Source organism: Halomonas profundus (assembly GCF_020865425.1).
Taxonomy (GTDB): domain Bacteria; phylum Pseudomonadota; class Gammaproteobacteria; order Pseudomonadales; family Halomonadaceae; genus Vreelandella; species Vreelandella titanicae.
In genome coordinates this window covers 3,840,855-4,071,540 of the sequence record NZ_CP086344.1, presented here as the reverse complement: position 1 = coordinate 4,071,540, position 230,686 = coordinate 3,840,855, and the positions used below count along the sequence as shown (strand labels likewise).

At 55.4% G+C, this 230,686-nt stretch carries 203 protein-coding genes, 5 tRNA genes, 3 rRNA genes and 1 other RNA gene (2 of these 212 only partly in view); 98 read left to right on the top strand and 114 right to left on the bottom strand.

Features of this window, described 5'->3' with window-relative positions; translation table 11 throughout:
• Window positions 1-290, top strand: the final stretch of a protein-coding gene (gene trxB / locus LMS44_RS18650; RefSeq protein ID WP_022522012.1) for a thioredoxin-disulfide reductase. It extends 661 nt beyond the left edge of the window; only the last 290 of its 951 coding nucleotides appear in the window; its start codon lies beyond the left edge, outside the window; the stop codon is at window positions 288-290.
• 43 nt (window positions 291-333) lie between these two features.
• Here the strand turns inward: trxB and LMS44_RS18645 are convergent, their stop codons facing one another.
• Window positions 334-870 carry a GspH/FimT family pseudopilin gene (locus LMS44_RS18645; protein WP_022522013.1) on the bottom strand — a complete coding sequence of 179 codons (537 nt, stop codon included), beginning with the start codon at window positions 868-870 and terminating at the stop codon, window positions 334-336.
• Window positions 871-1,004: 134 nt separating this feature from the next.
• On the opposite strand from LMS44_RS18645, the gene thiO reads away from it, so the two are divergent.
• Window positions 1,005-2,120: an NAD(P)/FAD-dependent oxidoreductase gene (gene thiO, locus LMS44_RS18640; RefSeq protein WP_498946040.1), complete on the top strand. Its 1,116-nt coding sequence runs from the start codon at window positions 1,005-1,007 to the stop codon at window positions 2,118-2,120.
• Here the strand turns inward: thiO and LMS44_RS18635 are convergent.
• Window positions 2,117-2,389 carry a PP0621 family protein gene (locus tag LMS44_RS18635; RefSeq protein WP_022522015.1) on the bottom strand — a complete coding sequence of 91 codons (273 nt, stop codon included), beginning with the start codon at window positions 2,387-2,389 and terminating at the stop codon, window positions 2,117-2,119. The two genes, thiO and LMS44_RS18635, sit on opposite strands and share 4 nt — an antisense overlap.
• Before the next feature lie 143 nt (window positions 2,390-2,532).
• Here LMS44_RS18635 and LMS44_RS18630 point away from each other — a divergent pair, with 143 nt between their 5' ends.
• The gene (locus tag LMS44_RS18630) at window positions 2,533-4,167 is read left to right on the top strand and encodes an NAD+ synthase (RefSeq protein ID WP_022522016.1); all 1,635 of its coding nucleotides are present in this window, start codon (window positions 2,533-2,535) and stop codon (window positions 4,165-4,167) included.
• Window positions 4,168-4,194: 27 nt separating this feature from the next.
• Here the strand turns inward: LMS44_RS18630 and LMS44_RS18625 are convergent, their stop codons facing one another.
• The 3 genes from LMS44_RS18625 to LMS44_RS18615 form a co-directional block, all read right to left on the bottom strand.
• Entirely contained in the window at window positions 4,195-6,351 is a 2,157-nt protein-coding gene (locus LMS44_RS18625; protein ID WP_022522017.1) for a putative bifunctional diguanylate cyclase/phosphodiesterase, read from the bottom strand.
• An 89-nt stretch (window positions 6,352-6,440) separates the two neighbouring features.
• Window positions 6,441-8,150 carry a methyl-accepting chemotaxis protein gene (locus LMS44_RS18620; RefSeq protein ID WP_022522018.1) on the bottom strand — a complete coding sequence of 570 codons (1,710 nt, stop codon included), beginning with the start codon at window positions 8,148-8,150 and terminating at the stop codon, window positions 6,441-6,443.
• A gap of 237 nt (window positions 8,151-8,387) precedes the next feature.
• A complete protein-coding gene (locus tag LMS44_RS18615; protein ID WP_022522020.1) occupies window positions 8,388-9,203 on the bottom strand; it encodes an outer membrane protein assembly factor BamD in 816 nt (271 codons plus the stop codon).
• 200 nt (window positions 9,204-9,403) lie between these two features.
• Between LMS44_RS18615 and rluD the strand changes: the two genes are divergently transcribed.
• The 3 genes from rluD to clpB all read left to right on the top strand — a co-directional run bounded on the left by rluD (window position 9,404) and on the right by clpB (window position 13,879).
• The gene (gene rluD / locus LMS44_RS18610) at window positions 9,404-10,363 is read left to right on the top strand and encodes a 23S rRNA pseudouridine(1911/1915/1917) synthase RluD (protein WP_009287556.1); all 960 of its coding nucleotides are present in this window, start codon (window positions 9,404-9,406) and stop codon (window positions 10,361-10,363) included.
• Window positions 10,360-11,115 carry a peptidoglycan editing factor PgeF gene (pgeF, locus tag LMS44_RS18605; protein WP_009287557.1) on the top strand — a complete coding sequence of 252 codons (756 nt, stop codon included), beginning with the start codon at window positions 10,360-10,362 and terminating at the stop codon, window positions 11,113-11,115. Before rluD ends, pgeF begins: the two co-directional genes overlap by 4 nt.
• A gap of 166 nt (window positions 11,116-11,281) precedes the next feature.
• Complete coding sequence (clpB, locus tag LMS44_RS18600) at window positions 11,282-13,879, top strand: ATP-dependent chaperone ClpB (protein ID WP_138799447.1); 2,598 nt, start codon at window positions 11,282-11,284, stop codon at window positions 13,877-13,879.
• Window positions 13,880-13,969: 90 nt separating this feature from the next.
• Here the strand turns inward: clpB and LMS44_RS18595 are convergent, their stop codons facing one another.
• Entirely contained in the window at window positions 13,970-15,349 is a 1,380-nt protein-coding gene (locus LMS44_RS18595; RefSeq protein ID WP_414123734.1) for a sugar porter family MFS transporter, read from the bottom strand.
• A 719-nt stretch (window positions 15,350-16,068) separates the two neighbouring features.
• On the opposite strand from LMS44_RS18595, the gene LMS44_RS18590 reads away from it, so the two are divergent.
• From LMS44_RS18590 to rrf, 6 genes are all read left to right on the top strand, one after another.
• Complete coding sequence (locus LMS44_RS18590; RefSeq protein WP_053856978.1) at window positions 16,069-17,793, top strand: acetolactate synthase 3 large subunit; 1,725 nt, start codon at window positions 16,069-16,071, stop codon at window positions 17,791-17,793.
• Window positions 17,793-18,284: an acetolactate synthase small subunit gene (gene ilvN / locus LMS44_RS18585; protein WP_009287561.1), complete on the top strand. Its 492-nt coding sequence runs from the start codon at window positions 17,793-17,795 to the stop codon at window positions 18,282-18,284. Before LMS44_RS18590 ends, ilvN begins: the two co-directional genes overlap by 1 nt.
• 216 nt (window positions 18,285-18,500) lie before the next feature.
• On the top strand, window positions 18,501-19,406 hold the full coding sequence (gene pssA / locus LMS44_RS18580) for a CDP-diacylglycerol--serine O-phosphatidyltransferase (protein WP_414123735.1): 906 nt from the start codon (window positions 18,501-18,503) through the stop codon (window positions 19,404-19,406).
• Window positions 19,407-19,903: 497 nt separating this feature from the next.
• Window positions 19,904-21,436: ribosomal RNA gene (locus LMS44_RS18575) — 16S ribosomal RNA — on the top strand.
• A gap of 309 nt (window positions 21,437-21,745) precedes the next feature.
• Window positions 21,746-24,635, top strand: a 23S ribosomal RNA gene (locus LMS44_RS18570).
• A 153-nt stretch (window positions 24,636-24,788) separates the two neighbouring features.
• Window positions 24,789-24,904, top strand: a 5S ribosomal RNA gene (rrf, locus tag LMS44_RS18565).
• Together the 16S, 23S and 5S rRNA genes form the textbook arrangement of a ribosomal RNA operon.
• A gap of 272 nt (window positions 24,905-25,176) precedes the next feature.
• Here the strand turns inward: rrf and hisC are convergent.
• Window positions 25,177-26,235, bottom strand: a complete 1,059-nt coding sequence (hisC, locus tag LMS44_RS18560; RefSeq protein ID WP_414123632.1) for a histidinol-phosphate transaminase — start codon at window positions 26,233-26,235, stop codon at window positions 25,177-25,179.
• 166 nt (window positions 26,236-26,401) lie between these two features.
• Between hisC and LMS44_RS18555 the strand changes: the two genes are divergently transcribed.
• From LMS44_RS18555 to mnmH, 4 genes are all read left to right on the top strand, one after another.
• A complete protein-coding gene (locus tag LMS44_RS18555) occupies window positions 26,402-26,848 on the top strand; it encodes a copper resistance protein NlpE N-terminal domain-containing protein (protein ID WP_022522027.1) in 447 nt (148 codons plus the stop codon).
• A gap of 154 nt (window positions 26,849-27,002) precedes the next feature.
• Entirely contained in the window at window positions 27,003-28,373 is a 1,371-nt protein-coding gene (gene radA / locus LMS44_RS18550) for a DNA repair protein RadA (protein WP_053857190.1), read from the top strand.
• 56 nt (window positions 28,374-28,429) lie between these two features.
• Window positions 28,430-29,467: a selenide, water dikinase SelD gene (gene selD, locus LMS44_RS18545; RefSeq protein ID WP_039860823.1), complete on the top strand. Its 1,038-nt coding sequence runs from the start codon at window positions 28,430-28,432 to the stop codon at window positions 29,465-29,467.
• The gene (gene mnmH, locus LMS44_RS18540; protein WP_414123634.1) at window positions 29,464-30,564 is read left to right on the top strand and encodes a tRNA 2-selenouridine(34) synthase MnmH; all 1,101 of its coding nucleotides are present in this window, start codon (window positions 29,464-29,466) and stop codon (window positions 30,562-30,564) included. The genes selD and mnmH overlap by 4 nt, the downstream gene beginning before the upstream one ends.
• Window positions 30,565-30,584: 20 nt before the next feature.
• On the opposite strand, the gene LMS44_RS18535 is transcribed toward mnmH, so the two are convergent.
• Entirely contained in the window at window positions 30,585-31,274 is a 690-nt protein-coding gene (locus LMS44_RS18535; protein ID WP_009288593.1) for a type 1 glutamine amidotransferase, read from the bottom strand.
• 122 nt (window positions 31,275-31,396) lie between these two features.
• Here LMS44_RS18535 and LMS44_RS18530 point away from each other — a divergent pair, with 122 nt between their 5' ends.
• Window positions 31,397-31,999, top strand: a complete 603-nt coding sequence (locus LMS44_RS18530; RefSeq protein ID WP_022522032.1) for a YjaG family protein — start codon at window positions 31,397-31,399, stop codon at window positions 31,997-31,999.
• A gap of 3 nt (window positions 32,000-32,002) precedes the next feature.
• Here the strand turns inward: LMS44_RS18530 and LMS44_RS18525 are convergent, their stop codons facing one another.
• The 5 genes from LMS44_RS18525 to hisB form a co-directional block, all read right to left on the bottom strand.
• A complete protein-coding gene (locus tag LMS44_RS18525; protein WP_414123635.1) occupies window positions 32,003-32,509 on the bottom strand; it encodes a hypothetical protein in 507 nt (168 codons plus the stop codon).
• A 28-nt stretch (window positions 32,510-32,537) separates the two neighbouring features.
• Window positions 32,538-33,311: an imidazole glycerol phosphate synthase subunit HisF gene (hisF, locus tag LMS44_RS18520; RefSeq protein WP_022522034.1), complete on the bottom strand. Its 774-nt coding sequence runs from the start codon at window positions 33,309-33,311 to the stop codon at window positions 32,538-32,540.
• Window positions 33,308-34,054, bottom strand: coding sequence for a 1-(5-phosphoribosyl)-5-[(5-phosphoribosylamino)methylideneamino]imidazole-4-carboxamide isomerase (hisA, locus tag LMS44_RS18515; RefSeq protein ID WP_022522035.1), 747 nt, complete (start codon window positions 34,052-34,054; stop codon window positions 33,308-33,310). The genes hisF and hisA overlap by 4 nt, the downstream gene beginning before the upstream one ends.
• Window positions 34,055-34,065: 11 nt before the next feature.
• A complete protein-coding gene (gene hisH, locus LMS44_RS18510) occupies window positions 34,066-34,707 on the bottom strand; it encodes an imidazole glycerol phosphate synthase subunit HisH (RefSeq protein ID WP_414123636.1) in 642 nt (213 codons plus the stop codon).
• 76 nt (window positions 34,708-34,783) lie between these two features.
• A complete protein-coding gene (gene hisB, locus LMS44_RS18505) occupies window positions 34,784-35,377 on the bottom strand; it encodes an imidazoleglycerol-phosphate dehydratase HisB (protein ID WP_027958866.1) in 594 nt (197 codons plus the stop codon).
• 197 nt (window positions 35,378-35,574) lie between these two features.
• On the opposite strand from hisB, the gene LMS44_RS18500 reads away from it, so the two are divergent.
• The 7 genes from LMS44_RS18500 to LMS44_RS18470 all read left to right on the top strand — a co-directional run bounded on the left by LMS44_RS18500 (window position 35,575) and on the right by LMS44_RS18470 (window position 40,486).
• A complete protein-coding gene (locus LMS44_RS18500; RefSeq protein WP_009288590.1) occupies window positions 35,575-36,057 on the top strand; it encodes a GNAT family N-acetyltransferase in 483 nt (160 codons plus the stop codon).
• Window positions 36,057-38,396 carry an AsmA family protein gene (locus LMS44_RS18495; protein ID WP_414123637.1) on the top strand — a complete coding sequence of 780 codons (2,340 nt, stop codon included), beginning with the start codon at window positions 36,057-36,059 and terminating at the stop codon, window positions 38,394-38,396. The genes LMS44_RS18500 and LMS44_RS18495 overlap by 1 nt, the downstream gene beginning before the upstream one ends.
• Before the next feature lie 139 nt (window positions 38,397-38,535).
• Complete coding sequence (mutY, locus tag LMS44_RS18490; RefSeq protein WP_414123638.1) at window positions 38,536-39,630, top strand: A/G-specific adenine glycosylase; 1,095 nt, start codon at window positions 38,536-38,538, stop codon at window positions 39,628-39,630.
• A 59-nt stretch (window positions 39,631-39,689) separates the two neighbouring features.
• Window positions 39,690-39,965, top strand: coding sequence for an oxidative damage protection protein (locus LMS44_RS18485; protein WP_414123639.1), 276 nt, complete (start codon window positions 39,690-39,692; stop codon window positions 39,963-39,965).
• Window positions 39,966-40,181: 216 nt separating this feature from the next.
• Window positions 40,182-40,257, top strand: a tRNA-Phe gene (locus LMS44_RS18480).
• A gap of 6 nt (window positions 40,258-40,263) precedes the next feature.
• A tRNA-Gln gene (locus tag LMS44_RS18475) sits at window positions 40,264-40,338 on the top strand.
• 72 nt (window positions 40,339-40,410) lie between these two features.
• Window positions 40,411-40,486: transfer RNA gene (locus LMS44_RS18470), tRNA-Thr, on the top strand.
• A 284-nt stretch (window positions 40,487-40,770) separates the two neighbouring features.
• On the opposite strand, the gene LMS44_RS18465 is transcribed toward LMS44_RS18470, so the two are convergent.
• From LMS44_RS18465 to LMS44_RS18225, 49 genes are all read right to left on the bottom strand, one after another.
• Window positions 40,771-41,619, bottom strand: coding sequence for an FRG domain-containing protein (locus tag LMS44_RS18465; RefSeq protein WP_498946030.1), 849 nt, complete (start codon window positions 41,617-41,619; stop codon window positions 40,771-40,773).
• 30 nt (window positions 41,620-41,649) lie between these two features.
• The gene (locus tag LMS44_RS18460) at window positions 41,650-42,441 is read right to left on the bottom strand and encodes a DNA adenine methylase (RefSeq protein ID WP_498946028.1); all 792 of its coding nucleotides are present in this window, start codon (window positions 42,439-42,441) and stop codon (window positions 41,650-41,652) included.
• On the bottom strand, window positions 42,392-42,589 hold the full coding sequence (locus tag LMS44_RS18455) for a Com family DNA-binding transcriptional regulator (RefSeq protein ID WP_443603943.1): 198 nt from the start codon (window positions 42,587-42,589) through the stop codon (window positions 42,392-42,394). The genes LMS44_RS18460 and LMS44_RS18455 overlap by 50 nt, the downstream gene beginning before the upstream one ends.
• Before the next feature lie 141 nt (window positions 42,590-42,730).
• Window positions 42,731-43,120 (bottom strand): DUF4376 domain-containing protein, encoded by a 390-nt coding sequence (locus LMS44_RS18450; protein ID WP_498946025.1) that lies wholly within the window; start codon window positions 43,118-43,120, stop codon window positions 42,731-42,733.
• Entirely contained in the window at window positions 43,117-43,536 is a 420-nt protein-coding gene (locus tag LMS44_RS18445; RefSeq protein ID WP_498946023.1) for a hypothetical protein, read from the bottom strand. The genes LMS44_RS18450 and LMS44_RS18445 overlap by 4 nt, the downstream gene beginning before the upstream one ends.
• Before the next feature lie 11 nt (window positions 43,537-43,547).
• The gene (locus tag LMS44_RS18440) at window positions 43,548-45,569 is read right to left on the bottom strand and encodes a hypothetical protein (RefSeq protein WP_498946021.1); all 2,022 of its coding nucleotides are present in this window, start codon (window positions 45,567-45,569) and stop codon (window positions 43,548-43,550) included.
• Entirely contained in the window at window positions 45,570-46,391 is an 822-nt protein-coding gene (locus LMS44_RS18435) for a hypothetical protein (protein WP_498946020.1), read from the bottom strand. It lies immediately after the preceding gene.
• Window positions 46,388-47,740 (bottom strand): hypothetical protein, encoded by a 1,353-nt coding sequence (locus LMS44_RS18430; protein ID WP_498946018.1) that lies wholly within the window; start codon window positions 47,738-47,740, stop codon window positions 46,388-46,390. Before LMS44_RS18430 ends, LMS44_RS18435 begins: the two co-directional genes overlap by 4 nt.
• A complete protein-coding gene (locus LMS44_RS18425) occupies window positions 47,737-53,004 on the bottom strand; it encodes an EF-hand domain-containing protein (RefSeq protein WP_498946016.1) in 5,268 nt (1,755 codons plus the stop codon). Before LMS44_RS18425 ends, LMS44_RS18430 begins: the two co-directional genes overlap by 4 nt.
• 17 nt (window positions 53,005-53,021) lie before the next feature.
• The gene (locus LMS44_RS18420; RefSeq protein ID WP_498947305.1) at window positions 53,022-53,291 is read right to left on the bottom strand and encodes a DUF1799 domain-containing protein; all 270 of its coding nucleotides are present in this window, start codon (window positions 53,289-53,291) and stop codon (window positions 53,022-53,024) included.
• Window positions 53,292-53,386: 95 nt separating this feature from the next.
• Window positions 53,387-53,710, bottom strand: a complete 324-nt coding sequence (locus LMS44_RS18415) for a hypothetical protein (protein ID WP_498946015.1) — start codon at window positions 53,708-53,710, stop codon at window positions 53,387-53,389.
• A 59-nt stretch (window positions 53,711-53,769) separates the two neighbouring features.
• Window positions 53,770-54,720 (bottom strand): phage tail tube protein, encoded by a 951-nt coding sequence (locus tag LMS44_RS18410; protein WP_498947304.1) that lies wholly within the window; start codon window positions 54,718-54,720, stop codon window positions 53,770-53,772.
• Window positions 54,721-54,722: 2 nt separating this feature from the next.
• Window positions 54,723-55,166 carry a phage tail terminator protein gene (locus LMS44_RS18405; protein ID WP_498946013.1) on the bottom strand — a complete coding sequence of 148 codons (444 nt, stop codon included), beginning with the start codon at window positions 55,164-55,166 and terminating at the stop codon, window positions 54,723-54,725.
• A complete protein-coding gene (locus tag LMS44_RS18400; protein WP_498946011.1) occupies window positions 55,166-55,462 on the bottom strand; it encodes a hypothetical protein in 297 nt (98 codons plus the stop codon). The genes LMS44_RS18405 and LMS44_RS18400 overlap by 1 nt, the downstream gene beginning before the upstream one ends.
• A gap of 10 nt (window positions 55,463-55,472) precedes the next feature.
• A complete protein-coding gene (locus LMS44_RS18395) occupies window positions 55,473-55,883 on the bottom strand; it encodes a gp436 family protein (RefSeq protein WP_498946010.1) in 411 nt (136 codons plus the stop codon).
• 26 nt (window positions 55,884-55,909) lie between these two features.
• Window positions 55,910-56,815 (bottom strand): Mu-like prophage major head subunit gpT family protein, encoded by a 906-nt coding sequence (locus LMS44_RS18390; RefSeq protein WP_498946008.1) that lies wholly within the window; start codon window positions 56,813-56,815, stop codon window positions 55,910-55,912.
• 41 nt (window positions 56,816-56,856) lie between these two features.
• Window positions 56,857-57,285 (bottom strand): hypothetical protein, encoded by a 429-nt coding sequence (locus LMS44_RS18385; RefSeq protein ID WP_176316309.1) that lies wholly within the window; start codon window positions 57,283-57,285, stop codon window positions 56,857-56,859.
• 37 nt (window positions 57,286-57,322) lie between these two features.
• A complete protein-coding gene (locus LMS44_RS18380; RefSeq protein ID WP_498946005.1) occupies window positions 57,323-58,402 on the bottom strand; it encodes a phage protease in 1,080 nt (359 codons plus the stop codon).
• 65 nt (window positions 58,403-58,467) lie between these two features.
• The gene (locus tag LMS44_RS18375) at window positions 58,468-59,796 is read right to left on the bottom strand and encodes an ApeA N-terminal domain 1-containing protein (protein WP_498946003.1); all 1,329 of its coding nucleotides are present in this window, start codon (window positions 59,794-59,796) and stop codon (window positions 58,468-58,470) included.
• 178 nt (window positions 59,797-59,974) lie between these two features.
• Window positions 59,975-60,415, bottom strand: coding sequence for a phage virion morphogenesis protein (locus tag LMS44_RS18370; RefSeq protein ID WP_498946001.1), 441 nt, complete (start codon window positions 60,413-60,415; stop codon window positions 59,975-59,977).
• Window positions 60,416-60,532: 117 nt separating this feature from the next.
• Window positions 60,533-61,699, bottom strand: a complete 1,167-nt coding sequence (locus LMS44_RS18365) for a phage head morphogenesis protein (protein ID WP_498945999.1) — start codon at window positions 61,697-61,699, stop codon at window positions 60,533-60,535.
• On the bottom strand, window positions 61,689-63,296 hold the full coding sequence (locus LMS44_RS18360; RefSeq protein ID WP_498945998.1) for a DUF935 domain-containing protein: 1,608 nt from the start codon (window positions 63,294-63,296) through the stop codon (window positions 61,689-61,691). The genes LMS44_RS18365 and LMS44_RS18360 overlap by 11 nt, the downstream gene beginning before the upstream one ends.
• Window positions 63,290-64,981 (bottom strand): hypothetical protein, encoded by a 1,692-nt coding sequence (locus LMS44_RS18355; RefSeq protein WP_498945996.1) that lies wholly within the window; start codon window positions 64,979-64,981, stop codon window positions 63,290-63,292. The genes LMS44_RS18360 and LMS44_RS18355 overlap by 7 nt, the downstream gene beginning before the upstream one ends.
• A gap of 3 nt (window positions 64,982-64,984) precedes the next feature.
• Window positions 64,985-65,533 (bottom strand): DUF3486 family protein, encoded by a 549-nt coding sequence (locus LMS44_RS18350; RefSeq protein ID WP_498945994.1) that lies wholly within the window; start codon window positions 65,531-65,533, stop codon window positions 64,985-64,987.
• Between the two features lie 2 nt (window positions 65,534-65,535).
• Entirely contained in the window at window positions 65,536-65,841 is a 306-nt protein-coding gene (locus LMS44_RS18345) for a VpaChn25_0724 family phage protein (RefSeq protein WP_089691717.1), read from the bottom strand.
• Window positions 65,841-66,185, bottom strand: coding sequence for a DUF2730 family protein (locus LMS44_RS18340; RefSeq protein WP_089691714.1), 345 nt, complete (start codon window positions 66,183-66,185; stop codon window positions 65,841-65,843). The genes LMS44_RS18345 and LMS44_RS18340 overlap by 1 nt, the downstream gene beginning before the upstream one ends.
• A 9-nt stretch (window positions 66,186-66,194) precedes the next feature.
• Window positions 66,195-66,503, bottom strand: coding sequence for a hypothetical protein (locus tag LMS44_RS18335; protein WP_498945992.1), 309 nt, complete (start codon window positions 66,501-66,503; stop codon window positions 66,195-66,197).
• Window positions 66,500-66,853, bottom strand: coding sequence for a hypothetical protein (locus LMS44_RS18330; RefSeq protein ID WP_498945990.1), 354 nt, complete (start codon window positions 66,851-66,853; stop codon window positions 66,500-66,502). Before LMS44_RS18330 ends, LMS44_RS18335 begins: the two co-directional genes overlap by 4 nt.
• Window positions 66,838-67,503, bottom strand: a complete 666-nt coding sequence (locus tag LMS44_RS18325) for a transglycosylase SLT domain-containing protein (protein ID WP_498945988.1) — start codon at window positions 67,501-67,503, stop codon at window positions 66,838-66,840. Before LMS44_RS18325 ends, LMS44_RS18330 begins: the two co-directional genes overlap by 16 nt.
• Window positions 67,500-67,658 carry a hypothetical protein gene (locus tag LMS44_RS18320; RefSeq protein ID WP_498945986.1) on the bottom strand — a complete coding sequence of 53 codons (159 nt, stop codon included), beginning with the start codon at window positions 67,656-67,658 and terminating at the stop codon, window positions 67,500-67,502. Before LMS44_RS18320 ends, LMS44_RS18325 begins: the two co-directional genes overlap by 4 nt.
• Window position 67,659: 1 nt before the next feature.
• Complete coding sequence (locus tag LMS44_RS18315; protein ID WP_498945984.1) at window positions 67,660-68,064, bottom strand: putative holin; 405 nt, start codon at window positions 68,062-68,064, stop codon at window positions 67,660-67,662.
• A gap of 162 nt (window positions 68,065-68,226) precedes the next feature.
• The gene (locus tag LMS44_RS18310) at window positions 68,227-68,544 is read right to left on the bottom strand and encodes a hypothetical protein (RefSeq protein ID WP_498945982.1); all 318 of its coding nucleotides are present in this window, start codon (window positions 68,542-68,544) and stop codon (window positions 68,227-68,229) included.
• A gap of 37 nt (window positions 68,545-68,581) precedes the next feature.
• Window positions 68,582-69,169: a type VI secretion system-associated protein TagO gene (locus LMS44_RS18305; protein WP_498945980.1), complete on the bottom strand. Its 588-nt coding sequence runs from the start codon at window positions 69,167-69,169 to the stop codon at window positions 68,582-68,584.
• A gap of 36 nt (window positions 69,170-69,205) precedes the next feature.
• Complete coding sequence (locus LMS44_RS18300; protein WP_498945978.1) at window positions 69,206-69,619, bottom strand: Mor transcription activator family protein; 414 nt, start codon at window positions 69,617-69,619, stop codon at window positions 69,206-69,208.
• On the bottom strand, window positions 69,606-70,028 hold the full coding sequence (locus LMS44_RS18295; RefSeq protein ID WP_498945976.1) for a gp16 family protein: 423 nt from the start codon (window positions 70,026-70,028) through the stop codon (window positions 69,606-69,608). The genes LMS44_RS18300 and LMS44_RS18295 overlap by 14 nt, the downstream gene beginning before the upstream one ends.
• Window positions 70,025-70,429, bottom strand: a complete 405-nt coding sequence (locus LMS44_RS18290; protein ID WP_498945974.1) for a hypothetical protein — start codon at window positions 70,427-70,429, stop codon at window positions 70,025-70,027. The genes LMS44_RS18295 and LMS44_RS18290 overlap by 4 nt, the downstream gene beginning before the upstream one ends.
• 9 nt (window positions 70,430-70,438) lie before the next feature.
• Window positions 70,439-70,504, bottom strand: an RNA gene (locus LMS44_RS18285) — hammerhead ribozyme type II.
• Window positions 70,502-70,840: a hypothetical protein gene (locus LMS44_RS18280; RefSeq protein WP_498945972.1), complete on the bottom strand. Its 339-nt coding sequence runs from the start codon at window positions 70,838-70,840 to the stop codon at window positions 70,502-70,504. The genes LMS44_RS18285 and LMS44_RS18280 overlap by 3 nt, the downstream gene beginning before the upstream one ends.
• Window positions 70,837-71,079 carry a hypothetical protein gene (locus LMS44_RS18275; protein WP_498945970.1) on the bottom strand — a complete coding sequence of 81 codons (243 nt, stop codon included), beginning with the start codon at window positions 71,077-71,079 and terminating at the stop codon, window positions 70,837-70,839. Before LMS44_RS18275 ends, LMS44_RS18280 begins: the two co-directional genes overlap by 4 nt.
• Window positions 71,076-71,234 carry a hypothetical protein gene (locus tag LMS44_RS18270; RefSeq protein ID WP_498945968.1) on the bottom strand — a complete coding sequence of 53 codons (159 nt, stop codon included), beginning with the start codon at window positions 71,232-71,234 and terminating at the stop codon, window positions 71,076-71,078. The genes LMS44_RS18275 and LMS44_RS18270 overlap by 4 nt, the downstream gene beginning before the upstream one ends.
• Before the next feature lie 3 nt (window positions 71,235-71,237).
• Complete coding sequence (locus LMS44_RS18265; protein WP_498945966.1) at window positions 71,238-71,876, bottom strand: DUF3164 family protein; 639 nt, start codon at window positions 71,874-71,876, stop codon at window positions 71,238-71,240.
• Window positions 71,877-71,878: 2 nt separating this feature from the next.
• Window positions 71,879-72,313 carry a hypothetical protein gene (locus tag LMS44_RS18260; protein ID WP_498945964.1) on the bottom strand — a complete coding sequence of 145 codons (435 nt, stop codon included), beginning with the start codon at window positions 72,311-72,313 and terminating at the stop codon, window positions 71,879-71,881.
• Window positions 72,310-72,951 (bottom strand): HI_1489 N-terminal domain-containing protein, encoded by a 642-nt coding sequence (locus LMS44_RS18255; RefSeq protein ID WP_498945962.1) that lies wholly within the window; start codon window positions 72,949-72,951, stop codon window positions 72,310-72,312. The genes LMS44_RS18260 and LMS44_RS18255 overlap by 4 nt, the downstream gene beginning before the upstream one ends.
• A complete protein-coding gene (locus LMS44_RS18250; RefSeq protein WP_498945960.1) occupies window positions 72,948-73,331 on the bottom strand; it encodes a hypothetical protein in 384 nt (127 codons plus the stop codon). The genes LMS44_RS18255 and LMS44_RS18250 overlap by 4 nt, the downstream gene beginning before the upstream one ends.
• Entirely contained in the window at window positions 73,328-73,972 is a 645-nt protein-coding gene (locus tag LMS44_RS18245; RefSeq protein WP_089691671.1) for a hypothetical protein, read from the bottom strand. The genes LMS44_RS18250 and LMS44_RS18245 overlap by 4 nt, the downstream gene beginning before the upstream one ends.
• Window positions 73,973-73,974: 2 nt before the next feature.
• On the bottom strand, window positions 73,975-74,694 hold the full coding sequence (locus tag LMS44_RS18240) for a TniB family NTP-binding protein (RefSeq protein ID WP_498945958.1): 720 nt from the start codon (window positions 74,692-74,694) through the stop codon (window positions 73,975-73,977).
• 41 nt (window positions 74,695-74,735) lie between these two features.
• Window positions 74,736-76,784 carry a transposase gene (locus tag LMS44_RS18235; RefSeq protein ID WP_498945956.1) on the bottom strand — a complete coding sequence of 683 codons (2,049 nt, stop codon included), beginning with the start codon at window positions 76,782-76,784 and terminating at the stop codon, window positions 74,736-74,738.
• Window positions 76,781-77,218, bottom strand: a complete 438-nt coding sequence (locus LMS44_RS18230; protein WP_498945954.1) for a hypothetical protein — start codon at window positions 77,216-77,218, stop codon at window positions 76,781-76,783. Before LMS44_RS18230 ends, LMS44_RS18235 begins: the two co-directional genes overlap by 4 nt.
• 2 nt (window positions 77,219-77,220) lie before the next feature.
• Window positions 77,221-77,559 carry a helix-turn-helix domain-containing protein gene (locus LMS44_RS18225; protein ID WP_278369861.1) on the bottom strand — a complete coding sequence of 113 codons (339 nt, stop codon included), beginning with the start codon at window positions 77,557-77,559 and terminating at the stop codon, window positions 77,221-77,223.
• A 210-nt stretch (window positions 77,560-77,769) separates the two neighbouring features.
• Between LMS44_RS18225 and LMS44_RS18220 the strand changes: the two genes are divergently transcribed.
• Window positions 77,770-78,444 carry a LexA family transcriptional regulator gene (locus LMS44_RS18220; RefSeq protein WP_278369862.1) on the top strand — a complete coding sequence of 225 codons (675 nt, stop codon included), beginning with the start codon at window positions 77,770-77,772 and terminating at the stop codon, window positions 78,442-78,444.
• Between the two features lie 390 nt (window positions 78,445-78,834).
• Here the strand turns inward: LMS44_RS18220 and LMS44_RS18215 are convergent, their stop codons facing one another.
• Both LMS44_RS18215 and LMS44_RS18210 read right to left on the bottom strand, forming a co-directional pair.
• A complete protein-coding gene (locus LMS44_RS18215; RefSeq protein WP_425336966.1) occupies window positions 78,835-79,026 on the bottom strand; it encodes a helix-turn-helix transcriptional regulator in 192 nt (63 codons plus the stop codon).
• A gap of 349 nt (window positions 79,027-79,375) precedes the next feature.
• Window positions 79,376-83,428 carry a tetratricopeptide repeat-containing protein gene (locus LMS44_RS18210; protein WP_498945951.1) on the bottom strand — a complete coding sequence of 1,351 codons (4,053 nt, stop codon included), beginning with the start codon at window positions 83,426-83,428 and terminating at the stop codon, window positions 79,376-79,378.
• 335 nt (window positions 83,429-83,763) lie between these two features.
• Here LMS44_RS18210 and LMS44_RS18205 point away from each other — a divergent pair, with 335 nt between their 5' ends.
• Window positions 83,764-83,988 carry a hypothetical protein gene (locus LMS44_RS18205; protein WP_172118870.1) on the top strand — a complete coding sequence of 75 codons (225 nt, stop codon included), beginning with the start codon at window positions 83,764-83,766 and terminating at the stop codon, window positions 83,986-83,988.
• A 525-nt stretch (window positions 83,989-84,513) separates the two neighbouring features.
• Here the strand turns inward: LMS44_RS18205 and LMS44_RS18200 are convergent.
• On the bottom strand, window positions 84,514-85,518 hold the full coding sequence (locus tag LMS44_RS18200; RefSeq protein ID WP_342411182.1) for an integrase domain-containing protein: 1,005 nt from the start codon (window positions 85,516-85,518) through the stop codon (window positions 84,514-84,516).
• 1,450 nt (window positions 85,519-86,968) lie between these two features.
• Between LMS44_RS18200 and hsdR the strand changes: the two genes are divergently transcribed.
• The 15 genes from hsdR (at window position 86,969) to LMS44_RS18125 (ending at window position 111,347) form a co-directional block, all read left to right on the top strand.
• Window positions 86,969-90,496: a type I restriction-modification system endonuclease gene (gene hsdR, locus LMS44_RS18195; RefSeq protein ID WP_498945948.1), complete on the top strand. Its 3,528-nt coding sequence runs from the start codon at window positions 86,969-86,971 to the stop codon at window positions 90,494-90,496.
• 223 nt (window positions 90,497-90,719) lie between these two features.
• Window positions 90,720-91,790 carry a Fic family protein gene (locus LMS44_RS18190; RefSeq protein WP_498945946.1) on the top strand — a complete coding sequence of 357 codons (1,071 nt, stop codon included), beginning with the start codon at window positions 90,720-90,722 and terminating at the stop codon, window positions 91,788-91,790.
• 18 nt (window positions 91,791-91,808) lie between these two features.
• Entirely contained in the window at window positions 91,809-93,428 is a 1,620-nt protein-coding gene (locus LMS44_RS18185) for a class I SAM-dependent DNA methyltransferase (protein ID WP_498945944.1), read from the top strand.
• Window positions 93,428-94,939 carry a restriction endonuclease subunit S gene (locus tag LMS44_RS18180; protein ID WP_498945942.1) on the top strand — a complete coding sequence of 504 codons (1,512 nt, stop codon included), beginning with the start codon at window positions 93,428-93,430 and terminating at the stop codon, window positions 94,937-94,939. Before LMS44_RS18185 ends, LMS44_RS18180 begins: the two co-directional genes overlap by 1 nt.
• 57 nt (window positions 94,940-94,996) lie before the next feature.
• Window positions 94,997-96,274, top strand: a complete 1,278-nt coding sequence (locus LMS44_RS18175; protein ID WP_498945940.1) for a PDDEXK-like family protein — start codon at window positions 94,997-94,999, stop codon at window positions 96,272-96,274.
• Between the two features lie 638 nt (window positions 96,275-96,912).
• Window positions 96,913-97,428 (top strand): 3'-5' exonuclease family protein, encoded by a 516-nt coding sequence (locus LMS44_RS18170; RefSeq protein WP_498945938.1) that lies wholly within the window; start codon window positions 96,913-96,915, stop codon window positions 97,426-97,428.
• Window positions 97,429-98,106: 678 nt separating this feature from the next.
• Window positions 98,107-100,452, top strand: coding sequence for a DUF4011 domain-containing protein (locus LMS44_RS18165; RefSeq protein WP_498945937.1), 2,346 nt, complete (start codon window positions 98,107-98,109; stop codon window positions 100,450-100,452).
• Between the two features lie 27 nt (window positions 100,453-100,479).
• A protein-coding gene (locus LMS44_RS18160; RefSeq protein WP_174788252.1) for an IS3 family transposase occupies window positions 100,480-101,642 on the top strand; the annotation gives its coding sequence in 2 pieces (ribosomal slippage) (window positions 100,480-100,753 and window positions 100,753-101,642; 1,164 coding nt in all).
• The gene (locus LMS44_RS18155) at window positions 101,614-105,159 is read left to right on the top strand and encodes a PDDEXK-like endonuclease domain-containing protein (RefSeq protein WP_498945935.1); all 3,546 of its coding nucleotides are present in this window, start codon (window positions 101,614-101,616) and stop codon (window positions 105,157-105,159) included. Before LMS44_RS18160 ends, LMS44_RS18155 begins: the two co-directional genes overlap by 29 nt.
• Before the next feature lie 207 nt (window positions 105,160-105,366).
• Window positions 105,367-106,224, top strand: a complete 858-nt coding sequence (locus LMS44_RS18150) for a tyrosine-type recombinase/integrase (protein WP_422154442.1) — start codon at window positions 105,367-105,369, stop codon at window positions 106,222-106,224.
• Window positions 106,217-107,368, top strand: coding sequence for an IS91 family transposase (locus LMS44_RS18145; protein WP_052475583.1), 1,152 nt, complete (start codon window positions 106,217-106,219; stop codon window positions 107,366-107,368). The genes LMS44_RS18150 and LMS44_RS18145 overlap by 8 nt, the downstream gene beginning before the upstream one ends.
• Window positions 107,369-107,810: 442 nt before the next feature.
• Window positions 107,811-108,311, top strand: a complete 501-nt coding sequence (locus tag LMS44_RS18140; protein WP_498945933.1) for a hypothetical protein — start codon at window positions 107,811-107,813, stop codon at window positions 108,309-108,311.
• A 97-nt stretch (window positions 108,312-108,408) separates the two neighbouring features.
• Window positions 108,409-109,401: an IS30 family transposase gene (locus LMS44_RS18135; RefSeq protein ID WP_193054299.1), complete on the top strand. Its 993-nt coding sequence runs from the start codon at window positions 108,409-108,411 to the stop codon at window positions 109,399-109,401.
• Between the two features lie 163 nt (window positions 109,402-109,564).
• The gene (gene thpD / locus LMS44_RS18130; protein WP_476488491.1) at window positions 109,565-110,563 is read left to right on the top strand and encodes an ectoine hydroxylase; all 999 of its coding nucleotides are present in this window, start codon (window positions 109,565-109,567) and stop codon (window positions 110,561-110,563) included.
• 118 nt (window positions 110,564-110,681) lie between these two features.
• Window positions 110,682-111,347, top strand: coding sequence for a fumarylacetoacetate hydrolase family protein (locus LMS44_RS18125; protein ID WP_022522053.1), 666 nt, complete (start codon window positions 110,682-110,684; stop codon window positions 111,345-111,347).
• 137 nt (window positions 111,348-111,484) lie between these two features.
• Here LMS44_RS18125 and speA read toward each other — a convergent pair whose 3' ends face one another.
• A complete protein-coding gene (speA, locus tag LMS44_RS18120; RefSeq protein ID WP_022522054.1) occupies window positions 111,485-113,413 on the bottom strand; it encodes a biosynthetic arginine decarboxylase in 1,929 nt (642 codons plus the stop codon).
• The gene (locus tag LMS44_RS18115) at window positions 113,410-114,369 is read right to left on the bottom strand and encodes a homoserine kinase (RefSeq protein ID WP_039860825.1); all 960 of its coding nucleotides are present in this window, start codon (window positions 114,367-114,369) and stop codon (window positions 113,410-113,412) included. The genes speA and LMS44_RS18115 overlap by 4 nt, the downstream gene beginning before the upstream one ends.
• A 180-nt stretch (window positions 114,370-114,549) precedes the next feature.
• On the opposite strand from LMS44_RS18115, the gene polA reads away from it, so the two are divergent.
• From polA to cydC, 6 genes are all read left to right on the top strand, one after another.
• Window positions 114,550-117,339: a DNA polymerase I gene (polA, locus tag LMS44_RS18110; protein WP_022522056.1), complete on the top strand. Its 2,790-nt coding sequence runs from the start codon at window positions 114,550-114,552 to the stop codon at window positions 117,337-117,339.
• A 236-nt stretch (window positions 117,340-117,575) separates the two neighbouring features.
• Window positions 117,576-119,147 (top strand): cytochrome ubiquinol oxidase subunit I, encoded by a 1,572-nt coding sequence (locus LMS44_RS18105; RefSeq protein WP_022522057.1) that lies wholly within the window; start codon window positions 117,576-117,578, stop codon window positions 119,145-119,147.
• The gene (gene cydB / locus LMS44_RS18100; RefSeq protein WP_022522058.1) at window positions 119,144-120,286 is read left to right on the top strand and encodes a cytochrome d ubiquinol oxidase subunit II; all 1,143 of its coding nucleotides are present in this window, start codon (window positions 119,144-119,146) and stop codon (window positions 120,284-120,286) included. Before LMS44_RS18105 ends, cydB begins: the two co-directional genes overlap by 4 nt.
• Before the next feature lie 12 nt (window positions 120,287-120,298).
• Window positions 120,299-120,418, top strand: coding sequence for a cytochrome bd-I oxidase subunit CydX (cydX, locus tag LMS44_RS18095; protein WP_053856982.1), 120 nt, complete (start codon window positions 120,299-120,301; stop codon window positions 120,416-120,418).
• Window positions 120,402-122,117: a thiol reductant ABC exporter subunit CydD gene (gene cydD / locus LMS44_RS18090; RefSeq protein WP_236557352.1), complete on the top strand. Its 1,716-nt coding sequence runs from the start codon at window positions 120,402-120,404 to the stop codon at window positions 122,115-122,117. Before cydX ends, cydD begins: the two co-directional genes overlap by 17 nt.
• Entirely contained in the window at window positions 122,105-123,850 is a 1,746-nt protein-coding gene (cydC, locus tag LMS44_RS18085; RefSeq protein ID WP_159177313.1) for a thiol reductant ABC exporter subunit CydC, read from the top strand. The genes cydD and cydC overlap by 13 nt, the downstream gene beginning before the upstream one ends.
• A 90-nt stretch (window positions 123,851-123,940) precedes the next feature.
• Here cydC and LMS44_RS18080 read toward each other — a convergent pair whose 3' ends face one another.
• On the bottom strand, window positions 123,941-124,966 hold the full coding sequence (locus LMS44_RS18080) for a Fe(3+) ABC transporter substrate-binding protein (protein ID WP_159177312.1): 1,026 nt from the start codon (window positions 124,964-124,966) through the stop codon (window positions 123,941-123,943).
• Between the two features lie 243 nt (window positions 124,967-125,209).
• Here LMS44_RS18080 and LMS44_RS18075 point away from each other — a divergent pair, with 243 nt between their 5' ends.
• A complete protein-coding gene (locus tag LMS44_RS18075; RefSeq protein ID WP_039860811.1) occupies window positions 125,210-126,328 on the top strand; it encodes an ABC transporter ATP-binding protein in 1,119 nt (372 codons plus the stop codon).
• 24 nt (window positions 126,329-126,352) lie between these two features.
• Here LMS44_RS18075 and LMS44_RS18070 read toward each other — a convergent pair whose 3' ends face one another.
• From LMS44_RS18070 to dctP, 4 genes are all read right to left on the bottom strand, one after another.
• Entirely contained in the window at window positions 126,353-128,038 is a 1,686-nt protein-coding gene (locus tag LMS44_RS18070) for an ABC transporter permease (RefSeq protein WP_476488489.1), read from the bottom strand.
• A gap of 210 nt (window positions 128,039-128,248) precedes the next feature.
• Window positions 128,249-129,586 (bottom strand): TRAP transporter large permease, encoded by a 1,338-nt coding sequence (locus tag LMS44_RS18065; RefSeq protein WP_476488488.1) that lies wholly within the window; start codon window positions 129,584-129,586, stop codon window positions 128,249-128,251.
• Window positions 129,583-130,086 (bottom strand): TRAP transporter small permease subunit, encoded by a 504-nt coding sequence (locus tag LMS44_RS18060; RefSeq protein ID WP_138799844.1) that lies wholly within the window; start codon window positions 130,084-130,086, stop codon window positions 129,583-129,585. Before LMS44_RS18060 ends, LMS44_RS18065 begins: the two co-directional genes overlap by 4 nt.
• A 65-nt stretch (window positions 130,087-130,151) precedes the next feature.
• Window positions 130,152-131,255 carry a TRAP transporter substrate-binding protein DctP gene (gene dctP, locus LMS44_RS18055; protein WP_009288576.1) on the bottom strand — a complete coding sequence of 368 codons (1,104 nt, stop codon included), beginning with the start codon at window positions 131,253-131,255 and terminating at the stop codon, window positions 130,152-130,154.
• A gap of 436 nt (window positions 131,256-131,691) precedes the next feature.
• Between dctP and LMS44_RS18050 the strand changes: the two genes are divergently transcribed.
• Entirely contained in the window at window positions 131,692-133,779 is a 2,088-nt protein-coding gene (locus LMS44_RS18050) for a tRNA(Met) cytidine acetyltransferase TmcA (RefSeq protein WP_498947303.1), read from the top strand.
• A 27-nt stretch (window positions 133,780-133,806) separates the two neighbouring features.
• A complete protein-coding gene (locus tag LMS44_RS18045; protein WP_498945926.1) occupies window positions 133,807-135,273 on the top strand; it encodes an aminoacyl-histidine dipeptidase in 1,467 nt (488 codons plus the stop codon).
• A 67-nt stretch (window positions 135,274-135,340) separates the two neighbouring features.
• On the opposite strand, the gene LMS44_RS18040 is transcribed toward LMS44_RS18045, so the two are convergent.
• From LMS44_RS18040 to LMS44_RS18030, 3 genes are all read right to left on the bottom strand, one after another.
• Window positions 135,341-136,698, bottom strand: a protein-coding gene (locus LMS44_RS18040; RefSeq protein ID WP_223827930.1) for an IS3 family transposase whose coding sequence is annotated in 2 segments (ribosomal slippage) — window positions 135,341-136,216 and window positions 136,219-136,698 — 1,356 coding nt in all. Because the reading frame shifts where the segments join, the coding sequence is not laid out codon by codon here.
• Window positions 136,699-136,782: 84 nt separating this feature from the next.
• On the bottom strand, window positions 136,783-137,259 hold the full coding sequence (locus tag LMS44_RS18035) for a Dps family protein (protein WP_476488486.1): 477 nt from the start codon (window positions 137,257-137,259) through the stop codon (window positions 136,783-136,785).
• A 233-nt stretch (window positions 137,260-137,492) separates the two neighbouring features.
• Window positions 137,493-138,626 (bottom strand): glycerate kinase, encoded by a 1,134-nt coding sequence (locus LMS44_RS18030; RefSeq protein WP_476488485.1) that lies wholly within the window; start codon window positions 138,624-138,626, stop codon window positions 137,493-137,495.
• 140 nt (window positions 138,627-138,766) lie between these two features.
• Between LMS44_RS18030 and LMS44_RS18025 the strand changes: the two genes are divergently transcribed.
• The 4 genes from LMS44_RS18025 to LMS44_RS18010 all read left to right on the top strand — a co-directional run bounded on the left by LMS44_RS18025 (window position 138,767) and on the right by LMS44_RS18010 (window position 141,468).
• Window positions 138,767-139,327 carry a hypothetical protein gene (locus LMS44_RS18025; RefSeq protein ID WP_022522069.1) on the top strand — a complete coding sequence of 187 codons (561 nt, stop codon included), beginning with the start codon at window positions 138,767-138,769 and terminating at the stop codon, window positions 139,325-139,327.
• On the top strand, window positions 139,324-139,683 hold the full coding sequence (locus tag LMS44_RS18020) for a hypothetical protein (RefSeq protein WP_278370580.1): 360 nt from the start codon (window positions 139,324-139,326) through the stop codon (window positions 139,681-139,683). The genes LMS44_RS18025 and LMS44_RS18020 overlap by 4 nt, the downstream gene beginning before the upstream one ends.
• The gene (locus LMS44_RS18015) at window positions 139,680-140,339 is read left to right on the top strand and encodes a DUF1007 family protein (protein WP_022522071.1); all 660 of its coding nucleotides are present in this window, start codon (window positions 139,680-139,682) and stop codon (window positions 140,337-140,339) included. The genes LMS44_RS18020 and LMS44_RS18015 overlap by 4 nt, the downstream gene beginning before the upstream one ends.
• A 79-nt stretch (window positions 140,340-140,418) precedes the next feature.
• Window positions 140,419-141,468, top strand: coding sequence for a nickel/cobalt transporter (locus LMS44_RS18010; protein ID WP_278370581.1), 1,050 nt, complete (start codon window positions 140,419-140,421; stop codon window positions 141,466-141,468).
• A gap of 7 nt (window positions 141,469-141,475) precedes the next feature.
• Here LMS44_RS18010 and LMS44_RS18005 read toward each other — a convergent pair whose 3' ends face one another.
• Window positions 141,476-141,895: an HIT domain-containing protein gene (locus tag LMS44_RS18005; protein WP_027958625.1), complete on the bottom strand. Its 420-nt coding sequence runs from the start codon at window positions 141,893-141,895 to the stop codon at window positions 141,476-141,478.
• Between the two features lie 174 nt (window positions 141,896-142,069).
• Between LMS44_RS18005 and LMS44_RS18000 the strand changes: the two genes are divergently transcribed.
• Both LMS44_RS18000 and LMS44_RS17995 read left to right on the top strand, forming a co-directional pair.
• Entirely contained in the window at window positions 142,070-142,201 is a 132-nt protein-coding gene (locus LMS44_RS18000) for an entericidin A/B family lipoprotein (protein ID WP_053856985.1), read from the top strand.
• A 99-nt stretch (window positions 142,202-142,300) separates the two neighbouring features.
• Window positions 142,301-142,672 (top strand): I78 family peptidase inhibitor, encoded by a 372-nt coding sequence (locus LMS44_RS17995; RefSeq protein ID WP_278370582.1) that lies wholly within the window; start codon window positions 142,301-142,303, stop codon window positions 142,670-142,672.
• A 7-nt stretch (window positions 142,673-142,679) separates the two neighbouring features.
• Here the strand turns inward: LMS44_RS17995 and LMS44_RS17990 are convergent, their stop codons facing one another.
• The gene (locus LMS44_RS17990) at window positions 142,680-143,285 is read right to left on the bottom strand and encodes a LysE family translocator (protein WP_022522075.1); all 606 of its coding nucleotides are present in this window, start codon (window positions 143,283-143,285) and stop codon (window positions 142,680-142,682) included.
• 97 nt (window positions 143,286-143,382) lie between these two features.
• Between LMS44_RS17990 and LMS44_RS17985 the strand changes: the two genes are divergently transcribed.
• Complete coding sequence (locus LMS44_RS17985) at window positions 143,383-144,777, top strand: aminotransferase-like domain-containing protein (protein ID WP_278370583.1); 1,395 nt, start codon at window positions 143,383-143,385, stop codon at window positions 144,775-144,777.
• 1 nt (window position 144,778) lies between these two features.
• On the opposite strand, the gene LMS44_RS17980 is transcribed toward LMS44_RS17985, so the two are convergent.
• The 7 genes from LMS44_RS17980 to LMS44_RS17950 form a co-directional block, all read right to left on the bottom strand.
• Window positions 144,779-145,783, bottom strand: coding sequence for a hypothetical protein (locus LMS44_RS17980; RefSeq protein ID WP_009287461.1), 1,005 nt, complete (start codon window positions 145,781-145,783; stop codon window positions 144,779-144,781).
• 23 nt (window positions 145,784-145,806) lie between these two features.
• Window positions 145,807-146,334, bottom strand: coding sequence for an acyl-CoA thioesterase (locus tag LMS44_RS17975; RefSeq protein WP_009287460.1), 528 nt, complete (start codon window positions 146,332-146,334; stop codon window positions 145,807-145,809).
• Window positions 146,335-146,425: 91 nt separating this feature from the next.
• Window positions 146,426-147,736: a short-chain fatty acid transporter gene (locus LMS44_RS17970; RefSeq protein ID WP_022522076.1), complete on the bottom strand. Its 1,311-nt coding sequence runs from the start codon at window positions 147,734-147,736 to the stop codon at window positions 146,426-146,428.
• Between the two features lie 158 nt (window positions 147,737-147,894).
• A complete protein-coding gene (locus LMS44_RS17965) occupies window positions 147,895-149,193 on the bottom strand; it encodes an MATE family efflux transporter (protein ID WP_022522077.1) in 1,299 nt (432 codons plus the stop codon).
• Window positions 149,194-149,198: 5 nt separating this feature from the next.
• The gene (locus tag LMS44_RS17960; protein ID WP_008957577.1) at window positions 149,199-149,447 is read right to left on the bottom strand and encodes a YfhL family 4Fe-4S dicluster ferredoxin; all 249 of its coding nucleotides are present in this window, start codon (window positions 149,445-149,447) and stop codon (window positions 149,199-149,201) included.
• Between the two features lie 222 nt (window positions 149,448-149,669).
• Window positions 149,670-150,164 (bottom strand): pantetheine-phosphate adenylyltransferase, encoded by a 495-nt coding sequence (coaD, locus tag LMS44_RS17955; protein WP_022522078.1) that lies wholly within the window; start codon window positions 150,162-150,164, stop codon window positions 149,670-149,672.
• Entirely contained in the window at window positions 150,161-152,044 is a 1,884-nt protein-coding gene (locus tag LMS44_RS17950) for a beta-ketoacyl synthase (protein WP_053857192.1), read from the bottom strand. The genes coaD and LMS44_RS17950 overlap by 4 nt, the downstream gene beginning before the upstream one ends.
• Window positions 152,045-152,265: 221 nt before the next feature.
• Here LMS44_RS17950 and trmB point away from each other — a divergent pair, with 221 nt between their 5' ends.
• The 6 genes from trmB to LMS44_RS17920 are packed head-to-tail and all read left to right on the top strand — an operon-like array spanning window position 152,266 to window position 159,120.
• Window positions 152,266-152,931: a tRNA (guanine(46)-N(7))-methyltransferase TrmB gene (gene trmB, locus LMS44_RS17945; RefSeq protein ID WP_022522080.1), complete on the top strand. Its 666-nt coding sequence runs from the start codon at window positions 152,266-152,268 to the stop codon at window positions 152,929-152,931.
• Entirely contained in the window at window positions 152,928-153,257 is a 330-nt protein-coding gene (locus tag LMS44_RS17940) for a DMT family transporter (RefSeq protein WP_022522081.1), read from the top strand. Before trmB ends, LMS44_RS17940 begins: the two co-directional genes overlap by 4 nt.
• Window positions 153,258-153,266: 9 nt before the next feature.
• Window positions 153,267-154,742: a D-alanyl-D-alanine carboxypeptidase/D-alanyl-D-alanine endopeptidase gene (gene dacB / locus LMS44_RS17935; RefSeq protein WP_022522082.1), complete on the top strand. Its 1,476-nt coding sequence runs from the start codon at window positions 153,267-153,269 to the stop codon at window positions 154,740-154,742.
• A 34-nt stretch (window positions 154,743-154,776) separates the two neighbouring features.
• Complete coding sequence (locus LMS44_RS17930; RefSeq protein WP_022522083.1) at window positions 154,777-155,148, top strand: diacylglycerol kinase; 372 nt, start codon at window positions 154,777-154,779, stop codon at window positions 155,146-155,148.
• A gap of 49 nt (window positions 155,149-155,197) precedes the next feature.
• Window positions 155,198-158,170 carry a bifunctional [glutamate--ammonia ligase]-adenylyl-L-tyrosine phosphorylase/[glutamate--ammonia-ligase] adenylyltransferase gene (glnE, locus tag LMS44_RS17925; protein WP_009287455.1) on the top strand — a complete coding sequence of 991 codons (2,973 nt, stop codon included), beginning with the start codon at window positions 155,198-155,200 and terminating at the stop codon, window positions 158,168-158,170.
• Between the two features lie 56 nt (window positions 158,171-158,226).
• A complete protein-coding gene (locus LMS44_RS17920; RefSeq protein ID WP_022522084.1) occupies window positions 158,227-159,120 on the top strand; it encodes an AEC family transporter in 894 nt (297 codons plus the stop codon).
• A gap of 62 nt (window positions 159,121-159,182) precedes the next feature.
• On the opposite strand, the gene LMS44_RS17915 is transcribed toward LMS44_RS17920, so the two are convergent.
• Window positions 159,183-159,566: a hypothetical protein gene (locus LMS44_RS17915; RefSeq protein ID WP_022522085.1), complete on the bottom strand. Its 384-nt coding sequence runs from the start codon at window positions 159,564-159,566 to the stop codon at window positions 159,183-159,185.
• Window positions 159,567-159,752: 186 nt separating this feature from the next.
• Here LMS44_RS17915 and LMS44_RS17910 point away from each other — a divergent pair, with 186 nt between their 5' ends.
• Window positions 159,753-161,378, top strand: coding sequence for a BCCT family transporter (locus LMS44_RS17910; protein ID WP_009287453.1), 1,626 nt, complete (start codon window positions 159,753-159,755; stop codon window positions 161,376-161,378).
• 278 nt (window positions 161,379-161,656) lie between these two features.
• Here the strand turns inward: LMS44_RS17910 and LMS44_RS17905 are convergent, their stop codons facing one another.
• Genes LMS44_RS17905 through LMS44_RS17895 form a run of 3 tightly spaced genes read right to left on the bottom strand, consistent with a single transcriptional unit; the run spans window position 161,657 to window position 164,391 of the window.
• Window positions 161,657-162,949 (bottom strand): GGDEF domain-containing protein, encoded by a 1,293-nt coding sequence (locus LMS44_RS17905; protein ID WP_022522087.1) that lies wholly within the window; start codon window positions 162,947-162,949, stop codon window positions 161,657-161,659.
• Entirely contained in the window at window positions 162,946-163,659 is a 714-nt protein-coding gene (locus tag LMS44_RS17900; RefSeq protein WP_022522088.1) for a substrate-binding periplasmic protein, read from the bottom strand. The genes LMS44_RS17905 and LMS44_RS17900 overlap by 4 nt, the downstream gene beginning before the upstream one ends.
• A gap of 6 nt (window positions 163,660-163,665) precedes the next feature.
• Complete coding sequence (locus tag LMS44_RS17895; RefSeq protein ID WP_498945915.1) at window positions 163,666-164,391, bottom strand: substrate-binding periplasmic protein; 726 nt, start codon at window positions 164,389-164,391, stop codon at window positions 163,666-163,668.
• Between the two features lie 200 nt (window positions 164,392-164,591).
• Between LMS44_RS17895 and LMS44_RS17890 the strand changes: the two genes are divergently transcribed.
• From LMS44_RS17890 to LMS44_RS17880, 3 genes are all read left to right on the top strand, one after another.
• On the top strand, window positions 164,592-165,983 hold the full coding sequence (locus LMS44_RS17890; protein ID WP_278370586.1) for an MFS transporter: 1,392 nt from the start codon (window positions 164,592-164,594) through the stop codon (window positions 165,981-165,983).
• Between the two features lie 8 nt (window positions 165,984-165,991).
• Complete coding sequence (locus LMS44_RS17885) at window positions 165,992-166,519, top strand: retropepsin-like aspartic protease family protein (RefSeq protein ID WP_159177302.1); 528 nt, start codon at window positions 165,992-165,994, stop codon at window positions 166,517-166,519.
• Between the two features lie 72 nt (window positions 166,520-166,591).
• The gene (locus tag LMS44_RS17880) at window positions 166,592-166,771 is read left to right on the top strand and encodes a PLDc N-terminal domain-containing protein (protein ID WP_022522092.1); all 180 of its coding nucleotides are present in this window, start codon (window positions 166,592-166,594) and stop codon (window positions 166,769-166,771) included.
• Window positions 166,772-166,933: 162 nt separating this feature from the next.
• On the opposite strand, the gene LMS44_RS17875 is transcribed toward LMS44_RS17880, so the two are convergent.
• Complete coding sequence (locus LMS44_RS17875; protein ID WP_162836279.1) at window positions 166,934-167,074, bottom strand: hypothetical protein; 141 nt, start codon at window positions 167,072-167,074, stop codon at window positions 166,934-166,936.
• Between the two features lie 230 nt (window positions 167,075-167,304).
• Here LMS44_RS17875 and LMS44_RS17870 point away from each other — a divergent pair, with 230 nt between their 5' ends.
• Both LMS44_RS17870 and LMS44_RS17865 read left to right on the top strand, forming a co-directional pair.
• Complete coding sequence (locus tag LMS44_RS17870; RefSeq protein WP_007113866.1) at window positions 167,305-168,063, top strand: winged helix-turn-helix domain-containing protein; 759 nt, start codon at window positions 167,305-167,307, stop codon at window positions 168,061-168,063.
• Between the two features lie 20 nt (window positions 168,064-168,083).
• Complete coding sequence (locus tag LMS44_RS17865) at window positions 168,084-169,679, top strand: ATP-binding protein (protein ID WP_022522093.1); 1,596 nt, start codon at window positions 168,084-168,086, stop codon at window positions 169,677-169,679.
• On the opposite strand, the gene LMS44_RS17860 is transcribed toward LMS44_RS17865, so the two are convergent.
• Window positions 169,642-170,580, bottom strand: a complete 939-nt coding sequence (locus LMS44_RS17860; protein WP_278370587.1) for a LysR family transcriptional regulator — start codon at window positions 170,578-170,580, stop codon at window positions 169,642-169,644. The two genes, LMS44_RS17865 and LMS44_RS17860, sit on opposite strands and share 38 nt — an antisense overlap.
• A 115-nt stretch (window positions 170,581-170,695) precedes the next feature.
• Between LMS44_RS17860 and metE the strand changes: the two genes are divergently transcribed.
• Complete coding sequence (gene metE / locus LMS44_RS17855; RefSeq protein WP_498945911.1) at window positions 170,696-172,993, top strand: 5-methyltetrahydropteroyltriglutamate--homocysteine S-methyltransferase; 2,298 nt, start codon at window positions 170,696-170,698, stop codon at window positions 172,991-172,993.
• A 79-nt stretch (window positions 172,994-173,072) separates the two neighbouring features.
• On the opposite strand, the gene ppk1 is transcribed toward metE, so the two are convergent.
• Window positions 173,073-175,262, bottom strand: a complete 2,190-nt coding sequence (gene ppk1, locus LMS44_RS17850) for a polyphosphate kinase (protein WP_498945909.1) — start codon at window positions 175,260-175,262, stop codon at window positions 173,073-173,075.
• 107 nt (window positions 175,263-175,369) lie between these two features.
• A complete protein-coding gene (gene hemB / locus LMS44_RS17845) occupies window positions 175,370-176,380 on the bottom strand; it encodes a porphobilinogen synthase (protein ID WP_498945907.1) in 1,011 nt (336 codons plus the stop codon).
• Window positions 176,381-176,580: 200 nt separating this feature from the next.
• Between hemB and elbB the strand changes: the two genes are divergently transcribed.
• Window positions 176,581-177,240 (top strand): isoprenoid biosynthesis glyoxalase ElbB, encoded by a 660-nt coding sequence (gene elbB, locus LMS44_RS17840; RefSeq protein WP_498945905.1) that lies wholly within the window; start codon window positions 176,581-176,583, stop codon window positions 177,238-177,240.
• 81 nt (window positions 177,241-177,321) lie between these two features.
• On the opposite strand, the gene tatC is transcribed toward elbB, so the two are convergent.
• The 13 genes from tatC to LMS44_RS17775 form a co-directional block, all read right to left on the bottom strand.
• The gene (gene tatC / locus LMS44_RS17835) at window positions 177,322-178,113 is read right to left on the bottom strand and encodes a TatC family protein (protein WP_498945903.1); all 792 of its coding nucleotides are present in this window, start codon (window positions 178,111-178,113) and stop codon (window positions 177,322-177,324) included.
• A complete protein-coding gene (tatB, locus tag LMS44_RS17830) occupies window positions 178,110-178,604 on the bottom strand; it encodes a Sec-independent protein translocase protein TatB (protein WP_138799859.1) in 495 nt (164 codons plus the stop codon). Before tatB ends, tatC begins: the two co-directional genes overlap by 4 nt.
• 3 nt (window positions 178,605-178,607) lie before the next feature.
• On the bottom strand, window positions 178,608-178,886 hold the full coding sequence (gene tatA, locus LMS44_RS17825; RefSeq protein ID WP_022522099.1) for a Sec-independent protein translocase subunit TatA: 279 nt from the start codon (window positions 178,884-178,886) through the stop codon (window positions 178,608-178,610).
• Between the two features lie 139 nt (window positions 178,887-179,025).
• Complete coding sequence (locus LMS44_RS17820) at window positions 179,026-179,400, bottom strand: phosphoribosyl-ATP diphosphatase (RefSeq protein ID WP_027958642.1); 375 nt, start codon at window positions 179,398-179,400, stop codon at window positions 179,026-179,028.
• Between the two features lie 31 nt (window positions 179,401-179,431).
• Window positions 179,432-181,054 carry a ubiquinone biosynthesis regulatory protein kinase UbiB gene (ubiB, locus tag LMS44_RS17815; protein WP_027958643.1) on the bottom strand — a complete coding sequence of 541 codons (1,623 nt, stop codon included), beginning with the start codon at window positions 181,052-181,054 and terminating at the stop codon, window positions 179,432-179,434.
• Entirely contained in the window at window positions 181,051-181,707 is a 657-nt protein-coding gene (locus LMS44_RS17810; protein WP_027958644.1) for a ubiquinone biosynthesis accessory factor UbiJ, read from the bottom strand. Before LMS44_RS17810 ends, ubiB begins: the two co-directional genes overlap by 4 nt.
• Window positions 181,708-181,801: 94 nt before the next feature.
• A complete protein-coding gene (gene ubiE, locus LMS44_RS17805) occupies window positions 181,802-182,557 on the bottom strand; it encodes a bifunctional demethylmenaquinone methyltransferase/2-methoxy-6-polyprenyl-1,4-benzoquinol methylase UbiE (protein WP_009287442.1) in 756 nt (251 codons plus the stop codon).
• Between the two features lie 149 nt (window positions 182,558-182,706).
• Window positions 182,707-183,090 (bottom strand): gamma-butyrobetaine hydroxylase family protein, encoded by a 384-nt coding sequence (locus tag LMS44_RS17800; protein WP_027958645.1) that lies wholly within the window; start codon window positions 183,088-183,090, stop codon window positions 182,707-182,709.
• A gap of 112 nt (window positions 183,091-183,202) precedes the next feature.
• The gene (gene hslU, locus LMS44_RS17795; RefSeq protein WP_009287441.1) at window positions 183,203-184,525 is read right to left on the bottom strand and encodes an ATP-dependent protease ATPase subunit HslU; all 1,323 of its coding nucleotides are present in this window, start codon (window positions 184,523-184,525) and stop codon (window positions 183,203-183,205) included.
• A gap of 51 nt (window positions 184,526-184,576) precedes the next feature.
• Complete coding sequence (hslV, locus tag LMS44_RS17790) at window positions 184,577-185,110, bottom strand: ATP-dependent protease subunit HslV (protein WP_039859441.1); 534 nt, start codon at window positions 185,108-185,110, stop codon at window positions 184,577-184,579.
• A gap of 138 nt (window positions 185,111-185,248) precedes the next feature.
• Window positions 185,249-185,983 carry an SPOR domain-containing protein gene (locus tag LMS44_RS17785; RefSeq protein ID WP_022522105.1) on the bottom strand — a complete coding sequence of 245 codons (735 nt, stop codon included), beginning with the start codon at window positions 185,981-185,983 and terminating at the stop codon, window positions 185,249-185,251.
• Between the two features lie 3 nt (window positions 185,984-185,986).
• The gene (gene argS, locus LMS44_RS17780) at window positions 185,987-187,672 is read right to left on the bottom strand and encodes an arginine--tRNA ligase (protein WP_498945899.1); all 1,686 of its coding nucleotides are present in this window, start codon (window positions 187,670-187,672) and stop codon (window positions 185,987-185,989) included.
• 134 nt (window positions 187,673-187,806) lie between these two features.
• The gene (locus tag LMS44_RS17775; RefSeq protein ID WP_498945897.1) at window positions 187,807-190,005 is read right to left on the bottom strand and encodes a primosomal protein N'; all 2,199 of its coding nucleotides are present in this window, start codon (window positions 190,003-190,005) and stop codon (window positions 187,807-187,809) included.
• A gap of 254 nt (window positions 190,006-190,259) precedes the next feature.
• On the opposite strand from LMS44_RS17775, the gene rpmE reads away from it, so the two are divergent.
• Both rpmE and LMS44_RS17765 read left to right on the top strand, forming a co-directional pair.
• On the top strand, window positions 190,260-190,475 hold the full coding sequence (rpmE, locus tag LMS44_RS17770; RefSeq protein ID WP_081742600.1) for a 50S ribosomal protein L31: 216 nt from the start codon (window positions 190,260-190,262) through the stop codon (window positions 190,473-190,475).
• A 356-nt stretch (window positions 190,476-190,831) separates the two neighbouring features.
• Window positions 190,832-192,103, top strand: coding sequence for a malic enzyme-like NAD(P)-binding protein (locus tag LMS44_RS17765; RefSeq protein ID WP_022522107.1), 1,272 nt, complete (start codon window positions 190,832-190,834; stop codon window positions 192,101-192,103).
• A gap of 71 nt (window positions 192,104-192,174) precedes the next feature.
• Here LMS44_RS17765 and LMS44_RS17760 read toward each other — a convergent pair whose 3' ends face one another.
• A complete protein-coding gene (locus LMS44_RS17760; RefSeq protein WP_022522108.1) occupies window positions 192,175-192,993 on the bottom strand; it encodes an acyl-CoA thioesterase in 819 nt (272 codons plus the stop codon).
• A 113-nt stretch (window positions 192,994-193,106) separates the two neighbouring features.
• Here LMS44_RS17760 and tadA point away from each other — a divergent pair, with 113 nt between their 5' ends.
• A complete protein-coding gene (gene tadA, locus LMS44_RS17755; protein ID WP_022522109.1) occupies window positions 193,107-193,577 on the top strand; it encodes a tRNA adenosine(34) deaminase TadA in 471 nt (156 codons plus the stop codon).
• Window positions 193,578-193,587: 10 nt separating this feature from the next.
• On the opposite strand, the gene mltF is transcribed toward tadA, so the two are convergent.
• Window positions 193,588-195,051 carry a membrane-bound lytic murein transglycosylase MltF gene (gene mltF, locus LMS44_RS17750; RefSeq protein ID WP_498945894.1) on the bottom strand — a complete coding sequence of 488 codons (1,464 nt, stop codon included), beginning with the start codon at window positions 195,049-195,051 and terminating at the stop codon, window positions 193,588-193,590.
• 208 nt (window positions 195,052-195,259) lie between these two features.
• Here mltF and purL point away from each other — a divergent pair, with 208 nt between their 5' ends.
• On the top strand, window positions 195,260-199,210 hold the full coding sequence (gene purL, locus LMS44_RS17745; protein ID WP_009287435.1) for a phosphoribosylformylglycinamidine synthase: 3,951 nt from the start codon (window positions 195,260-195,262) through the stop codon (window positions 199,208-199,210).
• A gap of 98 nt (window positions 199,211-199,308) precedes the next feature.
• On the opposite strand, the gene LMS44_RS17740 is transcribed toward purL, so the two are convergent.
• The gene (locus tag LMS44_RS17740) at window positions 199,309-199,548 is read right to left on the bottom strand and encodes a hypothetical protein (protein ID WP_022522110.1); all 240 of its coding nucleotides are present in this window, start codon (window positions 199,546-199,548) and stop codon (window positions 199,309-199,311) included.
• Between the two features lie 115 nt (window positions 199,549-199,663).
• On the opposite strand from LMS44_RS17740, the gene radD reads away from it, so the two are divergent.
• From radD to nadA, 7 genes are all read left to right on the top strand, one after another.
• On the top strand, window positions 199,664-201,454 hold the full coding sequence (gene radD, locus LMS44_RS17735) for a DNA repair helicase RadD (RefSeq protein ID WP_027958655.1): 1,791 nt from the start codon (window positions 199,664-199,666) through the stop codon (window positions 201,452-201,454).
• A 100-nt stretch (window positions 201,455-201,554) separates the two neighbouring features.
• The gene (locus LMS44_RS17730) at window positions 201,555-202,505 is read left to right on the top strand and encodes a segregation and condensation protein A (RefSeq protein ID WP_009287433.1); all 951 of its coding nucleotides are present in this window, start codon (window positions 201,555-201,557) and stop codon (window positions 202,503-202,505) included.
• Window positions 202,502-203,353, top strand: coding sequence for an SMC-Scp complex subunit ScpB (gene scpB / locus LMS44_RS17725; protein WP_009287432.1), 852 nt, complete (start codon window positions 202,502-202,504; stop codon window positions 203,351-203,353). The genes LMS44_RS17730 and scpB overlap by 4 nt, the downstream gene beginning before the upstream one ends.
• On the top strand, window positions 203,340-204,215 hold the full coding sequence (gene rluB / locus LMS44_RS17720; protein WP_009287431.1) for a 23S rRNA pseudouridine(2605) synthase RluB: 876 nt from the start codon (window positions 203,340-203,342) through the stop codon (window positions 204,213-204,215). Before scpB ends, rluB begins: the two co-directional genes overlap by 14 nt.
• Window positions 204,216-204,397: 182 nt before the next feature.
• Window positions 204,398-204,473: transfer RNA gene (locus tag LMS44_RS17715), tRNA-Lys, on the top strand.
• Window positions 204,474-204,588: 115 nt separating this feature from the next.
• Window positions 204,589-204,664 (top strand) — tRNA-Lys (locus LMS44_RS17710).
• A gap of 267 nt (window positions 204,665-204,931) precedes the next feature.
• Window positions 204,932-205,960 carry a quinolinate synthase NadA gene (gene nadA / locus LMS44_RS17705; RefSeq protein ID WP_027958657.1) on the top strand — a complete coding sequence of 343 codons (1,029 nt, stop codon included), beginning with the start codon at window positions 204,932-204,934 and terminating at the stop codon, window positions 205,958-205,960.
• A gap of 297 nt (window positions 205,961-206,257) precedes the next feature.
• On the opposite strand, the gene LMS44_RS17700 is transcribed toward nadA, so the two are convergent.
• Entirely contained in the window at window positions 206,258-207,721 is a 1,464-nt protein-coding gene (locus LMS44_RS17700) for a M48 family metalloprotease (RefSeq protein WP_022522113.1), read from the bottom strand.
• Between the two features lie 176 nt (window positions 207,722-207,897).
• Between LMS44_RS17700 and LMS44_RS17695 the strand changes: the two genes are divergently transcribed.
• Window positions 207,898-208,161, top strand: a complete 264-nt coding sequence (locus LMS44_RS17695) for a sulfurtransferase TusA family protein (RefSeq protein WP_022522114.1) — start codon at window positions 207,898-207,900, stop codon at window positions 208,159-208,161.
• On the top strand, window positions 208,158-209,267 hold the full coding sequence (locus LMS44_RS17690; RefSeq protein ID WP_498945889.1) for an AI-2E family transporter: 1,110 nt from the start codon (window positions 208,158-208,160) through the stop codon (window positions 209,265-209,267). The genes LMS44_RS17695 and LMS44_RS17690 overlap by 4 nt, the downstream gene beginning before the upstream one ends.
• 87 nt (window positions 209,268-209,354) lie before the next feature.
• Here LMS44_RS17690 and LMS44_RS17685 read toward each other — a convergent pair whose 3' ends face one another.
• Window positions 209,355-209,831 (bottom strand): peroxiredoxin, encoded by a 477-nt coding sequence (locus LMS44_RS17685; protein WP_022522116.1) that lies wholly within the window; start codon window positions 209,829-209,831, stop codon window positions 209,355-209,357.
• Window positions 209,832-210,101: 270 nt separating this feature from the next.
• On the opposite strand from LMS44_RS17685, the gene dapA reads away from it, so the two are divergent.
• From dapA to purC, 3 genes are all read left to right on the top strand, one after another.
• Window positions 210,102-210,986, top strand: a complete 885-nt coding sequence (dapA, locus tag LMS44_RS17680; protein WP_022522117.1) for a 4-hydroxy-tetrahydrodipicolinate synthase — start codon at window positions 210,102-210,104, stop codon at window positions 210,984-210,986.
• A gap of 77 nt (window positions 210,987-211,063) precedes the next feature.
• Window positions 211,064-212,047, top strand: coding sequence for an NlpB/DapX family lipoprotein (locus tag LMS44_RS17675; protein WP_027958659.1), 984 nt, complete (start codon window positions 211,064-211,066; stop codon window positions 212,045-212,047).
• A gap of 32 nt (window positions 212,048-212,079) precedes the next feature.
• Entirely contained in the window at window positions 212,080-212,796 is a 717-nt protein-coding gene (gene purC, locus LMS44_RS17670) for a phosphoribosylaminoimidazolesuccinocarboxamide synthase (protein ID WP_022522119.1), read from the top strand.
• 15 nt (window positions 212,797-212,811) lie between these two features.
• On the opposite strand, the gene tsaA is transcribed toward purC, so the two are convergent.
• The gene (gene tsaA, locus LMS44_RS17665) at window positions 212,812-213,549 is read right to left on the bottom strand and encodes a tRNA (N6-threonylcarbamoyladenosine(37)-N6)-methyltransferase TrmO (protein ID WP_027958660.1); all 738 of its coding nucleotides are present in this window, start codon (window positions 213,547-213,549) and stop codon (window positions 212,812-212,814) included.
• 140 nt (window positions 213,550-213,689) lie between these two features.
• Between tsaA and LMS44_RS17660 the strand changes: the two genes are divergently transcribed.
• Window positions 213,690-214,214, top strand: coding sequence for a GNAT family N-acetyltransferase (locus LMS44_RS17660; protein WP_022522121.1), 525 nt, complete (start codon window positions 213,690-213,692; stop codon window positions 214,212-214,214).
• Window positions 214,215-214,217: 3 nt separating this feature from the next.
• Here LMS44_RS17660 and nadC read toward each other — a convergent pair whose 3' ends face one another.
• Entirely contained in the window at window positions 214,218-215,072 is an 855-nt protein-coding gene (nadC, locus tag LMS44_RS17655; RefSeq protein WP_041159389.1) for a carboxylating nicotinate-nucleotide diphosphorylase, read from the bottom strand.
• A 112-nt stretch (window positions 215,073-215,184) separates the two neighbouring features.
• Here nadC and ampD point away from each other — a divergent pair, with 112 nt between their 5' ends.
• The 7 genes from ampD to LMS44_RS17620 all read left to right on the top strand — a co-directional run bounded on the left by ampD (window position 215,185) and on the right by LMS44_RS17620 (window position 224,593).
• Window positions 215,185-215,766 carry a 1,6-anhydro-N-acetylmuramyl-L-alanine amidase AmpD gene (ampD, locus tag LMS44_RS17650; RefSeq protein WP_022522123.1) on the top strand — a complete coding sequence of 194 codons (582 nt, stop codon included), beginning with the start codon at window positions 215,185-215,187 and terminating at the stop codon, window positions 215,764-215,766.
• 405 nt (window positions 215,767-216,171) lie between these two features.
• Window positions 216,172-218,844 (top strand): pyruvate dehydrogenase (acetyl-transferring), homodimeric type, encoded by a 2,673-nt coding sequence (gene aceE / locus LMS44_RS17645; protein ID WP_009287423.1) that lies wholly within the window; start codon window positions 216,172-216,174, stop codon window positions 218,842-218,844.
• Between the two features lie 58 nt (window positions 218,845-218,902).
• Window positions 218,903-220,948 (top strand): pyruvate dehydrogenase complex dihydrolipoyllysine-residue acetyltransferase, encoded by a 2,046-nt coding sequence (gene aceF / locus LMS44_RS17640; RefSeq protein WP_498945885.1) that lies wholly within the window; start codon window positions 218,903-218,905, stop codon window positions 220,946-220,948.
• A 272-nt stretch (window positions 220,949-221,220) separates the two neighbouring features.
• The gene (adk, locus tag LMS44_RS17635) at window positions 221,221-221,874 is read left to right on the top strand and encodes a nucleoside monophosphate kinase (protein WP_498945883.1); all 654 of its coding nucleotides are present in this window, start codon (window positions 221,221-221,223) and stop codon (window positions 221,872-221,874) included.
• 142 nt (window positions 221,875-222,016) lie between these two features.
• Window positions 222,017-222,715 carry a tRNA threonylcarbamoyladenosine biosynthesis protein TsaB gene (tsaB, locus tag LMS44_RS17630; protein WP_498945881.1) on the top strand — a complete coding sequence of 233 codons (699 nt, stop codon included), beginning with the start codon at window positions 222,017-222,019 and terminating at the stop codon, window positions 222,713-222,715.
• Window positions 222,712-223,431 (top strand): class I SAM-dependent methyltransferase, encoded by a 720-nt coding sequence (locus LMS44_RS17625; RefSeq protein WP_022522128.1) that lies wholly within the window; start codon window positions 222,712-222,714, stop codon window positions 223,429-223,431. Before tsaB ends, LMS44_RS17625 begins: the two co-directional genes overlap by 4 nt.
• Before the next feature lie 40 nt (window positions 223,432-223,471).
• Window positions 223,472-224,593: a phospholipase D-like domain-containing protein gene (locus tag LMS44_RS17620; RefSeq protein WP_159177291.1), complete on the top strand. Its 1,122-nt coding sequence runs from the start codon at window positions 223,472-223,474 to the stop codon at window positions 224,591-224,593.
• Between the two features lie 49 nt (window positions 224,594-224,642).
• On the opposite strand, the gene LMS44_RS17615 is transcribed toward LMS44_RS17620, so the two are convergent.
• Window positions 224,643-225,302, bottom strand: a complete 660-nt coding sequence (locus LMS44_RS17615; protein ID WP_022522130.1) for a YecA/YgfB family protein — start codon at window positions 225,300-225,302, stop codon at window positions 224,643-224,645.
• Between the two features lie 63 nt (window positions 225,303-225,365).
• On the opposite strand from LMS44_RS17615, the gene LMS44_RS17610 reads away from it, so the two are divergent.
• The 3 genes from LMS44_RS17610 (at window position 225,366) to LMS44_RS17600 (ending at window position 228,996) form a co-directional block, all read left to right on the top strand.
• Window positions 225,366-225,914: a SprT family zinc-dependent metalloprotease gene (locus LMS44_RS17610; protein ID WP_027958146.1), complete on the top strand. Its 549-nt coding sequence runs from the start codon at window positions 225,366-225,368 to the stop codon at window positions 225,912-225,914.
• 193 nt (window positions 225,915-226,107) lie between these two features.
• Window positions 226,108-228,057 carry an acetate--CoA ligase gene (acs, locus tag LMS44_RS17605; protein WP_159177290.1) on the top strand — a complete coding sequence of 650 codons (1,950 nt, stop codon included), beginning with the start codon at window positions 226,108-226,110 and terminating at the stop codon, window positions 228,055-228,057.
• 276 nt (window positions 228,058-228,333) lie between these two features.
• Window positions 228,334-228,996, top strand: coding sequence for a response regulator (locus tag LMS44_RS17600; RefSeq protein WP_007113812.1), 663 nt, complete (start codon window positions 228,334-228,336; stop codon window positions 228,994-228,996).
• Between the two features lie 38 nt (window positions 228,997-229,034).
• Here the strand turns inward: LMS44_RS17600 and LMS44_RS17595 are convergent, their stop codons facing one another.
• A protein-coding gene (locus LMS44_RS17595) for a hybrid sensor histidine kinase/response regulator (RefSeq protein ID WP_027958145.1) crosses the window boundary here: on the bottom strand, window positions 229,035-230,686 show its 3' portion. 2,290 nt of this gene lie beyond the right edge of the window; the window shows 1,652 of its 3,942 coding nt (coding positions 2,291-3,942); its start codon lies beyond the right edge, outside the window; it ends in the stop codon at window positions 229,035-229,037.

Below are 230,686 nucleotides of genomic sequence, written 5' to 3'. Positions count from 1 at the left end.
GGGTGAAATCCACTAAAGATGGTTCAAGCAAAGAGATCCATGCGCCTGGGCTGTTTATTGCCATTGGCCATAGCCCCAACACGGGGATCTTTGAAGGCCAGCTGGACATGAACGGCGGCTATATCAAAGTGCATTCAGGCCTTGAAGGGAATGCAACCGCGACTAGCGTACCGGGCGTATTTGCCTGCGGCGACGTGATGGATCACATTTATCGTCAAGCAATCACTTCAGCTGGCAGCGGCTGCATGGCAGCGCTGGATGCCGAGCGCTATTTAGACGGTATTGCTTAAAACCATTGTCACAACGCCGTGAATGAGTTGAAGCGCCTAATGATTAACAGTCGATAGGCGCTTCATCAATCCTTAGCCGCCCTAATTGGCTAAGTACCAGCTTTTTACCCTTAGAGCCCACGGCGCCGCTGGTTGAGCAAATAGCAAAACTGCCGTTATAACCGCTGGTATAGCCCAGCGGGCTGTAACGGATACGCGACCAGCCCCGGTTGTAGGTCACTTGTGTGCCTTGTTGCGCGGGCACAATGCGCAAAATGTCTTCTTCAGTGATGCTATCGGTTTTATTGCCCCACACAATCATAAGCTCTCCACCCCAGTCATTAGCGCAAGCCTCACGGTTCTGCGAGGCTGGGCAAAGCGTCAGCTGGCGGCGTTGGCTAATCGCTGTATTACGCGCGAACGAAAACGCACTCTGGAATCGATTGACCTCGCTAGTCTGTGCGGTACGCTCCCCCAATGCTTGAAAATTGGGTAGCCCCCAGGCGGCGATGATTCCAACCAACAGCAGGGTGATCAATAGCTCGAGCAGTGTAAACCCGCTTTCAGGTGTGGTGTGCGTCTTGACGTAAAAACTGCTCATCGCCTCTCCTCACTTGACCTTGTTATCGCCCGCGCTATGCTCACTCTCCTTTACCAGTAGCGAACATATCGTCGTTAATAGGTCATCCTAGGCGGCGCTACGCTTTTTTTATGTAAGCCAAAACGGACAATTTTGTGAGCGATTTCTTAATTATTGGCGGCGGCGTGATCGGTATGATGACAGCGCTGCAGTTAGCCGATGCCGGTCACCAGGTCACACTGGTTGATCGTGGTGAGTGCGGTAAAGAGGCATCCTGGGCGGGCGGTGGTATCGTTTCGCCGCTCTATCCCTGGCGATACGATACTGTGGTATCGCAACTTTCCCGCTGGTCTGAGGGGGTTTACCCCTCTTTGGCTCTGCGCTTATTGGAAGAAACCGGTATTGACCCCGAATATCGCCAAAAAGGGCTGCTCTACCTAAATGTGGACGATGACGATAAAGCGCTGCAATGGGCGCGCCAGCTGGGTAAACCACTAGAGCGGGTAGGGGCAGACTTTGTTCACGCAAAAGAGCCTGGTGTGGCAATGGCTAACGACAGCGCACTGTGGATGCCGACACTAGGTAGCGTGCGCAATCCACGGTTAGCCAAGGCTTTGAAGGCGCGGTTAGCGGCGATGCCCCAGGTAACGCTGAAAGAGCAGTGCGAGGTCAGTGGTTTTATTCAACAGGGTGGCAAAGTAGAGGGCATCGTTGAAGGCGTGGTGACGTCTCAGGGGCTGATAACGGCTGAACGCATTATTGTTTGCGGCGGCGCTTGGGCTGCGCAGCTCTTGTCGCAGTTGAATGTGCAGTTGCCGGTAAGACCCGTTAAAGGTCAGATGATCGCTTACCAAGCACCCAAAGGGTTGGTGCAGCGCGTGGTGTTAAAAGATGGACGCTATATTATTCCGCGTGCAGATGGCTTGCTATTGGTCGGTTCTACGCTGGAAGAGGTGGGTTTTGACAAGCGCACCGATGAGGCGGCATTGGCGTCGCTAAAACAGAGTGCTGAAGCTATTCTGCCCGCTTTGGCAACGTGCCCGGTAGCGCACCAGTGGGCCGGCCTGCGGCCTGGATCCCCAACGGGCATTCCCTTTATCGGCGCGCTGCCTGAATGGAGTAACGTCTTCGTCAATGCCGGGCACTATCGCAACGGTTTGGTGCTGGCGCCTGCCTCGACCCATTTACTGGTGGATCAACTGCTGGGGCGCGAGCCACTAATTGACCCCGCGCCTTACCAACTTACGCCAGAGCGGCTAATACAGGCTTAAGGTGTGCCGTCTTTATCCTGCTGCTCCTGCAGGTAGCGGTCGCGATGGGCGCTGGAGCAGAACCATTGCTCCTGGTCACGCAGTGCTTCGTCTTCAGGAACGTGGACCTCACACCAGCGGCAGCGCACCATTTTGCCACCCTCGTGGCGGTTGACTTTTTTATGCTGCGCTTCATGCTCAAGCTTACGTTGCCGGTATATGCCGTATAGCTTTAAACCGGCATAGAATATAACGGCGAAGATAATCAGCCGAATGATCAAGAGGTTCATCCTTTTGTGTCTCCCAAAGTGGGAATCTAGGCACAAGGCGTTAGGATAGACCCGCAGCCTTTGCCAGTTGGCGGCCCTTGCGGGACAATACGACTATGTCGGTGTAACCCTATTTTAAAGATTCTCAAGAGATTTTGACGCCCATGCAAGACTTAACGCTGGTAATGGCCCAACTCGATCCTCTGGTCGGGGATATTCCCGGCAATGCCGCACGCGCGATTGAAGCAGTGCGCGAAGCGCGGATTGAGCATGGGGCGGATATTGTTGTCTTTCCAGAGCTTTTTTTGTCAGGCTACCCACCGGAAGATCTGCTGCTGCGCCCCTCAATGGAAACCCGCCTGCGTGAAGCTCGTGCGCTAATGGCATCGAAGGTCGCCAGTGATGTGTTGGTGATCATTGGCTATCCCGGCGTGCGGGAAGGCCGCTGTTACAACTTGGCGGGCCTGCTTTACAACGGCCAGTGGGAAGCTGAGTACGCCAAGCAGGCGCTGCCTAACTACCAAGTGTTCGATGAGCAACGCTATTTCACGCCCGGCACTGAAACGCTGGTGTATGAGCATAAAGGCGCCAAACTGGGCATCGTGATCTGCGAAGACCTATGGGATGGCGCGCCGGTTAAGGCCGCTGCACAAGCGGGTGCTGAGGTACTGGTTTCCTTGCACGCCTCTCCCTATCACCAGGACAAGCCCGCGGAACGGCTGCGCCTGTTGGAGAAACACGCCCAGGATACGCAGCTTCCAATTGTGTATGTGAACACCATCGGTGGCCAAGATGAACTGGTCTTTGATGGCGGCTCTTGCTGCGTTGACGCCAGCGGTGAGCTGCAGGTGCTGGCACCGTATTGGCAGGCGGGCCTGATGCCAGTTCAGTTTTTGCAAACCAGCGCGACGGTCTGGGAACCCCAAGCCGGAGAGGTTGACCCCGAGGTAGAACCGGAAGAGAGCCTTTACTGTGCGTTAGTTACCGGGCTGCGCGATTACGTCAACAAGAGTGGTTTTGAGGGCGTTGTGTTGGGGCTTTCCGGCGGTATCGACTCAGCGCTTTCGCTGGCGATTGCGGTTGACGCACTGGGCCCTCAACGGGTGCAGGCGGTGATGATGCCGTACCACTACACCGCGGATATCTCCAAGCAGGATGCTGCAGAACAGGCCAAAATGCTCGGCGTCCACTATGAGATCATGCCGATCGAGCCCATGGTAGAAGCCTTTATGGGCACGCTGGCAGAGAGCTTCGCGGGAACTGAGCGAGATACCACCGAAGAGAACCTACAGTCCCGCTGTCGCGGCGTACTGCTGATGGCGATCTCCAATAAAAAAGGCTTGATGGTACTGACGACTGGTAACAAGAGCGAAATGGCGGTGGGCTACGCCACGCTGTATGGCGATATGGTGGGCGGTTTTAATGCCATCAAAGACGTGTATAAAACCTGGGTGTATCGCTTGGCTCGCTGGCGCAATACGCAATCACCTGCGATCCCCGAGCGGGTCATTGAGCGCCCACCCAGTGCGGAGCTGGCGCCGGATCAGCAGGATAGCGACTCTTTACCCGATTACGACGTGCTCGACGCTATCCTATTAAGCTATATCGAAGGCGACATGAGCGCTGAAGCGATCATCGCTGGTGGCTTTGACGCTGAAGACGTCTATAAAGTGGTGAAGCTGGTTGACCGCTGCGAGTATAAGCGCCGCCAGGCGCCCATTGGTGTCCGGGTGACGCCGCGGGGCTTTGGTCGCGACCGCCGCTATCCGATCGTCAATGGTTGGCAGCCCGGTGAGTAAGCCTTTATGACGGGGACTACCTCCGTATTAGGCGAGCATTGGTGGTGCAGCCAAACTGCGCTGTATCATCTCTGCAGCGGATACCGGCTTGCAAAAATAATATCCTTGGAAGGCATGACACTGGTGTTCGTTTAGGTGGCGCCAGTGTTCTTGGTTTTCGACACCTTCGGCGATAACCTGCAACCCGAGCGAACGCCCCATGGCAATAATGGTTTGTACGATGGCCTTATCGTCCGTGTCTTTATGCAGGTTGCGCACAAACGATTGATCGATTTTGATTTGATCTAAAGGGAGCCGTTTGAGGTACTGCAGCGACGAGTAGCCAGTGCCGAAATCGTCCAAGGAAAAGCTAACTCCCAGCGCTTTCAGCTGGTGCATGCGGGCAATGATGTCATCTATTTCGCCAATCATAGTACTTTCTGTCAGCTCCAGCTTTAGCCGGTGGGCCGGAGCACCGCTTTTGGTTAGCACGCCGCAAACGGTGTCCACGAAGTCGGGCTGTTGAAACTGTTTGGCGCTGACGTTGACTGCTAATGTTAGATGCTGCGTGTTTTCGTCATTTGCCCAGATGACTAACTGTTCACAGGCTGTTTCGAGTACCCAGTTGCCAATCGGCATGATTAGACCCGTTTCCTCAGCTAGGGGGATAAAAGTACCCGGCGAGACAAACCCATGACGCGGGTGTTGCCAGCGGATCAATGCTTCTGCGCCAATCGCCCGCCCAAGGCTGTCTACCTGCATTTGATAGACGAGTATAAATTCATCTCGCTCAATAGCCAGCCGCATATCATGCTCTAACTCAATGCGGGCTTCTAAATCGGCTTGTACCTTTGGGTCGTAAAAACGAATGTTATTGGGGCCTGATTTTTGGGCTAAGTGAACGGCAGCGTTGGTATATTGAAACAAGTTGTCGACCGTGTGCTCTGGCCCGTTAAACAATGCAATACCCATGCTCAAACTAAGAAAATGTTCTTGCCCTTCTAGCTGGAAAGGCTGATTGAGTTTGTGCTGTATCTGTTCGGCCAATGCCTCGGCTTTTTCGGCCGCTTTTAGGTGTTCTCCAGCCAGGCCGTCTAATATGACCATGAACTCATCGCCGCCAAGGCGGCCAATGGTGGCGCCTTCGACTTGTAGGTCGGTAAGGCGCTGGGCAATAAGCTTGAGGAGGTTATCGCCCACGCGATGGCCGCTGCTATCGTTGATGCGCTTGAAGTTATCCATCCCCAGATACACTAGCGCGCCAAATGTGCTGGCCTGTTGGTTGGTATCCAACGAATGCTGTAGATGCTCTTTCATCAAGCGCCAGTTAGGTAGTTTAGTTAGCGTGTCGTAATAGGCGAGCCGGTGAATCTTTTGCTCGGCTTCACGGCGCTGCTGCTCGGCATCCTTGAGCGCGATCAAAGCGCTGGCAATCCGCTTCAAGGGGCCGCTATGCTGCTGTCTCATCTGCTCAATAGCGTGGAAGTCCGGCAACGGCTGTCGGCGCTTAGAAAGCGATAAAATAGCGTCTCCCACTACCATCAACCGTTTATTGATGCGCCAGGAAGCAAAAAATGCTGCGCTGATAAGCACACCCATCATGGCAATGCCCAGCCAGATGGTGGTGCTATGAGAGCGTGTAAGTGCATCAAATGAAAGGTCATGACGCTCCTTGGCACGCAGGGTTAAGGCTTCGAATATTTGCTGGGAGAATAGCGTAAAGGTGTTGAAGTGGTTTTGCGCTTCTTTGAGGAAGAGGGCGGGGTCGCCCAGTTCTCGTGCTGCTGACTCATTGGCCATACTGACAAAACGCTGATATTGCCGGAACGCACTTTGAAGGGCGGCGGTACTGTCCTGGCTTAAGTCGATAAGCAGGGGGGAGGTCGCCAGGGTGTCCACGCTTTGGCCGATCTGGTTAAGCTCTTGCGCAATCTGACTGTAGGCCGTATAGCGTTGCGAAGTACTTAGCTTTGTTACTTCAGTGTCGATCAATAAAGCAGTGATACGTTGGTGTAAGTCGCTAAGCTGGCGATCAAAGGTCGCCATTTGAACCAAAGTGTCTAAATCATTGGTCTGTAAAAGGTTGCTTTGCTGCGACTGTTCTTCCAGCACCTTCATGGCGATTGTCAGCATCAGCAGGGCAGGTAGTACCACCATTAAAATAGGTAACAAAAAAACCATTAAAAGGCTTTGGGTGGATTTCATTACAACCTCGGGCAAGGCAATAAAGAACGGCTCCTAACCCTTAGGAGCCATTTCTCTCTACACTATAAACGGCCAAAATCGTTATTAGTTTAGAAGTTTTCCCACTTAGGTTCGCTTGGCTGAGGTTTCGCAGCCGCGAGTGTAGGTTTGTTAGTGCCTGGAATGCGTGCAGGTGCAGGTGCCAATGCAGTGTGCTGCGGCTGTGCATTTTGAAGGGTCTTCGGCAGCTTGAAGACTTCCATGGCATGCAGTAGAGAGTGGGCATTCTGACGTAGGTTATTGGCGGAGGTGGCGCTCTCTTGTACGAGTGCGGCGTTCTGCTGAGTGACTTGATCCATCTCGGTCACCGCCCGGCCCACTTCTTGTACACCGGTACTCTGCTCAGCACTGGCGTAACTAATCTCCTTCATGATACTGGTTACCCGCTCGATAGCCGCGACAATCTCTTCAGTCGATTTACTGGCTTCTTCAGCGCGCTCATTGCCGTGGTTTACCCGCTCAAGGTTGCTGGAAATCAGAGCGTTAATTTCGCGTGCCGCATCGGCACTGCGCTGGGCGAGCCTGCGTACCTCTTCCGCGACTACTGCGAACCCCCGGCCATGCTCGCCTGCACGGGCGGCTTCGACCGAGGCGTTAAGCGCCAGAATGTTGGTTTGGAAAGCAATTGCATCGATAGTGGAGATGATACCGGCAATTTCCTGTGAGCTTTTGTTGAGGTCATTCATGGTAGCAACGACCTGACTAACCGCTTCACCACCTTGCTTGGCTGTACTGGACGCGCTGGTAGCCTGTTGGCTGGCCTGCTCGGAATTATCAGCATTCAGTTTTACCGTGCTGTTGAGTTGCTCCATTGCCGAGGCCGTTTCCGCTAGTGCACTTGCCTGCTGCTCGGTGCGTGAAGAGAGGTCGTTATTGCCTTCAGCAATTTGCTCGCTGTTGCTGGCCACCGCCTCCGCTGAGGCGCGCACCTGGGTCACAATGGTTTGTAGCTGATGCGCCATCGCGACCTGTGACGCCATGATGCTGCGGGTGTCGCCCTTCTTAAGCTGCCCATGACTGGTTAGCTCGCCGCGGCCAATCGCTTCCGCAAACGCTTTGACTTCGTGGGGCTCTGCGCCCAGTTCACGCAGTAGCTGGCGGGATAAAAACACTGCAATCAAGCCGCCAACCAGTAAAGCGAACAGTGTTAGCCCCAGCATCTGCATCTGGAAGCCGGAGGCGGTATCGCGGGCTGTTACCGTGGTGGTGTCGTTCAGTGCTTGCTGAAGCTCGATAAACTGATTAATGCGATTAAGCCACTCGGCGTAAGCAGGCCCCGCTTCTTCGAGTAACAGTGTCTGTGCATCGGCAAATTGATCCTTTTGGCGAAACTCCATGACTTGCTGGGTGAGTGACAGGGTTGTGGCGGCTTGGGCGTCAATGCTGTCTAGAATGTTTCGCTCTTCTTGACCGCTGGGGTACTCGCTAGACACTTGATGTTCGCCTTCGGATGCCGTCACGTAGTCACTGCTTAGGCGCTCCATTTCACTGCGTAAAGCATCTAACCGAGTATCGTCTTGGGTGAGTACCACATCGCGCAGAGCAATGGCTCTATCATGCACGCTGCCGCGCATATCTACTGCAAACCCAAGCTTGGTACCGTTAACATCATTAATGGTCGTTAAGTCGCGATCAATTTGATTGACTTGGTAAATACCTACGGCTGTTAGCAAAACCAACAGCCCGAGTAAGGCAGAAAAACCGAGCGTTAAACGCGTGCTTATTTTGGTGTTGCTGGAACCGGCGTTAAGAAGTGGCATTGATTGCTCCCTTAGGCGCCGTTAAGACGCTTTATCATGTAAGACGAGCTAATTATGCCCTGTTGTACAATATTTGTATAGAAAATAGTGTTATCTGTATAATATTGCCATCCTGTTTTTATTTTCCCCTTTAAAGTTATTCGCTTACTGTTCTTTTTGAATAAAAAAAACCACGCCGAGGCGTGGTTTGGTAGGTAAGTGTTGTACAGCTTTTAGCGATTGAAAGCTCGCAATGGTTTAATCATTTTGACCTAAATGCTTGGGAACAAAGCGGCTGCCCTGCAATTGCTCATGATCAGGCGCGTTCTCGCGCAGTACTGCGAGGACTTCATTGGCGCGGTCATCCATGTCTAGGCCTTGATAGCCTTCCACCATGGTGGCTAGGGCATCCCGGGTAGCGTTCGACTCTGGGTAGTTTTCGATTACCCAGCGGCCGCGTTCAACCGCTGCTAGATAAGCGCCGCGGCGCAGGTAGTAATCGGCAACGTGCAGTTCATGGCGGGCCATCAACTCACGTAAGTAGACGATACGCTGCTGGGCATCAGCAGCGTATTCACTCTGCGGATAACGCTGAATCAGCTCGCGGAAGTCATTGTAGGCATCACGGGAAGCGCCCAAATCACGCTTGGAAATATCAATCAGGCGTAGGCGCTCCAGGCTGAAGCGGCCTGCTTGCCAGGCGGAAAGACCACGCAGGTAGTACGCGTAATCCACCTGGGGATGGTCAGGATGAAGGCGAATAAAGCGGCTAGCAGCTGCCCGGGCTTCTTCCCAATCGCTGTTTTCATAGTAGGCATAGATCAGCTCGAGCTGTGCTTGCTCAGCATGGACACCAAACGGGTAGCGGGTATCGAGTGCTTCTAAACGCTCTATCGCAATCGGGTAGCGGTTGCTGTCGAGGGCTGTGCGGGCCAGCTCATAGAGCTCACGCTCCTGAACCCCAGCAAATTCATCGTCCTCTTCTTCACTTGTATCGTTACTCGCACAGCCCGCTAGAAGGGCAAGGCTTAGGGCTAGAGCACCAAAGCGGTTGGCAGCTGAAATAACGCGCATCATCATCCTCGTTGCAAACAAGCCTCGATCACCAAAAAGCGACGATGGCCATAAGTAGAAATGGTAGAATAGGTCGCAGTCCGCCCACTATAAAACACCTCGGCTCAAAACGCAGGCTTAGCGACGTTTCGTCGGGTGTCGTCACAGCTTATTTTTCCATGTCAGGGCTGGGGGTTTTTGCGTCTAAAAAGAGGTTTTTCATGTCTCGAACAGTTGAAGACACGCAGCGCGTGCCCGCTACGTTGGCCGGTGCGCGATTAGACCAAGCGGCGGCTGAGTTGTTCAGCGATTACTCCCGCGAACGCTTAAAAGCGTGGATTAACGCTGGTGAGTTGACGGTGGACGGCGCGCAAGCCAAGCCGAAAGCCAAGCTGCATGGCCATGAAGTGTTGGCGCTTCAGGCCACCATCGAAGACGATACGCGCTTTGAAGCCCAGGACATTGCGCTGGATATCGTTTACGAAGACGACACGGTGATGGTCATCAACAAAGCTGCCGGTATGGTGGTGCATCCTGCCGCAGGCAACCCGGATGGCACACTATTGAATGCACTACTGCATCACCAGCCGTCGCTTGCCGAAGTGCCCCGGGCTGGCATTGTTCACCGTTTGGATAAAGATACGACCGGTTTGATGATGGTAGCGAAAACGCTGCCCGCCCAAACGGCTCTGGTTGAACAGTTGCAGGCGCGCAGTGTGTCGCGTCAGTACGATGCTGTGGTGATTGGTAAGCCGGTGTCGGGTAGTACCATTGACGCACCCATTGGTCGTCACCCTAAAGACCGTAAACGCCAGGCCGTGACGGCTTCGGGTAAACCTGCCATTACCCATTTTCGCGTGGTTGAGCGCTTCCGTGCTCACACTCATGTGCGCTGTAAGTTGGAAACGGGACGTACCCACCAAATTCGCGTGCACATGGCCCATGCTCGCTATCCGTTAATTGGTGACCCCATGTATGGTGGTCGTGCCAAATTACCACCGGGGGCTGCTGAGCCGCTGAAAGAGATCCTGCGTGAGTTCCCTCGTCAGGCCCTTCACGCGCGTAAGTTGATTTTCAAACATCCGGTAAGCGGCGAAACATTAACGTTTCAGGCAGACCTCCCTGATGATTTGTTAATGTTGTTGGATTACCTGCGCGAAGATAATGAGACTATGCGATGAGCGATGCCATTAATTTACGGCCAACGCTTTTAGTGCCCGACTGGCCAGCGCCGACCAACGTGCGTGCCTTTGTGACGACCCGTGAATCGGGGCCTAGCCAGGGTGATTTTGCCGCTTTCAATACCGCCTCCCATGTCGGCGATAATGCTGACCATGTGGCGTTGTGTCGTCGTTTGCTGCAAAAGGAAATTGGCGATGAGCGGCCTCTGTTGTGGCTGAACCAGACCCACGGCGCCCGTGTGCAGCAGTGTTATCAGCCCGAGGCTGCCGACGCGGATGCAGCCCTTGCGACCTCCAATGAGTACGCCTGCGTCGTACTGACGGCAGACTGCCTGCCGGTGATGTTCTGCAATCGAGCGGGTACCCAGGTGGCGGTTGCTCATGCCGGTTGGCGCGGTTTGGCGGGCGGTGTGCTGGAAGCAACCATTGCCGCGATGAACACTGACCCAGACGATATTCTGGTGTGGTTAGGGCCTGCTATCTCCAACGCTCAATTTGAGGTTGGCCCTGAGGTTTACGGCGCCTTTGTTGCCGTTCACCCGGATACCGCTGACGCCTTTGACCATAGCCCTTACCGGTTGGGGCATTATATGGCCGACTTATACCGGCTGGCGCGCTTTCGGTTAGAGGCACTGGGCGTCAATCACATAAGCGGCGGCCACTTCTGTACTGCCTGCGAGTCGCGCTTCTACTCCTTCCGTCGTGATGGTGGCAAAACCGGGCGAATGGCAAGCGTGATCTGGATCAATTAATGTGAATTAAAGCTTCCATAAGTCAGCGGTTTACACTGCCACCTCTTGAAAAGCATGGAACTGACGCCATTTAACTTGTCAAGCTAATAGTGATTTAGCACGTCTAATGACACGTTATCGGGTCACGCGGTGCGTCCAAACGCACGGCTACCCCAGGAGGAATTCCATGCGTTTTGATAAATTTACCGCCAAGCTTCAAAGTGCGATTGCCGAAGCGCAGTCGCTGGCCGTTGGCCGCGGTCATAATCAGCTAGACCCAGCGCACTTGCTGCTGGCCCTGCTTGACACCAAAGACACCGGTATTAAAGCCCTGATTGAAAAAGCCGAGGGCAATCCTTCGCGTCTGCGCGATGGGTTGGTGCAGCAGTTGGATAACCTACCCAAGGTGGGGCAGTTCGACGGCGAAGTGCAGCCATCGCGGGACTTCATCAAGCTTTTTAACTTAACCGATCGCGAAGCGCAGAAGCGCGGTGATCAGTTTATCGCCAGTGAACTCGTTCTATTGGCAGCGCTGGAAATGAATTCAGCGATTACCAAGCTGCTTAAAGACGCGGGGATTAACCGTAAATCTCTTGAAGCCGCCATTAATAGCCTGCGTGGCGGTGCTACCGTCGACGATGCCAACGCCGAAGATCAGCGCGAAGCGCTCAATAAATACACCATGGATCTTACCCAGCGCGCGCTGGACGGCAAGCTCGACCCGGTGATCGGCCGCGACGACGAAATTCGCCGTACGATTCAAGTGCTGCAGCGGCGTACCAAGAACAACCCGGTGTTAATCGGTGAGCCGGGGGTGGGTAAAACCGCCATTGTCGAGGGGTTGGCCCAGCGCATCGTTAACGGCGAAGTGCCGGAAGGCTTGAAAGAGAAGCGCGTGCTCTCGCTGGATATGGGCTCGCTATTGGCGGGTGCCAAATTCCGTGGCGAGTTTGAAGAGCGCTTGAAAGCGGTACTTAAGGAGCTTTCCCAGGAAGAAGGCCGGGTGATCCTGTTTATTGACGAGCTGCACACCATGGTCGGGGCAGGCAAAGCCGAAGGTGCGATGGACGCGGGCAATATGCTCAAGCCCGCCTTGGCCCGCGGCGAGCTGCACTGCGTGGGTGCGACCACCCTTGATGAGTACCGCAAGTACATTGAGAAAGACGCCGCCTTGGAGCGCCGCTTCCAGAAAGTGCTGGTTGATGAGCCTTCTGAAGAGGACACCGTGGCGATCCTGCGCGGCTTGAAAGAGCGCTACGAAGTGCACCACGGCGTGGATATTACCGACTCGGCGATTATTGCCGCGGCCAAGCTCTCGACCCGCTATATCACTGATCGTCAGTTGCCCGATAAGGCCATTGACCTGATCGACGAAGCCGCCTCGCGGATTCGTATGGAGCTGGACTCCAAGCCAGAGGCGATGGATCGCCTTGATCGCCGTCTGATCCAGCTCAAAATGGAGCGTGAGGCGCTTAAGAAAGAGACCGACGAGGCCACCAAAAAACGCCTGGAGGCACTCAATACCCAGATTCACGAGCTAGAGCGCGAATACGCGGATCTTGATGAAATCTGGAAAGCTGAGAAAGCCAGTATTCAAGGGGCTGCTCAGTTTAAAGCTGAGCTTGAGCAGGCACGCATTGACCTTGAACAGGCCCGTCGTCAGGGCGACTTAGGTCGGATGTCGGAAATTCAGTACGGTAAGATTCCAGAACTGGAGAAGAAGATTGCCGAAAGCGGGGAAGGTGAAGCGGACACCTCAAGCCATCAGTTGCTGCGTTCTAACGTCACTGAAGAAGAGATCGCCGAGGTGGTTTCCCGCTGGACGGGCATTCCGGTCTCCAAAATGCTGGAAGGCGAGCGCGATAAGCTCCTGCGTATGGAAGAAGCGTTGCACCAGCGGGTGATTGGCCAGGATGAGGCCGTCGAGGCAGTGGCCAATGCGGTACGCCGCTCCAGGGCCGGGCTTTCTGACCCTAACCGCCCCAACGGTTCGTTTCTGTTCCTCGGCCCCACCGGGGTGGGTAAAACCGAACTGTGTAAGTCGCTGGCGAACTTCCTCTTCGATACCGAAGAGGCGATGGTGCGTATCGATATGTCGGAGTTTATGGAGAAGCACTCCGTGGCCCGCTTGATCGGTGCGCCTCCTGGCTACGTCGGCTACGAAGAGGGTGGTTACCTGACCGAAGCCGTGCGCCGCAAGCCTTATTCGGTGCTTCTGCTGGATGAGGTGGAGAAAGCCCACCCGGATGTCTTCAACATCCTGCTGCAGGTATTGGAAGATGGCCGCTTAACCGACGGCCAGGGCCGCACGGTAGATTTCCGCAACACCGTGATCGTGATGACCTCGAACATGGGCTCTGACATTATCCAGCGCATGGGTGGTGACGTCAGTGCTGATAAAGACAGCGACTATGAGTCGATGAAAAACATGGTCATGGAGGTGGTGGGTAACCACTTCCGGCCTGAGCTCATCAACCGCATCGATGAAGTGGTAGTGTTCCACGCCCTGGGCCAAGAGCAGATTCAAGCCATTGCCGGTATTCAGCTTGAGCGCTTGAAAGTGCGCCTTGCCGAGCACGACCTGAAGCTTGAGGTCAGCCCAGAGGCCATGGCGCAACTGGCGGTGGTGGGCTTCGACCCTGTGTACGGGGCGCGGCCACTCAAGCGGGCTATACAGAGCCGTATCGAGAACCCGCTGGCGCAAGACCTGCTGGGTGGCAAATTTGCCCCTGGTGATACCATCCATATCAGCGCAGAAGAAGGTAAGTTGGTGTTTAGCTCATAATTGAGCTGTCACTTCGGGTAATTGAGTAGGTAAAAAGCCTCGCTAGCTTTGCTGGCGAGGCTTTTTTTGGCTTCTCTTAGTGGGAGGTTATCAGACGTTAACTCGGGCGCCTGATAGATGAACCCTGCGTAGTTTGACGTCGTTACCTACCAAGTGTTTTTGCAGCTCTTCAAGAGAAACATTACGTGTTTCCGGCATCAGGATCAGCACGAATACTAATTGCAGCAACATCATGATGGCGAAGAAGGCGAACACCGGGCCACCACTAAAAGTGCCCAGTACCCAAGGCATGACCAGGGTAATCAAAGCTGCGAAGACCCAGTGGATTGAGCTGCCAAAGGATTGACCGCGAGCACGCACATGGTTGGGGAACACCTCTGCAATGAAGACCCAGATCACCGCCCCCTGACTGATAGCATGGGCAGCAATAAACAGGGCCAGTAGCAGCGGCACCTCGATACCGCCCAGGGAATCGGTAAAGAAGGCACGTGAGATCAGAACTAATGACAACAGGTACCCTGCGGAACCGATGAACAGGAGTGTGCGCCGTCCGAACCGGTCGATCAGCGACATCCCGATCATGGTGAAGACCAGATTGACTAAACCAATGCCCGCGGTGGACAGCAGTGCCGCTTGGCTGCCGAGCTGAGCGGCCTCAAGCACGCGTGGCGCGTAGTAGATGATGAAGTTGATGCCCGATAACTGATTGAAGAAGGCGATCAGAAAGGCAAGTAGGATCGGCAGCCGATAGCGGCGAGAGAAGAAGCGTGCATTAGCGGAGCGCTCCTCGTTCTCGGCGGCTCGCATGGTGGCAATTTCCGCATCAACATCCACGTCTGGGTCGATCATCCGCAGCACGCGACTTGCTTCTTTGACGTCATTGCACTTGAGGATGAGCCAGCGTGGGCTACGCGGAACACGGGTAATCATCAGAGTATAAATCAGAGCCGGAATGGCCTCGATGCCGAGCATCCAGCGCCAGGCGATATCCCCCTCTATCATACTGCCGATGACATAGTTGGAAACGAACGCCATGAGGATACCGAAGACGATATTGAACTGGTACATGGCCACCAGCACACCCCGATGTCGAGGTGGGGCAATCTCGGAAATATAAATCGGGGCGGCGACTGAAGAGACGCCCACACCAATGCCACCGATGAGGCGGAAGAGGGCGAAGACCCAGGGGTCGGTGGCCACAGCGGATCCTATCGCCGATACCAAGTACAGAACACCAATCAACAGCAGAGTCATGCGTCGACCAAGGTGGTCGGTAGGCCAGTTACCGAAGATGGCGCCAAGTACAGTGCCCCATAAAGCCATCGACATGATCAACAGACCATGCTGCAGATCACTGAGGCCCCAGAGTGCTTGAATGGGCTTGTCGGCCCCAGAAATTACTGCCGTATCAAAGCCGAACAGGAAGCCGGCTAGTGCCACGGTAACGGACCATTGCACAATGCGTGACATGAGCTTTTCCTCGCGCTACTTGTTGCTGTAGTAGGTCAGTTGGCTGACCCTTCGTTGTTTGATGAATCGATTCACCTAATAAGTGCTAACCGTCTCCAAATAGGCTGAATTTAGAAAGCCTATGAGAAGCAAGGAAATGCTGGCGATGTTTCCTCGGAGTTGCACTTCCAGGTAATGCTGTGAGTATCAGAAATAAACTTTAGATGAATCGTGTCACCTAAAATATTACACAGCCGCACAGACGATATGCGAATTTCTCGGCTTAGACATTGGTCTCGTGCGTCGAGAATCGTATTTGGATTACCGCAACTCTGAGCCGAAAAGGGGCTCATGGGCGCATTCAGCGAGTAATGGCGGTTGACAGGGTGGGGCTGCTAATGGAATCTTGTCAGTTCCTGATTTGCGGGCGCGGATCCAACGGGCAACCCCTAATTCCCGCGCGAAGGGTAGGCGAGAGCCTCTACCCGCCGAAGGACTTCCGGGCTTGGGCTAACCGCCCAACCTGGCCAACGCCCCGACACGGCGAACTGCCGTGTAAGGGAGCGGGTGATTTATGTCGACATAAGGCACCCTCTCCCGACAAGAGTGCAGGCCCTAACCGGGCCATCTGCCAGGGTTTGGCATCAGGTGCCGGCAAGGGCCGGCAGCGGCATACCGCCGCACTCGACACCGCAGGATGTCCTGCGGATCGCACTCGAGACCTCCAGGGGAGAAATACAGTGGAACTGCTTTCCGGCGCAGATATGATCGCCCGCTTCTTGCAAGATGAGGGCATCGAATACATTTATGGTTACCCCGGCGGTGCAGCGCTGCATATTTACGATGCACTCTTCCGCCAGGACAAAGTGAAGCACATTCTGGTGCGTCACGAACAAGCGGCTACTCACGCCGCCGATGGCTATGCCCGTGCATCAGGCAAGCCCGGCTGCGTACTGGTTACCTCAGGCCCCGGTGCCACCAACGCCGTCACCGGCATCGCCACCGCCTACATGGACTCCATTCCCATGGTAGTGCTGTGTGGCCAGGTGGCAAGTCATCTGATCGGTGAAGACGCCTTCCAGGAAACCGATATCGTCGGCGTGACGCGGCCCATCGTGAAGCACAGCTTCTCGATTCGTCACCCGTCTGAAATCCCGGAAGTGCTCAAAAAGGCGTTTTATTTAGCCGCTACAGGGCGTCCGGGCCCGGTGGTGGTCGATATCCCAAAAGATATGACGGCTCCCACTGAGCGTTATGAGTACATCTATCCGAAAAAGGTCAAGATGCGCTCGTACAACCCCGTCACGCGTGGCCACACAGGGCAGATCAAAAAAGCCGTTGAGATGATACTCAAAGCCAAGCGCCCGGTGTTCTATACCGGTGGCGGCGTGGTCACGGGCAAAGCCAGCGAAGGCTTGACTGATCTGGTCGAGCAGTTGGGCTACCCGATTACCACCACGCTGATGGGCATTGGCGCGTATCCGCAAAGTGACCGGCAGTGTTTGGGTTGGCTGGGCATGCATGGCTCTTATGAGTCGAACATGGCCATGCACCACGCCGATCTGATCATTGCCATTGGGGCGCGCTTTGACGACCGCGTGACCAACAGCACATCGAAGTTCTGTCCCACAGCAAAGATCATTCACGTCGACGTTGATCCGAGCTCGATCTCTAAAACGGTGCGTGCCGATGTACCTATCGTGGGTCCGGCCTCCAGCGTTATCAATGAGATGATCAGTTTGGTGCAGGGGCATAAAATTGCCCATCCTGAAGCACTGACTGAGTGGTGGGAAAAGATTGATGGCTGGCGTGCCGACCGTGAAGGCAAGCTTTATGAGCCTTCCAAGGTGGGTGAAGCGCTTAAGCCACAGGAAGTTATTGAAGCGCTTTGTCGGGTAACCCGAGGCGAAGCCTACGTGACTACCGATGTTGGTCAGCACCAGATGTTCGCAGCGCAGTACTACAAGTTTGATAAACCCAACCGACTGATCACCTCAGGTGGTTTGGGCACCATGGGCTTTGGTTTCCCCGCCGCCATGGGTATCAAGCAGAACTACCCGGATGATGACGTAGTGTGCGTCACCGGTGAAGGAAGCTTCCAGATGATGATGCAGGAGCTCTCCACCTGTAAGCAGTACGGGGTGGGCGTTAAGATCGTCAACCTTAACAATGCGTCGTTGGGTATGGTACGTCAGTGGCAGGACTTGAACTATAAGTCACGCCACGCGCACTCCTATATGGAGTCGCTGCCGGACTTCCATATGCTGATTGAGGCGTATGGGTTTACCGCCATTACCGTCAATACCCTTGATGAATTGGAGCCTGCACTGGAGCGTGCGTTTGCTGATAAGCACGAGCTGGTCTTTCTTGACGTGAAGGTCGACCCTTTTGAGCACGTCTATCCGATGCAGGTGCCGTTAGGTGCCATGCGCGACATGCTGCTGTCTAAAACGGAGCGTACCTGATGCGTCATATCATCTCGATTCTGTTAGAAAACGAACCGGGTGCGCTGTCACGTGTAGTCGGGTTGTTCTCCCAGCGTAACTTCAACATCGAAACGCTTAACGTGGCGCCTACTGAAGACCCGTCGCTGTCGCGCTTAACGGTCACCACCATAGGCGATGACCGGGTCATCGAGCAGATCACCAAGCACCTCAATAAGCTGATCGATGTGGTTAAACTGGTGGATCTCACCGAAGGTAACCATATCGAGCGCGAGCTGATGTTGGTTAAAGTGAAAGCGCTAGGCGCGGCCCGCGATGAAGTGAAGCGCACGGTGGATATCTTCCGCGCGCAGATCGTCGACGTAACGCCAAGCCTGTATACCGTGCAGATCACCGGTGATGCGGGCAAGCTTGATGCTTTCCTTCAGGCCATGGCGCCGGTGGGTATTCTTGAGGTCGCCCGTACTGGGGTCTCGGGTATTGCCCGGGGCGATAAGGTGTTGTCGCTTTAAGCACGAAAGTACTTAGCCTTTACAGTCAGCACTTAAATGTAAACATAAGCGTCGCTTCTTTCCCGGAGCGGCGCTTTTTAGTTATTAACCTGTTAGCGCTCGCTGATGCAGACCGCGCAGGGTATCAATGCAGCAATTGGCTGGCTGAGTGGCACTCACCGTGTAGAATGAAAGCGACTACGGTTCCCGTGACTTCTCTTTTAATGGATGAAAACTATGACACAGGACGCTCGCGACCAAAAGCACTCAAACTCTGATCAGTCAAACCCAGGCCAGCCAGACTCGGCTCCGTCTGATAAAGCTGAGCAGCCAGACAGTGCTCATCAGTCAGAAGTGGGCGACAATGAAGATTTGGCGGCTGCCTTCTTGCGTGAAACCGAAGTAGTCGAAGAGGCCGTAGAGGACGGTAAAAAGATTCGCCGTCGAGGCATCTATTTGCTGCCCAACCTATTTACCACTTCGGCGCTTTTTGCCGGTTTTTTTGCAGTAGTGGCAGGCATTAATGGTGAGTTTACCTCGGCTGCCGTTGCGATCTTTATTGCCATGGTACTGGATGGCCTGGATGGCCGCGTCGCCCGTATGACCAATACGCAAAGTGAATTCGGCGCTGAGTACGACAGCTTGGCTGACATGGTCTCCTTTGGTATGGCGCCCGCTTTAGTTGCCTTTACCTGGATTCTTCAGGACATCGGTAAGACGGGGTGGGTAGTGGCCTTTCTCTATGTTGCCTGCGCGGCGCTTCGCCTTGCGCGCTTTAACGTACAAATTGGTAGTGTTGATAAAAAGTGGTTTATCGGTTTGCCGAGCCCTTCTGCAGCCGCGCTAGTGGCGGCTAGTGTATGGACGTTCCATAGCTTTGATGCTGATGCCTTTGGTTTCAAACTATTGATGTTAGTAGTAGTAGCTGCGGCGGGTGTGTTGATGGTGAGTAATATCCGTTACTACAGCTTCAAGGATCTCGATTTTAAAAAGCCGGTACCTTTTGTTGTGCTGCTAGCCATAGTGCTGGCGTTTGTGTTGATCTCGGTCGAGCCTTCAGTGATGCTGTTATTGCTGTTTGGTACCTACGTGGCTTCAGGCCCTGTATTAGCCGTTATGCGTAAGGCTAAAACGAGTAGATAGTACTTTTCTCCACTTTTTTGACAGTTATTTCAAAACAGCCCTTGCCAACCCGTCAGCGAATCCGTAAAGTACGCATCCGCTGCCGGGGACGCCAAGCGTTACCAGCGGTGAATGAAGGTGAAAACCTTCGGTTTGTCAGGAGGTTAGAGCAGGTTGTATCGCTCGCCTCGCTCGCTAAAAAAACAGCGATTGACAAACACCAGGAAATGCGTAGAATACGCCTTCCTCGCTGAGGCAAGCCAAGTCAACGGCAGCCCGGTTGCTTTCACAGCAACCTAACAGCGAAACAGCTCTTTAACAATTTGATCAGGTAATTCATGTGGGCGCTTGCTGATGTTGGTGACAAATCACCCAATATCAAGGCAAGCGACTCAAGCAATAAGGTTTTAAAGGATTCGTCCTTTGGGATCTGTTTTGAATGAATTCGTTTGAACCTTGAGCCAAGTTTGATCCGCTTTTGTTGCCTTCGGGTGACATGTAAGGATCACATAGATCTTAAACTGAAGAGTTTGATCATGGCTCAGATTGAACGCTGGCGGCAGGCCTAACACATGCAAGTCGAGCGGTAACAGGGGTAGCTTGCTACCCGCTGACGAGCGGCGGACGGGTGAGTAATGCATAGGAATCTGCCCGATAGTGGGGGATAACCTGGGGAAACCCAGGCTAATACCGCATACGTCCTACGGGAGAAAGGGGGCTCCGGCTCCCGCTATTGGATGAGCCTATGTCGGATTAGCTAGTTGGTGAGGTAATGGCTTACCAAGGCAACGATCCGTAGCTGGTCTGAGAGGATGATCAGCCACATCGGGACTGAGACACGGCCCGAACTCCTACGGGAGGCAGCAGTGGGGGATATTGGACAATGGGGGCAACCCTGATCCAGCCATGCCGCGTGTGTGAAGAAGGCCCTCGGGTTGTAAAGCACTTTCAGCGAGGAAGAACGCCTATCGGTTAATACCCGGTAGGAAAGACATCACTCGCAGAAGAAGCACCGGCTAACTCCGTGCCAGCAGCCGCGGTAATACGGAGGGTGCAAGCGTTAATCGGAATTACTGGGCGTAAAGCGCGCGTAGGTGGCTTGATAAGCCGGTTGTGAAAGCCCCGGGCTCAACCTGGGAACGGCATCCGGAACTGTCAGGCTAGAGTGCAGGAGAGGAAGGTAGAATTCCCGGTGTAGCGGTGAAATGCGTAGAGATCGGGAGGAATACCAGTGGCGAAGGCGGCCTTCTGGACTGACACTGACACTGAGGTGCGAAAGCGTGGGTAGCAAACAGGATTAGATACCCTGGTAGTCCACGCCGTAAACGATGTCGACCAGCCGTTGGGTGCCTAGAGCACTTTGTGGCGAAGTTAACGCGATAAGTCGACCGCCTGGGGAGTACGGCCGCAAGGTTAAAACTCAAATGAATTGACGGGGGCCCGCACAAGCGGTGGAGCATGTGGTTTAATTCGATGCAACGCGAAGAACCTTACCTACCCTTGACATCTACAGAAGCCGGAAGAGATTCTGGTGTGCCTTCGGGAACTGTAAGACAGGTGCTGCATGGCTGTCGTCAGCTCGTGTTGTGAAATGTTGGGTTAAGTCCCGTAACGAGCGCAACCCTTGTCCTTATTTGCCAGCGAGTAATGTCGGGAACTCTAAGGAGACTGCCGGTGACAAACCGGAGGAAGGTGGGGACGACGTCAAGTCATCATGGCCCTTACGGGTAGGGCTACACACGTGCTACAATGGCCGGTACAAAGGGCTGCGAGCTCGCGAGAGTCAGCGAATCCCTTAAAGCCGGTCTCAGTCCGGATCGGAGTCTGCAACTCGACTCCGTGAAGTCGGAATCGCTAGTAATCGTGAATCAGAATGTCACGGTGAATACGTTCCCGGGCCTTGTACACACCGCCCGTCACACCATGGGAGTGGACTGCACCAGAAGTGGTTAGCCTAACGCAAGAGGGCGATCACCACGGTGTGGTTCATGACTGGGGTGAAGTCGTAACAAGGTAGCCGTAGGGGAACCTGCGGCTGGATCACCTCCTTAAACGATGCGTCACAGTTAGTAAGCGTCCACAATGAATTACCTGATCAGAATACTGTTGATACGCAGTGATAAGTGGCTCTGTTTTTTTCACGTTAAAAAGAAAAAATAGCTTTTAAGGTCTTAAAGATCTTTTTCTTTTTTAATATGAAAGAACGCTTATCACTGCTTATAGCAGTCGCTCTTTAACAATGTATATCATGCTGACAAGAACACTTCGCAAGAAGTGGTCTTAAATTGTGATACGTCTCAAGCGTATCCGGCAAAATGAAACGTGATCATTGCGAGATGCCAGACTCCTTCGGGTTATAGGGTTAAGCAATGAAGCGCACACGGTGGATGCCTAGGCAGCCAGAGGCGATGAAAGACGTGGTAGCCTGCGATAAGGTTCGGTGAGGTGGCAACAACCTGTGACCCGGACATCTCTGAATGGGGAAACCCACTCATCACAAGATGAGTATCGTGCACTGAATACATAGGTGTACGAGGCGAACCAGGGGAACTGAAACATCTAAGTACCCTGAGGAAAAGAAATCAACCGAGATTCCCCTAGTAGCGGCGAGCGAACGGGGACCAGCCCTTAAGCATGAGACTGATTAGGCGAACACGCTGGGAAGCGTGGCCGTAGCGGGTGATAGCCCCGTAGTCGAAAATCTGATCATGTGAAATCGAGTAGGTCGGGGCACGAGAAACCTTGACTGAAGACGGGGGGACCATCCTCCAAGGCTAAATACTCCTGGCTGACCGATAGTGAACCAGTACCGTGAGGGAAAGGCGAAAAGAACCCCGGAGAGGGGAGTGAAATAGATCCTGAAACCGTGTGCGTACAAGCAGTCGGAGCCCACTTGTTGGGTGACGGCGTACCTTTTGTATAATGGGTCAGCGACTTATATTCAGTGGCGAGGTTAACCGTATAGGGGAGCCGTAGGGAAACCGAGTCTTAACTGGGCGACACAGTCGCTGGATATAGACCCGAAACCGAGCGATCTATCCATGAGCAGGGTGAAGATTGAGTAACATCAATTGGAGGCCCGAACCAGGATCTGTTGAAAAAGATTTGGATGACTTGTGGATCGGAGTGAAAGGCTAATCAAGCTCGGAGATAGCTGGTTCTCCTCGAAAGCTATTTAGGTAGCGCCTCACGTAGTACCGCCGGGGGTAGAGCACTGTTTCGGCTAGGGGGTCATCCCGACTTACCAACCCGAGGCAAACTCCGAATACCGGTGAGTAGCGCGTGGGAGACACACGGCGGGTGCTAACGTCCGTCGTGAAAAGGGAAACAACCCAGACCGTCAGCTAAGGTCCCGAAATCCTGGTTAAGTGGGAAACGATGTGGGAAGGCTCAGACAGCTAGGAGGTTGGCTTAGAAGCAGCCATCCTTTAAAGAAAGCGTAATAGCTCACTAGTCGAGTCGGCCTGCGCGGAAGATGTAACGGGGCTAAACCAGGTACCGAAGCTACGGGTTCATCCATTAGGATGAGCGGTAGAGGAGCGTCGTGTAAGCCAATGAAGGTGAATTGAGAAGTTCGCTGGAGGTATCACGAGTGCGAATGCTGACATGAGTAACGATAAAGGGCGTGAAAAACGCCCTCGCCGGAAGACCAAGGGTTTCTGTTCGACGCTAATCGGAGCAGAGTGAGTCGGCCCCTAAGGCGAGGCCGAAAGGCGTAGTCGATGGGAAACGGGTCAATATTCCCGTACCGGACATGGTTGCGATGGGGGGACGAAGAAGGCTAGGTGAGCCAGGCGTTGGTAGTCCTGGTGAAAGTGAGTAGGCCGAGACCTTAGGTAAATCCGGGGTCTTAAAGCCGAGACACGAGACGAACTGACCACGGTCAGGAAGTCACTGATGCCACGCTTCCAGGAAAAGCCTCTAAGCTTCAGATCATGTGCGACCGTACCCCAAACCGACACAGGTGGTCAGGGTGAGAATCCCAAGGCGCTTGAGAGAACTCGGGTGAAGGAACTAGGCAAAATGGTGCCGTAACTTCGGGAGAAGGCACGCCGGCATAGGGTGAAGAGACTTGCTCTCCTAGCCCGAACCGGTCGAAGATACCAGGTGGCTGCAACTGTTTATTAAAAACACAGCACTCTGCTAACGCGCAAGCGGACGTATAGGGTGTGACGCCTGCCCGGTGCCGGAAGGTTAAATGATGGTGTTAGCCGCAAGGCGAAGCTCTTGATTGAAGCCCCGGTAAACGGCGGCCGTAACTATAACGGTCCTAAGGTAGCGAAATTCCTTGTCGGGTAAGTTCCGACCTGCACGAATGGCGTAATGATGGCCACGCTGTCTCCACCCGAGACTCAGTGAAATTGAAATCGCCGTGAAGATGCGGTGTACCCGCGGCTAGACGGAAAGACCCCGTGAACCTTTACTATAGCTTCACACTGGACGCTGATGTTGCCTGTGTAGGATAGCTGGGAGGCTTTGAACTTTGGACGCCAGTTCGAAGGGAGCCAACCTTGAAATACCAGCCTGGCATCATTGGCGTTCTCACTCAGGTCCGTTATCCGGATCGAGGACAGTGTGTGGTGGGTAGTTTGACTGGGGCGGTCTCCTCCTAAAGAGTAACGGAGGAGCACGAAGGTACCCTCAGCACGGTCGGACATCGTGCATTGAGTGCAAGAGCATAAGGGTGCTTGACTGCGAGACAGACACGTCGAGCAGGTGCGAAAGCAGGTTCTAGTGATCCGGTGGTTCTGTATGGAAGGGCCATCGCTCAACGGATAAAAGGTACTCCGGGGATAACAGGCTGATACCGCCCAAGAGTTCACATCGACGGCGGTGTTTGGCACCTCGATGTCGGCTCATCACATCCTGGGGCTGAAGTCGGTCCCAAGGGTATGGCTGTTCGCCATTTAAAGTGGTACGCGAGCTGGGTTTAGAACGTCGTGAGACAGTTCGGTCCCTATCTGCCGTGGGCGTTGGATGTTTGAGAAGGGCTGCTCCTAGTACGAGAGGACCGGAGTGGACGACCCTCTGGTGTTCCGGTTGTCACGCCAGTGGCATTGCCGGGTAGCTATGGTCGGACGGGATAACCGCTGAAAGCATCTAAGCGGGAAGCCCCCTTCAAGATGAGACATCCCTGAGGCCTAGAGCCTCCTGAAGGGCCCAGCGAGACCAGCTGGTTGATAGGCACGGTGTGGAAGCGCTGCAAGGCGTTGAGCTAACGTGTACTAATGGCCCGTGAGGCTTGACCCTATAACACCCAAGGGGTCTGGTCGCGATGATGACGTCAATGAAAACCGGATACGCAGCGTGTGGCCCAAGCGACATAACGCCAGGGCGGCAGGCAATGAGACGATCACAAGATAGCAAAAACGCTAGTCAGCATGATGTACATTAACAGTTACGCCTGACGACCATAGCACGCGTGAACCACCTGATCCCTTGCCGAACTCAGAAGTGAAACCGCTTAGCGCCGATGGTAGTGTGGGGTCTCCCCATGCGAGAGTAGGTCATCGTCAGGCACTTATTTCGCAAAAAACCCAGCCAACCGGCTGGGTTTTTTGTTTGCGCGAAAGAAAAAAACGAGGGGTCTCCCCATGGAGAGTCCCGGAGCGCTGGCCGCCGGATGGCCGGCCCGATCATCGTCAGGCACTTATACGAAAAAATCCCCCAGGGCTGATGCCTTGGGGGATGTTTTTGCGTGAGGGGGAGGTTGTGAGGGGTAAATAGTAAGGAGTAAAGGGTGTGAGCTGCCAGCAAGGCTCTCCTCACTCCTTACACCCCTCACCCTTTACTAGAGAAGCATCTCTAACGCTTCAATCAGGCTATCCATCTCATCATCGGTGCCGATGGTGATACGGAGGAAGTTGTTAAGGTCTGAGGTATTAAAATGGCGCACCAGAATGCCCCGCTCGCGTAGGCCAGCAAATAGCTGCGCGCCTTCGTGGTTAGGGTGCTGGGCGAGCACAAAGTTAGCCTTAGAGGGCAACACTTCAAAGCCCAACGCTTCAAGGCGCCGGCGAGTGCGTTCACGGGTGGTAATAACACGCTCGCGGCAGGCTTCAAAATGCTCGACATCTTTGAGTGCGGCGATGCCTACTAAGCTTGCCAAACTATCCACTGGAAAAGAGTTAAAGGAGTCTTTTACCCGCAACAGGCCATCGATCAACTCCTCTGAGCCCACCGCATAGCCTAGCCGCAAGCCTGCCAAACTGCGTGATTTAGAAAACGTACCGGTGACGAGAAGGTTAGGGTAGCGATCAATCAGCGCAACAGCACTCTCTGCGCCGAAATCGACATACGCCTCGTCCACAAGCACTACTCGATCAGTGACGCGCTTTAACAGCGCCTCGATAGTCGCAAGCGAATGCGCGTGGCCAGTAGGGGCGTTGGGGTTAGCGAAAATAACGCCGCTGCGGCTAGTATCCGCTCCAAGCGCATCAATATCGACTTCCCACTGCTTATTGAGCGGATGCTTTCGCAGCTCAACGCCATAAAGGTTGGCGTAAACGGGGTAGAAACTATAGGTGATCGTGGGTACGTCTAGTGGTGCGCCATGGCGGAAAAATGCCTGAAAGGCAAACGCCAGCACCTCATCGGAACCATTACCGACAAACACTTGGCCACTCGCTACCTGAAACGTCTCCGCTAACGCTTCACGCAGCGCTGCAGAGGTTGGGTCAGGGTAGAGGCGTAGATGATCGGTCGCGTAGTCACGCAGTGCCTCACCGACACCTGGCGCAGGTGGGTAAGGGTTTTCATTGGTATTGAGCTTTACAAGCTGCTCGCGTGGCTGCTCGCCGGGCACGTAAGGCGTAAGTTCGCGAACGGCCGGACTCCAGTATTGGCTCATGTGGGTAACCTGATTATCCTAGCAAGGTACACCATGGTCGCTTGAAGGCTAACTAAGCGCAAGCATTCGCATCACTAGGGGTGTGCGTCGCACCTTGTAGCGGTTATGCTGTCATAAGTGCGCGTAAATAAATGTGATGTCCAACACGAGATTAAGGAGACACTCTATGCAACTTAAGAGTTTGCTGGCCGGTTCGGCCATGTTGGCACTGCTGGCTGGCTGTGCAAGCAGCCCCATGGAGCAGCAGCAAGAAGAGGCAGCTGCCGCACAGCAAAATTACCAAGGTTCATTACCTTGCCGCAATTGCGATGGTATCGATCTGGATGTCACGATGGTGGGTGAAGAGATGAGCGCGGCTGAAGAGCGTACCTTCACACTGAACGCTTCTTACCGTAACCACCCTCAAACACCGCCGGATGAAAACTACGCGGGTAACTGGGAAGTGCTAACCGGTACGCCTTCCGATCCGGACGCCACTGTTTACGAACTGACGCCAGATGGCGATGGTCAAATCTACTACTTCATGCGTATTGATGAGAGCACGTTGGAGTTGATTGACCCAGAGCGTCGCCGCTTTGAAAATGGTGAAATGCTGCAGCTAAAGCGTCAATAAGACGTTAGCCAGTAGTACAAAAGGCGGCCACTGGCCGCCTTTTGTGTTTGCTGGCACTCATGAATATAAAGTACGCGACAGTAAGTGATGAATACTAGCGGCAGCCAAGCGTAAGTTGCCACTTAGTGACAGCAACAGTAGGAGTGTAATGGCAGTGGCCAAAGCCAAAAGCGCCTTTGTGTGTACCGAGTGCGGCGCCGAATACCGTAAGTGGCAGGGGCAATGTAGCAGTTGCCAAGAGTGGAACACGCTTAGTGAAGTGCACTTGGCGAGCGCTCGCCCTGGCGGCGGCGCAGCCCCCGGTCGATCTGGTTACGCGGGTGATCTGTCACGCGAAGTGATCGACCTGGGCAATGTGGATCTTAGCGAAGTACCCCGCATGAGCTCCACTTTCGCAGAGTTTGATCGCGTGCTGGGCGGTGGGCTTGTGCCCGGCTCGGCGGTGCTTTTGGGTGGCAATCCTGGCGCGGGTAAATCGACCCTGCTATTGCAAACGGCCTGCAAGTTGGCCCAGCAGCGGCGTATCCTCTATGTAACCGGTGAGGAGTCGCTCTCCCAGGTAGCGATGCGTGCGCACCGCCTACAGTTGCCTACCAATGGCTTGAAAATGTTGGCCGAGACCAGCGTGGAAACCATCTTGGCGGTGTCTGAGCGGGAGAAGCCAGAGATTCTGGTGATTGACTCCATCCAAACCATGCATCTGGAAGATATCAGTTCTGCACCCGGTGGCGTTGCCCAGGTGCGCGAGTCAGCCGCGGCGCTAACGCGCTTCGCCAAAAAGACTAATACGGTTTTGCTACTGGTAGGCCACGTCACTAAGGACGGTTCGCTGGCGGGCCCTAAAGTGCTTGAGCATATGATTGATGCCTCGCTGCTATTAGAGGGGGGCGCCGACTCACGCTTTCGTACCCTGCGAGGGCAGAAAAACCGCTTTGGCGCCGTCAACGAGCTAGGTGTTTTCGCCATGCTTGAACAGGGCCTTAAAGAAGTTAAAAACCCCAGCGCAATCTTTCTTTCTCGCCAGGAGGAGCAGGCGCCAGGTAGTTTAGTCATGGTGGTCTGGGAAGGCACACGGCCGATTCTGGTGGAGGTACAGGCGCTGGTGGATGAGTCCGCGCTGGGTAACCCTCGCCGTGTCGCCGTCGGCGTTGATCAAAACCGCCTGGCTATGCTGCTGGCAGTACTTAATCGCCACGGTGGATTGTTTACCGGTGACCAGGATGTGTTCTTGAATGTCGTCGGCGGTGTCAAAGTGCTCGAAACCAGCGCCGACTTGGCGGTGTTGCTAGCCGTGGTTTCTAGCCTGCAAAATCGCGCGCTACCCAAAGAGCTAGTGGTGTTTGGTGAGGTTGGGCTATCGGGCGAGATACGCCCGGTGCCCAGTGGTCAAGAACGCATTGCCGAAGCGGCCAAGCACGGTTTTCTCCGCGCCATTGTACCGCGCGCTAACGCACCCAAGCAGGCGCCTAAGGGTATGGAAGTGATCGCTGTTGATAAACTCAGCGATGCGCTGGACGCCCTGTAGCCTGGACGATACTGGGTTAAACTGATGATATTCCCCAAGTGCCAAGGAGAGACACGATGAGTTCGATTCGCTTGACCCAATATAGCCACGGCGCGGGCTGTGGCTGCAAAATCGCCCCAGACGTGCTGGATGGCATTCTTGCCAAGGCGGGGCCAGCGGCGGGCCATAAGCGGCTTATCGTCGGCAATCAGGGACGCGAAGATGCGGCTGTCTACGATCTGGGCGATGGGCGGGGCATGATTGCCACCACGGACTTCTTTATGCCCATTGTCGATGATCCCTTCGATTTTGGCCGTATCGCGGCGACCAATGCCATCAGCGATGTTTACGCCATGGGCGGCACGCCGGTGATGGCATTGGGTATTCTTGGTTGGCCGCTGGATAAGCTAAGCGCTGAAGTGGCTGGTGACGTAATGGCCGGCGCCCAGGCGGTATGTCGCGAATTAGGCGTTGCCCTGGCGGGCGGTCACTCCATTGATGCGCCCGAGCCGATTTTCGGACTCGCGGTAAACGGCTTAGTCGACCTGGATAAGCTCAAGCTAAACAGCACCGCCAAGCCGGGTGATCTACTGTTTTTAACCAAGCCGTTAGGCGTGGGCATGCTAACCACAGCAGAGAAACGTGGCTTGCTGGAAATGGGCCACCATGGTCTTGCCCGTGAAACGATGCTCAAGCCCAATAGTATTGGTGTGAAGCTTGCCAATGTAAAAGGGGTGAATGCCATGACTGATGTCACCGGTTTTGGATTGGCGGGCCACCTTGCTGAAATGTGCCAGGCCAGTAACGTCATGGCCCAGATTGATTTCCGTAAGTTGCCTCGTCTGGCCGAGGCAGAGTCCTACCGCCGCCAAGGCGCTGTGCCCGGTGGTACGCTGCGCAATCGTGATGCGCTGGGGGAAAGCCTGCCGGCCATGGATGAAGCCCACTGGCAGTGGTTGTGTGACCCCCAGACTTCCGGCGGCCTGCTGCTCAGCGTTGACCCCGCCTGGGAGGATGACGTTGAGCGTATTGGTCGCGAATTCGGCCTGTCGTTACAGTCATTCGGCGTCATGAAGGCGCGCCAGGGTAAAGTCTCCATCGAGGTGGTCGGGTGACACTGGCCACAACTCCAGCCACCACACCGGCGGTATTGGGTTTAATTAGAGAAGAGCGACCGCTAATAGATGTGCGCGCCCCGGTGGAGTTTGCCCAGGGCGCGCTGCCCGGTGCCGTCAATCTGCCCTTAATGGTCGATGACGAGCGTCATCAGGTGGGCATCGCTTATAAGAAGCATGGTCAAGCCGCGGCGATTGAGCTAGGTGAGCGTTTAGTCAGCGGCGAGGTCAAGCAGGCTCGGGTCGCAGCGTGGCAGAAGTACTTAGCCGAATACCCAGATGCATTGATTTACTGCTTTCGCGGTGGACTGCGCTCGCAAATTGCTCAGCAGTGGCTGGAAGAGGCCGGTATCTCCAGGCCACGGCTGGAGGGTGGCTGGAAGGCTATGCGCCAAGCGCTCTGTGAGCGCATTGATACGGCCGCGCTTCAGCCAATGCTGGTTGTTGCCGGGCTCACCGGGTGTGCAAAAACAGCGCTGATTAATCAGCTCGATAATGGCGTCGACCTGGAAGCTTATGCGCACCACAAAGGTTCTGCTTTTGGACGCAGACCTGAAGAGCCTGCTACTCAAATCAACTTTGAGCATGCGCTGGCCAAGCGGCTAATCGGGCTGATGGAAGGGCTGGTCATCGAAGATGAGTCCCGTCAGATTGGCAGCGCCAATATTCCCTTGAACTTCTGGCGGGCGCAGCAGCAAGCGCCGCGGGTGCGTATCGAAATGCCGCTGGATTGGCGCCTTGTTCAGATTCAGCAGGACTATATTATTGACCTGGAGCAGGCCTATGCCGCTCGTCATGGGGCCTACCAGGGCTGGCAATTAATGCAGGCGCAGTTAAGTAATTCCCTTATCCGACTAGGAAAACGCTTGGGTAACGCGCGCCTTCAGCGCTTACAGCGGCTGCAGGCGCTGGCATTCAAAGAGCATGCCCAGGGCAACCCCCAAGCCCATGAAGCCTGGCTTGCGCCGCTGCTCACCGAGTACTACGACCCGCTCTACCGCTACCATTTAGAGAAGCAGCGCGACGCTGCGCCGCCAGAGATTCATGTGGGCGATTGGGATAGCTGCCTAGAGGCCGCCAGGCAGTGGAACCGCTGACGGCCTTATAGCTTGTACTGTTACGCTGCTTTAAGCCACTGGGTCATCAGTCGGTCGAGCTGTGGCGCGAGGTGAATAAAGCGGTTGGGGTCTTCTAATATTTGGGCCGCATCCTGAACATAGCGGGTAGTGGAAGGTGATGCTCCAGGCCACTCGGCTGTGCCCAGTAGCTGTTTCACGCTAGCCGCAGTGGCTTCCAGGTGGCACAGCAGGCCGATGACACGACCTCTGTCCCATGCAAACCCTTGCAGCGGTGCAGCTTCGCTACCGCCTAGGGGCAGCGCATCGTCGGGTAAACTGAAGACATAGCGATGCCACATAAAAGCGCTGAATGTTTCGGGTAAATCCAGCAAGCTTTCCGGCGCTAGGGTGACTGTATGCCAGCCTGTTTCAGTATAGGTACCAGGCGCTACCACCGAGCCCAGTGCCTGGGCTATCCAGTGGGCGCCTACGCCAATACCCAACAGCGGTTTTTGGCCATCCAAATAGCGGTTGATGAGCTTATCTTCGGCTTTAAACCACGCCGGAGGATGGCTGAGTAGCTCTTCTGGGCCATCAAGTATAATCAGTGCATCAGACTCGTTTGGGCGGGGCGTTAGCTCGCCTGCGTAGAGATGAAAAACGGTGTAACTATGGCCCATACTGGTTAGCCAATCGGTTAAACGGGCGGGGCCATGGTCAGGGCCGTGCTGTAGCAGATGAATATGCATGGTAATCTCCTCGCCGGCCGTACAATCATCAAAGCGCTGGGGATCGCCCCAAGCGTAGAGAGACGATAACGTACCCGCTAACTTTCACCAATATCCCACGTCAAGCGATCCAGGAAATCAGTATGGTGTCGAAACCCCAGGGCTTTTACCAACGGTTACAAGAACTCCCACTACCTGCCCAGCAAGCCTTCATGGCGGCGTTGTGTGAGCGTTTGCTGCCTAACTATATGCTTTATCAGCAAACCACCGGCCAGGGTGATAGCCATACGCTAGGCACCGTGCTGAGTTTGGTCTGGGAGCGGCTTAATGTGCCCAATGCCAGTATCGACTTTGCCCGCCAAGCGGAAAAGCTAGCCGAGTGTGAGCCGCCCGAAGAGGATGACAGCTTTGGTGCCCGGCGCGCCCTGGATGCAGTAGTGTCGGTCTCAGCGCTGCTGGACACCCTGCAAGGCGACTCCCCAGAGGCCGTGCTGGATGTTAGCCGCACATCCCGAGCGGGCGTACGCGCTTTTATAGAGCTTACTGAAGGCGAGGTTGACGCGCAGAAGCTAGCGCTGATTATTCGCGACCATCCGTTGATGGACGACGAAAACGATTTTCAGGATGCCGTATTGGAAGCCGTCAGCGAACCGCTGGATAAGGCGTCGCTGAAAGAGGTGCGTGAATTAGGTCGCAATGGTGGCATCAGCAATCTGGGTTTATCGCTAGACGACGTTGAGGAGTAGCGACTAAAAGCGCACCCCTGCGGTTATCATCATGCCTGCGGTGCCGAAAATGATCAGGTCTGATTCAAACCGGCCCCATTGCACACCGATACTGGGGAGTGCGGCCGGGGCGATTTCCAAGTGATTGAGCGGAATTTTGTCGCGATACTCGCCTTTATAGCCGCGCAGGAGTCCGCCAGTGAGTTTGGCGCGCACGTTTATCCCCTGATCGGTTTGCCAAAGAGGGAACTCCCGCCCCGCATAGAAGTACCAACAGGGCTGATCGAAGGAGTTTTTGAACCAAGCCCCGCCCGCTAACCAGTGATTCGGATTATGCAGTTCAATGCTAACCAGGTCTTGTTGGTTAGTGTGTTCCGGGTCGGGGCTGAAGTGGCGGGTATAAAGGCTGGTTTGCACCAGGGTGTGATCCCACTCCAACGACGGTGGCCAATCAGGTAGCGAGAATGCGGTAGCAGGCATACTAAACAGCAAGCCTGCTAGCCATCCCATCCATGGATGTGAGCGAAACATTCGAAGCTCCTGGTTGATAGAGGGCATTTTAAAGCCGCATTTCGATACCGCGTTCGGCCATATAGCGCTTAGCTTCAGGGATGGTGTATTCGCCAAAATGGAAAATACTGGCGGCCAGCACTGCATCGGCACCACCTTTGAGTACGCCATCCACCAGGTGATCCAGGTTGCCCACACCGCCTGAGGCTATCACCGGAACGCTCACCGCTTCGGAAATCGCGTGGGTCACGCCCAGGTCAAAGCCAATCTTGGTGCCGTCGCGATCCATGCTGGTGAGCAGTAGTTCGCCCGCCCCGAACTCAACCATCTTCTTCGCCCATTCAACGGCGTCAAGGCCTGTTGGGCGGCGGCCGCCGTGAGTGAAAATCTCCCAGCGGGGCGTTTCACCCTCTTCAGAGACCCGCTTGGCGTCAATGGCCACCACAATGCACTGGCTACCAAAACGCTCGGCGGCTTCGCGCACAAACTCAGGGTTGTTGACCGCCGCGGTGTTGATCGAGACTTTGTCTGCCCCGGCGTTCAGCATAGTGCGAATGTCGTCACAGCTGCGAATGCCGCCGCCGACGGTTAGCGGAATAAACACTTCGCCAGCAATGCGTTCAACCATCTCCACCGTCGTGTCGCGGTCTTCGTGGCTAGCGGTAATGTCGAGAAAGGTGATTTCATCGGCGCCCTGCTGGTTATAGCGCTGGGCAATCTCCACCGGATCACCGGCATCGCGAATACCGACAAAATTAACGCCTTTGACCACGCGCCCGGCGTCTACGTCCAGGCAGGGGATAATGCGTTTGGTAAGGCTCATGAACTGCCTCCCGTCAGTTGGTCGCTCAGCCGCTGAGCTTCGGCAACATCCAGGCTGCCTTCGTAAATTGCCCGACCGGTAATAGCGCCCAGGATACCGCTATCAGCAACCTCGCAGAGTGCTTTGATATCGTCCAGGTTGGTCACTCCACCGGAGGCAATCACCGGCAAACCGCCTTCGCGAGCAAGCGCCGCGGTGGCTTCCACATTGACGCCTTGCATCATGCCGTCGCGGGCAATGTCGGTGTAGACAATGCTGGAGACGCCGTCGTTGGCGAAACGCTTGGCAAGCTCAGTGGCTTTTACCGTGGAGACCTCTGCCCAGCCGTCGGTGGCGACATAGCCATCTTTGGCATCAAGTCCAACGATCACATGGCCGGGAAAAGCGCGGCACATCTCGCCCACAAAAGCGGGTTCTTTAACTGCCTTGGTGCCGATAATCACATAAGAGACACCGGCGCTTAAGTAGTGCTCGATGGTTTCCGCACTGCGAATACCGCCACCAATTTGAATCGGCAGATCCGGGTAAGCGCGGGCGATAGCCGTCACGGCGTCACCGTTCACCGGTTTGCCTTCAAAGGCGCCGTTCAAATCTACTAGGTGCAGGCGACGGGCGCCTGCTTCTACCCAGCGCGCCGCCATGGCCACCGGGTCATCGCCGTAAGACGTCGCGTCTTCCATGCGGCCCTGCTTCAATCGGACACACTGGCCGTCTTTGAGATCAATAGCGGGAATTACCAACATACAAAATCCTCTCAGGGCGTCCAGGTGACAAAGTTTTCAAGCAGGCGAAGGCCCGCGCGGGAGCTTTTTTCGGGGTGAAACTGCACCGCGAAGGTCGCGTCACGGCCAATGGCTACGTGGGCGGTTACCTTGCCGTATTGGGTCGTACCAAATACTTGTGCATCGTCATCGGCATTAACGTAGTAGCTATGCACGAAGTAGAAGTGTTCGCGATTATCAATACCTGCCCAGAGTGGGTGTTCATGGTGCTGCTCTACCACGTTCCAGCCCATGTGCGGTACTTTCAAACGCTGCTCGTGGGCGTCGCGCATATCGCCAGGAAAACGATCTACACTGCCTTTAAAGAAACCCAGGCACTCTACGCCGCCATTCTCTTCGCTGCGCTCCAGTAGCATCTGCTGGCCCACGCAGATACCCAGCAGCGGTTTGGCCTGGCGGGTTAAGATATCCTCCACCAGCCCGCGTAATTCGGTGCGCTCAAGTTCGCCAACGCAGTCACGAATGGCCCCTTGGCCCGGTAGCACTAAACGTGTTGCGCCGAGGATACGGCGCGGGTCGCGGGTAATGACGACATTCTCATGGGTCACATGCTCCAGCGCTTTGGCTACAGAATGAAGATTGCCCATTCCATAGTCGATCACAGCAATGGTCATGAAGCGCTCCTTGGAGAAGTGGACAAAATAGGGCTAACGGCACAGCCCGTGGCATCGCGCAGGCTACAGCGCAGCATCATAAGCTCCCTTTGGTGGAGGGCATTTGGCCTGCCATGCGCGGGTCTTCCATCACGGCCATGCGGAGTGCTCTACCAAAGGCCTTGAAGATCGTTTCTGCCTGATGGTGAGCATTAAAGCCTTTGATGTTGTCGATATGCAGCGTCACGCGGGCGTGATTGACAAAGCCCTGGAAAAACTCCCAGAACAACTGAGTGTCCAGGCTACCGATAGTGTCGCGGGTGAATTCAACATCCATAAACAGACCTGGCCGACCGGAAAAGTCGATCACTACCCGGGAGAGTGCTTCATCAAGAGGAACATAGGCGTGACCATAACGGTAAATGCCGCGTTTATCGCCAATTGCTTCAAAAAAAGCTTGGCCTAGCGTAATACCCAGGTCTTCTACGGTATGGTGGTCGTCAATATGCAGGTCGCCAGTGGCATTGATGTCGAGATCGATCATCCCGTGGCGAGCAACTTGATCAAGCATATGATCCAGGAACGGAACGCCGGTTTGGCAGCTAAGATGGCCTTCGCCGTCGAGATTGACGCTGACCTTGATCTGCGTTTCGTTGGTGTCACGGCTAACCGTGGCAATACGCGCTGACATGTTGCATCTCCTGCGCTGAAGCGCACTCTGAGGGATGGCTGGTGGCGATCATCAACTTACCACTGATTTGATCGGCCTGTGGCGAAGCGACCATTATAGTGAATCGGCGCCCTCATCCGCTACAATGCGCGAAATGTAGCCGCAATCAATTGCGGCAGAAATAGCAGCCAGGCTGCTTTGGCGAAGAGGATTTCACCATGCCGGTGACACTGCACCATGTCGACCAGGCCCGTTGGGAAGCCGATGAGCAGGTGCGCCTTGATCTTATGCGCATCTATCAGGATGCGCCCCAAGAGCGTATGCCCACCCCAACGGTTGAGCCATTTATTGAGCAACATTTTGCAGGCCAGCACTTTTTTGCCTGCGCACTCTTCAACGATCGGCTGCTGGGGGCCGTCGCCGTTCAGGAGGGCGCAGACCGGGCGTGGTGGCTATCTGAGCTCTGCGTGCGCAAAACCACCCGTCGCCGTGGTGTCGGTTCGCGCTTGATGGCGCTGCTTGGCGAGCAAGCCAAGCAGGAAGGCCGTGTCCTGCGCATCGAAACGTCCACTTTACCACTGGCCGACCGCGTGCTGCTCTCCAAGCTAGGTTACCGGCCAATGGCCAATCCAGAAACGCCGGCAGCGGGTATGCCCGCTACCAGCGATTTTGTTGAGTTAGACCCACAAGGGAAAGGGTAATGAAACAGCTATTACGTATCTTGCTGGCAGCGGTCGGCATTCTCGCCATCGTTGCGGTCGCCGCCGTGGTCTATGTGACCACCTTTCTGGATCCAGAAGACTTCAAGCCCCGTTTAACTGCTGTCGTGGAAGAGCAAACGGGACTCAACTTGGCGTTGGAAGGCCCAATTACCTGGTCATTCTACCCGCGTATCGGTGTCAGTGTAGAGAAAGCCCGCGCCTGGTTGCCCGAGCAGACTGAAGAGAGTGCCGCCTTTGCCGCTATTGACCGCGCCGAGGTGAGCGTGGCATTCGGCCCGCTACTGCGCGGGGAAATTGCCGTTGACGGCCTAACTCTGGACGGTATGCGCCTTAACTTAGAGCGCGATGAACAGGGTGAGGGTAACTGGGAGCCCTTGTTAGAGCGCCTCTCTGAGCATAATGAAAGCGCGGCTGAAACGGTGCTGGCGCCCGCCAGTGCTGGCCCCAATGCGGACGCCGGTAGCTTAGCCGTGGTGTTGAGTATTGCCAGCGTTGAAGTGAAAAACGCCGACATTCGCTTCCGCGATGCGCAAACCCAAGCACTGTGGCGTATGCAGCAACTGAATATCTCGGGTAGCAACGTTAACCCGCTGCGTGCCTTTCCGCTGAAGGCTATGTTCACACTGACCAAGCATAATCGGCTCGATGCCGAGGTATTGGAGCGTGCCCCTGATCTGACCAGCGATATCAATCTTGAAACACGCGTGCGGCTTGGGTTGGCAGATAAGCTTTTCGCCCTGGAAAATATGGCACTGACCACTCGAACCACCAAGGGGGCAGAGAGCGAGCCACAGCAGCTAAGCTTGAAGGCCGCCGAACTGGTTGCCCGTATGGGCGAGCAGCAGCTCACCATTAAAGAGGGGCTGCTCGAAACGGGCCTGCGTAATGCGGATAACTGGCAGGGCAGCTTGGCGTTGGCGCTCGCCTTTGGCCTGGAGGGCGACTGGCAGGCACAAACGGCGCAGTTGAAAGACTTGCAGCTTACCGGGCCGGATGGCTTAAGGGTGAGCGGCCACCTTAATATTGAGCAGTTGCGCGATGCTCCCCGTTATCGTGGTCAGCTAACCGCTGCCCCCTTTACGCTACGCCCCTGGCTTGCCCGTGCTGGCGTTACCCTAACCACCGCGGGCGAGGCTGCGCTCAGCGATGTAGCCATGACCAGTCCTATCGAAGGTGATGCCGAGCAATTCTCTTTGCCTAGCCTCTCGTTGGTCGTCGACGACAGCACCTTTACCGGCGAGCTGACGGCGGCGCTGAATGGCTCACGCCTGGCGTTTGATTTAGCCGGTGACCAACTAGACCTTGATCGCTATCTACCCGGTGAGGCCACCGCCAAACAGGCGAGTCGCGGTTTACTGCGTAAAGCTTTTGCTCAGGAAAACAACACACTAGTGCCGCAATCATTACTCAGCGGGTTGGCGCTAGAGGGCGACCTGAGTGTCGATACGCTTATTTTTGCGGGCCTGACCTTCAACAATCCACGCTTGCAACTGCGTGGCGACGACGGCGTTCATCGGCTAACGGCGTTTGAGTCAGGCTTCTACGAGGGTGAACTCCGCGCGACCGGCCAGGTTGATGCTACGGATTCCATCCTTGAGTGGGCGCTATCGCCGACTATTAACAACGTTCAGGTGGCGCCGTTGATTGAAGCGATCAGTGAAAAAGAGGAAGCATCACCACTGCGCGGTCGCTTTAATTTAACCGGGGATGTCACCAGTCAGGGCAATACCCGTGAAGCGCTTATCGGCAACCTCAATGGCGCGCTTAATGCTCGTCTAAACGAAGGCGCCATTTTAAATACCAACATTTCCAAGCAGATGTGTGAACTGGTTGCCCAGTTAGAGGGGCAGGGCACTTTGCGGGATTGGCACACCGATACGCGCTTTGAGCGTTTTGATGCTACCTTCCAAATCAGTAACGGCTTAGTGGAGAGTGACGACCTGCTGATTACCCTGCCCGGCATCGATGTGCGTGGAGAAGGTGAACTGGATCTCGCCAGCTTGAACTTTGATACCCGTGCTAATGCTCGTTTGGTCGACACCGCTGACGCGGCCTGTGAAGTTAACCCGCGCCTGGAACAACTGCCGCTGCCCGTACGCTGTGAAGGTAATCTTGGCGATGAACGCACCGAGTGGTGCCGGTTCGACCGTGAGATGTTCCAGACCGCCGTGGTTGACCTGCTGCGTAACGAGGCGGGTGATCGTGTTAATGAAGAGCTGGAGGAGCGTCTAGGCGACTCTTTAGATGAGCTAGATGAACGCCTTGGCGAAGGCGCTGCTCAAGAGCTTCGCGATGGCCTACGCAGTCTGTTTAACTGAGCATCGACGCAGGATGTAAAGTGACGCATTTATCGAAACAGTAAGTGCTGCGCCGGCCTAAACGCCGGCGCTTTTTTATATTGGCACTGGTGTATGCCCATTGCTGTTTCATATACCCATTTCTGTTTAAGGAGCGTGCATGGCAGATATGCCCACGCCGCGGCTAGCGGCAAGCGAATTCCAACAACGCCTACTGGATTGGTTTGACCGCTACGGCCGTCACGACTTGCCGTGGCAGTTTCCGCGTAGCGCCTACCGCGTGTGGGTGTCGGAAATCATGCTGCAGCAAACCCAGGTTGCCACCGTTATCGGCTATTTTGAGCGTTTTATGGCGCGCTTTCCTACCCTGGAAAGTCTCGCCAAGGCCCCGCAGGATGAAGTGCTGCACCTCTGGACGGGCCTTGGTTACTATGCCCGTGCGCGCAACTTGCATAAAGCTGCCCAGGTTGCGTTAGCGGAGCACAATGGCGAACTGCCGACGGAGAGTCTCGACGCATTAGTCGCTTTGCCTGGTATTGGCCGCTCCACCGCTGGCGCTATCATTGCGCAAAGCACGGGGCAGCGTGCGGCTATTTTAGATGGCAATGTAAAGCGCTCGCTCACTCGTTTGCATGCGCTGCCCGGCTGGCCGGGCAAGCCCAATGTGGAGAGAAAGCTGTGGTCGCTGGCGGAGTACTACACCCCAACAGAGCGCCTGGCGGATTACACCCAGGCGATGATGGATTTTGGCGCCACGCTATGTAAACGCAGCAAACCGGACTGTCTGAGCTGCCCATTTAACGATGTCTGTTTGGCCTACGCCCAAGGCGAGCCAAAGCGCTACCCGGAATCCAAACCCAAAAAGGCGCTGCCCACACGACAAACGATCATGCTGATGCTGCGTGACCCGGAAGGCCGGATATGGCTCGAGAAACGCCCTCCCAGCGGTCTGTGGGGCGGGTTATGGAGTTTGCCGCAGTTTGAGAAGTACAGCGAGCTCAATGACTGGCTTGAAGACAACGCCGTTAACCCTAAGCGGGGAACTACGCCGCCTAGCTTTTACCACACCTTCAGTCATTTTCGCTTAGAGATTACCCCGCAGCCGGTGAGCTGCGATAGGCTGGGCGGTGTTCGCGAAAGCGGCGTATGGTACGACGTTAACCATCCGCCCGAACTGGGCCTTGCTGCTCCCGTTAAAGCGCTGCTCAGCCAGCTAACGCCCTTTAGCCTCAATCCGACACCAGGGCACGCTTAAGCGTTTGCTAGCTGATTGGATGAGATCATTGAATGAAGTCGCAGAACCAGGAGCACGTTATGAGCAATACCGTTTTTTGCCGCAAGTACCAAAAAGAGTTGGAAGCACTGCCATTCCCACCTTTGCCGGGTAAGCAGGGGCAGGAGATTCAGGCCACCGTTTCCAAGCCCGCTTGGGAAGCGTGGCAGGCGTTGCAAACCCGCCTGATCAATGAAAAGCACCTCAACATGCTCGACCCCGAATCCCGTGCGTATCTAATGGAGCAGATGCAGCGCTTCCTGGACAACCAGGAAACCGACCAAGCCGAAGGCTATGTGCCGCCTAAGCAGCTATGAGCAGCAGGCATGAAGAGAGCGGTTGTTCGTTCTTGAGTACAAGGTGGATTGATCGAGCAACTGACTTGTAATTAGTGGCTCTAGGTATGGGTGTATCGAAGGCCGAGCCAGAGATGGCGTAGGAAAAAAGACCTCTAAGCATCGGTATCGCAAGAAAGTTTCACAAAGGTGTTGACGGAAAGCGGCGTTTTTAGTTTAATACGCACCGTTGGCAGCGGCCAGATAGCTCAGTTGGTAGAGCAGGGGATTGAAAATCCCCGTGTCGGCGGTTCGATTCCGTCTCTGGCCACCACACTGCTGGGGTATCGCCAAGTGGTAAGGCACCGCTTTTTGGTAGCGGCATTCCCAGGTTCGAATCCTGGTACCCCAGCCATTGCCAACAAGATTTCTTGTTGATTGCAGAGCCTAACAGCGAAGCAATCAAGTTCTCAAGGAAACGTGAAGCGCCGACATAGCTCAGTTGGTAGAGCAACTGACTTGTAATCAGTAGGTCCCGGGTTCGACTCCTGGTGTCGGCACCACTAGAAAAGTGGTTAAAAGCAACATGTTAGAGACTTAAAAAGGCTACCTTCAACGGTGGCCTTTTTTGTTTCATTCCCCAAATTCTGCATCTGCGTACCGTAGTGCGTACCGTTTCTCTCAAGACCCATTCTGCCTGCTTTTTTCGTTGCTGCAAACCGTTTCTGAGCGGGCTGATTGTAAGCGCGCGGCATTTTTGGCACATCCTAGCGCTAGCTTTGGCACTGCACTTCTGGAATTGTTGGTGCTGATTTAGCAGGCTATTTGGCACTGGGTTGGGTTACTTCTACTGAAGCATTAAGTATGCGAAGTCTTTAACCTCTCTTGCTGCCCCTTCGTACCCTGGGAACAATACTGATCCTTTAACTCCCAAGTCCGCACACAGCAGCAGAAGGTGGCCCGCTTCAAGCACTGGTAGTGTCATTTTGATCAAACCGGGCTGCTCTTCAGTCTGGTGACGATATATATCGATTTGGTTTTCCAGCGCAGTTGATTCGTACCGTTCGCCTTCGGTTGCCCTGATTGTTGATACAGTGAATATCCCAGACTGGGCAGCTAAATTAGCACTTGTACTGCCAGGCATCTCAATGAATGAGAGGTCTTCCCAAAGATGACGGTGCTCAACATTCAAGGCCCAAATAGCCAATCGATCCTGAGTTTCATTCTGGAGAGCCCCTGATGCAGCAAAATATGCTGCTACATAGGATCGCCATGTCCAATCGAGCAAGCACGTCGGGGCTCCATGGTGTTGGGCTGTCGCCAGAAGGGGATAAAGTTCTCGAGGAGGCCAGCTTGTTGGCTCATGATGAAGGTAACGATTACCGTCCTTCAAAATATCGCGAACGTCGAGTGAGTCACCCGGAAGATTTGTACCAGAGGCGTCACAGGCTGCAATGAACTGTCCTAAAAGAGAAAGCTCGTAATAGACTTGCCTTGAAGCTAAGGGCGCAAGCCGACTGAACACCCTATGGGCTGCCAGAGGGCTCTTTGTGCGATAGGCAGCAGGGACCAAACCATAGCTGGTACATTGCTGGCCACGGAACACATACTTGGCCCTAGGCCATCTGGTTGTATCCAGAGGTGATAGGTAGTCAATCATTTCGCGAGCTGTCTCAAAGTCCTTTTGCACGTACATCTGCTACTCCTACCAATAGTGATGATGCCTTCAAAACAGCCCCGCTGGCTCCGCCTCCACATCCCAACTAAAGATCAGCACCTCTTTGGCTTCTGAGCCTTTGCCGCCGCCGACGGTATAGCGTATGTCGGTGGTTTCGATGTGGTAGTCCGCGAAGATCCTGCGGATGTCTGGGTGGTCGTTGAGGCTGATGATGGCCTTGCCCTTGAGCTTTGCCAACATGCTCGCCATTTCCTCGTACTGCTCTATGCCAAAGGGTACACCATACCCCTCTGTCTGCCAGTAGGGCGGATCCATATAGAAGAGTGTGTGCGGGCGGTCATAGCGTTCAATGCAGTCCTGCCAGCTTAGACGTTCTATAAAGGTGCTTGAGAGGCGCAAGTGGGCCGCTGATAGTGTCTCCTCTAAGCGCAGCAGGTTTAAGCCTGGTGGTGTGGTGGTAGCAGTGCCAAATGTCTGGCCTTCGATGCGTGCACCAAAGGCGTTCTGCTGTAGGTAATAGAAGCGAGCTGCACGCTGTATGTCTGTAAGCGTTTCAGGCCGCGTCATCTTCAGCCATTCAAACACCTGGCGGCTTGAGAGTGCCCACTTAAACTGCCTTACGAACTCTTCAAGGTGGTTCTGCACAACACGGTAGAGGTTCACTAGGTCGCCGTTAACATCGTTAAGAACCTCGACATCGGCTGGCGATGGACGCAGGAAGAACAGCGCGGCCCCTCCTGCGAAGGGCTCTACGTAGCACTGGTGCGGCGGCATCAGCGGGAAAATACGATCAGCAAGGCGGCGTTTGCCGCCCATCCAGGGAATAATTGGGGTAGCCACGAGGCATCTCCTTTTGTGGTTTGGAGCTCGTGGCTCTCTGCTGGTTAAGGTGCCTGCAACGCGGGCACTTTATTTCAATGAACTGGTAGTCGCTGACGTTGGCCAGCTTGCGGTTGCACCGCGTACAACGGATTTCAATTAACACCATGTCAAGCCTTATAACGTTCTAACGTTTGGCTTAGACTCTCTAACGCCTAGCTAGGCAGGGGAGTCTTGGCCGACTTGCAGGGTGTTCTGCTTGTTGGTGACCACCTTCGGTGTTACAGCACCTTAGGTGGTCACTCCTCTTCTAAGCCTCCCAGCTTAGCCCCTCTATGCTATCAATCTCACCAGCGACTACCTGTGCCTGGTACTGGCCCTCTAGGGCGATCAGTGCACCACGGCGCTGGGCGATGGCGTGCAGTGCTTGCTCGACGTCTGATAGCGGGTGGTTTGCATGGAACTGGCCATCGCTGTCTTTCCATGCTGTGAACTCGGTCAGTTGGGCTTCTCGGGCGAACTGCACCACCTCCATTAATGCAGCACGGTTGCTTGGGTCGCCGCTGTAGCGTATGCCGTTAATCGTCACGCCCAGCGCTTCTGCGGCTTTGCGATCTTCCTCTAACGCTCCCTGCAATTGGGTGATGCGATTCTCAGTCTGCTGCTCTTGTGTGGCAAACCATGACTCTTGGGCGCTCATTCCTGCACCTCCGCTATCGTTTCTACGTTAGCGTCTGGTTCTTCTTGCTCGACCACGGGTACCTTTACTGTCCAGCCCTCGGCGCGTTTTACGTACTCAGCATCGTCGGGCGCAGCCGTGGCGACGATGTAGCAGTACTCAGGATCAAAATCACCGGCATTGATCCACTCGCCTGTCCCAAACCAATCGTGAGAGCCGTTAACCGGTTCGCATTCGTAGGGCAGTCCATGCTGGCCCAGCGTCACATAAAGCTCGCCGTCGATAAGCTCGACGTTGTAAATGCCAGCTGCGTCAGTGCTGTCGTTGCCCCTAAATATTGCCCCCGCTGGGAACACTGACAGGTCGATACCATTAATCACGCTACCGCTGATTACATAGTCGTGATGAATAGGTTTATCCGTTATCAGTAATTTCATTTTGAAGTCCTTTATTTCCAGCGGGATTCGATAAGCACCGGCGCCACTGTGGTAGCGCTGGACGCAAACGTGCGTCCCTCCTGAGCCAACAAGCGAACCTCCACAACAGTGCCGCTACTTTGACGCCCAGGCTTTACAAGCAACCCACTAACATCAAAGGGCGATGATGCATTTGTATAGTCGCCTGCATCAGAAGAAGGGTTAACAGTGACGTAATGTTCAGCACTGCCCAACGGTGTGTAGGGAAGAGTTATTGAAGCAAGCAGGCGTCGATTGCTTAAGGGATCCTGAGAAAACGTTTTTGTGCCGCAATGCATAACAAGCCGGCCGTCGGGGTAGAGATAGTAACGGCCATTGCTGTTTGAGCCGGTAGGTACATCAACGTCCAGCGCAGCGCGCACCTGCGCGGGGGTTGATGGGCGCATAAAATCAGTGCCATCAGACTTAGCAGCCGTGTAAATAACAGCGATGTTGCTGTTTGTGGACGTGTACGTTGATCGGAAAAGCCTCGCCCTTATATCGCCTGCAGAGTCCCGCCCCGCAACCGTATTAGCATCGTCGTTAACACTGCGAGACTGGCCGTTAAGCTGTACCGCATTAACGTTAGTGACACTGGAACCGTCGCCGTTAAACCCCTCTTGTGAACGCACAACGCCGTAGAAGTAGTGCGAGCCTGTGGAGCTGGAATAGTGGGTGTGGTTAGCGTTACGATTGCCAATTACTATTTCACCATATGTCGCGTTAGTTACTTTAAGTCCCGACACATCGCCTTTTAGCGTAACGCTTTCAGGCAAATTTATATCACCAAAAAAAGTTACGTTTCGGTTCTGATAGTAAAGCTCCATAGCTTCGTTAGCAGGGATGCCGGTATTAACATCAACGGAGCCCATGCCAATATGACCACGCCCATCCCCCGTATACGTAACGCTGATACTAGCGTTATCGCTCTCGCCAATGGTTATGCCGCCCGCCTGTTCAACCCCGCTAAGACCGCTAGTGGGGCTTTTAAGATTTATCCAAGGCCTATCCTTCTCAATTTTCTGATCAGCGGCAAATACATTGGTAACTGCTAGTCTCGCATAACGTCCATCATGATCGCCGCTGGATCGGTGATCATTCATGGCCTTGGCTTGCAACATCGTGCCTGTTGCTGACGAGGTGCGGCTAGCAGTTGATACAATGCGGGCGGCGGGGATGGCTCCTTTATCTAGCAGCGAAGCATTTAAACTGACGTTGACAAGCTCAGCCCCTCCCATGTTTAGCTGCTTATCCGTGTCATTCCAGTAGACACGCAATTGACCGGTTCCGTATGAGCTGTTGTAGGCACCAATGTACATGTACCCACTGTTATGAGTGAGCCGGGCTTTTAGATCGTTACTGCCCAGGTCGGCGCCGCTGCGGGGCACGTAGTCAGCCAGCGCCGCGTTAATATCAACATTGGCATCCGCTGCCGCCTTAAGTGCATCGGCCAGCGCTTGCTCTGCGCCCTGCCTCGCCGTATCCGCCAATCCAGCTTGCTGGGTAGCAGTAGACGCCGCCTGCTGTGACTGCGTTTTTGCTAACTTCACAGCGTCCAAGTCACCATACAACTCTTCAGCCGCATTTTTAGCCGCCAAGGCGTCACCGGCTGAGCCGTTGGCCGCGCCTGCCGCCTCGGTGGCGGTTTGCGTATTCTGTGCCACGACCTGTTTATCGCTAGCCACCTGCTGGGCGTGCCCGCTGACTTCGCCAGCGGTGGTATCAATCAGTTGCTTTTGTTCGTCGACGTGCTGCCGATCTCCGTTAACAGCATTTTTGGCCTCTGTTACCGCCTGACGGTCGCTAGCCACTTGCCCAGCTTTCTGGGTAATGACGGTGCGGGTCTCGGCGACGAATTGAAACTCGATGTTGGCCAGATCCACCATTTCCTGTAGCTCAGTCGCAAACTGGTCGAGCTTACGGTTGCGGTTATTGTCCTTAATCACCGCTTGACGCCTGTCATTGACTTTAAAGTTGTCTGCCTGAAAATCGGGCACGGTCGGTGCGGTAATCATTTAAACCTCCAGGTACACATGCGGTGAGCGCCAGTTGTTGTGGCGGTCATGAACATGCTCGTAGTCGCCGTCGCGCATGGCGACGAAGGCATGCGCCGCCTCTTTAACACCGCCCGTTTCGGGGAATATGTTGATATACACGTCCTTGCTTACACCTGCTTTCAGCAGCTCCTGTGTCAAAATCGCGTATTCTTCATCGTTCAGATGGTTCAGGTCGAAAGAGAGACGCCGGGAAACGCCGCCGCCGACGTGTCGAAGTGAGCCCGACTCGGTGCGCTGCTTTTCACCGCGAAACTGCCAGGCGAGCTTTACGCCAAACTCAACGTTCATCTTTTTGGGTGGCGAGTATGGAATGCCTGAAAAAATACGGCCGACTTGAATGTATCCACCGGGGTTGCCAGGGTCATCGAAGGTGAGGCGATAGCCATCGATCAGCGTCGGTTCCGTCCATACGTTGTAATGGATAGAGGGCAGTGCGCTCAGATCCTGGCCGCCCCAAGGGTCAATGCCCGCGCGCCACACGCCAAGTGGAATGACGTCGGCGGCGACAATTGGCCCGGTGTCGTAGACCACCGCACCCTCGAATAGGTACTCGACCTGAACGGTGCCAACGCTGCTCAAGTTGTGGCCATACACCACCACCGCTGAGATAAAATCGGGGTTTTCGAGCATGGCGGTGACCTGCTCGTTTCGTGCAGACCCGCCACGCCAGCTATAACTGCGGCCTTTGATCTGTGTGTACTCGACAGGCGCCTGGGCGCTGCTTGCGGTAAGCGTTGCTAGGTCATGCTGGTTATCCATGATGATGCGTATTGTGCTCACACCCATACCCCCAAGTTGGTTTTCTCGCGAGGCAGCGAGCGCCCAACGCTAATGAGGCGGCCTAATCGTCCGGCTAATCTTCGATGCTGAATATCCGCTGCCTGGCCTACTTCTACTGGTGCGAGCGATGCCTCCAGATCCCATATCTCGCGACGGGTAACGCGAAGGGCGAGCAGACGATCCCGTTCTATTGCCGCGTCATCGGCATTTTGAATAACGCTGTCTCGGGTAACATGCTCAGCTAGCGGGTAATCATCGACCGATTGAGTGGCGCGGCTTTCTCGCCACTCGGTACGCAGGCGAGTGGCTTCATCCGGTGATTGCTGGTCAACTTCGCCCGCGATAGTGGAAAGTGGCGAGTAGTTGTGCCCCCAGCGCAGAGTTAACCCACGCCAGGGTGGTTCTGTTTCGCTTAAGCTGACCTGGTCGTAACGAATGTCATCACCCACGATGGTGACGTCGGCAACGGTTGGCAGTGAGTGCTGGCGAACCACAAGAGCGCCGACTTGATCGATAAACCAATACGCACCTAGACCGGCACATAGATCATCCAGTATCTGGCTGCCGGTGACGTCGCTGTTGTAGTAAAGGCCTACCTGGTAGCTCGGCATCTCAATCGTTCCGATTGAGATGCCGTAGTAATTAGCAATCCACTCGATGACCGCTGAGGGGGTGTTATGCGGTTCTTCAATGTCTACCGTCAGGGTATCTACTAGTGATGCTGCTAGGGTTATCGTGCCATTAGCGGTATCGGTGGTGTGACTAACCGGCGCGCCTGCATCCTTGGCTCTGATTGACGTAACCGGGAGAAAGGAGGCTCGGTAAGTCAACGTCTCGGTCGAGATGCGATATGCAGGGGCATTGAAGATACTACCAAGCGCCAATGGCACTGGCCCCGCATCGTCGGGTAGCTCGCCGGTATCGATGCGCTCATCCAACACTGAGCTTTCATCATTCATTCGAAAGACAATCTTGCCTCGGCAGGCCTCAGTAATTCCCCCGTTGCGGCCAGTGGCCAACAGCCGGAAATCGTCGCGTGACCATTCGGGTGCACCGATAAAGACTCGTATTTTATGCCCTTCCCAGGCGTGACTGAGCCAATCAGTGATGGAGCCATCGTCGATCAGAGCCACCTCACCGAATGTCGTCAATCCATCAATTCGCGTGGTGATATCAACAGCCGATTTCAAAATATCGTCGTAGGGGCGGTTAGGATCGCTGTCACCAGGCAGGGACATATATGGCCCCGTTGCAACGTATTGGACACCGTGGGCATGGTGTAGCTCAGCCAGCACAATGCGCTCGGCGTTAAGATCGGCAAGCCAGGCGAGGTATTGACCGTCTGTCATACCGTGCGCCCCCTGGTTTTACCTGCGCGGTTCAGCGCCTGTAGTTCTTCTACTTGCTGTCCACGCTGCTGCTCGGCGCGGAGCGCTGACTCCGTCGCGGCTTGCCCCGCTTCGCCTGTGCGTTTTGCAATGGTCTTCATTAAGCGTTTCTTCTCTTCGTGAGCCTGCTTAAGCTCGCGTTTGATATCCCGTAGCTCTTGTAGAACATCGGAGAAGTCCAGCAGCGGCGGGGACTGGGGAAAAGGAGCCCTCTTGGGCATGCTCGCTGGCTTTGATACTACAGGCGGGCGGAAGTCTGACGCGTAAGCAGAGGCACCACGATTTAGTTTTTCCAACATTTCGCGGACGCCAGGCTGCTTTACGACTTCACTGCGCACAACGAACTCTTCAGCATGCACGATGCCCGCTTCGTCGTATTTGCCGCCTGGGCCTGTCCAGCCGCCAGCGTAGAACTCGGGCATACCTGCGGCAAAAAGTCCTCGCTCTTTGAGCCATTCTTCCCCTCCTAACGGCAGGTTGGCCCATGCCACAGCTTGGTGAAGCTGTCCTGCTCGGGTATCTTTCTGGCTCAACCAATTTGCCCAGCTTGTTACCTGAAATCCTTTTGCTGCTGTTCCCATTACGTCGTGATAGGCCGCATCGACTTTGCTTGCGATCGGGTCAGATACAGGGTTTTTGTTGATGATGTTATCGATCGCTGACGGGTTGCCGCCCAGTACATCATCCGTGTCCCCCGGCTGACGCCCCAAGCCGAGTTCAGCGAGGGTAAGCGAGCTTGCAGCGATCGATTCCAGATAACTGATTTGTCCGTCGCCGTTTGTATCGATGAGATTGAAGAGCTTTTCCAGTGTTGAGTCTGTTGCCATACCGCTGAAGGCTTGAGAGAACTCGTCATAGTCAATGAGGCCGCTAGCATTAACGTCGATGCTGCTGAAATTGCTGGCGAGCGCGCTCACAATGCCCGTACTCAGTCCCGCGATGCGGGAACCGGTAATTTCTTCTTGGCTAATGATCCCGTCGCCGTTGTGGTCTACGCGCTGGATTAATCGGTTTATTTCCGCATCAGTCGCGTGCGGTGCCAGCACCGAACGCACTTGCTGCTCCGTTAACGACTGCGCTCCTAGCTGCTGCATCTCTTGATAAAGTGTTGTTTTTAACGCTTCTACGCCGCTCCAGCTTGCCGTGATTGATTGCTCGATTGCGGAAACAACGCCGTCCCTGTTCAGATCCAGCATTACGCCTAGCTGGGATGTCTGGCCGCCGATAATGTCGCGAAACTCATTGGCAAGGAATTGCTCGGCGCTAAGCTTTTCGGGCAGTTGTTCCAGCATGCCTGCGACCTTGTCGATCGTTGCCGTTGTCTGACTGCCGCTTGCTGACCAACCCTTTTGCGCTTCGATAAAGCGATCGGCATATTGCGTGATGCTATTCATCGCATCACGATCGCCCGCTGCGGCTTTGTCGTATTGTTCGTAAAACGCTTGAGAACTGGCGGCGAGTTGGTCAGCAGGCGACGCCAGCCCGGCGTCGGTGCCGCGCAGGTTATCAATGTAGCTTGTGATGGTGACGCCAAAGCTGGCTAGCTGATCGCGGGCGCGGGCCATTGCGCTGGCTTCTTGGCTGATCGTGCGCACGCGCTCTTGCTGCTGGCGATCCAGGTTGCGCAGGCGTTCTTGCTCGTCTTGTACGGCCCAAATGCGCCGCTGCAGAGCGCGATTACTTTCGTCTGTCGCTTCAAGATCACGGCGGCGTAATTCTGCGGTATTCCCCTCTAAAGTCAGTAGTTGACGCTCAAGCTGCTCACGCTCGCGCAGCGCATCAGCCAGGCTATCAACGCTACCAGCGGCACCATCAGCAGCGAATGCAGCGGCTTCTGAGCTGGCGGCGATCGCTGAAAGGGCACGCTCTAGCGTTGCACCGCCAGTCGCTACCTGGTTAAACCAGTAGTCCATGCCCGACGCATCTGGGGCGCGGCCTAGGCTTTCCTGGTACTGCTGCTCGATCGCATCACGTACGGCGTCGTTTGTTTGCTTGAGTGCCGGGGCTAGCTCCATCAAGCGCACGGCCAGTTCGCCCGCTGCGGCGTCGTTGAGGTTCTGGGCTTCGACCATGGCGCGCAGCTCGCCGACGGTATTGGGCACCTGGTCGGTAACGCCAGCCAGTGAGGCGCGCAGTTCGGCTTGCGAGCGGCTTAGGCGTTCCGTCTCGCTGTAGGTGGCTTCGTAGTAGCCTTGTTGAATCGCGGCTAGGTTCTCGACGCCTCCGGCCAGCTGGGCGAGGTTGCTCGCCGCTTCAAACGATCCTGCGCTTGCTGCATCAAACTGTAGGTTCAGGCGCGCCATGCCTTGGGATAGAACCCCATGCGCTGCTTGGGCAAATTGCGCTTGCTCAACGACCTGCTCGATGCCGCCCTCCAGGTTACGAACGAACTCACCGAACGTACCTTCGAGTGCTTCAAGCGCGGCTCTCGGGCGTTCGTTCAAGGCAAACTCGATCAACTCACCGGCGTTGCTGCTTGACGATTCAAGCCCCTGGACCGCCGCCTGCATCACTTCAATTTCTTTTGTACTGCGGGCCAGGCTGGCAACTAGGTTGTCCCGTGCTACAGCCCCTTGCGCTAGCTCTTCTGCCCAGCCTTTGTCTTCTCCAACGCCTGCGCGCTGTAAACGCTCCGTGCCTCGGTCGAGGAAGCCCGTGTAACCAAGGGCGCTCTGGCCATAGAATTGTGTTCCATCGTCTTGATGTTCAAAAACGCCATCCTTGCCGCTGCGGGAGTACTGACTGGGATCGTTAGTGCTGGTGGTGCCAAAGCGCCCGCTAAATTTGGTTTCTTTGTCCAGGCTCGCGAGGGCCGAGCCAATAAAACTACCTGCGGCAGCGCCTAGCGGGCCGCCAAAGTAAGTGCCGACAAGTGCCCCGGCAGTTTCGAGCGTTGCGTTGTCGCGGCCTTCGCCGAATACCGAGCGCCCAGCGTAGCTACCGGCAAAACCTGCGCCCGCCGACGCCAGACCCTGCATGCCGCTAAAGTTGGCGGTAGAGCCGCCCATAAAGCCGGTGGCCCCGGTGCCCTGAGTGGCAGCATTTGCCCAGCCGGTGCCGCCGTATGAGCTGCCCGCACCCGTCCAAGCAATGTTACTAACGCCGCCTTTCAGGGCGCTCCAGCCGTTTTTGAGCGAACTCATGGAGCTAAGGTCTAGGCCGCCATCCTGCTGGCCACCAGCGCCGGTACCACCGAATCCCATGCTGGTGGCGAATTGCACGGTGATTGGCCGAGTGACGGCCATGTGGCCCATTTCGCTCAGCGTCTGCGCAAGCGCTTTCTTCATGAGTTTGCCAGCGTTCAAACTGCCGTCGATCGCGCCTTCCCAGAGGTCCGCAAAGCCGTCATCAAGGCGGCGCAAACCATTCAGGCGCACTTCGTCCCAGGCGCCTTCCATTGTGAACGCGGCGTCTACCGTCTTTTTAGCGAGGTCGTCAGTGTCGTTCTGGGCTTCGATGAACTGCTGCTGGAGCAGCCCCATCGCCTGAATGTTTTGCCCGATGTTACCGGTGCCCATGGCGATGGCCAGGTTCAGCGTTTGTATGTCGCGTGCTAGCTGGACTGTTTCGCGGCGGCCTGGGATTAAGCGATCGTAGAGGTCTTCTAGGGCGTCCGCCTGGGCTTCTGTGGATTTAGCTAACTCGTCTGCTGCTTTGGAAGCGGCGGCATTCGTTTCGGCAAGCGTGCGAGTGCGCGTATCAGTATCGCGAGTGGTTTCACCCAGCGCTGCCATCGCTTGGTCGTACTCACTCAGTAGCTGGGAGCCGTTATCAATATCAGATAACAGCATGCCTAACTCTTGGCGTAATTCACGGCCTTTCTGAATGTCTTCAGGCGTGGCAACAGGCAGTGCACCGCCTTCCGGGGTGAGCTGGCCAGAGTTACGCACCTTGCGCGACACCTCTACCAACTCGCTGCCCAAGCGCCCAGCTTCCACACGCATTTCGATGAGATCAGCGGTGAGCGAGGCGCGCTTGTTTTCCTGCTGCGCTTCAGTGAGCAGGTGAAAAGAGCTGGTGAGTCCATCTACATCAATGGAGGTTTGAAACGACTCTTTACCGGCAAGGGTGACTTCCTCGCGATAGGTATAGAGCGCGCCCGCAGCGGCGCCCAGCAGCGTGATTGCGATGCCAAGGGGGTTGGCACGCACGGCTGTGTTGAATGCCCACTGCGCTACGGTCGCGGCGACCAGAATGGATCGATAGGCTGCATAGGCCCCAGCGGCGGCACCCACTATTGTCGCTGTCGTTGTCATCAGACGGATATGACCATCTAAATCGCCGGACGATAGCGCATCGTTGAACTGGAAAATGGTCGTTGCAGTGTTGTTATAAAAGTCGGATAGGCGTTCTCCTACACGCAGGTACTCACCGATTGCCAAACGCGCTTCCTGCATAGCCTGGCCAATCGTGTCTTGAGCACCTGCCAGACCCGCTGCCTCCGCTTTCGCAACGCCACCGTACTGGGCTGCAAGCTCGCTGAGAATAAATGCCTGTGCGTCTGCGGTACGATTGGTTTCCACCATGCCGCGCACCATATCGCGCTGTGCAGCAGTGAACACCGTGCCCGATCGGGTGAGGGCCGTCATCCCAGTGACAGGATCTTCAAGCGCTTTGGCCACCTGCAGAATGGTGCTATTCAAATCAGTGCCCATGGCGGACGCTAGATCAAGGGCGCCCTCAATGGCTTGGTCAAACACTTCTCCTCGAATATTCCTAAAGGTCATCAGGGTTTGCTGGGCTTGCATGACCCCCTCAGTGCTTTGAAGGGTACCCAACGCTAGCGCTCTGGATTGCTCTAGCATCTGTTGTGCTGATCGCTCAGCGGTTCTGCCGGTTGTCTCGATCAACTGCTGCTGGCGAAACAGGTTACGCTCCAACAGCTCGGATTCACGTCGAATTTCCGACCACTCATTGCTGATGCCTCGGATACCGACAAAGCCCACCAGGGTAGTCAGCGCAGCGGTGGCTATGCGCTGCATACTGCCCAAGTGGTTAGATACCGACGACACTTCTGTCCCTGTGGATCGAAGTGCGCGCGCTGCCTTACTGCCTTCTTTTTGTGCTGTACTGCCGAAGTCGCTGAGCGATCGTTCTGAACGGTCACCCTCTCGCTCGGTAGTGGTACCAAACTCCCGCACGTCATTTCGGGCATCCTTTAGGGTGCCCGAAAGCTGGCTTCCATCGCCCGTTAGCTTGACGCCTAGCGTTAGATCTTGAGCCACTGGTTTTCCTTCTAACGTTAGTTGCGGGGTTGATTCATGACGCTGAGTGCGCCGCGCTCGATAAGCTGTACTTGATCCAGCCGCTCAAGTTGTTCTGCTGTGGGAAGCTGGTAGAGACTGATGACGCTGATCACCGCTTGCACATCCAGCGCCTCGCGTTGGCCTTCCATGCCCCTGAATAGCCACTGACGGCAGCAGCGCAGGAATACCTGAAGGGCGTCCCAGTTTTCGGGCACTACATCAAAATGATCGGGCTCTGCTGCCGCTGCCTCGGCTTCTTCTGCCAGCTCTCCGCCGAGGGTGATACCCAGGGCGGAGATGTCTTCCTTGACCAGGTTGGGCTGAGCTGTGCTGGCCTCAGCCCAGTGGATGCCTGCCTGGATCAGTTCCGAGGAAGGTTCTTTTTTACGATGCTCCTCTGATAAGCGCTCGCCATCGCCACCGTGGCAGACGGATCATTTTTCAGCGCGGACAGCAGCTCATCACCTGCAAGCGGTTGGCCGTCTTCGCCGGTCACTTCGATGCCTTCCACGCCCATTAGCACGCGATCCAGCAGCTTGATGTCATCCGGCATGTCGGCGGATTCATTGTGTGGCAGAATTTTGAAGGTGGCCGTAAAGGAGCCTTTCTGATCTTTACCGTTTTCATCAACAATCGTGAGGTTGACGGGCTGCTTGAAGGTGCGGCTGGTATTGAGTTTGAACACGGGTAGTTCTCCTAATTGATCGCTTGTTAAATGCTGGCTAATGGCTGTTTAGGCGGTGGTTAAGGGGCTTCTTCGGGAATAGCGTTGCCCACAACGATCATCACTTCGTCGTTGCCGTTGGTGGGCTCGGGCATGTAGTTGATGCTGAGCATCTGGATACCGTCCTGATCGGAATAGGTCGGCGATTCGATGCCCACTTTTTTCTGAATGAGCTCGATACGTTCTTCTGGCGTTTTGCCATGAATGAGCCTGAGTGGGCCGGTCTTCGCGTTTTGTGACATCTCGAAGTAGTTCACCGTACCGACACCTGGATCTTCAATGACCAACTGGCCGGAAGGTGAGCGACCGGTGATCTCAATGTTATTTGAGCCAACGATTTTGTTTTGGATGACCTGGCCTGACATATCCAGCGAGAATTGATTAAACGGTACAGTGGCACCCATGAATTCAAGCGGCTCAGTGTTTAGCGTGTTAACGGCTAACGCCGCACGCCACTGGCTCAGTGTGACGTTGGGCAACTGTTCAGCTGTAACGGGGCTGATCAACGCGCGGAAGGTGAAACGGATCACCGGCATGTTTTCAGCGTTAAGGGTGAATGCAGGGGTCCCCCGCGCACCGCGACCCTTGTGCAGGTTGCCGTCTACATTGCAGAAGAAAACGCCAGAGTCTTCGTCTTCAGAGACCGGCGAATAGATCACGCGCTCGCCTACCTCAATCACTTCACTCCAGCCGCAAGCGCGTAGCAGCTTGCCCCAGGGCGGCGGTGTACCCAGCTCGCCACTGGTGTTTAATTCCACTTCAAAGCCAGCTTCAACATGCTTTTCGCCGGGGGCCTGCGGCGAGTTGCCGTAGTAAGCGCGGACAAAATCGCGAGCGATGTTGCTGCCCGATAACGGGGTGACGGTAATCTCGCGCATCAAGATGGCGTCCGTGGCCGCTTCGGGCGTGGTGGTACCATCGTTGTATTCTGATTCCAGGGCGAATCGCATTGCCCGACGGTTCGTTTTCATAGTCACGGGGAATTCTCCTCAGCAAGTGGCCACCACACTTCGACGGTGAACACATCGGCCCAAAACAGGGCGTTACTTTTTAGGGCCAGCAGCTGGCCACGTTGCCATTTCACGGGAATGTCGCAGCCTTCCGGCAGCCAATTGATAAGGCGTTTTAGCGCTGGCTCACGCAGTGCTGATAGCTCATCGTCACTGGCATTCGCCACAGGCCCTAAGGGCTGGTTACGGCGGGTAATGCCCGTCACCAATAGCACTTCGGTTTTTACTTTGTGGCGTGACTGGTTACTCATTGCGCCATGGCTGACGGTCTCACGCCCTAGCACGAGCATCATGCTCGGGAAGTGGGTGTGGTTCTGAACGGCCTCCACGTTCGCCGCCAACTGCACCTTGGGAATCGTTTCCAAAGTGTTTAGGCGCTCTTGCCACTGAGTGAGCCTGAGCAGCATTACTTGGCCTCTTTGCCTATTGGTGTTTCAGTCGCTTCTGGCTCGGGTTCTTTTACCGGCTCAGGTGCGGTCTCCATCACCAAGGCGGGGTCGGCATCAATGGCTTTGTATGCGCTGCCTTTGTTGTCAAGGAACAGTGGCTTCCACTCATTGGTGAAAATCACTCCGCAAAGACTGCGCTTCGCACCCGTCGCTTTGGTCTTCACTCGCACGTGTACGCTTTTTCGCGGCACCAGAGTTTTCTTCTTCTCAGCACTTTGCTCAGCCGCTGCTTTAGTGGTCTGTTTGGCACTCATGGCCATCTCCTTAAAAACCGCCGCCGGTGAACACCTGGCGGCCTGAGTTCATCTGCACGTTACCCACGCTGCTTGCGGCTGAGCCGGTCGAGATGCCGAGCTTGACGGTGCCGTTGGCAACACGAACAAGGAACTTCACCGCATCGTCGTAGCGCTTCTGTACCTGCTCACTTGCCTGTTCGTCATAGAGCCGGTAGCGGGCGATATCGCACGCATAAGCGGTGATGATGCGAGTGACCGTCGCGAGCGGCACGGTGTAGCCCGCAGCGCTCACGTAGCCGTCGATCTCACCGCTGGCGTCGTCACAAGCACGCTCAACAACAGCGGTATCAATGGCCGTGCCGGTTTCATCGCGTGCGAGTGCGAGCAGCTCGTTTTCACCGAAGCGCTCGATGAGATCCGCTTGCGTGCAATACGGCATGGGTTAACTCTCCGTTTTAGCTAGGCTTACGCAGCGCTGGGCAGCCAGGGGTTCATGATGAGCTGAGAGGTGTTGGCCCATTCGTTGGTAGCGCCTGCATCGTTCATGGCGTTGTTGAGTACACGGCGTGCCGGGCCTTCCATGTTGCTGGGTACCATCGTGTGGCTGTGGCGCAACGCCAATGGGCGGCCATGGTCGCCTTTCAGCTCCTGGAGCTTCTTGCGCGCCAGCTCATAGTTTTCTGCGTTGAAGGGTTGGTTAGAGCGAACGACCAATTGCCACAGACCTGCACCGGCATTCACACGGGCATCCACGCCCATGAGGAAGTTGTCGGTCATAAAGACTTGGGAGTCATCGAGGTTGGTCAGGGCGCGGAAGTCATAGTCACGGCGCTTCTGGAAGACCATTGGCTTGATGGCGCGGGTGAGATCCATTACATACCAAGCAGCGCCATTGCCGCCCATGTCGTTGGAAACGCCGACTTCCTTGTTCTTGGCGTCCAACACCGGGTGGTCATTGGCAAACAGGCGCTTGCCGTCGTAGCAGATGGGATTAGCGGCTAACACCTCAACAGCGATTTCGTTGGGGTGCTCGCGGCTGGAGCGGCCAAACTCCTGATACACCGGGGCATAGAGACCGTAGGTGTCGTCCTCGATACTATCGCGGGGAACGCCCGCGGTTAGCTCGAACTTGCGGTTCTTGATAGAGAAGTCCGCACCTTCCAGGCCGTGAATAACACGGTCGCCGAGCCATTCACGCATGCGCGGCAAGGCTTTCAGCCATGGGTACACTTCCACGGCGGTGGTGCTGGTCACGATGGTGCAGAACTGTTCATGCACGCTGCCCGCGTCGCCGACAGAGTTGAAGCCCTGCTGGAAGTTGGCCTTGTAGGCCTTGAACAGCGCTTTCAGGTTGGCGTTATTTAAATCCATGGTTGCTATCCTCTTGGGCCAAGCGGGCCGTTAATGGGGCGTTATAGGTAGACGCCGGAGGTGGGGTCGATCACAACCCACACACCAAAGTCGTCTACGCCGTCGATGATTCCAGCGAGGGAGCGAGCCGCCTCGCCATCGGTTTTGGCGACGGTGTGGTCGTCCACCAGGTAGCAAGGCTTGCCAACATCAGCGGCGGTGATTTCGTCGGCATCGAGAGAGTTATCAAAGGCAAAACAACCGATCCTCACGTCTACATGCTGATCGCCAGCATCGCCTGTGGTGTTGTCCTGGTAGTGCGTGGCCACGCCGACGGCGACTAAGCCGGTAGCGGTTGAGCCAGCTGCCACAAAGCCACTGGCAGCCATGGCGACGATGCCACCGGCAAACACCACCGCACCGGCGGCAAGCGCGTGGCTCCGGCTGGTGTTAAGGCGCTGCGGCGTATTACGATTTTTGGTAAGTGCCACGGTGTTATCCTCTTGCGTGTTTATTTAGTTCTGCGGATTAGGCTGGGTTAGCGGCGCGGTATTGCTCTGCCGTTAGGCCCATCGCCTTGCACACCGCCAGCTCTGCCTCGTTTAGCTCGCCGTCTTTCGCTTGGGTGTTTTCAGGCGGCTTGCCTTGGGTCTGAGTGGTTCTCAGTGCGGCGATGCTGGGCGCGCCGTCTAAATGCGCTTTACAGGCAGCAATGCCTTGTTTGCGTAGCCAATCCGCCGTTTTTTGGCCGGGGATACGCCCATCGTCCAAACCTTCCTTGATGAGGGCGTCCAGCTCAGCGGTATTGCTGTTGGCTTTCAGTGCGGCCAGTTGTTGAGTGGTTTCTTCATAAACCTCTTTAGGCACGTACTGGCTCATGTCCGCCGGGGCGCTGCCGCTGGATGCTTTAAGGGCTGCGACGGCTTCCGCTGGCTTCGCGTCGGCGTTGGCACCTAGTTCAGTGCGGAACGCATCGGCATCGGCTTTAGCGGCTTTTAGCGCAGCAATCGCGGTGGTGATCTGTTCGTCGGTGGCTTCTTTAGCCAAGCCCAGAGCGGCAATTAGTTGTTCACGATCCACGGTGTCAGTCTCCTCGGGGGTGTCATTCGTTACCGACATACGCGCAGCCGCAAGCTGCGCTGCACCTTCGTCGATGGCTGGGGTGTTGGTTAACGCCAGGTGCAATAAGTCGAGTGGCACACCATTGGCGTCATACGGAAAAACGGGGGAGAGGTAGCGGTATTCGTTGGCATCAATCGCGGCGCTTGCGGCGGCAGTCCAAGTGATGGAGCCGTACAGGCCGTCTTCCCGCCATTCAAGGGAGCGCGGGTCTAGCCAGCCGGAAGCGGGCGCGGGTTTGCCGTTCTTCTCGGCATAAAGAGTTTGGTGTTCGTAGTCGAGAGCAATATCAGTGCTACGCCCAGCAGCCAAGCGGATAATCGCTTGAGCCGCTTCGGCAGAGAGGTGCCATGGGCCAGTGCCTTCAGCAGCCCCACGCGGAGCATGGAACGTACCGGACGGCATCAGGCGCGTTTTGTCGTTGGTGGTTTGCACGCTGAGGGCGCAAACGGCAACGCGGGGCTTGGTGTGAATGCTGTGTGTAGTCATGCCCCCATGATCGGGGGCTAGGGTGGCGGGCGGCGTTTAGCGCGGATTAAAGGATTTTAGGAGTTTTAATTATGTGGCGGCGCATGATGATCTTGATAGTTGCTGATAACGTCAGTCGGCACACCAATTTGATTGAGTATGTAACCTATAATTGTGAGCTGGAGGTATTGGTTGATTCTCACCATTTCTTTGAGTCGTAATTTTTTAAGGAGAACTTTGGGTTTCTGTACATGAGCAATTTCATTTCGTAGTTCTGAAATTGACATAGCAATGTCTGATGTTGTGCCAACCGAGAAAATCCTGCTTAAACCATCGATTATGGTATCGTTTGCGTACGTTTTAATAGGATATTCATATCGATCATATTTGCTTTTGTTCGCGAGATAGCCAATCGACTCTAGCTGAGTTGCATAGAGTGTGGTCTCTCCATGAGCTTCGTGTATATTAACTATCTCTGAGTCATTTTGGATGCTTGATATTAAGATCGAAAAATCATATTGGTTAGAAAGCCAGTTAGAGATAATTTGATCCAAAGGTATAGTGTTTTTTCTGATTGGCATGTTGCGATGTGACTGTTCTCGAGTTGCAATTTTAATTATTTTTTGAGTTGCCAGCATGCTCGGGTAAAGAAAGATTTTTCCATGTGGAGTTGTGATGCTCTCATCTAAGATTTGAATGTACTCAGGATACACTGGGCTATAAGTTAGCAGAGAAAATAAGTCTGCAATTTCAAAAATTATTTTAAAAGCTTCAAGTGCAGTTGATGATCTTAATAAGTCAAGATTAATGCTATAGGATATTTCGCTTTTAAGCATAAATCTTGAATCTCTATATTTCTTACTAATCCTTAAATATTGATCCTGCAGCTCTTGCAATGCTGATTTATTCTGGCTGTATATTTGATTGGTTATGTCGTTTGTTAATGGATTGAATGTGGCCTTTGTTCCTACCTTAATATTCCCAAAATGAGTGCTTAAAGTATAGTCTGGAATAGGTGAGTATTTGACACGGTTTTTTGCATAACTGGGGTAAAAAAAATCTTGAAGATTAGTCAAAGAGAAATCTAGGTTTGTGATCTGACCTTTAGTAGGTATGAAAGCGCCATGTATTAAAAATTGGAACCATGCCTGACCAGGCCTAGTTGCTAAGTCATTGTTTAATGATAAACCAGACTTGCTAGGATCAAAATTTCCAATAAGAGTACATTTTTCTCCCGAAGAGAGAATGCCATGTAAGACCTCGGAACTTTCCATATGCGCATCGTGGCTAATCAAATAGGAAAGTACAATTCCCTCTTCTGGTGTGTACTGAAGCTCCCCGCTAAAGCGGCTGTCATGTGAACCAGGTAAAAAGAACTCGCCAACCCATTTTTGCTCAGTTAGTAAATTAGACACGGCATCCTCATTTGCGATTTTGTTATGCTCAAAAGCTTACCATGTAGCTCACTAGAAGTTCTTTCAAGTAGATTCTCGCAAATCTAACGCGGGTCTAACGCGCCTTGCCGGAAAAAGTCAGGCCGACATAGCGGGTAGCTCCCTAGCGGCGCTTACAAGACCGCGTTGGCGGTTGGAGTTAGAGGCTCAAATGGTCGGCGAGGATGGCCAACACCTCGTCTTCGTCGTCTTCTGATAACCCGATAATTTCCCGCCCTGGTATGTCGCCCCATAGATGAGAGAACTCCGCCTTAGTACCGCCCCAATGCATCATGGGCGCGTAGACCATCAAGCTGCCCCATTCGACGCTATCGCTAGTGGCTGAGTAGCTGAACTGTTTGGCCAGTTCGTTGCTTCCACCCTCTAAAACTCGGCCATGGCCTTTACGCTTCTCTGTGACAGGGGAGTTATCGGCCCAAGGTGTTCCGTCTGGTGCTTCTTTATCGCGGAACCGCTGCTGAGTGCGGTTGACCATCTCTTCGCCAATCGACGCCCACGGTGCGGTGAGGTCTTCGCCTTTGTTAAGCAGCTCGGTAATGGCGCGCTCGACGGCCTCAGAACTAACGTTGATGGTACCCATGAAACTCTCCTATACTGTTAGTAAGCGCATGAGGCCAATATTCGTCTGGTGTACCCTGCGAAAGCAGATGAGGTATCTGGGGATGACGAACCAGCTGTGCGCTTATCCTTTCCTGGCCTAACGCAGCCGCTGCATCTTGGCTCTTACGTTCCGCTCCGCCGTTTCATCGGTGACCACAAACAGCGTTAAGAAGTAGTTCTTCTTACCATCTGCTGTGCGCTTCAACGCTGCTCGATACAGCCTTTCCCCCAAACTTAAATAGACCATGCGCCCTGGCTCACCGTCGCGCTGGTAGACTTCGCCGCTATCCAATATCTGCTGTATGCGCCGATAATCCTCCAGCCCCACTTCGGGATGGCTGACCTTGTGCGCGGTAAGGCTTTCTTGAGAGAGCAGCACCACGGGCGATTCAGCGCCGAGCACTTCACGCTCGACCGCTGGCACCACGGCCGCCGGATACTCCCCGCGCATCTCCCCGTTAAAGAAACGATTAAACAGCGGCGCCTCGACCAACTGCGCTACGTTCTCACGGGCGATGGTGGCGTCAACGCTATCCAGCCGGTTCAAGCGCGCAGCGATCGCACGCTCTGTGGCGGTTTGCCCTGGAGCATAATCCCAGCCCGGCTGTATACCGGTTGGCACTGTGACCACTTCACCTGTCGTGTTATCAACGTGCTCATAGGTACCGTCGTTGGGCGCTGCGTCTGGCCCATCTTTGCCCAAGCGCTTTAAGCCCCGCTCGTTTAACGTCTCAACACCGCAGTTACAGCCCCAGCCGTTCGGCGCGTAGTGAGTCTGCCACCACGGGTGATCGTGACGCAGAACCAGGTTGTGCCAGCGTTTGTGCTGCTGGCGTGGGTTCTCGACCGTGTTGTGTACGTACCGCCAATAGGGCCGTAGGCGCACAACGTCGGGGTCGGTCATCTGGGCCCAGCGCCCAGCGGCGTAGGATGTATCGAGGTTGGTTTTGTAGATCAATCGGGTGCGCCAGGCGCGGCCCGCTCTCGAGTCTTCGCCTGTCCAGCCTGTCCAGCCACGCTTTGACACGATCTCATTAAACTGGCTACGGAACTCGCCAAGGCTTTGGCCGTTGCTGATCGCGTCGTCGACAGCGCCGCGAAGATCCGCTAACAAATCCGCCTTGGTAGCGCCCGCCACAACAAATGCCGCGTCGTTTTGATCGCGGGTGATCTGGCCGGAGCGAGTCGTGGGCAGGTTGAGCTTGTTACGGAAGAACGTGACCTGCTCGGGGAACGGTCGGTTGAACTGGGCGCTAATCGGCATTGCCGGTTTCCTCGTCGACCGTTGCGCGGCCTGCCAGATCGGCTGCCTCAAAGGCGATGGCCATCACGCTGGCAAGCTCCGATTCGTCAAGGTCATCAAAGGCCGTGGCGATCATTTCTTGCAGCTGCTCTAGGCTTTCCGCTTGCTCGGCGAGCTGCTGCACCTGCGCCACCCAGCTATCAACAATAGGCTGCGCTTGGTTGTCGAGCTGGTCGAGGGTGGCATCGCGGTAGTAGCTGGGCTGGCCGGGTTGCGTGGGTGCCTGACGTAGTGCGGCTAGCGGTGGTTTTGATGCGGGTAGGCGCAGGGCGCCAAAGGGGCTTGGCGCTGCCTTTGGCATTAGCACCTCTTCGCCTTCCTGGGCCTTGGGGATGCCGCTTTTCTCGTGGAACCACCAACTGGGGATCTTCGCGCCCATATCGACAAAGGTGGGCAATGACTTCGAGAGCCGTTCAAGATCCTCGGTTTCGCCGGTGTCTAAAAAGAATCGCGGCGCTCGCTGGGGCTTATCAATGCCGTAGTTGAGCGCGGCCATGGGCCAAAGGATTTGTTTGCCAATGCTGCCTGCATACTGACGCACGTCGGAGCGAATCAAGCTGGTTTGCCCGCGTTCGTGCACGTTGCCGAGGGCGTTAGTGTTTGTGCCTTCGCCAGTGCCGCTGGTGAGTGTGCCCCCTAGAATCGCTTTCGCCTTGGCACGCTCGCACCAGTCCATCATTGTTTTGTAGAGATCCGCAGACGCTCCCCTGCCAGCGGCTTCCTTGAACTCAATGCCCATGCCTTCGGGGATGATGCCCGCCGCGTTTTGGCCGAGGGTGACCACAGCACGCAGCAGCGTGGCTTTCTCTTTTTCGGTGGCGTTTCGTGGGTACGTACCGATGCGGGCTGGCAGGCCGTAGATTTCAAGCAGCTGGGCGAGATCCCCCAGGGCATAGTTCTGGAACAGGTAAGGCCATGCCAACATGCGGTGTAACCCCATGCGGGCGACGTAGCCGCTCTTGGCGCGATGGCGGTGTTGCACCCAGCCCAGTGGCCATAGCTCGGCACCTGTAGCAGTGTGGTCGCGTAGGGTGATGCAGTTTTGGTCGTCTGGGTGGAGCCGGAACCAGCTATGCGGGCGCAGCGTGGGCTGCTCGATATAGCGCAGTGCGCCGTCGCGTTGCCAGCTTAATTCGAGATTGGCCCACCCGTGCCCGATGCCGGTACCGAGATCAAGAATAAGGTCTTCAACCTCAATGCCGCTGAACACTTCCGCCGCTTGCTCGGCGGCTTTCTTTTCCTGAGCGCTGGCACCGTCTGGAGGGACGATCTGCCACTCCAGCTCTGCAGCGAGTTGGCGGCGCTTGCCCAGATCCGCGCCGATTTGTGGATCCTTTTCTTCCATGTCATCGAACAGCTCGCTTTGCGCCTTCAGGTCGCCTTGCTCGGCGGCCTCTAGGATCTGATACAGGCGCGCAGGCGTGAGCCCCTTGGTCGGGTGCTCTGCAAATTCCCGCTTGAGCTGACCGATGCGGGCGTCGTTGGTTTGCTGTTCTTTCAATGCTGGCGCACTGGCCTTGACCAGGTTGCGCCGATACTTCGCAGTGGGGCTTACCATGCGCCGCCTCCTATTCCAAAACCGTGCATATCAATGTCGTCGCTGTCGTCGTCCTGGTTAGAAACGCCAGGCAGGGGCGCGGGGGTGAATTCGATAAGGCCGCCCGATGAGTTGGTTGCTGCAAACCCCATGAGCGCACCGGCGATAGCTCCATCGCCATGCCGTATTAGATCCGCATCTTTCAGGTCTTTACGTTCGATGCGAGGCACCATCGGTATGCCGTCAACATACTCAACAGCACGATGGTCATCCTCTAGCGAGGCATCCCTCGGCATGGTGATAAAGCCGTCTTCAAATAACGAAATGTATTTGCCCATCCACTCGCCGTACCATTTGCGTGACAGTACAACTTCATGCACTGGGCCGCCGGAATAGGAGCCGTTGTCGGGATTAAGCTCGGCACGGCCATATCGGTCGCCGGTGTACTCCATGAGTGTTTGGCCTGGCCCTGTGGCGTCGCCTGCAAACGTCCAGTTGGTAAGCTTGTCCAGCATGAACCAGAGTATTTGCTCTTGCTGGCGGGTGGGGGCGTTGGCTAGTTCGATCACAAAAGGGATGTGTCGGCTCAGCTCTTGGCTCACTTTTGCAGGCTTGATAACCGAGAAGTGACGGTGGCGCGCAAAGTCCATGCCTATCGCCCAACGTCCGGTGAAGCGGTGCATAGCGTCACTCAGAACCGGCGCCAGGTTGGCGGCAATCCACTTCTCGCACCATGCCTCACGGTCGCGCTCACTGCGTTTTGGGAAGTCATCATCAAAGACGATACGCAGTACGGGGCGCACTTCAGGCATGGCCTGCTCAATCCAAACCGATGGGATTGCCGACCCTTCACCATCGCGGGGGATAACATCCAGCTCTTCGCGCATGGCGGCTTTACGTGGGCCATAGGCTGAGCGAATGGCCTCATACCAGTCTCGCTTTCCTTCTAGCGTTGGCTCTATGCCACGCATAACGCAGACACGCTCATAGAGTCCATTGGTAACGGCATCATCGAATGAGATGCGGGTAGCCTTGGCGTTCTTTCCGTAGCGGCCTGCTCGGACGTCTTCCACCAACTGATAGAACGGGTTTCGTTTACCCCGATGCGTTGACCAAATGACGATGCTGCCGCCCCAGATGAGTAGCGCCGTAGCGGACTCAAGCAAGTGAGAGACATTTTTGTGTAGCGCCGCTTCGTCGATTCTCACCTTGCCTTGTAAGCCGTGGATATTCTCAGGCCGTGAAGATAGTACGGTGATGCGAAAGCCACTGGCGAAACGTACTCGAAAGGCCTGTATTTGTCGGCTGCCACCATCGGGCAGTTGGTCTTCAAAGATGTGTTGCTCGATCATGGTGACTTGGCCACGCGCAATGATCATTGCGAATTTAGCCGCATAGCCGATGTATTCCAGACCCTTTTCCCTGGTATCGGCTATGTAAAAAATATTGTCGCCGCCCGCTTCTTTTGCAGAGGCAGCCGTTATCGTGTCGGTTAACGCCTGAGCAAATGTAATGCCTGTGCGTCGGCCTTTCTCACATACTGCGATATCTAGCCCTTGCTGCATGCGAATCCAGTCGCTTTGATGTGACATAAGCACACCTTCAGCGAGTGGATTAAAGTTGGCAGGGATCTGTCGGGCGCGCTCTGGTAGCTCATCCCAATCGACTACCCGTTGAGTATCTTGGAGCGGTGCTGGCATGGTCATTGATTACATCCCCATCAGCACTTGCTCGCGCCAGAACTTAGCATCTTCTGCGCTAAGGCCTTTAGCTTGGGCAGCCGCATCTACGCGGTTGGCCGCTTCTTGAAGCACTTCGGTACGGATCTCCCTGGCGTGTTTCTTCTGGGCGATGGAGACGCGCCCTAAGCTCGACAGGGCTTTTGATATCTTGCCCAGGTTATGAGTAATGTCTTCCGGGTTTGACTCCGCCTTCCTTAGCTCAAGCGATACCCGTAGCAACTGCTCTTGAACGATCCGCGCCGTGGCGTCGATCAGGTTGCCTTCGTCGTCTTCCACCGCATCCGCCATGGCTTTAGCCATTTCGGTAGTTCGGCGCACGCTGCCCATGGCCTCTTCGAACTCTTCTTGAAGATCCTGTCCATAGCGGTGCACGCTCGACTTGGAAACGTTATAACCACGCTCGCTGAGCCACCCGGCTAACGCTTCGTAGCCTTGAAAGCCGCTGCTGACCAGGCGCTCGTTTAGCTGCTCGCGTACCTCTTGGGGTAGGTCAAAGACCTTATTGCGAGGCGGCATGATCAAACCCCTGGGCGTGGTTTAGCGACGCCTGGTACGTTAGCGAGGCCCTGAGCACAGTCGGAGCCACGGCCTGTTAGCGTAATAACCCAACCGGCGCGGGGCTGCTGGGTGATGACTAGGCCTTGCTCATCCAACCACGCCAGGTCTGAGTGCAAGCGATCACGGCTGATATGGTGGGCATACGCACCTTTCAGCTCATCGTTTAGCGAGTACTCATTGGTCGTAAACTGGCTGCGGCGCGAGAGAATACGCAGGATGCCGAGTCGGCGGCCTTCGGTTTCAAAGTCTTGGTAGCTCTGGCTCATCAGTGACCCCCACGCGGCTGGTTCATCAGATAATCATTGATTCGGTTGACCTGTACCGACGTGCTTTTTTGGTTAGCGCTGATCTCTGCCAGCAGTACGTTGGTACGGGCCATCTGGTCTTGCAGGTTTTTGATGTCTTCGTGATCGGGCAGGCGTTCCACTTTATGCTCCAAGTTGACGACCTTACGCTCGACACCATCAATACGATCATTGGTGCCCTTTATGGCCGCTTGGCTAGCGCGGTGCTTGTTCAGCCAGTACACGTAAGCCGCCATCAGAGCTGTTAGCAACGCCTGCATAACGTCAAACAGCACCTTGGCGGCTGACCAGTTGATGATTTCCATTACGTCCCCTTACTCGGTTTCTTCGTCGTCGGCGCTTTCGCTTTCTGCGCACTTATCGGCGTGTTCGCGGGCGCGGGCTACTTTGAGCCAGCCCCGTGTGCCCCATTGGTCGAGTGCCGTGATGAACAGCGCGACCTCTTTTTGGGTGTAGTCGCCCACCGGCACCAGCGGCTTGCCTTCTGGCTCGGTCATGCCTGTTGGTGTGGCACATCTGTAAACGTTGATCGCTGGTGGTGGCGGGGGCGGCTGTGTCGGCATGCTTTCGCAGGCGGCCAGTGCGGCACCGGCGGCGATGGTTACGATGATTCTTAACGTCATGGCAGCGCCTCCAGCGTTGAACGCAGCACCGGGGCCACTGGGCCGTCATCGCTGGGCGGTGAGCGTTGGATGCGTTGGCGAAGTGTTTGGTAGTCCTGGGCCTGCTCGGCCAACTCTTCTTGAAGCGCTTTAATATCGGCTTCGGCAAGGCGTCGGCGGCGCTCAGCTTCGTCTAGTTGGTTGGTTGCCTCAGTCGCTTCACGTTTCCAGTCGTCACGCTTTTCGATCATCTGCTGCAACGCTGAGCGTTCAAGGGCTAGTTCGTTGGCAAGGTCGTTTGCCTCCCATGACTTCCACGCGAAGCCGATGGACGCCGCAACAAAAAAATAGGCGATTACACGCTCGAACATGGCGCACCCCCTTGCCACCCAGCACGCTCATAGCGCGGGGTGAGCGTTAACAAAATGTGCCTAACGTAGTGGCGGTTTTCTCGCAGGGCCCAGCCTGCGCGGGCTGTATAGCGCTCGACACTGCCAAACCAAACGCCGGGGTTGTCCCCGGCGGCACGCGCTAAACGTTGGTCTCGCTGTACCCAGCCCAGCCCGCCGTTGTATGCGGAAAGCGCGAAGGCCCACCGTTGGCATTCGTCAGCCGCTGTGGCTAGCCGCTGCCAGTGCCATTTGTTGTAGCGCGCTTGGGCGCGCATGGCCCAGCCAGGGGAATACGGGGCGGCGCGCCCCAGGTCGGGGTAGATCTCCGCGATCCACTTACTGGTGCTGGGCATAAACTGGCTGAGCCCCTGCGCACCCACCGGGCTGTTGACGTTAGGCCGCCAGCCGCTCTCCTGGTGGATCTGCGCGGCATGCACGGCTACGCGGCCATTCATGCCCCATTCCTGCTGTACCACTCGCGTTAGCTCCCGCTGGTAGCCTTGCGCGGCGCTGGGGATCTGGGCGTGTGCGGGCTGGCAGGATTCCAGTACTAGCAGTGCTGCTAGCACCAGGCTCATGGCGATCCATATCCAGTTGGCGCGCAGGTAGGCTGTTAGATCGTTCATCATGACCGTTCCTCTTGCAGCAGCTGCTCGGCGCGTTCCGTCACATCTTTCAGGCGCAGGTATAAGGGCAGCACGCGGGCGCCAGGGGCGAGTGCGTCGATCTCAGCCCTCACGCGCTCACCTTCTGCCAGCAGTTCAGCGACGGTATCGGCGCCCATGTCAGACTCCTAGGCCAAGGGCTAGGATGGCGGCGGCGATAATGATGGCGCGGCGGAGCATAAGCAGTTCCCAGAACGGCAATAGTCTGCAGCCGGTAATTATTTGGGCATCATCAGTTTCGTAGGACGTATCAGCAGCTACTGGATCATCGTTAGATGGTGCGAATGCGTGAGGGCGGGCGTAGGGGAAAATCGTGCGGTCGATCCAGTAGCCCAGGTAAGCGCCCCAACATAATTTGGTCAGCGACCAGAGCAGCACGCCCAACTGGTGCGGGTATAAGAAGCCCACGCCAACAGTGGTAATGAGAGCAAGGATCAGCCAGGGGCCAATGCGAAGTTTGTCGAGTAGTTTGGGGCCAATGTGGAGTTTGTTGAGCAGCTTCTGGAAAAGTGATGGTAGGTTCACGAGGTAGCCTCATTGCGTGCGTGGTGAGCAAAAGCACAGTGCAGTGAGGTTCAGGATAGGGGGGTAGAGCGAGGCGCCGGGATTAGCGGGGATTAAAGAAAAATGCCCCAGAAAGCAAACAACCCGCCGAAGCGGGTTTGTTGGGGAACAGTGAGATTTAGTTTAGGCTTTGCTGCAGTGTCGTGACCAAACACTATCGAATGTGTTCCAGGCATTTTCGAGGTAGACAGTATCCCCATCTGCTTGGCTCACGAAACGCTGATAACCCACATAACCTCCGTAAGAGTTTTTACCATTTACCTCACCGCATACAGTCGCCATACCCAAATTATTAGTCGTCTCGCTGATATTGCGGAACTGCGCTGATTCAGGATCGCGAAGCTGGTTGGCAACGGCTTCTTTAGCTATTTTTACGTCTCCTGATTCGCAACCGGCCAGTAGCGCTGTGATGATAATCGTAATCCCTGCGAATGCTTTCATGATGTTCCCCTTCTACTATTGGTAGCTGGTGAGACCGTTACCAATTGCACGCTTCACGCAGCGGCGAAATAGCCTCTTCCAGCCCGCCAATCGGAAACTGAACAGTAATAGGTGATTCGCTGTAAGGGGTGACACGAACAGTAAGAACATCAGCATCAAACAGGCTTCGTATTGCAGGAATAGATCTGCCGCCATTCCATAACCCTAGTGCCTTGTGGTCAGTAGAAGCCAACATATCTCGCGTCACTGCATCCTGCTGATCGACTCGCATCGTTACACGCCCATAGCCCTGAATATCAGCCATATGGTGCTCATCAAAACTCATGTACATAACCGTCGTATTTTCGTGACAACGCAGAATCAGGCTCGGCCTGCTGTTTCTTCCAAAGCGGCCAATAACAGGCTCAATTGATTCTGTGCGGAGTACAACTGTCTTGCTATCGTCAATGGGGGACGTTGTTTCGTTAACGTTCCACTCTGAGACGATTTGCCGCTCAGTTGCAGGACGATACTCTGCGTCATAACAAGCCAAGCGACGCTGGTCATTTGATATATCGGCGCAATCCTCGGAAGCGTGAGCAGTACCAACCGCTAGTAACGCCATTAACCCTGCTAGCATTTTCATATTGTTCCCCCTTTACTTGCTTTCTTATCACAACAGTCAAAACAGCCCCGGCTGTACCCGATTGCGGTGCAGTGACCGCTGCTCGGCCAGGATCTTGTAGATCTGCATCACGCCCTTATCGTAGCGCCGGGCTAGCTCGGCGTGGTTGCTGCCGTCGAACTCGCACCATATCTGGTGGTCGCGCAGTGCGCGGTCGAGCTGATCTCCTTTTGCTAGATAGAATACTTGACCGCCGTGGTAATACGCCAGAATTCTTAGGGTAGAAAACGCCAGGCGTTGGGCGATGCGCGGCGCGATGCCCACATCGACGTATTCGGCTTCGATGACCTGGAGCATATCGACCAGTGACTGGGGCCAATGGCGGGCCAGCTCTGGGTCGGGTAGTCGCTCCAGTGCATCAGCGGGGATCTCATCAAACCCTAAATCGAAGTTATCGTCAGGCGAGGTCATCGGGGTACCGTCCTTGCCGCTTGGCGTCGATGATCAACGCCTGGAGCAGCTTGTGCAGTTGGTTATCGTCGAGAAAGTCCACGCGGTCGACCTTGAACATGTGCTTTGCCATGCTGTCAGCGTAGGCCCAGGCGCGGCCCGCTTCCGCCAGCAACGCTTCGACCTTGTTCATTTCCGCTTGGCGTGAACGCGGCGGTCGCGGTGCCTTCCGGCCTGCTTTTTTGGTGGGCTTTGGCTCAAACCCCAGGCGGCGAAACTCATGCATCACGCCCCCCACGGTCTTATTCGTGAGTTCTTTGGCACTGCTCACGCCCGCTTTGCGGGCGAGAATGGCGCGGTAGTCTTCATCGGTTAGGCCCAGTTGGGCTTTAGCGATGTGGATCTGGGCCAGCTTTCCTTTACTGATCATGACGCTACCCCGTCAGCCTTGATCTCAAGATCAGGAAAATGCTGCTTGAGGTGAGCCACCGCCGCGCCTTCGGTACCAAACGTGGGTACTACGCCAACGACCCGAGGCGTGACCATGCGATCGGCTTCTTTCTTGCCCAACACCCGCTTTGCACTTGCATACATCTTTTTGGGATGTGGCGCCCGCTTCATTGGCCGCCAAAAACGACCTTCGGGATACACTGGCTTTTCATCCTTGGTTTCAGTCCACTTGCCTTCCACAGCGCCGTTGACGTACACCACCACAAAGATCTTCTTGCCGTCATGCGCCTTTACCAGCGACAGCTCGTAGCCATCGGCCAGGAGCTTTACGGAGCCGCCCAGGTGCCATAAGCGCTCTTTGATATCTTTCCATTTATCCATGGTTCCCCTCATTGGCTGCTCATCAGTGCTAGGCCACCACGCCCAGCAGACGCCCCACGCGGGGGCGTTTCGCTATGCTCCGACCTTTAGCTTCTTGCCGTTCACTTCCATGTTTTGAATGAAGATGCCTTTAATTGGCTCGTGGGTTAGGCTGCCGCCCATCCAACTACCTTTCTCAGGCTCAATCACAAGGCGACATACCAGGCCGTTGTAGGTGCCAAGCACCACTTCGCCTGCCTTGTCGAGTTCTTCTTTTGGCTCTAGGCCCAGCATTTGTTTAGCGGTTTCCTCGCCATAACGATCAGCCAGTGCTTTTGCGGCCATAATGGGAGCCGCCAGCGTGACGAAGGCTTGGCCAATGGCTTTTTTGTCCACCACGACATTCATGCTGTTGATCTCGACCTTGCTCATGGGGCACCTCGGTTAGCGCAGTAGGTGATGTGGTAGCGGTAGTGGATGCCCGCCGCTACATCGGAGTGGCGCAAATAGTCGTTAACGACGTTCACTTTTGGGCCGTACACCTTGCGCGCTACGTTCAGGGCTGCGTCGCGGTGGGTGGTACCCGTTGCACGCTTGCCGCGCAGGGTGCCGACAAAGCCACCGATCGCAGGGCTAACGCTGATTGAACTGGCATTCAACACCGTGCTCATTGGGTCACCTCATCGGTCATGTTCTCGCTCGCCCAACGCCAGGCGCTGTGCTTCCACTTACGCGGTGGCGGGTTCTGCTTTAGCCACTGCTTGGCCTGCGCGGCACTGATGCCGCGCTCCTGGAGTTGGTAGAAATAGGCGCATTTGCTGGGCATGGGTTACACCTCCGCAATGTTTAGGCTGATGGGCTGGTACCGCTCGGTTTCGCCAATGCGTTCATAGATCCGCACATAGCTTTTGGAGCCTGTTACTTGAACGGCGTCGGCAATGGCGTCCATGGCTTTTAACCAGCGCGGGTCGTCGAAGTCATACCGGCGCAAGGCCAATACAGCACCGGTGCGCAGGTTGCCGTGCTTATCGGTGCGGAAGGCATCCTGAACAATGGTTTTAACTTCGCTCCGCGCTCCGTCTGTCCAGTCTTTCAAGCAGTCATCAATCAGCGCTTTGGCCGCTTCTAAACGCTCATCGAAGGTGATGTGATCGGCGACTTGGCGCTGGATCTTGTAGCGGCCATCGAAGCTCAGCAGCGTGACGTTGCCTTTCTTGCCACCCACGTTGACGCCGTACTGCTCGGCGGAGAGCTGCACAAAGGTTTCGATGTCGCCAAAGGCGGCGGCCTTGAACTGCTGGAGCTGGCGGTTCAGATCAATGGCCTTGGTGACCAGCTCAATGGCGAGTTCATCGCGGGCTTGGTCGATCGGCTTGATGCTTTCTTCTGGGATCAAACGCCCCTTGGCGTCCATCCGGTAGCCGTCGGGGATAGTGGGCTGTTGTGGGTCGGTTACTAGGGTGTTCATGTTCAGGCTCCTTTACGGGCTTGCTTGCGTACAAAATTGGAGGTGCCGCGATTCATTCCACGGTTGTGTCGGTGGTGGCGCATCGGCTCAAAAGCGGCACCATTGCGCTGGCTCAATTGGCACACTTCGCGCTCGGACTGGGCCACTTCGTCACGCCACTGATCAAGCAGGTCGCGCCAGTCCCAGCCTGCGGCTTGGTTCTCGCAGCTATCGGTGGTGCCTTCGGCCACAGGCGCTAGGCCGGTATCCCAGCGCTGCCAAATGCGCAGCACGGCGGCTTCTTGCGCGGGTAGCAGTGGCTCTGGCTCCAGCGCTAGGCGCTCAAACTGATGCGGGTTGATCAGGTACTGGGCTAGGTTTACCCCATGGCGCGCCATGCGCAGGGCGATGAAGCGATCGGCGTAGTGCTCGATGTGGGCGTCGCTGTAGGTTCTCATTGCTGGTCTCCCTGGTTGGCGGCACCTTTCAGCAGCTCCGATAGGCGCTTAGGTGCGTTGGCTTGCTCAACGGCTTTGGCGGTTTGAAGCTGGCTTTTTTTGCCGCTGGCCACCGTGGGTTTACGGTTGCCCATACGGGCATGCTCGGCTAACACGTCTTCGGTAGAGCGCTCGCGCAGCGCTGCTGCTGGGGCACGATTTGCGGGCTGTTTGGCACCACTGCGCGCCTGTTCTTCGCGCTGCTTTTCAACCTCACCGGCGTGGCGATCGGCACAGTTGGCGACGACTTCATACAGGTACCCATGGCCGCTTAGCGGTAGGTTGCTGGGTGGGCGCTCCAGCAGCTGATCCAGCGCCATGACCCACACCTTCAGCGGTGCTTCCCGCGTGACGCCTTTGCGCTCGATCACGCCGCTGTTTATCACTTCCTTTAGCTCGGTCAGCAGGCGGGCGCTTTTGGCGCTGGCTAACGACCGTGAGGCAGGTCGGAACATGCCGAGGTAGCGGACGATTCGGCTGCTCAACATAGCGGGCATTTCCAGTGCAGCGGCCAGCGCCTGGTTGTGTTCGCCCTGGGTCACGAACGCGGCCATGTCGCCGGTCATACCGCACTCGGGGCAGGTGGCTTTAAGGGTCATTGGTCTTCTCCCTGGCGGTCGGGGTTGTGCGGGCATGATTGGCAGTGACGCCACATGCGCATGGCCATGGGGTTGTGGGTGGGCGCTGGGCGTGCGCGGTAGTCGCGGCACTGCTCAACGCTGATGGTGAGTTGCTGCGCGGGGCATTGGAGACCGTCCAGAGCCAGCAGCACCTTCTTTTCGATGCTCTCGGTTGAGGGGCTGGGGTAGCGGTTGGCCAGTGCCAAAGAGACCGCTGTGCGCGAGACCCCAATACGCTCACCAGCCATCTTGCGATTGGTGGCGCGCACTTCATCGGCGAGCAGCAAGATCCAGCGGGGCGGTTCTTCGCCCCAGTTGGTTATGTCGACGGTACGGGTACGACGAATGACGGCGCTCATGGCTCACCCCCTTCGGTTTTGGTGACGCGGCAATACACCACTTCGCCGGTATTGGGGTCGTAGAGCTGCTTGGTGCGCTGGATCATGGGGGCACGGGGCCCCGTCCAGCGGCTCGACACCAGCCGGTAACGGGTCATTACACCGGGCGTCCCTGGGCGAATAATGGCGACGTACTCGGCAGCCGCCAGAAAGCGCAGGTATTCGTTGGCGGTGGTTTCGGCGATCTCTACCTTGGGCGTGGTGGCGGCGTCGGCCAGTTCACGGGCGGTGCAGTCGCCGACGATCTTGAGCGTGCGCCACATCTGTTCACGGCCAAGGCCACCGGTGGGCGTGGAGCCGTCTTTGCGCACACGCGGGGCTTCCACGCCAACGTCTTTAATAAGGGTGTACTGCACCGGCTCGCCGCTTTTGCGGGGCACATCAATACGGGCGAGGTAGCCGCCTTTTTCGAGGCCGTTTAGGTAGTCACGCACGCGGCCTTGTCTGACCGCATCGGGCATAAGTAGCGAGACTTCAACCGTCGTGATGGCAAGCCCCTTGGCGTGCATACCGCGTAGGGTTTCCCAAATAGCCTGGCGGTCGATGCGTGGTCCCTGGGCGTTGAGTTGGGGGGTACGTTTTGCCATGCCTGTCTTTGTCATGATTAGCCCCTCCGCGCCGGTGGCTGGCCGGTGTGGATCTCACGCTCGCCCCATTCCTGCAGGCCGACCATCGTCCAGCCGTTGGCGGTGGCCTCGCTGTGGATCTGGTAAAGGTTGACGGCAACGCGGCGCAGGCAGCCTTTTACACGGTCGTTAACGGCTTCAAGCAGGTCGTCGTCAATCTTAATATCGGGGTAGCTCTTGTCAGCAAGGGCGCGCACGTCATCCAGGCTGGCGGCCTGGGCGGGCACCCATTCCAGTACGCGGTTATGCAGGCGTTCCAAGCGGGCCATGCTGGCGGGCACGCGCTCTTCACCGATCAGAATTAGCGTGCCTTGGCTGGCGTTATAGATGTCCGTTAAAACGTTGGCGGCGGCTTTGTCGATCACGTACTGGACGTCATCGACAATCAGCGGGCGGCCTGAGCGTGAGAGCTGCTCAGCGATCTGGTCGACCATCTCGCTGAGCGTTTTCATAGGGATAATGCCCATCTCGCGCAGCACGGCGACAACAAAGGCTTTTTTCGTCCAGCTTTCACGGCACTCGACGTAGTAGGCGCGGTGCAGGTTGGCGGCATAGGCCGCTGCCAGGCTTTTGCCGTAGCCGCTGGGGCCATACATGACCACTAAGCCAGGCAGTTCTGGCGGGCGGTTGGCGGCGCTTTCAACGGCAGCGGCGAGTAGCCCGACGTTAGTGAGTGGTACAATGGTGTTGACGCTCATAGTGCTTCCTTATCCAAGGTTGGGGTGTCGTGGGCCGTGGTCTAGACGGCCCGTCGGTTGCGGGCGGGTGACAGCCCGTCCGCATCCATTACTTTCGCGATAGCGCGAAAATCGTTGTGATGCTGGTAACGTTCGTGCCAGTTGCGTGCCGCTTCCGGCACTTCCTCTTCTTGCTGAAGTTGGGCATCCAGCTTTTTCCAGAGCCGATAACGCTCCATCTTGTTTTGGGGTATCTGAAAGCGTGTGCCTTGATCCGCCAGTTGCTTGGCGTAGGCGCGGCCTGCGGCTGCCTGCTTTTCGTCTGAATAGCTGGCGGCGGGTGTAATAGCGCGGATTTCGACATCGGTGCCGGTGATGGTTTTCGCCTTCTGCGCCAGACGGTTGAGCTGGCCTTTTTCGCGTTTCTCGGCAGCGCGCTGGATCATGGTTGGCGGCATGGCGGGGGTGGCGTTGCCGTCGAGAATGGCGTCGCCCAGGTGTTCGCCTTCCAGGGTGTAGACGCCGACGCTGCCGGTGTCGCGGTAGTCCCAGGCAACGCGGATCTCTTCGCCGTGCATGTCGCGCAGTGCATCCAGGAAGTAGATGCCGCCGTTGATGCGTACTTCGCCACGGTTGGTTTTGCGCACTTCCTGCGGGCGCATGAGAGAAGCGACTACATCGGAAGGCGCGGTCAGCGCTTCAAAGCCTTCGGCCTCGGCACTTTTCCAAGCTTCCATGGGGCTTTGATTGCGCAGCCTGCCGGTGTCTAAATCGCGCACTTTGGAAAGCCCTTTATGCGGGCGATGGTTATAGACGTTTAACGCCTCGTTTAAGGAATCAAAGAACTCCTGAAACGTGGGTATTAGCGCGGGCTTTAACCCCTTTTTAATATCGCGGCGGCTTAACTTGTGCGCCTTGGTAGACGCTTCTTTATCCATATCCGCACCGATATAGCTGTCCATGGTTTTAGCCAGCTTTACCAAGGTGCTTTGGTGGGCGCGCTCAATGACGCCGCGTGCTTGCGAGTTATAAGGCAGCGAGTGGGTAATGGTGCCGCCCAGGCGGTCGACCACTTCATAAACAGTGGCGTTGTCAAAGCCGCTGCCGTTATCGACGTAAAACAGGTTGAACATGCCCACACGGCTGACGGCATCGCGCAGTGCATCCAGCGTGGCCACGGTCGACTCGGCAAGGTTGAGGGCGAAGCCAACGATCCGGCGCGTTGCCCAGTCGATGATCAGCGTGACTTCTGGCCTAAACGCTTGGCCCGTCAGCGGGTTAATCACTTCGGCATCAAAGGTGTGGCCATCCGCGACCCACACATCGTTCGGCCATAGCTCAGCACTGGTGCGGCGCTTGAAGGGCTGGAGTGCTTTCAGCTCATGGGCGCCCATGCGGCCACGTTCCCGCGCTTCTGGTGATAGCTTGGCAAGCCACCGCCGCACCTGGTGTATAGAGGGGTGCGGTGGCTGGGTCTGTTCGACCAGCAACTGATAGGCAGCTTCAACGCTCGGCTTCTGCGGCTTCTGGTAGCGCTTGAGAAAATCACCGGCCCAGGGCGGCATGCTCATGTCCGCTTGGCGGCGCTTAGGTGCTAGGCCACGTTCACCGTGCTTGCGGAAGTCAGCGATCCAGCGCTTTAAGGTGCGTTCGCTTAGGTTGCGCGTCTCTGTCTTGCGGTCGTTGGCCAACACCACCCGTTCTTTCAGGTACAGCGTTAGATCGTCCTCTTTGGCGTGGGCAACTAACGTCTCGATGGCGCGTTGCTGGCTGACCATCTTGCTCATACGCTCGATCTCGCGAACGAACGCCACACGGGCGGTCATCACTTGGCGCTGGGCATCGGTTAGCTGCTGCTGGCCTGGGCGCTGCTCTTCTGGCTGCGGCGCTATGGTGCTGGCTGGTGTAGGTGCGGCGTTATCTGCCTGTGCCAAAAGCAGTGCGTTTTGGGTTTCAGTGGGTAGAACGGCGAAGGCGTATTCGTAGCCACCGCCGCGACCCATGCGCTTCTGTGCTTCCCAGCCTTGGGTCGTGGCCTTGCGGATAACGCCACTGATTGATTGGGGCATGCCGGGCAAGCCCGCTAAGTCTTTGGCGGTGTACCAGTTCATTGGTCATCCCCCATCAAGCGCTTCAGCTCTTTCATGTCGCTTCTGAGCTTTTCCATCATCTGCTGGCGTTTGCCGTACTCGGCGGCAAGTGCTTCACGGCCATAGGCCACTCGCCCACCACGCAAGTGAACGATCCAGTCGGTAAAGGCGTGGCTTTGGCACACTTCCTCAAGGAGCGGAATACGATAGAAAGGGATGTTGTGGTCGCTCCGTGCAGGGCTAGACCACGCATCTAGCATGTGCTTGGAAACGTCATCGCCAGAGAAACGACTCATTTGTGCAGCTACTTCGTAGCGGTCAACGGGGCAATCCTTTAGCACCAAACCCACTAGCTCGCTGACTTGAGCGGCATAGTTGCCGCTTCCTGGGGCAGGAACGACCGGCACCGGCACCTCAAAGATGTCTAATGTTTGGGTATCTTTGACGCGCTTCATGGCTATGCCTCCCGCGCCATTTGACGATGCGCGTTAGCGTTAGAGCGGCTATCATGCATACTTGATATTGATGCGCTCTTTTCTGCTCGATTAGGGCGCTCTCGACATGGTGTGCCGTTTGGGTTCCAGCGCTCTGGCCAAATAACTTGTGGGGTTAGCCCAAGCTTTTTGGCGATAGCGCGTTCCATGCGTGGGTAAGGGGTGTATTTCACCAACTGCACCGCGTTGCCGGTGACGCCCAGCTCATCGCTTAGTTTGCGCAGGCTGCAACCCTGGCTGCGGAGTTGGTATTTCAACCACTCCCAGCGCTGGGAAGGATTGATAGGAATTTCGTTATTCATGGCGTCACCTCGGTGGCGTTTTTTGGGGTGTCTAACCTGTCTTTCCCCATAAACATATCGCCAAATAGTTTTGCTTTCAAGCCAAATTTGATCGGCAAAAGTTGCGATAGTGAGCCAAAAGGTTTTTGTTGATTTTTATATCTTGTTTATCAATGAGTTATAGAAGTTTTGCGGTGTGATTTTAATTTAAGAGAGAGCGCAAAAGTTAATATGACAAACTTTGACGGATTCAGTGAGCGCTTGAAGATCGCCATAAAAGGCGAGTCATCCTACGGATTCGCCAAAAAGTGCGGGTTCTCGGAGAGTTTGATCAGAAAGTATTTATCAGGAGCTTCAGCGCCAGGGCTGGAAAAGGCGGTCATTATTGCCGAAGCTGCGGGCGTTTCATTGGACTGGCTGGCAACAGGTAAAGGCGAGACAGGCACAGGCACTCAGGCTGCAAAACAGAAGCCTGATGAAGTTGTCGGTATGGAAGACTACGCATTCGTGCCGCTGTATGACGCCCAGTGCAGCGCGGGTGCGGGCGCCTGGAACGAGAACTGCCGTGTGCTGACGCATATCTCATTCACGCGCTACTCGCTGCGCAAGCAGGGGCTAACGCCGGAGCACCTTTCAGCGATCCGTATTGATGGGGACTCGATGGAACCAGTGCTTCACAGCGGCGACACGGTGCTGATCGATCACACCAGGACGACGATTGAAGGTGAAGGTATCTATATATTGCGGCTGGATGGACATTTATACGCTAAGCGGCTGCAGCGTAACTTCGACGGTGTGAGCGTAATCAGCGCAAACAGCGCCTACGACAAGGTGACAGTGCCGCGTGACCGTTTGCATGAGCTAGAGATTGTAGGGCGCGCCGTGTGGGCTGCTGGGTGGTTGTAAGGCAGTGCCAATTCCTGCGCAAAAAAACGCCGCTTCGGGTAGAAAGCGGCGTTTTCTTCTTTGTGGTGTATTTGGCACAAATGGTGCCTGATCTGCTGGCTCTGTATAATAGCGATGTTCTCGTAACCGATTGAATTTATTTTGCTAAATCTCGCCGTTTCATCCCAGGTTATCCCTATTTGTTGTTTATAGTCCCACATTAGACCGTTGTGCCATATCTCCTGCTAACCCACACTGATAAGACCGCCTCGCAATGCGTGCCTTCTGTTCAGTATACCGACCGCGTAGCCAAAAAAGGTTGTCCATGAGAGAGCTCGGCGGGGTGACACACAAAAAAAGGGCTGCCAGCGCAGCCCTTATCAGCAGATATTTTCTCGGTCGCCGTTATGCCTAGCCGAGCGCCGCGTCGGCGATTAACCCTCTTTCGTAAGTCTGGATATCTTCTTCGCGCCACCGCGTACAGCGAGCACCCAGATAGATTGGTGAGGGGATCTGACCTTCACGTTTCCAACGCCAAATGGTCGCCTTTGAAACACCAAACCGAGAGGCCAGGTCCGCAGCTGACAGGTATTTTGCAAGCATGTGTATCTCCACGTCACAGTAAGCTTACCTGTGACTTTAGGAAATTCGGGTGCGCAGCAGTTGCGTCTAATTCCTTGAATACGGGGGTTAGACCTTTTAGGGCATATTCTTGGCAGCCATATTTGGTTTTCCGGTCCGATCCCGACGCTAAAGGGTGGATATATTCTGGCGGCCTAGCGGTTCCTCAAAAAACAACAATTAGTGGCCTGGAGAGGCCTTGCTGGATCCGGTTTCTTTGATAGTTTGGATTTGCCTCGCGTGGGGTAGTTCAAAAAGGATGAAGTTTATGAAATGGCGTAGGTGACCTGCTCCCAAATCAATAAACCAGCGTCGTCTCGCTAGTAGGCAATTAACTCGGGATGTCTCGCGAGCGAAGTAAGTTGATTAGATCATTCGTTTTATAGGTATCTGCATGTTCTGGCCCCAGCACCCGTTGCTGGTACTCAAGAAGTACATCGAAATGTGTCAAGGCCTTAGGGATGTCACCGGATATCGCCAGCAGGCAAGCTATGTGGTTGTGGGTGTTGAGAACGTGTGGATGTTCAGGCCCCAGCACCCGTCGCTGGTTCTCAAGTAGTACCTCGAACTGCGTCAGTGCCTGTAGAGTCTCCCCGGATCTCGCCAGCAGGGAAGCTATGTGGTTGTTGGTGTCAAGCACAAGTGGATGATCAGGCCCCAGCACCTGTTGCTGTTTCTCAAGCAGCACCTCAAACTGCTTCAGGGCCTGTGAGATCTCCCCGGTTCTCGCCAGCAGGGAAGCGATCTGGTTGTGGGTATTGAGTATGTGTGGGTGTTCTGGCCCCAGCACCCGTTGCTGGTCGTCTAACAGCGCCTTGAATTGCGTTAGGGCTTGTGGGGTCTGCCCGGACTCCCCCAGCAAAGAAGCGATATTGTTTCGGGTGTTGAATACATCTAGATGGTCTGGCCCCATTACTCTCTGTCGATCCTGCAGCAGCGCCTCGAACCGTATCAGGGCTTGTGTGCTCTGTCCTGATTCTCCCAGCAAGAAAGCGATGTTGTTGCGGGTGATGAACGCATCTGGATGGTCTAGCCCCAGTATCTGTTGCTGGTCTCCCAGCAGCGCCTCGAACTCTATCATCGCCTGAGCGATCTGCCCGGACTCCCCTAATAAAGAAGCGATATTATTGCGGGTGACGAGCACACCTGGATGGTCCAGTCCCAGTGTCTGCTCTTGGTCTTCCTGAACCTCCTTGAGCTGTGTTAATGCTGGTAAGATCTGTCCGGATTCTGCCATCCAATGTGCGATGTTGTTGCGGGTGAGAAATACGTCTGGGTGGTCTAGTCCCAACATCTGTTGCTGGTACTTCAACAGTCCCTCAGAGATTTTCAGGGCTTGTGAGATTTGTTTGGACTCTCCCAGCCAGTACGCGATGTTGCAGCGGGTGATGAGCACATGGGGATGGTTGGGTTCCAGCACCCGTTCGCGGTCTTTTAGCAACGCGTCGAACTGGACCAAAGCCTGTTTGATCTGTCCGGATTCTCCCAGCAAAGAAGCAATGTTGTTGCGGGTAGTGAGCACGTCTGTATGGTCGGGTCCAAGCACCTGCTCCCGCTCCTCTAGCAGCGTCTCTAACTGTACTAGGGCCTGCGAGATTTTTCCGGACTTAGCCAAGCACTGAGCTACCTTGCCACGAGTGTGGAATACGTCTGGGTGTTGGGAGCCCAACACCCTTTGCTGGTCATCCAGTAGTGCCTCTAACCGTATCAAAGCCTGTTTGATCTGTCCGGATTCTCCCAGCAAAGAAGCGATGTTGTTGCGGGTAGTGAGCACTTCAGGATGATCGGGTCCCAGAACCAGCGTCCGAGCTTCTAGCAACGTTTCTAACAGTTCCAATGCCTGTGAGATATGCCCTTGCTCTCCCAGCAAAGCAGCTATGTTGTTGCGGGTGGCGAGCAAGTCAGGATGGTCTGATCCCAACACCCTTCGCTGATCCTGCAGCAGACCCTTAAACTTTTTGAGGGCCTGCGAGATCTGTCCGGATTCACCCAGCCAGGTAGCGATAGCGCTGCGAGTACCGAGCACCTCTGGATGGTCAGGTCCCAGCAACTGTTGTTGTTCCTTTAGGAGCGACTTGAACTGCGTAAGCGCCTGAGAAATCTGTCCAGATTGTGCCATACGAAACGCTATGTTGCCGCGTGTGACGAGCAAGCCAGGATGGTCTGGCTCAAGTATCCGTTGCTGGTCCATCAGTAACGCTTTGAACTGTATTAAGCTTTGTGATAACTGGCCGGATTCTGCCATCCAAAATGCTATGTTATTGCGGGTGGTTATCACAGATGAATGGTCTGGTCCCAGCAATCTTTCCTGGTCCTTAATCAATGCTTCGAACTGTTTCAACGATTGTGAGATCTGTCCAGACTTAGCCAGCCAAGAAGCGATGTTGTTGCGGGTAGTTAGTACATCTGGATGGTCAGGTCCTAGCACTCGTTCGCGATCTTTCAGCAGTGCCTCGAAAAATAACAGAGCCTGTTTAGTTTGTCCGGATTTACCCAGTAAATAAGCGATGTTGTTACGGGTGGCGAGCACGTCTGGATGATCTGGTCCAAGCACTAGTTGCTGATCCTTCAACAATACATTGAACTTTGCCAGAGCCAGAGATATCTGGCCCGAATCTGCAAGCGCTGAAAAAAAATCATGACGCGCGATTAACAATTCGACGTTATTTTGATTAATCGAAAATAACTCAATGAACTTCCCTAGCTCAATGAGCGTCGGTAGCTCTCGTGGGAAAACTCGCAGTGACTGCTGTAGACAGCGAATGGCTCGCAAAGCATCTAGATCATTGGTTTTGCGTTCTTTATATAGTGCCAGTATCAGCCAAGCGCAATGTTGGTCTTCCGCATTGAATTCCGCCAGATCACGCTTTGTGACTGCTGCAGCGAGCTGTGCCAGGAACTCATCAATCTGTATCTCAAAGAAGTATTCCTCAACCGACTGCCTGGCAATTGCAAGTTGATCTGGCTCATTGAAGCGACGCGACCAAGACTCCACGGTTCGCACCCAACCGTGAGGGAGGGAATCCTGATCGAGCGGGTGAACAAAGAGCGCCGCATCAATCATTTTATCGCAGGTCTGAATCACGCTCAGAGTGATAGGGTGATGCCAGTCGGACCCGTTGTCGGGAATAGCCAGAGTAGCCAGGGCCATAACCTGTTGTGCGGCCAACGGCAGTTCGTCCCATAATTCCCGATACAGATCCTCAACGCGACGTGGCAGTGCCTCGATCTCCTCCTCGGATAAGGTCAGGCTACCGTCGGCGAAATGCCGCCGGTATTTCGGTAGCGTGCAAACCAGCTCCAACGGCAGAGGGTTGTTATAGCGAGCGGCCAAGCGTTCCAGCGTTCGTGGCTCGGCGTTGGGATAGTAAGAAAGGACAATATCTGCGAGGGCAGTCTTAGGCAGCGCGGCCAATGAGGCACCAGTGGGAAAGCCCGTAGGTGCGTCTTCATCATGTTGAAGACGAAGAATCCGGGAACGCAATCCCTCCTCGGACAAGAGCGGACCTAATCGATCTCTGGATGCCGCTTCTCCGGGCCAAGTCGTGGTGATCAGCATAACCGCCGAGCGTGCCCGGACAAGGCGCTCCAGCAATTCCTCGCACATGTCCGAAACGCGATGAAGGTCTTCGACGAAGACAATCACCGGCAAGCCGGGCCGCGCAAGGCGGGTAAGCATGTCCACTACACTTTCAACCAGGTCGTCGTCTTGTAATTTTTGTATTGCGCCGCTGGCGGCAACCGCCGAGGCACGTCGGTTAGACTCAGCCACACGATCCACCCCCCATCTGCCTAGCTTGACGACAAGCCCTATGGCGGGTACGGAAGCCTTCGCAACCTCCTCAACAATAAACGCTAGGCCTTCCCCGATCGCTGCTTCAATTACCTCTGACAAAACCGTTCGAGCTTGGCCAAGAGTTGGGAAAAGCCCCTTTCTCACAGATTGCAGGGCCGCAGCGGCGGCTTCCAAGTAAATCGCATGTGTCTTTAACTGTTGTAGATCTTCGAGGAGTGTTTGCGACGGGAGCCCGTTGCGGAGATCACATGCCATACCCAGCCACATGAACTCCGGCAGCGATTGGGGTTCTCGGTCGAAATAGCGAGGATCAGGGAACACGCGCTTCCGTCGATCGCCGACCTCGAAGCCATGCACGTCGCTCGCTCCTAGGATTGTTTCGGGCCAGTAGTGGTTCGATTGGCGTGCCGCCAGTCTGGCATAGAACTCTTGCACGACCCTGGTCTTACCCCAGCCGGATGGTGCCTCCAGTGAGACCCAGCGCGGTTCGCCGGTCGAATTCATCTCATCAAGTATATCGACAAGACCATCAACGACGCGATGCCTTGAATCGCCGACAAAAGGTGGTTGGCTGAACGCTTCGGTCATACTTGGGCCGAGCCTCCATACGAAGTTGGCATCAAAAAAACGTTGATGAAGTGTCGATTCCTAGCAAAGTAGCGATCCTGCAATAGCTTAGTATGGGGCTGTGGTTTCTATAGCATAGTCAATCTTTCGGGGGGAGACGTCTCTGCCGATAGCCGAGAATATAAGTCCTTATTTCTCTACGGTCTGGTTCAAACTGTAAAGAAGCACTGGCTAAGTTTCTCGCCTACTTTTTTCTCATTAAAAAAGAATTTAATGCCCTTGTAGGGCCTTGCTGGATCCGGTTTCTTTGATAGTTTGGATTTGCCCAAGTGGGTATTTCAAACAGGATGAAATCTATGAAAATTCGTGAACTATTTTCTGCGTTGCAGAGCGGTAATCTTTCAGTGATCAATGAAGTAACAGACGTACTTAGTGAGCTGGCAGATGCTATCGATATGTTGCATATTGCTAATCCTTACGAGCAGATTGAAGTTTTGGAGCATATTAAAGGGTTAGACAATGAGGAACCCAATAACCTATTAGAAAAGATCGGTATGATTAAGAAAAATGAATGGTTCTGAGGAATGAACATGGCGCATTGTCAGTCGCGGAAGGCTGATAGTGCGTTATTTTTTTGAGTAGTGTTGCTTGCTCTTATGAATCAACCGGAACCTCCCTACTCACCCTGCTGCGCGAGATTAACAACAACGCCGAAAGTCTCTCGGCACTGATAGATAAACTAGGCGAACGGCACGAGCGCTAAACCATCCAGTATTTTGATGACCGCGAGCGGACAACAGACACGTCCCTGGGACGTCCTCCAGACGAGGCCTGCGCCATTCCCAGTGGTTTGAACCAATCCTGGTCCCGATCAAGAGCCTCAATCAACAGGCGGAGTGAGCTACGGTAATCTCTCACCGTTGATGGTTTGCACCAGTGCTCTAGAAGCCATGAACAATGTTTCAGCCGAATCTGTTGGGCGTGTTTAACTTCAGGGAACCGATTTTCGACAGCCAACGCCATCTTCTCGATACGATTCAAGTGCCGGCTTCGGGTCCTTTCAGCGCCGTCTTTGGCTTTGATGCGCTTATGTACATCGTTAAGATTCATGGCTTGGCTACCTCTACATCGCGATTGGTACGATCTCGCTTGCCAACATAGGATGACGCGACCGTTGGGCGTTTGTGACCGCCCTGATGCCCTACGACCTCTCTTCCTACCGAATCCGCTTCCCTGTCAAACGCTCCGGACTGCTTAAGTGGAGCCAACTGGCCGGACGTTCGCTCGTAAACCTCTATGAAATTTTCAGCCCGTAAGTCTTTAGGGCATTGAATTCCGACCTGTTTGAGAATCGGGCGCATGGGGTTGGCGTGCCGGTTAAGAAATTCTTTAAGGGAGTTGTTGCCGTCGATGAGACAACTGCCGGAATCGGAAATGGTGTGTAGTGCGTAATCAAGGGATTGCCATTGGACACTTTCAATCTGGATTCGCCGCTTTTCAGATTTAAATCCGCCTTTGGTACCATCCAGTATCCAGACGGCATTGTAAGTGTCAGCTTCAGCTTTCAATCGAGGAAGATCGGCAAGCGCGGCCTCCCGGAATCGCATACCAAAGGCACGCCATAGCAGAACCAACGATGCTCCCCGAAAATTGCCCTTGGCTTCTGCCAGCTGGACGGCTTCGATTACTTTGTCCCATGTTGCCAATGGTAAGCTCGTTCTGATGTATGAACGTTTGCCGACAACATCTGCAGGTGAAAGCCAAATTGCTTGGTCCTGGCGTACCGCACGCATTACGGTATTTAACGTCGAGACGAGATTTTGTGCATAGCTGACCTTCATATCACCTGACGCCACAGAGTTTGCGAGAGCCTCTGAGTATTCAATGGCATGCGCCAATGTGATTTTTCGCAGGTCCCGAATCGGTGGATCGAGTTCTGACAGCCAATCAAGGTAGTGCTCAAATCTGGAATGATGTGTAAAGCGCGTATAGTAGTGGTCACTCCCACCGTAAGCTTGTGCAAGAGCTACTTTCGCTGCATACCCAGGCTTATGTCCCAGGCCGAAATTCCGCTTCGTCCAGTTCCTGTTAAAGCGTTTCTGTTTCTTCATTTCTCAGTTTCCTAATCTATAAAACCTCTTTTGTCAGTGTGTGCAGCATAGTTGTGTGGCAAACCCCTCAGCATCTGGGGGCAGGGCCACTCGGTTTCCACACGCGTAGGCCCTGTCCCCGTACGCTGAGTCAGTTTTAACCATGTCCAGATCATGGCGCCGAGCCTCCGTTTGCGCTGCTGCATGCGCGATTGATTTTTCCTCACGAACCAGCGATACCATTTGGTCGGGGCGGGCTTCATGCAGTCGGCATGAATCGTGAGGTATGGGCACCTTTTTTAGTGGTGGCAGTGGGGCGAGAGCAAAGATTGGGTGGTGGCGATGATGACGCACCGCTGATTACGGGGTAATCCGCCCGGCCCGATAGGTTTCGTTCGGGGTTTCGTTGCTCGTGGCGTTGGAAAGAGCTGCCAGATGCCTGATAGCAGGCTGCAAACTCCATCCAAACCTAATGCATCTCAATTTTGATAAGGTTAAAAACCAGAAAGGAAAAACTGAGATATGTTGATTGCTACTGATGCCAAACTTGGCGTTTAAGTTGAAAAAACATGAGGACCTCGGTAGGTAGGGGCCCGCTAGGGGCATTGTTGAGCGGATCGGTTGTTCCGATTTTTTAAATGCTGTTTGTTTTATGGTCCCAGCTAGACGCAGCTGAGGCAGCGCCTCAATACATTTATATTGTCTGAAACGTTCTTACCGATGTCCAACAGGGTAAACGCAATTTCTAGGTGTTTAGCCGATGATCTGAGTTCGTGCGAATAGGGCAGGCAAACCCACCAGTGTACCCTTGTGTTACCACGCGCGTTTATGAACTTCGTTGCGGCGTTTGGGCACACTTCATGTTTACTAGCGGTAGAGTCATGGCATACAAGCACTGTTCCTCAACTTAAAAGACCGTACGGACACTGTTAGTTTCACCCCCGTTTTCCAAGCGGTTACTTACAGTATGTATATTTTTAGGAGTACCCATGTTGGCAAACAATTTGTAGTTGCCAAGTCACTCGAAGTGGTGTGTTGGGTTAGCTTTTGGCGGTTTTTGAGTCCCCTTAAACACTTGATTCTAAAAGTTACCACACCGGGGCAAAAGGCTTTACGAAGGTATAGTCGAAACGACAGTTCTATAACGAACCTTGCTCGTTACAGAATGCCGTAACTAAACATAGTTACGACCTATGAGGTACTAAAAAGTACACACAGTGTACTTTTCACGCACTTTTTTTAGATCAAATAAAGCCAGGTGATCTACGAGGTACTAAAAAGTACACTGTGTGTACTTTTGACGCCCAATTTTGCTTTTGGTGGCTCAATGCAACGCATCACTTCATCAATTCCATCTTCAGTCGTAATAGGGCTGCTCATTTCACCTTACCCTGATAAAGTCCGTAGATTAGCAAAACAATGCTGGGGGCTGAGCCTTCCGTCATGAATGCCATACGAAATGGAGCCATCTGTGCGAGTCAGCGATCAACCATCAACAAACTTCGGCTTCCTAGCCGAGCATGACGCGCTATTTGTGCAGTTGGGTTCAGCGGCAGAAGGGGCATTCGCCAGCGACCCCAACACCACGTTAATCAAGCTGCGCCAGTTGAGTGAGGCGCTTGCTCAGCACGTGGCGGCGTTATCAGGGATTGATTTCGATGACCAAACGAGCCAATCCGATCTTCTTTATCGCCTAAACCGCGAGATACGGCTTGAGTCTCAAGTACGAGAGCTTTTTCATACTCTACGTATAGAAGGCAATAAAGCGGCTCACCAGTTTCGCACTCGCCACAAAGAGGCTATGGATGGCTTGAAACTGGCCCGCGAACTGGCGATATGGTTCCATCGCTCGTTTGGCAACGCTGGCGCTGGATTCAAACCCGGTCCCTTCGTGCCACCACAAGATCCCAGTGCCCAGCTGCGCCAGTTGCAAGCCGATATCGAAAAGCTCCGTCATGACCTGCAAAATGCGAATGTCGAATTAAACAGCAGTCAGCAACTCAGCCAACTGATTGATAAAGAAAAGACCGAATACGAAGCCCTGGCAATGGCAATGGATGAAGAAGCTAGGGCGCTAGCAGAACAAGCCCGTCAGCATGAGGAAGCGCTGGCGCAACAGCAAGCGGCCTATGAAAACAAAATCAAAGCCCTGCAAAAGCAGCTCACGGAGCAAGACGAACAAACCGTTAATCGGCAGCGCCAGCAAGTTGCCAAGCAAACCAAAGCCGCCACCGATACCCTGGTACTGAACGAAGAGCTCACCCGAATCCTAATTGACCAGCAACTGGCTGAGGCGGGTTGGGAAGCCGATAGCCTGGAGATTACTTATCAAAAGGGTGCGCGGCCTGAAAAGGGAGCCTACCGCGCGATCGCCGAATGGCCTACGCAACACAACGGCAAAAAAGGCAGGGCTGACTATGTGCTGTTTGTGGGCCTTGCACCCATAGCGGTGGTAGAAGCCAAGAAAGAAAACACCAACGTATCCGGTAAAATTGACCAAGCAGAACGTTACAGTAAAGGTCTCAACGTTGCGGCACCTCTTGTGGGTGCCTGGGAACTTACCGGTCGCACTATTGCCTGGCCTGCAGATGACGGAAGCCACTATAAGGTGCCTTTCGTCTATTCCTGTAACGGTCGGCCTTACGTCCCTCAACTGGCCGAACAATCAGGTACCTGGTTTCGGGATGTGCGGGAGCCCAGTAATCTTCGTCGGGCACTGGCGCAATTCCACACGCCCGGTGGTTTGCTGGATTTACTTGAACGCGATAAAGAAAACGCAGAAAAGCTGCTTAAGAACGAACCCTTCGGTTATCTGAAACTACGCGACTATCAACAGAATGCTATCGCTGCGACTGAAAGTGCGCTGGCCCGAAACGTCCGTTCAGTGCTGCTTGCCATGGCCACCGGCACGGGTAAAACCCGCACCATCATTGGCCTAATGTACCGTTTTCTTAAAACCGAACGTTACCACCGCATTCTGTTTTTGGTCGACCGCACCGCGCTTGGGCAGCAGGCCATCGACGCCTTTAATGAAGCGCCTTTAGAGCAGAACCAGACCCTGAGCAAGATTTACAATGTTGCTGAACTGGGTGATATGGCGGCCGAGGCTGAGACCCGCGTGCAGGTCGCTACCGTTCAGGCCATGGTGAAACGTATCTTTATGAGCGATCAGCCACCGCCCATTGACCAGTTTGATTGCATCATTATCGACGAAGCCCACCGGGGCTATACACTGGATCAGGAAATGACCGATGGCGAGCTGGCTACCCGGGATGCCAGTCAATACATCTCCAGTTATCGGCGCGTGCTGGACTACTTCGATGCTGTCAAAATCGGCCTGACGGCCACCCCAGCCAGGCACACCAGCGACATTTTCGGCAAACCGGTTTTCACCTACTCCTATCGCGAAGCCGTGGCGGACGATTGGCTGATTGACCATGAGCCGCCGCTTCGCTATGAAACTCTGTTGACCAAAAACGGCATCCAGTTTGAAAAAGGTAAGCCAATAGAGGTGATCAACACCCAGACCGGAGAAGTGGATACTACGGAACTCGAAGATGAACTGAGTTTTGAGGTGGAGGCGTTTAATCGCCGGGTGATCAATGAAAACTTCAATCAGGTCATCTGCGAACAGCTGGCGAAGGAATTAGATCCCTTTGATGATGAAAAGGCCCTGATTTTCTGTGCCACCGATCTGCATGCGGATATGATCAAGCGGTTATTGGATGATGCCTTTAAAGAGCTCTATAACGGCAGCTACAACGAGGCCGCCGTGGCCAAAATTACCGGCAAGAGCGATAAGGTCGATCAACTGATTCGTCGTTATAAGAATGAGCGTTATCCCAGTATTGCCATTACGGTTGACCTACTGACGACTGGCATTGATGTACCCAAAATAAGTCACTTGGTGTTTATGCGTCGGGTACGCTCGCGCATCCTGTACGAGCAAATGATTGGCCGTGCCACAAGGCGTTGCGATGAGATCGGCAAAACCGTGTTCCGCATTTATGACCCGGTCGATATCTACGCTGCGCTTTCCGAGATCAATACCATGAAGCCCCTGGTGAGGGATCCCAACATCACCCTGGAGCAACTGGTCGATGAGCTGACCGACGAGAACCACCTAGAAGCGGCGCTAAATAGCCCGGGCGATCAGTTAGGGGAAAGCCAGGCTGATGTGGTGCTTAGCCAGCTCAGCCAGAAAGTCATGCGAGTACTGCGCAAGGCTGACAATAAAGCCGAAAGTCGCCCAGCACTGAAAAACAAGCTCGACGAACTGCATGAACTGTGGGGAGTCGAGCCGAAAAACCTGCACCAACATCTGCAGAAACTGGGTCCTCGCGAAGCGTCGATATTTATCCGCCAGCATAGCGGCCTGATCAATCAGCTTAGCCAAGTGAAAACACTGGTTGGCAGCGACAAAATGCCCGTGATTTCGCATCATGAAGACAAACTCATCCAGGAGCCCACCCAAAGCTACGGTGTGCATCAACGGCCAGAGGACTATCTGGACAGTTTCAATGCGTTTATCAAGGAGCAGGTTAACCAATCGACGGCCCTGGCCGTGGTCGTCAACAAGCCTCGCGACCTTACGCGCCAGCAACTCAAGGAAGTGAAAGTGCTGCTGGATAACCACGGCTACTCGGAAGCCAACCTGCAAAGCGCAGTGCGCAACCAGACCAATAAAGACATTGCGGCTAGCATCATCGGCCATATCCGCCGCGCAGCACTGGGCGAGCCTCTCAAGCCTTTTGAACAGCGTGTAGCTGAAGCCATGGACCGCATCTATACCCAGCACGATTGGTCAACGGCCCAGCGCAAGTGGCTAGACCGCCTAGCCAAACAGCTGGTGCACGAAGTGATCATCGATCGCGAGTTTGTAAATAATCGCTTTTCAGATGACGGTGGCTCAAAGCAGATGGATAAGGTATTGGGCGCGCAGCTTGATACAGTGCTAGAAGAGCTAAACGAAGCGGTTTGGCCAGAGCTGAGCGCGTGAGTGGTGAATGTTGATGGCATCGACATACATCTACTATATGTCGATTTTTTGCGGTTCTTTCGACATGATGCATGCCAAACTAGCTCTAGCAAATATCTATAGGTAGCCACGATCTATACATTGACAGCGTCACATGCAAAGAAAAGTGCTTTTTTCTTTGCATATGAGCTTCGATATGTATAGATTTTTTGTTTTTCTATACATTAACTAAAAGAGATGCTCCGTGCTGCCAACGTTACCCCTTGAACACATCGAACAGTGGGAAACCCGGGCCGTGCTGAAAAAAGCGGCACAGGCACATCGTTACTTGGCAGAGCTAAAAGGTGTGGCAGCGACCATCCCTAACGAAGAAATATTGATCAACACGCTGACCTTGCAAGAAGCCCGGCACAGCTCCGAAATCGAAAATATCATCACTACCCAGGACGATCTCTATCGCGCAGTCGTGGCGGACGAGGCCAGTGTCTCACCACAAACCAAAGAGGTTCAGGACTACGCAACGGCACTAAGGGCGGGATTCCGCAGCGTCCGACACTCCCGGCTGATTCGCCTGCACGACGTTCTACTGATTCAGGAAACCCTGGAGAAAAACCGGGCAGGGTTGCGTAAGCTGCCCGGGACGGCGCTTAAAAATCAGGCCACCGGAGAGGTGGTGTATGAGCCGCCCCAGTCAGCCCCAGAAATCGAAGCGTTAATGGGCAACTTAGTCGCCTATATCAACGATGACGAACAGTGCGATGCGGACCCGTTGGTAAAAATGGCCATCATCCATCACCAGTTCGAGAGCATTCATCCGTTCTATGACGGCAATGGCCGAACCGGGCGCATTATCAACATGCTTTACCTGGTCGCCAAAGACCTACTCGACCTGCCCGTACTTTATCTCAGCCGTTACTTGATTCAGACCAAGGCTGGCTACTATCGGGAATTACAGGCGGTGCGCGAGACCGGCAACTGGGAACCCTGGCTGCTCTATATGCTGGAGGGTGTTAGCCAGACCGCGCGGCAAACCATTGATCTAATTGGCCAGATACGCGAGTTGATGCAACACACCAAACACCGGATGCGTGACGAATGTCCGAAGATCTACCGGCAGGAACTGCTAAACAACCTGTTCAACCACCCGTATACGAAAATTGAATTCGTGATGGAAGATCTGGCCGTTAGCCGGATCACCGCGACCAAGTACCTGGATGAACTGGTCAATATCGGCCTGCTGGACAAAACCAAAGTCGGCCGCAGCAACTTCTATATCAATACTCCGCTGATGTCGCTCTTCCTAGAGCGCGCCTAATACTATTTGGAAACATTTATGACCAACAATGACATCGTCCAGAAGCTCTGGAACCTTTGCGACGTGCTGCGCGACGACGGCATCAACTATTCAGACTACGTTACCGAACTGGTGCTGCTGCTGTTTATCAAAATGGTTCACGAGAACACCGAAGCGGGCACTCTCAAGAAGCACCCTCTGCCCGAAGGCTGCCGCTGGTCCGACATCAACGGTAAATCCGGCATCAACCTGCTGAACGACTACAAACGCATTCTGCTCAGCCTCTCTACTGGCCGCGATAGCGACGGCACCCTGGTGCACGACGATCCGTTGATCAGCGCCATCTACGCCGATGCGCAGACCCGCCTGCGTGAGCCGCGCCACCTGGAGCAGATGATCAAAACCCTGGACCAGATCGACTGGTTCAGCGCCCAGAAGGACGGCCTGGGGGATCTTTATGAAGGCCTGCTGGAAAAGAATGCCAACGAGACTAAATCTGGCGCTGGCCAGTACTTCACCCCCCGCGCCCTGATCAACACCATGGTGCGCTGCCTGAAGCCACAGGCCGGTGAACACATACAAGACCCGGCCGCAGGTACCGCGGGCTTTCTGATTTCCGCCCACGAACACATCAAAAGCCAGACAGACGATCTTTACGACCTGACCGCCCAAGAAAAAGCCTTTCAGGCGAACCGTGCTTTCGTGGGCATTGAGCTGGTGCCCGGCACCCGCCGCTTGGCGTTAATGAATTGTCTACTCCACGGCATGGAGGGTGACGATGAAGGCGTGGTACACCTGGGCAACGCCTTGGGCCAGGCTGGCGCTGGGCTGGAAAAGGCCGATGTGATCCTCGCCAACCCGCCATTTGGCACCAGCAAGGGCGGTGACGCCAGCATCACCCGCGACGACCTGACCTATAAAACCAGCAACAAACAGCTGGCCTTTCTGCAGCACATCTACCGCAACCTCAAACCCGGTGGCCGCGCCGCCGTGGTACTGCCGGATAACGTGCTGTTCGAAGCGGGTGTGGGTACCGACGTGCGCCGGGACCTGATGAACAAGTGCAACCTGCACACCATCCTGCGCCTGCCCACTGGCATCTTCTACGCTCAGGGCGTCAAGACCAACGTACTGTTCTTCACCAAGGGCAGTGCTACGGATAAGTACCAGGAAGAAAGCTGCACTGAAAATGTCTGGGTTTATGATCTGCGCACCAACATGCCCAGCTTCGGCAAACGCACGCCTTTTGGCGAGCCACATCTGAAGCCGTTTGACACCGTGTATGGCGAAGACCCCAACGGCTTGGACCCGAGGGAGGAGGGCGAATACAGCTTTCATTCCGACAAGATCGAACTGCCCGAGTACAGTGATGAAAATGAAGGTGTCGATCCCCGTTTGGCCCACAGCCGCTGGCGCAGCTTTAGCCGCCAGTGGATAGCCGAACACAAGGGCGACTCGCTGGATATCATCTGGCTCAAAGATAGCGACAGCGTGGATGCGGCCAATCTGCCAGTGCCGAGTGTGTTGGCGGGAGAGGCAATGGGTGAATTGGTGCAGGTGCTAGGCGAGATGGATGCGTTAATGCGGGAATTGGGGGCTGAGGATGAGGCCGACGGGGCTCGGTTGCTTTTGCAGGAAGTGATGGGTGGGGAAAAGTAATGCCAGAGCATCAACTTTCTCAAGGGTGGGTTATATCAGCCATTCAGAATCTAATTTCTATTGATGGCCTAATATCAGATGGAGATTGGATTGAATCAAAAGATCAAGATCTAAACGGCTCGATACGCCTGGTTCAGCTTGCTGACATTGGCGACGGAGACTTCCGAAATAAATCACAGCGTTTCATGTCGGAAGAAAAGGCTTCCCTACTAAATTGCACGTTTTTAGAGGAAGGGGACGTATTGATTGCACGGATGCCAGACCCCTTGGGTCGAGCATGCCTTTTTCCTGGAGTTGGGCAACCTGCGGTCACTGTCGTGGACGTTTGTTTGATAAGGGCAGGGCTCAACTCTGCTATAACCAACCACTTGCTCAAATACTGGATTAATTCCCCCAGCTTTAGAGGTTTAATTTCGGAGAATGCCTCCGGTACTACTCGAAAACGCATTACTCGAAAAAAGCTGGAAAAATTTGAAATTCCACTACCTCCTCTCGCCGAACAAAAAGTCATCGCCGACAAACTCGACACCCTGCTGGCCCAGGTGGAAAACACCAAAGCCCGCCTCGAACGCATTCCGCAAATCCTCAAACGCTTCCGCCAGTCCGTGCTGGCTGCGGCGGTAAGTGGGCGGTTGACGGAGGAGTGGCGGCACAATAATCCCAATACCCAGCATCCAGACCTTGCTGAAATCCGAGAGTATTGGCTAGAGCAAAGCCGTGCCACAGGCAAGAAATACTTGGCACCTGAACCGGTGACTCCTTCCCCTGGGCACAGGCTCCCAGATAGTTGGGTGATGACAAGTATTGGGCGGGTTTTTAATGTTTTCGTAGGATCCACACCAAGCCGAACTCGTGAAGACTATTGGAACGGGGACATTCCTTGGGTGAGCAGTTCAGAAGTTGCCTTTTGCAGGATTACGTCAACGAAAGAGGCTATCACGGAAACTGGGTTTTCAAACGCATCCACGACGATACATCCAGTGGGAACGGTCATGCTCGCGATGATCGGTCAGGGACGCACTCGCGGGCAGGTAGCCGTATTGGATATACCCGCTTGCCACAATCAAAACACCGCCGCGTTACGCGTACCAAAAGAATTCGTGATTTCTGATTATCTTTATTACTACCTTACTCAGCAGTATGAAGAAACCCGACGGATCGGCGGTGGGAATAACCAAAAAGCTCTGAATAAACGAGTAGTACAATCAATGGACTTTCCACTAGCGCCATTCGAGGAGCAAACCGAAATCATCCGCCGAGTAGACCAACTCTTCGCCCACGCCGACCGCATCGAACAACAGGTCAACAACGCTCTGGCCTGCGTCAATAACCTCACCCAGTCCATCCTGGCCAAAGCTTTCCGCGGTGAGCTTACCCAGCAATGGCGCAAGGACAACCCGGCACTGATCAGCGGGGAGAACAGTGCTGAGGCGTTGCTGGAGCGGATCAAGGCTGAGCGGGCAGCAATGAAAAAACCTGCAAAGAAAACCCACAAGCAGGCATCCGCGTAATGTGTTCATGCGGTGAGTTTGTTGCAGAAAACATCACAATCGTAATGGAAACATAGAATGAGTAATCTAGCTGCCTCGCAAGTCGAAATCGACTTGACGGACAGATTTCACCGCTTGGCTGAACTGGTCGAGACTTGCCGAGAAAAAGCTAACCGTCACGGTGAGCGCTTCAATATTTTTGCCATCCTTGGCCTTCAACGCGATGAAAATCGCACCCACTCAAGGTACCTCGCGGAGTTGCTGAGCCCCGCCGGGCGGCACGGTGAAGGCGCCAGGTTTCTAAATGCGTTTGTTAACGATGTTCTTGGCCTTCCCCTTGATCTAAGCGGGCGTGTCAATGTCACCAGAGAACTAGCCACCGCAGATCAACGGCGTGTGGATATCGTAGTGGAGTCGCCAGAGCTGATTATCGGCATTGAAGTGAAAATTGACGCCGGTGACCAGAAGGCGCAGTTGCACGACTATTACACGGAACTCAAACACCGAGCCAACAACCGGAAAAAGGCGGTACTGGTTTATCTCACCCTGGATGGCAAGGCTCCCTCTGCCGGGAGCCTTAAAGACCTTGAGCAAGAGAATGTTCATTGCCTTTCTTTCGCGGAAGATATCCGCCTGTGGATCAACAATTGCGCTAGCCTCAGCAAACACAAACCGGAATTGTCCTACGCGCTTATCCAGTACAAGCGTCTGCTCGAAACCCTCACCGGAGCCGGAACCTCTATGACAGCGCTTATCGCCGACAAACTGGCCAATAACCGTGATGACCTGGAAACGGCCCTGGCGGTAGAAAAGGCGCTACCCAAGGCGAAAGCAACGGTAATGCTCCGGTTCTGGGAGGAATTATCGAAGGCAATGGCCGATGCGTTGGGCGTGACACCTACTGTTTATGGAGGGAAAAATCTGAGTGAGATATCTCACAGCTATTTTGATGTTAAGCGGGGTGGAAAGCATGTAGGTATCAAGCACACGGTGGGTGATTTGAGCGGTAAAAAGCTCTGCCTATACGTGAACCTCTATAACGCCATCCACTATGGCTTTCGTGTCGATAGCGAATCAGGCTTGCCGGTTGCGCAGCAGGGTGTGCGAGAGCAACTAAGGGAAAAGCTAAACGATGGTAATGCGGTTGCTGATAAAGATCTGGATTGGCTAGTTTGCTACTACCACAACCCAGCTCCCAGTCAGGAGCCGATTATTCTTAACTTCGACAAATTCACCGGGTCGGTTCTCGACTTGATGGATGAGGAAAAGCGGCAGACGATCATTGGTCAGATGGTAGATCACCAGGTAAACCTGATTAAAGAAGCCAAAACACTCCTCGAAACCAGCGTTGCATAAACGGCGCCAGAGGCTTTGTGCCAAGAAATCAGATTCATACTTGGCACAACATCGTCTAGCACAGTCGCGATGTGGCAGTCTGAACCCGACAGCATAGGAATGAGTGATCCGAAAAGCTTCTACTGAACTCGTGAAGGAAGGTATTTTTTACTATAGTCCTATTAAACCGTTAACTTAAAGGGGTGGAAGCTATGAGTCATTTTACACAGTTTTTAATTGGCGTCTCACCCATTTTGATCATTATGTTCGGGACGCTAATTACAGCGGCGTATGTTATTCGGTGTCGAAAAAAAGAAAAAGATAACTGACGTAATGCGTTTAGGTAATATTAATATAGCCAAGATCAGATAAATTGATTTATTGTGAATAATAAAGCTTAAATATTTTTATTCACTGTTGTAGGTTGATTTTAGGCTTGGGCTTCGATAAAGCCTATAGTCTGACTCTGACAGTGAATTAATGAGTATTTTGAGCTAAATTTTTTTTTGATAATTATTTGCACGAAGTGCTTGATTGAATATGCTTTTCAGAGCAGGTTAAAGCGCTAAGTGCCTTATCTCACCGGAAGAGGGCTATGATTGTGTCGCTAGGAACGGTTAAAAAACAGTCCGTAACAGAAAACGGAGTTTAGCAGCCCAGTGGATATTTTAGCCGAAAGTGATCTTCCTCTGATAACGTTCATTGATATCGAGGCGTCAGGCCTTGGCCCCGATAGCTATCCAATAGAGCTTGGATGGGCCGACACGTTTGGCAATAGCGATGGATTTTTCGTTCGTCCGCTTGACGACTGGACGCACTGGGATCCTGTTGCAGCGTCTATACACGGGATCGCTCGTGATGAATTGTTCGAGCGAGGGTTACATGTCGTCGATGCCGCTAAAAAGCTGAATGACATGCTCGGCTTCGAAACGGTGTATTGTGATGCTTTGGATTCAGATCTTTTCTGGATTAGCAGGCTCTTTGATGCTGCAAAGTTAGAACCTTCCTTTCGGGTATCCGATTTTTATCAGCTGCATAAAATGCTGAGTAATGAGCATATGCTATCGCTACGACAGATGCTCAAAAGTTTGCCGGTACTACACCGGGCTCAGGCTGATGCTGAGCGTTACGTTAAAGCCATCGTCGCAAGTTACACGAATTATGGCATTCGCTAATACAAGCGCCACAGCTTGTGTTCTACTCCGGATTCCTTTGTGCTTTTTTATAGATTTTAAATGTCTCCAGTCTGTCACTCGCCGCATCCGTGTTGGGGCTGAATGATGTAGCCGCGTCTTCCTTTCTAATACCGCTTTATGGCAGGCAGTGCTTACTGGTTTCCCCTGTTCTGCTGATGATCTCCTGTATATTGAACTGGATTTACACCACTACGTGGTGAAGCGCTTCCCAGCTGAACTATTGTCTTCGGCGTCGAGGGCGAACTGACGCTGAAAAAGCAGGATTGATTTGGCCAGTACGCTTATCTCAAAGCCAGCAAAACTCATTTCAAGCCGATAACCCCCCCATGTTTGAGGCGTGCCACACCAAGGTAATGCCTGGATGTTACGTGGTGAGCGTCGGAAGCCACGTTATGCCACACAGTGGGGAGAATTAATAAAGGTACGTGTCTAATGCTGCTGGGACTAAATCACGAATGAGATTTTATGGTTTGGTACACGACGTTGGTACATAACATGGTGCTGTGAATGGAATTCGAAAGGAAGCAAGGTTTGCGCCCTCAAACTTTTTGATAGGTTGGCGACTGCCTCTGATAGTCTTGTCTCTACTAATCGGTAGTAAATAATGATACTTCGGTGGCAAACTAGCTAATTATTCCGGGCAGGAGCATGGGGACGATGGAACGGCGACCTTACCTCGCGTTAGAGACCAGCCGGCTGAGCAAGATCGTTAATGGCAACACGCAGGATAAAAACCTGTTAGAAGCAGTCCTCTTCGAGCTGAACTTTCGAAAAACAAGTGCAGCGAGACAGCTCAAACGCCGAGTTGAACAACTGCTAGAGCTGTCTGATCAGCAATTAGACGATTCCCATGAAGCGCCTCAAATACAAGAAGTCAAGAATAAGCAAATAGAAACAATGGCTTATGGGGCTTCCAAAGCAAAGGAACCGAGCCGGACTATGTCTAATGAACAAGACCAGCAAGCTGCGGATAACTTCCTAAACTCGTCAGACCCTTTCGTGCTTGAGTCGCTGGAACTGATGCGCAAAAAGCTATTAGATCTCACGGCTCGAAACAGGTTGTTGAATTTCCCTATTCAACAGAAAGCTGCAGCCCTGCGGATTATAGATGAAGTTCCAAACCAACTGTGCGAAGTGCTTCTTTCTGAGCGTGAGCTTACGTTCAGGTCTGTTCCGCCTCCTACCCGGGAGGAGTTAATTGAGCATGGTTACCTTGAAGTAGATGAAGAAAATGGCAAAGACCGCCAGTTAAAAGCTAACCCTGATGCGAAGGAGTGGGCAAAGGTCCTCGGTTTTGATATTAGTTATGAGTTGCCGAGAGATGATGAGGCTCAAGGTGGTGAAAAGCATCAGGATGATGCGATTCAGGTTCTGCTCTACCCACCAGAAATGGAATCTAGATTACGTGCAATACGTAGCAAAGCTCAAACCGCGATAGAGGAAATGGGTTCAAGCATCCTCTATTTGTCGCTTGGTTTTCTGGAATGGGCAGAAAATGACAGCGGCTCAAAAACAAGATTGGCTCCGCTTTTTACAGTTCCGGTACATCTGAGCCGCGGGAAGCTAGACCACAATAGTGGAACCTATCAGTACACCTTGAGTTACACCGGCGAAGATATCCTCCCGAACTTGTCTCTAAAAGAAAAGCTAGCAGTCGATTTCGGTCTTGCGTTACCGGAAGTTGAGGAAGATGTCTCTCCTGAAACCTACCTCGATCATGTTGCTGAAGTAATTAGAATTACAAAACCAAATTGGACCGTCCGGCGTTACGGCGCTCTTGCTCTGCTGAATTTTGGCAAGATGCTGATGTATTTGGATTTAGATCCAAAGAGATGGCCTCTCGACGAGCGAAACCTGATTAAGCATTCAATTGTGCAGCGCTTTTTCAAAAGTTCGGAAAATGGCTCGGATGAGGGGGAAGGCAATACTGTGGAGTATTCCATCGATGAGGTTGAACAAATACATGATTTGTTCCCGCTAATCGATGATGCTGATAGCTCCCAGCATAGTGCACTTATTGATGCAGTGAATGGTCAGAACCTTGTTATTGAAGGGCCTCCAGGGACTGGTAAATCACAAACGATAACTAACTTGATTGCTGCTGCTATGTTAAACGGCAAGAAAGTTCTATTCGTAGCGGAGAAAATGGCCGCTCTTGACGTAGTTAAAACTAGGCTAGATAAGGCCGGATTAGGTGATTTCTGTCTTGAGCTACACAGCCATAAATCACAAAAGCGCAAGGTACTTGAAGATATCAGTGCTCGTGTAGTGAAGCAGAAGCATTTGAGCTCAACACAAAATATTGACGCAGAAACAATGCGTTATGAGGAGCTTAAAGAGCGACTCAATCACTATGCTCAAGAAATCAACGAAACATGGGCTAATACAGATAAAACAATCCACGAGATATTTAGTAGTGCGGCTCGTTATCGTCAACTGTTAGAGATAAATCCAACCGATATTCATATCGCTGGGCTGACGGGGACGTCTCTCACCGAATTGAAACGGCTTCAGCTTGTCGATCAAGTTAAAGAGTTCCAGCAGATTTATCGAGGAATGATAGAACAGGTCGGGCAAAGTGCCCAACTTCATGATCATCCTTGGTCTGGGGTAGAGAGTACGGCAATTCAGCTTTTTGACTCAGAACAGGTTGTATCTGTTCTTCGGGAGTGGCAACAGTCACTTGATCAATTGCATGAGCGCAACCAGGGAGCTGCACATACTCTCAAAATTGATGTGTCAGAGCTGTTAACGTTGGAGAAATGCGAGTCATTGGCTTTGGATCTCTACGATCTACCAGCACTCTCTCGTAAAGAGCTGTTTAAGGCGCTTGATGGGCTTGATCTCAAGACCCAGTCTGAGGTCGAGGAATTGCTGAGTCTCCATCAAAGAATTCAAGAGACATTTGGGAAATTAGCACAGCACATCCTTTCAGAAAAGCTTTCAGCACTATCGCGTGGCGATGAAGTGGTTATAGTTTCCCGGACACACAGACGCAGATAATATTATCTGCCCATCAAGGTGTGTGCCATGAGTCAGAAAAAAAGCAATTCGTATACAGCCGAGTTTAAAGAAGCCGCCGTCAAACTAGCGGTGGAATCCGATCAACCGATCGCCCAGTCGGCGCGCGAGTTGGGCGTTAACGTCAACACGCTGCATACTTGGATCGATAAATTCCATGGCAAGCAGACGAGTGATTCGAGTAGTGCGGTTGACGACAAGCACCTATATGAAGAGTTGAAGCAACTCCGGCGTGAGAATGCTCGGCTGAAGGAAGAGCGGGAACTGTTAAAAAAGGCGGCGGCCTTCTTCGCCAAAGAATCGAACTGAGGTACGGCTTCATCGAGGAGCATCGGGGCACGTTCAGCACTGCCCTGATGTGCCGAGTGTTTGAAGTCTCTCGCAGTGGCTATTACGAGTGGCGAACTAGACCGTCCAGCCAGCGAGTCCGGGATGATCAGGCGTTGAAGGCCAGTATTCGTGAACATCATAAAAAAAGCCGCTCAACCTATGGAACACGGCGTATTCAAAAGCAACTGGCTGAAGACGGAGAAACCGTCAGCCGCCGTCGAATCGGTCGATTGATGGGTGAAGAGGGCCTTGAGTGCAAGATGCGGCGCAAGTTCAAAGCGACGACCAATTCAAAGCATAACAAGCCGGTAGCCGCGAACCTGCTGAATCGTAACTTCACGGCATCAGAGCCTGATCAGGCTTATGTCGGTGATATCACCTATATCCCGACACGGGAGGGCTGGCTGTACCTAGCCGTCTTCATTGACCTTTGCTCACGAGCGGTCGTCGGATGGTCCATGGATAGCCGGATGCCGGCAGCGTTGGTGAACGACGCGCTGACCATGGCGATCTTTAAGCGTCGGCCAGCAGCCGGTCTGCTGGTTCACAGTGACCGTGGCAGCCAGTATGCCTCGGATAGTTTCCAGGGCTTGCTCAAGCAGCATGAGTTCAAGTGCAGCATGAGCCGCAAGGGTAACTGTTGGGACAACGCCCCGTCAGAAAGCTTCTTTCATACTCTAAAGACCGAGTTGGTGTATCACGAGGACTTTAAGACGCGAGAGGAAGCGAGGCAGGCGATCTTCGAGTATATCGAGGTATTTTATAATCGGGTGCGGCTGCACTCCAGCAACGACTATATGAGTCCAGCGGACTATGAATCGAGGCTACGTGCAGCCGCTTAAAAAAGTGTCCGGAAAACTGTTGCCAGATCACGAGCCCTTGCCGGCATTCCCCGACTTGCATCTCCTATCTGGTGCATGTCGAGAAGAACTCTTCTCAAATATTGTGCGTGCAACCATTAAACTTGAGAAAGTTGAAGCTGAACTGAAGGCTCTTGACCGACAGCTGCAAGAATTGAAGGTCGCTTTGCCTTCGCCATTAAATACCAATTTAGAGCCGACGGTTGAGGGCCTCGAAGCTGCAATCAAAATGATTGAAGCGATTGGAGCGCTTGATAGCCGGATGATTAGCCTTCGTTCGGAGCATTTTGATGAAGATGACCTCGATGCCACACTGAAAGCTCTAGACGTAAAACTTCTTCACCTCAAGCCGCTGCGGGAAAGGGTGAGGCAGGTTTTTGATATTGACAAATTACCTGATTCAAAGGAATTACAAGCTTTACAAGTACAGCTATTGCGAGAGGGAATGAGTAAATGGTTCTCTGGGGATTGGTGGCGAGCTCGCAAGCAGGTTAAGGGGTTTGCAAAACAACCTGACATTAAATTAAAACAGATCAATCCTGTTCTATCTGAGGCAATAGAATATGTCTCGGGAATGGAAACATTCGATTCACGGTTGTACAAGCGTCAAATAGGGCCTGCATTTGAAGGGCTGGAAACGGATATAGAGGGGCTGAAACTTCTTCGTGAATGGTATCAGCAAATTCGCAATACTTATGGCATCGGTTTTGGTCAAACGGTGGCTATCGGAGACGGCATTTTTTCACTAGATGCTCAGCTATTCAAAGGTATTCAGCAGCTTCAACAGAAAGGGTTCGTAAAAGAACTGAGGGAGATACTCGCTTCACTAGATGATATTCAGGCGGTACTGCCCGGCATCCGGCATGAGCTTCATCAGAACCAAAACCTTACAGGCGAACAAGGCTCTTTGCTTTCGGCACACCGTCGCTTTAAAGCGGCCGTGCATGTGATTCAGCAATGGTTTAAAAACAACGAGTTTACTCTTGAAGAAATTGAGTCTTGTATAGAACAGTTGAGAACTTTACAAAAGCAGCATTCAACGTTTGAAGAGAATGATCTGCTATATAAGCTCTTCGCTCCTGAGGCTGAGTTGTCAGTTGGGCCAACTGCAGAAAACAAACTTTCACTAGAGTCTATTCGGGAAACACTGGATTTCGCGAGCTACGTCCATCGCAAGCTGCGGTTCGAACCGCTCAGAAAGGTAATCCTAGCGATTAAAACGCATGGTGAGTATGAGCGGCTAAAGGATGAAGCAGATGCTTATATTTCGGATTGGAGCGATCAAGAAGAGGCATACGAGCAGTTTAAAAGTAAGACTGAGCTGAGGCCCGAGCAATGGTTGACTAATCAAGATTGGAATATAGATGAAATCAGGCAAAGAAACCTACTAGCGATTGGAAAGCCGGAGTGGCTGAATGATTGGGTCAACTTCGTCCGAATTCGAAACGAGATGAAAGCACAAGGGCTTGAGCCACTTTGGCATCTGGTGACGAGTGGCAGGCTCAGTATCGAGAGTGCAAGGAAAGCTTTGAATTTGGCGATATTTGATCAGTTGTCCAGAGAAATCCTCTCACAAAGGCCACACCTAGGCCGAATATCTGGCAAGAATCAAGCAGCACTTCAGACTACCTTTCGCGAATATGACCAAAAACTAAAGACATTACAGCGTCAAAGAATTGCCAGTGTATTGGCGGAGCGTCATGTGCCTGGGGGCAATGCAGGGGGAAGAAAATCCGAATATACAGAAATGGCTCTGATAAAAAATGAGCTTGGAAAAAAGACAAAGCATATTCCAATTCGTCAGCTAATTAATCGTTCAAGCAACGCCTTATTGGCTTTGAAGCCGTGCTTCATGATGGGGCCCATGTCCGCCGCTCATTATCTTAAACCAGGTCACCTGCAATTTGATTTGGTCGTAATGGATGAGGCTTCGCAGGTTAAACCAGAGGATGCGCTAGGCGTCATTGCTCGTGGTGCACAACTTGTCGTTGTAGGAGACCCAAAACAACTACCACCCACAAGCTTCTTCGATCGTCAGGATATGAATGATGATGACGAGGAAAATGCTGCTATGACGCAGACAGATAGCATTCTTGATGCTTCCCTGCCTCTATTCAAAATGCGTCGCCTGCGTTGGCACTACCGCTCTCAGCACGAAAGCTTGATCGCGTTTTCGAATCGAAACTTTTATGACAACGATCTTGTGATTTTTCCATCGCCCCACGCTAAGGCTCAGGAATATGGAGTTAAGTTCAACTATGTCAAAGGTGGCCGTTTTGTAAACCAATACAACGTTGAAGAAGCAAGTATTGTAGCTAAGGCCGCTGTGAAGCATGCCGTCAATCATCCAAATGAGTCGCTTGGCATCGTTGCCATGAGCTCGAAGCAGCGGGAGCAGATTGAACGTGCAGTAGAAGAAGAGTGCAAAGCAGATAGTAAAATCGCAGATGCCGTAGATTGTCTAAGGAATATGGAAGATGGCATGTTCATTAAGAACCTGGAAAATGTTCAAGGTGATGAACGAGACGTGATCTTCATTTCTTGCACTTATGGCCCAAGCGAGGTTGGGGGGCGGGTCTATCAGCGGTTTGGCCCAATTAATTCTGATGTAGGTTGGCGGCGTTTGAATGTGCTTTTTACTCGATCCAAAAAGCGGATGCACATTTTTAGCTCCATGCGTGCCGACGATATTTTAATTTCAGAAACCTCTAAGCGTGGCGTGATAGCCCTTCGTGATTTCTTGGACTATGCGGAGAAGGGCAGTATGAATGGGACGCCTCTCCATACAGGTAAATCTCCTGACAGCGACTTCGAGGTCTCGGTTATCGATGCGCTCCACCAGGCCGGTTTCGAAAGTGAAGCTCAGGTAGGTGTAGCAGGGTTCTTTATAGATATAGCGGTTAAGGACCCGGGTAAACCCGGTCGTTTTTTGATGGGCATCGAATGTGATGGGGCGACATATCATTCTGCCAAATCAGCTAGGGATCGTGATCGCTTGAGACAAGAAGTCTTAGAGCGGCTCGGCTGGCGGATTCGGCGTATTTGGTCAACGGATTGGTTTAGTAATCCCAAAGGTGAGCTTGAGCCGATTATTCGAGAATTGCATAGTCTGAAAACTGATATGTCTGTCGATGAGGATCTCTACGAACATGATGCTGATCGTTTCGAGGAGGCCGAAGTTGAGGTAGAAACGAATAATGAAGAAGTGTCATCAATATTAGGCAGTGAATTTAGCTTACGTGATCGCCTTGAAGCTTTTAGCAAAACTGTTATCGCAAAGCAATTCCCAAATACACCTAAAGATAGGTGTCTGCTGCGACCTGCGATGATAGAGGCTTTGGTTGAGCTCGAACCTGTATCTACGTCCGAATTCGTCGAGGTAATACCCGAGTACCTGCGGAAGTCAACAGAGCCTAAAGAGGCGAGGCAATACTTGGGACAAGTACTGGAGATTGTTGCAGGATCGGAGGTCGCACAGACTGCTGATCCCACCATTTAAAGAGGAAGGGGTAAGCAGTGACCAAAATGATAGCTATTGGTGATCTTCCGGTTTCGACCACAGCGGCCCTCCCGGCAAAGGTGGCATGCGTGTTTATTGGTGTTGAACTAAACCGCTTCGCGGTAGCTGTCGACGAACCACGTTTTTTGCCTCATCGGGCCACACTGTTGTATGACCCACGTGGGTCATACAACAGGAGTGACGACGATGACTGCCTTGCGACAGAAGATGATCGCGGCCATGCGTCAGCGTGGCTTTGCGCAACGTACCCACAACACCTACCTGATGGTGGTCACTGAACTAGCACGTTATTTCCACCGCCCGCCAGACACGTTGAGTACCGACGACCTGCAACACTTCTTTAATCACCTGGTTCAGGAGCGTGGTTTGTCCGCCGCCAGTTGCCGTGTCTATCTGCACGGCGTGCGGTTCCTGTATTTGCACGTGTTGCAGTGGCCTTCGTTTGATGTGCCGCTCACCGTCCCCAAAAAACCGCAGCGGATTCCAGAACTGCTGACCCGCGACGAGGTTCGGCGGATCCTGGCCGCCTGCCAAAACGCCAAGCATCGCATGATGCTCGAACTGTGCTACGGCTGCGGATTGCGTGTAACCGAGGTCTGCCACCTGCGAGTTAGTGACATCGACAGCCAGCGTTACCAACTCCGTGTGACGCAGGGCAAGGGCGGCAAGGATCGTATGGTGTTACTACCCGTGACCCTGCTTGATCGCTTGCGCGATTACTGGCGCGCCTATCGGCCAGTCACATGGCTGTTCCCGAGCGCTCTGTTTCCCGATCAAGCCCTACACGCCAGTGCGCCACAGAAGGCCTTTACCCAAGCCAAGCGCCTGGCCGGGATCGAGCGGGTCGGTGGCATCCATAGTCTGCGCCATGCCTATGCTACCCATGTTCTGGAGCAAGGCCTTCCCGTCCATCAGCTCCAGCGGCTACTGGGCCACCGTCACCTCCAGTCGACGATGCGCTACCTGCACTGGCTGCCGAGCCAGCAAGGGGGAGATCAGTGTCATATTGACCTGGTGGCCGCCTTGGAGGTGAGCCATGACTAAGGCCGCTACCTTGCAACAGGCGCTGACCCGCTTTCTCGATCCAACCGGTCTTGATCGCCAGCGCCAACGGGTGTGTACCCATCTGCTGGCCTGCCGAACGGAGGCGATGGGCGGGATGGTCTTGCAGTGCTCCGACTGCGCTCATGTACAGCCACACTACTTTGGCTGCCGCGATCGTCATTGCCCGCAGTGCCAAGGCCGCGCCATAGAACAATGGGCCGAACGTCAGCAGGCCAATATCTTGCCTGTGCGCTATTACCACGTCGTGTTCACGCTGCCGCACAGTCTTAATGGCTGGGTTCAGCTTCATCCCGAGGTGATTCACCGGTTGCTGTTCCAGAGTGCTTGGCAAACGCTGCGCACTTTTGGACGAGACCCCAAACGCCTTGGCGGCGAAATGGGGATGATCGCCGTGCTTCACACTTGGGGTCAGAACCTGAGCCAACATGTGCATCTGCACTGTTTGATTCCAGGCGGTGCCTTGGGTGACGATGGCCGCTGGCGTGGGGCGCATAGCAACTACTTGTTCCCGGTGCGGGCCTTGTCATGCCACTTTCGCGGGCACATGGTGAGCGCTCTGCGCAAGGCCGCCAATGCAGGCGATCTCCACCGGGTAAACCGGCCCGGAGATGTCGATGCTCAACTGAACACGCTGATGGCCACTGACTGGGTGGTTTACAGCAAGGACTGCCTTGAACACACTCATACGGTAGTTCGCTACTTGGCGCGCTACACGCGCCAGATCGCCATCAGCAACGCGCGTATCCTGGCCGTCGATGAGCACCAGGTGACCCTACGCTACAAGGACTATCGCGACCATGACCGACACAAGTCGCTCATCCTCAATGGCGAGGAGTTCGTACGCCGCTTCCTGCTTCACGTCCTGCCCAAAGGACTGATGCGGGTGCGTCACTACGGTTTTCTGGCCAATCGCTGCCGTCGGCAACGTCTGATGCAGGTTCGTCGAGCACTAGCGGTGGTTGAGCAAGCACCGGGTGCCGATATGGCTGCCAGCGATGCGGAGCTGGCCTACACCTGTCCACATTGCAAGCAACCCACATTGCGGATGATCGGGACGCTCACACCCCAGCGCCACACCTACGATCAACCGTCTAATCATAAGGATCAACACTATCGAGCATGATGTAACGCCCTACGACGACAACCGACTTGGCTAACCGGCTCGCTAGCGGGTCATGGATAAGCTCGTCCCGATGATGGATTTTAGCCATCAGGCGCGCTACATTGGGTTAAATTAGATTTGGAAGTGCTGAAATGATGGCGAAACTCACGATCAGAGCGCGTTACCCCAGACATGCCAATGCACGGCTTGGTACCTCAGGCCGCACGCTGATCAATACAATCCCCTATTAAATAGCTGCCTGATGGACGCGCCTTAGTCCAACAGGCATTTATTCGCCATGCTCCGCACGGCGAATAAATGCTTCACTGTTATATCGCAGCATCAATGGGAACTTTATAAAAAATCAAAGTTTTGATGTGGCGGTATAAGAACATTGAACGTGCACGCTCGTTCAAGTGGGAAAACGCGCGTGCTACCTAATACCTGTAAGGCATAGGAAACCATGGAAGAACTCAAGAGCCTCGATGAGCTAACCGAAATGGACGAAAAGCACCGTCTCATGGGTGCGGTTTGTGGTGGTGTTCCTAGCCTGGAAAAGATGCACGATTTCTTATCGCAAGAGCGTCTAAATCGCCCGGTCCCTGAGGAGATTAAAGGGCAGTTCAATGTCGCAAAAAATATGGCGCTTTATACCTACTATTTCTATGCGCTGGCTCCAGAAGTGCATTTGAAAATCTATACCCTGATCGAGTACGCCCTCAAGCTCAAAGTGAAGCCTGAAAAGCATATGATGCTAGGCAAACTTCTCCGGGTCGCGCTTACTAATGGTTGGGTTTCTGACGCCGGATTTCGTCACATTGAGAACCCGTCACCAGACAACGAATGGTGTAAAGCGATGCTCAAGGGTATTCCCGGTCTAAGAAACTCCCAAGCTCACGGCTCATCAATGTTGGCGGGCGACTGTCTGCACCACATCACAGTCTGTGCTGACTTCATTACCTGAATTCATAGAATAACTGCAGCACTTTGGATCATACGGTAGAGGCAGGAGGGCCAGCAGCGGTACCCTCTCCGCCTTACCGACCAAAGTGAAGCAGAGTATGGGATACCGACAACTGACCCAGGCACAACGATATCAAATTTTTGCCCATAGGGATGTAGGATTGAGCCAACGTCAGATTGCTCAACAGCTTGGCATTCACAGCAGTACCGTGAGCCGTGAGCTGAGACGTAATTCGGGTGCCAAGGGATATGAACCCGCACAAGCGCAGCGTTACAGCGATCAGAGACGCCGCTCCGCCTGGAAGTGGACAAAGCAACTCCCTAGCCTGATCAATGCCGTAGCTGACAGGCTTAGAGAAGAGTGGAGTCCAGAGCAGATTAGCGGTTTTATGGCGCCGTTGACGGGGATAGGAGTTAGTCATCAATGGGTCTATTCGCTGATCTGGGACGATAAGGCCAAGGGTGGCGATTTGTGGCGACACCTCCGCCAGCCCAAGCGTCGCAGTAAACATCGTGCCCATGCCAAAAGTGCAGGACTAGGCAAGATTCCTAAGCGTGTGGGGATAGAGCATCGGCCACCTGCTATCGAAAAACGCCTCACCATCGGTCACTGGGAAGGCGACACGGTGCTTTATGGGCACAAGCAAGCGGGGATAGTGACGTTGGTAGAGCGACGAAGTGGCTACTTGTTGGCGGCACGTCTGCCAAAGGTAACGGCAGAACTAACGCAGAGAGCCATGGTCCGTTTACTTAAGCCTCGTCGGGGCGCGGTGAAGACGATCACGCTCGACAATGGCTCGGAGTTTGCAGACCACGAGACGGTCGCAAAAGCGGTTAGCGCCTCCGTGTATTTCTGTGATCCTTACTGTTCAGGCCAGCGTGGGACAAACGAGAACACCAACGGCCTGATCAGGCAGTATTTTCCGAAAGGTACAGACTTCCGGAAGGTGACTAATGCAGAGCTGCGACGCGTTGTTCACAAGCTGAACGATAGACCCAGAAAGCGGCTGGGATATCGAACCCCAGCCCAGGTGTTTTTAGGAGAATATTCAGGAGCACTAGAAACCGCAGGTGCTGCACTTATTAGTTGAATTCAGGTTATCAAACCAGAAATCATGCCTTGCGAGGAAATTTTAGTGGTCTAGGCTACTCCCTGCACGATGTTAGAATCGTGCTGTTTTATTTATATGTACGCTAATCTTTATACGTGCAATATGTTCGATCTGAAACCTAATCATACAAGGAGTGGATTAGATGACAGTCAAAAGCACACCACTAAATGCTGTAACCGCCCATAAGCAATATAGCGAAATGGCCGATACGCCTAACGTTCACACTACTCAGGTTCAGCGCCAACAGGTACAGGATGCCTACCCGTCGCGCTTAACCACCCCTCCTGAGAAAACCTGGCTGCCACGCCAAGATGCGGTTGTCAAAGGCCGTCAACTTTCCGGCCCGTTAAGCCAGGCGCAGCTTGATGAGTTTGAACGTAAAGGGTTTCTGTTTATTCCTAACCTCATTGAAGGCGCAGAGCTTGAGGGGCTGCGTCAGGAAATGAAGGCGTTGATGAGTAACGATAAGTACCTCAATCAAGACTTCAGCGTCACTGAGCCAGAGAGCCAGGAAATCCGCTCGCTATTTGCGGTGCACTTCCTCTCTGAGCGGTTGGGAAAGCTGGCCAGCGATGAGCGTGTCGCGGGCGCTGCTCGTCAAATCATAGGCGACGACCCTTATGTGCATCAGTCGCGTATTAACTATAAGCCTGGATTTGCCGGTAAGGGCTTTAACTGGCACTCCGACTTTGAGACGTGGCACGCGGAAGATGGCATGCCTGCGATGCACGCGGTTAGCGCATCGCTGATCTTAACTGACAACCATGAGTTCAATGGTCCGTTGATGCTGATCCCCGGTTCGCACAAAAAGTTTGTACCGTGCGTGGGGGAAACACCGGAGGATAACCACAAAAGCTCGCTGAAAGCGCAGGAAGTGGGCGTGCCAAGCCCAGAGGCACTTACCGAGCTAGTGGCGGAACACGGTATTGAAGCGCCAAAAGGCAAGGCGGGTGGTTTGCTGCTGTTCGATTGCAATACGCTGCATGCTTCTAACGCCAACCTGTCGCCTGACCCGCGTAGCAACGTGTTCTGCGTGTTTAACCGCCAGGATAATCGCTGCCAAGCGCCTTATGCCGCGGCTAAGCAACGGCCTGATTTCCTGGCTCATAGCCCTGATCAACAGGCCCAGCAATATCGCTAACGTGCAGTGGGGAAACAAATTCATGGCCGAAGGGTGTGGAACCTTCGTATAGGTGGGGTAAACTGTTGCGCCTGTCGTTGCGAAAGCGGCACGCATAATGAGAAGGAGAATACCCGCCATGCGTTTTGTTCCACAGTTTACCGATGGCCAGGAGTTTCCCCACCCGCTGGGCAAGGTTGTCTGCATCGGCCGTAATTATGCCGACCATGCGAAAGAGCTGGATAATCCAGTTCCCACTGAGCCGCTGCTGTTCATAAAGCCATCGACCAGCGTTGTGGATCTAACCAAACCGTTGGATCCGCCGTTTTCACGCGGTGATGTGCATTATGAAGCCGAGCTTGCGCTGTTAGTGGGTGAAACGTTAACCCACGCCACCCTGGATGAAGCCGAGCGTGCGATTGTCGGTATCGGGTTGGCGATGGATTTAACGCTGCGTGATGTACAGACGAAGCTAAAAGAGAAAGGGCATCCCTGGGAAATCGCCAAAGCTTTTGATGGCGCTTGCCCGCTTTCGTCGTTTCTGCCGCTAAGCCGTGTTCCCAACTGGAACGCGCTGGCTTTCACGCTTGAGATTGATGGTGAAGAGCGCCAGCACGGTGAAGGCTCCGATATGATCTTCGCCATACCAACCTTGGTAGCCGAAATGAGCCGTCACTTCACTCTAGAGCCGGGCGATGTGATTTTGACCGGCACGCCATCAGGCGTTGGAGAGCTGGTTCGCGGTTCATCACTGCGTTTAACCTTGACCGGTGGTTTGGTAGTTGAAACCAGCGTAGTCGAGTAGCGAAAAAAGCAGAGAATTGCTGGACAGTGTTGGATCGTGAAGAAGCGCCACCCCAAAATCAGGGGGGCGCTTCTGTTTGGCGTAACCCAATACGTGCCATTCAGTACGGGCTATTCAAGACTGGTTTTCAAGATCGGTTATTCAAGATAGGTATAGCCTTCCAGACCTTCGCTTAAGCTCGCCGCAAAGCGCGCTTGCTCGTCGGCAGTAAAGCCGCTGGCGGCTAGCTGGTCGGTGAGCTTCTGCTTGAGCACATTGGCATTGAAGTTGACGTAGGCAAGTACCTGGGCCACTGAGTCCCCGGCCAGCGGGTTAGATAGTGTCCACTCGCCGTCGGCATTGAGCGCAGCATCAACGGAGTCGGTGTCGCCAAACAGGTTGTGTAGATCGCCAAGAATTTCCTGATAGGCGCCCACTAGAAAGAACCCTAGCCAGCGTTCATCGTCTGAAGCCCACTCGGGAAGCGGTAGGGTGCTCTCGACCCCCTGGCCGTCGACGTAGCTGTCGATGCGGCCGTCGGAGTCGCAGGTGATATCCTGAATCACTGCCCGCCGGGTGGGCGCTTGATCCAGCCCGCTAAGGGGCAGTACCGGAAATATCTGCTCGATGCCCCAAACATCAGGCACCGACTGGAATAGCGAGAAGTTGACGAACAGTTTATCGGCGAGTTTCTCCGCCAGTTCATCCATGATTTCGCGATGGGCACGGTTACGAGTATCCAACTGAGTGCGCAGCCGTGTGCAGGCAGCCATATACACCCGCTCACCTTCAGCGCGGGCGGTAATGTTACTCAAACCCATCACAAAACGTTCCTGCAGTTCGCTAACCGCTTGAAGCAGATCGTGCCACGCTTCCACCAGCATGCGCGGCTCTTGGGCGGTCGCTAACTGCTCGAACACCCGCCACAGCAGCTCTACTTGGGCATCTTCTTGGCTCTCGCCTGCCGAATGCCGTTCAGGCGGCGTGTCGTCGATGCGCTCTTCGCCAATCACGTTAGTGATCAGCACCGCGTGGTGGGCAGTTAGCGCACGGCCGGATTCGCTAATGAGATGAGGCTGTGGCAGGTTCGCCTCTTGGCAGAGCTGGGCAAAGGCGCTGACGACGTTGCGGGCGTATTCACGCATCGAATAGTTAGCTGAGCAGAAGCTGCGCGAGCGAGTGCCTTCGTAATCGATACCCAGGCCGCCACCTACATCGACGGTGTCAATGGGTGCGCCCAACTGCATCAGGTTCTGGTAGAAGCGCGCGCACTCACGCAGACCGCGTTGAATATCGCGAATATTGGCGATCTGGGAACCCAGGTGGAAGTGCACGAGCTGCAGACTTTTCAGTGCCTCCTCGCGACGCAGAGTGTCTACCACCTCGAGAATTTGGCTGGCGGTGAGGCCGAACTTAGACTTTTCACCGCCGGTATTCTGCCATTTGCCCTTACCCACCGAGGCAAGGCGGGCGCGCAGGCCAATACGCGGGGTAACATCCAGTTCTCTCGCCTCTTCCAAAATCAACTGCAGCTCGGAGAGCTTTTCGACCACCAAATAGACCTTGTGCCCGAGTTTTTCACCCAGCAGCGCCAAGCGCACATACTCGCGGTCTTTGTAACCGTTGCAGACGATCAGCGAGGAGCCGCCATCAGACAAAGCCAGCACTGCCAGCAACTCGGGCTTGCTGCCCGCTTCCAGCCCCACACGGCCGTTGCCGCGCTCGGCGGTGGCCAGAATCTCTTCGACTACTCTGCGCTGCTGGTTCACTTTAATCGGGTAAACGGCGGTGTAGCCGCCCTGGTAGTCGCAGTCGCTCATGGCGGCATCAAAAGCGCCACACAGCTGCTCCACCCGGTCGTGAAGAATATCGCTAAAGCGTACCAGCACAGGCAGCCGCAGCCCAGCGCTCTGCAACTGGCGAACCAAGCCGCTCAGCGGTAGCGCCGGGCCTTCCGCATCACTACCCAGCGGCCGCACCAGGGCCTGACCTTGATCATCCACGTCGAAGTAACCGCTACCCCATTGATCGATATTCCAGGTGCGCCGTGCGCGAAGGGCAGGGCTAGTCGTCGCCATCACACTCATGCAGAAACCTCAGGTAGCGGCAATGCACCGTGGGCAATGCGCGCAGTTAATATGGTTCGAAAACGTTCGGGGTCGTGAGGCGTCAAATCGTGGGCCGGGGGATCAACATAGACCACCAGCAGGCGTGACAGCCAGTAGCGCAGCGCCGTCATGCGCAGCATGGTGGGCCACAGTTCCCGTTCATCCGCCGTTAACGGCCGGCGCGCCAGGTAGGCGCTCAACAGCGTATTGTAGCGCTCAGCGTTGAGAGTGCCATCGTCGTTGGAGGCCCAGTCGTTGATCACAATCGCCAGATCAAACAGGAGATCCCCAGTGCAGCCATTATAAAAGTCGATAATACCGCCAAGCTGGTCACCCTCAAACAGGGTGTTGTCACGAAACAGATCACCGTGCAGGGCGCCTTGGGGCAGCTCACCGTGTCGCATAAAGGCGCTCTCGAAATCGTCGACTTCATCCTTCATCAACGTTTGATCCGCGGGGCTTAGGTAACTCAATACTTTATGGTGCATCACCTGCAGCCAGTTGAGATCCCGCGGGTTGGGGCGGTGGCCGGGGAAACGCTTTGACACCACGTGCAGGTGACCCAAAGTATCGCCTAAGGCATGGCACTGGGCTACATTGGGCGCCTCGGGATGGCGGCCAGGCAGGCGCGGGAATAGCAACGCCGGCTTGCCCTCCAGGCTATGCAGCGCGATACCTTCGCGGTCATGAATGGTGCCGGGCACCGGTAAGCGGTGCTCGTCCAAATAGTCCAGCAGTTCGACAAAGAACGGCAGTTCTGCGTGTTCGCCCTGTTCGAACAGGGTTAATACCAGTTCGCGGCGGTCGGTAGTCACAAAAAAAGTCGAATTTTCGGTGCCGTTCGCGACTCCCTTAAGGGAAACAAAACTGCCCACATCAAATTTTTCTAAAAACGCGGCGACCTGTGCGTCGCTAAGCGGAGTAAATACAGCCATGAGAGTCTCGCCCAGGTTGCTAAGCCCATTATTGTAGCGGCTTGGTCGCTCAGTTGGCAGCGTTGTTGTGATAAGAGAGTCGAGTTTGGCTCTACAGGCTGCCTGTGCAACGCGTATCATGTGAGGCACTCTTATTGGCAATTCTTTTTAAGCAATCCTATCTAACAATGGAACTTGGTTATGGCTCGCGCTCCGATCGTCCTCGTCGATGGCTCTTCCTATCTGTACCGTGCCTTTCATGCGCTGCCGCCGCTAACGACCTCCAATGGTCAGCCAACGGGCGCGGTGAAAGGCGTGTTAAACATGCTCAAACGGCTGATTAAGGATTACCCCGAAAGCCCCATGGCGGTGGTGTTTGACGCGCCGGGCAAAACCTTCCGCGATGAGCTGTACAGCGACTATAAAGCGCACCGCCCGCCGATGCCCGATGACCTACGCAGCCAGATCGCTCCGCTGCACGCCTGCGTGAAGGCGCTGGGCCTGCCGCTGCTTTGCGTTGACGGCGTAGAGGCGGACGATGTGATTGGCACCCTGGCCCATCACGCCACCCAGGCGGGCCGCGATGCAGTGATCTCCACCGGCGATAAGGATATGGCGCAACTGGTTAATGCCCATATCACTCTGGTGAACACCATGAAGGATGAAACCCTGGATGAGGCGGGCGTAGAAGAAAAATTCGGCCTGCCGCCCGCATTGATTATCGATTTTCTCGCTCTGATGGGTGACAAGGTCGATAACATTCCCGGTGTGCCCGGCGTGGGTGAGAAGACCGCTATTGGCCTGCTGCAAGGCATGGGCGGCGGGCTGGAGACCATTTATGGCGACTTAGAACGAGTGAAAACGCTCACTTTCCGGGGCGCCAAAACTCTGCCCAAGAAGCTTGAAGAGCATCGCGATCAGGCGTTTCTCTCCTATCAGCTGGCCACCATTAAAGTCGACTGCGAGTTGCCGGTGGGCTTGGATGATTTGGATATTGCTCATCCGGATCGCGAAGCGCTGGTCACCCTGTATAAAGAGATGGAATTCCGCCAGTGGCTGGGCGAGCTGCTGGAAGGCAAAGACGAAGGCGTGGATGACGTTAAAGGCGGCGAGCCTGCGCCCGTAAGCGCTGAAGAAGGTGGTAGCGAGTCCGAGGGGGCGAGCACTTCTGTGCAAGCCTCTGTTCGTGAAGATCAGGTCATCCTCGAACAGGCAGACTTCGAGCGCTGGCTGGATCGGCTGCAAAACGCCGAGCGCTTCTGTTTCGATCTGGAAACCACCAGCCTTAATTACATGGATGCGGAAATTGTTGGCGTTGGCTTGTCGCTGGAAGTGGGTGAGGCGGCCTATATTCCGCTTGCCCACGACTACCTGGATGCGCCTAAGCAGCTTGACCGTAAAACGGTGCTGGCGGCGCTAAAACCGCTGCTGGAAGACCCGACAAAAACCAAGATTGGCCAAAACCTCAAGTACGACATTTCCGTGTTGGCCAACTATGCGATTTCCGTGGCAGGCCCTTTTGCTGACACCATGCTGGCCTCCTATGTGCTCAATTCCACCGCCACCCGGCACGATATGGATTCGCTGGCGCTCAAGTATTTGGGTGAAAAGACCATCTCCTTTGAAGAGATTGCCGGTAAGGGCGCCAAGCAGTTGACCTTTAACCAGATTGCCCTGGAGCAAGCGGCGCCATACGCCTGCGAAGATGTCGATATCACCCTGCGGCTGCAGCAAGCGCTGCGTCCCCAGGTCGAGAGCGAAGGGCGTCTGGCGGAGGTGCTGGATAATATTGAGCTGCCGCTGATCAAAGTGCTCTCGCGCATCGAGCGAAACGGTGTCGCCGTGGATGCTGAGCTACTGCACAAACAGAGCCAACAGTTAGAGCAGCGCATTGGCGAATTAGAACGCGAGGCGTTTGAACTGGCCGGGCGCGAATTTAATCTCGGTTCACCCAAGCAGTTAGGGCAGATTCTGTTTGAAGAGCAGAAAATTCCGGTGCTCAAGAAAACCCCTAAAGGCGCACCTTCTACCGCGGAAGGTGTGCTGGAAGAGTTGGCGCTGGATTACCCGCTGCCCAAGGTGATTATGCAGCACCGGGGGCTGGCCAAGCTGAAGTCCACCTACACCGATAAGCTACCGCGTTTGCTCAATAAAGCCACTGGCCGGGTACACACCAGCTATCATCAGGCGGTCACTGCGACCGGGCGGCTGTCGTCGTCGGATCCCAACTTACAGAACATTCCCATCCGTACCGAAGAGGGGCGCAAAATTCGTCAGGCGTTTATTGCCCGCCCTGGCTACCGTATTGTTGCCGCCGATTACTCGCAAATTGAGCTGCGCATTATGGCGCATTTATCTGAAGATAAAGGGCTGCTGGAAGCGTTTGCCGAAGGGCGTGATATTCACACCGCCACGGCGGCAGAAGTCTTCGGCACCTCTCTTGAGAAGGTCTCTGGCGATCAGCGCCGCAGCGCCAAAGCGATTAACTTCGGCTTGATCTACGGCATGAGTGCCTGGGGGTTGTCGCGTCAGTTGCATATCGAGCGCAACCAGGCGCAAACCTACATTGATCGTTACTTTGACCGCTATCCTGGCGTGGCCCGTTATATGGAGCGTATTCGCTCCCAGGCAGCTGAAGATGGCTTTGTCGAAACCGTGCTGGGTCGGCGGCTCTACCTACCGGAAATTCAGTCGCAAAACCGCAACCGCCGCCAAGGCGCTGAGCGCACCGCGATTAACGCGCCGATGCAGGGCACTGCCGCCGATATTATCAAGCAGGCGATGATCGATGTGGATGCGTGGTTAGCGGAAGGCGAGTTCGATGCGCTGATGGTGATGCAGGTGCACGATGAACTGGTGTTTGAAGTCGCCGAGAAGCAGGTCGAGGCCTTTATCGAGCAGGTGCAAAAACGCATGCAGGGCGCGGCTGAGCTGAAAGTACCGCTGATTGTAGAAGCGGAGAGCGGTGCCAATTGGGATGAAGCGCACTAATGCCTACTACCAACACCGCAAGCCTCGTTCGTTTACACCTGCGCCTCTGAATGAGGAAGGGGGTGGATGGCATATTGTCGCAACAGTGCAATGCTTAAGTAAGGAATTGATCAAGATCAAATTGTTGGCTCGGGTGGAGGAATAGCCTGTACACATCGCTTTGCCTGGGTTAGCACCTGTCTGTGGTTTCCCGGTGGGGCGAAAGGTGTGTTTAAGCTATCCATCGGGAGTCACTCATGGACATTGTTGAATTATCCAGGTTGCAGTTCGCCTTTACGGCGATGGTGCATTTCCTGTTTGTACCCTTAACGCTAGGGCTGTCGATACTTCTGGCGATCATGGAGTCGGTCTATGTCATGACCGGTAAAACCATTTATCGTCAGATGACCAAATTCTGGGGCAAGCTGTTTGGTATTAACTTTGCGTTAGGGGTAACGACCGGTATCGCCATGGAGTTCCAGTTCGGCACTAACTGGTCGTACTACTCTCACTATGTCGGCGATATTTTCGGAGCGCCCCTGGCGATAGAAGCCTTGATGGCGTTCTTCCTTGAGTCGACGCTGGTCGGGCTATTCTTCTTCGGCTGGGATCGCCTGTCAAAAGAGAAGCACCTGGCGGTTACCTGGTTCATGGCCTTGGCGACCAATATGTCAGCCCTGTGGATTCTGGTAGCCAATGGCTGGATGCAGCACCCCGTAGGGTCGGAGCTCAACCTAGCCACCATGCGTATGGAGTTGGTCAGCTTTGCAGAGGTACTGCTCAACCCCGTCGCCCAAGTCAAATTTGTGCATACCGTGTCAGCGGGGTACGTCACCGGGGCGATTTTCGTGTTGGCGATTTCAAGCTGGTACCTGCTCAAGGGGCGTGAGATTGCCTTTGCGCGGCGCAGCTTTGCGATTGCTTCTGCCTTCGGGTTGGCCAGCGCGCTATCGGTCATTGTACTGGGCGATGAGTCTGGCTATGAGCTGGGGGACGTGCAGAAGGTCAAGCTGGCCGCCATCGAAGCAGAGTGGCAAACCCATCCCGCACCTGCGGCTTTCACGCTATTTGGGCTCCCCAACGAGGCGGAACAGCACACCGACTTTGCCATCCGCATACCTGGTGTGATGGGCTTGATCGCCACGCGCTCGCTGAATACCGAAGTGATGGGTATTCGAGAGCTTAAGGAAGAGCACCGCGAACGCATCGTCAATGGCCAGGAGGCCTACGCTCTCATGCAGCGCCTGCGCAGTGATGAAGAGCGCGAAGGGGATATGGCTCGGTTCGAGGAAGTACGCAGCGATCTTGGTTATGGGCTACTGCTCAGTGCCTATAGCGACGATGTAGCCAATGCGACCACAGCCGAAATTGATCAAGCCGTTGAAGCGTCGATTCCCAAGGTTTGGCCGCTTTTCTGGTCTTTTCGGGCCATGGTCGCCGCGGGCTTTAGCATGCTGTTGCTGTTTGCGCTGGCCTTCTGGCATAGCGTACGTCGTCAGCCAGAGAAGTCCCGGTGGCTACTTCGCTTCGCGCTGTTCAGCCTACCGCTGCCTTGGATTGCCTGTGAGGCGGGCTGGTTCGTGGCCGAATATGGGCGTCAGCCGTGGGCAATCGGCGAGATACTGCCGGTTCACTTGGCCATTTCCAGCCTGACGGCCGAGCAGGTGCTGTTTACCCTGATTTCTATTGGCGTCCTCTACACCATCTTCGTCATCATCGAAATGTGGCTGATGCAGCACTTTGCCCGCAAAGGGCCCTCCGGTAGCGGTTATCTGGATGATGACGCTGAGTCTGACTATCCAATTTCAACCCCAGCACGGGAGGCATGATGATGGACTACGAAACCCTTAGGTTTGTCTGGTGGGTGCTGATCGGCGTGCTATTGGTGGGCTTCGCGGTCACCGATGGTTTTGATATGGGCGTTGCCGCCTTGCTCAACGTTGTCGGGCGCGGCGATGAGGAGCGCCGGGTGATGATCAACTCCATGGCGCCTCATTGGGACGGTAATCAGGTCTGGCTGGTCACCGCAGGGGGCGCACTGTTTGCCGCTTGGCCTCCAGTTTACGCAACGGCCTTCAACGGCTTCTATCTCGCCTTGATGCTGACACTGTTCGCGCTTTTTCTTCGCCCCCTGGCGTTCGATTATCGCTCCAAGTTGGCAAATCCCACATGGCGCCGTCGTTGGGATTGGGGTTTGACGATCGGCTCCGCCGTTCCCGCGCTGATCTTTGGTGTCGCTTTTGGCAATCTCTTGCAAGGCGTTCCCTTCCAGTTCGATGACTATCTGCGCCTGGAGTATCAGGGCGGCTTGCTGGGCCTATTGAACCCCTTTGCGCTATTGGCCGGGCTGTTGAGCCTGATGATGTTCGTCACCCACGGAGCGGCTTGGTTGCAGCTTAAAACCGAGGGCGAACTGCGCAGCCGTAGTGCGGCCATCGGCAGCCTGACAGCACTGATATGCGCGGCACTGTTCGTACTGGGTGGGGTGTGGCTGCTCCTGGGCGTTGATGGCTACCAAGTGACTAGCGTAATCGACACCCAGGGGTACAACGATACCACCGGTAAAATCGTGGCGGTCAGTGCTGGCGGCTGGATGACCAACTACAGCCGCTTCCCGCTGTTGTGGCTACTGCCAGTACTGGGCGTCTTAGGTTTTGTGCTCTGCGCGCTGACCATGAAGCTGGGACGCCATGCGCTGGCATTTACCAGTTCGGCTGTCGCCATGGCCATGGTGGTGGTCACAACGGGCGTTACGATGTTTCCCTTCGTGATGCCGTCGTCGCTGAACCCCAACCATAGCCTGACCATGTGGGATGCCACGGCGAGCGAGTTGACGCTCAAGATCATGTTTGTGGTGGTGTGTATCTTCGTGCCGTTGGTGCTGCTGTATACCGCCTGGAGTTACTGGGTCATGCGCGGACGCCTGAACGAGCAATTTATTCGTGATAACGACAAAGCGCTTTACTGAGGAGGGTGTCGTATGTGGTATTTCGCCTGGATTTTGGGTGTCACGCTGGCGGCTGCCGTCAGCATTCTTAACGCCATGTGGCTTGAAGTGAATGGCTATGAAGGCGAATCCGAGCATGAGCGGAGCGACTGAAGCCAATGACCCGCGGCATCGGCTGAACCGCTGCCTTGCCCAACAACGCTGGTGGTTGCGGGGCGCCACGCTGCTAGCGATGATCGGCGTGGTATTGCTGATTGCCCAGAGTTGGCTGTTGGCCACTATTTTTCACCATTGGTTACTGCTTTGGCAGGGTAGGGAGTCGCCGGGCCATCCGACGGTTTGGCTAGCAGGGCTGGCCATTAGCATGGTGCTACGCCCTTTTCTCCACGCTGGCCGGGAGTGGCTGTCTCGTCAGGCCAGCCTGCGTGCTCGTGACGCCTTACGCAGCCAGTTATTAACGCAGCTTGGCCACCTTGGGCCGGTTAGGCGCCAATTTGGCAGTGATGGCGCCTTGGCCACTCAGGTGCTGGAGCAGGTGGATGCCTTGGACGGCTACGTTAGCCGCTATCGGGTACAGAGCTTGCTGGCGGTGCTAGTGCCCTGCCTGATAGCGGCGGTGGTAGCGCTGCACAGCCCCTTGGCCGCGGGATTGATGCTAATGACCGCGCCGTTGGTGCCATTGTTTATGATCCTGGTGGGACGTGCGGCTGCGGGTGCCAGTCAGCAGCAGTTCGTCGCCCTGGCGCGTATGGGGGGCCGCTTCCTCGACCTGGTTCGTGGGATGGCGACGCTACAGCGCATGGGAGCAACTGACCAAGCAGAGACCAAGGTCGCCCAGGCGAGTGACGCCTACCGTGGACGTACTATGCGGGTGCTTAGACTTGCCTTTCTATCCAGCGCGGTGCTGGAGTTTTTTGCCGCGCTGGCGATTGCCTTGGTGGCGCTTTATCTCGGCTTAGGGCTGCTTGGCCTTTTGCCCTGGGCGAAAGCGGAGGTGCCGGTACCCTATCAGGGGGCGCTGTTTATTTTACTGCTGGCGCCCGAGTTCTATGCGCCGCTTCGCCAATTGGGCACTGACTATCATGCCCGGGCGGAAGCAATCGGTGCCATGCAGGCGCTGATGCCTCTGCTGGAAGCTGACACTTGGCAGCCTCAAGAGGCACCGCTACCCCCGGTAGCGAGAAACGTCGAGTCTTTCACCGTGGAGTGTAGCGAGCTGAGTGTTCGGGGTGAAGGCGGTCGGCTTCGTCTGGCGCCGCTTAACCTCACGCTGGCTGCGGGCGAAAGGGTGTTGGTGCAGGGCGAAAGCGGAGTGGGCAAGTCGAGCCTTTTGCATGCGTTGTTGGGATTTAGCGCTTACCAGGGCAGCCTGAAGGCGAAGGGTTGCGAACTTGCCCGGTGGTCCCGCGCCACCTGGCAACGCCAGCTTGGCTACCTTAGTCAGCAACCACCGATCCAGTCCGGCAGCATTGCAGATAACCTGCGTTTGGCGGCCCCGGATAAAACAGATCAAGAGCTTATTGAGGTTCTGACCCTGGTTGGCCTGTGGCCGATTCTGCTTCGCGGTAATGGGCTTGCCACGCAGCTGGGCGAGCGCGGACAGGGGCTATCCGGTGGCCAGCTGCAACGTTTGGGATTGGCGCAGTTGCTGCTTCGCGATGCAGCGCTATGGCTATTCGATGAGCCCACGGCCCACCTTGATCCGGATGCCGCCTGGCAACTCAATGCATTGATCGGAAAGCTTAGCCGTGGGCGTAGCGTGCTTATCGTCAGTCACGAGTCGGCGGGGCTGGAGTGGGTCGATCGGCAAATTGAGCTGTCATCGAAAGAGGTCATGACATGCTGCGATTAAACAAGACCCCCTCTGTAGAAAAACCTCCCACTATCCGGCTGCGTGATTTGCTGTTGCTTCGGCGTGGCGGCTGGTCGCTGGCGTTCTTGCTAGGCGCCGCCACGCTGCTGGCTGTGATTGGCTTGCTGGCTATCTCGGGTTGGTTTATTACCGCGGCGGCGGTTGCCGGTACGATGACGGCGACCGCCTTCGGTTTCGACTATTTTCGCCCCGCAGCGCTGATTCGTCTGTGCGCCATTGTACGCACGGCCGGGCGCTACGGTGAACGCCTAGCGTCCCATGATGCCGCGCTAGGATTGCTGAAGGATCTGCGTTGTCGATTGTTCATGGCATTGGGGAAAAAGCCATTATTGCAGGCGGCTTCCAGTCCTTCTCACCACGGTACGGCCAACGCTATGCATCGCCTTGTGACCGATATAGACCAGCTTGATCAGGTGGTATTGCGGGCGCTCCTGCCCTGGGGCTGGGCCGGGCTAATGGTGGTGGTTGTCATGGCAGGACTTTACTGGCTGAGTGGCACCCTGATGTGGGCTGCTTTGCCGGGAGTGCTGTTAGCCTGGCTGGGGTTGCCGTTACTGGCGTTATGGCGTGGTATTGATCAGGCACGCCAGAGGGCCGAACTTGCTGAGCGTCGTCGGGTGGCACTGATTGAGCCCTTGGCAGCCATTACCTCATTAGTGCTGTGGGGGCGATGGCCAGAGATGGCCCAACGAGTGAAAAAATGGGACGCCGACTACTTGGCGCATCAGGAGGGCCAGCAACTGCTTGCCAGCCTGACCACCGCGTTGCAGCAGGTGGCGCTGGGAGCTGCCATCGTTAGTGTGCTATGGCAGGCAGAAGCGCTGTTAGCGGCCAGCCATTTGACGGTGCCAATGCTGTTAGCCGCCGTCTTGGCGATCCTGGCATTAGGGGAAATATTGGCACCACTGACCCATAGTTTTCTTGCCTTGGGCGCGAGCCTTGCCGCACGGAATCGCCTCAATGCCCTGTCGGAAGGGACGCCGAGGGCGCAAGCCGCTATTGAGGAGGTTGAAATCACACCGCCCAGCTGGCAGCTAAATGTCAGCCAATTAACAGCACGCCTGCCTGGAGCATTGGTGGGGCCGCAACGTATCAACCTGGCGTTGAAGAGCGGTGAAATACTCTGTTTACGTGGCCCCTCGGGGTGTGGCAAATCGACCTTGTTGCAGGTATTGGCCGGCGAGTTGCTGCCGCTGTCCGGGGAGTGTTGCCTTAATGGTTATCCCATTGAGCAGTGGTCAATGCACAACGCCGTCGGCTATCTGCCCCAACAGTGGGATTTGTTTGACATGAGTCTGGCGGAAAATCTACGCCTTGGTGCCCGTCATGCCGGTGATAGTGAGCTGTGGAGCGTTCTTGATGATTTGGCGCTAGGCACCTGGGCGCGAGGGTTGCCCCAGGGGCTTGAGACACCTTTGGGCGAGTATGGAGCAGCCGTCTCTGGAGGTCAGGCGAGACGTATCGCCCTGGGACGCGTGCTGCTGGCGCGACGGCCCATTCTGCTGCTCGACGAGCCGTTAGCCGGGCTTGACGCGGTAACTCGGCGTCATGTAGTCACCAGCCTTGGGCGCCGCGCACAGCATGGGATTCTGGTTATTTCCAGCCACGTGCCATTAGAGCTGCCTGAAAGTCAGGTGTGTACCCTCTATATGCAGGAAGATGGTCGTCCCCGGCGCTTTCCGCCAGTGCCAGCATGTTTAGAAGCGCTATAACGCAAAACACCCGCAGTTGCGGGTGTTTCTAGCCTCTACTTAGGTGATTTTTGCCTAGCGAGGTTCTTCCTTCAATGCGGGCAGGGGGGCTTAACGCCAGCCGACGCGATCAAAAATGCGGATCGCTTCAGGGTTGTTCTCACCCAGTACGCTGATGTTCACGTCATCCGTTTTGAAGTTGCCCCAGGATTCCAGCACCGGGTCTTTCTTGATGCCGTCAACTACCGGGAACTCATTGTTGCCGGAGGCGAAAATTTCCTGAGCAGTGTCGGAAGACAGGTATTCGAGGAAGCGAATGGCGTTTTCGCGGTTAGGCGCACCTTCCACCACACCGGCACCGCCAACGTTCACGTGAGTGCCGCGGTCACCCTGGTTGGGAAAAATAATCCCCACTTTGCGAGCCGCTTCACGCTCGGCGTCGTCGTCGGATTTTAGCAGGCGAACATAGTAGTAGTGGTTAGCCACAGCGATGTCACACTCGCCGCTGGCCACGCCCAGAATCTGGTCGGTATCACCACCTTCCGGATCCCGCGCCATGTTATTGACCACGCCCTGGGCCCACTCTTCAGCACCCTCTTCACCGTGGTGCTCGATCATTGCGGCCAGCAGCGACTGGTTGTAAATGTTGTTGGAAGAGCGAATGCACACCTTGCCTTCAAACTGCGGGTTGGCAAGGTCTTCGTAGCTAGTGATCTGGCTCGGATCGAAGTTTTCGCGATTATAGAAAATAACCCGGGCGCGTTGACTAAAGCCGAACCACAGGCCGTCAGGGTGGCGCATGGCCTCGGGCAGGCGCTCGTTGAGAACGTCCGACTCGACGCTTTGGAAGATGCCTTCATCTTCAGCGCGCCAGAGGCGGCCAGCATCGACGGTGAGCATGATGTCTGCAGGGCTGGCCACGCCTTCGCGCTGAATGCGCTCGATCAGTTGATCGGAGTCGCCTTCAAGGATGTTGACTTCGATGCCTGTCTCTTCGGTGAACGCATCGTAGAGGCGTTCGTCAGAGTCATAGTGGCGTGCGGAGTAAAGGTTGAGCTCGTCTGCCGCGACCTGACCGGCAAACGTAGCGCCCACCATCATCGCTGCCATCGGAGCAACAAAGCGTACGGTTTTCATCAAGCACATCCTTATTTATTGAATGATAATAAGTTACATTATTAACATTGTTATTGAAGCGTTTCGTATGCCTTCAGTCAAGAGTAAATGCCTACCCAAAAGGTGGTACGTGCATATCGGGGCAATTAAAAATAGAATGCAAACAACTTTCAAATGTACTGAATCCGCGTTTAGTCTTTTAGAGGTGCGGTTTGCTCACCTGGAAAGTGCTATTCAGACAGTGCTAATTAATAGCGGTGATTTATGACGGCAACTCTAAAGGTAACTGAAAGAAGGGCTGCTGAAGCAGCGCCTGGCTCTTCGGCGTTAACCCTGCGTAATGTACGCCACGCTTATGATGGCCATACGGTCGTCAAAGGGGTGGACTTAAGCGTTGCTCCAGGTGAGGTGGTCTGCCTATTGGGGCCCTCTGGTTGTGGCAAAACAACGCTGCTGCGTATCGCTGCGGGCCTTGAAGTGCTGCAAGAGGGCAACGTTTACTTAGAGGATATTTATATTGCAGGCCCGGGCCAGCGTCACGTGCCGCCGGAGAAACGCAATGTCGGGCTGGCGTTTCAAGACTCGGCACTTTTCCCCCACTTAACCGTTTTGGAAAATGTCACCTTTGGACTTAAACATTTAGCTTCTCGCGAGCGTCGGGAGCGGGCGGCCAAACTGCTTGAGCAGTTGGGTATGGCTGCGTATATCGATGTTTACCCGCATATGCTTTCAGGGGGGCAGCAGCAGCGGGTGGCCCTGGCACGGGCGCTGGCGCCATCTCCGCGCTTAATGCTGTTGGATGAACCGTTTTCAAGCCTTGATGCGCGGCTGCGAGACCGAATCCGCGACGATACGCTGCACGTGCTTAAAAAAGTCGGCGCGGCGACGTTGCTGGTGACCCATGACCCCGAAGAGGCCATGTTTATGGCCGATCGCATCGCGCTAATGCGGGATGGCCGGATCGTGCAAACGGGAACGCCGCGAGAGCTTTACTGCTCACCTCAAGACCCTTTTGTCGTGACCTTTTTTGGCGACGTCAATGAACTACAGGGCAAGGTGCATAACGGCGCGGTTAACACGCCCGTGGGGCGGGTGCCGGCCGGTGGGCTAGCGGAAGGCAGCGACGCCCAGGTCATGATTCGCCCTGAGGCGCTGCGTATTGTTGAGCGTGAACTGCCTGCGGATGAGCACCGCCATAGCCATGTGGTAATGGCGAAGCTGCTGGGGCGCACCAGCCTGCTACACCTGTGTGCCCATGGTGGAAACGGCCTTGAGGCCCACCTGCACGCCCGCGTACCTGGGGTGTTTTTACCCGCGGAGGGGCAGCCGGTGGATATCCACCTCGACCTTTCACAGGTATTTGTTTTTCCCCTTGTGGCCTAGCAATTAGTGCTTGGCATTTAGCTTTTACGACTGAGCGCCGGGACGTGAGCGGCGCATGGCCATGCTAAGCAGAATGACCGGCAGGATGCCCACTACCACAATTGCCAATGACGAGGTCGATGCTTCGGCCAATCGCTCGTCAGAGGCGAGATTATGCGCCCGCACGGCCAGGGTGTCGAAGTTGAAGGGGCGCAGAATAATCGTCGCGGGCAGTTCCTTCATGACGTCAACGAAGACCAAAATTCCCGCCGCCAACAGGCTGCTGCGCATCATTGGTGTATGAATATGGCGCAGCGTGCCCCCCGCCGTTTGACCCAGGGTGCGCGAGGCGGCATCCATGCTGGGGGTCACTTTGCCTAAGCTCGCCTCAACGGCATTGAACGAGACAGCTAAAAAGCGCACGACGTAGGCGTATAGCAAAATAAACGCCGACCCACTGAAGACCAGGCCAACGATGTAGCCATAGTGATTATTCAGCCAGGTGTTGAGGGCGTTATCCAACCAGGCAAACGGAATCAGAATACCCACCGCGACTACTGAACCGGGAATCGCGTAGCCCATAGAGGCTACGCGAGAAGCCACCCGCGCAAACGTCGTATCGTGCATGCGTACGCCGTAGCTCAGCACAACGGCCAAGCCCACGGCGATTAGCGCAGCCACTGTTGCCAACCCCAGACTGTTCCAGGCGTAGCCAATAAATCGCGAGCCCCAGAGCGAATCGCCCCCTTGCAGGGCTAGATTGAGCAGAATGCCGCTGGGCAGTAAAAAACCCACCAGCACCGGCACCAAGCAGGCTAGTGTCGCCGCAGCAGCGCGCCAGCCGTGCAGCGCGTACTCGGGCAACTGCTGATAGCGATTGGTGGTGTGGAAGTAGCGGCGCTTACCCCGTGACCAGCGTTCCAGCAGCACTAGCACAATCACGAAGGTGAGCAGGCACGCCGCCAGCTGCGCCGCCGCTACTTGTTCACCCATGCCAAACCAGGTGCGGTAGATGCCGGTGGTAAAGGTATCCACGCCGAAGAACTGAACCGCCCCAAACTCGTTAAGTGTTTCCATCAGAACCAGCGATACCCCACCCACCAGCGCCGGGCGTGCCAACGGTACGGCGATACTGGCAAACAGTTTCCAGGGGCCGCGGCCAAGAGTGCGGCCCACATCCAACACGCAGACCGACTGCTCTAAAAACGAGGCGCGGGCCAGCAGGTAGACATAGGGGTAAAGCACCAGGGTAATCACCGTCGCGGCGCCACCAAGGGAGCGAATATTGGGAAAGTAGTAGTCGCCATACGCCCAGCCAAATGTCTCGCGTAGTAGGCTTTGTAACGGCCCAGCAAATTGGAGAAAGTCGGTGTAAGCGTAGGCGATAACGTAGGTGGGTACTGCTAACGGCAGCAGTAGCGCCCACTCGAATAGCCGCTTGCCGGGAAAGCGGCACATGACCACCAGCCAGGCCGTCCCGGTACCGATGATAAGCGTGCCGAGTCCTACGGTCACAACGAGCCAGAAGGTGTTGTTCAAATAACGGCCAAGTACGGTGCTGGCCAAGTGTTGCCAAACGCCATCGGTGGGCATTGCGATATGGGCAAATACCACCAGCACAGGCAGCGCCACTACGAATGCCACTGCTATCAGGGCAATCGACCAGGGGCTAGCGCGACGGCTAAGTGAAGAGGAGAAGGCGAATAGCCCGCGATAGCTGGATCTGAGCAAGCGAACACTCCTTGCCTTGACTAAAAGCAGTAATAGAAAGCCGGAAAGTAGCGCAGCACACTTAATGCGAAACTCAATACGAAATAGTGACGGGCGTGAATAGTAGCACTGGCGCTGCGCTGCTGCAGCTTTGCAGGCGGGTAGGTGGTGCAAAAAAGCCCGCCGAAGCGGGCCATAATGGTTGGACGTTAAGCTTTAAGTTCAGAGGGCCTAGTAACCGCCCAACAGCATTCTAGGCAGGCCGGTAATCAACCACGGGAAGAACGCCATTAGCGTACAGGCCAGCAGAATCAAGGCGACGAAAGGCACGACCGCTTTGTACAGATCGACGATTTCGACCCCAGGTGGTGCCACGCCTTTTAAGTAGAACAGCGCATAGCCAAAGGGCGGGGTCAGGAACGATGTCTGCAGTACTACCGCCACCATCACCACGAACCAGAGCATATCCACGCCCATGGTTTCGACGATGGGTAGCATGATCGGGAAGCTCAGCAGTACGATGCCGGTCCAATCCAGGAACATGCCCAGGATAAATACCAGGAACAGCATCAGGATCAGTGCCCCAATGGTGCCGCCAGGCATTGCCAGCACAAGGTCGCTAATCACGGTCATGCCGCCACCGCGCGAGAACACACCGGTAAAGGCAGTAGCACCGACGAGTACCAGCATGACCATGGTGGTGGTCTTGCCCGCCTCTATCATCGTCCAGAAGCAGGTGCTGATTTTGCGGTCGCCGAAGATCATAAACAGGATAAAGGCGATAAAGACGCCGATAGCGGATGCTTCAGTGGCGGTGGCGATACCCGTAAACAGCGCACCCAGCACGCCCAGGATCAACGACATGGGGGGAAGCACGTACTTCGCCAGCATGATCAACAGTTGTTTAGTGCTGACTTCGGCGCGTTCTTCGGCTGGTACCTTAGGGCCATAGTGCGGTTTGATGTAGCAGATGATCAGTACGTAGAGTGCATACATGACCCCAAGTAGCAGGCCGGGAATCAGCGCGCCAGCAAACAGTGCGCCCACGGAAACCGGTGAGTAGCTGGCCATCAGAATGAGCATGATGCTGGGCGGAATCAAGATGCCTAAGCAGCCGCTGGCCATAATAACGCCTGCGCTCAGCTCTTTGTTGTAGCCATACTTGAGCATCGGCACCAGAGCAATCATGCCCATTACCGCAATTGAAGCGCCAACAATACCGGTGGTAGCCGCTAGCAGCACCGACACAATGACCACGGTAAGCGCCAAGCCACCGCGCAGGTTGGCCAGCAATAGGCGCATGGCGTCAAACATCTTCTCAGTAACACCAGAGTCGTTTAAGAACCTCGCCATCAATATGAATAGCGGTATCGCGACCAGGACATAGTTATCCATGGCGTTACCGAAAATATTGTTGATCAGGGTGCCGAGAATGCGCTCGCCGGGGCCAAGAAAGGCACCGATAACGGCTACACCGCCTAGCACAAACGCCAACGGGTGGCCCATAAACAGCCCCACCATCAGGCCGCCAAACATCACCAGCGTGAGTACTTCAGGACTTAGGTTCATGCTGATGCCTCCTCACGAAGCTGCATGATGGCACGCAGCACAATGGCAATTGCCTGCAGCAGAATCAGGATAGCGGCGACCACAATCACCCCTTTGATCGGGTAGACCGGGATTGAGACCATGCCATAGGTGGTTTCACCGCGGCTCCAGGCGCGTTCAAAGAAGCTCCAGCCCAGGGTGATCAGCATCCAGATAAAGGGGACAAAGAAAATCAGGTAACCAAGCACTTCAAGCACCGCTTGCTTTTTGCGCGACAGCAGACGTTTTAATATATCGACTTCCACGTGGGCATGATGTTTGAGCCCATAGGCCGCCATTAGCATAAAGTGGGCGCCAAACAGCATTTTGGTCACGTCAAATGCCCAGTCGCTAGGGCGCCCAAACAGAAAACGTGACGCAATGTCATAAAGAACAATCAGGGTAATGATGGCAATCAATGGAGCGATGACACGCCCAAAAGCTTCATTGATGGCATCGATCGCCTTGGCAATCGCATTCATGGAAGATCTCCGCGGTCAGCACAAAAAAACCGCCCTGGCAAACACCAAGGCGGCACAGAAGCGCCTTACAGGCAGGCTTCGATCTCTTCCAGTGAGGGCAGGTTATCCATCACGCGACTCATGTTGAAAGGAGCGGAAACATCGCGCCAGGTTGCGTAGTGCTCAAGGTAGGCAATCATCGACTGGTAGACTTTAGCGTGGTCAGCAGATTCGCAAGCACCGCGCAGAATCACTTCGTTGGTGACTTCCTGAATGCGCGCCAAATCTTCTTCAGAGAACTGATTGATCGTGACGCCTGCGTCGATGAACTTCTGTGTGGCTTCGGTCGACTGGCGCTCAGACCAGGCTAGTGACCATGCCATGGTGGCATCCGCCGCAATACGCAGAGTCTCTTGGGTCTCTTCTGAGAGGGCGTCCCAGGCGTCTTTATTGATCATTACGCCAAATACGCTGGCAGACTGGTGCCAACCGGGGGTTGCCCAGTAGTCCGCCACTTCGGCAAAACCGGCATTGAAATCAACGCCAGGGGTGGAGAATTCACCCGCATCGATAACGCCGCGTTCAATGGCTTGGTAGACTTCACCACCCGCCAGAGTGACTTGCGAGCCGCCCAGCTCTTCGAGTACGCGGCCCTGGTCGCGGCCCGAAAGGCGCAGACGCTTGCCTTCCAGGTCGGCAATGCTTTCAATCGGGGTGCGGCCCATAAAGCCCGACTCATTGTTGGTAATGCCGTAAGGCAGATAAACCATGTTGAACTGGCCGTAGATCTCTTCGTACAGCTCGCGGCCGCCCCACTGCTGGATCCAGTTAAGGTAATCAACGCCATTAAACAGGCTGGTGGTCGTGGCCAGTGGTGAAAAAGCGGGGTTCAAGCCGGCCCAATAGCCCGGCCAGTCGCCTGCGGCTTCAATGCTGCCCGTTTCGGTGGCGTCAAATACTTCTGTGCCGGGCATCAGCGTACCGCCTGCGCGGAAATTGATCTGTAGCTCTTCTCCCGCCAATTGATTGACCAGTTCCACCCAGTGCTGGTCAATCTTGATCAGGTCAAGGTTTTCCGGCCAGGTGCTGGTCATTGTCCACTCTTCTTGTGCTTGGGCGGTGGTCGTTAAGGCAGCGAAGGCAATACCAGCGGCAAGGCCGGTGAGGGCAAATTTGTTCATTGTTTTCATGATGTATTTCCTGGTTTGGCGCGTGGCGTTATTAGTGTTGGGTACCTGGATGCAGGAAAGTGCAGCGCTGCTGGGTTACGTTTACGTAAACATGGGTTTTAGCGCTGCAGAGCTAAATTAGCACAACAACCCCGCTGCAGTGCAATATCAGTAATGTAAGAGATTTCAGCCGTTGGTTTTTATGGGAAAACCCTGTTGGTTTAATTAAAACAAATAGTTATGTTGTTTTTTCGGCGTCGGGATGAGTAGTTGCGTCGCTCAAGAACGTTGAAAGGAGTTAAATTATTCAACCAAAGTTGTAAGCATAAGGTGCTCCATAAGAGGCTTAGCGGCACACTTACACACTTAATAGGGTAACGTGATGGGAAGCAGTCGCGCTGGAGCAGGAAATCATTTGTTAAATATCCATGTGCTAGAAAATAAACCGCAAGCGCGGATGGTGGCGGCGTTGGTTCATCATGCGCAGCGTTTGGCCCGCCGCCGCTGGCGCCAGCTTGTGTGGCTAAGCGGCGATGCCGAGCAGTGCCAATCCCTTGCGCAGGCTTTATGGCAAGCCCACCCCTGGAGTGCGCCGTTATGGGTGGGGAGCGAACACCTTTCGCCACGCAAGGCGCGCACGCGCCTGGGCGCAGAGCACCAATTGGTAGTGCTCGACACCCACAGCACCGGGTTTGATCCCGAAGCCTTGGGGGCGCTGGCGGGAACGCTCACCGCCGGTGGTTTGCTGGTATTGCTCACCCCGCAGCCGTGGGGAGAGTCACCAGATCCAGACTACGCACGTTTTGCTGATCATCCCTGGCACTGGTCAGAGCTGAGCTGCCACTACCTGGCGCGCTTGGCGCGTCAGTTGCAGGCCTCGCCTCAGGTAGTGCGCTGGCGAGCTGACCAGACGCTGTATCTACCTCGACTGCCTGTGCGCAAAGCAGATGAAGCCGCAAGTGGCGATAGCGACTGCCTGACCTCAGACCAAGCCTACGCAGTGACACAGCTGGTTGGCTTAAAGCGCCGCCGCCCGTTGGTAATAACCGCTGATCGTGGGCGCGGCAAAAGCGCCGCGCTGGGCATTGCCTGTGCTCGGCTGCTGACCCACAAAGCCCAACGAGTAGTGCTCACCGCGCCGCGGCTGAGTGCGGTGGAGAGCGTGTTCGAGCGGGTAGCGGCACTCTGCCCGGACGGCCGTCGTGTCGCTACCGGCCACTTTGTGTTGGCCGAGGGCAGCGAACTGATTTTTTTACCCCCGGATGTGCTCACCGAGCAGGTTAACGCTCAGCAGCAGGGCGGTGATGGCAGTCATCTAATGGTCGATGAGGCGGCGGCGATTCCCGCTGCACTGTTGGGCCAGTGGCTCGCGGTCTTTCCGCGTATTGCTTTTGCCACCACGGTGCACGGCTATGAGGGGTCGGGAAGAGGCTTCGCCTTGCGCTTTCGCGCGACCCTTGATCGCCTGACGCCCCAGTGGAAAGCGCTAACGCTTAACGCACCGATCCGCTGGCGCAGCGGCGACCCGTTGGAAGCTCTGGTCAATCAACTGCTGTTGTTAAAAGCACCGCTGCCCAGCGCTCAGACGGATGGCAGCGCAGTGGCAACCAAGGTGATTGATCGAGCTCGCCTCGCCCATCAAGACGCTATGTTGGAGAAGCTGTTTGGGCTGCTGGTACAGTCGCACTACCGCACCTCTCCCAATGACCTGCGCCAACTGCTTGACAGCCCGGGTGCTCAGCTACGCATGATTGAGCAGGCAGGTGAACCTCAAGCGGTGTTGGTCACCCGTGAAGAGGGCGGCTTTGAGGCCACTCTTGCCGACCGGGTCGCCCGCGGTGAACGACGTCCCCAGGGGCATTTGTTGGCGCAATCGTTGGCAACCCATGCCGGTAGCCGTGAGGCATTGACTGCCCGCTGGCGTCGAGTGGTACGTATCGCTACCCACCCCGAGCGACGGCGCCAGGGCTTGGGCCAAGCGTTGCTAGGTGAAGATATGGCCGCTGCCAAACAGCAAGGTGCCGCACTTTATGGCGCGACCTTCGGCGCTGAAGCGTCACTGCTGCGCTTTTGGCTGGCGCTGGGTTTTACGCCGGTACGCTTAGGGATTACTCGGGAGACATCCACCGGGGAGTTCGCTGTCATGGTGGCTAAAGCGTTGAATTCAGAGGGCGAGGCGGTGCTTGCTGATCTTAGTGAGCGCTTCCAGACGGCGCTCCCAGCTCTGCTGGCTTTTGAACTCAAGGCGCTACCCGCAGCAGTGCTCGTAGTGCTGCTCGCTCAAATGCCAAGCATGCCACTGAGTGGCCGCGAGTGGCAGGATATCGAGGACGTAGCGACCGCCCATCGCGACCCCGCTCTTGCCCGCTCGGCTCTGCAAGCCTTGGCCCGCGTAGCCAGCCACCGCGCTTTAACTGAGACACAACAGCAGGCACATCAACAATTATCTGCCTGGGCGTTCCAAAATATCGCTCTGGCGGATGCTCATAACGACGCAGTGAAATCCCTGCGCCTCGCTGTCAACAGCCTCATTGAGGTAAAGTAGATCGGTTACCGATAACGAAGAGTCTTTATGAACGCACATCTTGACGCGCTTGAGCCCTCCTTGGTTTGGCGCCACTTTCGAACGCTTTGTAATACGCCGCGCCCCTCTGGGCATGAGGCGGCACTCGTCGCTACCCTCGAAAGCTGGGCCGATGCCCAAGGCCTCGCCCACGACCGGGATACCTTCGGTAATTTACGCCTGCTTAAGCCAGCCTCTCCCGGCTGCGAACAGGCGCCCGGCGTGGTACTCCAGGGCCACCTGGACATGGTGGCCCAGGCCAACAGCGATCATGCTCACGACTTTACCCGCGACCCGGTCAGTACCTATGTGGCCGACGGCTGGCTGCACGCCGATGGCACCACTTTGGGCGCAGACAACGGATTGGGCGTGGCGGCGATTCTCGCCGTGCTGGAAGACCCTGATTTACGCCACGGGCCGTTGGAAGCGCTATTCACCTTGGAAGAAGAGACCTCCATGGGCGGCGCTCTGAACCTGGCTGAAAATTGGCTCGAAGGTTCGCTGCTACTCAACCTGGATAGCGAAGATCGGGGGCAGGTCTATATTGGCTGTGCGGGCGGGGCCGACGTTGAAGTCGATGCCCAACTGCCCAGTGCCGCCGCTGGCGACCACGAACGGGTGATCGAAATCGTCTTGACCGGCCTGAAGGGTGGCCACTCCGGCGCGGATATCCATAAGCCGCTGGGTAACGCCAACCGGTTGTTGGTTAGAGTGCTGCGCTCCCTTGAGGCGTTTGATGCGCGCTTGATTAGCTACCAAGGCGGCACCTTGCGCAATGCGATTCCCCGGGAAGCCTTTGCCCAGGTGGCACTGCCCGCCGATGAAGTGGATGCAGCCATGGTGTCTATCGCCGGGCTGGAAACGATTCTGTTAAGAGAGTTAGGCAGTGGCGACAGCGGCCTTAAAATTAGCGCCCAACGTCTGACTGAGATACCCGACGCGGAGCCGCTAACCTTGGACGCCAGCGTTATGCTGCTGGCCGCGCTTCACGCGGCCCCCTGCGGTGTCGAGCGAATGAGTGCGGACGTACCAGGCGTAGTGGAAACCTCTAATAACCTGGGCGTGCTAAGCCTGGAGAATGGGCGGTTACATCTCTGCTCACTGGTACGCTCACTGCACGACAGTGCTGTGGTGGCCATGGCGGATCGCTTTCAAGCGCTGTTTGGATTGATTGGCGCACGGGTAAAAGTTGAGAACAGCTACCCAGGCTGGGCGCCTAATCCGAATGGCGAGCTATTGGCGACTTTTAAAGCCCGCCATGCGGCGCTGCTGGGCCGCGAGCCGGAGGTGAAGGTCATTCACGCGGGGCTCGAGTGCGGCATTCTTGGCGGCAAATACCCGCATTTGGATATGATCTCTTTTGGCCCGCTGATTCGCGGCGCCCATTCGCCGGATGAGCGGGTAGAGATCGCCTCTGTGGAGGAGTTTTGGTCAATGCTGCGTGCGCTGATTGAAGATCTTGCCGAGCAGCGCTAGTTCTCCTACGCGAAGACAAAAACGGCACCTAGACTGAACTGACCCCATAAACTTGGACAGTGAAAAACTAAGCAGCCAAGGCCTGATTTCGGTACTGCACCGGACTCAGGCCTTTTAATTTGGTCTTAATCCGCTCGTGATTGTAGTAATGGATATAGTGCCGAATGCCCGCCTGTAATTGCTCAATGGTGTCAAAGCGGTTCAGGTAAAAATATTCTGACTTCAGCGTACCAAAGAAGCTCTCCATTGCGGCATTATCCAGGCAATTGCCTTTACGTGACATGCTCTGAATCACGCCATGCTCGCTGAGCTTACGCCGGTAAGCTGACATCTGATATTGCCAGCCTTGATCAGAATGCAGTAAAGGCGCGTCTTGGTCGGCCAACTTAGCCAAGGCTTTCTTGAGCATCCCCCCTACCAGCGAGTACTGCGGCTGTTTCTGCATTGAGTAGGACACGATTTCCCCGTTGTAGAGATCCATCACAGGCGACAAGTACAGCTTTTCGCCTCGGATATTAAACTCCGTGACGTCGGTTACCCACTTTTGGTTGGGTCGTTCAGCATGAAACTGGCGGGCAAGAAGATTGGGAACACTGGCCTGTTGTCCACGATAGGAGCGGTATTTCTTCGGGCGTACCAGCGACTTCAAGCCTAGATGCTGCATTAGGCGCTGGACTGTCTTATGGTTGACCTGCTCGCCCGACTGACGCAACGCTGCTGTGATTCGGCGATAACCGTAGCGGCCTTTGTGATGCTCGTAGAGGACGTGAATGCGTCGCTTCAGACCAGCATGCCGATCTTCCAACTGCTGAGCCCTTGCCTGATAATAGAACGTACTACGCGACAATTCTGCTACTTTTAGCAGCACCGCCAAAGGGTGGCCTTGCTTCAGCTCAAGGACTATCTGCGCTTTTTCTGCGCGGCTTGTTCTTTTGCCTGACGCAAGGCCCTCAACTTTTTTAGGTAGGCCACCTCAGCACGCAAGTACTCATTCTCTTGGAGCAGCTGCTCCAGCGAGCTCTTATCCGTCAGTGGAAGTGGGGGCTTTGGGGGCTCTGTTGTAGGCATCTTCGTCGGACGTCCTCGGGCTTTAGGCTCCAACGCTTGGAAGCCTCCTTCATGATACTGGCTTTCCCACTGTCGTACGACGCTCGTACCACCTCGAATATCGAACAGAGTCGTCGCTTGTAAGGCTGATAGCTCCTCTTGCCTCATCTGTTGCAACACCGCTAATTTGAACTCAGCGCTGTAGTGGGTGAACTTTTTCTGCAAGCCACTTAGACCATGCTGTTCAAAGTGTTTAACCCAACGCCTGACGGTTGTAGGGCCAAGACCGTACTGTCTGGCCAGACTCTTGTAACCCTGCTGTCCTTCTGCGTAGCGTTGCACTACTAGTAACTTGAACGCTTCATTATGTTTCGTCATGAAAAACACCCCAATCGTTGGATGAGCGTCCAACTTTTGGGGTGCAGTTCAAGACGGTGCCGTTCTGACATCAAAAGATGACGCTTACTTGCTTAAATAGGCATTGAGCATCCAGATGGTTTTTTCCTGCTCGCGAATGTAGTCACCGGCTTGCGCCGCGGTGCCTTCATCGTCGGCGTCAGAGGCGAGTGCCAGCAGTTCACGCTGAAGCTCAATGATGGTCTGGTAGCCTTTCAGCACACCTTTGACGCAGGTGGAGCCATCGTGAACGTCTTTATCTTCCTGAATGCGCGACAGCGTTACGTAGTCGCTGTAGGCGTGTACCGGCTTGTGACCCAGGGTCAGGATGCGCTCGGCAACCTCGTCCACTTTGGTCAGCAGGTCGGTGTAAAACTCTTCAAACTTGGCGTGCAGTTCAAAAAAATCGTTACCACGAACATTCCAGTGGTAGCCGCGCACGTTCATATAGAAAATTTGGTAGTTGGCCAGCAGGTGGTTTAGCTTTTCGGCGAGTTGACTAGCGCTACCTTCGTGTAGGCCAATGCTGTTGGTGTCAGTCATATCCTGCTTCCTCTTTATGCCACAGTAGGCGGCGGTTGATGCGTGCTTCCAGAATAGGGTGTCTTTGGGGCGGTGCAAAACAAGTTTTTTGCATCGCTGCCATAGAGCTTGGGCATTAGATCTTTGAAATTAGCGCTTTGTCATTGATGCTTCGACATTAAGCCACTGCCGTTACCCTTTGCTGATTTATTAGATGCTGGCGTTGAGCGCTTTTTTCAAGGTCTACATACATTTCAAGGTCTGTGCGCCCACAGCCGAAGCAGGCTTTCACAGCGCGCTTCCAGTAGTTCAGCGGTGCGCGGTAGTGCGTCAGCTAACGTCATGGGGCCATCGGCTAACGCGAAAGCGGCGGTGACGCCTTCATCAAAACAGGCTTGCCAACCATCGCCTAGGCTGCCCGCCAGCACGATAACGGGTTTGTGGAGACGTTTGGCGGCACGGGAAACGCCAATGGGCGTTTTTCCCGCCAGGCTCTGCCCATCCAAACGGCCTTCGCCGGTAATCACTAGATCTGCTTTGGCCAAGAGCATCGCCATGTCGGCCTGCTGCATAATCATCTCAATGCCGGGCTTTAGTGTGGCATTTAAAAAAGCCTTGGCCGCAAACCCCATGCCGCCCGCGGCCCCTGCACCCGGCAGCGTTCGATAATCATCGCCTAATGCATGAGCGCTGATATCGCCGAAGTGACCCAGCGCACGATCCAACTGCTCGACTTCTTCAGGTGATGCACCTTTTTGCGGGCCAAATACCGCGCTGGCACCACGTTCGCCTAGCAGCGGGTTGTCCACATCAACGGCGGCTTCCAGGCTAAACTTGGCTAACCGCGGGTCTAGCCCATCGAGTTCTAAGCTAGCCAATTGGTTAAGCGCCGCGCCGCCGGGGGGAAGCGGTTCGCCGTGTTGATCTAAAAAGCGCGCGCCCAGTGCCTGCAGCATGCCTGCGCCGCCGTCATTGGTGGCGCTGCCGCCAAGCAGCAGCAGCGCTTTTTCTGCACCTTGATCCAGTGCCGCCAGCAGTAGTTCACCCACCCCAAAGGTAGAGGTGTGTAGCGCATTACGCTCGTCGGCCGCTAAGTGCTGTAATCCGCTGGCTTCAGCCAGCTCAATAAACGCGGTACGCTGGTCGCTCAGCCATCCCCAGGCTGCTTGACGAGGGCGGCCCAGGGCATCTTGAACGTTTAGCTGGCGCCGCTCGGCACCAGTAGCGGCGATGAGTGCGTCTAGACTGCCTTCGCCGCCGTCCGCTAAAGGGCAGACTTGAACGTGCGCCTCAGGTGCAGCGCGCTGCACGCCTCGCGCCATGGCAGTTGCGGCGTCTTGGGCGCTTAGTGCATCTTTGAAGCTGTCGGGGCAAAGCAAAACATTCATTAGCACGATCTCCGCAAAACGGTGTCTTCAATACGGTGTCTTCATTACCCTACAATGTCAGTTAAGTATGACCACCTTTGGCGAGCTTAGCGCGCTAGCCTGCGCCAAACCAGCGGCCTCGCCCATTTAGAGGGACTAACATGAAGTCGATACCCATAAGCTTAACCTGTCTGCTGGTACTTGCTGGCTGCCAAGTGGTTCCTGACCGTCTGCCCCAAGCGGAACCAGCGCCAGCGGCTTCGTGCTATTTCCCCGCCACCCATGAGCGGGCGCTGGAAACCAGCGTTGAGGTGCTCACCGAGTGGGGGTTTACCCTGAACTCTACCGATACTTCCCTGGGCTTGATCAGCGCCAGCCGCGAACGGCCACTGCACGGCTATTATGATCCTTACGACGATGCCTACAGCTATGGGCGTGGAATGCGCCTGTTTGGTGGTGTGGGCATAGGCCGCGGTGGTTCCGGTGTCGGTTTTGGCATCGGGGGGATTGGTTATGGCGGTGGCGTGGGCCAGCAGCCGGTGGAGGTGGAGCGTGTATCGCTATTGGTGGACGACACGCATATACGTATATCCCGAGATATTCGCCGCTTCGATCACTGGGGTGATCTGCGTGAATCCTACAGTGCCAGCAACGACGATTTCTGTCAGCGCTTTCAAACCAGTTTTACGCAAACCGTCCCTGCGACCGGGAGGCCGTTATGAGAATGCGCCACTGGTTGTTAATCGGGCTACTGGGTGGATTGGTTGGCTGCGCGACGACAACGCCTTTGGAACCCCGTGAACTGGTTTACGCTACCTCTGCAGAGGAAACCTTCCGCGAAGCCGTGGAATTGATGGTGGAGCAGGGCTATGTGGTACGCCATGCGGATCTGTCGTTGGGGCGCGCCGAGGCATCCCTTGCCCGCTGGCCGGAGTATCGCCTGCAACTGCAGGTAAGCGAAGAGGGCAGGGGCAGCCGCGTTAGTGTGTCGGCGCTGAAGGGAAGTCAGCCCTTGCCGCCCTATTTGCTCGACCCTTGGCTTGTCGCCTTGCAACATAAATTAGGTATCGCGCCATGAAGTGGGCGGGTACCGCAGTAGCCGTTTGCTTGGGTATGAGTGGCTTTGTGGTCAGCCCCGATGCCCGTGCCCACCCTCACGGCTGGATCGACCTGAGTGTGCGGGTCATCACCGATGATCAGGGCATGGTGAGTGGCCTGCATCAAACCTGGCGGATGGATCCCTTCTACAGCCTGGTCGTTTTTGAAGAACTACAGCAGGTGGAAAACGCCAGTCTAGAGGAGGGGCTGGATCAGCTTGGCAAAGAGATTCGCGATAATCTCGCCGCGCAGCACTATTTAACCGAAGTGAGTATTAATGGTGAACACCAGGCGTTGGGTGAGGTAAGCGAATATACCGCCATGGAGCGGGATGGGCGGCTTACCTTTATGTTTATCCTGCCGCTGGAAGCGCCCCAACCGCTGACAGATGCCATGCTTAGCTACCAAGTGTTTGACCCCACCTACTACATCGAAGTGGTGCACGAGGAGGAAGGTGGCCAGCCACGGGATGATGCACTGATACTTCACGGTGAGCCTGTCTGTGAGTTGTCTATTCTCCCCGCGGATCCCGACCCTGAGTTGGTGATGCAAGCGGCGCTGCTCGATAAAGATGAGAGTGGTGAGCCCGGCTTGGGGCGCTATTTTGCCGAAACCGGTCAAGTTGATTGTCGCTAGGCGCTGTTCGAAAACAGGCAGAGCCGTGCTATTTTATGGCCTTGTTACTTTATAACAGCTTTTTCGGTGGAGCGGTTAAATGTTTTTAACACGGCCCTTTACACGTCAATTAGGGTTAATGCTGGGTCTGCTGCTAGCCGCAGCAGTGCTCATCATCGTTTGGCAAGGCGGGTTTCAGAGCGTGAGCTATCAGCTACTTGGTTGGCAGCGTGATCTGCACCGTTCGCTAACGCTGGCGATTACCGAACTGTCGCGCACCCCCACCATGGCGACCTGGGTGAGCCTGCTAGGCATTAGCTTCGCTTATGGCGTCTTTCATGCCGCCGGGCCGGGGCACGGTAAAGCCGTCTTGGCGACCTACTTAGCCTCCCACGGCGGTGCGGTAAAGCGCGCCTTGGGGCTCTCTTTTGCTGCCTCCTTACTGCAAGGCGTGACCGCCATTGCGCTGGTCGTTGTGCTGGTTTACGGCCTAGGCTGGATAACCCGGCAGGCCATGGGTAGCGTTGCCTGGGTCGAGCAGGTTAGTTTTCTGCTGGTGGCGGCGTTAGGGGCGTGGCTATGCTGGCGGGCCGTCAAGCAGTTGCGGCGAGCCTATCAGCCGGAGCGAGCGGCTCATTCGCACAGCCCAGGCCATGAACATAATCAAGACCATGAACATAATCCAAACCACGAACATAGCCATGGTCATGACCACAGCCACTGTTGCGGTGGTGCTCACCATATTGAACCGCATCAGACGTTAGATTGGCGTACGGCGATGATGACGGTCGGCGCTATTGGTATGCGTCCCTGTAGTGGGGCGGTATTAATGCTGGGGGCAGCCAGCTTGCTGGGTCAGTTTGAGGTGGGGGTAGCATCGGTAGTGGCCATGTCGATCGGCACTGGGATAACCGTATCAGCGCTTGCCCTGGCGAGCATTTTTGCCCGTGGCTGGGCGCAGCGGCGCTTATCCAAGCAGCAATACAGCCAGCGCAGCGTACAAAAAGCCACCGGCTGGGTGGCCTTGGCCGGTGGTGCGCTGATAGTAGTAATAGGGATTTCGCTTAGTGTTGCGGGCGTCGCACAGCCTGCCAGTGGGCCGCTCCTCAATGAGCCACCTGCTCGTCAAGGCCACCCATTAACGGGGTAAAAGTCGTCTATATATCAAGCCCGTCGATAAGTGCCAGTAACTGATCCCGTAACTGCGCCTGGCCATCCAGGTCGTAGGGTTCGGGGCTGCCATTGCCCCATACCGGTGCCGGCCAGGTCGCATCGCTGTGCCGTCTAAGCACAACGTGTACATGCAGTTGGCTAACCACATTGCCTAGCGAGGCAATATTGATTTTGTCCCCCTCAAGCGCTGTTTTCATTGCTTCACCTAGCTGAGTGGCTTCCCGCCACAGCTGCTGCTGGTCGTCAGCAGGAAGCTCAAATACTTCGCTAATAGAGGCGTGGCGCGGTACTAGAATCACCCAGGGATAGCGTGCGTCATTCATTAATAGCACGCGGCTTAGCGGAAGGTCTGCGATGGGGAAGGTGTCGGCGGCAAGGCGTTCATCCAGCTCGAATTTGATCAAAGGATAGGCTCCGGGCAAGGGTTTAGGTAATTGCTAGTATAGTCGCCGCAAAGCGACGTAGGGAAAGCGAGCGCGATTGCCAAAACGCTGTTACCCTAAAAAAACTCCCAAGTGGCAAATTACGCTGCCAGTGGAGTTTCCCGATGTTGAATGATTCGTTAAGGAGAACGGAAAATGAAAAAATTATTAGCCATGAGCTTTATGCTGCTGATAACAGCGGGCGTTCTAACGGGTTGCAATACTATTGCTGGCGCTGGCCAGGATGTTGAAGAGGGTGGTCAAGCTGTCCAGGATGCAGCAAGCTAAGGTTGCATGAAAGATGGTAGCATCCCACGGGCTAGGCTAACGCCTGGCCCGTGGGGTTTTATAGCCTATCCCCATAACTTACTTTTTGGAGATTCAAGGATGAAATCCTGTACTTCTTTGGCTAAGTTTGCCGCTGTTAGCGCCTGTGCGCTGCTGTTAACAGCCTGTGTTAATTCGCAAATGCCGATTTCCCCTGCCAACGATGACGTAGACGCAGCGCCACCGCCGCCAACGGTAGGGGCGAATGGCGCCAGTGATGAGTACGCCGCCACCTGTGATTTAGACGCGATTCAATCGGCTATCGGTGAGCCTTTCGATGAGGCTAACGCTGCACAGTTACAAAGCGATAGCGGTGCGCGACAAGTGCGTGTACTTCGCCCTGGTGATATGGCCACCATGGATCACCGCCCGGATCGTTTGAATGTGCATCTTGACGATCAGGATATGATTGAAGATCTGCGCTGTGGCTAACGTTTTGTCACCGTAAAATCAGCACAACGCAGGCGGCGGTCAATAATCCCATGGTGATATTGAACCCCCGCCATGCGCCGTCGCTTTTGATCCACTGCCCAATAGCTGTGCCAAAAGCCGCCCATAAGGCAATGCAGGGCAGAGCCACCATCTCCGCAAAACCTGCCAGTAGCAGCGCATTAAATACCGGTTGGCCGCTTTCGGGTAGAAAACCCGCCATCAGTGCCAGCCCCATTACCCACGCTTTTGGATTGGCGAACTGAAACGCCGCTGCCTGCCAAAACGTGAAGGGTACGCTATGGGTCTGCGCCTTAAGATTGGGCGGCGGGGCGCTGGCAATTTTCCAAGCCAAATAGAGCAAATACGCGCTGCCTATCCAGCGCAGTGCTGTTTGAATCGCCGGGTAGCGTTCAAACAGCACGCCCAAGCCCAGTGCTATACCTGCAAACAACAAAAAGCAGCCGCCTAAAATCCCCCACATATGCGGCAGCGTACGCCTAAAGCCGAAGTTAGCGCCAGAGGCGGTAAGCATAACGTTATTCGGCCCTGGGGTAAGCGTCATCGACATCATATAGAGCGCGGCCGGACCGAGGATTACCCATTCGCTATTCATTTATTGTATCCATACAATTTGGTGATAAGGATTGTTTTGTTGCCGCTTTTGCTAGCATAATGGGGTTTAAATTGACGTCAAAGGTTTTATTGTCACCATGACAATGTGGGTGCCTTCGCTAGCTGAATTTTCTGGTTCACGCTACCGCGCTATTGCCAGTGCCATTGAAGCCGCTATCCAGGCGGGAACACTACTGCCAGGGGAGCGATTGCCGCCCCAGCGCCGCTTGGCGGATGCGCTAGGTGTGACCATTGGCACGGTAACCCGGGGATACGCTGAGGCTGAACGCAATGGCTGGGTGTCGGCACGGGTGGGTAGCGGCACCTATGTGAAGAGCCAAGACCAAAACAATGCTTTTAGCCTGACGTTTCCCGCTGACGAAACGGCCGGTGTGATCGATTTAAGCCTTAGCCTGCCACCGCCCCACCCGTTGCGGCAGACGCTGTTGAGCGAAGCGCTGGTCGCTTTAAGTCAATCCGGGGCAGCATTAGCGCGTGGTGTAACTTACCAACAGGCCCAGGGGCGTCATGAGCATCGTGAAGTACTCGCTCGCTGGTTAAATACTTTGGGTATGCCGCTGATGGCCGATGAGCTGCTCATTACCCAGGGTGGGCAGCATGGCCTTAGTTTGGCGCTCAGCACCTTGCTAAGGCCGGGCGAGCTGTTGGCCGCTGATGCCTTGACCTATCCCGGTGCCATCAGCGCTGCGCAGCAGGGGCATCTAAAGTTGGTAGGCATTGGTCAAGACAGTGAAGGGATGCGCATGGATCTGCTTGAGGCGCAGTGTGCCTGGCAGCCACCTAGAGCGATTTATCTAACGCCGGAACAGAACAACCCCACCGGCGCGTGTTTAAGCGAATCGCGCCGCGAGCGACTGGTAACGTTGGCACGGCGCTACGATATCTGGCTGATTGAAGATGGCGTGCAGTATCTACCCGCTGAGCAGCGCGGTACACCCCTTTACAGGCTTGCGCCGGAGCGCACGCTGTTTGTGTTTAGTACCGCTAAAGTGCTGGCGGGTGGGCTACGAATTGGCGTACTGCGTGCGCCTAAAAGCTTGCACGAGCGGTTAGCGACAGGCCTTCGCGCTCAGAGTTGGATGGTGCCACCGCTAATGGTCGATGTGGTTTGCCATTGGATTAATCAGCCCGCGGCGGAAAAATTACTTACCTGGCAAACTCAGGAGCTCGCGGAGCGTCAGCAGTTGGCTGCCGAATGGCTAAAAGATTTTTCCTTAAGCGGGCGTTCGCACAGCAGCAATGTATGGCTTGCGCTGCCAGAGGGGAGCCGGGCCGTAGAGCTGTGTGAACGGCTACTGCAGCGGGGCGTTAAGGTCAGCAGCGCAGAGCCCTTTTGTGTCGGGAGCACGCCAGCGCCCCAAGCGATTCGGCTATGTGTTGGGGCCGCGGCGGATCGCAGTGAACTGATTCAGGCATTGAGTATCGTCGCCGCCTGTTTAACCGAGCGCCCATTAGCCCCTGTCACTTTGTGAATTACTCGTAGCGGTCTTTCCAGCCCTGGTGGCGCACCTGGTCTTTAAGCATTTCGAGGACGTCGTACAGCACCTGCTCGGTGACCCGATTGCTGCCTTCGTCAACCGTCAGCCAGGTGTCGAAGCCGCTGTCGGCGGTGCGCTCCACTAACTGCCTAAACTCATCCGAATGAATGCCTAGCAGCAGCTCATCGACTAGCCGTTGAGCAACGCCGCTGAGTGATGCTTCCATCGCGCTGGTGGCCTGCTGCCCCATGGGCAGGCGATTAAGGCGCTGAATCTCGGGGCTTTCCCGTAGCGTGCGGCTAACTAAATCACTGATTGCCGCCATAATGGATTGGCGGTTGTGCTGGTAGGCTTTGCCGATAGTGCTCTCCAGCCGCTGAGCGATCTCATGAATCAGCTGAGCTTTGCGGGGCATGATCACACGTTCAATGACGCGCTCGGTCAGCGAATCGCTGGCGCGTATCTGCTGCTGTACATTGCCCAATAGACGCAGGGCGATGCGGTCGGAAAGCTCCTCAAGCAGAATGTCGTAATACTTGGCCACAAATTGATAGATGTACCAGTGGGTAACATCAATAAGGCCGAGGCGATGCAGCCGATTGATTAACGATACAACGCGTAAAATACGCAGTAGTCGGAAGCCCGCGAGGGGAATGCAGCCCAGCACATCGTACCAGTGCACGAAGGGGTAGAAAAACCAGCGGTGGTAGCGCCGCTCGGCAATCGCGATTGACCAGCCCAGCAGTACGTCGGCGATAAAAAAGCTGACAAATACCAGGTCGATGGTGATAAAACGGCTATGAATCACGTCATCGTAGAAGGTGTGAAAACCGGGGGCGAGGTTGGCGATGCCCTGGTTAATAGGGTCAAGCAGAAACAGCGAATCAAACAGCAGTAGCGATAGATTAATCACCACTAGCGTCAGAATAAAAAAATCCCAACCAATATGGGCGTATTCAACCGCTTTAGGCAGGTGTGGATAGCGTTCCCTGGCGGGCATACGAACTCCTTGTCGTTGGGTCTTTAATGTGCCTGGGACTGGTAATGCTGCTGGGTCAGCAGTTCCTCTTTTTCTGCCTGTTTGCGTAATTTTTTGCGCAGTGCCGCCTTTTCAAAACGCAGTTCCTGGAGCGGTGTGGCCAACTTGAGCGGCGGTACGCTAGCGGGTTTACCATCAGCGTCCACTGCTACCATGGTGAGGTAGCAACTGTTGGTATGACGGATCAGCTTATTACGAATATCTTCAGCCACGACCTTGATGCCCACTTCCATCGACGAGCGACCAACATGATTAACACTGGCTAGAAAGGTGACCAGCTCACCGACATGAATCGGCTGCTTAAACAACACCTGATCCACTGACAGCGTCACCACATAGTGGCCCGAATAGCGGCTGGCGCAAGCAAAAGCGACTTCATCGAGCTTTTTAAGAATTGCACCACCATGCACTTTGCCGCTGAAATTCGCCATATCGGGCGTCATCAATACGGTCATGGAGAGTTCATGCTGCCCAGGCAGGGCAGCGTTAGCGCTGATTTCGGCGTCTGTCATTCGGTGCTCCTGCTCCTACGTGAGACCAATAACGGCTGCCCGTTACTCATATGCTGGGCAAACGGAGCGACGGGCAGTCATTGGAGGTTGTTTAAAACCATACCAGACCGACGGAAATAATAATGCCGGTGATAAAAAGCTGAATCAGGCAGAAGCCCATAATATCCTTCGCCTTTAGGCCCGCAATGGCGAGCACCGGGAGTGCCCAGAAGGGCTGTAGCAGGTTAGTCCAGGCATCGCCCCAAGCCACCGCCATGGCAACCCGCGGAATATCAGCTCCTAAGGCCTGAGCAGCCGGTAGCATCACCGGTGCCTGAACTGCCCACTGGCCGCCGCCGGAAGGGACGAATAGGTTGACAATACCCGCGCTGATAAACGACCAGAACGGCAGTGTATTGGTGGTGGCAAAGGAGACCAGCCACTCGGACATGCTCTCTGCTAGCCCGGACTGCACCATAATGGCCATGATGCCAGCGTAAAATGGGAATTGGATGACAATCCCTGCGCCGCCTTTAATAGCTTCGTGCAGGCTATTGAGCAGATTACGCGGCGTGCGGTGCAACACAATGGCTAGGAACAGAAACATAAAGTTAACGACGTTAAGGTTTAAGCCACCACCCCTTAGCAGGAAGTGATCAAGCAAGAACAGCAGCCCCGGCACACCGACCAGCAGGGCGAGGGTAAAGCTATTTTCCAGGCGTTCAGCAGGACGAGTAATGCGGCCAACCGGCTCGGGCTCTTCATTCAGAACATTTGGGTCGACATAGACACTATCCTTCTCATCCGGCAGCATCATGCGGTTTACCAGTGGGATGGCAATAAATAGGCAGGCCACAATAGCGAGGTTGAAGAAGGCGAAAATCGTAGAGCCGGTACCAATCACTCCAATTTGATCGGCGGAAAAATGCCCTTCGGTAGCGATGGTTAGCGGTATTGAGCCTGCCAAACCGCCGTGCCACACCACAAAGCCTGAGTAAGCACTGGCCACTAATAGCCGATAGTCAACGCGGATCAGCCGAGCCAGCTCTTTGGCAAATAGCGCGCCGACCACAAGGCCAAACCCCCAGTTAATCCAGCTGGCCGCCAATGAGACCAGCGTCACTAGGATGATTGCACCGCCAGGGGATTTAGCAGTACCGGCTATTTTCTGCAGAATGCGTTTTACTGGCGGTGAGCTTGCCAGCATAAAACCGGTGACCAGCACCAGCAGCATCTGCATAGAGAACGTCAGCAAGCCCCAGAAGCCATCACCCCAGAAGCGCAGTACTGCCAGCGGTGTTTGCCGCTCAATGGCGATTGCGGCGGCCGAGGCAATTAACGTCAGCAATAGTACGAAAATATACGGGTCGGGGAGATAGCGCTCCACCAGCTTTACCGCCGGTTTTGAGATCATTTTAAGCATGGGATGCTCTCTTTATTCATTATTAGGAAGTGGCTAAGCAAGGTCTTGGAAGTGTAACGGCATAGCTAATATACGGGTGAGTACGGAAATTTTCACGTTGAAGCTGCCCGCTTAATCTTACGTTAGCGTAGTTGAGGTTAATTGCGCCTGTTTTAACGCTAATGGTTTAACCGGTAGGGGCGATGGTAGTGAAAATAGTAGTAGACGATCAGCACCGCCGAGCGCACCAGCGTGAACAGCATAAACGCCAGCCAGAGCCCATGATTGCCCAATCCCTGGGTTAACCACCAAATGGGCAGGTAGGCGGCTAGGCCAATAAAGATACTGTTACGCATTTCACGTACCGCAGTGGTGCCAATAAACACCCCATCAAGGAGGTAGCTCCATACCGCAATCAGCGGCATGACGACCATCCAGGGCAAGTACTGCGCCGCAGTTGCACGCACCTCTTCAAGGCCGGTGAGCAGCGCTATGAGCGCATTGCCGCCCAGCGCGAACAGCAGGGCGGCAGCGCCAGCCGTCCATAATGAAAATCGCGCGGCGGCGCGCACAGTGGCGGCAAATTCCTGCCAATCCTGACGGCCATAGGCGCGCCCAATCAGTGATTCGGCAGCGTGGGCAAAGCCGTCCAGGGCGTAGCTGGTGAGCATGATAAATTGTAGCAGCACAGCGTTGGCAGCAAGCACTGTGTCGCCCTGGCGAGCGCCTTGAGCGGTAAAGAACGCCATGGCAAACAGCAGGCCGAGGGTGCGCACAAATAGGTTGGCGTTGACGTTAAACAGGGCTGTGTAAGCTGCGAGTGCCAGCAGACGCTCGCGCAAAAAATGGCCATCCAGTCGGGTTAGCTGGCGAAGCACCAGGTAGCTGCCAAACGCTAGGGCACTGTAGTCAGCGATTACGCTCGCCCAGGCCACGCCGTTGCTGGTCATTCCCAGACCCACCACAAACCATAAATCCAGCACGATATTAACGCTGTTGGTGAGCAGTAGAATCATTAGCGTAACGCGGGAGTTCTGTTGGCCCAAAAACCAGCCCAGAATGGCGTAGTTGGCGAGCACCGCCGGTGCAGACCAGAGGCGTATATGGGCGTACTCGCGGGCTAAATCGGTCGCTACTTCACTACCATCTAAGAGCCATAAACCGAGCGTAATCAGCGGCGAGGCAAACACAATCAGCAGGCTACCAATCACCAGCGCCATGATCAGCGACTGCCCCAGCAGGTTGCGCACGTCTGTATCGCTCTCGCGCCCCATGGCTTGGGCGACTAGCCCCGTAGTACCCATGCGCAAAAAGCCAAACCCCCAATAGAGGAAGCTAAACAGTGTGGCGCCGAGGGTAACGCCGGCTAAGTAGCGGGAGTCGGGCAAGTGCCCGACAACAGCGGTATCCACCAACCCGAGCAGTGGGACGGTGATATTGGAGAGGATGATTGGCCAAGCAAGGGCCCAAATCCGCATTGGGTTTAGGCGGCAGTGATGATGCGGTACTTCTTCATCAACTGTTCTTGGCTTTCGTGGCGTTCAGGGTCAAGTGGAATGCAGTCCACCGGGCAGACCTGTTGGCATTGAGGTTCGTCATAGTGACCCACGCACTCGGTGCATAGGTTAGGGTCAATGACGTAGATCTCCTCACCGGGGGAGATCGCATCATTGGGGCATTCGGGCTCGCAGACGTCGCAGTTAATGCACTCGTCGGTAATCATCAGGGCCATGGGCATACCTCGCAGATGGCATTAACACTCGGGCTTTGCACGAAAACTGCTTGCGCTCGTCCATACGTTGTTAAAAATCGGCTCAAAATACTCATTTACACCCTGTAAACTCCGTTTTTTCGCCGATTTTTGCCTAGTCTGGCCTTCGCTCAGCGACTTTTCGTACAAACCCCTAAGGTATCAATAGCAATACCTGAGTGTTTTACTCAACAATGGCGTTGGTTAGCTAGTGTAGTGGTTACGCAGCGCTTCGGCGACCTGAGGATGCACCAGGGGGGAAATATCGCCGCCAAGCTTGGCAATTTCGCGCACGATGGTTGAAGAGATATACGAATTTTCTACCGCGGGGGTTAAAAACACGCTCTCCAGCTCCGGATTTTGTGCGCGGTTCATATTGGCCAACTGCAGCTCGTACTCAAAGTCAGAGACCGCGCGCAGGCCGCGCAGAATGATTGTCGCACCCTGTTCGTGCATCATGGTTGTGAGCAGGGTCGAGAAGCCGATCACCTCAACGTTGGGCAGCGGCGCGCAGACCGCTTTCACTAAGCTCATGCGCGTTTCCAAGTCGAGGTGGGGGCTTTTGCCAGGGCTTGCCGCCACCGCGATGACCACTTTGTCGAACATCCGTGCGCCGCGCTCGATCAGGTCAAAATGGCCATTGGTGATAGGGTCGAAGGTGCCGGGGTAGACGGCGATATTCAGTTTGCGCGTGGTCATTCCTCGCTCTCCTCGTCCAGGCAGCCAAACGGGTTATCGCTGGTTAAGGAGACGGCGTGGTCGTAACCGGGGATATGAATCCGGTCAGCGTGAATATCCAGCTCTGGGCCCTCCAGCACCGCTTCACCAAACTGATAGCGTGGAGCGTAGTGGCCACGGTCTGCCTGGGCCAAGTAGGCCGCTGCCGCTTCGCGGGTGGTTTCGCGACGGGTTTTCCAGGCGTTCACCGCCGCCGCGCCGTGGCGCTGCGTCAGCAGGCGTTCGGTCACCGCAGGTGAAAGCACCACGCCGGTGGCGTTGTTGCCGCCGAAGCCCTTGGCGTTAATAAAAGCAGCGTCCGCGCGAAAAGTTTGTGCCGTTTGAGAAAAGCGCAGCCGCTCAGCATAGACATCGTCAGCCACCGTATCCAGCGTGGGAATGCCCGGCAGCAAGTCGTGGGCAAAACTACCCAGTGCGCTCGCCAACTGGTCGCCCGCCGCGGAGCCTTGTGAGTGGCCAATAAAGGCTTTAATCGCCACTACGGGCCAGTCGCTAATGCCGTTGGCGCGGGCAATTTCGTCGAACACATGGGATTCGGTAATGCGGTTTTTGGGTGTGCTGGTGCCGTGAGCGTGCAAAAAGCTGCGCTCTTTAAGGGATTTTTCTCCCAGCATATCGCGCACCAACGCAGTCGCTTTGCCGAGGGTGATGTAGTTGCCGATGCCCGGCGCCGAAATCGAGCGCTTGTAGCCATCGGCATTAACGAACACATCAGGCACCGCTCCGAGAATATCCGCGCCGACTTCCAACGCTAGGGCATCGTCCATCAGCAGCACGAACTGGCTGGCTTCCGCCATGGTAAAGCCACAGTTGCGCGCAAACGGACGGCAGGCGCGCTGATAATCGCTGTCGGTGAGCAGCTCCAGAGCATCCAGGGCTTTCAGGCCAGCGTCGTCAGCTAGCGCACCCATGGCCCGGAAACCCTCGATGATTTCCGGGGTGATGGGAGCGTCTGCAGTACCCACCATCACCACACGACGGCGTCCGGCGCGAATGTCATCAATACCCAGGCGCAGGTTATAGAGAAAGCTGGCACAGGCGCCTAACGCTGCGCCTGTGCCACCTACGCTACCCAGTACATAGGCATTCAAAAAGTCGGCGGGCATCTGACCATAGCCCAGAGGCATTTGCTTGGAGGTGGCGCGTTGACCACTCACCAGGCTTTTCAGTAAGCCGCCCCAGCCTTGATCGTCTAGCTGTCCAATGGAGTTCCCGGCGTACACGGCAATATGATCCGGATTTAACTGTTGGCGCAGCGTCTCCCAAGAAAGACCGCTGGCGCCCAGGCAGTCGCTGGCACCAAATACCGCCAGCGATAGCCCGCGGGGGTGGTGCACGCTGCGGTAGAGGTTTGCGGGGTCAAAGCCGCTGGGTAGCTGGGCCGCCGCGCGTACCTTGGGTAACTGCGCGTCGGGAAGCAGTACCTCTAACACCCCTGCAGGTACGCTCACCTCTACCTCGCGGACATCAATGTCGCGCACCTGCCAATCCTCCGGCAGGTGTTCGGGTAACTGGCGGCGGCGCAGGGTAAAGCGTAGCGGCTCGGCCAACTGCATACTGGCTTGCCGGTTTGACGGCATGCCAGGGTCGAGAAAGCGAGGGTCTTCGTTGCGTCGGATCAGGGTGTGGTTCAGCACCTGATCGCGCAGCGACTGCGCTGGAGCCTCTACGGGCTGACCTTGACTATCGTGCCACCCCTCTTCGGAGTGCTCGACTAGACGCATAAGCGCGGCCAAGCCTTCCAGTGTCTGGCGTTGCTGGTCAGCAGGAAGGGCATCAAGCACGGTGCGGCGGAAGGCCTGATGGCCAGAGGTTCTGCCAGCGGGATTGATGCCGCCCATGCCGACAATCACCGGTAAGTGTGACAAGCCGGGTTCCTCGTGGTGCGGTGGTGGTAATAACAATTATCGGCAAAAGTACTCGGTATATGATGCCTAGTACCATGCGCTTAATAAGTACGCTAAGAAGCACGTTATGCGTGATCATAGCACCGGCTGAGCAACGGCGTCATGCCGCAAGCGTTCGAGACTGATAGAATCACGCTTTTCAGCCGAGTAATGGCATGCAGCATACTTCTCGACCAGTGGTTTCTAATCAGCCAGGCCCACATCAGGATCTCGCCCGACGAGTGAGCCGAGCGTTAACGCATCCGCTACGTAAACCAATCGCCGAACACACGCAGCGCAGTTTCGCCCTGGCGGCAGAGTGGTTCGTGGGCCGTCAGGCACCGTTGATACTCGATTCGGGCTGTGGCGTGGGGATATCGACCCGCCAACTGGCGGTGCAGTTCCCTGCCCATGCGGTAATCGGCGTGGATCGCAGCGAGGATCGTTTGGGGCGCGATCACGGCCAGTTGCCTGACAATGCGCTGCTGGTAAGAGCGGATCTGGTCGACTTTTGGCGCTTGGCCTATCAGGCTGGCTGGGCGCCAGAGTATCACTTTCTCCTTTATCCGAACCCTTACCCCAAGGCGGGGCACCTAAAAATGCGCTGGCATGGCCATGCGGTTTTACCCACACTGTTGGCGCTTGGCGGGTGTCTTGAGTTGCGCTCCAACTGGTTCCTCTACGTTGAAGAGTTTGCTTTGGCAGTGGCACAGGTAACCGGCAAACAGGCAGCGGTGACTGAAATTGCGCCTAAAGGGGACTATTTAACCCCTTTCGAAGCTAAGTATGCTCAGAGTGGTCAGGTTCTGTGGCGTTTATGCGTTGAGTTGGAGCGAACATGACGTTTGTCTATTTGGTGTTGGCGATTGTGGCCGAAGTGATCGCCACGAGCGCCTTAAAAGCCTCCATGGGCTTCACGCGCCCGCTACCCAGCGTGGTGGTGGTAGTGGGTTACGGGTTAGCTTTTTATTTGCTCAGCCTGGTGCTGCGCACGCTGCCGGTAGGGGTTGCCTATGCGATTTGGGCAGGCCTGGGTATTGTGCTGGTCACCTTGGTCGGCATAGTGGTATTCGGTGAAAAGCCTGATTTGCCGGCGGTGATAGGAATTAGTTTGATAGTAGCAGGCGTGGTCATGCTGCAAATGTTTTCAAAAATGAATGTGCATTGAGGAGCTGTAATGGGGTGTTTTTTTGCTGTTAAGCGCATGCAGCGCTGGTCGCTGGTGACAGGTGTAGCCACATTGGCGCTGTGTGCCAGCACCAGTCTGTTCGCCGATTTCAATCGCCTGGGCCAACTGCAGAGCAAAGGCTTTTCGATTAGCGCGGAAGCACGCCTTTTGGATGCCGATGCAGGCGCCAATGCGTTGTTGGGCAGCATCACCCCGGATCGACAGCTGTCGCCCGCTTCGGTCACTAAAGCCTACTTGTCGGCGGCGGCGCTAAACCGTTTTGGCCCCCAGCACCGCTTTACCAGCCAACTGGTCAGCTCCGCTAGCATTGAAAATGGGGTGTTACGCGGTGACTTGGTGTTTGAGGGCGGCGGGGACCCGGGCCTAACCACTGAGAACCTTTGGCGCTTGGTGCAGCGTTTGCACTTAGCCGGGGTGCGTGAGGTAGAGGGGGCGTTGGTGGTCAGCCAGTGGCGCTTTGGGTCAGTGGACTGTATTACCACGGACCGCTGTAATGCCCTGACTCGGGTTGCCAATGCCTATAGCGCGCCGCTCTCCTCAGCTGGCGTTAACTTTGGTAGCTGGTGCGTTAATGTCGCACCAGCGACGAACGCGGGTGAGCCCGCCCAAGTGGGGCTATGCGATAGCCAGACGTCGCTGATCACCATTGATAACCAAGTAATCACCCGCCCCGCCAATAGCGGTACTGAGATTAGCGCTGAACGAATTACCGATGAGCGTGGCGACGTGATGCGCTTGACGGGGCAGATCTCCACCAATGCCACTGCACGCGATATCTACCGTGGCGCAGGGGATGCCGCCGAAACAACCGCGCAAGTGCTAATGGGCATGTTGAACCAGGCGGGTATACAGGTGCGCGAAGCGTGGCGCGTTAGCTCGTCTCAGCCGCCTAGCAGCGCCCAGCGTCTGGCGGCGGTGGACAGCCAGCCACTGCAAGAGCTATTGCTGCGCATCATGAACTACTCCAATAACTATATGGCCGATGTGCTGGCGCTGGATCTCGTCGAGACACCCCAGGCACAGCTACGCCAGGCGGGCCAGGCGATTGAAACTTACGCCCACAGCCTGCCCGGGCACGGGCCGTTAACATTGTATAGTGGTAGCGGACTGACCACTGAAAACCGCACATCGGCCCAGGGCGTTAACGTAATGCTGGAGGACATGTTTCGTCAAAGTAGCCTGTTTCCCAGCTTTGTGGCGGCCTTTCAGTCACCCGCTAACGGGGTAATGCGCTTCATTCGGCGAGGTTCCTCCACGTTTCAAAACAATGTCATGATCAAAACCGGCACGCTTAACCAACCTTTTGCAGTACGCGCCGCGGCGGGCTATTTTCGCACTGCGCAAGGGCGCTGGGGGGTGTTTAGTGTCATGGTCAATGGTAACGGCAGTACGCCTTATTTAAGCTGGACTGAAGTGCTGGATCCGTTGTCACAGGATCTAGAAGCAATGATGTTAGCGAATTGAACAAACTCTACGCTCACAAGGTGAGGCGATCTGCATGAAACCTGGGCATACCGGTTTAACACATTTGGTTCACTCCACGCGCTATTCGTGGAAAGGCCTGAAAGCGGCGTTCAGAAACGAGGCGGCTTTCCGTCAAGAGGTCGGCATTACGGTAGTACTGCTGCCGCTTGCCTGGTGGATCGGTGAAGGACCTATCAGTTGGCTACTGCTAGTGGGTAGTCTGTTTTTTGTACTGATAGTGGAGCTGCTTAATAGTGCGATTGAGAACGTGGTGGATCGGATTGGTACCGAGCACCATGAGCTTTCAGGGCGGGCCAAGGATATTGGTTCGGCGGCGGTGATGCTGTCGCTGATCATGGCCGGGCTTACCTGGGGGCTATTGGGCTGGGAAAAATTCTTTAGCTAAGCAGGTAATTGAAAGCGAACGTTTTTGACGCGCTGTCAGCGAGGTAGTTATGCAAGTGAACGACGATTTCTTACCGTTGTCGACGCTGCCAGCGTCGTTACATACCGCCACCCAATCCGCCTGGAAGCGGCTACGCGAGGCGCTTGCTCAAGCCGATAATGTCGCCGAGATGACCAAGCAGGAATTGCCTTCCAGTAATTGGCAAGGGCTTTCGGAGCAGCGTCGCGAGGCGCTTGCTAAAGTATTGACCATCTCGACCTTCGCGCTGGATACCTTGGTTCGCTACCCCCAGTGGTTGGCCGAGTTGGATATTGCCGGTGAGTTGGACGTAAACCCAGGTCGAGATGAGCTGGCTAGCTGGCTGAGTGAGTCACTTGAGAGTGCCGAAGACGAAGAGGCGATGCAGCGGGTAATCCGCCGTTTTCGTCGCAAGCGTATGCTGGGGATTATCTGGCGTGACCTTAACCGTGCCTCTGGCCATAGCATGTGGAGTACCGCCACGGCGGTGTCTGAGCTTGCCGAAATATGCTTGGAAGCGGCATTAACCTGGCTTGAACGTTTTTACGCGCCGCGTTGGGGCTTACCTGCCCCACGTAAAGACGGCACGCCCCAGCGTCTGGTGATTCTGGGTATGGGCAAACTAGGTGCTGGGGAGCTGAACCTCTCTTCCGATATCGATCTGATCTTTGCCTTCCCTGAAAAAGGTGAGACGCAAGGTGGGCGCAAACCGTTAGAGCACCAGGAATACTTTACCAAGCTGGGGCAAAAGCTGATTGCCGCCCTGGATGCCATGACCGCCGATGGCTTCGCCTTCCGTGTCGATATGCGCTTGCGGCCTTTGGGCGACGGCGGGCCGCTGGTGGGCTGTTTTGCCATGCTCTCTAGCTACTACCAGGATCAAGGCCGCGAATGGGAGCGTTACGCCATGCTCAAGGCGCGCCCGGTCGCGGGGGATCTGGACGCGGGCGATGAGCTGTTGGCCGGGCTGCGCCCCTTTGTGTATCGCAAATACCTGGATTTTGGCGCCATTGAGTCGCTGCGTGAACTGAAAGCGATGATCAACCGCGAAGTGAAGCGCAAAGGCATGCAGAGCAATATCAAACTTGGCTCCGGCGGCATTCGTGAGGTTGAGTTCGTCGTGCAGGCGTTCCAACTGATTCGCGGCGGCCGCGATACGGAGCTGCAGGTGACATCGCTAAAAACGGCGCTCAATCGTTTGCCCGAGCTGGGCCTGTTGCCGCAGGAAGTGGTCGATGAGCTGCTGCCTGATTATGCTTTTCTGCGCGATGTCGAACACGCTCTCCAAGCACTGGAAGACCGTCAGACACAGACCTTGCCCAGCGATGATGCTGATCGTGAACGGGTAGCCTTCGCCATGGGGCATGAAGATTGGCCGGGGTTGATAGCCCAGCTTGACGAAGTGCGCGAGCGGGTGCGCCAACACTTTGATGCCGTGATTGCCGACCCCGAAGAGGATGTCGATGAGGCCAACGATGATAGCCAGCTTGGCTTGGCTCAGTGGCGGCTTATTTGGCGCGGCGAGTTAGAAGTGCAGGAGGCCAGCGCGTACCTGGCCGAGGCGGGTTTTAACGAGCCAGAAAAAGCCTTGAAGCGGCTGCATAGCCTTTATCATTCTCGGCAAGTGCAAAGCATGCAGCGGATTGGCTTCGAGCGCTTGGATGCGTTAATGCCGCTGCTGTTGGATGCGGTGGCGGGCAATGAAGCACCGGATACCGCGCTTGAACGGGTACAGCCGCTGATTGAGGCCGTACTGCGGCGTACAGCTTACCTTGCGCTGCTGCGCGAAAACCCCCAGGCGCTCGAACACCTGATGCGCTTGTGCGCCGCGAGCCCCTGGATAGCTGAACAGCTGTCGCGTTATCCCATTCTGCTCGACGAGCTGCTGACGCCAGAAACGCTGTATACCCCCGCCGATAAAGCGCGCCTTGCCGATGAGCTGCGCCAAACGCTGAATCGTTTGCCAGAGGATGATGAAGAGGCCCAGCTAGAGGCATTGCGCGTTTTTAAACACGCTCAAACCCTGCACGTAGCGGCGTCGGATATCGTGGGTACTCGGCATCTAATGAAAGTAAGCGATTACTTAACCTATATCGCCGAAGTCATTCTCGATGCCGTGTTGGCGATGGCGTGGAAGCATATTACCCGCAAGCACGGTGTTCCTGAGGGGCTGAATGCCGGGGAAGCGGCTTTTCTGATCGTTGGTTACGGCAAACTGGGCGGCATTGAGCTGGGCTACAGCTCCGATTTAGATCTTGTTTTCCTTCACGATAGCGATGGTCAGGGCACAACTGATGGTCCACGACCCATTGATACGCCAGTGTTTTTTACCCGTCTGGGACAGCGTATTATTCACCTGCTCACCGCGGTAACGCCCACCGGCACGCTGTATGAAGTGGATATGCGCCTGCGGCCTTCGGGTAATTCAGGACTATTGGTGACATCGCTTAAAGCCTTTGCCGAGTATCAGCGTCAGAATGCCTGGACCTGGGAGCACCAGGCATTGGTGCGCGCCCGGGTGGTGGCGGGTAGCGATTCGCTGGCCGAGAAATTCAGTCAGTTACGGGGCGATATTCTAGGTGGTGAGCGAGATAAAGCTGCACTGCGCGAAGAGGTGGTCAAGATGCGTCAGAAAATGCGCGACCATCTGGGCAGTAAAACCACCAGCAATACCTTTAACGTCAAACACGATGCGGGCGGTATGGTGGATATCGAGTTTCTCTGCCAATACGCGGTGTTAGCGCTTGCTCACCAAACGCCTGCGTTACTTACCTACAGCGATAATATCCGCATTCTAGAGAGCCTGACCGAGAGTGGGCACTTACCAGCTGAAGAGGCAGAGCGTCTTCGCGAGGCTTATCTGGCTTATCGCAGCGCTACGCACCGAGCGGCGCTCACCGGTCAGAAAGCACTCAGCGATGGTGAGGAATTCCGTGCGCATCGCGATATAGTCACCGCGCTCTGGCAGCGCTTTCTTGAACCTTCCACCGCCGATAACCGCTAGTCAGACGGTAACCAGGACGCAACAGTGATAACAAGGAATAGGGCTGGGCGGTCCGTATGATTGGACATATTCTGGCCACGCTATTGCCAGTATTTTTAATCGCTGGCTGTGGCGCAGCCTATGGGCGCTACCGTACACCGGATATTCGCAGTCTCAATACCCTCAACATGGAGCTGTTCGTTCCGCTATTGGTGTTCGCCGTGCTGGCTGACCGGCAAGCGCCGTTAGCTGAGTACGCCTGGCTGGCCACGGCAGCGATAGCAGTAGTGCTGGGGTCGGGGCTTGTACTTTGGCCGCTGGCAAAGTGGCTAAAGCTGGATAGCAAAATCTTCCTTCCGCCGATGATGTTCAACAATGCGGGCAATATGGGCGTACCGCTGCTGGTGTTGGCATTTGGTGCTGAGGCGCTTCCTGCGGCGGTGGTGGTGTTTATCGTTGAAATGCTGCTGCACTTTTCGGTGGGGCTTTACATGCTTAACCCGCGCACTTCGCTATGGCGAATGCTGCGCATGCCAATTGTACTCGCGAGTCTGGCGGGTTTAGCGGTGAATATCAGTGGCCTGCCGCTGCCTGGCTGGCTGCTGGAGGCGATGCATATGCTAGGCGGGGTATGTATTCCGCTAATGCTGTTTGCGTTAGGGGTGCGGCTCTTGGAGATCGACTTTAGCGATTGGCGTATGGGGATACTGGGGGCGGTGCTGTGTCCGATTTCCGGATTAGTAATTGCTTTGCCGTTGATGTGGCTACTGCCACTAAATGCGCTTCAGGCGGCGGTGCTGCTGGTATTTGCGGCACTGCCGCCTGCGGTGTTGAATTACTTGGTCGCAGAGCAGTATAAGCTGGCGCCACAAAAAGTGGCTTCGCTGGTGCTGATTGGTAACCTGGGCAGTCTGGTCGTTATGCCGCTGACCTTGGCCGCGGCATTTACCTGGGTTTACGCGCCGCTGTAACAAAGTATACGGCACTAGGTGGCGCGAAAAAGTGACTAACGGGTTAACGATCATCTTTAACTTCATCGATCATCTTTAACTTCATAGCTGCCTTCCAAGACATCCTGATGACCAGGACGGTTTTGCGCAGACGTATGCGGGGAAGCATGTCCGTGAGAATGCCCTTGAGAATATCCCCCACCTATATCCTGTGCCTGCTGGGCGCGCATCTGCTCCATACGCTTTTTCATTTTATGGCGCATAAACGGCATCATTGCCCAGCCAATCAGCAAGAAAAACAGGCCGAGTACCACGCCGACTATCATTAACGCGCCAAACGCCAGCCACGTGAGCAGCAGCTTCAAGCTGCCCGCCACTCCGGTGGGTTGAGTTTGCGCAGCACGGGCGCGCCATTGGTTAGCCGCTTGCCATGCAGCGTTGCGTTGGTCGCGATTCATCTGTGGCATGAGAGCCTCCATCGGTTATTCGCACCCATTGGAACACAGTAGCTCTAGCAAGTTCACTGCTTGGCCACAGTGCGATTAGATTTTTCAACTGTTACCATTAAGCTGTACAAGGCAAGTTTAGTTGTACAAGCATGCGCTTAATACGCAGTGCTTACCTAAACAGAGCTCATTTAACAGGACGGTTATATGGCTAATCATGGAGGCAAGTCGGTATTCATCGCATCGGTGGTGATTATTTTTGGCTTGGTAGTTGTTGGGGCGTCATTTCCTGAAGGATTTGCAAACGTTGCAGAGGGCGCACTGACTACTGTTACCGGGCTATTCGGGTGGTTTTATCTATTTTCGGTTTTTGGTTTTGTCATTTTTCTGTTTGGTCTGGCGCTAAGCAAGTATGGCAAGGTGCGCTTAGGCCCCCAGGACAGTCGACCCAACTATACATTCTTTTCGTGGATCAGCATGCTGCTGGCCGCAGGCTTTGGTGTCGGACTGGTCTTCTATGGCATGGCGGAACCCATGTTTCACTTCATTGAGCCGCCCTATGGCGACAGAACCGCCGAAACCGAAGCGGCCGCCCGCTACGCTATTCAATACAGCTACTTTAACTGGGGGATACACCAGTGGGCAGCTTTCTCGATTGTCGGTTTGATCATTGCCTATTTTCAGTTCCGAAAAGGGCAGGCAGGACTGGTGTCGTCCGTACTGTCATCGATAACGGCTAAGAATCCTAAAATTCGTCCTTACGCTTCCTGGCTGGATGTATTTGCCGTGGTCGCCACCGTAATGGGGGTGGCTACCTCGTTAGGGTTAGGCGTGCTGCAGATGAATGGCGGTTTAAACGCTGTGTTTGGCCTGCCGGAGAACGGTTTCTGGCAGTTTGTGATTCTTTTCGTGATGTTCTGCGCCTATATGGCTTCCACCTGGTCGGGTTTGGATAAAGGCATTAAACGCCTCTCTAACCTTAATATGATTTTATGTATCGGGTTGATGCTGTATGTGCTGTTCACTGGCCCCACCGTGGCGATATTAGAGACCATCACGGTGGGGATTGGCGATTATCTGCAGAATTTTATCGGCATGAGCCTGCGCATTTCTCCCTATGGTGATAATGAGTGGGCAAGCAACTGGACGATTTTCTATTGGGCCTGGGTGATTGCCTGGTCGCCGTTTGTAGGTACCTTTATTGCCCGGGTATCACGGGGGCGTACCATCAAAGAGTATGTGTTTGGGGTGCTGTTCGTACCGCCGCTGCTGGCCTGTTTATGGATTGGCGTATTCGGTGGCGCGGCGCTGCACATGGAGTTGAACGGTACCGATATCGGTCTTGCTGCCGCAACCCAGGATAATATAACCGTCGCACTATTCGAGATGTTTGAGTTGATGCCCTTTACCGGCGTGCTGTCGGTCGTTGCGATGCTGCTGATCTTTATTTTCCTGGTCACCTCCGCTGACTCGGCCTCGTATATCGTGGCGCAAATGACCGATAATGGTTCGATCAATCCGCCGCTCTATAAGCGCGTCATTTGGGGTGTGCTGATCGCCGCTATTTGCCTGACGTTAATTGCCTCAGGTGGCTTAACGGGGCTGCAATCGGCTTCGGTGCTGTCGGCACTGCCGTTCACCTTTATCTTGTATATGATGGTGTTCGTATTAGTTCAGGAACTACGCGCCGACCGCAAGGCGATGCTAACGCAGCTTTATCGCCGCCATGGCGAAACGCCGGTGGGTGCGGACGCCTTTGAAGCCGAGCTGTTAGGTGAAGAAGAGCGCTTGCGCCGTGCACCGAGTGTGGTCAATCGGCGCATTAATAGTTAGCATCAGTCATCAGCACTAATAAAAAGTAACCAAGCCTTTGATTGCGGGGCAAGGTAGTTGGGGAGCAGCGACACATGAAGCGAAAATGCTGATGGCGCGGCAAGGGCGCCATGGAGCGACACGACGGCAGGCTAAAGGAGTTGCTTTCGATCGCTGGCTAGATAGGGTAGTCACAGTAGCGGTGCTAACGGCGATGATCATTGGTCTGGCTGCTGTGGCCGCTCACTGGCTGCTTTAAAGTACCAGCTCTGTGCAATATGTGTGCTTAACGCCCGGCTTTATGCCGGGCGTTTGCGTGTTTCGACCCGGTTTCGACCCAGTCGTTTGGCGTGGTAAAGGTGCTGGTCGGCACGCTCAATCAGCGCTTCAGCACTAATTGATAAGCCGGGCGACATGCTGGCAACACCCATGCTAACGGTAAGCTCTGAATGGGTGCTTGAAAAAGCATGAGGAATGGCCAGTGACAGCACTGCTTCGCGCAAGCAGTTGGCAACGCCCACAGCGTCGTCATGATCCTGACCTGGCAGTACACAGACAAATTCTTCGCCGCCGTAGCGGGCGAGTAAATCCCTGGCGGGGGCAATGCACTGATTGAGCGCTTTTGCTACGGCGCGCAGGGTGTCGTCGCCCATGGCGTGCCCATAATGATCGTTAAACTCCTTAAAGTTATCGATATCGATAAAAATCACCGATAGCGGCTGCTGGGTTTGCTGCGCCAAGTGCCAGTGTTGTTGATAAAACTCATCGAAGTGGCGTCGGTTCGCCACGCCCGTCAAGCCATCCATATTAGAGAGATGATGGAGCTGGTCGCGCTGCTCCAAGCCTTGCTGAAACGCGTTTAACAAATGATCCAAACTATCCACCAGATGCCCTAACTCATCATGCTGATGTCCTCGCAACATTGGCTTGGGCCACTGGCCGGGACGATTGGGATCGGTTTGGGCAATAGCTGCGTGTACCTTGAGCAATGGGCGAGTAATAAATAGATGAAAAAAAGCGATCACCACTAGGCTTAAAATAAACGCCTCTAAAATACTCACCCCGACCACCGTGTAAATACGCGCGAGGAACTGCTGGGTTAAGTAGCCTTCTGCCAGCATCAGCTCAATCTCGCCGACGACCGCTTCCGGCATGTCGCTGCCCATGTAGTAGGCGAGGTCGGTTTGGTGGTGCAGTATATCGCCAAATAAATATTGGCTGAGCCAAGTCGAATCAGCCTGTTTTGGCCTCTCAAATTCAGCCAGAGCGCGCCCAAAATCGTCACGAATCGACACCCATGCGACCTCGTCAGCATTAAATAGCCCATAGGCGATTTGGTGGGCGAGGTCGGGGTTAAGCTGGAAAGCGGCCTCTGCTGCGGCGCCGTTAACGACCGCCAACTGTTGAGTAATGCGTTGCTCGGTTTCCTGGCGCATATTGGTAGCGTGGCTGAGAAGTTCAATACTTCCTGCTACACCACTAATCAGCATAGCAATGAGCAGGGTGAGTAGCGCTTGCTTAGTGGTCAGGCTGCCTTTTTTAGGCGCGACGCCAGTGGTCAACATAGGAAAGCGAGGGCGGGGACTTATCACTGGCTCTCCCCCTGCAGGGCATCCAGCTGGGCTTGCAGTCGCTCCAGCAGTGCTTTCGAAACGTTGAGGTGGCAGGCGAGATAAAGCGGTGCGCGATAAAAAGTAAATAAATGCGCTAGCGCGATGTCCTGTTCATGTGCCATAAATTCACCGGTTGCTTTGCCTGTCACAATCACATCTAGTAGCCCCGCCTTTAAACGCGCGATATTTTCTCGCTCCGAAGGAGCAAGTAGCACATTAATGCCGCTATCAGCGACGTAATCGCCTATGGCATCTTCCCTAAAACTGCCCACTCGCCAAGCGTTCAGCCCGGAAAGTGAATCAACATTGAGCCCACGCTCGGCTAAACTGAACGCTGCCCATTCATTGTCGACCAGTGGCCCCACCCAGTGAAACAGCGCTTCACGCTCAAGGGTGCGGGTGGTGGAGTAGACGCAATGGTTCTCCCTTAAGCGTGCTTCGGTGTAAGCGCGTGCCCAAGGCAGCAGCCGAAAATTAGCCTCTATGTCAGCTTGGCGAAGCGCATCACGTAGCAGTCGCGTCGCACTACCGATTATTTGCCCTTGGTCGTCCGAATAATTGAACGGTGGATACTCTTCGGTATTGATCGTCAGCGGCATCGCATGAAGTGGCAGACTGCAGCTACCGATAACGGTGATCAGGGCAACGCCCATGCAGTATTGCCATCGGCGAGTTAGGTCGTTAGCCATCGTCAACTACCTCTCGACTCGTCCCGCTTGCACCCTGTTTAAGGCCTGCTGCATCAGCGCTACCAGACGTGGATCCGTGGCTTTGTTGATGGCAAAGTATAGCGAAGATTCGCTGAGGGTGTGTGTGGGGGTTAAAATATCTTTAGGATAACCTTCTGACTCCGCTATCCAGCCAGCCACATTCTGACTGTAAGCCCATAGGTCAACTCGCCCGCGGGTTAGCATATTGAGTGCGCTTCGGTTATCAATAGCGGATACGAGTAAGTGCTCAGGATAGCCAGCTTCCAACAGTGCCTGGGCACCGATATCTTCCCGAATGACCGCTACGGTCAGGCCGCGATCAATCGCTTGAGCCAAAGCATCAACCACAATCGGTGCGTCGCGGTGGGCTAGCAGTACGACCCGGTCTTGAGCAATCGGCCCCACCCAGTGGAAATTGACCTCTCTTGAGGGCGTACGCGTAGTGGAAAATAGCACCGTATTAGGTTGGCTGCGCGCCAGCTCATAGCCGCGAATCCAAGGGTAGTGACGGACGTCATTACGGCTTAATGGTGTTTCTGTCGCTGCAAAAATAGCCTCCAACAAATCAATCGATATCCCGGTTAATTGCTGATTATCGATATAGTTATAGGGCGGGTACTCTTCAGTAATAAAGGTTAATGCCGCCAAGGTGTCGGGCTCATCAGCCTGTCCGCTTGCGACGATTGCCAGCCAGAGGCATAGCGTGGCCATCAACCTGGTTAAGGGTTGTCGGTACACTGGCCGTAGAGATGGCTGGGCTAATCCCATCGCAGTTCTATCCGTATTACTGATCAATCAATCAAACTTAGAGCAACGCTGGTCGGCTGTCATCTCTAATCTGCCAACGCAAGCCGTGGCGCCTTGGCGGTTCTATCTGCTAGCCTTACGGCTTCCCCTGTGAGAGAAAACTAATGCTGCCTGCTAACACTGCTAAGGCGACGGATGGCTACGCATCGCATCGAGAAATTTTCGGCTGGGCGATGTTTGATTTTGCCAACCAGGCCTACACGCTTTTGATTATTACCGTGGTATTTGGCGAGCTTTTCACCACAGTCATTGTGGGGGATCGGGGCGATAATTTCCGGTTGGCCAACTTTTTGTGGAGCCTGGCCCTGGCGATTAGTTATCTAATGGTGGTGATTACCGCGCCGTTGTGCGGAGCGGTGATGGATTACCGGGCGGAGAAAAAACGCTTTCTGCTGATTAGTTATCTCGCCACCGTGGTCACTACGGGTATGCTCTACTTCGTTGAGCCGGGCTATGTCGTTATCGGCTTGTTATTGATCGTGCTGTCTAACTACGCGTACTCCATGGGGGAGTCATTTATTGCTGCATTTTTACCTGAACTTGGGCCGCCGCAGTCGCTGGGCAAAATTTCTGGCTTTGGCTGGGCGCTCGGCTACATCGGTGGACTGTTTGCGGCAGGTTTTACCCTGGTGGTGCTAGGCGAGGCCAGCGCGGAAAACTTTGAGCGCATACGCTGGGTGGGGCCCTTTGCGGCCGGCTTTTTTCTGATTACCGCTATTCCTACGTTTTTATGGCTAAAAGAGCGTGGCACCCCTCAGCCCCGTGGCGTCTCTTATCGGCATATTGCCCTGAACCGCGTCACCACCACCCTTCACGAGCTGCGCTATTTTAAAGATCTGACGGTGTTTTTGATTTCACTGCTGTTCTCGATGGCTGGCGTCTACATCATCATCGCGTTCGCCTTTATTTATGGCGCTCAAGTGATCGGTTGGGATGAAAGCGTACGCAATATCATGTTTATTATTGTCCAAGTGACCGCTGCAGCGGGGGCTCTGGGGTTTGGCTGGATACAGGATCAGCTAGGTGCCAAGCGAACGTACCAAATGACCCTGGCGCTATGGGTGCTGGCGATTATTGCTATCTGGGCAACGCCGGAGATGACGCAGTGGGTAAACGGGCAGTTTGACCTGCAGTGGCAGGCACAGTACGTATTTTTGATAGTCGGCTGCCTGGCGGGGCTTAGCCTGGGTTCCAGCCAATCTGCCAGCAGGGCTCTGGTGGGGCTATTTTCACCCTTGGAGAAATCAGCCGAGTTCTTCGGCTTCTGGGGGCTGGCGAATAAGTTGGCAGGGGTGTTGGGGATCGTCATGCTGGGGGTGTTGCAGACGCTGGTTGGTTTGCAAGCGTCTATTCTATTATGTGTTGCCCTGTTCGTTATCGCGATGCTGATTTGCGCCAGGGTCAACGAGCGCCGTGGTCGGGAGGCGGCGCTTGCCTGGGAAGCCAACAGCTATAGCAACACTAATAACGCTAACGAGGCATCCTTACCTCAGTGAGGTGGAGCATGGCAACGCACCTGGCAGGTCAAACAGCGCAACGCGGTGGTATCGTTATGATGCTGCTGTTTTGGGTGCTGTTAATGGCGGTGGGCACTTGGTGGATTCACGGTGGTCTCGAAGAGATGATGCGCCCGAACGCGAATATTGTGCATACGCTACCTGCAGGTGAGCCGGTTACCTTAAAACGTAACCGGGCAGGGCACTTTGAAGCGCCGGGACGCATCAACGGCACGCCGGTGACCTTTTTGCTCGATACTGGCGCCACCTATGTCGCCATACCGGTCGATTTGGCTAGCGAGTTAGGCCTAAAACCGGGACGCCGCGCTTGGTTCAATACCGCCAATGGTCGAGTTGAAGGTACTTTAACCGAACTCAATGAGGTTTCTCTGGGCGGTCTAAAAGTGCAGAATGTGCAGGGGTCTATCAGCCCCGGCATGGAGCGTGACACCGTTCTACTCGGCATGAGCTTTTTAAATTTATTGTCGATTGAAATACAGTCGGGTGAGATGGTGTTGAGCCTTCCCGAGCAGTGAGTTCGGCTTGTGAATGTGCCACTGATATGATTGTCTAAATTAATACGAGTGCCAACATGCTAAGGAGTTGCTATGGGCATTGAAGTAGGTGGTTTATTAGGGCTAATTTGGCTCATCATTGTGATCTGGGCCATTGTGAAAGTAGCCAAAAGCGGCGCGGGTGGTCTTGCTAAGCTGATATGGATCCTGGTGCTGCTGTTTTTCCCGTTAGTCGGCTTAATTGCATGGTTTCTGTTTGGGCCCAAAGGGTAGCCGCTGAAAAGCAAAGCTGTTGAAAAGCCCGCTTCGTGCAATTGCGTCAAAATGTGTAGTCGAAAAAAGTAGTTGTAAAAAAGTAGCTAAGTAAAAAAAGGCAGGCCACTGGTGGTCTGCCTTTTTAAGTATGCTTTAGCAATAGATATACTTAACCAAACATTACTCAATGGTGTCGTTTTCTTCCCCTGGCGGCGCCTTGTAATGCCCTGGGATTTTTAACTTCTCCCCATTGGGCAGGTCGCGCACTTGGGCTGGAACGTAAACACGCTTAATGACACTTTTCGTTTTGCTACTTCCCATGGCAGGTTCCTCCTGTCAAATTGTCGACAGTTCGCGCCTTAACAGTAGCTTCCGCAGGTGCGAGAATCAAGTATCGGGCCTTGTCTACCGATCAATGCGCATGATTGTAACGACAGAAGCGGGTGTTTTGATAGTTTTGAGTTATCCTGAGTGCCAATCATAGGGCGCCTGCGTTGGTATTGGGTGAGCGGGTGAAAAAATAAACAGCCTAAGCGGAGTGCATAAAGAGGATGGTAGATCATTTGGAACAGCAATTTCAGGCGCTTGAGTCGCAAGAGTCTGTAATGCCTGACTATCCTGATCAAGATCATGTCCTGATCATTGAGGATGACCAGCGTTTAGCCGAGCTGACCCGTGATTACTTGGAAGCGAACGGCTTCCAAGTAACGCTGGAAGCTGACGGTGCGAAAGGGGTCGACCGTATTTTAACCCTACAGCCCGATCTGGTGATTTTAGACTTAATGCTGCCGGGGGAGGACGGCCTGGCGATTTGTCGTCGTGTTAGACCCAATTTTGCCGGCCCGATCATGATGCTGACCGCTCGCACCGATGATCTTGATCAGGTCTTGGGGCTCGAAATGGGCGCCGACGACTACGTGCCGAAGCCGGTTCAACCGCGGGTGCTATTGGCGCGTATGCGCGCGCTGCTGCGCCGTGCCGACGGGCCGGCACCAGACGGCGAAATGCGGCTGCGTTTTGAAAACCTGGAGATCGATAACGCCACTCGTGAAGCCTGGCTTTCAGGCGAGCGAATTGACTTAACCAGCGCTGAGTTTGACCTACTTTGGTTGCTGGGCCGTAACGCTGGCCGAGTACTCACCCGCGAAGAGATATTCAGCGACTTACGGGGCATTAAGTACGACGGCCAAGACCGCTCGATTGATGTACGCGTATCGCGCATTCGACCCAAAATTGGCGATGATCCGAATCAGCCTCACCGGATCAAAACCGTGCGCAGCAAAGGTTATCTTTTCGTCAAAGACAGTTGATCATTCAGAGGGATGGCATCATGCGGCGGGTGCTCAGTAACGGCTCGTTTTTACGCTTCTATTTGCTGTTGGGCATCGCGCTATTAGTGGTTTTTGTGATCGCCTTAGCGGGGCGCTCCTTTATCGAACAGGTGCGCCGTGAAGACTATCGAGAGCAGCTCGCCGCGCTGCCTATGTCGTTGATGACGCAACAGCTCGCCGACGCACCGGTTGAACAGCGAAATGCTCTGCTTGAGCGTTTTTCGGAACAGCTCGATTTACAGCTGACCCTGCAGCCTATCAGCGATGCGGATTTGGGATTTTTCGAACGGTCACGTCTGGAGCAGGGCAAAATACTGGTCGCTGAAAGCCCCTGGCTACTGCAACAGCGTTTGCCCGGCGACACTTGGCTGCTGCAAGCACGACTCGATGACTGGAGTGAGCACCAGTGGCATGGCAGCATTGAGTTGCTTGGTGGGTGGCTCGCGGCAGCGTCCGCGGCAGAGCGTGATGGCCGCATTGCCCAATTGCGTCCAGGGAGTTGGCCGTTGCAGCTTTTGCCTTCGTTGCCTGCGGGACTAACGGCGGCGCAGCAGGCTCAACTGGCCAGGGGCAACGTCATCACCCAACTCGTTTCTGATAAGCTTTCAATTACGCTGCTCTATCAGTTGCCAGGCGAGTCACAATGGCTGCAAGCGGGGCCTATTTCCCGCGGCGACACCTTACCGCTGAATTTGCACTTACCCCTTTTGATGGGGCTGATGATCGTTCTCAGCCTGATTATTTATTTGATTATGCGCAGTATCGAAGCCCGCATGGCGCGGCTGGAGCTGGCTGCCACGCGGATTGCCAGTGGCCGCCTGGAAACCCGGGTAAAGGTAGAGAGCGGCGACTTTTTAGGCCGCTTGGGGATGGCTTTTAATGGCATGGCCAATCAGGTGCAGAGCCTGCTGCGCGGTCAACAGGAGATGATTCGGGCGGTTTCCCACGAGCTGCGCACCCCGGTCGCGCGTATTCGCTTTGCCGTGCAGATGGTCGAGGATATGACCGATCAACCCGCCATTCGCCGCCAGCTTCAGGGGATCGATGCGGACATTGCCGAGCTCGATGAGTTAGTTGATGAAATTCTCACCTATGCACGACTGGGTGGAGAAACGGTTAATGGCGCTGAGCTTGAAACGGCGCTGGTAGAGTGTCGGGCCATGGCGGAACGGGTGATTGATACGCTGTCGCCGCTGCATAGGGGCTTAGCGTTGGCGCTTGCGCCTGGTCCTGAAATCGAGCTGCTGGCGGAGCCGCGCTATCTTCAGCGTGCGGTGCAGAATTTAGTCGGCAACGCCTGCCGCCATGCCAAGTCCCAGGTGATGATTCACCTCTGGGATGAGCCCAATCTGGTGCGTATTGACGTTGAAGACGACGGCCCCGGCATTCCGCCGGAAGCGCGGGCGGATATTTTCAAGCCGTTTGCCCGTCTGGACGATAGCCGTGCTCGCAGCTCTGGTGGCTACGGGTTAGGGCTTTCGATTGTGCAGAAAATCATGGCCGGGCACGGTGGTAGCGTGACCATCGATACCAGTCCCACTTTGGGCGGCGCGCGCTTTACACTGCTGGTTCCGCGTCGCGATCCGCAGGCTTGATCCCGGATAGCACTGCAAAGGAGGTCTCCCGTGCCGTGCGTAAAAAATCCTGCATCCATGGCGCTTCGCGGGTCTCTTCGCGAATCGCCGCATACAGCGTGCTCCATACCCCATGCTCGCCTAGCTTCACCGCGCTAACGTAATCGCGCTCTAAATACTCGGTGAGTGCCCAGTTGGGTAGTGCACACACGCCACGCCCGCTGGCCACCAGCTGCATCATCATAATCGTCAATTCGGCGGTACGAATCTCCTGAGGACGCACGTTCGCCGGTTGCAAAAACTGGGTGAAAATATCCAATCGCGACTGCTCAACGGGGTAGGTAATCAACGTTTCCTCAGCCAGTGCCTGGGGCTCTATAAACCCCCGGCCAGCAAAAGGGTGCTGGCGGGCGACGGCCAGTAACCCTTCATAGCGAAACAGCGGGGCGTAGTGAATGCCCTCAAGGGGCTGGGGGTCAGCGGTGATCACCAGATCCAGCTGCTCTCGGGCAAGCGCCGGAAGCGGGTCAAAGTGGTGTCCACTGGGAATGTCGATTTCCACTTCCGGCCAGTGATCGCGAAAATAGTCCACTGTGGGCATTAGCCACTGAAAGCAGCTGTGGCACTCAATGGCCATATGCAAACGCCCCTGCTCGGTGCCTGCCAGGCGCGCCAAATCACGCTCCGCCTTGCGTACTTCAGGCAGTACCTGGTCGGCTAGGGCGAGCAGCCGCAGCCCCGCGCGGGTGAATTCCACCGGGCGGGTTTTACGCACAAAAAGCGCGCTGTCCACGCGGCTCTCAAGATCTTTAAGCTGGTGCGAAAGCGCCGATTGGGTCAAATGCACGCGATCGGCAGCATCGACCAGGGAGCCGGTTTCGCGCAGAGCCAGCAGTGTGCGTAGGTGTCGTAACTCAATCATGTAGTGGCTCAATCATCGTGAGTGTTTTTCATCTTTACTATTAGAAACTTTAGTTTGATTCATCAAGGCCTGGTGCCCAGACTGTGTGAATTATTTCACGTTGGTAGGGTTCATCATGACAGTTTCTCATATTCTCGGCTATCCCCGCATCGGCGCTCAGCGCGAGCTAAAAAAAGCCACTGAAGCATACTGGAGAGGCGAGTGTACGCGTAGCGAGCTGGAAAGCACCGGCCGTGCGTTGCGCTTACGTCACTGGCAGGCGCAGCAGGACGTGGGTTTGGATTTCGTTAGCGTGGGCGATTTCGCATTTTACGACCAAGTGTTGAACGTTTCAGTGGCGCTGGGAGCGGTGCCTGCCCGCTTTAACGCCAATAATGAAGTGGCAGGTGGCGATATCGATCTCGACACCACCTTTCGTATGGCCCGCGGTAGAGCCCCCAGCGGTGAGCCCGCCGCAGCCTGTGAAATGACCAAATACTTCGATACCAACTACCACTACCTCGTCCCCGAACTGCACGAAGGGCAAACCTTTACTCTGGCATCCAACCGGCTGTTTGACGAAGTGGATGAAGCGTTACGTGCGGGTTTTACCCCGAAAGTAACGCTGACGGGGCCGCTGACTTGGCTATGGCTTGGCAAAACCAAGGGCGGTGATTTTGACCGCCTGACGCTGCTCGACAGCGCACTCGACGTGTATAGCGAAATATTAGCGCGGCTTGCCACCCAAGGCATTGAGTGGGTGCAACTGGATGAGCCTGCGCTGGTGCAGGATCTGCCGCTGGCATGGCAGCAGGCCTATGAGCGTGCCTATCATCGCCTTCAGTCTGCGCCGCTAAAACTATTGCTAGCCACTTACTTCGGCGGCTTGGGCGATAACCTATCATTGGCGACCCGTTTGCCCGTGGCAGGGTTGCACATTGATGCCGTGCGCGCCCCCCAGCAAGTCGAGGGTGTGATTGACCGCCTTGGCCCCCATCAGGTGCTATCGGTGGGGTTTGTCGATGGTCGCAATATCTGGCGGGCCGATTTGGCTGCCTTGCGAGAACGCCTGCTGCCGTTGAAAGTGCGCCTGGGGCAGCGGCTTTGGTTGGCACCCAGCTGCTCGCTGCTGCATGTGCCGGTGGATTTGGCCCAGGAGACGGAGCTTGGTGATGAGCTGATCAGCTGGCTGGCTTTCGCGCGGCAGAAACTTGACGAGGTGGTCACCTTGGCGCGCTTGATCGATAACCGCGCCACGCCTGCCGATGAGCAGCGACTGGATCAGGCCACACGGGCGCTGGATGCCCGGCGTGAATCAACGCGTATTCACCAAGCTGAGGTCAGTGAGCGTTTGGCGGCGGTTCGCCCCGCCGATAGCCAGCGCCGGGCGCCTTATGGTGTGCGTTCTGAGGCTCAGCGTCGCGCGCTTAAGCTGCCGCTATTCCCCACCACGACGATTGGTTCTTTCCCGCAAACCGATGCGATTCGTGCTGCCCGGCGTGCTTTTAAGGCCGGTGAATTGGCATTAGCCGACTACGAAGCCCGTATGCAAGTTGAAATTGCCTACGCCGTTGTGCGCCAGCAGGCGCTGGGGATCGATGTGCCAGTGCATGGCGAAGCCGAACGTAACGATATGGTGGAGTACTTTGGCGAGCAGCTGGAAGGCTTTGCGTTTACCCGTTTTGGCTGGGTACAAAGTTACGGTTCACGCTGCGTGAAACCGCCAGTGATCTTCGGTGACGTATCGCGCCCCGCCCCGATGACGGTGCGCTGGAGCGAGTACGCCCAAACCCTGACTGATAAGCCCATGAAGGGCATGTTGACAGGGCCGGTGACGATTCTACAGTGGTCGTTTGTGCGTGATGACCAGCCGCGGAAAGCCACCTGCCGCCAGATTGCTTTGGCACTGCGCGATGAGGTGTTGGATCTGGAAAAAGCCGGGATCAACATTATTCAAATCGATGAGCCAGCGCTACGCGAAGGGTTACCGCTGCGCCAAGATGAGTGGCAATCATACCTTGATTGGGCGGTAGAGAGCTTCCAGCTAAGCGCTGCAGGTGTGGCCAACACCACCCAGATTCATACCCATATGTGCTACTCGGAATTCAACGACATCATTGGCGCGATTGCAGCACTTGATGCCGATGTCATCACCATCGAAACGTCGCGTTCGGATATGCACCTGCTGGATGCCTTCCAGGACTTCGCTTATCCCAATGAAATCGGCCCAGGGGTTTACGATATCCACACCCCCAATATTCCCGAGGTGAGCTGGATGGTCGATTTGATGGAGAAAGCCCTGGAAAAAATCCCCGCCGAACGGCTGTGGGTAAACCCGGACTGCGGCTTAAAAACCCGTGGTTGGGCGGAAGTAGAGCCAGCGCTGGCCAATATGGTGGAAGCAGCTAAGGTGTTACGCCAACGCTATGCGTAAACGGGCAGAGGGCAGAATCCCTCCCGCTGCCCTAAGCAGCGGGGGAGTGCTGACTTTTCGATGCCTAGCTTTTTGATGCCTAGCTTTTCGATGCATAGGCGTAGAGCAGGGTTTCCTGGGCACTAATGGCATCGCTGTCGCCCGGATTCTGGAGTAGGTAGCTGCCGTCGGTCTGGAGCAGCCAGCTCTGGCAGTTATCCACCAGGTAGGTCTCCAGGTCTTTGCGTACCCGGGTGGCGAGCTTCTTATCCAGCAGCGGGAAGCACGTCTCCACACGGTGGAACATATTGCGCGCCATAAAGTCCGCGCTTGAGCACCAGGTCTCCGACTTGCCATCATTGTGGAAGTGGAACACCCGAGTATGCTCCAGCAGACGACCAATAATCGAGCGCACGCGAATGTTGTCGGAAACGCCCGGTACTCCTGGCTTCAAACAGCACATACCGCGAATAATCAAATCGCACTCTACCCCCGCCTGTGAGGCCCGGTAGAGCGCTTTGATAAGCTTGGGCTCGGTTAACGAGTTGCACTTAATAATGATGTGCCCGCGCTTACCCTTACGCGCTATCTGCGCTTCCCGATCGATCATTACCACCAACCGTTCATGCAGCGTAAATGGCGCGTGCAACAGCGTGTCGATTTTGCGTGCGCGGCCCATTCCAGACAACTGTTGGAACACTTTATGAACATCGGCACACAACGCTTTGTTGGCAGTCAGCAGGCTGTAGTCGGTATATAGCTTGGCGGTTTTAGAGTGATAGTTACCGGTGCCCAGGTGCGCGTAGTAGCAAAGTTCACCTTTTTCGCGACGAACGATGTGCAGCATTTTGGCGTGGGTTTTGTACGCCATAATGCCGTAGACAACGATTGCCCCCGCTTCTTGCAAGCGTGAAGCCAGCTGTAGGTTGTCGGCCTCATCAAAGCGCGCGCGCAGTTCAATGACCACAGTGACTTCTTTGCCTTGGCTGGCCGCTTCCACCAGTGCGTTAACAATGGCCGAGTCTGCGCCGGTACGGTAAAGGGTCTGCTTCACTGCCAGTACATTTGGATCCCGGGCGGCTTCGCGCAGCAGGTCTTCAATCGGCGTAAACGACTGGAAAGGGTGATGGAGTAGAATGTCGTTCTTGGCGATGGCTTCAAACAGGCTACCCGCTTTGAGCGCTTTGGGAATGCTGGGGGTAAACGGCCGATAGAGTAGTTCGGGGCGATCCACGTCCCCCAGTACCGACATCATACGGGTTAAATTAACCGGCCCTTTGACGCGATATAAGTCGTCGCTTTCCAGTTCAAACTGGCGCAGTAAAAAGTTGGTCAAGTCATCAGGGCAACTGTCGGCAACTTCCAGGCGCACACCGCTGCCGTAGCGGCGTGCCAGCAGCTCACCGCGCAGCGCAGAGGCGAGATCCGAAACCTCCTCTGGGTCAACGCTCATATCCGCGTTGCGGGTCAGCCGGAATTGATAGCAGCCGCGTACGCTCATGCCAGGAAACAGCTCCTCGGCATGGGCATGAATCATCGAAGAGAGGAAAACATATTCCGAGAATCCCTCCTCGCATAGCTCCTTGGGCAGTGCCATCAGACGCGGTAGCGAGCGCGGCGCGGGAAGAATCGCCATCCCCCCGGCGCGACCAAACGCATCTTTGCCTTCCAACTCAACAATAAAATTGAGGCTTTTATTCACCAACCGCGGGAAAGGGTGCGAGGGGTCGAGGCCGATCGGGCTAATGACCGGCATAATTTCATTATCGAAAAACGCCTTAACCCAGGCTTTCTGCTCATCAGTCCACTGATCGCGGCGACGAAAACGCAGCCCATGGGTTTCCAGCGCGGGTAACAAGGTGTCGTTGAGTATCTGATACTGGCGATCAATTTGCGCGTGGGCAAGCTGCGAGATCTCCGCCAACACCGCTTTGGGCAGGCGGCCATCGGCGGCGGTGGTGTCGTCGCCCAGGGCAATTTGATGCTTCAAACCCGCCACTCGAATCTCGAAAAACTCATCCATGTTGGAGGAGAAAATCAGCAGGAACATTAGCCGATTGAGCAGTGGGTGGGCGTCATCTAACGCCTGCTCCAACACGCGGATATTGAACTGTAGATGCGATAGCTCGCGGTTGAAGTAGAGCTGGGTATCGTCGAGGTCGGTTTCAGGCTGTGCTTCACGTGCCTGGACGCCGGTCGGGGTACGGTTAATCCGTAGCGGCGTATCGCCGTCGCTGCTGGTGTGATCGGTAGACGACAGTGGTAAGGAATCTGAAGCTTGCTCGTCCATAGTGGATCTCCCCGCGTTGATAGCTCGAAGGTATCATAGCCTGATACTGGTATATCAGTGCAGTATGCGGGGAGAAGATGACAAAAAGGTGTCACCAGGTTGTCATCTTAGCGTTGCTGAAGTAACCGCGCTGCATCTAGGGCGAAGTAGGTCAGAATGCCATCCGCGCCTGCCCGTTTGAAACACATCAACGACTCCAGTATTACCGGCTCCGCTTCTAACCAGCCGTTGTCGAAGGCCGCGCGGTGCATGGCGTACTCGCCGCTGACTTGGTAGGCGAAGGTGGGTACCTGTAGTTCGCTTTTTACCCGCCGCACGATATCTAGGTAGGGCATGCCGGGCTTGACCATCACCATGTCGGCGCCCTCGGCGATATCCATGGCCACTTCGTGGAGCGCTTCATCGCTGTTAGCGGGATCCATTTGATAGGTGCGCTTGTCCGCTTTGCCCAAGTTAGCAGCCGAACCGACCGCATCGCGAAAAGGCCCGTAGTAGTGCGAGGCGTATTTGGCACTGTAGGCCATAATACGCACGTTATGCAGATGTTCCTGCTCCAACACCTGGCGAATCGCACCAATCCGGCCATCCATCATATCGGAAGGGGCGACCACATCGGCCCCCGCTTCGGCATGGGAGAGCGCCTGCTTGAGCAGGGTATCTACTGTGCGGTCATTCTGGACATAGCCGTGTTCGTCAAGAATGCCGTCTTGACCGTGGCTGGTATAAGGATCCAGCGCCACGTCCGTGATAATGCCTAATTCGGGCAGCGCTTCTTTAAGGGCACGCACGCTGCGCTGAACTAAACCGCTAGCGCTATAGGCCTCTTCAGCAAACTCACTCTTGTGCTCGGGGCCAACCACAGGAAAGAGTGCCAGTGCTGGAATGCCCAGTTCATACGCTTCGCGAGCTTGCTCGATCAGCAGATCAATAGACAGCCGTTCAACGCCGGGCATGGAGGCGACGGCTTCGCGCTGATTGATACCTTCCAACACAAAAACGGGCAGAATCAGGTCGGATGGACTCAGGCTGTTTTCCTGCATCAATCGGCGTGAGAAATCGTCGCGGCGCATACGGCGCATGCGCGTGGCGGGAAAGTGGCGGGCAGTGGGTGTACTCAAGAGGGCTCTCCATTAGAGGTCGTAAAAATCAGTGATCGTGAACATTAAGGATCGCAAATCAACATGCCCGAAGGCCTGGAATCAGTATATCAGCCATGCCCTGCGGCGAAAGCCGTCTTGTGGCGACACGGCAGACTGACTAAAGTGAGCGACAGCTTTGCTGTATTGCGTTCGGCAGACCCTGGGATAAGGAGATAGGCATGACCAAACAGGTGGCAGTGATTTTAGCTGGCTGCGGCGTTTATGATGGCTCGGAAATATATGAGACCACGCTCACCCTGCTGCGCTTGGATCAGTTGGGCATTGGATACCGCTGTTTTGCCCCCGATATTGAGCAGCACCATGTGGTTAACCACCTCACCCAAGAAGTAGTGGAGGGCGAGCAGCGTAACGTGTTGCTGGAGTCCGCTCGCTTGGCGCGAGGGGAGATCAGCCCACTGAGTGAATTAGTGGCTAATGATTTTGACGCAGTGATTGTGCCCGGTGGTTTTGGCGTTGCCAAGAATCTTTCGGACTTTGCCAGTGTCAGCGACAATATGCAGGTGTTAGAAGCGCTAAAAGAGGCGCTGACGGGCTTTCACCAAGAGGCCAAGCCGATTGGTTTGATGTGTATTTCCCCCGTACTTGTGCCACGCCTATTGGATGAGGGCATTGCGGTAACGGTGGGCAATGACCCGGCGGTTTCCGGGGCGATAAGCGCCATGGGTGGGCTACACCGCACCTGTAGCGTAGAAGATATCGTGGTGGATTTTGAGCACCGGGTGGTCACCACACCCGCTTATATGCTGGCAACGCGGATCAGCGAAGCCGCAACTGGTATTTTTAAACTGGTGGATCGCATTGCAGAAATGATGGATTAAGCTCGCCACTGTGCTGATACAAAAGCCGCCGCCATTGATCATGGCGGCGGCTTTTAAATATCTGGACGTTGATCCCAGTGCTTAGAGGTCTGCTTCTTGCTCTTCGGCAGTCTCTTTCTCCTCTTTGCGCTTGCGCACCAGGCGACCAAACAACAGCCCGACTTCATAAAGCAGATACATCGGTACCGCCAGTAGGCTCTGTGAAATCACATCCGGGGGCGTTAGCAGCATGCCGACAACAAAGCAGCCTAGTAGGATATACGGGCGCTTTTTAGACAGGCTTTCCACCGACGTAGCGCCAGATAAGATAAGCAAAAAGGTCGCAATAGGAATCTCAAACGCTACACCGAAGGCAAAAAACAGCTTGAGCACGAAGTTCAGATATTGGTTAATGTCGGTCATCACGGCGACGTTTTCCGGCCCGGTTTGGGTGAAAAACTCAAACAGCAGCGGAAAAACAACGTAATAAGCAAACGCCGCGCCGCTGTAGAAAAGCGCAATGCTCGAAACCAGAATAGGAATCGCCAGCGCTTTCTCATTGTCGTAAAGCCCTGGGGCGATAAACGCCCAGGCTTGGTGTAGCACAAACGGAATAGCGATAAATACCGCGACCACCAGGGTGAGCTTGAACGGCGCTAAGAATGGCGAAGCGACTTCCGTGGCGATCATCTGCGAGCCTTCGGGCAGCAGCGCCATCAACGGCTCGGCAACAAAGGTGTAGATATCATTGGCAAAGGAGTAGAGGCCCAAAAAGACCACCAGGATAACGATCACGGCGCGCATTAGCCGTGAGCGCAGCTCGATCAGGTGCTCAATCAGGGGGGCTTGGCTCTGCTCTTCCCGCGGCTCCTTTGAATCGCCAGACATGCTCATTGGTGATTACGATCCTTATTAAGTGCAGCCGACTCAGGGTTAGGCGTTTCAGGTTCGGCCTCGCGGGTGGGCGCAGTCGAGGCAGATGATGACGGAGGTGTTTCTTCACGCACCGTTTCCTCTCGCACCGTTTGCAGGGCGTCATCCAATCGAGAGCTGGCCTGGGCAACGCGCTGCTCAGTGTCACTCTTATCAGTGTCGCTCTGCTTCGCTGGTGCAGCGTCTGACGGGCTATCGGCAATGCTCTCTACGTCCAGCTTCGCTTTCTTCAAGCTGTCATCGAGCTTCTTTTGCTGTTCATTGAGCTTTTGGCGCAGCTCTTCTGCTTCCAGTTGGGCGCTGATTTCACGCTGCATACCGGATACCGTACGCTTGATTTTACCAATCCACATGCCCGTCGTACGGGCGGCGCGGGGCAGCCGCTCCGGGCCAAGCACCAACAGCCCGACGACGCCAATCAGCATCAGTTCAAGAAAGCCGATATCCAGCATGGTTTATTTGCGCTCTTCGTTGCGGTCGTGGGCGGCTTGTTTCTCTTCGGCTTGAACGTCGTAAGTGTTGCCCGGCTCTTCATGGCTCACTTTGGCATGGGGTTGGTCGGCGTCCTCTTTGTCCGCCTCTTTATTTTTCTCCTCGTCGTGCATGGCTTTCTTGAAGCCCTTGACCGCCCCGCCTAGGTCGGTGCCCACGTTACGCAGTTTTTTGGTGCCGAAAACCAGAATGATGATGCCCAGCACAATCAGCAACTGCCAAATACTAATACCACCTAACATATGCGTGTCCTCTTGCGAGCAGGTTAACTATCGATTGAGTGCTATCTCTTTTACCACTGAGCCAATGAATGCGAGCCCTATGGCTAGGAGCAGTACTACAGTACGCGCGTTACCACTATGCGACAGCCCTATGTGGCAACTATGGCTGGCGGGCGGCTTTTTCCTCGTGTCCGGAAATGCCGAAACGCCGTGCCAGTTCGTCTAAAACGGCCTGATGATCCATCCCCAGGTGTGACAGCATCACCAGGCTATGAAACCACAGGTCGGCGGTTTCAGAAATCAATGCTTGGCGTTCAGCCTCGCTACCATGCTCGGCATCTTTTGCCGCAAGCACTGTTTCTGTTGCTTCCTCGCCTACCTTTTCGAGTATCTTGTTCAAACCCTTATGATGCAAGGAGGCAACATAAGATTCTTCTGCCGCTGCATGGCGTCGCTGCTTTAGCACCTCATTGAGCGTATCCAGCACATCAGTATGGCTAGTCGAATTGTTAGGCGATAATGCGTTGCTGTCCATGGGAATCCTCGTAAACGTTTAGTGCGTCACTCTATTGCCATACCAGCAGCAGTAGGCCAATGGCGGCGGCCGCTAGTATCGGCCACTCCTGAAGTGCAATCCAACCGCTTAATGGCTGCCACGCCAGTGCCAGCGCCAGCAGAATCAAGCCAAGCCGAAGGCGGTAGAGGCGTTTGCCCTGGCGCGCCATCTGCACCCGCATGTCGTTGATCGATTCGACTTGCTGGTGGCGCTGGCGATGCTCGTGCTCCATACGGCTTAGCGCCTGGTGAGCCAGTACGGGCAGTTCGGGCAACTGGTGCGAAAGCTCCGGCGCCTGGCGCTTCAGCGACTCCCATAAACCGCTGACCCCGGCACGCTCTTTCATCCACTGCTCTAAATAGGGCTTGGCGGTACTCCACAGATCTAGATCCGGATAGAGTTGGCGCCCCAGGCCTTCAATATTGAGCAGCGTTTTCTGCAACAGTACCAGCTGCGGCTGTACTTCCATATTAAAGCGCCGCGCGGTTTGAAACAGCCCCAATAGCACCTGGCCGAAGGAGATATCTTTCAACGGCTTCTCTAAAATGGGCTCACAAACGGTGCGAATCGCCGCTGCGAATTCGTTAGCGCGGGTGTTTTCGCCCACCCAGCCGGATTCGATGTGCAGCGCAGCGACTTCATAATAGTCCTGGTGGAAAAACGCCAGTAGGTTACGCGCTAAGTAGTCCTGATCTTCCCGGGTCAGGCTGCCGACGATGCCGCAATCGATGGCAATGTATTGGGGATCTTCGGGGTTGTCACAGTTGACGAAAATATTGCCTGGGTGCATATCCGCGTGAAAGAAGTTGTCACGGAATACCTGAGTAAAGAACAGCTCGACGCCGCGCTCTGCAAGCTTCTTCAAATTAGTGCCACGAGCAATCAGGGTATCTAAATCGGCGACCGGAATACCGCGAATGCGCTCTTGCACCATCACATGGCGGCGGGTGAAGGGCCAGTAGATGGTGGGCACAAACAGCAGCGGTGAGTCTTTGAAGTTGCGCTTGAGCTGCGAGGTGTTGGCGGCCTCTTTGTAGAGATCCAGCTCGTCAAACAGCGTGGCTTCGTAGTCGCGAATGACTTCCACCGGACGCAGGCGACGCGCCTCGGGGATTTTGGAGAATAGCTTGGCGACTTGGTACATCAGCGCCATATCCTGACGCATCACGCGATCAATGCCGGGGCGAATGATTTTCACCACCACGTCTTCACCGCCGTGCAGTCTTGCCGCGTGCACCTGGGCAATCGACGCCGAGGCCAATGGCACTCGGTCAAACTCAGCAAAGGCCTCTTCCAGCGACATTTCCAGCGCTTTCTCGACCCGGTCGGCGGCTTGATCACCGGGAAAGGGCGGCACCTGATCCTGCAGGCGTTTCAGCTCATCGGCGATATCCGCTGGCAGCAGGTCGCGACGGGTCGAGAGCATTTGGCCGAATTTAATAAAAATCGGCCCCAGTGCTTCCAGCGACAAGCGCAGACGTTCGCCCCGCGAGCGCTTGCCAACGGGGATCAAACGTAGCGGAGAAAACCATAGCAGCGCCCGGAGCCACCAGGGCAGCCGCTCTAGCGGCAGCAGTGTGTCAAGCCGGTGGCGGCTGATCACCCAGCTTATCCGCAGCAGACGCAGGCTCATGGGCGCGACTCCTGTGGCGCAAGCTGTAGCTGTTCTAGACGTCGCTGTAAGCGGTTTAGTCGCGCTTCCAGGCGATCGGTCGCCACCTCTAACTCGGTCAGATGCTCGCGCAGTAGGCTACGCTGCTGCCGCCCTGGCAGCAGGCGTGCCTCTTCAAAGACATATTCAGAAACATCCTGCATCAGCTCGTCTTTGGCACGCAGCCCCCAGCGGGCAGCGCGGCGCAGCCCCTCGGCCAGGGAGTGGGCGGGCATATCGCCCAGCCAGCGGGCCAGCTCGCTCTCCCAGTCGATGTCCAGGTCGAAGAGCAGGTCTCGAGTGGCTTCAAGCAGATGGATACGCCCGCGCACCGCCAGCTTGCCGTCAAACATAAGGCGTTCAATCGAGGCGCCGCTGATCCACTCGGAAAACGTTTCCGGAGTGAGCTCTACCACTGCGTCTACGTCGGTTTCATCAACGTCATCGCCGCGCATCAGGTCGAGCCCGGCGTGATGGTAGTGAATGACCAGTGCTAAGTGGGGCTGCTCAAGGCGCACCAGTAGACGGCTGCCCGCCAGTGCCGCTAGCCGTTCAGGAGCAGCGGGGTCACGGGAGAGCAGGGCGTTGAGCGTGCGTTCACAACCGGCCAGCAGCAGGGTCGGGGTTACCAGCATGCTGACCTCTTGGTAGATAGCGTCATCGGCCGCAGGGACGTTGTCTGGCTTTTGGACGTCATGCTGTTTTGCAATGTCGCACTGCTTTGAAATGTCATAACTTAATGCCGCGGTGCAGCGCAACGATACCGCCGGTCAGGTTGGTGTACTCAACCCGCTCAAGTCCCGCCTCTTCCATCATGGCTTTAAGCGTTTCCTGATCCGGGTGCATGCGAATCGACTCCGCCAGATAGCGGTAGCTGTCGCCGTCCCCCGCCACCAGTTCACCCATTTTGGGCAGCAGGCGGAAAGAGTACTCATCGTAGGCCTTGGAGAGCAGCGGGTTATTGGGCTTGGAGAACTCCAGCACCAAAAGGCGACCACCGGGCTTGAGCACTCGGGCCATGGAGCGCAACGCGGCGTCTTTGTCGGTGACGTTACGTAGGCCAAAGGCAATGGTGATGCAGTCGAAGCTGTTGTCGGGAAACGGCAGACTTTCGGCATTGGCTTGAACATACTCGACGTTGCCGCCTACACCGTTATCCATCAGTTTGTCGCGGCCCACTTTGAGCATGGAGGCGTTGATGTCGGCAAGTACGACTTTGCCCCGGGGGCCAACCAAACGGGAGAACTTAAGCGTTAAATCCCCTGTGCCGCCCGCGATATCCAGCACGTGGTGACCAGGCCGCACCCCTGCGCGTTCAATGGTAAGACGCTTCCAGACTCGGTGGATGCCCATAGACATCAGGTCGTTCATCACATCGTAGCGGGCAGCCACGGAGTGGAAAACATCGGCCACTCGTGAAGCTTTTTCATCAACTGGGACTTCCTGAAAACCAAAGTCAGTGGTGCGTTTTTCTGTGGGGCTCATTGGGCAGTAGCTCCCGAATTCGAGGCGATGGCAAATCGACCTTAGGTCTTTTGACCCTGAGATCGACGCGATTAAAAGTTAACGCCATTGTAGCCTTGTCCACCCTGGCTTGTCTGCCTGGCTTCTTGTATAGGATATGAGTCAGGTAGTCACAGTTGCTTGAATTGAATGCTGGCGGGCTCTCGCGAGGCACCGGCCTCTTTTAAACGCTGCAAGTAGTTGTTCCAGTAGGCTTCTTGGTGGGTCGCGAGGTCATACAGGTAGTTCCAGCTAAATAGCCCGCTGTCATGGCCATCATCGAAGTGCAGTTTCAGTGCATAGTTGCCCGCCTGAGTAATATTTTGCAGGCCGACATCTTTTTTACCCACTTGCAGTACCGCGGTGTCGCCGCCGTGGCCACGCACTTCGGCGGAAGGCGAATAGACGCGTAAAAACTCAACCGGGAGGTGAAAACTCTCCCCATTGGCGTAGCCAAGCTCCAGCTCGCGGGCCTGTTTATGGTAGTGAACCCTAGTGGGGGTGGGCGCATTCATGATGAAACCTCATCGCTAAGTGTCCATGGCTTATGAACATAGCAGCAAGCCCGCAAAGAGCGGGCTTGCTGTTGCTGACGGTACCAATGCAGATAATAACAGCAGACGCAGCTTACAAAATATACCGCGACAGGTCTTCGTCGACCGCCAGTTCGCCAAGCTGAGCATTGACATAGTCGCCGTCAATTACCAGCGGGCTCTCCATATCGCCGCCTCGGAAAGAGGCTTCTTCCAATAGCCGCTCCATCACTGTGTGTAGGCGGCGGGCGCCGATATTTTCAGTGCCTTCGTTGACCTGCCAGGAGATCTGAGCGATGCGCTCGATACCGTCGGGAGTAAACTCTACGTCCAGCCCTTCGGTGGCCAGCAGCGCTTGGTACTGCTTGGTCAGCGAGGCGGAGGGCTCGGTGAGAATGCGCTTAAAGTCGTTGGGCGTTAGCGCGTCAAGCTCAACGCGGATCGGCAAGCGGCCCTGTAGTTCAGGGATCAGATCCGATGGGCGCGACAGGTGGAAAGCACCGGAGGCGATAAACAGGATGTGATCGGTTTTAACCATGCCGTACTTGGTCGAGACGGTGGAACCCTCTATCAGCGGCAGCAGATCTCGTTGGACGCCCTCACGGGAGACTTCGCCACCGCTGGACTGGCCGCTACCCTTGGCGACTTTATCGATCTCATCCAGGAATACGATGCCGTGTTGCTCGACCGAGTAGACCGCGCGGGATTTGATCTCTTCCTCGTTGACCAGCTTGCCCGCTTCTTCATCGCGCAGCAGTACCAGCGCCTCTTTGACTGTTACGCGGCGGTTTTCACGCTTCTGCTGGCCCATGTTGGAGAACATGCTCTGCAGCTGGCTGGTCATCTCTTCCATACCTGGTGGCGTCATGATATCGATGCCTTGGCCCTGGGAAGAGATTTCGATATCGATCTCTTTATCGTCCAACTGCCCTTCGCGAAGCTTCTTGCGGAAGGTCTGGCGGGTGCCGCTGTCTTCCCGCGGCTTGTCTTCCTGGCCACGGGGCGGCGGCAGAAGGGCGTCTAGCACGCGGTCTTCTGCAGCATCTTCGGCGCGGTGGCTAACTTCTTCTTTGGCCTGTTCGCGCACCATCTTGATCGCCGCTTCCATTAAGTCGCGGATAATCGACTCTACATCACGGCCTACATAACCAACTTCAGTAAACTTGGTCGCCTCGACTTTAATAAACGGCGCTTTAGCCAGTTTGGCCAGGCGGCGGGCAATCTCGGTTTTACCCACACCGGTGGGGCCGATCATCAAAATATTTTTAGGAGTGACTTCTGGGCGCAGGTCGTCATCGAGCTGCATACGGCGCCAGCGGTTACGCAAAGCAATTGCCACGGCGCGTTTGGCATCCTGCTGGCCAATAATGTACTGGTCTAGAGCGTGAACAATTTCGCGGGGTGTCATCTGAGTCATATAAGTAACCTTAGTGTGCAGTGAGCGGCGCTTGGGGATCGCGTGAGTTGATTAGCGATCGTCAGTCGACAGCTCTTCGAGGGTCACGTGGTGGTTGGTGAATACACAGATATCACCAGCGATCGAAAGCGACTTCTCGGTGATTTCACGCGCCGACAGCTCGGTATTTTCCAGTAGCGCCCGGGCGCTGGCTTGGGCGAAGTTGCCGCCAGAGCCAATGGCAATAATGCCGCGCTCGGGTTCGACTACATCACCGTTACCGGTAATGATCAGCGAGGCGCTGTGGTCCGCAACGGCGAGCAGCGCTTCCAGGCGGCGCAGTGCCCGGTCAGTGCGCCAATCTTTGGCAAGCTCAACCGCTGCCTTGGTCAAATGGCCCTGGTACTTTTCCAACTGCGCTTCAAAGCGCTCAAACAGCGTGAACGCATCCGCCGTGCCACCTGCAAACCCGGCCAGTACCTTACCGCGGTAGAGGCGGCGTACTTTGCTGGCGTTACCTTTCATTACGGTATTGCCCAGCGATACTTGGCCGTCGCCAGCGAGGGCGACCTGATTACCACGACGAACGGAGACAATAGTGGTCATGGAGATAACTCCTTGGGGGAGGCGAGCTCCCGATGACTGGCAGGCCACTCAATAAGCGACCATTGTTTAAGCGTTCACAACAAAATGCGGGCGGCTGATAAAAAATCAACCGCCCGCAGGGTAATCCAGGAGGGATTATTAGTTTTGCAGTTGGATAAGCAGCGGCTCAATTCCTTGGGTATTCATTAAATCCTGGGCCCGGTTCAACTCACGGGTGTCCTCGTAAGGTCCCACTTGTACCCGGTGCCAGGTATTGCCATCCGCCTTTACTTCGCTGATTTCCGCCAGCAGGCTTAAATTGCGCAGTCGGCCACGCAGCTGTTCGGCGTCGCTGGCTTCACGAAACGAGGCCGCCTGAAGCATATAGCGCCCTGGGGTATTGGTGGCCGCTTCATTCTCCTGAGCCGCCGATACCTGATCTTCAGGTCGGGTGTTGGCGGCAATCACCTGGGCGATGGGGTCGTCGCCTGCAGCGCCAGAGGCCGCAGCACTATCGGCTGTCGGTTCGGGAGCCTCCGGGCGCACAACGCTTGAAGGCAGAGAGACGCCGGGGGCAATGACCTCGGTTTCCGGCAGCAGGGTATAAAATTCAAACGTCGGCATCGACGGTTCAGCGGCTTCCTCGGTTTCCCGAGCGGCGGCGCGCTCTTCGCTACCCGAGGGCTTGGGCAGTACCGTGGCTTGAGGCGCTTCGTTCTGCTCTTGCCAGGGGGCGGTGCCGTGCTGGTGCTGAGCCAAAAAGAAGCCCGCCGCCATACCGGCAAGGCCCCACAGCCAGCCGGGTAGGCGGAAGCCGCCGCCTGAGCTGCGTTTGGACTTGCGCTGCGATGTGGCTCCGCGGCGGGGGGCGGGCTTTTTGCGCGGGCTAGCCATTGCTTACATCTCCTCTGGGGCGCTAACCCCCATTAAGTCAAGCCCGTTGCGGAGCACTTGACGGGTGGCGAGGCCTAGTGCCAGGCGCGTATTGCGCAGGGTGTCGTCTTCGACCATTACTTTGACGGCGTTGTAGCAGGTGTGGAAATCGCCGGAAAGGTCGAGCAAATACTGGGCAACCTGCTGTGGCTCGCGGTTTCTGGCGGCGGTTTCCACTACTTCAGGGAAGCGCGCTAGCCGGTTAAGTACGGCTTTCTCCTGGTCGCTGTCCAGCAGCGCTAGGTTGGCCAGTGCCAAGGCGTGATCAAACGGCTGGTCGGCATCCTGGGCTTTGCGCAGCATGCTGCAGACCCGGGCGTGGGCGTACTGGATGTAGTAGACCGGGTTGTCATTCGACTGGGAGCGGGCCAGGTCGATATCAAAGGTGAGCTGCGAGTCGGCGCGGCGGGCGGCGAGGAAGAAGCGCGTGGCATCGCGGCCCACTTCGTCGATCAAGTCGCGCACGGTGACGTAGCTACCGGCGCGCTTGGAGAGTTTTACCTCAACGCCGGAGCGGGTGACCATGACCATCTGGTGGAGCACATAGTCGGGCCAGCCTTTGGGAATGCCCACTTCCAGCGCCTGCAAACCGGCGCGTACACGGGTAACGGTGGAGTGGTGGTCGGCGCCCTGCTCGTTAATCACGGTTTTGAAACCGCGCTGCCACTTGTCCAGGTGGTAGGCCACATCGGGCAGGAAGTAGGTGTAACCACCCTCGCGTTTGCGCATCACGCGGTCTTTGTCATCACCGAAGTCGGTGGTGCGTAGCCACATGGCACCATCTTCTTCATAGGTGTGGCCTGCGCTCACCAGTTTTTCAACAGTGGCGTCCACCTTGCCATCTTCGTAGAGCGACGACTCTAGGAAATAGACGTCAAACTCGACGCCAAAGGCTTTGAGGTCCAGATCCTGCTCGCGGCGCAGCCACGCTACGGCGAACTCTTGAATCGCCTCTAAATCGTCAGGGTCGGTTTTGGCGGTGACTTCGCGGTCATCGGCACTGACCGTTTTGCCTGCCAGGTAGTCGGTGGCTACATCGACGATATACTCGCCGCGATAGCCGTCTTCGGGCCAGCTATCGTCGTCAGGGCCCAGGCCTTTGACCCGCGCTTGTACCGAGCGGGCCAAGTTGGCGATCTGGGCGCCAGCGTCGTTGTAGTAGAACTCGCGGGTGACATCAAAACCGGTGGCTTCGAGCAGGCGGCAGAGGCAGTCGCCAATGGCCGCGCCTCGACCGTGCCCCACGTGAAGCGGGCCGGTGGGGTTAGCGGAAACGAACTCGACCTGAACCTTCTCGCCTTTGCCGACCATGCTGCGGCCAAAGGTGTCGCCACAGTCGAGTACCTGGGCAACAATTTGCGCGGCGGCGTCGGCGGCGGCGAAAAAGTTGATAAAGCCGGGGCCCGCAATTTCGGTTTTTTGAATTGCGTCGCTTTCGGGGAGTGCTGCTACCAGCGCGCTGGCTAATTCACGCGGATTTTTGCCGGCCGGTTTGGCCAGCATCAGCGCCAAGTTGGTGGCGTAATCGCCGTGGGCCTTGTCTTTGGTAGGATCCACTTTGATGGTGGGCTGAAGGTCGTTTGGCAGCACGCCTTGGTGCTTGAGCGCGGTGATCGCGCCTTCGAGCAGAGAAACTATCGTATCTTTCATGTGGGTATCCGGTTACGTCTGTGGCGGCGTGTGCTAACGCGCAGCAGTAAAGGTGCGTCGGCAAAGCGGCTATTATCGGCAATTGAGCCGCAGTTTCAAAGGCGTGTTGCTAAACAAGTGCCAAGAGATAAGCGCTAAGCGAGGGTTTGTGGGTCGATATCAATCGACCAGCGTACCTTGCGGGCCTCTCGATTGGCTTCAAGCCACTGCACCAGCCAGCTAACGGCCAGGTGTAGTTGGCTGCGTTTATCGGCTGCCAGCATAACGTGTAAATGGTAGCGGTTCTGGCGTCTTTCCATCGGTGCGGGCACAGGTCCCAGGCAGCGGGTGGCTACGCCGGTCTCTTTTAACCATTGGCGCAGGGCTTGGGCGGCCTGCTGCGCCATGGCCAAAGCGGCCTCCTCTTTGGGGCTTTCGATGCGTAGCAGCGCCATAAAACAGAACGGGGGCAGCTGGGAAATGCGCCTTTCTTCCAGCATATTGCGCGCGAGGGCCCCGTAGCCATGTTCAGCCAATTGGCCCAAGCGAGGGTCGTCGGGGTGTAGGGTTTGCACCAGCACTCGGCCTGGGTGGGCGGCGCGACCGGCACGGCCCGCTACCTGTTCAAGTAGTTGGGCGTTGTGCTCCAGAGCGCGAAAATCGGCGGCGTAGAGGCCGCCGTCGGCATTGACGACCACGACAAGTGTGACGTGGGGTAGGTGGTGCCCTTTGGCGAGCATTTGAGTACCGACCAACACGCAGGGTTCGCCGCGCTGAATCTCTTTGAGTACCTGTTCAAAACTGTCCCTGCGCCTAGTACTGTCGCGATCGATGCGGTGGATAGTGGTTTTCGGGAACAGCGTTTGCAGCGTTTCTTCAGTGCGTTCTGTACCACTACCCAAGGCGCGCAGATCGCCGCTGCCACACTCGGGGCAAGCGTCCGGTAGGGCGCGGCGGCTATCGCAGTGGTGGCAAGCCAGTAGGGGAGGCTGGCGGTGTAGCGTCATGCGTGCGTCGCACTGGCCACACTCTGCCATCCAGCCGCAGGCGTGGCAGGCAAGTGTCGGTGCAAAGCCGCGCCGGTTGATAAAAATCAGCACCTGCTTGCCAGTGCTCAAGGTGCTTTTAATCGCTTTGATGGCACCGGGTAACAGGCCGCCCTGGCGGCGTTGGTGGCGTAGATCAATCAGCTCCAGCTTGGCTGGCGGGTGCTGGCTGGGGCGCTGGGTCAGGCGTAGGTGGCGGTAAGCGCCGCTAAGCGCCTGGTGCAGACTCTCCAGGGAGGGTGTGGCACTGCCCATCAGTAGCGGGATTTTATGGTAGTGGGCCCGGGCCACGGCTAAATCGCGGGCGTGGTAGCGCAAACCGTCGTGCTGTTTGTAGGAGCCGTCGTGCTCTTCATCGACAATAATCGCGCCGGGGTTGGTCAGCGGGGTGAAAATCGCCGAGCGGGTGCCGATGATAATGAGCGCCCGGCCGCTGGCGGCGGCTTCCCACACATCTAGCCGTTCGGGGTCGGTGAGGCTTGAGTGCAGCGCCACCACGGGCACCCGGAAGCGGCTTCTAAAGCGGGCGAGTGTCTGTGGGGTTAAGCCAATTTCCGGTACCAGTACCAGCGACTGCTTGCCCTTGGCGGCGACGGCTTCAATAAGCTGCAGGTAGACTTCTGTTTTGCCGCTGCCGGTGACACCCTCGAGTAAGCAGGGGTGATAGCCATCGAGTTTTTCATGCAGTGTGGCCAGCGCCGTCGCCTGTTCACGGTTAAGCGGCAGGGCCGGTGTTGCCAGTAAGTTGCCGCTGGGTGGCGTTGGGGCAGTGAGGATGTGTTCCTGGCTGGATGCGAGGCCTTTCTTCTCCAGCGCTAATAGCTGGTCGCGGGCAAAGCCGTGGGCGCTAACCGCACGGCCAGGCAACCCATGAGGGTGTTGGCGCAGCAGCGCATACAGCTCGGCTTGCTTGGGCGCTCGGCTGAGTATTTCTTCTGCGCCTTCGCCTTGGGCAAGCCAGAGAGTCTGGGTGCGCCCAGCCATGGGGTGCCCCTGGCGTAGCCGTGCAGGCATGGCGTGGTGCAGGGTGTCGCCTAGGCTGTGCTGATAATAACGGGCGGCAAAGCGGCATAGCCATAGCCAATCCTCCGGCAACGGGGCATCATCCAGCGCTTCGCTGATGCTACGCAGTTGGCTGCGCGGAAGGTCGCTGTGGTCAGCCAATTCGACGACCACGCCGACGACTTCGCGACGCCCAAAGGGCACTCGCACTCGCAGCCCCGGCTGCCAGCCACAGGGAGGCGTTTCCCTGGAAGGCAGGTAGTCGAACAGGCGGCGCAGCGGCGAAGGCAGAGCTACCTTGAGCACTTGATCGAGTGCTTGGGAAGGTCTTTGAGACGCTCTTTGAGAGTATGCCTGCGAAGAAAAAGAGTCAGCCAATTGGCCTCCGGCGTTAGTTTTGCTAGAATATGCGACCGCTCTGAATCTTAACGATCTTTATCGCTCTATTGTAAAGGTCTATCGTAACGACAGAGCGGCTAACCGGTTAGTCGTTTTTTCAAACCCGTATGCGGTACCTGGCACGAGATCAGGTGGCGGCATATAGCTTCGTGAGGCTCGAAATGAGACAAGGTATTCACCCGAATTACAACACGGTCACCGCCAGCTGTTCTTGCGGCGCCACTTTCCAGGTAGGTACGACCTCTGGTCAGGACTTCTCCTTGGATGTGTGCTCTAACTGCCACCCGTTCTACACTGGTAAGCAGAAGCAAGCGACCACTGGTGGCCGCGTAGAGCGTTTCAACAAGCGTTTCGGCGCTGCTGTTAAGCGCGGCTAATCCCAGTCGGATAGCCATATCGCCAGCATGCCTGTTCATATCAGGCTATTCCTATAAGGCTATGCTCGCGCAAAACCCACGCCTCGGCGTGGGTTTTTTGTGAGCTGGATATGCTTGCTGCATGAATTTTATGTGAAAAAAATTTCCATAAATTCTGTTATGCAGCAATAAGTAAAGCATTATGAGTAAAGCCTGTTTGCATAAGTTTCTGCAAATAGTGGCTAAAAGTGACGAATGTGAAGATAAAATTCGGTTAAACGAGCGTTTTGTCGTAAGTTGACGGCGCGCTTGAGGCGCTATGGTTTTTTCTATATTCTGAAACGACTTATCTACTTTATGTTAACTGGACTCTGACCATGACGGATGCAAATAAGCAGGCTGCTTTGGATTATCACGCGAAACCGATTCCCGGTAAGCTTTCGGTGGAGTTGACCAAACCCACCGCGACAGCACGGGATTTGGCACTGGCGTATAGTCCAGGCGTGGCTGAGCCAGTACTTGAAATTGCCCGGGATGCGGAAAATGCCTACCGCTATACCGGCAAGGGCAATCTGGTCGCCGTGATTACCGATGGCAGCGCTATTCTGGGTTTGGGTAATCTGGGCCCGCTGGCGAGCAAGCCAGTGATGGAAGGCAAGGGCGTGCTGTTTAAGTGCTTTGCAGGCATCAATTCGGTGGATATCGAAGTGGATGCGGAAAGCCCCCAGGCGTTTATCGATACCGTCGCGCGCATTGCCGATACCTGGGGCGGGATTAACCTTGAAGACATCAAGGCGCCGGAGTGTTTTGAAATTGAGAAAGCACTGGTTGAGCGCTGCAGCATCCCGGTCTTCCACGATGACCAGCACGGCACCGCAATTGTGACAGCGGCCGGTATGCTTAATGCCTTGGATATCGCGGGCAAAAAAATTGAGAACGTCAAGATCGTTTGCATGGGCGCAGGGGCGGCGGCGATTGCCTGCATGCGGTTGCTGGTCTCCTGTGGTGCGAGTAAAGAGAACTTGGTAATGCTGGATCGGCGTGGCGTTATTCATACTGATCGCGAAGGTATCAACGAATATAAGGCTGAATTCGCCCGTGATACCGAGATGCGCACCTTGGACGATGCCATCGACAATGCTGACGTCTTTATCGGCCTGTCAGGCCCGGGGCTGCTGTCCGCTGATCAGGTGAAGAAAATGGCGCCAGATCCGGTGATTTTTGCCTGCACCAATCCGGATCCGGAGATCCATCCTGACGTTGCCCGGGAAGCGCGCCCGGATGTGATCATGGCCACCGGCCGTTCGGACTTCCCGAACCAGGTCAACAACGTGCTGGGCTTCCCGTTTATCTTCCGCGGCGCTTTGGATGTTCGCGCCACGCGCATTAATGAAGAGATGAAGCTGGCCGCGGTGCATGCCTTGAAAGACTTGGCCCGCGAGCCGGTTCCTCAGGAAGTGCTGGACGCCTACGAGCGCACCGAGATGAGTTTTGGCCGCGAGTACATCATTCCCACGCCGGTCGATATTCGCCTGCTGGCGCGGGTTTCCTCGGCGGTGGCGCAAGCCGCGGTTGATTCTGGTGTCGCCCGTAAGCCTTTCCCGGCGCACTACCCGCTGCAGTCAATTAATGATGTTTATGGCGGCTAAGGCACTGCGCCCTGGTTAGTCGATTTACGCCCGCTGCTTAGCGGGCGTAAATGTTTTGAGAGATTATTTATTTAGCTTTGAGAATAGCGTGTTAACCCTTCCTGAGCGGTGGAGGCCACTAAGCGGCCATCGCGGCTGTAAATATGCCCCCGCGCCAGCCCGCGAGCGCCGCCTGTCCAGGGTGAGTCGATGACGTATAACAGCCAATCGTCAAGGCGGGTGTCCTGGTGGAGCCACAGGGCATGGTCAAGGCTGGCAATGCGTAGCTTGGGGTCTCGGTACTCAATGCCATGGGGAATCAGGCTGGTGGTCAGCAGATTGAAGTCAGAGGCGTAAGAGAGCAAGTGGCGGTGCAACGCCGGGTCGTCTGGCAGCGTGCCGGAAAGACGAAACCATAAGCATTGGCCAGCAGGTGTACCGTTGTCGGGGTTGCCGGGTAGATGCACAAACTCAATCGGGTGACCGGGAAAGCGGTCATGCTTGGCCTCGCCGTTCTCGATTAACGCTTCGGGTGTCGGCACATCCGGCATGGTGCGCTGATGGCTAAAGCTCGCCTCAGCGCTTTGAAAGGAGGCGCTGCAGAAGAAGATTGGCCGGCCTTTTTGAATGGCAGTGACACGACGGGTCGTGAAGCTGCCGCCATCGCGGATGGTATCCACTTGGTAGACAACGGGGCGATGTGGGTCACCAGGACGCAGAAAGTAGCCGTGCTGAGAGTGCGGGCGGCGCTCAATGGGCACTGTGCGCGCAGCGGCTGCAAGCGCTTGGCCGAGTACCTGACCACCATAGAGCTGAGGAAAGCCTAGATCCTGACTCTGGCCACGATATAGCGTCTCTTCCAGCGTTTCTAGCTCCAGTAACGCTACCAGTTTGTTCAGCGCGTCTGTCATTCTCGGTATCCTTGCGGCTGTCTCAATCGAATGCTGTCGATGAAAGTGAGTTGCTACGGCAGGGGACAACCCTTTCATACGATCGTTTAGCTACCTTAGCGGAGTTTACGTTTATGCGCAGCGATGAATTTTACATGCACCGGGCGCTTGACCAAGCACACTTGGCCGCTGCGGCAGGTGAGGTGCCCGTGGGGGCGGTTGTCGTCGATGCGCAGGGGGAGATCATAGGCGCTGGCTGCAACGCCCCGGTAGCCAGTTGCGACCCCAGCGGCCATGCGGAAGTTCGTGCGCTGCGCGAGGCGGGGCAGCAGCAGGGGAACTATCGGCTTGAGGGCTGCACGCTGTTTGTCACCTTAGAGCCGTGCATGATGTGCGCAGGGGCGATGATACATGCTCGCCTAGCCCGTTTGGTTTACGGTGCTGCTGAGCCTCGGGCTGGCATGGTTGAATCAAAGGCTAACCTACTGGCGCAGCCGTGGTTCAACCATCAGGTCGCGGTGACTGGCGGTGTATTAGCAGCACCCTCGCAAAAATTACTGAAGCGTTTTTTCACCGCGCGACGCGATCAACTTAGCCAGAAATAGTTAAGAAGTGTTAATCAAGCGGCGGCACAAGTTCGAACAATAGCAGTGGATCATCGTTGACTGACGTTTGTTCTAGTTGGAAAAACTGCTGGCGGCTACGTTCAACATACTCAATCATTTCGTAGTAGCGACGGATATTGCGTACGTATATTACTGGCTCGCCACCACGGGCGTAGCCATGCCGCGTTTGGCTGTGCCATTCACGCTGCTGTAGCAGGGGCAGTGCGGCGCGTACATCCGTCCAGCTGTCGGGGTCACCGCCTCGCATCTCGGCAATCTTACGGGCGTCGTATAAATGCCCTAGCCCCACATTATAGGCAGCCATGGCCATAAAAAGCCGGTCATCACCGGTAATGCTTTCCGGTAGGCGGTCTTTGATGCTGCGCAAATAACGGGCACCGCCATCAATGCTTTGGGCCGGGTCGGTGCGGTCGCTGATGCCCATCTCGCTGGCAGTGGGGTTGGTTAGCATCATTAAACCACGCACCCCGGTCGGCGAGACCGCATCTGGATCCCAGTGCGACTCCTGGTAGCCCACGGCCGCGAGTAGCTTCCAATCAAAACCTGTTTCCTGGGCGGATTGCTGGAATAATCCAGTATAGCGAGGCAGGCGTGCATCCAGATGGTCAAGAAAGGTGCGGGTACCGACATACTCCAAGTAGTCGTCATGACCGAAGTAGCGGCTGACTAGCTGATCTAGCGTGCCGCTCTCCTGCAGGTCTTGGAGGAAGCGATTAGCAGCTTCGAGTAACCCCAAACCGCGACCGCTGGGCACTGCCCATGCCATGGAGAGCGGGTCGCCGAGGATAAAGCCACGCTCAACGTTGGGGAAAAACAGCCGGTTTAACCGAAATTGATGCTCAAAAATAACCGCTGCGTCCAGGGTGCCGTTTTCAACCCGGGCCAGCAGTTCGGCGACCTCCAACTCATGGGACTCTTTCCAGCTTAGGGTGGGGTGGCGTTTCTGGAGATCGCGCAGTGCTTCGCTGGTACCCGCTTCGCTAAGCGTACCAAGCTCCAGGCCGACAAGGTCGCTTGGTTCACTAATACCATTAAGCCCGCGCCGGTATACCACTAGCGGCTGCATCTTGATAATCGGACGGGTGTAGTAAACACCAGAGGGATTAGGCAGCAGGGGTAGCGCTGCCGCGCCCAGGTCGCCGCTCTCACGTACCGCCGGCAGCACGCTTTCAGGGTGATGGCGGGCGTTAAGGTTAAGACTCACCCCTAGATAGTCGGCAAAGCGGTGCATTAGCTCGTACTCAAAGCCGGTAGGGCCCTGGCGACCTTGGTAATAAGTGGTGGGTGTATTACGGGTGTGAACGGTAATAAAATCTTTTGCAGTGATCTGAGTCAGATGCTCGCCGGGAGGAACCAGGGAGAGGGTGGGCACCAGAGTCAGAAGCGTAATCGCTATTAGCGCATAATAAGCGCTGGCACGGGCTACAAAATGTCGGCAAATCAACGTCAGCATGGCGTCTTGTCGGCATGAAACAAGCTGCCACGATACCCAGCCAGGGGCAGGCTGTCACCTTGTTGATTTCGTGTGACGGCTGGTTTCCAGTATCATAGGCGTTTTCCGGTACCACATTATCTGTGTTTTCCGGCACCATAAAAGCACGGCCGCCTAGCGGCCCGGTGATTTCCCTGCTCGAATTTCCCTGCTCTAGAGGCTTCAGGATATGCTCGAACTGCGAGGCGCGCCCGCCCTTTCTGCCTTCCGTCATGCTCGGCTGTTAACGGTGCTGCGTGAACGTGTTCCCGAGGTGGAAGCGCTGTCTGCCCACTATGTTCATTTTATCGATGTTCACTCCCATGAGCGCCGCGAGGAACTGGATGACGCTGCCCGCGAACGTTTGGTGCAGTTACTTGATTACGGTACTCACTCGAGCGTAGAGGTTCCTGAGCGCGCCCAGCGCTTTTTGGTGGTGCCGCGCCTAGGCACCCAGTCGCCCTGGTCATCCAAGGCGACTGATATCGCCCACAACTGCGGCTTGCGCCAAATTAGCCGCATCGAGCGCGGCATCGATTACCGGGTCAGCTTCACCGCGATGCCGGACGAAGAGAGTTTGAGCGCGCTGGCGGCACTGCTACACGACCGTATGACCGAAACCGTGCTAGCCGATGCCTCGGACGCCGCTAAGCTGTTTGCTCAACACGACCCGGCACCGCTGGGCAGTGTGGATATTCTTGAGGGTGGCCGGGATGCGTTGGCAACGGCCAACCAGGCGCTGGGGCTGGCGCTGGCAGAAGATGAAATCGACTATCTTGTCGATGCTTTCAATGAGTTGGGGCGTAACCCCAGCGACGTTGAGCTGATGATGTTTGCTCAGGCCAACTCTGAGCACTGCCGTCACAAAATCTTCAACGCCGATTGGATGATCGACGGCGAGCTGCAGAGCCACTCGCTGTTTAAGATGATCAAGAATACCTTTGCGTCGTCGCCGGACAATGTTCTCTCGGCTTACAGCGACAATGCCGCTGTGATCAAGGGCAGTCAGGCTGGGCGCTTCTTTGCCACGCCGCTGACAGGCGTTGACGACGAGCGCGCACTCTACGCCACTCATCAGGAACCCATTCATATCCTGATGAAGGTAGAGACCCATAACCACCCCACAGCGATTGCCCCTTTCCCAGGCGCGGCGACCGGCTCCGGTGGAGAAATCCGTGACGAAGGTGCTACCGGCATTGGGGGCAAGCCCAAAGCGGGTCTTTCAGGTTTTACGGTTTCCAACCTGCGCATTCCAGAATTCGTACAGCCCTGGGAAGCCTTTGATTACGGCAAGCCAGGGCGTATGGAGTCGGCGCTCAATATTATGCTCGAGGGCCCCATTGGGGGCGCCGCGTTCAACAATGAATTTGGCCGCCCCAATCTAACCGGCTATTTCCGCACCTACGAGCAGGAGTCACTTAACGACGGCGGTATCGAGCGGCGCGGTTTCCATAAGCCGATTATGCTCGCCGGTGGTTATGGCAATATCCGTGCCCACCATGTTCAGAAGGGTGATATCCCTGTCGGCGGCAAGCTGATTGTGATGGGTGGCCCGGCGATGTTGATTGGCCTGGGCGGCGGTGCAGCCTCCAGCATGGCCTCCGGCACTTCCAGTGCCGATTTGGATTTCGCTTCGGTGCAGCGTGAAAACCCTGAGATTGAGCGCCGTGCTCAAGAGGTGATCGACCGCTGCTGGGCGCTGGGGGATCACAACCCGATTCGCTTTATCCACGATGTTGGCGCGGGTGGGCTCTCCAATGCGTTGCCCGAGCTAGTAAAAGATGGCAACCGTGGTGGTCGTTTTGATCTGCGCGCGGTGCCCAACGCCGAGCCGGGTATGAGCCCGCTGGAGATTTGGTGTAATGAGGCCCAGGAGCGTTACGTGCTTGCGGTTGCACCAGAGGATTTGGATACATTTGATGCCCTGTGCAAGCGCGAGCGCTGCCCCTATGCGGTAGTCGGCGAAGCCTTGGAAGAGCACCATCTTGAAGTGCGCGACGGCCATTTTGAGAGTAAGCCGGTTGACCTACCGATGAGCGTGCTATTCGGCAAAGCACCCAAGATGCAGCGCGAATTTGAGCGTCGCAATCCGGAGCTCTCCGGCATGATGCTGGATAATCTTGACCTGCGCGAAGCACTTGATCGCGTACTGCGCTTACCTACCGTGGCCTCCAAAAGCTTCCTGATCACCATTGGTGACCGCTCTATCACCGGCCAGGTGGCTCGCGACCAAATGGTTGGCCCCTGGCAAGTGCCGGTAGCCGATGTAGCGGTGACCACGGCAAGCTTTGATACCCACACCGGTGAAGCCATGGCCATGGGGGAACGTCCCCCGGTAGCCTTGATCAACCCTGCTGCTAGCGCTCGCTTAGCGGTGGCCGAAGCGATTACCAATTTGGCGGCAGCACCGATTGCCAAACTGAGCGATATCAAGCTCTCCGCTAACTGGATGAGCGCGGCGGATCACCCAGGTGAAAATCAGGCGCTTTACGATGCGGTTTATGCGGTAGGTATGGAAATGTGTCCAGCGCTGGGCATTGCGATTCCGGTGGGCAAAGATTCGATGTCGATGCGTACCGCTTGGCAGGATGAGAACGAGCAGGGCGAATACGAAGAGAAGAGCGTGACGTCGCCCCTTTCACTAGTGGTGACCGGTTTTGCTCCGGTGACCAACGCCCTGGCGACGCTCACGCCGCAGATCAACCTGGATCAAGACGAGTCGGATTTGATTTTGGTCGACCTGGGCAACGGTCAGAATCGGTTGGGCGGCTCCGCTTTGGCGCAGGTGTATGGCCAGGTGGGCAATGACTGCCCCGATGTGGACGACCCGGAAGATATCAAAGCGTTCTTCGAAGTCATTCAAGGCCTGAACCGCGACGGCAAGCTGCTGGCGTATCACGATCGTAGCGATGGTGGCCTGCTGGTCACGCTGCTGGAAATGGCCTTTGCTGCCCACGCCGGGCTTGAGATCAAGCTCGACTGGATGATCGACGAGCCAGTGGAGGCGTTGAACGCGCTGTTCTCGGAAGAGCTGGGTGCCGTGATTCAGGTCAATCGTGAACACACTGAAGAAGTGCTGGCGCAGTTTGCCGTGGCGGGTATCGAAACCTGTGGCGTCATCGCCCGCCCGCGTTACGATGACCAGGTGCGCGTCACGCTGTTTGAAGAGCCTTTGCTGGAAACCACTCGTCAGCTTACCCAGCGTACCTGGACAGAAACCAGTTACCGTATGCAGGCGCTGCGCGACAACCCCGAATGCGCCAAGAACGAATACGACAATCTGCTCGATGGCCGCGACCCGGGGCTATCTGCCACGCCCACCTTTGATATTAATGAAGATATCAGCGCGCCTTATGTCAACACAGCTAAGCCTGCCATGGCGGTGCTGCGTGAACAGGGCGTCAATGGCCAGGTAGAAATGGCCTGGGCTTTCGATAAGGCCGGGTTTGAGGCGGTGGATGTGCATATGAGCGACATCCTGGCGGGGCGTGTTTCGCTGGAAGAGTTCAAAGGGCTTGTGGCCTGCGGTGGCTTCTCCTACGGCGACGTGCTTGGTGCTGGCGGTGGCTGGGCCAAGTCGGTGCTGTTTAATGAGCGCGCCCAGGAGCAGTTTGCGGCGTTCTTCGCCCGCGACGATAGTTTCTCGCTGGGCGTATGTAACGGTTGCCAAATGCTCTCGCAGTTGAAATCGCTGATTCCTGGCGCTGAAAACTGGCCGACCTTTGTGCGCAATGAGTCCGAGCAATTTGAGGCCCGCGTTTCCATGGTGCGGGTTGAAAAGAGCCCCTCGATTCTGCTCGCCGGTATGGAGGGCTCAAAACTGCCCATCGCCGTTGCTCATGGTGAAGGGCAGGCGGAGTTCCGAGACAGCGCTCATCTGCGCAGCATGCAATCGAGCAACCAAATTGCTCTGCGCTATATCGATAACTACGGCCAGGCGACCACGCGCTACCCGGCAAATCCCAACGGCTCACCGGCGGGCATTACCGGTCTGACCACGCCGGATGGCCGGGTGACCATTATGATGCCCCACCCTGAGCGCGTTGCTCGGGCGGTTACCAACTCCTGGCGCCCGGCAGAGTGGACTGAAGATGGCGCCTGGCTGCGACTATTCCGCAACGCTCGGGTTTGGCTCAACTGATTCCAGTAATGCTCCAGATAGTGCGTTGGGCATAGCGCCCATGTTAACGGCGGATTTTTTTCCGCCGTTAACAGTTACGCGAGTCGTGACAACAGTTATTAAGAGTGCCGCTCGGGAGCGCTAGCCGGTGTTTTATCAGCCCCTTCGGGTGGCAATCCTAGTTTGGCCTCCAGCGTTTCAAGCTCTAACCGGTAGCGCTCAACGAGGTATTCGAAGCGCCCAAAATCATGTCCGCAATCCATGCAGAACACATGGGCTTTACCACGCCGCGTGGCGGGAAGGCGTTTTAAACGACTGCCGCATTCCGGGCACTCTGGGCTGAAATGGTTGGTTGTCATTGCTCACCTCACTAGTATCTTCTCGCTGATAAACGTTGCGATTTCTGGGATTATTTAAACCATCACTACTACGACGCGACGAAAGTCGTAATAGTTCAATAGCGGGCTAATTAATTTGTCGATACCTAGCTCCTCACTAGCTAACTCACCAACGCCCCAGCTTCGCCCCTATCAGCAGGAAGCGGTCAAGCGCGTGGTGGGCCATTTCCGAGCCTCAAGCGAGCCTGCGCTGGTGGTGCTGCCCACGGGCAGTGGTAAATCCCTGGTGATAGCTGAGCTAGCGCGCTTGGCCCGTGGGCGGGTATTGGTGCTGGCCCATGTGCGTGAGCTGGTGGAGCAGAACCATGCCAAGTACCAGGCTTATGGGCTTGAGGCGGATATTTTTAGCGCCGGTTTAAAGCGCAAAGAGGCGAGTCGCCAAGTGGTATTTGGCTCGGTGCAGTCGGTGGTGCGTAACCTGGAGAGCTTTAACGACGCTAATTTTACCTTGCTGGTCATCGACGAGAGCCATCGTGTATCACTCAACGAAGACGCTAGCTATCGTCAGGTGATTGAGCACCTGCGCCAGCACAATCCACAGCTTAAAATACTCGGCCTCACCGCGACGCCGTACCGTTTGGGGCAGGGGTTTATTTATTACCGCCACCATCACGGCATGGTGCGGGGCAGTGAAGAGAGTTTTTTTCGTGACTGCGTCTTCGAGCAGCCGCTGCGTCTGATGGTGAAGCAGGGCTATCTGGCTGCGCCCAAGCGCCTGGATATGGCGATTGAGGGCTATGACTTCTCCGCACTCAAACCCTCTTCAAACGGTCTGTTCCAAGAGGAAGAGCTGAATCGCGTGGTGGCGGGCAGTCGAGCGACGCCGGGCATTATCGGGCAAATCGTCGAACGTGCGGTTGATCGCCAGGGCGTGATGATTTTTGCCGCCACCGTGGCCCACGCTGAAGAAATTATCGGTTATTTACCTCGAGCAGAGGCGGCTTTAATTACCGGTGCAACACCTTCCCAAGAGCGCACTGCGCTGATCGATGCTTTTAAAGCGCGGAAACTAAAATACCTGGTGAACGTCGCGGTGCTGACCACCGGTTTCGATGCTCCCCACGTGGATTTGATCGCTATTTTGCGGCCTACCGAATCGGTGAGCCTCTACCAGCAGATGGTGGGCAGAGGGCTGCGCCTGTCGCCGGGCAAGAGCGACTGCCTGATTCTGGATTATGCCGGCAACCCCTGGGATATCTTCGCGCCGGAAGTGGGGGAGCCGAAGCCCGATAGTGACAGCGAACCGGTTCAGATAGAGTGCCCCGACTGCGGTCATGCCAATCTTTACTGGGGTAAGCGCGACGGTGATTTAGTGATTGAGCACTTTGGCCGCCGCTGTCAGGGGCTAATTGAAGATGATGAAGGAAAGCGGCGCCAGTGTGAGTTTCGGTTCCGTTTTAAAGTTTGCGAGGAGTGTGGCGCCGAGAATGATATTGCCGCCCGCCGCTGCCACGGCTGCGAAAAACTACTGGTGGACGCGGATGATAAACTCAAGGACGCCCTAAAGCTGAAAGACGCCAAGGTATTGCGGGTAAGCGGTATGCAGCTGGAAGCGACCACTAACGGCCGTGGCCTGCCGCGCTTAAAAGTCACCTATCATGACGAAGATGGCACCCATCTTTCCGAGTGGTACGCGCTGGAAACCCCCGCTCAACGGCGCGCTTTTTATGCCGCCTTTCTGCGCTACCATCTGCGCGCACCGGGAGGTAAATGGCAGCCGCTAAGCGCCGAGGACGTCGTCGCCGAACAGCGCCGCCTACGCCACCCGGATTTTGTCGTAGGCCGCAAAGTGGGGCGCCATTTCCAAATCCGTGACAAGCTGTTTGACTATACTGGCCGCTACCGCAAAGCGGTGGAGGCGGGGTAGTACGCTTGTGCTTACTCTCTAATAGAGCAACGCGAATGCTAACGACTTTGCTAAACTGTTCGCTTGTGCCGATTTCCATTTTCCAAGAGAGCCGACCCGCGTGAGCGAGACGCCAAGCGTTACTGTTGATTTAGCAAGCCCTGATTCCGAACCCACCGAGCCAGTGGCAGCTTCGCTTGGGCGTCTGTTTAATGAGCCGATTACGCAAATGCCGGAGGATTTGTATATTCCCCCGGAAGCACTGCGTGTCTTTTTAGAGACCTTTGAAGGCCCGCTGGATCTGCTGCTCTATCTGATTCGCCGCCAAAACCTGGATATTCTGACCATCAACGTGGCGACCATCACCCACCAGTACATCGAGTACGTGGAGCTGATGAAGGCCATGGAGATCGAGCTGGCGGGGGAATACCTGTTGATGGCCGCTATGCTGGCTGAGATCAAGTCGCGCACCTTGTTGCCCCGCCCGCCGAAGGCTGAGGGCGATGACGAGGAGGATCCCCGCGCTGAGCTTATCCGCCGTCTGCAAGAGTACGAACGCCTTAAAGAGGCAGCAGAGACGCTGGACACATTACCGCGTATGGGGCGTGACTGGTTCAGCGTGCAGGCGGGCTTACCGCCACTGGAATCCCGTGTGATTCACCCCGAGGTGGAATTGGATGAATTGCTCAGCGCGCTCTCCGATATCCTCAAGCGTGCCGAGCTGGTGCAGGCCCACCAGATCAGCCGCGAGGTTCTCTCTACCCGCGAGCGCATGCTCAAGATCATGGAGCAGCTAAGTTACGACGACGCCCATCAGCGCTATACCCCCTTTGAAGCGCTATTTACTTTAGAGGAGGGGCGCGCAGGCGTGGTGGTCACGTTTATGGCGATTCTTGAGCTGGCCAAAGAAGCCATGATTGAAATTGTCCAAAATGCGCCTCTGTCGCCAATTCACGTGCGCGCGCGACGCGCTGCCCTTGCTGACGGCGAGGAGAGCGCTTTTGATGAGGGCGAGATAGAAGATGATGCCTATGGCGAGTCCGCTTTTGAACCTGACGAGGAGACGCCATGAGTAACACCGTCACCGCGTTAGATGACATTGTTTTAGATGATATTGTTGAAGCCGCACTGCTGGCCGCTGGCGAACCCTTGCCCCTTGAGCGGTTGGAGACACTCTTTCTTGAGGGCGAATGCCCCCCGCGCAAAGAGCTTCGTGACGTCCTGGAACGTTTGCAGCAGCGACATTCTGGCGGTGCACTGGAGCTCCTGGAAACGGTCTCAGGCTACCAACTGCGCATTCGTCCGCGGCTTTCCCAGTGGGTGTCGCGGTTATGGGATGAACGCCCCCAGCGCTACTCGCGGGCGCTGCTGGAGACACTGGCATTAATTGCCTATCGGCAGCCGGTTACTCGTGGGGACATTGAGGAAGTGCGCGGTGTCAGCGTGAGTAGTTCCATTATGCGCACCTTGGCTGAGCGCGGCTGGATTCGGGTGGTCGGTCATCGTGATGTGCCTGGCCGACCAGCGGTATACGCCACCACACGCAGCTTTTTAGACGATTTTGGGTTAAAAACCCTCGATGCATTGCCGCCCATGCACACCCTGGCAAGCTGGGATGAAAACGAGATATCTGAAGAACCGGGGATGACGATGGATACTGACATTCAGGAAGAAAATGGCCCCGGTACAGACCATGAAGCACTGGACGAAACGATCAAAACGGTGCAGGATGCGCCACCTCAGAAAGAACAGATAACCTCGGCTGAGATAGCCGACACGCACGCCGAGACGGCGTTAACCCAGCCGCTGAGTTTTGCCGACCTACAGGCTCGGCTCGCGGCACGTGCCAAGCGCCAACAAGATGAGCGCGAAAGCACGGAGACTACCGATGTGAGGTCAGACGACCATGAGTCAGAGTAATAACACCACGCCCCCCACCAGCGAAAAGCTGCAAAAAGTCTTGGCCCGTGCAGGCCTTGGCTCGCGTCGTGAGATGGAAACGGCGATTTCCGCCGGCCGTGTTAAAGTGAATAGCCAGGTGGCTAAGCTGGGCGACCGCGTTGAAGCGCGGGATAAAGTCAGTTTTGATGACCGTCCGGTGGCATTGCGCCCAGAAGAAGAAGTGCCACGCCGGGTGATTATGTATAACAAGCCGGAAGGCGAGCTATGCACCCGTAAGGATCCAGAAGGTCGCCGCACGGTGTTTGACCGCTTGCCGCGCCTGAAAGGCGAACGTTGGATTGCGATCGGTCGCCTGGATATCAACACCAGTGGTTTGCTGCTGTTCACTACCGACGGTGAGCTGGCCAACCGTTTGATGCACCCCTCTACCCAGGTGGAGCGCGAGTACGCGGTTCGCGTGATGGGTGAAGTGAAGCGCGAGCATATCCTGGCCATGGTCGATGGGGTCATGCTTGAAGATGGCCCGGCGCGCTTTACCGATGTTCAGGAGTTTGGTGGCGAAGGCATCAACACCTGGTTCCACGTGGTGATTCTCGAAGGGCGCAACCGTGAAGTGCGTCGTCTTTGGGAATCCCAGGCGCTGACGGTTAGTCGTCTTAAACGCGTGCGCTACGGCAATATCTTCCTCGATAAGCGGGCGAAAGCCGGCGAATGGGTCGAACTTACCCAGGATGAGGTGGATGACTTAGCCACGCTGGCTAACTTGGAAACACGTAAAGTGCCCGCGTTGACACCGGATGAGAAGAATCGCTGGAACCGCGATAAGCACAAGCGTAAGCCGGTACAGGCACTGCGCAAACCGAAAAGCAAGGCTCGCTAAGCGCGGCTTGCAGAGCCCGTTGAACCTCTTGGTGCTCAGTCGTTAGCGGTTAGGCTGATAAGCGTGCCTGTCAGCATTGAGTGACGCCAGCGGGCACGCAAATGGTTCATTATTGTAGAGTGAAAGCGAAAAAACGCTTGCTATCAATAAGGTGTAAGCGTAGGATATGCATCCGTTCAGGCGGGTCGTTAGCTCAGTTGGTAGAGCAGTTGACTTTTAATCAATTGGTCGCAGGTTCGAATCCTGCACGACCCACCATTCAAACGACTGATCAGTTTGAATAAAGTCAGTTTGAATGCAGTGGTGAACGTTTAAAGTATGTGTAGTAACAGTATGTGTAGTAACGCTGGAAAGTGATCAGCACAGCAAGTTTGGGTCGTTAGCTCAGTTGGTAGAGCAGTTGACTTTTAATCAATTGGTCGCAGGTTCGAATCCTGCACGACCCACCAAATTCAACGCCCCTGGCAGTTTAGCTGCCAGGGGCGTTTTGCTATGTGTCTAGAAAGAACTCTATGTGTGACAATCTGTTTGCAGTCAAACGCTATTTCCCGCCAAAATGGTTTAGAATAAATCTGTCTAGAATAGATTTTAAGCGATGGCCATCGCGAGAGACGCAGCGGCTCATCGCTCCAACGAGCGGTGCATGTGCAAGACGCACTGCGCCGTAGCCCAGTGTTTAACAGGGGGATTCCCTGTTCGTCACAGTGGTAGACACAATGACTATTATGACTACTCAAGCGAAGCTTGAGGCCCCGCTACCCACAGCCTACTGCCCGACCCGCATTCCGGCGGAAGATCAGGCACGGGTTGAAGAGATCAAACGACTGTTGAAGGCCCATAACGCCGTTTTGGTCGCACACTACTACACCGATGATGCCATTCAGCAACTGGCGGAAGAGACCGGTGGCTGTGTCGCTGACTCGCTGGAGATGGCACGCTTTGGTGCTCGCCACGAAGCCACCACGCTGGTCGTCGCCGGTGTCCGCTTTATGGGCGAAACCGCCAAGATCCTTTCGCCTGAAAAACGCGTGCTGATGCCCACCTTGGAAGCCACCTGCTCGCTGGATATTGGCTGCCCCGCCGATGAGTTCAGCGCCTTCTGTGATGCCCATCCTGACCGCACCGTAGTGGTGTATGCCAACACCTCTGCAGCCGTTAAGGCGCGGGCAGACTGGGTGGTGACTTCGTCGATTGCAGTCGAGGTGATTGAGCACCTGCAGGCCAAAGGCGAGAAAATTCTCTGGGCGCCCGATAAGCATTTGGGCGGCTATATCCAGAACAAAACCGGCGCCGATATGCTGATGTGGGACGGCGCCTGTATCGTTCATGAAGAGTTTAAGGCCAAGGGTGTTGAAGATCTGAAGCGCATCTATCCAGATGCCGCAGTACTGGTGCATCCCGAATCGCCTGAGCCAGTAGTGAAGCTGGCGGACGTGGCGGGCTCCACCTCGCAGTTGATCAAGGCCGCGAAAGAGCTGCCCAACGATAAGCTGATCGTGGCAACTGATCGTGGCATCTTCTTCAAGATGCAGCAGGCAGTGCCGGATAAAACGCTGTTTGAAGCGCCGACGGCAGGCAACGGCGCCACTTGTCGTAGCTGTGCACACTGCCCCTGGATGGCCATGAACGCGCTGGATAATCTAGCCGGTGCGTTGCGTGAGGGAAGTGGAGAAATTCAGGTGGATGAAGCGCTGCGTCTGCAGGCTTTAAAGCCCCTTGAGCGCATGCTTAACTTCAATGCTTAGCGAGAAAAGATTAACCGAATGTCATTGCGGACAAAGTGAAGCAATCTCAGGGTGACTGCCACCGCTGGTTAAGATTGCCGCGTCGCTGCGCTCCTCGCAATGACATGTGGTGTGTCATTGCGAACGAAGTGAAGCAATCTCGGGGGTACTGCCACCGCTGGCTGAGATTGCCGCGTCGCTGCGCTCCTCGCAATGACATGTGGTGTGTCATTGCGAACGAAGTGAAGTAATCTCGGGGTTACTTGCCACCGCTGGCTGAGATTGCCGCGTCGCTGCGCTCCTAGCAATGACACAGGTTTAGTTAAAATCATCCAGCGCTTCGCGATACTCAATGAAGTCCTCGCGGCGCTGCTCGATTCTTGCCAGCGCCTGCTGATCATTTTCCCGCTCAGCAGCATCCCGAGCGATAGAAAGTTGGCGAATGCCGCGATCGACGCGGCCGGTCAGTTGAAGATACTCTGCGCGGGCTAAGTGCCCCCAGCTATCATGCCCACTGCGCCCGGCGGCTTCGGCCAGCAGGTTAAAGACCTGCGGGTTTTCCAGGTTTTGGGAAGTGATGTCGCGCAGCAGGTCATAGGCCGCCTGCGGGTCGCGCTGGAGCTGTGCTTCGGCCAAGATCAGTTGGGCAGGTAGGTAGTTGGGCATAAAACGTAGCAATTGCTGACTGCGCTGAATGGCCTGATCGTAGCGGCCAGCTTCCAGGGCGACGCTAGCCGAAGAGGCGGGCAGCATGGCAAAGTCGGGATGCTCGTTGGCAAGCCTATCCAGTTGCTCCAGGGCGCTATCGGTTTGGCCGTTGCGAGCATCGATCAGTGCCGCTAAGTAGTCCTGAGCGGCTTGTTCGGCGCCTTCCTGAGCAAGGCGCGAAGCAGCTTGCTGCGGCGTATTAGTGTAAATGCTTAGCAGCGCCCGGGCGCGCATCATGTCGTAGAGGGTGTCGCTGGTATATGCATCGGCAACATTGAGCTGGGCAGCGCGGGCTTGTGCGGCGCTTAAACGATTGTCGGTGACCGGGTGGGTCAGCAGGAACTCGGGTGGGGTATCGCCCTGAAGGCGCGCCATACGCTGCATGGCTGAGAACATGCGCACCATTGCCTCGGGGTCATAGCCTGCATCGGCCATGGCCTGAAGGCCGATGTTATCGGCTTCCTGTTCAAACAGCCGTGAGTAGCTGAGCTGATCCTGGATCAGCGCCGCCTGTGAGCCCATGGCGGCCGCCATTCCAGCGTCGCCGCCGCCACTGGCGGCAATCAGCATACCCGCCAGCATGGCTGCCATGGCGGGCAGTTGGGTCTGAGCCGCGCGGGCACTGCCTCGGGCATAGTGGCGTTGAGAGAGGTGGCCCAGTTCGTGAGCTAGCACCGAGACAAAAGCGCCTTCATCTTCGGCAAACGCGAAAAGTCCTGAATTGATCCCTACTACGCCGCCAGGGACGGCAAAGGCGTTCAATGAAGCGTTATCGACCATGACGGTGATCGTGCGCAGACCGTTAATATCACTATGCGGGGCCAGCCGGGCAATCAGGCTTTGCAAATAATCATTGGTTATGGGGTCTTGCCACTGGGGGGCTTGGGCACGAAACTGGCGCAACCAGGCGCGGCCCAAGCGGTACTCTTCGTTGCTGACAGAGGTAGACGCCGCCCCTAAGCTCGGCAAGCCGTAATCGCTGGAGGCAATGCTTGGTGGGCTAAACAGTAGGCTGCCACAGGCACAAGCAAACGCACATATCCAGCCTGGGTAAGCGATACGAAGGGTTGGCATGGCATCCTCATAAATAATGAATAAGTACAGTGGTCAGGGTATGGCATTGGTGAAGAGTGTGACATTGATAAACACAGGGAAGTGCCGTTAAATCGACTGCCTAGTGAAATCAATCGCTAAAAAGATAGTTTATGTAACAATGCCGTGAGTATGCAGGTCATTTTGAGGGAGTGTATATGTCTGAGCAATCCGAGGGCTTTCAACCCGACACGGTGCTTGACGCTTGCGGGCTGCATTGCCCGCTGCCTTTGCTGAAGGCTAAGCAGGCCTTGGCAGGTTTGGCGGCTGGTCAGTTACTGGAAGTGCGTTCCACCGATGCGGGTTCGTGGCGTGATATGGCGTCGTTTACCGACCAAAGTGCACATACGCTGGAAGGTCGTGAGCAGCGCGACGAGGTGTATGTTTATTGGATTAGAAAAGCTGGGGATGCGCACTCATGACCCTGCGCACGATTTTAAAAAGCTGGGTTGAACGCTATTTCTCGGATGAGGAGGCGCTCATCCTGCTGATAGTACTGGTGGCGGGCTTTGCCGCGATTATCTGGTTTGGACGCATGCTGGCGCCGTTTTTTACTGCACTGGTGATTGCGTTTCTTTTGCAAGGCGTAGTGAGTGCGTTTACCCGGCGAGGGGTACCGCACCTACTAGCGGTCATCCTGGTCTTTTTGGCCTTTATCAGCGTGCTGCTCACTCTGGCGTTTATTCTGATGCCGTTGATCTGGAATCAGCTAGTGGGGCTGGTGCAAGAGACACCGCGGATGTTCGCCAGTGGCCAGGGCTGGTTGGATGAACTGCAGGCGCGCTACCCGAATATTATTACGCCAGATCAGATGCAAAGCTGGATAGGCGTGGCGAGCCGCGAGATTAGCCAGCTAGGCCAGCGCGCCTTAACGCTTTCGCTGGCTTCGCTCGGCAATATTATGTCGCTGATTATTTACCTGGTACTGGTGCCGATCCTGGTGTTCTTTATGCTCAAGGATCGCGACGTGTTGGTCGGTTTTATGCTTTCGCTGCTGCCTCAAAAGCGTACGCTGCTATCGCGTATTTGGCGCGAAATGGACGATCAGATTGCCAACTATATCCGCGGCAAATTTATTGAAATCATCATCGTTGGCACCGTGGCGTTCTTTACCTTTGCGTTCTTTGGCTTACCGTATACAGCGCTGCTAGCGGTGTTGGTCGGCCTTTCTGTGTTAGTGCCTTATATCGGCGCTGCGGTGGCTACACTACCGGTCGCCGCGGTAGCGGGGTTCTATTTTGGTCTTAGTGAAGATTTTGTCTATGTGCTGGTGGCTTATGGCGTGATTCAAGCCCTGGATGGCAACGTATTGGCACCGGTATTGTTCTCTGAGACCAATAATATTCATCCGGTTTCGATTATTGTGGCGGTACTGTTCTTCGGTGGGATTTGGGGCTTCTGGGGGATCTTCTTTGCGATTCCCTTGGCAACACTGCTCAAGGCATTGATTTACGCCTGGCCACGTAGCATGCATGAGCGGGAGGAGCGTCGGAGTATACCAACCACGGCTAGCCAGGAAGCCGAATAGCGCTCACCCACTGCCCGCGCAAGAGATCACTACGGGCAGTGGGCTGAACTGAAATAGAGCCCTGGTTGAGATAGAGCTCCGGTTGAGTTAGTTGGAAGCGTTCAGCTTTTCAGCCGCAGCAAGTACTTCTTCCGCGTGGCCAGGTACTTTAACGCCGCGCCATTCGTTGGCTAGCTTGCCCTCCTTATCAATCAGGAAGGTGCTGCGTTCGATGCCCAGGTGCTCCTTGCCGTACATTTTCTTGAGCTTGATAACATCAAATAGCGTGCAGATGTTTTCGTCCTTATCTGAAATAAGGTCGAAATTAAAATCCTGTTTGGCCTTAAAATTCTCCTGGGCGCGCAAGCCATCTCGAGAAACACCAAGAATGACCGTATTAGCGGCATCGAAGGCGGGTTTGCGGTCACGGAAGTCACCGCCCTCGGTGGTGCAGCCAGGTGTACTGGCTTTGGGATAAAAGTATATGACCACTTGTTTGCCACGCATTTCCGACAGTGTCACGGTGGTATCACCCGTGGCAGTGGCGGAGAAGTCAGCAACGGGTTGACCAATTTCAACAGGCATAAGGCATCCTTTTAAGGGTGGGTGTTAATATTGCTTGTTACGCGTGATTACACGTAAGCCAGCGGCCGTTGTCAAAGCTCAAAACAGGGTGACGACAAACTCACACCGCTTTACGCTGTACAGGCTCGAATCGCCTGAGTACCATTTGGCCTCTGTGCGGTGTCGGCGCTTGATGCAAAATAGCGTGATCGCGCTCGGTTTTGAAAAAAACTCTCGTATTCAAAAACACAGATAGTTGATATCACAATTTGGCTGGTGAGGAATAAACGGATGATCACAGGCAGCATCGTCGCCCTGGCGACGCCTATGAAGGTCAATGGCGACATCGACTGGGAGGCGCTTCGTCGTCTGGTGAACTTCCATCTCGAAAATGGCACTGATGCCATTGTCGCCGCTGGCACCACGGGCGAACCGACTACCATGTCGTTTGCGGAGCACTTTGACGTGATTCGCAGCGTGGTGGAAGAGGTCAATGGCCGTATACCGGTCATAGCCGGTACTGGCTCGAACAACACCACCGAAGCAGTGGAGTTGACCCGCTACGCGAAAGAGGTGGGTGCAGATTACTGTCTGACGGTGGCTCCCTACTACAACAAGCCTACTCAGGAAGGCCTGTTTCAGCACTTCAAGGCCACAGCCGAGGCCAGCGACCTGCCGGTTATTCTTTACAATGTGCCCGGTCGCACCTGCTCGGATATCTACAACGAGACCGTGTTACGCCTGGCCGAAGTCGATAATATTATCGGTTTAAAAGACGCCACGGGGAACCTGGAGCGTGCGGAAGATCTAATCACTCGCCTGAAGGGCAGTGGTTTTATGCTCTACTCCGGTGATGATGCGACCGCCTGCGACTTTATGTTGATGGGTGGTCATGGGGATATCTCCGTCACCGCCAACGTTGCCCCCCGGGCGATGCATGAGCTTTGCTCGGCAGCGGTGGCCGGCGACTCCGATAAGGCGCACCAGATTAATACGCTTTTGATGCCGCTGCATACCAACCTGGGTATAGAGTCGAACCCTATTCCAGTGAAGTGGGCGCTGAACCGTATGGGGTACGCGGATGCGGGTATTCGCTTACCGCTAACCTGGCTGTCGGAAAAGTACCACGCCACGGTGAGCGAAGCGCTGCAGTTGGCGGGTGTCGTAGAGGAGTAGTCCGACGCAATACCCTTTGCTACCCAGCTCGCTTACCGTTGAGCTGGGTACCCGAATTGTTGACTTAAGGTGGCTTGATGAGCTCTGTGCTTGAAATACGTGCGCTTAAATGGGTTCCGCTGGCACTCGCAGCGGCTGTCGCGCTTTCTGGTTGTGCGCGGGATGGTTTTTACCACGACCGTAATTTGGATTACACCGAGGCCGCTCCAGCGCCGCCTTTGGTGCTGCCAGAGACCCGCAACACCCAGCGCTATCGCGATGCGCTGCCGGTTCCTCAAGCCGCCACCCAAGGTGCACGGCTTGACGAAGCAGCAGAGATTCGCCCGCCACAGTCATTGGCGATTGGCAGTGGGATGGAACCTGAGTATGTCGAGCGTCGCGAAGTGGGCGATCAAACCTGGCTAGTAGTGGCCGCCGACACCGGTACGGTCTGGCCGCAGTTGGAAGAGTTTGTACGTAGTCGTCAGTTGGAGGTGCTGCAGAGCAGTGCTTCTCAGGGCGTTATCGTCACGCCCCAGGCGGAAATTCGCCTGCAAAGTGCACTACGCGCAGGCAGTAGCGAAGTTCGCTGCGAACGCGGCGGGCAAACCATGGCGAGCTGCCTCGATGCGTTAGAGAGCCATTTAAGCGCGCGCAGTGCATCTGCCAGTGTCTCTTCTTCCTGGACCGCTCAGCGCCTCACCGGTGAGCAAACGCTGCAAATCCGCCAGCAGGACGACGAGTGGGAAGTGGTGATCCCGCAGCCGGTCGATCGGGTATGGGCAGAGTTGAACCACTATCTTGAGCTGGATTTTGCTCAGGAAGGTCAGCGTGATTTGCTGGCCGTCGACCCTGCCAGTCATGAGTTTATGGTTGAGTACATGACTGAAACCGAGCGCAACCGCAACCCGTTGCAAATCGTCTTCAGCCCGGATGTGCGCAAAATGTCCCAGCAGATTCGTCTTGCCCTGCAGCCTAACGGCGACCAGACGATTCTGCGTGCCATCAATGCCAGCGAGCGGGCATTCAGCGCCGATGATCAGCGCGAGCTGCTTGAGCGTGTCTCCGGCTATTTACGTTAATTTGTTGATCCTTGACCCCTTACGGAGCCCCCATGGAAAAGCGCCAAGAACTCTACGCCGGTAAGGCGAAATCTGTGTACACCACCGACGATCCGGATTTGTTGGTGCTCAATTTTCGTGATGACACCAGCGCCTTCGATGGCAAAAAAGTCGAGTCGCTGGCCCGCAAGGGAATGGTCAATAACATCTTTAACGCCTTCATTATGGAGCGGCTGCAGGAAGCGGGCATCCCCACCCACTTTGAAAAACAGCTCTCCAACACTGAGAGTCTGGTCAAAAAGATGCAGATGATCCCGGTGGAGTGTGTGGTGCGCAATATCGCTGCGGGTGGGTTGGTAAAACGTCTCGGCGTTGAAGAGGGGATTGCACTGACGCCACCCACCTTCGAGTTGTTTCTGAAGAACGACGAGAAGGGCGACCCGATGATCAATGAGTCGCTGGCGGAGACTTTCGGTTGGGCAACGCCTGAGCAGTTAGCCAAGATGAAGGTGCTGACCTTCAAGGTTAACCATATCCTCAAAGCGCTGTTTGCTGAGGGCGATATGCTACTGGTGGATTACAAACTTGAGTTTGGTGTATTCAAAGGCGAGGTGGTGCTGGGGGATGAGTTCTCTCCGGATGGTTGCCGTCTTTGGGACGCCAACACCCGTGAGAAGCTCGATAAAGACCGCTTCCGTCAGGGGTTGGGCGGTGTGATTGAGGCGTATGAGGAAGTTGGCCGCCGTTTGGGCATTACCTTTCCTGCTTAAGCCGGCGCGTCAGATTTATTGCTCGGCGTAAGGTTCGATAGCCATCACCTCCAAGGTGGTGGCTTCGCCATTTTGGCGAGGGCAAAACTTAACGTCCACGTCGCGCAGACGTACGCCGTAAAGACGCTCAGAATCCCTGTCCTTTTGTTTATAGGCGGGCCTGGGGTCTTGGCTGAGTACCTGCTCAATTAATGCCAGCAGTGTGGCGCTGTCGTGGCGCTGAGCAAGCGTATCCAGTGCCGCTTGATGAAAGGTGACGTCCATGAGTGGCGGTGTTTCAGGGGCGAAACCGGCCAGTGCGTTAGGCTCGGATTCGGCCCAGGGCAGGTAGGGTTTGATATCAATCACTGGGGTGCCGCTGACTAAATCGCAGCCCTGGAGCTGCAGCGTAACGCCGTGCTGGGTGTCGATACCGACTAATCTCACCAGTGAGAGCCCCAGGCGGTTAGGGCGGTGGGTGCTGCGACTGGCAAAAACCCCCACCTTTTTATTGCCCCCCAGGCGCGGCGGCCTTACCAGCGGCGACCAGCGCTCGGGGCTTTGATGAAAAATAAAGCTCAGCCACAGGTGGCTGAAGTCTTCCAAACCGCGCACCGCGAGTGGATCGTTGTAGGGCGCAGTGAGTACAAGCCGGGCATCGGCCGCAGGGGCGAGCCCCGGCTGGCGGGGAATACCGAATTTATCGGGGTAGTCGCTAACCACATGACCAATGGGCGTCAGCGTAAAGTGCTCGCTGTTAGGGGCATCGTCCATCACACTGCCTTCTGCTGGGGTTGATTCGCGTAGAATTGATCCAAGTAGTATAAAGCAGGCCAATGGCTTAAGCGTGACCAAATGGGGCGTGATCGAATGTGTCTTGATCAAATGATAGCTGAACAGCTCAGAGGTGACGCATGACCAATACCGAGGAGCAGCAAGCGCCAACCAGTACGCGAATAACCTATCGCGCGGCGCTAGCACGGGATGCCGCCGACCAAGCGGAAGTGTTTTATCACGCTGTTATGCAGGGAGCGGCCACGCATTACACGCTGGATGAGCGGCGTGCGTGGGCCAATGCGTTGCCCCGCGAAGGCAGTGCATGGGGAGTGCGCCAAGCGCTCTACACAACCTTAGTGGCTACCTGTGATGGTCGCTGCGTGGGGTTCCTGGAGTTGGATTTAGTCGCTGGGCGGGTTGAAACACTCTACGTATGGCCCTCATTAGCCGGTCGCGGTATCGGTACCACGCTGCTGGTACATGCCGAACGGCTGCTGCTTGAGCAGGGAAAGGGGCAAATCGAGATAGAGGCGAGTTCAATGCTCTATGAGCGCCTGCTGCGCCGTGGTTGGAAAAACCACGGCGAGGAGTGGGTCGAGCGAAGCGGGGAGCGACTGCTGCGTTATAAACTTTCCAAATCGCTTAATGCTGTCGAAACCTAATCATCAAACGCTATAGCTGCGGGTAATGCGCATGGAAAGATCGATCGAGGCGATGTCCTTGGTCAGTGCGCCGCTCGATATACAGTCAACACCGGTATCGGCAATTGCCCGCAGGGTGGCAGCATCCACATTGCCTGAAGCTTCCAGGGTGGCTCGGCCGCCGTTAATTTCCACGGCAACGTGCAGGTCTTCGATGGCGAAATTGTCGAGCATGACAATATCAGCACCCGCGGCCAATGCCTGATCCAGCTCTTCAAAGGTTTCTACCTCGACTTCCACGGGCAGGTCGTTGGCTAACTTGCGCGCTTGCGCAACCGCCGCTTGAATGCCTCCACAGGCGGCAATATGGTTCTCTTTGATCAAAAACGCGTCCCATAGGCCAATGCGGTGGTTGTGGCCGCCGCCGCAGGTGACCGCATATTTCTGCGCCAAGCGCATGCCGGGCAGCGTTTTACGCGTATCAAGCAGGCGAACGCCGGTGTCTTCAATCAGGTCGACATATGCGCGGGTGGCGGTGGCGGTGGCAGACAGCGTTTGCAATACGTTAAGCGCCGCCCGCTCGCCGGTAAGCAGGACACGGGCGGGGCCCTCCAGGGTTAAGAAACACTGTTCAGCCTCTAGCTTATCGCCGTCAGCGGCGTGCCAGGTCAGGCTTACCCGACTATCCAGGCGGCGAAACAGCTCATCTACCCAGGGTGCGCCACACAGCACTGCGGTTTCACGGGTAATTACGTCGGCGCAGGCCCACTGGTGTTCAGGGATCAATTGCGCGGTAATATCACCTGGGCCAACGTCTTCTGACAGCAAGCGGGCGGCGCTGGCGCGGATTTCTTCAGCAAGAGCGGATTGATAATGCATGGCCGTGAATTCCCTGAACGTCGTCTTCGATGACGTGCATTGTAGTGAAAAACAGCGGTGAAGGTGAAAGAGAACAGAGAAAGAAAGCGCTAACGTAAAGGAGCCCTTGCCAGTGGAAAATAAACAACCCCTTGACGGGTGGTGGGAAAGCGCGCGTAAAGTCGTTTCACCGAACTGTGACCCTCGGCCCACCGGTGAGGTGTCGTTGCTAGTGATTCATGCGATCAGTCTTCCGCCTGGTCAGTTTAGTGGTAATGCTATTGAAGCGCTATTTACCAATCAATTGGCGGTAGACGAACATCCATTTTTCGCCGAAATTGCCCACTTAAGAGTCTCCGCACACCTGCTTATCCGTCGCGATGGTGAGTGCGTGCAGTTTGTTGATACAGATCAGCGTGCTTGGCATGCTGGGCGCTCCAACTGGTGGGATGCTCGCCAGCTAAGCTGGCGAAAGGCGCTCAACGATTTCTCGGTGGGGATTGAACTTGAAGGGGATGACGTTACCCCCTATCGCAAAGCACAGTATGACACTCTGGTGGAAGCAGTGGTGTGGCTAATGGCGCGCAACCCTCAGCTAGATAGCAGTCGTATTACCAGCCATGCCCATGTGGCGCCGCTGCGCAAAACGGATCCTGGTCCGGCGTTTGATTGGGCGTATTTCCAGCAACTGCTGACATCGCGTGTTGAGCGTTAGCGGTTCGATTACGTTTTTCCCTGTGTGCTAAGTATTTCACTAATAACGCAATAAAACGGTAGTTTAATTACATCGGATGACTATTTGGTCGCAATGGCAAATGCTCTATGAATTGCTTATGTTGCAGTGCAATAGTTTGTTTTCGATAGGCTTTTCCGCTGCGACGGAATTGGCAGCGTGGCGACTTTGAGGTATCTTCGCCTATACAAAAGGCTAACTTCTAACAGAATTGTGTAGCTTTACTACATCAATAGTTACGTAGCTTGTTGAATGTAGAGCTAAAACCCCTATCCGGCGTTTAATCACCGGCTGAATGTTGGCGCGTGGTGTAGTGCCACGCCGCCGCCCCAGGCCCTTCAGGGTAGCGGGGATTTTTGTCATTTATCGTCATTCGGAGAGACCTCTATGAGTCTGGAGACAAGAGAAGATCTCGATCCGATCGAAACCACGGAATGGATTGATTCCCTGGAATCGGTATTGGATCGTGAGGGCGAAGATCGTGCCCGCTACCTGATGACCCGCCTGGCGGATCGCCTGCGCCGGGACGGCATGAAGGTGCCCTTCTCGGTGACGACCCCGCACCGTAATACGATCCCGGTTCACCGCGAAGCACCGATGCCTGGCGACCTGTTCATGGAGCGCCGTATCCGCTCCTTGATCCGTTACAACGCCATTGCCCAGGTGATTCGTAATAACCGCGCCAAGCCGGGCCTGGGTGGCCACATTGCCAGTTTTATGTCCTCGGCCACCCTGTATGACGTGGGCTTTAACCACTTCTTCCGCGCGCCTCAGGGCGATTTTGCCGGTGACCTGATTTATATTCAGGGCCACGTAGCACCGGGCATCTACGCACGTTCCTATTTGGAAGGGCGTCTATCGGAAGAGCAGATGGACAGGTTCCGCCAGGAAGTCGATGGCGATGGCCTCTCGTCCTACCCGCACCCGTGGTTAATGCCGGACTACTGGCAGTTCCCCACGGTCTCCATGGGGCTTGGCCCGATTCAGGCTATCTATCAAGCGCACGTGATGAAGTACCTGCATCACCGTGAGCTGAAGGATATGTATGACCGCAAGATCTGGTGCTTCATGGGCGACGGCGAGTGTGACGAGCCGGAATCCCTGGGCGCCATTTCACTGGCCGGTCGCGAAAACCTCGACAACCTGATCTTCGTCATCAACTGCAACCTGCAGCGCCTTGACGGCCCTGTACGCGGCAACTCGCGGGTGATGGACGAATTCGAAGGCGTCTTCCGTGGCGCGGGCTGGAACGTGATCAAGGTCGTCTGGGGGCGTCACTGGGATCCGCTGTTCGAGAAGGATAAGAAAGGCATCCTTCAGAAACGCATGGACGAAGCGGTCGACGGCGAGTACCAGAACTACAAAGCCAACGGCGGCGCTTACACCCGTGAGCACTTCTTTGGCAAATATCCAGAAACCGAGGCGATGGTCAAAGACCTCTCCGACGAAGATATCTGGAAGCTCAACCGCGGTGGCCACGATCCGTTCAAGGTTTACGCGGCGTATAACGAGGCGGTTAACACCTCCAACGGCAAGCCCACGGTCATCCTGGCGCACACCGTTAAAGGTTACGGTATGGGTAGCGGCGATGGCGAAGCGGCCAACGAAGCGCACCAGGTCAAGAGCATGGAGTATGAAGCGCTCAAGACCTTCCGCGATCGCTTCGGTATTCCGTTAACCGACGAGCAGCTCAAAGACGTGCCGTACTACAAGCCGGAAGACGACTCTCCCGAGCTCAAGTACATGCACCTGCAGCGCGAGCGTCTGGGCGGCTACCTACCCAGCCGTCAAAGCGACTTCGAAGCCCTGGAGATCCCCAGCCTCGAAGACAAGACCTTTGCCTCGCAAATGGGCGGCTCGAAAGGGCGTGAAGTCTCGACCACCATGGCGTTTGTGCGGGTGCTTAACGGCCTGGTCAAAGATAAGACGCTGGGCAAGAAGGTGGTGCCGATTATCCCTGACGAAGCGCGTACCTTCGGTATGGAAGGCATGTTCCGTCAGTTGGGTATCTACACCTCGGAAGGTCAGAAGTACGAGCCAGTGGATAAAGGCCAGATCATGTTCTACCGCGAGGATCAGAAAGGTCAGATCCTCGAAGAGGGCATTACCGAAGCGGGCGCCATGTCGGCCTGGATCGCCGCGGCGACCTCCTACAGCAACAACAACGTCACGCTGCTGCCGTTCTACATCTACTACTCGATGTTTGGCTTCCAGCGTATCGGCGATCTGGCCTGGGCGGCGGGTGACCTGCAAGCCCGTGGCTTTATGGTCGGCGGCACCGCAGGGCGCACCACGCTTAACGGCGAAGGTCTGCAGCACCAGGATGGTCACAGCCTGATTCAGGCGTCTACCATCCCCAACTGCCGCAGCTACGACCCGACCTATGCCCATGAAGTCGCCGTGATTCTGCAGGATGGCCTGAAGCGCATGTTCACCGACAAGGAGAACTGCTTCTACTACCTGACGGTGATGAACGAGAACTACGAGCACCCGGCGCTGGAAAACGTGCCCGCCGACGATATCGTCAAAGGCATGTACCTGCTGCGCGAAACCAAAGGTGACAAGGGCCGCGTTCAACTGCTCGGTTCCGGCACTATTCTGCGCGAAGTGGAAGCGGCTGCTGAGTTGCTCGAGAACGATTGGGGCATCGGCGCCGACATCTGGAGCGTGACCAGCTTTAACGAGCTGCGTCGTGAAGCGCTGCTGCTGGATCGTGAAGCCTTCCTGAACCCAGACGCCGAGGCCAACAAGCCTCACGTCACACAGTGCCTGGAAGGGCGCGACGGCCCGGTGATCGCGTCGACCGACTACATGAAGCTGTATGCCGATCAAGTGCGTGCCTGGGTACCGGGTGACTACACTGTACTGGGTACCGATGGCTTTGGCCGTTCAGACACCCGCGAGAAGCTGCGCTACTTCTTCGAAGTAGATCGCTACTTCGTGACCGTGGCGGCGCTACGTGCGCTGGCTGAGCGTGGCGAGATTGATCGCAAGCAGGTTGGTGAAGCGCTTAAGAAGTACGGCATTGATGCCCATAAGCCTAACCCGCTGACTAGCTAAACCGCTGACCGGTGGGCGGTGGCCCACCGGCTCGATCCGATTTGGAAGGAGCGCGACCTTGAGTAGCGAAATCATCAAAGTTCCCGATATCGGCGGCGATACCGATGTCGAAATCATCGAGATTGCGGTGTCAGAAGGCGACGTCATTGAAGCGGAAGACACCCTAATCACGCTGGAATCCGACAAAGCCAGCATGGACGTACCGGCCCCGAAAGGCGGCAAGGTACTCAAAGTGCTGGTCAAAGAAGGCGATAGCGTCTCGGAAGGGGACGATATCGTTGAGCTGGAAGTCGAAGGTGGTGGCGACGAGCAGCAAGAGAAGAAGCAAGAGAGCTCGTCTGACAGCCAGCCTGAAGAGGCCCCAGCGAAGCAAGAGAAACCCAAAGAGCCGTCTCAAGAGCAGAAGCCCGCGGCTAAAAAGTCAGCCGGCGGTAAGCAGACGGTGGATATCAAAGTGCCCGATCTCGGCGGCTCGGACAGCGTCGAAATTATCGAAGTCGCGGTCAGCGAAGGCGATGAGGTTGAGGCCGAAGACACCTTGATCACGTTGGAGTCTGACAAAGCCTCCATGGACGTGCCCAGCCCCCACAGCGGTAAGATCGTCAGCTTTACCGTGAAAGAGGGCGACACGGTGTCTGAAGGCGATGTGATCGGCCAGATGGAGATCGTCGGCGAAGGCGGCGACAGCGAAGACGCATCGGAAGAGAGCTCTTCTCCAGAACCGTCCTCTAGCCAAGCCAGTAGCGAGCCGGAAGAAACGGCTGAAGATGATCAGGAAGAGGCCGCCAGTGGCGAGCCGGAGCGCAAAGAGATTCGCGTACCGGATCTTTCTGGCTCCTCTGACGTGCCGATTATCGAGATCGGCGTAGCGGCGGGTGACGAAGTCAATGAAGAAGACCCGTTGATTACCCTAGAGTCTGATAAAGCCTCTATGGACGTGCCCAGCCCCTACAAAGGCAAGCTTCTTGAGCTGACCGTTAAAGAGGGCGACACCGTCTCTGAAGGCGATGTGATCGGCTATATGGAAGTGGCGGGTGCCAAAAAAGCGGCACCGAAAAAGGCCGCACCAGAAAAAGCCTCGCAGAGCAGTGACGGCAAGGACAGCGCTAAACCGTCTGAATCTCCGGCCGGTACCCCCAGCCCGGAAGCACAGATGGCTGCCCATAAGCCCCGGGATGGCAAGCTGGTGCACGCCGGCCCTGCGGTACGCATGCTGGCTCGTGAACTAGGCGTCGACCTGGGACTCGTTAAACCCAGCGGCCCGAAAGATCGCGTGCTCAAAGAGGACGTACAGTCCTATGTGAAGCAGGCGATTGCCAATCAGGGTAAAGCCCAGCCCGGCGCGGCAGCCGCGGCTACTGGCGGCGCGGGGATTCCGCCCATTCCGGAAGTCGACTTCAGCCAGTTTGGTGAAGTGGAAGAGAAGCCGATGGGGCGTCTGCTCAAGATGGGCGCGACCAACCTGCACCGCAGTTGGCTCAATGTGCCCCATGTCACGCAGTTCGATGAAGCGGACATCACCGAGCTGGAAGCTTTCCGTAAGGCGATGAAAGCAGAGGCTGAAGCCCAGGGCGCCAAACTGACGCCGCTGCCGTTTATGGTCAAGGCCTGCGCCTTTGCGCTGCGTAAATTCCCGCAGTTCAATGTCAGTCTGAAGGGTGACGGTGAAACCCTGGTATGGAAGAACTACGTCCATATCGGTATTGCCGTGGATACGCCTGACGGTCTGATGGTGCCAGTAGTGCGCAACGCCGATAACAAATCCTTGATCGAGATTGCCAAGGAGATGGCGGAGCTAGGCAAGAAAGCCCAGACCAAAAAGCTCAAGCGCGACGAGATGACCGGTGGCTGCTTCACCATTTCGAGCCTCGGTTCGATTGGTGGCACGGCGTTTACACCGATCGTTAACGCGCCGGAAGTGGCCATTCTGGGCGTGTCCAAAGCACAGATGAAGCCGGTTTGGGATGGCAGCGCCTTCCAGCCGCGCCTGATGATGCCGCTGTCGCTCTCCTACGATCACCGTGCGATCAACGGCGCCGATGCGGCACGCTTTACCGCCTTCCTGGCCGATGTGCTCACCGACATTCGTCGCTTACTGCTGTAATTGGTAGCGATGTGCTTTCACAAGCGGCGCCCCTAGGGGCGCCGCTTGTGTTTACTAAACGTAAATGCTGCCTAAACCTCTCGCAGGGCGACCAAAGTGGTAGATTTAGGGCATTTGGCTGTTTTAATTTAAAAAAATTGAAACAAAAGCGGGTTTCTCAGGCTTTTGGGGAGTTGTGTCGCTTGAGAGGCGCGGTTATTGTCAGTTAACAGAATTCACATACTCATTTTTCGAACTCTTTTTTCATACCAAGAACTTCAAGGAGCAGTGCCATGCGTTTAATCCTGTTGGGTGCCCCCGGCGCGGGGAAGGGGACTCAAGCTCAGTTTATTTGTGAGCAATTTAAGATTCCTCAGATTTCCACCGGGGATATGCTGCGCACGGCCATTAAAGATGGCACTGAGCTGGGCCTGAAAGTAAAAGAGATCATGAACAGCGGTGGCTTGGTGTCTGACGATATCATTATTGACCTGGTCAAAGAGCGCATCAGCCAGCCCGACTGCGAAAACGGCTTTCTGTTCGATGGTTTCCCACGCACGATCCCCCAGGCCGACGCCATGAAAGAGGGCGGCGTTAAGCTGGATCACGTGGTGGAAATTGCCGTACCCGATGAAGAGATCGTCAGTCGTTTGGCGGGACGCCGTGTGCATCAGGCATCGGGCCGGGTTTATCACGTTGAGCACAATCCGCCCAAAGAGCCAGGCAAGGATGATGTGACCGGTGAAATGCTTATTCAGCGTGAAGACGACCAAGAGTCCACGGTGCGTAATCGCCTATCCGTTTACCACGATCAAACGGCCCCGCTGGTCGATTACTATCAGCAGTGGGCCAAGCAGGATCCCCAGAGCGCGCCCCAGTACCACCGTATTGAAGGCGTTGGCAGCGTGACGGATATTACCCGCCAGGTTAAAGAAGCCCTTAGTTGATAAGAACCTTCAACTGATATAGAGCCTTCAGCTAACAACAGCGTTTTACGCCTTTGCCGATGGCCCGCTTAAAGCGGGCCATCGTCGTATTAGCATGACAAAGGTATAATGCCGCAACCTTTCTTTCGAGTGGCTACTTGCTATGCCGTTACATCTGCTTGCCCTGGACGCCTCTTCAAGCGCTTGTTCTGCAGCCTTACTGCGCCAGGGCGATTCGGGCACTGAGTGCCTGGCGCGCTTCGAGATGACGCCTCGCGCCCATACCCGTCGGTTGTTACCTATGGTGGACGAAGTGCTTGCCGAAGCGCAGGTAACCCCTTCCCAGCTTGATGCCGTAGCGTTTGGCCGAGGGCCGGGTTCGTTTACCGGACTGCGTATCGCGGCGGGGGCAGCCCAGGGGTTGGCGTTTGGTTTGGACTGCCCGTTGCTGGGGGTGTCTACTTTGGAGGCGCTGGCCCTTCAGGCCCATCGCCGCTATCACCTCCGCCACGTGGTGACTGCCTTAGATGCCCGCATGGGCGAGGTATACGCCGCGACGTGGCACTGCCTTAAAGATACCATCACACCGATGAGCGCCGAGGCGGTGCAGGCCCCTGAAGCACTTCGCCTGCCAGGCGACGAAACCGACTGGGTAGGTGTAGGCAGCGGCTTTACGCTGTGGGAGCGCTTCACTGTCGATTTGCAGTTGAGCATGCCTCAGCATTTGGATGATTTAGAGCCCCGCGCCGAAGAGATGGCGTGGCTGGCGGCGCGTGATTTTGCCGCTGGGTTGGGGCAGGCCGCGCACTTGGTTCAGCCGGTTTATCTGCGCAACGACGTTGCCTGGAAAAAGCCCGCATGAGCGATGTTGAGGCCGATGTTGAGAGCATCGTTCTGCCTGACGGCCTGCGCTTGGTGCAGGGCGATGAGGGGTTGGCGCTGGTCGGTGATGAAAAACGCTACGGCAAGCCGCTCAGCGTTGATTTTGTGGCGGGCAAAGCGGCCCATCGGCGCCGCTTTGGTGGTGGGCGTGGTCAGCTGGTCGCAAAGGCCTGTGGGCTTTCCAAGGGCGTGACGCCCTGCATCGTTGATGCTACGGCAGGGTTGGGGCGGGATGCGTTTGTATTGGCCAGCCTAGGTGCCCAGGTGTTGTTAATTGAGCGGGTTGCAGCGATTGCAGCGCTGCTGGAGGATGGCCTGAAACGTGCCTCCAGGCATAGCGATACAGTGGATATTGTTGCCCGCATGACACTGCGTCATGGGGATGCGGCTCAATCCCTGGCTGAACTGGTTGCCAGTGCTCACTTTTCACCGCAGGTGATACACCTGGATCCGATGTTTCCCCATCGTGAGAAATCAGCGTTGGTGAAAAAAGAGATGCGTCTGTTCCGCGAGTTGGCTGGTGATGATAACGATGCCCCGCGATTACTAGAAGCGGCGTTGGATGTGGCCACTCATCGCGTGGTGGTTAAGCGCCCCCGTAAGGCGCCGCCTATTGCGGGGCCAGTGCCGCAACATACCCTTGAGGGTAAAACCAGCCGCTACGATCTGTATGTACATCGCTCATTAGCACGGTAGCTCGTTAGTGTACTTATCAGTGGCTAAGCAAGGAGCACCCATGCAGAACGCGTGGCGAGAAGGTAATCGATTTACGCTGCTGCCGGAGGCCTCACGCTTTCTGCCCGCTATGTTTGAAGCGGTGCATAATGCGCGGCACTATGTGCTGGTAGAGCTCTACTTGATGGAATCAGGGGAGCTTGCAGATCAAGTCATTGAGGTATTGACTGATGCAGCGCAGCGCGGTGTTCGCGTCTGTTTACTGCTGGATGGCTATGGCTCGATGGGTCTCTCCGGGAGTGATCGCCAGCGCCTGAAGCAGGGCGATGTTCAGCTGCGCTTTTTTAACCCCATCGGTTTCCACTCTTTAGCGCTGAACCTGAGCCGTGACCATCGCAAAATAATGGTTATTGACGGCGAGCTGGCGTTCACCGGTGGCTTTGGCGCGGTGGATGAGTTTTTGAATGCCTGGTACGAAATTGCCCTGCGTATTGAAGGGCCGGTGGTGGCCGATTGGGAACTGCTGTTTCGGCGCCTATGGCATTCGCGGCTGACCCGCGTCGAGAAGGGCGATAGACGCGTGGCGGCTCTCCCAGAGCGTCGTGAGCCTCAGGCGCTTACCAATGGCGTGCCTGGGCGGGCGATGTCGGCGCGTGGCTATCGTTATCAAGCGATTCGCCACTCATTGCATTATCGGGTCAGCCAGGTAAATGAACGACTCTGGTTATGCACACCCTATTTTGTGCCCACCTTTGCCCTGCGTCGGCGTTTGGTTCGGGCGGCTCGCAGAGGGATAGACGTACGCTTACTGCTACCGGGGGCAAAGCATGATCATCCCAGCGTTCGCTTTGCCGGTCAGCGCTTTTATCACACCATGCTCAAGGCTGGGGTGCGCATTTTTGAGTTTCAGCCGACCTTTATCCACGCCAAATTTGTGCTCGCCGATGAGTGGGTGAGCATTGGTTCGTGTAACTTTGACCACTGGAATCTGCACTGGAACCTAGAGGCAAACCAGGAAGCAATGGATCCGAAGCTCGCGGCGGACGTGCGCGAACTGTTCGAGCGAAACTTTGCCGCCAGCCAGGAGGTAGACGCCGCGGCCTGGGCGGCGCGCCCCTGGAGGCAGCGCGCCCGTGAGTGGATCTATGGCGTGCTGGATGCCGTTGTAACGCGACTTAAATAAGAGTAACGCGACTTAAATAGTGTCTACGCTAACTACTTAGCCTAAGCACCTAGCGCTTTTTACCTTTTGCAGGCGTTTTTTTACGCGGTTTGGGTTTGGGCGTTTCCGGTGGCACGCGGTAATGCAGGTAAAGATCCAAAACCAGTTCCGGCAACTGCACTACCAGCGACTCCTGGCGTTCTTGATCTTTAGCCAGCTCGGCCAAGTCCGGCTCATCGTCGAACAGCCCGGAGAGCAGCATAAACGGCAGCAGCAGGGCGGCTGCGGCCTCTTCATCGTCCTGGAACCAAGCGCTCTCGTCGCTGAAGACGCCTTCCATAAAGCCCGCACACCAGTCGCCTATGGGGGTTTCCTCGGCGGGTTCTCCTCCCAACGTTAGTTCAAACGGCAGTTCCGGTAAGCCGCCTTGCTCGAGTACCGCCACCGCGTTGTCGCGTAACAGTGTGAGCAGGGTAATAATCTCATCACGCTCGGCGTCATCGGCGTAGCGAGGCTCACCCTGAAACAGCTCAGTCAGCCACTGGGTCGCCGGTACTTCGCTGGGTGCCACGGCAAGGGCCACTAAAAAGCCATGGGTGGAAATAAGATCCAGGGCGTCTTCATCGACTTGATCCGAGTCAAGGAAGTCGTCCAATCTATCCAACTGCTCATCCTCGAGCAGTGGCTGCGGTGGCGTGTTCGTTTCAGGCGTATCGCTGCGCTCTGCCATGAGTAAAGCCTCGTTAATACAAACGTTCATCAATGGTTACCTATAACGGCTAGTTTATCACTAATGAAGACGTCACCACTGCCTCCTTGGCCTGCCACTGAATTGGCGGCTATGTCGGAAACAGAGTTGCATCAGGCCGCGCGAGTTCGCGTCGAACAAGCGTGGCAGCGCTGCTGTGAAGTGTGCCCAGCGCTGCCAGCCCCAAATGTGTGGTTTAACCTGCGCGGCGCTTCGGCCGGCCAGGCGCATCTTGGCCACGGCGGGTTACGCTTGAACCCGGTGTTACTGAGAGAGAACCGCACGGCGTTTTTTGATGAGGTGATTCCCCACGAAATGGCTCACTGGCTGGTGTTTCATTTGGACAACGGCCCGCGTTTAAAACCCCACGGCCGCGAGTGGAAAACGGTCATGCGCGACCTTTTTGGTTTAGTTCCCAGTGTTACCCATCGGTTTGATATTAAGCAGGCGCAGTCCGCACCTTATCGTTACCAATGCGATTGCCGCTTTCATCAATTTACCCCAAGACGTCATGCTTTAGTGGTAAACGGGCGTCATTATCGTTGCCGACACTGCGCTAAGACCTTGGTCTACAGGCCGGAAGTCGTCTCGTGATTTGTTTATAAATGTTTGTTTTTTAAATAAAAAATGATAATACCAATGTCTAAAGGGAAGCCTGCGCGAGGAGGTTTATGCTAGGGGAACATTAATGGCAGCCGATACGCCCGATAATGGTCAATAAGCCCATAAATAATCGTATCGACTACAGTTTCTTAGAGAGTGCATTTTCACGGACAGAGGCAATTTTATGAGCGATCAACAGAAGGTCTATCCGGTGCGCGATGATTTCGCCGCCAATGCCTGGGCCGATAAAGCCAAATATGAGGCCATGTACCAGCAGTCGATAGACGACCCGGAAGGCTTCTGGGCTGAGCAAGCCAAACGCCTCGACTGGATTAAAGCGCCCAGCAAAATTAAAAACACCTCCTTTGCGCGTGACAATGTCGATATTCGTTGGTTTGAGGATGGCCTGCTTAACGTCAGCGCCAACTGCCTTGACCGCCATCTGGATAAGCGCGGTGACCAGACAGCGATCATTTGGGAAGGCGACAACCCCGATGAGTCCAAACACATTACTTATCGCGAACTCTATGCACGCACGAACCAGCTAGCCAACGCGCTGAAAGAGCTGGGTATCGGTAAAGGCGATACCGTTACGCTGTATATGCCGATGATTCCCGAAGCCGCCATGGCGATGCTGGCCTGTTCGCGCATCGGGGCCGTTCACTCGGTTGTCTTTGGTGGCTTCTCGCCGGACGCCGTTGCCCAGCGGGTTATTGGCGCCGACTCCAAGCTGGTGATTACCGCTGATGAGTCGGTGCGCGGTGGTAAGCACGTACCGCTGAAAGAGAACGTGGACGCCGCGCTGACCCGTGACGGCACTGATGTGTGCAAAAACGTCCTGGTGGTGAAGCGCACCGGCGGTGAGATCGAGTGGAAAGAGGGTCGCGATGTCTGGTTTGACGAGCTGGTCGACAAGCAGTCCAACGAGTGTGAACCGGAAGCCATGGGCGCCGAAGACCCGCTATTCATTCTCTACACCTCGGGTTCTACCGGTGCGCCTAAAGGCTTGAAGCACACCACCGGCGGCTACCTGACCTACGCCGCCATGACCCACCAGTACGTGTTTGACTATCAAGAGGGTGAAATCTACTGGTGCACCGCGGACGTTGGCTGGGTTACCGGGCACAGCTATATCGTTTATGGCCCCTTGGCCAACGGTGCGACTACCCTGATGTTTGAGGGTGTTCCCAGCTATCCCACCCATGGCCGTATGGGTGATATCGTTGATAAGCACAACGTTAATATTCTCTATACTGCGCCCACCGCGGTGCGTGCTCTGATGGCCCATGGCGAAAACGTCATGGACTCCAGCAAGCGCGATAGCCTGCGGCTGTTGGGCTCCGTGGGCGAACCGATTAACCCGGAAGCCTGGGAGTGGTTCTACCGCGTTATCGGCAACGAAAAATGCCCGATTGTGGATACCTGGTGGCAAACCGAAACCGGCGGCATCATGATTGCGCCGCTGCCGGGCGCTACGCCGCTTAAACCTGGCTCTGCGACCGTACCGTTCTTCGGTGTGAAGCCCGCGCTGGTCGATAACGAAGGCAATAAATTGGAAGGCGCCACTGAAGGCAACCTGGTGATCCTTGACGCCTGGCCGGGTCAGGCGCGCTCTATTTGGGGTGACCACGAGCGCTATGTTCAGACTTACTTCTCGACCTACGACGGTATGTACTTCACGGGTGACGGCTGTCGCCGCGATGAGGATGGCTACTACTGGATCACCGGGCGTGTGGACGACGTGCTGAACGTGTCGGGTCACCGCATGGGCACCGCCGAGATTGAGTCCTCTCTGGTAGCGCACAGCGCCGTTGCAGAAGCAGCCGTTGTTGGTTTCCCGCACGATATTAAGGGACAAGGCATCTATATCTATGTCACCCTGAGTGACGGTATCGAGGCGACAGACGAACTCAAAAAAGAGCTGACCCAGTGGGTGCGCAAAGATATTGGCCCGATTGCTTCTCCGGATGTCATCCAGTGGGCGCCAGGTTTGCCGAAAACCCGCTCGGGTAAAATCATGCGCCGCATTTTGCGCAAGATTGCCGCCAATGAGTGTGATGGTTTGGGTGATACCAGTACGCTGGCCGACCCGTCGGTGGTCGATGAGCTGATTGAGCATCGCGCCAACCAATAATGGCGACAACGCGATAGGCTGTTTAGCCCAATAGAGCTTGTGTGCCGACTCAAAGCCGTGCCGACCTGAGTAGGTCGGCACGGTTGTGTTTATAGAGGCGCGTTTATAGATAAGCGTTTATGGACACGTGTTTCGCTTGTGTGAACGATCTATTATAAATTGTGCATGTGATGCTTGGGCATGATGAAGCCCATGGGGTACCATGCTTCACAACCGTAAGAGCCTAGCGTCGCGGCGGCAGACAACCCCGCTGCTCGAGGAACCGGAGGAATATCCATGGCAGTAGCTCATAAGTTTATCGTCGCTGACGATCACCCGCTGTTTCGTGCAGCGCTGACCCAAGCGTTACGCCAGTTGGCCCCCCAGGCGGAAATTGTCGAAGCGGACACCATGGAAGCCACCACTGACGTGGTGAATCGCCACCCAGATGCCGATTTGATTCTGCTGGATCTGCATATGCCGGGAGCCCATGGCTTCTCTGGTTTGATCCAACTGCGTGGTCAAATGCCTGATATCCCCGTTGCGGTAGTGTCTGGTAGTGATGAACCCTACGTGGTTCGTCGTGCTATTGACTACGGCGCGTCGGGTTTTATCCCTAAATCATCGTCTCTACAACTAATTGCTGAAGCCGTCGGCGAAATTCTGCAGGGCGAGGTGTGGTTACCTGAGGCGTTGGCCAACGTGCTGGAAGAGACCAGCGAAGAAGAGTCGCGTTTTGCCGAGGCGATTGCTTCGCTAACGCCCCAGCAATTCCGCGTCTTGAATATGCTGACCGAAGGCCTGCTGAATAAACAGATTGCTTATGAACTGAGCGTCTCTGAAGCCACGATCAAAGCCCACGTGACCGCGATTCTACGCAAGCTGGGCGTACACTCACGTACCCAGGCGGTTATCGCGGCTCAGAAGCTTGAAGTCGAGCCGCCGAAAGTCGTTTCCTAAGCAAGTAGCAAGCAACGACTGTGTTAACCGCGGCGCGCTTAGCGCGCCGCCCGATTGGCCTGCAACGTGCGCGTCAATAGTGCCCGTAGTGCCGCCGGTTTAACGGGCTTCAGCAGCAGTTGATAACCCGCCCGCTTGATCTCTTCAGCCACCGCTTCGGTACGGTCAGCGGTAATCACAATCCCTGGTACCGCCCCCTCAAAACGTTCGCTGAGTGCTTCCAGCGCCATTAAGCCGGTGACTTCGTTATCCAGGTGGTAGTCCGCCAGAATAGCGTCAGGGTCGCCATCCATATTGCGTAGGATCGATTTGGCCCCGCCGATACTGGTGGCGGTAAACACCTCGCAGCCCCAGCCGCTAAGCATGGCGGTCATGCCTTCCAGAATCAGTGTCTCGTTGTCGATGCATACAATCCGCGTACCGCTCAGCTTATGGCTGCCGCGCCGTGCATGCGGCTCAAGCTCGGTGCTGGTTGACTCGTGGGCGGTGACAATCGGTACGCTAACCGAGAAAACCGCGCCTTTGCCTACCGTCGAGCGTACCTTGATAGGATGATCCAGCACCCGGCTCATACGGTCGGCAATGGAGAGCCCTAGCCCCAGCCCTTTCTCGCTCTCTTTGTGGCGGGAGACCTGATCCAATCGGCGGAATTCCTGAAAAATTTCGCTCAATTTAGACTCGGGAATGCCGGGGCCGCTGTCCCACACTTCAATAGAGAGCCAGCCATTTTGGCGACGGCAGCCCAACAGCACGCGCCCCTCTTGAGTGTAGCGAATCGCATTGGATAAGAAGTTTTGCACGATACGGCGCAGCATTTGAGGATCTGAGTCGACCCAAAGCTGGGTAGGCACGACTTCTAAGTCCAGCCCGCGATCATCCGCCATCACCTCAAATTCGGCGCGTAACGGGCGGAAGATATCCGCTAGGGCAAAGTGACTGCGGCGGGGCGTTAGGGCGCCTGCGTCCAGCTTGGAGATATCCAGCAGGGTGCTTAGCAGTTCCTCCGCGGCCTGCAGCGAGTTATCGATATGGCCAACGATGCGCTGGGTGTCGGTCGTAGTCACGTTCTGCATCAGCGCGGAGGTAAATAGCCGTGCCGCGTTAAGCGGCTGCAGCAAGTCGTGGCTGGCCGCGGCCAAAAAGCGCGTTTTGGAAGCGTTGGCATCTTCTGCGAGCTGCTTAGCCTGGCGCAGGGCGAGCTCTGCCTCGGCGCGTACCCGGTTCTCCTGGCGCAACGCCGCGTTGGCTTCAGAGAGCGCCTGGGTACGCTCACGCACGCGCTCTTCCAGGGTTTCATTGGTCTCTTTAAGGGCAATTTCAGCCTGACGGCGTTCGGTAATATCCTGATAGAGCGCAAAGAAGCCCAGGATCGCCTGGCTGTCACCAAAGTGCGGCGTGTAAGTGACCAGCATATAGCGCATGGCTTCATTCACCCGCAGCGAGACTTCAAAGCTGACCCGTTCGCCGTTCAAGGCTCGTGCGACCCATGGCGCGCGCTCCTCCGCCTGCTTAATTGGCAGCACGTCTTCAAAGCGGCGACCAATGACTGCGTTGCGGTCAATATTGAACGCCTGCTCGTAGGCTCGGTTGGTAAATAGGTAGCGGCACTCTTTGTCGAAGTAGGCAATCAACGCGGGCACGTTATCGGTATAGATACGGATATTGTTTTCCGAGCGAATCAGCGCCTCTT

Coding starts and splice junctions, on each gene's coding strand:
- LMS44_RS17995 (WP_278370582.1), top strand. CDS start 142,301: ATGAAATCCTGTACTTCTTTGGCTAAGTTTGCCGCTGTTAGCGCCTGT.
- hisH (WP_414123636.1), bottom strand. CDS start 34,707: ATGACCATTGCTGTGATCGACTATGGAATGGGCAATCTTCATTCTGTA.
- LMS44_RS17695 (WP_022522114.1), top strand. CDS start 207,898: ATGTCTGAGCAATCCGAGGGCTTTCAACCCGACACGGTGCTTGACGCT.
- LMS44_RS17970 (WP_022522076.1), bottom strand. CDS start 147,736: ATGCTTAAAATGATCTCAAAACCGGCGGTAAAGCTGGTGGAGCGCTAT.
- LMS44_RS17610 (WP_027958146.1), top strand. CDS start 225,366: ATGAAGACGTCACCACTGCCTCCTTGGCCTGCCACTGAATTGGCGGCT.
- LMS44_RS18080 (WP_159177312.1), bottom strand. CDS start 124,966: ATGAAAACCGTACGCTTTGTTGCTCCGATGGCAGCGATGATGGTGGGC.
- pssA (WP_414123735.1), top strand. CDS start 18,501: ATGACACAGGACGCTCGCGACCAAAAGCACTCAAACTCTGATCAGTCA.
- LMS44_RS18230 (WP_498945954.1), bottom strand. CDS start 77,218: ATGAAGCGCGTCAAAGATACCCAAACATTAGACATCTTTGAGGTGCCG.
- LMS44_RS18260 (WP_498945964.1), bottom strand. CDS start 72,313: ATGAGAACCTACAGCGACGCCCACATCGAGCACTACGCCGATCGCTTC.
- LMS44_RS17865 (WP_022522093.1), top strand. CDS start 168,084: ATGCGGCGGGTGCTCAGTAACGGCTCGTTTTTACGCTTCTATTTGCTG.
- LMS44_RS18350 (WP_498945994.1), bottom strand. CDS start 65,533: ATGCCGCCTCGCAATAAGGTCTTTGACCTACCCCAAGAGGTACGCGAG.
- thpD (WP_476488491.1), top strand. CDS start 109,565: ATGACAGTCAAAAGCACACCACTAAATGCTGTAACCGCCCATAAGCAA.
- LMS44_RS17660 (WP_022522121.1), top strand. CDS start 213,690: ATGACCAATACCGAGGAGCAGCAAGCGCCAACCAGTACGCGAATAACC.
- LMS44_RS18215 (WP_425336966.1), bottom strand. CDS start 79,026: ATGCTTGCAAAATACCTGTCAGCTGCGGACCTGGCCTCTCGGTTTGGT.
- hisF (WP_022522034.1), bottom strand. CDS start 33,311: ATGAGCCTTACCAAACGCATTATCCCCTGCCTGGACGTAGACGCCGGG.
- LMS44_RS17930 (WP_022522083.1), top strand. CDS start 154,777: ATGAAACCTGGGCATACCGGTTTAACACATTTGGTTCACTCCACGCGC.
- LMS44_RS17950 (WP_053857192.1), bottom strand. CDS start 152,044: ATGGGCGGCATCAATCCCGCTGGCAGAACCTCTGGCCATCAGGCCTTC.
- LMS44_RS18150 (WP_422154442.1), top strand. CDS start 105,367: ATGACTGCCTTGCGACAGAAGATGATCGCGGCCATGCGTCAGCGTGGC.
- cydC (WP_159177313.1), top strand. CDS start 122,105: ATGCTGCGATTAAACAAGACCCCCTCTGTAGAAAAACCTCCCACTATC.
- LMS44_RS17685 (WP_022522116.1), bottom strand. CDS start 209,831: ATGCCTGTTGAAATTGGTCAACCCGTTGCTGACTTCTCCGCCACTGCC.
- LMS44_RS18450 (WP_498946025.1), bottom strand. CDS start 43,120: ATGAGCGCCCAAGAGTCATGGTTTGCCACACAAGAGCAGCAGACTGAG.
- LMS44_RS18200 (WP_342411182.1), bottom strand. CDS start 85,518: ATGAAGAAACAGAAACGCTTTAACAGGAACTGGACGAAGCGGAATTTC.
- LMS44_RS18145 (WP_052475583.1), top strand. CDS start 106,217: ATGACTAAGGCCGCTACCTTGCAACAGGCGCTGACCCGCTTTCTCGAT.
- LMS44_RS17900 (WP_022522088.1), bottom strand. CDS start 163,659: ATGGCTAACGACCTAACTCGCCGATGGCAATACTGCATGGGCGTTGCC.
- LMS44_RS18065 (WP_476488488.1), bottom strand. CDS start 129,586: ATGAACCTAAGTCCTGAAGTACTCACGCTGGTGATGTTTGGCGGCCTG.
- LMS44_RS18525 (WP_414123635.1), bottom strand. CDS start 32,509: ATGTTTCGCTCACATCCATGGATGGGATGGCTAGCAGGCTTGCTGTTT.
- LMS44_RS18290 (WP_498945974.1), bottom strand. CDS start 70,429: ATGGATAAATGGAAAGATATCAAAGAGCGCTTATGGCACCTGGGCGGC.
- scpB (WP_009287432.1), top strand. CDS start 202,502: ATGAGTAACACCGTCACCGCGTTAGATGACATTGTTTTAGATGATATT.
- LMS44_RS18185 (WP_498945944.1), top strand. CDS start 91,809: ATGACCAACAATGACATCGTCCAGAAGCTCTGGAACCTTTGCGACGTG.
- LMS44_RS17615 (WP_022522130.1), bottom strand. CDS start 225,302: ATGGCAGAGCGCAGCGATACGCCTGAAACGAACACGCCACCGCAGCCA.
- LMS44_RS18250 (WP_498945960.1), bottom strand. CDS start 73,331: ATGAGCGCCGTCATTCGTCGTACCCGTACCGTCGACATAACCAACTGG.
- selD (WP_039860823.1), top strand. CDS start 28,430: ATGAGTTCGATTCGCTTGACCCAATATAGCCACGGCGCGGGCTGTGGC.
- LMS44_RS18645 (WP_022522013.1), bottom strand. CDS start 870: ATGAGCAGTTTTTACGTCAAGACGCACACCACACCTGAAAGCGGGTTT.
- LMS44_RS18410 (WP_498947304.1), bottom strand. CDS start 54,720: ATGAAAACGAACCGTCGGGCAATGCGATTCGCCCTGGAATCAGAATAC.
- mutY (WP_414123638.1), top strand. CDS start 38,536: ATGGCAGATATGCCCACGCCGCGGCTAGCGGCAAGCGAATTCCAACAA.
- LMS44_RS18205 (WP_172118870.1), top strand. CDS start 83,764: ATGAAAATTCGTGAACTATTTTCTGCGTTGCAGAGCGGTAATCTTTCA.
- LMS44_RS17980 (WP_009287461.1), bottom strand. CDS start 145,783: ATGCCCGCCAGGGAACGCTATCCACACCTGCCTAAAGCGGTTGAATAC.
- LMS44_RS18300 (WP_498945978.1), bottom strand. CDS start 69,619: ATGACCTCGCCTGACGATAACTTCGATTTAGGGTTTGATGAGATCCCC.
- LMS44_RS18025 (WP_022522069.1), top strand. CDS start 138,767: ATGAAGTCGATACCCATAAGCTTAACCTGTCTGCTGGTACTTGCTGGC.
- LMS44_RS18500 (WP_009288590.1), top strand. CDS start 35,575: ATGCCGGTGACACTGCACCATGTCGACCAGGCCCGTTGGGAAGCCGAT.
- tsaB (WP_498945881.1), top strand. CDS start 222,017: ATGCCGTTACATCTGCTTGCCCTGGACGCCTCTTCAAGCGCTTGTTCT.
- LMS44_RS17985 (WP_278370583.1), top strand. CDS start 143,383: ATGACAATGTGGGTGCCTTCGCTAGCTGAATTTTCTGGTTCACGCTAC.
- LMS44_RS17915 (WP_022522085.1), bottom strand. CDS start 159,566: ATGCCACAGATGAATCGCGACCAACGCAACGCTGCATGGCAAGCGGCT.
- LMS44_RS18635 (WP_022522015.1), bottom strand. CDS start 2,389: ATGAACCTCTTGATCATTCGGCTGATTATCTTCGCCGTTATATTCTAT.
- LMS44_RS18430 (WP_498946018.1), bottom strand. CDS start 47,740: ATGACAGACGGTCAATACCTCGCCTGGCTTGCCGATCTTAACGCCGAG.
- LMS44_RS17800 (WP_027958645.1), bottom strand. CDS start 183,090: ATGAATGCGCCCACCCCCACTAGGGTTCACTACCATAAACAGGCCCGC.
- hslU (WP_009287441.1), bottom strand. CDS start 184,525: ATGACTCAGATGACACCCCGCGAAATTGTTCACGCTCTAGACCAGTAC.
- trmB (WP_022522080.1), top strand. CDS start 152,266: ATGCAGCATACTTCTCGACCAGTGGTTTCTAATCAGCCAGGCCCACAT.
- LMS44_RS18010 (WP_278370581.1), top strand. CDS start 140,419: ATGTTTTTAACACGGCCCTTTACACGTCAATTAGGGTTAATGCTGGGT.
- ppk1 (WP_498945909.1), bottom strand. CDS start 175,262: ATGGACGAGCAAGCTTCAGATTCCTTACCACTGTCGTCTACCGATCAC.
- LMS44_RS17890 (WP_278370586.1), top strand. CDS start 164,592: ATGCTGCCTGCTAACACTGCTAAGGCGACGGATGGCTACGCATCGCAT.
- LMS44_RS18615 (WP_022522020.1), bottom strand. CDS start 9,203: ATGCGCGTTATTTCAGCTGCCAACCGCTTTGGTGCTCTAGCCCTAAGC.
- LMS44_RS18595 (WP_414123734.1), bottom strand. CDS start 15,349: ATGTCACGCATTGTGCAATGGTCCGTTACCGTGGCACTAGCCGGCTTC.
- LMS44_RS18630 (WP_022522016.1), top strand. CDS start 2,533: ATGCAAGACTTAACGCTGGTAATGGCCCAACTCGATCCTCTGGTCGGG.
- LMS44_RS18325 (WP_498945988.1), bottom strand. CDS start 67,503: ATGATGAACGATCTAACAGCCTACCTGCGCGCCAACTGGATATGGATC.
- LMS44_RS18345 (WP_089691717.1), bottom strand. CDS start 65,841: ATGAGCCAGAGCTACCAAGACTTTGAAACCGAAGGCCGCCGACTCGGC.
- LMS44_RS18445 (WP_498946023.1), bottom strand. CDS start 43,536: ATGAAATTACTGATAACGGATAAACCTATTCATCACGACTATGTAATC.
- nadA (WP_027958657.1), top strand. CDS start 204,932: ATGACTATTATGACTACTCAAGCGAAGCTTGAGGCCCCGCTACCCACA.
- LMS44_RS18535 (WP_009288593.1), bottom strand. CDS start 31,274: ATGCATATTCATCTGCTACAGCACGGCCCTGACCATGGCCCCGCCCGT.
- LMS44_RS17895 (WP_498945915.1), bottom strand. CDS start 164,391: ATGGCCACGCTATGCCTCTGGCTGGCAATCGTCGCAAGCGGACAGGCT.
- LMS44_RS17875 (WP_162836279.1), bottom strand. CDS start 167,074: ATGGGAAGTAGCAAAACGAAAAGTGTCATTAAGCGTGTTTACGTTCCA.
- LMS44_RS18370 (WP_498946001.1), bottom strand. CDS start 60,415: ATGGGTACCATCAACGTTAGTTCTGAGGCCGTCGAGCGCGCCATTACC.
- rluB (WP_009287431.1), top strand. CDS start 203,340: ATGAGTCAGAGTAATAACACCACGCCCCCCACCAGCGAAAAGCTGCAA.
- LMS44_RS18280 (WP_498945972.1), bottom strand. CDS start 70,840: ATGAGCAAGGTCGAGATCAACAGCATGAATGTCGTGGTGGACAAAAAA.
- LMS44_RS18020 (WP_278370580.1), top strand. CDS start 139,324: ATGAGAATGCGCCACTGGTTGTTAATCGGGCTACTGGGTGGATTGGTT.
- LMS44_RS18485 (WP_414123639.1), top strand. CDS start 39,690: ATGAGCAATACCGTTTTTTGCCGCAAGTACCAAAAAGAGTTGGAAGCA.
- LMS44_RS18180 (WP_498945942.1), top strand. CDS start 93,428: ATGCCAGAGCATCAACTTTCTCAAGGGTGGGTTATATCAGCCATTCAG.
- aceE (WP_009287423.1), top strand. CDS start 216,172: ATGAGTCTGGAGACAAGAGAAGATCTCGATCCGATCGAAACCACGGAA.
- LMS44_RS18165 (WP_498945937.1), top strand. CDS start 98,107: ATGGAACGGCGACCTTACCTCGCGTTAGAGACCAGCCGGCTGAGCAAG.
- hisC (WP_414123632.1), bottom strand. CDS start 26,235: ATGAGCCAATACTGGAGTCCGGCCGTTCGCGAACTTACGCCTTACGTG.
- LMS44_RS18075 (WP_039860811.1), top strand. CDS start 125,210: ATGACGGCAACTCTAAAGGTAACTGAAAGAAGGGCTGCTGAAGCAGCG.
- LMS44_RS18455 (WP_443603943.1), bottom strand. CDS start 42,589: ATGGTGTTAATTGAAATCCGTTGTACGCGGTGCAACCGCAAGCTGGCC.
- LMS44_RS18320 (WP_498945986.1), bottom strand. CDS start 67,658: ATGGGCGCCGATACCGTCGCTGAACTGCTGGCAGAAGGTGAGCGCGTG.
- LMS44_RS18330 (WP_498945990.1), bottom strand. CDS start 66,853: ATGTTCGAGCGTGTAATCGCCTATTTTTTTGTTGCGGCGTCCATCGGC.
- LMS44_RS18270 (WP_498945968.1), bottom strand. CDS start 71,234: ATGCCCAGCAAATGCGCCTATTTCTACCAACTCCAGGAGCGCGGCATC.
- LMS44_RS17965 (WP_022522077.1), bottom strand. CDS start 149,193: ATGCGGATTTGGGCCCTTGCTTGGCCAATCATCCTCTCCAATATCACC.
- LMS44_RS17785 (WP_022522105.1), bottom strand. CDS start 185,983: ATGGCTAGCCCGCGCAAAAAGCCCGCCCCCCGCCGCGGAGCCACATCG.
- nadC (WP_041159389.1), bottom strand. CDS start 215,072: ATGCATTATCAATCCGCTCTTGCTGAAGAAATCCGCGCCAGCGCCGCC.
- speA (WP_022522054.1), bottom strand. CDS start 113,413: ATGAGTGTGATGGCGACGACTAGCCCTGCCCTTCGCGCACGGCGCACC.
- LMS44_RS17960 (WP_008957577.1), bottom strand. CDS start 149,447: ATGGCCCTGATGATTACCGACGAGTGCATTAACTGCGACGTCTGCGAG.
- LMS44_RS18305 (WP_498945980.1), bottom strand. CDS start 69,169: ATGAAAATGCTAGCAGGGTTAATGGCGTTACTAGCGGTTGGTACTGCT.
- mltF (WP_498945894.1), bottom strand. CDS start 195,051: ATGCTGACGTTGATTTGCCGACATTTTGTAGCCCGTGCCAGCGCTTAT.
- LMS44_RS18275 (WP_498945970.1), bottom strand. CDS start 71,079: ATGAGCACGGTGTTGAATGCCAGTTCAATCAGCGTTAGCCCTGCGATC.
- LMS44_RS18400 (WP_498946011.1), bottom strand. CDS start 55,462: ATGAGTGCCAAACAGACCACTAAAGCAGCGGCTGAGCAAAGTGCTGAG.
- LMS44_RS17700 (WP_022522113.1), bottom strand. CDS start 207,721: ATGCCAACCCTTCGTATCGCTTACCCAGGCTGGATATGTGCGTTTGCT.
- LMS44_RS17625 (WP_022522128.1), top strand. CDS start 222,712: ATGAGCGATGTTGAGGCCGATGTTGAGAGCATCGTTCTGCCTGACGGC.
- LMS44_RS17810 (WP_027958644.1), bottom strand. CDS start 181,707: ATGCTGGTAACCCCGACCCTGCTGCTGGCCGGTTGTGAACGCACGCTC.
- LMS44_RS18225 (WP_278369861.1), bottom strand. CDS start 77,559: ATGAATAACGAAATTCCTATCAATCCTTCCCAGCGCTGGGAGTGGTTG.
- LMS44_RS18015 (WP_022522071.1), top strand. CDS start 139,680: ATGAAGTGGGCGGGTACCGCAGTAGCCGTTTGCTTGGGTATGAGTGGC.
- coaD (WP_022522078.1), bottom strand. CDS start 150,164: ATGACCACGCGCAAACTGAATATCGCCGTCTACCCCGGCACCTTCGAC.
- purL (WP_009287435.1), top strand. CDS start 195,260: ATGCTCGAACTGCGAGGCGCGCCCGCCCTTTCTGCCTTCCGTCATGCT.
- LMS44_RS18495 (WP_414123637.1), top strand. CDS start 36,057: ATGAAACAGCTATTACGTATCTTGCTGGCAGCGGTCGGCATTCTCGCC.
- argS (WP_498945899.1), bottom strand. CDS start 187,672: ATGAAAGATACGATAGTTTCTCTGCTCGAAGGCGCGATCACCGCGCTC.
- LMS44_RS18135 (WP_193054299.1), top strand. CDS start 108,409: ATGGGATACCGACAACTGACCCAGGCACAACGATATCAAATTTTTGCC.
- LMS44_RS18440 (WP_498946021.1), bottom strand. CDS start 45,569: ATGATTACCGCACCGACCGTGCCCGATTTTCAGGCAGACAACTTTAAA.
- LMS44_RS18175 (WP_498945940.1), top strand. CDS start 94,997: ATGAGTAATCTAGCTGCCTCGCAAGTCGAAATCGACTTGACGGACAGA.
- LMS44_RS18625 (WP_022522017.1), bottom strand. CDS start 6,351: ATGAAATCCACCCAAAGCCTTTTAATGGTTTTTTTGTTACCTATTTTA.
- LMS44_RS18380 (WP_498946005.1), bottom strand. CDS start 58,402: ATGACTACACACAGCATTCACACCAAGCCCCGCGTTGCCGTTTGCGCC.
- ubiE (WP_009287442.1), bottom strand. CDS start 182,557: ATGAGCCCCACAGAAAAACGCACCACTGACTTTGGTTTTCAGGAAGTC.
- LMS44_RS18035 (WP_476488486.1), bottom strand. CDS start 137,259: ATGACTGACACCAACAGCATTGGCCTACACGAAGGTAGCGCTAGTCAA.
- LMS44_RS18220 (WP_278369862.1), top strand. CDS start 77,770: ATGACAAACTTTGACGGATTCAGTGAGCGCTTGAAGATCGCCATAAAA.
- LMS44_RS18360 (WP_498945998.1), bottom strand. CDS start 63,296: ATGGTAAGCCCCACTGCGAAGTATCGGCGCAACCTGGTCAAGGCCAGT.
- LMS44_RS18235 (WP_498945956.1), bottom strand. CDS start 76,784: ATGAACTGGTACACCGCCAAAGACTTAGCGGGCTTGCCCGGCATGCCC.
- LMS44_RS18355 (WP_498945996.1), bottom strand. CDS start 64,981: ATGACCATGCCAGCACCGCTCCAAGATACTCAACGGGTAGTCGATTGG.
- acs (WP_159177290.1), top strand. CDS start 226,108: ATGAGCGATCAACAGAAGGTCTATCCGGTGCGCGATGATTTCGCCGCC.
- cydD (WP_236557352.1), top strand. CDS start 120,402: ATGAGCGGAGCGACTGAAGCCAATGACCCGCGGCATCGGCTGAACCGC.
- LMS44_RS18530 (WP_022522032.1), top strand. CDS start 31,397: ATGGTGTCGAAACCCCAGGGCTTTTACCAACGGTTACAAGAACTCCCA.
- LMS44_RS18620 (WP_022522018.1), bottom strand. CDS start 8,150: ATGCCACTTCTTAACGCCGGTTCCAGCAACACCAAAATAAGCACGCGT.
- LMS44_RS18265 (WP_498945966.1), bottom strand. CDS start 71,876: ATGAACACCCTAGTAACCGACCCACAACAGCCCACTATCCCCGACGGC.
- LMS44_RS18335 (WP_498945992.1), bottom strand. CDS start 66,503: ATGACGTTAAGAATCATCGTAACCATCGCCGCCGGTGCCGCACTGGCC.
- LMS44_RS18245 (WP_089691671.1), bottom strand. CDS start 73,972: ATGACAAAGACAGGCATGGCAAAACGTACCCCCCAACTCAACGCCCAG.
- rpmE (WP_081742600.1), top strand. CDS start 190,260: ATGAGACAAGGTATTCACCCGAATTACAACACGGTCACCGCCAGCTGT.
- LMS44_RS18240 (WP_498945958.1), bottom strand. CDS start 74,694: ATGAGCGTCAACACCATTGTACCACTCACTAACGTCGGGCTACTCGCC.
- LMS44_RS18255 (WP_498945962.1), bottom strand. CDS start 72,951: ATGACCCTTAAAGCCACCTGCCCCGAGTGCGGTATGACCGGCGACATG.
- LMS44_RS18030 (WP_476488485.1), bottom strand. CDS start 138,626: ATGAATGTTTTGCTTTGCCCCGACAGCTTCAAAGATGCACTAAGCGCC.
- cydB (WP_022522058.1), top strand. CDS start 119,144: ATGATGATGGACTACGAAACCCTTAGGTTTGTCTGGTGGGTGCTGATC.
- LMS44_RS17870 (WP_007113866.1), top strand. CDS start 167,305: ATGGTAGATCATTTGGAACAGCAATTTCAGGCGCTTGAGTCGCAAGAG.
- LMS44_RS17880 (WP_022522092.1), top strand. CDS start 166,592: ATGGGCATTGAAGTAGGTGGTTTATTAGGGCTAATTTGGCTCATCATT.
- rluD (WP_009287556.1), top strand. CDS start 9,404: ATGTCTCGAACAGTTGAAGACACGCAGCGCGTGCCCGCTACGTTGGCC.
- LMS44_RS18465 (WP_498946030.1), bottom strand. CDS start 41,619: ATGTACGTGCAAAAGGACTTTGAGACAGCTCGCGAAATGATTGACTAC.
- LMS44_RS18210 (WP_498945951.1), bottom strand. CDS start 83,428: ATGACCGAAGCGTTCAGCCAACCACCTTTTGTCGGCGATTCAAGGCAT.
- adk (WP_498945883.1), top strand. CDS start 221,221: ATGCGTTTAATCCTGTTGGGTGCCCCCGGCGCGGGGAAGGGGACTCAA.
- LMS44_RS17600 (WP_007113812.1), top strand. CDS start 228,334: ATGGCAGTAGCTCATAAGTTTATCGTCGCTGACGATCACCCGCTGTTT.
- LMS44_RS18115 (WP_039860825.1), bottom strand. CDS start 114,369: ATGGCTGTATTTACTCCGCTTAGCGACGCACAGGTCGCCGCGTTTTTA.
- LMS44_RS18155 (WP_498945935.1), top strand. CDS start 101,614: ATGAATCGAGGCTACGTGCAGCCGCTTAAAAAAGTGTCCGGAAAACTG.
- LMS44_RS17990 (WP_022522075.1), bottom strand. CDS start 143,285: ATGAATAGCGAATGGGTAATCCTCGGTCCGGCCGCGCTCTATATGATG.
- LMS44_RS17740 (WP_022522110.1), bottom strand. CDS start 199,548: ATGACAACCAACCATTTCAGCCCAGAGTGCCCGGAATGCGGCAGTCGT.
- LMS44_RS17910 (WP_009287453.1), top strand. CDS start 159,753: ATGGCTAATCATGGAGGCAAGTCGGTATTCATCGCATCGGTGGTGATT.
- LMS44_RS17690 (WP_498945889.1), top strand. CDS start 208,158: ATGACCCTGCGCACGATTTTAAAAAGCTGGGTTGAACGCTATTTCTCG.
- LMS44_RS17940 (WP_022522081.1), top strand. CDS start 152,928: ATGACGTTTGTCTATTTGGTGTTGGCGATTGTGGCCGAAGTGATCGCC.
- LMS44_RS17760 (WP_022522108.1), bottom strand. CDS start 192,993: ATGACAGACGCGCTGAACAAACTGGTAGCGTTACTGGAGCTAGAAACG.
- LMS44_RS18555 (WP_022522027.1), top strand. CDS start 26,402: ATGCAACTTAAGAGTTTGCTGGCCGGTTCGGCCATGTTGGCACTGCTG.
- ilvN (WP_009287561.1), top strand. CDS start 17,793: ATGCGTCATATCATCTCGATTCTGTTAGAAAACGAACCGGGTGCGCTG.
- LMS44_RS18405 (WP_498946013.1), bottom strand. CDS start 55,166: ATGCTGCTCAGGCTCACTCAGTGGCAAGAGCGCCTAAACACTTTGGAA.
- LMS44_RS18045 (WP_498945926.1), top strand. CDS start 133,807: ATGAACGCACATCTTGACGCGCTTGAGCCCTCCTTGGTTTGGCGCCAC.
- LMS44_RS18000 (WP_053856985.1), top strand. CDS start 142,070: ATGAAAAAATTATTAGCCATGAGCTTTATGCTGCTGATAACAGCGGGC.
- LMS44_RS18105 (WP_022522057.1), top strand. CDS start 117,576: ATGGACATTGTTGAATTATCCAGGTTGCAGTTCGCCTTTACGGCGATG.
- LMS44_RS17765 (WP_022522107.1), top strand. CDS start 190,832: ATGACGGATGCAAATAAGCAGGCTGCTTTGGATTATCACGCGAAACCG.
- clpB (WP_138799447.1), top strand. CDS start 11,282: ATGCGTTTTGATAAATTTACCGCCAAGCTTCAAAGTGCGATTGCCGAA.
- tatA (WP_022522099.1), bottom strand. CDS start 178,886: ATGTTAGGTGGTATTAGTATTTGGCAGTTGCTGATTGTGCTGGGCATC.
- tsaA (WP_027958660.1), bottom strand. CDS start 213,549: ATGGACGATGCCCCTAACAGCGAGCACTTTACGCTGACGCCCATTGGT.
- dctP (WP_009288576.1), bottom strand. CDS start 131,255: ATGAAAACAATGAACAAATTTGCCCTCACCGGCCTTGCCGCTGGTATT.
- LMS44_RS18050 (WP_498947303.1), top strand. CDS start 131,692: ATGGTGGCGGCGTTGGTTCATCATGCGCAGCGTTTGGCCCGCCGCCGC.
- LMS44_RS17885 (WP_159177302.1), top strand. CDS start 165,992: ATGGCAACGCACCTGGCAGGTCAAACAGCGCAACGCGGTGGTATCGTT.
- elbB (WP_498945905.1), top strand. CDS start 176,581: ATGACCAAACAGGTGGCAGTGATTTTAGCTGGCTGCGGCGTTTATGAT.
- hslV (WP_039859441.1), bottom strand. CDS start 185,110: ATGACCACTATTGTCTCCGTTCGTCGTGGTAATCAGGTCGCCCTCGCT.
- LMS44_RS18340 (WP_089691714.1), bottom strand. CDS start 66,185: ATGGAAATCATCAACTGGTCAGCCGCCAAGGTGCTGTTTGACGTTATG.
- LMS44_RS18390 (WP_498946008.1), bottom strand. CDS start 56,815: ATGGATTTAAATAACGCCAACCTGAAAGCGCTGTTCAAGGCCTACAAG.
- metE (WP_498945911.1), top strand. CDS start 170,696: ATGACAGTTTCTCATATTCTCGGCTATCCCCGCATCGGCGCTCAGCGC.
- LMS44_RS18140 (WP_498945933.1), top strand. CDS start 107,811: ATGGAAGAACTCAAGAGCCTCGATGAGCTAACCGAAATGGACGAAAAG.
- LMS44_RS18125 (WP_022522053.1), top strand. CDS start 110,682: ATGCGTTTTGTTCCACAGTTTACCGATGGCCAGGAGTTTCCCCACCCG.
- tatC (WP_498945903.1), bottom strand. CDS start 178,113: ATGAGCATGTCTGGCGATTCAAAGGAGCCGCGGGAAGAGCAGAGCCAA.
- LMS44_RS17920 (WP_022522084.1), top strand. CDS start 158,227: ATGATTGGACATATTCTGGCCACGCTATTGCCAGTATTTTTAATCGCT.
- ubiB (WP_027958643.1), bottom strand. CDS start 181,054: ATGAGCCTGCGTCTGCTGCGGATAAGCTGGGTGATCAGCCGCCACCGG.
- LMS44_RS17975 (WP_009287460.1), bottom strand. CDS start 146,334: ATGACAGACGCCGAAATCAGCGCTAACGCTGCCCTGCCTGGGCAGCAT.
- LMS44_RS18365 (WP_498945999.1), bottom strand. CDS start 61,699: ATGCCGATTAGCGCCCAGTTCAACCGACCGTTCCCCGAGCAGGTCACG.
- glnE (WP_009287455.1), top strand. CDS start 155,198: ATGCAAGTGAACGACGATTTCTTACCGTTGTCGACGCTGCCAGCGTCG.
- LMS44_RS18395 (WP_498946010.1), bottom strand. CDS start 55,883: ATGCCGTATTGCACGCAAGCGGATCTCATCGAGCGCTTCGGTGAAAAC.
- hisB (WP_027958866.1), bottom strand. CDS start 35,377: ATGTCAGCGCGTATTGCCACGGTTAGCCGTGACACCAACGAAACGCAG.
- tadA (WP_022522109.1), top strand. CDS start 193,107: ATGCGCAGCGATGAATTTTACATGCACCGGGCGCTTGACCAAGCACAC.
- purC (WP_022522119.1), top strand. CDS start 212,080: ATGGAAAAGCGCCAAGAACTCTACGCCGGTAAGGCGAAATCTGTGTAC.
- LMS44_RS17820 (WP_027958642.1), bottom strand. CDS start 179,400: ATGGACAGCAACGCATTATCGCCTAACAATTCGACTAGCCATACTGAT.
- LMS44_RS17620 (WP_159177291.1), top strand. CDS start 223,472: ATGCAGAACGCGTGGCGAGAAGGTAATCGATTTACGCTGCTGCCGGAG.
- pgeF (WP_009287557.1), top strand. CDS start 10,360: ATGAGCGATGCCATTAATTTACGGCCAACGCTTTTAGTGCCCGACTGG.
- polA (WP_022522056.1), top strand. CDS start 114,550: ATGGCTCGCGCTCCGATCGTCCTCGTCGATGGCTCTTCCTATCTGTAC.
- LMS44_RS18060 (WP_138799844.1), bottom strand. CDS start 130,086: ATGAATGCGATTGCCAAGGCGATCGATGCCATCAATGAAGCTTTTGGG.
- LMS44_RS18295 (WP_498945976.1), bottom strand. CDS start 70,028: ATGATCAGTAAAGGAAAGCTGGCCCAGATCCACATCGCTAAAGCCCAA.
- LMS44_RS17860 (WP_278370587.1), bottom strand. CDS start 170,580: ATGATTGAGTTACGACACCTACGCACACTGCTGGCTCTGCGCGAAACC.
- tatB (WP_138799859.1), bottom strand. CDS start 178,604: ATGCTGGATATCGGCTTTCTTGAACTGATGCTGATTGGCGTCGTCGGG.
- dacB (WP_022522082.1), top strand. CDS start 153,267: ATGGGGTGTTTTTTTGCTGTTAAGCGCATGCAGCGCTGGTCGCTGGTG.
- LMS44_RS17675 (WP_027958659.1), top strand. CDS start 211,064: ATGAGCTCTGTGCTTGAAATACGTGCGCTTAAATGGGTTCCGCTGGCA.
- LMS44_RS18310 (WP_498945982.1), bottom strand. CDS start 68,544: ATGAAAGCATTCGCAGGGATTACGATTATCATCACAGCGCTACTGGCC.
- dapA (WP_022522117.1), top strand. CDS start 210,102: ATGATCACAGGCAGCATCGTCGCCCTGGCGACGCCTATGAAGGTCAAT.
- cydX (WP_053856982.1), top strand. CDS start 120,299: ATGTGGTATTTCGCCTGGATTTTGGGTGTCACGCTGGCGGCTGCCGTC.
- hisA (WP_022522035.1), bottom strand. CDS start 34,054: ATGTTGGTAATTCCCGCTATTGATCTCAAAGACGGCCAGTGTGTCCGA.